The 178718-nt window shown below is 57.2% G+C and carries 172 protein-coding genes and 1 riboswitch (1 of these 173 only partly in view); of the genes, 98 read left to right on the top strand and 74 right to left on the bottom strand.

The window, feature by feature from the left end; genetic code table 11:
- Both ACR0EV_RS17310 and ACR0EV_RS17305 read left to right on the top strand, forming a co-directional pair.
- Nucleotides 1–110 (top strand): EF-Tu C-terminal domain-related protein (locus tag ACR0EV_RS17310; RefSeq protein ID WP_480801233.1); only part of this gene is annotated, 110 nt, incomplete at its 5' end.
- Between the two features lie 169 nt (nt 111–279).
- The gene (locus tag ACR0EV_RS17305; RefSeq protein ID WP_480801225.1) at nt 280–2106 is read left to right on the top strand and encodes an amidohydrolase; all 1827 of its coding nucleotides are present in this window, start codon (nt 280–282) and stop codon (nt 2104–2106) included.
- A 72-nt stretch (nt 2107–2178) separates the two neighbouring features.
- Here ACR0EV_RS17305 and ACR0EV_RS17300 read toward each other — a convergent pair whose 3' ends face one another.
- A complete protein-coding gene (locus ACR0EV_RS17300; RefSeq protein WP_480801224.1) occupies nt 2179–3450 on the bottom strand; it encodes a tetratricopeptide repeat protein in 1272 nt (423 codons plus the stop codon).
- A 223-nt stretch (nt 3451–3673) separates the two neighbouring features.
- Here ACR0EV_RS17300 and ACR0EV_RS17295 point away from each other — a divergent pair, with 223 nt between their 5' ends.
- Nucleotides 3674–4615 (top strand): transferrin-binding protein-like solute binding protein, encoded by a 942-nt coding sequence (locus ACR0EV_RS17295; RefSeq protein WP_480801223.1) that lies wholly within the window; start codon nt 3674–3676, stop codon nt 4613–4615.
- A gap of 87 nt (nt 4616–4702) precedes the next feature.
- Here ACR0EV_RS17295 and rpe read toward each other — a convergent pair whose 3' ends face one another.
- Complete coding sequence (rpe, locus tag ACR0EV_RS17290) at nt 4703–5392, bottom strand: ribulose-phosphate 3-epimerase (RefSeq protein ID WP_480801222.1); 690 nt, start codon at nt 5390–5392, stop codon at nt 4703–4705.
- Nucleotides 5393–5555: 163 nt separating this feature from the next.
- Between rpe and phnC the strand changes: the two genes are divergently transcribed.
- The 5 genes from phnC (at nt 5556) to ACR0EV_RS17265 (ending at nt 10292) form a co-directional block, all read left to right on the top strand.
- The gene (gene phnC / locus ACR0EV_RS17285; RefSeq protein ID WP_480801221.1) at nt 5556–6377 is read left to right on the top strand and encodes a phosphonate ABC transporter ATP-binding protein; all 822 of its coding nucleotides are present in this window, start codon (nt 5556–5558) and stop codon (nt 6375–6377) included.
- 65 nt (nt 6378–6442) lie between these two features.
- Complete coding sequence (gene phnD, locus ACR0EV_RS17280) at nt 6443–7345, top strand: phosphonate ABC transporter substrate-binding protein (RefSeq protein ID WP_171094452.1); 903 nt, start codon at nt 6443–6445, stop codon at nt 7343–7345.
- A gap of 67 nt (nt 7346–7412) precedes the next feature.
- A complete protein-coding gene (phnE, locus tag ACR0EV_RS17275) occupies nt 7413–8294 on the top strand; it encodes a phosphonate ABC transporter, permease protein PhnE (protein ID WP_480801220.1) in 882 nt (293 codons plus the stop codon).
- On the top strand, nt 8291–9658 hold the full coding sequence (phnE, locus tag ACR0EV_RS17270) for a phosphonate ABC transporter, permease protein PhnE (RefSeq protein WP_480801219.1): 1368 nt from the start codon (nt 8291–8293) through the stop codon (nt 9656–9658). Before phnE (ACR0EV_RS17275) ends, phnE (ACR0EV_RS17270) begins: the two co-directional genes overlap by 4 nt.
- Nucleotides 9659–9677: 19 nt before the next feature.
- Nucleotides 9678–10292: an LbetaH domain-containing protein gene (locus ACR0EV_RS17265; protein ID WP_480801218.1), complete on the top strand. Its 615-nt coding sequence runs from the start codon at nt 9678–9680 to the stop codon at nt 10290–10292.
- A gap of 45 nt (nt 10293–10337) precedes the next feature.
- Here the strand turns inward: ACR0EV_RS17265 and phnF are convergent, their stop codons facing one another.
- On the bottom strand, nt 10338–11048 hold the full coding sequence (phnF, locus tag ACR0EV_RS17260) for a phosphonate metabolism transcriptional regulator PhnF (RefSeq protein ID WP_480801217.1): 711 nt from the start codon (nt 11046–11048) through the stop codon (nt 10338–10340).
- A gap of 103 nt (nt 11049–11151) precedes the next feature.
- On the opposite strand from phnF, the gene phnG reads away from it, so the two are divergent.
- The 8 genes from phnG to phnN are packed head-to-tail and all read left to right on the top strand — an operon-like array spanning nt 11152 to nt 16748.
- Complete coding sequence (gene phnG, locus ACR0EV_RS17255) at nt 11152–11610, top strand: phosphonate C-P lyase system protein PhnG (protein WP_480801216.1); 459 nt, start codon at nt 11152–11154, stop codon at nt 11608–11610.
- Nucleotides 11610–12185, top strand: a complete 576-nt coding sequence (gene phnH / locus ACR0EV_RS17250; RefSeq protein WP_480801215.1) for a phosphonate C-P lyase system protein PhnH — start codon at nt 11610–11612, stop codon at nt 12183–12185. The genes phnG and phnH overlap by 1 nt, the downstream gene beginning before the upstream one ends.
- Nucleotides 12186–12188: 3 nt before the next feature.
- Nucleotides 12189–13280 carry a carbon-phosphorus lyase complex subunit gene (locus ACR0EV_RS17245; protein WP_480801214.1) on the top strand — a complete coding sequence of 364 codons (1092 nt, stop codon included), beginning with the start codon at nt 12189–12191 and terminating at the stop codon, nt 13278–13280.
- The gene (locus ACR0EV_RS17240; protein ID WP_480801213.1) at nt 13277–13873 is read left to right on the top strand and encodes an HAD family hydrolase; all 597 of its coding nucleotides are present in this window, start codon (nt 13277–13279) and stop codon (nt 13871–13873) included. The genes ACR0EV_RS17245 and ACR0EV_RS17240 overlap by 4 nt, the downstream gene beginning before the upstream one ends.
- Nucleotides 13870–14730, top strand: a complete 861-nt coding sequence (locus ACR0EV_RS17235) for an alpha-D-ribose 1-methylphosphonate 5-phosphate C-P-lyase PhnJ (protein ID WP_480801212.1) — start codon at nt 13870–13872, stop codon at nt 14728–14730. Before ACR0EV_RS17240 ends, ACR0EV_RS17235 begins: the two co-directional genes overlap by 4 nt.
- A complete protein-coding gene (gene phnK / locus ACR0EV_RS17230; RefSeq protein WP_480801211.1) occupies nt 14727–15497 on the top strand; it encodes a phosphonate C-P lyase system protein PhnK in 771 nt (256 codons plus the stop codon). The genes ACR0EV_RS17235 and phnK overlap by 4 nt, the downstream gene beginning before the upstream one ends.
- 22 nt (nt 15498–15519) lie before the next feature.
- Nucleotides 15520–16203 carry a phosphonate C-P lyase system protein PhnL gene (gene phnL, locus ACR0EV_RS17225; protein WP_480801210.1) on the top strand — a complete coding sequence of 228 codons (684 nt, stop codon included), beginning with the start codon at nt 15520–15522 and terminating at the stop codon, nt 16201–16203.
- Entirely contained in the window at nt 16200–16748 is a 549-nt protein-coding gene (gene phnN / locus ACR0EV_RS17220) for a phosphonate metabolism protein/1,5-bisphosphokinase (PRPP-forming) PhnN (protein ID WP_480801209.1), read from the top strand. The genes phnL and phnN overlap by 4 nt, the downstream gene beginning before the upstream one ends.
- Here phnN and ACR0EV_RS17215 read toward each other — a convergent pair.
- Entirely contained in the window at nt 16730–17413 is a 684-nt protein-coding gene (locus ACR0EV_RS17215; RefSeq protein ID WP_480801208.1) for a DUF1045 domain-containing protein, read from the bottom strand. The genes phnN and ACR0EV_RS17215 overlap by 19 nt on opposite strands.
- 52 nt (nt 17414–17465) lie before the next feature.
- Between ACR0EV_RS17215 and ACR0EV_RS17210 the strand changes: the two genes are divergently transcribed.
- Nucleotides 17466–18608 carry an alpha-D-ribose 1-methylphosphonate 5-triphosphate diphosphatase gene (locus ACR0EV_RS17210; protein ID WP_480801207.1) on the top strand — a complete coding sequence of 381 codons (1143 nt, stop codon included), beginning with the start codon at nt 17466–17468 and terminating at the stop codon, nt 18606–18608.
- Here ACR0EV_RS17210 and ACR0EV_RS17205 read toward each other — a convergent pair whose 3' ends face one another.
- Genes ACR0EV_RS17205 through ACR0EV_RS17175 form a run of 7 tightly spaced genes read right to left on the bottom strand, consistent with a single transcriptional unit; the run spans nt 18609 to nt 25102 of the window.
- Nucleotides 18609–19085, bottom strand: coding sequence for a class I SAM-dependent methyltransferase (locus ACR0EV_RS17205; RefSeq protein ID WP_480801206.1), 477 nt, complete (start codon nt 19083–19085; stop codon nt 18609–18611).
- A 10-nt stretch (nt 19086–19095) separates the two neighbouring features.
- Nucleotides 19096–19851 carry a polysaccharide deacetylase family protein gene (locus tag ACR0EV_RS17200; RefSeq protein WP_480801205.1) on the bottom strand — a complete coding sequence of 252 codons (756 nt, stop codon included), beginning with the start codon at nt 19849–19851 and terminating at the stop codon, nt 19096–19098.
- Nucleotides 19848–20990 (bottom strand): glycosyltransferase family protein, encoded by a 1143-nt coding sequence (locus ACR0EV_RS17195; protein WP_480801204.1) that lies wholly within the window; start codon nt 20988–20990, stop codon nt 19848–19850. Before ACR0EV_RS17195 ends, ACR0EV_RS17200 begins: the two co-directional genes overlap by 4 nt.
- A complete protein-coding gene (locus ACR0EV_RS17190) occupies nt 20987–21571 on the bottom strand; it encodes a histidine phosphatase family protein (protein ID WP_480801203.1) in 585 nt (194 codons plus the stop codon). Before ACR0EV_RS17190 ends, ACR0EV_RS17195 begins: the two co-directional genes overlap by 4 nt.
- Nucleotides 21568–22644, bottom strand: coding sequence for a glycosyltransferase family 4 protein (locus ACR0EV_RS17185; protein ID WP_480801202.1), 1077 nt, complete (start codon nt 22642–22644; stop codon nt 21568–21570). The genes ACR0EV_RS17190 and ACR0EV_RS17185 overlap by 4 nt, the downstream gene beginning before the upstream one ends.
- A complete protein-coding gene (locus ACR0EV_RS17180) occupies nt 22644–23891 on the bottom strand; it encodes a glycosyltransferase family 4 protein (RefSeq protein ID WP_480801201.1) in 1248 nt (415 codons plus the stop codon). Before ACR0EV_RS17180 ends, ACR0EV_RS17185 begins: the two co-directional genes overlap by 1 nt.
- Entirely contained in the window at nt 23888–25102 is a 1215-nt protein-coding gene (locus ACR0EV_RS17175; RefSeq protein ID WP_480801200.1) for a glycosyltransferase family protein, read from the bottom strand. Before ACR0EV_RS17175 ends, ACR0EV_RS17180 begins: the two co-directional genes overlap by 4 nt.
- 391 nt (nt 25103–25493) lie before the next feature.
- Between ACR0EV_RS17175 and ACR0EV_RS17170 the strand changes: the two genes are divergently transcribed.
- On the top strand, nt 25494–27875 hold the full coding sequence (locus ACR0EV_RS17170) for a mechanosensitive ion channel domain-containing protein (RefSeq protein WP_480801199.1): 2382 nt from the start codon (nt 25494–25496) through the stop codon (nt 27873–27875).
- Nucleotides 27876–27962: 87 nt separating this feature from the next.
- Here ACR0EV_RS17170 and ACR0EV_RS17165 read toward each other — a convergent pair whose 3' ends face one another.
- Genes ACR0EV_RS17165 through ACR0EV_RS17145 form a run of 5 tightly spaced genes read right to left on the bottom strand, consistent with a single transcriptional unit; the run spans nt 27963 to nt 35187 of the window.
- Nucleotides 27963–29318, bottom strand: a complete 1356-nt coding sequence (locus tag ACR0EV_RS17165) for a CoA transferase (protein ID WP_480801198.1) — start codon at nt 29316–29318, stop codon at nt 27963–27965.
- Nucleotides 29315–30469 carry an ABC transporter permease gene (locus tag ACR0EV_RS17160; protein ID WP_480801197.1) on the bottom strand — a complete coding sequence of 385 codons (1155 nt, stop codon included), beginning with the start codon at nt 30467–30469 and terminating at the stop codon, nt 29315–29317. The genes ACR0EV_RS17165 and ACR0EV_RS17160 overlap by 4 nt, the downstream gene beginning before the upstream one ends.
- Complete coding sequence (locus ACR0EV_RS17155) at nt 30466–31494, bottom strand: ABC transporter permease (RefSeq protein ID WP_480801196.1); 1029 nt, start codon at nt 31492–31494, stop codon at nt 30466–30468. Before ACR0EV_RS17155 ends, ACR0EV_RS17160 begins: the two co-directional genes overlap by 4 nt.
- Nucleotides 31495–31508: 14 nt before the next feature.
- Nucleotides 31509–33422 (bottom strand): ABC transporter substrate-binding protein, encoded by a 1914-nt coding sequence (locus ACR0EV_RS17150; RefSeq protein WP_480801195.1) that lies wholly within the window; start codon nt 33420–33422, stop codon nt 31509–31511.
- A complete protein-coding gene (locus tag ACR0EV_RS17145) occupies nt 33415–35187 on the bottom strand; it encodes an ABC transporter ATP-binding protein (protein ID WP_480801194.1) in 1773 nt (590 codons plus the stop codon). Before ACR0EV_RS17145 ends, ACR0EV_RS17150 begins: the two co-directional genes overlap by 8 nt.
- 233 nt (nt 35188–35420) lie before the next feature.
- On the opposite strand from ACR0EV_RS17145, the gene ACR0EV_RS17140 reads away from it, so the two are divergent.
- The 7 genes from ACR0EV_RS17140 (at nt 35421) to ACR0EV_RS17110 (ending at nt 43393) form a co-directional block, all read left to right on the top strand.
- Nucleotides 35421–35918: a class I SAM-dependent methyltransferase gene (locus ACR0EV_RS17140; protein WP_480801193.1), complete on the top strand. Its 498-nt coding sequence runs from the start codon at nt 35421–35423 to the stop codon at nt 35916–35918.
- Between the two features lie 18 nt (nt 35919–35936).
- Entirely contained in the window at nt 35937–36566 is a 630-nt protein-coding gene (locus tag ACR0EV_RS17135; RefSeq protein ID WP_480801192.1) for a glutathione S-transferase family protein, read from the top strand.
- Between the two features lie 113 nt (nt 36567–36679).
- The gene (locus tag ACR0EV_RS17130; protein WP_480801191.1) at nt 36680–39082 is read left to right on the top strand and encodes a GcvT family protein; all 2403 of its coding nucleotides are present in this window, start codon (nt 36680–36682) and stop codon (nt 39080–39082) included.
- 2 nt (nt 39083–39084) lie between these two features.
- Complete coding sequence (locus tag ACR0EV_RS17125) at nt 39085–40629, top strand: trimethylamine methyltransferase family protein (RefSeq protein WP_480801190.1); 1545 nt, start codon at nt 39085–39087, stop codon at nt 40627–40629.
- On the top strand, nt 40630–41304 hold the full coding sequence (locus ACR0EV_RS17120) for a TetR/AcrR family transcriptional regulator (RefSeq protein WP_480801189.1): 675 nt from the start codon (nt 40630–40632) through the stop codon (nt 41302–41304).
- Nucleotides 41301–42605 (top strand): NAD(P)/FAD-dependent oxidoreductase, encoded by a 1305-nt coding sequence (locus ACR0EV_RS17115; protein WP_171669355.1) that lies wholly within the window; start codon nt 41301–41303, stop codon nt 42603–42605. Before ACR0EV_RS17120 ends, ACR0EV_RS17115 begins: the two co-directional genes overlap by 4 nt.
- A gap of 56 nt (nt 42606–42661) precedes the next feature.
- A complete protein-coding gene (locus ACR0EV_RS17110) occupies nt 42662–43393 on the top strand; it encodes a hypothetical protein (RefSeq protein WP_480801188.1) in 732 nt (243 codons plus the stop codon).
- A 6-nt stretch (nt 43394–43399) separates the two neighbouring features.
- On the opposite strand, the gene ACR0EV_RS17105 is transcribed toward ACR0EV_RS17110, so the two are convergent.
- Nucleotides 43400–43762, bottom strand: coding sequence for a DUF3307 domain-containing protein (locus ACR0EV_RS17105; RefSeq protein ID WP_480801232.1), 363 nt, complete (start codon nt 43760–43762; stop codon nt 43400–43402).
- Between the two features lie 245 nt (nt 43763–44007).
- On the opposite strand from ACR0EV_RS17105, the gene ACR0EV_RS17100 reads away from it, so the two are divergent.
- Nucleotides 44008–47004: a cyclic nucleotide-binding domain-containing protein gene (locus ACR0EV_RS17100; RefSeq protein WP_480801231.1), complete on the top strand. Its 2997-nt coding sequence runs from the start codon at nt 44008–44010 to the stop codon at nt 47002–47004.
- Between the two features lie 4 nt (nt 47005–47008).
- Here ACR0EV_RS17100 and ACR0EV_RS17095 read toward each other — a convergent pair whose 3' ends face one another.
- The 9 genes from ACR0EV_RS17095 to ACR0EV_RS17055 form a co-directional block, all read right to left on the bottom strand.
- Nucleotides 47009–47296: an ArsR/SmtB family transcription factor gene (locus ACR0EV_RS17095; RefSeq protein ID WP_480801230.1), complete on the bottom strand. Its 288-nt coding sequence runs from the start codon at nt 47294–47296 to the stop codon at nt 47009–47011.
- Between the two features lie 112 nt (nt 47297–47408).
- Entirely contained in the window at nt 47409–48641 is a 1233-nt protein-coding gene (locus ACR0EV_RS17090; RefSeq protein ID WP_480801187.1) for a mandelate racemase/muconate lactonizing enzyme family protein, read from the bottom strand.
- A 19-nt stretch (nt 48642–48660) separates the two neighbouring features.
- On the bottom strand, nt 48661–49755 hold the full coding sequence (locus ACR0EV_RS17085) for a Zn-dependent alcohol dehydrogenase (protein WP_480801186.1): 1095 nt from the start codon (nt 49753–49755) through the stop codon (nt 48661–48663).
- 82 nt (nt 49756–49837) lie between these two features.
- On the bottom strand, nt 49838–51037 hold the full coding sequence (locus ACR0EV_RS17080) for a TCR/Tet family MFS transporter (RefSeq protein ID WP_480801185.1): 1200 nt from the start codon (nt 51035–51037) through the stop codon (nt 49838–49840).
- A gap of 95 nt (nt 51038–51132) precedes the next feature.
- Nucleotides 51133–51849: an alpha/beta fold hydrolase gene (locus ACR0EV_RS17075; RefSeq protein ID WP_480801184.1), complete on the bottom strand. Its 717-nt coding sequence runs from the start codon at nt 51847–51849 to the stop codon at nt 51133–51135.
- A gap of 12 nt (nt 51850–51861) precedes the next feature.
- Complete coding sequence (gene pcaD, locus ACR0EV_RS17070) at nt 51862–52650, bottom strand: 3-oxoadipate enol-lactonase (RefSeq protein ID WP_480801183.1); 789 nt, start codon at nt 52648–52650, stop codon at nt 51862–51864.
- 61 nt (nt 52651–52711) lie between these two features.
- Nucleotides 52712–53686, bottom strand: a complete 975-nt coding sequence (locus ACR0EV_RS17065) for a threonine ammonia-lyase (protein WP_480801182.1) — start codon at nt 53684–53686, stop codon at nt 52712–52714.
- Nucleotides 53683–54513 (bottom strand): alpha/beta fold hydrolase, encoded by an 831-nt coding sequence (locus ACR0EV_RS17060; RefSeq protein WP_480801181.1) that lies wholly within the window; start codon nt 54511–54513, stop codon nt 53683–53685. The genes ACR0EV_RS17065 and ACR0EV_RS17060 overlap by 4 nt, the downstream gene beginning before the upstream one ends.
- The gene (locus ACR0EV_RS17055; RefSeq protein WP_480801180.1) at nt 54513–55199 is read right to left on the bottom strand and encodes a haloacid dehalogenase type II; all 687 of its coding nucleotides are present in this window, start codon (nt 55197–55199) and stop codon (nt 54513–54515) included. Before ACR0EV_RS17055 ends, ACR0EV_RS17060 begins: the two co-directional genes overlap by 1 nt.
- Nucleotides 55200–55325: 126 nt before the next feature.
- Between ACR0EV_RS17055 and ACR0EV_RS17050 the strand changes: the two genes are divergently transcribed.
- Complete coding sequence (locus tag ACR0EV_RS17050; protein ID WP_480801179.1) at nt 55326–55754, top strand: FKBP-type peptidyl-prolyl cis-trans isomerase; 429 nt, start codon at nt 55326–55328, stop codon at nt 55752–55754.
- Nucleotides 55755–55787: 33 nt separating this feature from the next.
- Here ACR0EV_RS17050 and ACR0EV_RS17045 read toward each other — a convergent pair whose 3' ends face one another.
- Genes ACR0EV_RS17045 through fabA form a run of 4 tightly spaced genes read right to left on the bottom strand, consistent with a single transcriptional unit; the run spans nt 55788 to nt 58610 of the window.
- A complete protein-coding gene (locus ACR0EV_RS17045) occupies nt 55788–55967 on the bottom strand; it encodes a hypothetical protein (protein ID WP_480801178.1) in 180 nt (59 codons plus the stop codon).
- A 58-nt stretch (nt 55968–56025) separates the two neighbouring features.
- A complete protein-coding gene (locus ACR0EV_RS17040) occupies nt 56026–56817 on the bottom strand; it encodes an enoyl-ACP reductase FabI (RefSeq protein WP_480801177.1) in 792 nt (263 codons plus the stop codon).
- A gap of 5 nt (nt 56818–56822) precedes the next feature.
- Nucleotides 56823–58052: a beta-ketoacyl-ACP synthase I gene (gene fabB, locus ACR0EV_RS17035; protein ID WP_480801176.1), complete on the bottom strand. Its 1230-nt coding sequence runs from the start codon at nt 58050–58052 to the stop codon at nt 56823–56825.
- A 48-nt stretch (nt 58053–58100) separates the two neighbouring features.
- Nucleotides 58101–58610 (bottom strand): bifunctional 3-hydroxydecanoyl-ACP dehydratase/trans-2-decenoyl-ACP isomerase, encoded by a 510-nt coding sequence (fabA, locus tag ACR0EV_RS17030; protein WP_093964585.1) that lies wholly within the window; start codon nt 58608–58610, stop codon nt 58101–58103.
- Between the two features lie 187 nt (nt 58611–58797).
- Here fabA and irrA point away from each other — a divergent pair, with 187 nt between their 5' ends.
- A complete protein-coding gene (irrA, locus tag ACR0EV_RS17025) occupies nt 58798–59214 on the top strand; it encodes an iron response transcriptional regulator IrrA (RefSeq protein ID WP_171187038.1) in 417 nt (138 codons plus the stop codon).
- A 4-nt stretch (nt 59215–59218) separates the two neighbouring features.
- Here irrA and ACR0EV_RS17020 read toward each other — a convergent pair whose 3' ends face one another.
- Nucleotides 59219–60115, bottom strand: coding sequence for a LysR family transcriptional regulator (locus ACR0EV_RS17020; protein ID WP_480801175.1), 897 nt, complete (start codon nt 60113–60115; stop codon nt 59219–59221).
- Nucleotides 60116–60198: 83 nt separating this feature from the next.
- Between ACR0EV_RS17020 and ACR0EV_RS17015 the strand changes: the two genes are divergently transcribed.
- Nucleotides 60199–60996 (top strand): phytanoyl-CoA dioxygenase family protein, encoded by a 798-nt coding sequence (locus ACR0EV_RS17015; RefSeq protein WP_480801174.1) that lies wholly within the window; start codon nt 60199–60201, stop codon nt 60994–60996.
- A 6-nt stretch (nt 60997–61002) separates the two neighbouring features.
- On the opposite strand, the gene ACR0EV_RS17010 is transcribed toward ACR0EV_RS17015, so the two are convergent.
- Complete coding sequence (locus ACR0EV_RS17010) at nt 61003–61866, bottom strand: glycosyltransferase family 2 protein (protein WP_480801173.1); 864 nt, start codon at nt 61864–61866, stop codon at nt 61003–61005.
- 122 nt (nt 61867–61988) lie between these two features.
- Here ACR0EV_RS17010 and miaB point away from each other — a divergent pair, with 122 nt between their 5' ends.
- The 11 genes from miaB (at nt 61989) to cmk (ending at nt 73665) form a co-directional block, all read left to right on the top strand.
- A complete protein-coding gene (gene miaB / locus ACR0EV_RS17005) occupies nt 61989–63308 on the top strand; it encodes a tRNA (N6-isopentenyl adenosine(37)-C2)-methylthiotransferase MiaB (protein ID WP_480801172.1) in 1320 nt (439 codons plus the stop codon).
- A 172-nt stretch (nt 63309–63480) separates the two neighbouring features.
- On the top strand, nt 63481–64245 hold the full coding sequence (locus ACR0EV_RS17000) for an outer membrane protein (protein WP_480801171.1): 765 nt from the start codon (nt 63481–63483) through the stop codon (nt 64243–64245).
- A 124-nt stretch (nt 64246–64369) separates the two neighbouring features.
- The gene (locus tag ACR0EV_RS16995; RefSeq protein ID WP_480801170.1) at nt 64370–65392 is read left to right on the top strand and encodes a PhoH family protein; all 1023 of its coding nucleotides are present in this window, start codon (nt 64370–64372) and stop codon (nt 65390–65392) included.
- 36 nt (nt 65393–65428) lie between these two features.
- Entirely contained in the window at nt 65429–65923 is a 495-nt protein-coding gene (ybeY, locus tag ACR0EV_RS16990; RefSeq protein ID WP_480801169.1) for an rRNA maturation RNase YbeY, read from the top strand.
- Nucleotides 65924–65958: 35 nt separating this feature from the next.
- Nucleotides 65959–66846 (top strand): hemolysin family protein, encoded by an 888-nt coding sequence (locus tag ACR0EV_RS16985; protein ID WP_480801168.1) that lies wholly within the window; start codon nt 65959–65961, stop codon nt 66844–66846.
- Nucleotides 66843–68351, top strand: a complete 1509-nt coding sequence (lnt, locus tag ACR0EV_RS16980; RefSeq protein WP_480801167.1) for an apolipoprotein N-acyltransferase — start codon at nt 66843–66845, stop codon at nt 68349–68351. The genes ACR0EV_RS16985 and lnt overlap by 4 nt, the downstream gene beginning before the upstream one ends.
- A 37-nt stretch (nt 68352–68388) precedes the next feature.
- Nucleotides 68389–68437: riboswitch (SAM-SAH riboswitch) on the top strand.
- A gap of 5 nt (nt 68438–68442) precedes the next feature.
- A complete protein-coding gene (metK, locus tag ACR0EV_RS16975) occupies nt 68443–69624 on the top strand; it encodes a methionine adenosyltransferase (protein ID WP_480801166.1) in 1182 nt (393 codons plus the stop codon).
- 96 nt (nt 69625–69720) lie between these two features.
- Entirely contained in the window at nt 69721–70434 is a 714-nt protein-coding gene (gene trmB / locus ACR0EV_RS16970; RefSeq protein WP_480801165.1) for a tRNA (guanine(46)-N(7))-methyltransferase TrmB, read from the top strand.
- Nucleotides 70435–70521: 87 nt separating this feature from the next.
- Nucleotides 70522–71595 (top strand): amidohydrolase family protein, encoded by a 1074-nt coding sequence (locus ACR0EV_RS16965; RefSeq protein ID WP_480801164.1) that lies wholly within the window; start codon nt 70522–70524, stop codon nt 71593–71595.
- An 85-nt stretch (nt 71596–71680) separates the two neighbouring features.
- Nucleotides 71681–73033: a 3-phosphoshikimate 1-carboxyvinyltransferase gene (gene aroA, locus ACR0EV_RS16960; RefSeq protein ID WP_480801163.1), complete on the top strand. Its 1353-nt coding sequence runs from the start codon at nt 71681–71683 to the stop codon at nt 73031–73033.
- An 8-nt stretch (nt 73034–73041) separates the two neighbouring features.
- Complete coding sequence (cmk, locus tag ACR0EV_RS16955; RefSeq protein ID WP_480801162.1) at nt 73042–73665, top strand: (d)CMP kinase; 624 nt, start codon at nt 73042–73044, stop codon at nt 73663–73665.
- A gap of 23 nt (nt 73666–73688) precedes the next feature.
- Here cmk and ACR0EV_RS16950 read toward each other — a convergent pair whose 3' ends face one another.
- Complete coding sequence (locus ACR0EV_RS16950; protein ID WP_480801161.1) at nt 73689–74165, bottom strand: YHS domain-containing (seleno)protein; 477 nt, start codon at nt 74163–74165, stop codon at nt 73689–73691.
- Nucleotides 74166–74383: 218 nt separating this feature from the next.
- Here ACR0EV_RS16950 and ACR0EV_RS16945 point away from each other — a divergent pair, with 218 nt between their 5' ends.
- Entirely contained in the window at nt 74384–74920 is a 537-nt protein-coding gene (locus ACR0EV_RS16945; protein WP_480801160.1) for a hypothetical protein, read from the top strand.
- 156 nt (nt 74921–75076) lie between these two features.
- Nucleotides 75077–76762, top strand: a complete 1686-nt coding sequence (locus ACR0EV_RS16940; protein WP_480801159.1) for a tryptophan halogenase family protein — start codon at nt 75077–75079, stop codon at nt 76760–76762.
- 45 nt (nt 76763–76807) lie between these two features.
- Here ACR0EV_RS16940 and ACR0EV_RS16935 read toward each other — a convergent pair whose 3' ends face one another.
- The gene (locus ACR0EV_RS16935) at nt 76808–77215 is read right to left on the bottom strand and encodes a hypothetical protein (protein WP_480801158.1); all 408 of its coding nucleotides are present in this window, start codon (nt 77213–77215) and stop codon (nt 76808–76810) included.
- A 191-nt stretch (nt 77216–77406) separates the two neighbouring features.
- Here ACR0EV_RS16935 and ACR0EV_RS16930 point away from each other — a divergent pair, with 191 nt between their 5' ends.
- The 8 genes from ACR0EV_RS16930 (at nt 77407) to ACR0EV_RS16895 (ending at nt 85092) form a co-directional block, all read left to right on the top strand.
- On the top strand, nt 77407–77706 hold the full coding sequence (locus ACR0EV_RS16930; protein ID WP_480801157.1) for a DUF6525 family protein: 300 nt from the start codon (nt 77407–77409) through the stop codon (nt 77704–77706).
- A gap of 265 nt (nt 77707–77971) precedes the next feature.
- On the top strand, nt 77972–79648 hold the full coding sequence (gene rpsA, locus ACR0EV_RS16925; RefSeq protein WP_480801156.1) for a 30S ribosomal protein S1: 1677 nt from the start codon (nt 77972–77974) through the stop codon (nt 79646–79648).
- 270 nt (nt 79649–79918) lie between these two features.
- On the top strand, nt 79919–80203 hold the full coding sequence (gene ihfB, locus ACR0EV_RS16920; RefSeq protein WP_008758048.1) for an integration host factor subunit beta: 285 nt from the start codon (nt 79919–79921) through the stop codon (nt 80201–80203).
- Nucleotides 80204–80210: 7 nt separating this feature from the next.
- Nucleotides 80211–80561, top strand: coding sequence for a lipopolysaccharide assembly protein LapA domain-containing protein (locus ACR0EV_RS16915; RefSeq protein WP_480801155.1), 351 nt, complete (start codon nt 80211–80213; stop codon nt 80559–80561).
- A 9-nt stretch (nt 80562–80570) separates the two neighbouring features.
- Nucleotides 80571–81212, top strand: a complete 642-nt coding sequence (locus tag ACR0EV_RS16910) for a phosphoribosylanthranilate isomerase (protein ID WP_480801154.1) — start codon at nt 80571–80573, stop codon at nt 81210–81212.
- 47 nt (nt 81213–81259) lie between these two features.
- Nucleotides 81260–81595 (top strand): hypothetical protein, encoded by a 336-nt coding sequence (locus ACR0EV_RS16905; RefSeq protein WP_480801153.1) that lies wholly within the window; start codon nt 81260–81262, stop codon nt 81593–81595.
- Between the two features lie 69 nt (nt 81596–81664).
- Nucleotides 81665–82912 carry a tryptophan synthase subunit beta gene (trpB, locus tag ACR0EV_RS16900; RefSeq protein WP_480801152.1) on the top strand — a complete coding sequence of 416 codons (1248 nt, stop codon included), beginning with the start codon at nt 81665–81667 and terminating at the stop codon, nt 82910–82912.
- A gap of 704 nt (nt 82913–83616) precedes the next feature.
- Nucleotides 83617–85092: an Ig-like domain-containing protein gene (locus tag ACR0EV_RS16895; RefSeq protein WP_480801151.1), complete on the top strand. Its 1476-nt coding sequence runs from the start codon at nt 83617–83619 to the stop codon at nt 85090–85092.
- A 39-nt stretch (nt 85093–85131) separates the two neighbouring features.
- On the opposite strand, the gene ACR0EV_RS16890 is transcribed toward ACR0EV_RS16895, so the two are convergent.
- The 7 genes from ACR0EV_RS16890 to ACR0EV_RS16860 form a co-directional block, all read right to left on the bottom strand.
- Nucleotides 85132–85506, bottom strand: a complete 375-nt coding sequence (locus ACR0EV_RS16890) for a DUF2237 family protein (protein WP_480801150.1) — start codon at nt 85504–85506, stop codon at nt 85132–85134.
- Between the two features lie 9 nt (nt 85507–85515).
- Nucleotides 85516–86679: a serine hydrolase domain-containing protein gene (locus ACR0EV_RS16885; RefSeq protein ID WP_480801149.1), complete on the bottom strand. Its 1164-nt coding sequence runs from the start codon at nt 86677–86679 to the stop codon at nt 85516–85518.
- A gap of 83 nt (nt 86680–86762) precedes the next feature.
- Complete coding sequence (pth, locus tag ACR0EV_RS16880; protein WP_480801148.1) at nt 86763–87443, bottom strand: aminoacyl-tRNA hydrolase; 681 nt, start codon at nt 87441–87443, stop codon at nt 86763–86765.
- A gap of 127 nt (nt 87444–87570) precedes the next feature.
- The gene (locus ACR0EV_RS16875) at nt 87571–88224 is read right to left on the bottom strand and encodes a 50S ribosomal protein L25/general stress protein Ctc (RefSeq protein ID WP_480801147.1); all 654 of its coding nucleotides are present in this window, start codon (nt 88222–88224) and stop codon (nt 87571–87573) included.
- Nucleotides 88225–88471: 247 nt separating this feature from the next.
- Nucleotides 88472–89638 carry an alpha-hydroxy acid oxidase gene (locus ACR0EV_RS16870; RefSeq protein ID WP_480801146.1) on the bottom strand — a complete coding sequence of 389 codons (1167 nt, stop codon included), beginning with the start codon at nt 89636–89638 and terminating at the stop codon, nt 88472–88474.
- Between the two features lie 147 nt (nt 89639–89785).
- The gene (gene trpA / locus ACR0EV_RS16865; RefSeq protein ID WP_480801145.1) at nt 89786–90577 is read right to left on the bottom strand and encodes a tryptophan synthase subunit alpha; all 792 of its coding nucleotides are present in this window, start codon (nt 90575–90577) and stop codon (nt 89786–89788) included.
- 78 nt (nt 90578–90655) lie between these two features.
- Nucleotides 90656–91144 carry an acyloxyacyl hydrolase gene (locus tag ACR0EV_RS16860; protein WP_480801144.1) on the bottom strand — a complete coding sequence of 163 codons (489 nt, stop codon included), beginning with the start codon at nt 91142–91144 and terminating at the stop codon, nt 90656–90658.
- 201 nt (nt 91145–91345) lie between these two features.
- On the opposite strand from ACR0EV_RS16860, the gene ychF reads away from it, so the two are divergent.
- Nucleotides 91346–92443, top strand: coding sequence for a redox-regulated ATPase YchF (ychF, locus tag ACR0EV_RS16855; RefSeq protein WP_480801143.1), 1098 nt, complete (start codon nt 91346–91348; stop codon nt 92441–92443).
- 96 nt (nt 92444–92539) lie between these two features.
- On the opposite strand, the gene ACR0EV_RS16850 is transcribed toward ychF, so the two are convergent.
- Nucleotides 92540–93997 carry a pyridoxal phosphate-dependent decarboxylase family protein gene (locus ACR0EV_RS16850; protein ID WP_480801142.1) on the bottom strand — a complete coding sequence of 486 codons (1458 nt, stop codon included), beginning with the start codon at nt 93995–93997 and terminating at the stop codon, nt 92540–92542.
- Nucleotides 93998–94249: 252 nt separating this feature from the next.
- Between ACR0EV_RS16850 and ACR0EV_RS16845 the strand changes: the two genes are divergently transcribed.
- From ACR0EV_RS16845 to ACR0EV_RS16825, 5 genes are all read left to right on the top strand, one after another.
- The gene (locus ACR0EV_RS16845) at nt 94250–95131 is read left to right on the top strand and encodes a LysR family transcriptional regulator (protein WP_480801141.1); all 882 of its coding nucleotides are present in this window, start codon (nt 94250–94252) and stop codon (nt 95129–95131) included.
- 85 nt (nt 95132–95216) lie between these two features.
- On the top strand, nt 95217–96920 hold the full coding sequence (locus ACR0EV_RS16840; protein WP_480801140.1) for an NAD(P)H-dependent oxidoreductase subunit E: 1704 nt from the start codon (nt 95217–95219) through the stop codon (nt 96918–96920).
- Between the two features lie 13 nt (nt 96921–96933).
- Nucleotides 96934–99717 carry a formate dehydrogenase subunit alpha gene (gene fdhF, locus ACR0EV_RS16835; protein ID WP_480801139.1) on the top strand — a complete coding sequence of 928 codons (2784 nt, stop codon included), beginning with the start codon at nt 96934–96936 and terminating at the stop codon, nt 99715–99717.
- A gap of 115 nt (nt 99718–99832) precedes the next feature.
- Nucleotides 99833–100618, top strand: coding sequence for a cyclase family protein (locus ACR0EV_RS16830; RefSeq protein WP_480801138.1), 786 nt, complete (start codon nt 99833–99835; stop codon nt 100616–100618).
- Nucleotides 100619–100631: 13 nt separating this feature from the next.
- A complete protein-coding gene (locus ACR0EV_RS16825; RefSeq protein WP_480801137.1) occupies nt 100632–101153 on the top strand; it encodes a thioesterase family protein in 522 nt (173 codons plus the stop codon).
- A 4-nt stretch (nt 101154–101157) separates the two neighbouring features.
- Here ACR0EV_RS16825 and ACR0EV_RS16820 read toward each other — a convergent pair whose 3' ends face one another.
- The 3 genes from ACR0EV_RS16820 to ACR0EV_RS16810 all read right to left on the bottom strand — a co-directional run bounded on the left by ACR0EV_RS16820 (nt 101158) and on the right by ACR0EV_RS16810 (nt 108413).
- The gene (locus ACR0EV_RS16820; protein ID WP_480801136.1) at nt 101158–105246 is read right to left on the bottom strand and encodes a translocation/assembly module TamB domain-containing protein; all 4089 of its coding nucleotides are present in this window, start codon (nt 105244–105246) and stop codon (nt 101158–101160) included.
- On the bottom strand, nt 105243–107048 hold the full coding sequence (locus ACR0EV_RS16815; protein ID WP_480801135.1) for an autotransporter assembly complex protein TamA: 1806 nt from the start codon (nt 107046–107048) through the stop codon (nt 105243–105245). Before ACR0EV_RS16815 ends, ACR0EV_RS16820 begins: the two co-directional genes overlap by 4 nt.
- Nucleotides 107049–107189: 141 nt before the next feature.
- Entirely contained in the window at nt 107190–108413 is a 1224-nt protein-coding gene (locus ACR0EV_RS16810; RefSeq protein ID WP_480801134.1) for a urate hydroxylase PuuD, read from the bottom strand.
- Nucleotides 108414–108509: 96 nt separating this feature from the next.
- Between ACR0EV_RS16810 and ACR0EV_RS16805 the strand changes: the two genes are divergently transcribed.
- Nucleotides 108510–109430 (top strand): LysR family transcriptional regulator, encoded by a 921-nt coding sequence (locus ACR0EV_RS16805; RefSeq protein WP_480801133.1) that lies wholly within the window; start codon nt 108510–108512, stop codon nt 109428–109430.
- A 16-nt stretch (nt 109431–109446) separates the two neighbouring features.
- On the opposite strand, the gene uraH is transcribed toward ACR0EV_RS16805, so the two are convergent.
- Nucleotides 109447–109803, bottom strand: a complete 357-nt coding sequence (gene uraH / locus ACR0EV_RS16800; protein ID WP_480801132.1) for a hydroxyisourate hydrolase — start codon at nt 109801–109803, stop codon at nt 109447–109449.
- Between the two features lie 164 nt (nt 109804–109967).
- Here uraH and puuE point away from each other — a divergent pair, with 164 nt between their 5' ends.
- The 3 genes from puuE to ACR0EV_RS16785 are packed head-to-tail and all read left to right on the top strand — an operon-like array spanning nt 109968 to nt 113362.
- Nucleotides 109968–111386, top strand: coding sequence for an allantoinase PuuE (puuE, locus tag ACR0EV_RS16795; RefSeq protein ID WP_480801229.1), 1419 nt, complete (start codon nt 109968–109970; stop codon nt 111384–111386).
- On the top strand, nt 111383–111889 hold the full coding sequence (locus ACR0EV_RS16790; RefSeq protein ID WP_480801131.1) for an ureidoglycolate lyase: 507 nt from the start codon (nt 111383–111385) through the stop codon (nt 111887–111889). Before puuE ends, ACR0EV_RS16790 begins: the two co-directional genes overlap by 4 nt.
- A gap of 42 nt (nt 111890–111931) precedes the next feature.
- A complete protein-coding gene (locus ACR0EV_RS16785; RefSeq protein ID WP_480801130.1) occupies nt 111932–113362 on the top strand; it encodes a uracil-xanthine permease family protein in 1431 nt (476 codons plus the stop codon).
- A gap of 47 nt (nt 113363–113409) precedes the next feature.
- Here the strand turns inward: ACR0EV_RS16785 and ACR0EV_RS16780 are convergent, their stop codons facing one another.
- The 3 genes from ACR0EV_RS16780 to ACR0EV_RS16770 form a co-directional block, all read right to left on the bottom strand.
- Nucleotides 113410–114396: a type I glyceraldehyde-3-phosphate dehydrogenase gene (locus tag ACR0EV_RS16780; protein WP_480801129.1), complete on the bottom strand. Its 987-nt coding sequence runs from the start codon at nt 114394–114396 to the stop codon at nt 113410–113412.
- Nucleotides 114397–114450: 54 nt separating this feature from the next.
- The gene (locus tag ACR0EV_RS16775; RefSeq protein WP_480801128.1) at nt 114451–114774 is read right to left on the bottom strand and encodes a hypothetical protein; all 324 of its coding nucleotides are present in this window, start codon (nt 114772–114774) and stop codon (nt 114451–114453) included.
- Between the two features lie 117 nt (nt 114775–114891).
- On the bottom strand, nt 114892–115719 hold the full coding sequence (locus ACR0EV_RS16770) for a bifunctional allantoicase/(S)-ureidoglycine aminohydrolase (protein WP_480801127.1): 828 nt from the start codon (nt 115717–115719) through the stop codon (nt 114892–114894).
- A 174-nt stretch (nt 115720–115893) separates the two neighbouring features.
- On the opposite strand from ACR0EV_RS16770, the gene ACR0EV_RS16765 reads away from it, so the two are divergent.
- Nucleotides 115894–116250 carry a hypothetical protein gene (locus tag ACR0EV_RS16765; RefSeq protein ID WP_480801126.1) on the top strand — a complete coding sequence of 119 codons (357 nt, stop codon included), beginning with the start codon at nt 115894–115896 and terminating at the stop codon, nt 116248–116250.
- Nucleotides 116251–116265: 15 nt separating this feature from the next.
- On the opposite strand, the gene ACR0EV_RS16760 is transcribed toward ACR0EV_RS16765, so the two are convergent.
- Entirely contained in the window at nt 116266–117201 is a 936-nt protein-coding gene (locus tag ACR0EV_RS16760; RefSeq protein WP_480801125.1) for a 2-hydroxyacid dehydrogenase, read from the bottom strand.
- A 131-nt stretch (nt 117202–117332) separates the two neighbouring features.
- Between ACR0EV_RS16760 and ACR0EV_RS16755 the strand changes: the two genes are divergently transcribed.
- The 4 genes from ACR0EV_RS16755 (at nt 117333) to ACR0EV_RS16740 (ending at nt 121068) form a co-directional block, all read left to right on the top strand.
- Nucleotides 117333–118562 (top strand): acyl-CoA dehydrogenase family protein, encoded by a 1230-nt coding sequence (locus ACR0EV_RS16755; RefSeq protein ID WP_480801228.1) that lies wholly within the window; start codon nt 117333–117335, stop codon nt 118560–118562.
- Nucleotides 118563–118570: 8 nt separating this feature from the next.
- Entirely contained in the window at nt 118571–119377 is an 807-nt protein-coding gene (locus ACR0EV_RS16750; protein ID WP_480801124.1) for a thioesterase family protein, read from the top strand.
- Nucleotides 119378–119512: 135 nt separating this feature from the next.
- Nucleotides 119513–120097 (top strand): DUF1007 family protein, encoded by a 585-nt coding sequence (locus ACR0EV_RS16745; protein WP_480801123.1) that lies wholly within the window; start codon nt 119513–119515, stop codon nt 120095–120097.
- Nucleotides 120082–121068 (top strand): nickel/cobalt transporter, encoded by a 987-nt coding sequence (locus ACR0EV_RS16740; RefSeq protein WP_480801122.1) that lies wholly within the window; start codon nt 120082–120084, stop codon nt 121066–121068. The genes ACR0EV_RS16745 and ACR0EV_RS16740 overlap by 16 nt, the downstream gene beginning before the upstream one ends.
- Here the strand turns inward: ACR0EV_RS16740 and truA are convergent.
- The gene (gene truA / locus ACR0EV_RS16735; RefSeq protein ID WP_480801121.1) at nt 121065–121832 is read right to left on the bottom strand and encodes a tRNA pseudouridine(38-40) synthase TruA; all 768 of its coding nucleotides are present in this window, start codon (nt 121830–121832) and stop codon (nt 121065–121067) included. The two genes, ACR0EV_RS16740 and truA, sit on opposite strands and share 4 nt — an antisense overlap.
- A gap of 107 nt (nt 121833–121939) precedes the next feature.
- On the opposite strand from truA, the gene ACR0EV_RS16730 reads away from it, so the two are divergent.
- The 10 genes from ACR0EV_RS16730 (at nt 121940) to ACR0EV_RS16685 (ending at nt 134371) form a co-directional block, all read left to right on the top strand.
- Nucleotides 121940–123355, top strand: coding sequence for a YcjX family GTP-binding protein (locus tag ACR0EV_RS16730; RefSeq protein ID WP_480801120.1), 1416 nt, complete (start codon nt 121940–121942; stop codon nt 123353–123355).
- Nucleotides 123352–123807 (top strand): N-acetyltransferase family protein, encoded by a 456-nt coding sequence (locus tag ACR0EV_RS16725; RefSeq protein WP_480801119.1) that lies wholly within the window; start codon nt 123352–123354, stop codon nt 123805–123807. The genes ACR0EV_RS16730 and ACR0EV_RS16725 overlap by 4 nt, the downstream gene beginning before the upstream one ends.
- Nucleotides 123800–124789: a YcjF family protein gene (locus tag ACR0EV_RS16720; RefSeq protein WP_480801118.1), complete on the top strand. Its 990-nt coding sequence runs from the start codon at nt 123800–123802 to the stop codon at nt 124787–124789. The genes ACR0EV_RS16725 and ACR0EV_RS16720 overlap by 8 nt, the downstream gene beginning before the upstream one ends.
- A gap of 60 nt (nt 124790–124849) precedes the next feature.
- On the top strand, nt 124850–125560 hold the full coding sequence (locus ACR0EV_RS16715) for a VIT1/CCC1 transporter family protein (RefSeq protein WP_480801117.1): 711 nt from the start codon (nt 124850–124852) through the stop codon (nt 125558–125560).
- A 76-nt stretch (nt 125561–125636) separates the two neighbouring features.
- Nucleotides 125637–126953 (top strand): SDR family oxidoreductase, encoded by a 1317-nt coding sequence (locus tag ACR0EV_RS16710; protein ID WP_480801116.1) that lies wholly within the window; start codon nt 125637–125639, stop codon nt 126951–126953.
- Complete coding sequence (locus tag ACR0EV_RS16705) at nt 126950–127432, top strand: DUF2269 family protein (RefSeq protein ID WP_480801115.1); 483 nt, start codon at nt 126950–126952, stop codon at nt 127430–127432. Before ACR0EV_RS16710 ends, ACR0EV_RS16705 begins: the two co-directional genes overlap by 4 nt.
- A 79-nt stretch (nt 127433–127511) precedes the next feature.
- Nucleotides 127512–130217, top strand: coding sequence for a DUF2339 domain-containing protein (locus tag ACR0EV_RS16700; protein WP_480801114.1), 2706 nt, complete (start codon nt 127512–127514; stop codon nt 130215–130217).
- A 163-nt stretch (nt 130218–130380) separates the two neighbouring features.
- Nucleotides 130381–133293 (top strand): isoleucine--tRNA ligase, encoded by a 2913-nt coding sequence (gene ileS / locus ACR0EV_RS16695; RefSeq protein ID WP_480801113.1) that lies wholly within the window; start codon nt 130381–130383, stop codon nt 133291–133293.
- 78 nt (nt 133294–133371) lie between these two features.
- A complete protein-coding gene (locus ACR0EV_RS16690) occupies nt 133372–133827 on the top strand; it encodes a methylated-DNA--[protein]-cysteine S-methyltransferase (RefSeq protein WP_480801112.1) in 456 nt (151 codons plus the stop codon).
- Nucleotides 133828–133903: 76 nt separating this feature from the next.
- Nucleotides 133904–134371, top strand: coding sequence for a hypothetical protein (locus ACR0EV_RS16685; protein ID WP_171094234.1), 468 nt, complete (start codon nt 133904–133906; stop codon nt 134369–134371).
- Nucleotides 134372–134393: 22 nt separating this feature from the next.
- Here ACR0EV_RS16685 and ACR0EV_RS16680 read toward each other — a convergent pair whose 3' ends face one another.
- The 4 genes from ACR0EV_RS16680 to fsa all read right to left on the bottom strand — a co-directional run bounded on the left by ACR0EV_RS16680 (nt 134394) and on the right by fsa (nt 137634).
- The gene (locus ACR0EV_RS16680; RefSeq protein WP_480801111.1) at nt 134394–135089 is read right to left on the bottom strand and encodes a CDP-alcohol phosphatidyltransferase family protein; all 696 of its coding nucleotides are present in this window, start codon (nt 135087–135089) and stop codon (nt 134394–134396) included.
- A gap of 69 nt (nt 135090–135158) precedes the next feature.
- Entirely contained in the window at nt 135159–136079 is a 921-nt protein-coding gene (locus tag ACR0EV_RS16675; protein ID WP_171186934.1) for a tyrosine recombinase XerC, read from the bottom strand.
- Nucleotides 136076–136783, bottom strand: a complete 708-nt coding sequence (locus ACR0EV_RS16670) for a DUF484 family protein (protein ID WP_480801110.1) — start codon at nt 136781–136783, stop codon at nt 136076–136078. The genes ACR0EV_RS16675 and ACR0EV_RS16670 overlap by 4 nt, the downstream gene beginning before the upstream one ends.
- A 197-nt stretch (nt 136784–136980) precedes the next feature.
- The gene (fsa, locus tag ACR0EV_RS16665; RefSeq protein WP_152457215.1) at nt 136981–137634 is read right to left on the bottom strand and encodes a fructose-6-phosphate aldolase; all 654 of its coding nucleotides are present in this window, start codon (nt 137632–137634) and stop codon (nt 136981–136983) included.
- A gap of 88 nt (nt 137635–137722) precedes the next feature.
- On the opposite strand from fsa, the gene ACR0EV_RS16660 reads away from it, so the two are divergent.
- The 4 genes from ACR0EV_RS16660 to ACR0EV_RS16645 all read left to right on the top strand — a co-directional run bounded on the left by ACR0EV_RS16660 (nt 137723) and on the right by ACR0EV_RS16645 (nt 142621).
- Entirely contained in the window at nt 137723–139918 is a 2196-nt protein-coding gene (locus tag ACR0EV_RS16660) for a primosomal protein N' (RefSeq protein WP_480801109.1), read from the top strand.
- A 79-nt stretch (nt 139919–139997) separates the two neighbouring features.
- Entirely contained in the window at nt 139998–141230 is a 1233-nt protein-coding gene (locus ACR0EV_RS16655) for an MFS transporter (RefSeq protein ID WP_480801108.1), read from the top strand.
- A 66-nt stretch (nt 141231–141296) separates the two neighbouring features.
- On the top strand, nt 141297–142175 hold the full coding sequence (locus ACR0EV_RS16650; RefSeq protein WP_480801107.1) for a 50S ribosomal protein L11 methyltransferase: 879 nt from the start codon (nt 141297–141299) through the stop codon (nt 142173–142175).
- 101 nt (nt 142176–142276) lie between these two features.
- Nucleotides 142277–142621: a hypothetical protein gene (locus ACR0EV_RS16645; RefSeq protein ID WP_480801106.1), complete on the top strand. Its 345-nt coding sequence runs from the start codon at nt 142277–142279 to the stop codon at nt 142619–142621.
- Between the two features lie 104 nt (nt 142622–142725).
- Here ACR0EV_RS16645 and ACR0EV_RS16640 read toward each other — a convergent pair whose 3' ends face one another.
- Nucleotides 142726–142941 carry a DUF1127 domain-containing protein gene (locus tag ACR0EV_RS16640; RefSeq protein ID WP_480801105.1) on the bottom strand — a complete coding sequence of 72 codons (216 nt, stop codon included), beginning with the start codon at nt 142939–142941 and terminating at the stop codon, nt 142726–142728.
- Between the two features lie 334 nt (nt 142942–143275).
- Between ACR0EV_RS16640 and ruvC the strand changes: the two genes are divergently transcribed.
- The 18 genes from ruvC (at nt 143276) to ACR0EV_RS16550 (ending at nt 159674) form a co-directional block, all read left to right on the top strand.
- Complete coding sequence (gene ruvC, locus ACR0EV_RS16635; RefSeq protein ID WP_480801104.1) at nt 143276–143773, top strand: crossover junction endodeoxyribonuclease RuvC; 498 nt, start codon at nt 143276–143278, stop codon at nt 143771–143773.
- Complete coding sequence (gene ruvA, locus ACR0EV_RS16630) at nt 143770–144441, top strand: Holliday junction branch migration protein RuvA (RefSeq protein ID WP_480801103.1); 672 nt, start codon at nt 143770–143772, stop codon at nt 144439–144441. Before ruvC ends, ruvA begins: the two co-directional genes overlap by 4 nt.
- Before the next feature lie 4 nt (nt 144442–144445).
- Complete coding sequence (ruvB, locus tag ACR0EV_RS16625; RefSeq protein ID WP_480801102.1) at nt 144446–145465, top strand: Holliday junction branch migration DNA helicase RuvB; 1020 nt, start codon at nt 144446–144448, stop codon at nt 145463–145465.
- A gap of 63 nt (nt 145466–145528) precedes the next feature.
- The gene (locus tag ACR0EV_RS16620; RefSeq protein ID WP_480801101.1) at nt 145529–146152 is read left to right on the top strand and encodes a hypothetical protein; all 624 of its coding nucleotides are present in this window, start codon (nt 145529–145531) and stop codon (nt 146150–146152) included.
- Nucleotides 146149–146532, top strand: coding sequence for a tol-pal system-associated acyl-CoA thioesterase (ybgC, locus tag ACR0EV_RS16615; RefSeq protein WP_480801100.1), 384 nt, complete (start codon nt 146149–146151; stop codon nt 146530–146532). The genes ACR0EV_RS16620 and ybgC overlap by 4 nt, the downstream gene beginning before the upstream one ends.
- Nucleotides 146533–146642: 110 nt before the next feature.
- The gene (tolQ, locus tag ACR0EV_RS16610) at nt 146643–147338 is read left to right on the top strand and encodes a protein TolQ (protein ID WP_171186917.1); all 696 of its coding nucleotides are present in this window, start codon (nt 146643–146645) and stop codon (nt 147336–147338) included.
- Between the two features lie 2 nt (nt 147339–147340).
- On the top strand, nt 147341–147817 hold the full coding sequence (tolR, locus tag ACR0EV_RS16605; RefSeq protein ID WP_480801099.1) for a protein TolR: 477 nt from the start codon (nt 147341–147343) through the stop codon (nt 147815–147817).
- A gap of 9 nt (nt 147818–147826) precedes the next feature.
- Complete coding sequence (locus ACR0EV_RS16600) at nt 147827–148930, top strand: energy transducer TonB (RefSeq protein ID WP_480801098.1); 1104 nt, start codon at nt 147827–147829, stop codon at nt 148928–148930.
- Complete coding sequence (gene tolB / locus ACR0EV_RS16595; RefSeq protein WP_480801097.1) at nt 148927–150246, top strand: Tol-Pal system beta propeller repeat protein TolB; 1320 nt, start codon at nt 148927–148929, stop codon at nt 150244–150246. The genes ACR0EV_RS16600 and tolB overlap by 4 nt, the downstream gene beginning before the upstream one ends.
- Before the next feature lie 72 nt (nt 150247–150318).
- Nucleotides 150319–150825: a peptidoglycan-associated lipoprotein Pal gene (gene pal, locus ACR0EV_RS16590; RefSeq protein WP_480801096.1), complete on the top strand. Its 507-nt coding sequence runs from the start codon at nt 150319–150321 to the stop codon at nt 150823–150825.
- A gap of 4 nt (nt 150826–150829) precedes the next feature.
- Nucleotides 150830–151651: a tol-pal system protein YbgF gene (gene ybgF, locus ACR0EV_RS16585; protein ID WP_480801095.1), complete on the top strand. Its 822-nt coding sequence runs from the start codon at nt 150830–150832 to the stop codon at nt 151649–151651.
- Nucleotides 151642–152901, top strand: a complete 1260-nt coding sequence (gene tilS / locus ACR0EV_RS16580; RefSeq protein WP_480801094.1) for a tRNA lysidine(34) synthetase TilS — start codon at nt 151642–151644, stop codon at nt 152899–152901. The genes ybgF and tilS overlap by 10 nt, the downstream gene beginning before the upstream one ends.
- Nucleotides 152902–152976: 75 nt before the next feature.
- Nucleotides 152977–154893 carry an ATP-dependent zinc metalloprotease FtsH gene (gene ftsH, locus ACR0EV_RS16575; RefSeq protein WP_480801093.1) on the top strand — a complete coding sequence of 639 codons (1917 nt, stop codon included), beginning with the start codon at nt 152977–152979 and terminating at the stop codon, nt 154891–154893.
- 99 nt (nt 154894–154992) lie between these two features.
- A complete protein-coding gene (locus ACR0EV_RS16570; protein ID WP_480801092.1) occupies nt 154993–155568 on the top strand; it encodes an MOSC domain-containing protein in 576 nt (191 codons plus the stop codon).
- A 165-nt stretch (nt 155569–155733) separates the two neighbouring features.
- Complete coding sequence (locus ACR0EV_RS16565; RefSeq protein ID WP_480801091.1) at nt 155734–157410, top strand: formate--tetrahydrofolate ligase; 1677 nt, start codon at nt 155734–155736, stop codon at nt 157408–157410.
- Between the two features lie 58 nt (nt 157411–157468).
- A complete protein-coding gene (locus tag ACR0EV_RS16560) occupies nt 157469–157774 on the top strand; it encodes a chorismate mutase (RefSeq protein ID WP_480801090.1) in 306 nt (101 codons plus the stop codon).
- A 52-nt stretch (nt 157775–157826) separates the two neighbouring features.
- Nucleotides 157827–158717: a bifunctional methylenetetrahydrofolate dehydrogenase/methenyltetrahydrofolate cyclohydrolase FolD gene (folD, locus tag ACR0EV_RS16555; protein ID WP_480801089.1), complete on the top strand. Its 891-nt coding sequence runs from the start codon at nt 157827–157829 to the stop codon at nt 158715–158717.
- 363 nt (nt 158718–159080) lie between these two features.
- Nucleotides 159081–159674 (top strand): LytTR family DNA-binding domain-containing protein, encoded by a 594-nt coding sequence (locus tag ACR0EV_RS16550; protein WP_480801088.1) that lies wholly within the window; start codon nt 159081–159083, stop codon nt 159672–159674.
- A 2-nt stretch (nt 159675–159676) separates the two neighbouring features.
- Here the strand turns inward: ACR0EV_RS16550 and pdeM are convergent, their stop codons facing one another.
- The 15 genes from pdeM to ACR0EV_RS16475 form a co-directional block, all read right to left on the bottom strand.
- Nucleotides 159677–160339 (bottom strand): ligase-associated DNA damage response endonuclease PdeM, encoded by a 663-nt coding sequence (gene pdeM, locus ACR0EV_RS16545; protein WP_480801087.1) that lies wholly within the window; start codon nt 160337–160339, stop codon nt 159677–159679.
- A gap of 40 nt (nt 160340–160379) precedes the next feature.
- Complete coding sequence (locus ACR0EV_RS16540; RefSeq protein ID WP_480801086.1) at nt 160380–162791, bottom strand: ligase-associated DNA damage response DEXH box helicase; 2412 nt, start codon at nt 162789–162791, stop codon at nt 160380–160382.
- A 40-nt stretch (nt 162792–162831) separates the two neighbouring features.
- Complete coding sequence (locus ACR0EV_RS16535; RefSeq protein ID WP_480801085.1) at nt 162832–164139, bottom strand: ATPase; 1308 nt, start codon at nt 164137–164139, stop codon at nt 162832–162834.
- Between the two features lie 117 nt (nt 164140–164256).
- Nucleotides 164257–164802, bottom strand: coding sequence for a prepilin peptidase (locus ACR0EV_RS16530; RefSeq protein ID WP_480801084.1), 546 nt, complete (start codon nt 164800–164802; stop codon nt 164257–164259).
- 3 nt (nt 164803–164805) lie between these two features.
- On the bottom strand, nt 164806–165657 hold the full coding sequence (locus ACR0EV_RS16525; RefSeq protein WP_480801083.1) for a tetratricopeptide repeat protein: 852 nt from the start codon (nt 165655–165657) through the stop codon (nt 164806–164808).
- A gap of 31 nt (nt 165658–165688) precedes the next feature.
- Nucleotides 165689–166270, bottom strand: coding sequence for a tetratricopeptide repeat protein (locus ACR0EV_RS16520; RefSeq protein WP_480801082.1), 582 nt, complete (start codon nt 166268–166270; stop codon nt 165689–165691).
- Nucleotides 166271–166276: 6 nt separating this feature from the next.
- A complete protein-coding gene (locus tag ACR0EV_RS16515) occupies nt 166277–167260 on the bottom strand; it encodes a type II secretion system F family protein (protein ID WP_480801081.1) in 984 nt (327 codons plus the stop codon).
- Nucleotides 167261–167269: 9 nt separating this feature from the next.
- Nucleotides 167270–168238 carry a type II secretion system F family protein gene (locus ACR0EV_RS16510; RefSeq protein ID WP_480801080.1) on the bottom strand — a complete coding sequence of 323 codons (969 nt, stop codon included), beginning with the start codon at nt 168236–168238 and terminating at the stop codon, nt 167270–167272.
- An 11-nt stretch (nt 168239–168249) separates the two neighbouring features.
- Entirely contained in the window at nt 168250–169692 is a 1443-nt protein-coding gene (locus tag ACR0EV_RS16505) for a TadA family conjugal transfer-associated ATPase (protein ID WP_480801079.1), read from the bottom strand.
- A 24-nt stretch (nt 169693–169716) separates the two neighbouring features.
- Nucleotides 169717–170955 (bottom strand): CpaE/TadZ family protein, encoded by a 1239-nt coding sequence (locus ACR0EV_RS16500; RefSeq protein ID WP_480801078.1) that lies wholly within the window; start codon nt 170953–170955, stop codon nt 169717–169719.
- A gap of 199 nt (nt 170956–171154) precedes the next feature.
- Nucleotides 171155–171781, bottom strand: a complete 627-nt coding sequence (locus ACR0EV_RS16495; protein WP_480801077.1) for an OmpA family protein — start codon at nt 171779–171781, stop codon at nt 171155–171157.
- Nucleotides 171782–171798: 17 nt separating this feature from the next.
- A complete protein-coding gene (locus tag ACR0EV_RS16490) occupies nt 171799–173205 on the bottom strand; it encodes a type II and III secretion system protein family protein (protein WP_480801076.1) in 1407 nt (468 codons plus the stop codon).
- Nucleotides 173206–173398: 193 nt separating this feature from the next.
- Nucleotides 173399–174280, bottom strand: coding sequence for a Flp pilus assembly protein CpaB (gene cpaB, locus ACR0EV_RS16485; protein ID WP_480801075.1), 882 nt, complete (start codon nt 174278–174280; stop codon nt 173399–173401).
- Between the two features lie 287 nt (nt 174281–174567).
- Entirely contained in the window at nt 174568–174804 is a 237-nt protein-coding gene (locus tag ACR0EV_RS16480; RefSeq protein ID WP_480801074.1) for a hypothetical protein, read from the bottom strand.
- A 305-nt stretch (nt 174805–175109) separates the two neighbouring features.
- The gene (locus ACR0EV_RS16475) at nt 175110–175340 is read right to left on the bottom strand and encodes a Flp family type IVb pilin (RefSeq protein WP_480801073.1); all 231 of its coding nucleotides are present in this window, start codon (nt 175338–175340) and stop codon (nt 175110–175112) included.
- A 353-nt stretch (nt 175341–175693) separates the two neighbouring features.
- Here ACR0EV_RS16475 and ACR0EV_RS16470 point away from each other — a divergent pair, with 353 nt between their 5' ends.
- The gene (locus ACR0EV_RS16470; protein ID WP_480801072.1) at nt 175694–176560 is read left to right on the top strand and encodes a lytic transglycosylase domain-containing protein; all 867 of its coding nucleotides are present in this window, start codon (nt 175694–175696) and stop codon (nt 176558–176560) included.
- A gap of 36 nt (nt 176561–176596) precedes the next feature.
- On the opposite strand, the gene ACR0EV_RS16465 is transcribed toward ACR0EV_RS16470, so the two are convergent.
- From ACR0EV_RS16465 to topA, 3 genes are all read right to left on the bottom strand, one after another.
- Entirely contained in the window at nt 176597–177223 is a 627-nt protein-coding gene (locus ACR0EV_RS16465; RefSeq protein WP_050603192.1) for a 3-oxoacid CoA-transferase subunit B, read from the bottom strand.
- Nucleotides 177223–177927, bottom strand: coding sequence for a CoA transferase subunit A (locus ACR0EV_RS16460; protein WP_171094159.1), 705 nt, complete (start codon nt 177925–177927; stop codon nt 177223–177225). The genes ACR0EV_RS16465 and ACR0EV_RS16460 overlap by 1 nt, the downstream gene beginning before the upstream one ends.
- Nucleotides 177928–178018: 91 nt before the next feature.
- A protein-coding gene (gene topA, locus ACR0EV_RS16455; protein WP_480801071.1) for a type I DNA topoisomerase crosses the window boundary here: on the bottom strand, nt 178019–178718 show its final stretch. Its footprint extends 1919 nt past the window's final position; 700 of the gene's 2619 nt are visible here — the last part of the coding sequence; its start codon lies off the right edge, out of view — the gene reads right to left on this strand; it ends in the stop codon at nt 178019–178021.

Below are 178718 nucleotides of genomic sequence, written 5' to 3'. Positions count from 1 at the left end.
TCGGCGTTGAGCTGATCGCACCGATCGCGATGGAGCAGGGCCTGCGCTTCGCGATCCGCGAAGGTGGCCGCACCGTCGGCGCCGGCGTCGTTTCCAAAATTATTGAATAATTTTGGAAAGCGGTGGGCGGCAGTTGCTCTGAAAGAGCAATGAGAGCCCACACCGTCGAACTAAAGAAGGCCGTCCCACAGGGGGGCGGCCTTTTTCGTTTTCGGAAACGCCCGCCAAGATGCTACCCTCTTTCACATTAAGACATTGCAATTCGAAAGAGGTCATAAGATGCACGTATCGGCTCGGTCACTCTGTCTTGTCGCAGCAATCGCGTTTTCGTCTTCTTCGGCGTCGTCCCAAGAAATCGCGGATCGCATCTATCTCGGTGGTCCAATTGTCACGATGAATGACGAAGGTCCCTCTGCCGAAGCCGTTGCAGTCAAAGATGGGCGCATTCTGGCCGTCGGATCGCTATCTGATCTGTCCGCGCATCAAGGTGATGGAACGGAAACCTTCAATCTGAACGGACGCGCGATGCTGCCGGGCTTTGTGGACAGCCATGGACATGTTGTCATGGGTGGGTTGCAGGCCTTGTCCGCCAATCTCCTCGCACCGCCGGATGGGGACGTTGTTGATATCGCGACCCTGCAATCAACACTGTCCAACTGGGCGGCTGAGAATTCGGCAGCCGTTGAACAGGTGAAAATGATCATCGGCTTTGGTTATGACAATGCGCAACTGAAAGAACTGCGTCACCCAACACGACAAGAACTGGACATGGTGTCCGAGGATTTACCTGTTATCATCATTCATCAATCCGGGCATCTGGGTGTCGCAAACTCTAAAGCTCTGGAGTTGGCAGGTATCACCGCCGATTCAGAGGCACCTCCCGGCGGGGTCATTCAGCGCGACGAAGCCGGAGAACCCAATGGTGTTCTGGAAGAATATGCGTTCTTTTCGGTGCTCGTTCCCATACTTGGAAATCTGGGCGAGGAGGGCTTGGCGGCCTTTGCCAGAGCCGGAACTGAACTTTGGGCAAAGTTTGGATATACGACCGGACAAGAAGGCCGATCTTCGGGAGAGATTGTCGAGGTCCTCAAGAAAGTTGCTGCCGAAGATGGTCTGCCCATAGACGTGGTTGCTTTTCCAGATGTGTTGGAGTCGAGGGACTATATCGGAGAAAACACCTCGGCGGATTATGGTGACCGCGTCCGGGTTGGCGGCTGCAAGCTGACAATCGACGGCTCGCCGCAAGGTTTCACGGCGTTGCGGGATCGACCCTATTACAACCCGGTTGGAAACTACGCCGCCGGGTATGCCGGTTATGCCGCCATAACGATGGAGCAGCTTCAGGATGCGGTGAACTGGTGTTACGAGAACGGCTTCCAGATCCTCGTGCATTCCAACGGTGAAGGGGCATCTGACATGTTGATTGCGGCCCTTGAAGAGGCGCAGATCAAATACGGCGACCCGGGCAATCGCCCTGTTTTGATCCACGGCCAATTTCTAAGAGAGGATCAGGTTGCCAGTTTCAAACGGCTTGGCGTGTTTCCTTCGCTGTTCCCGATGCACACATTCTATTGGGGCGATTGGCACCGGGATCATACTGTGGGGCCGGTCAATGCCGACAACATCTCACCCACGGGATGGCTGCTAGAACGTGACATGATGTTCGGCACACATCACGACGCCCCGGTCGCCTTTCCTGACAGCATGCGTGTACTTGCCGCGACCGTCACCCGCCGCACACGGTCGGGTGACATTTTGGGACCGCATCAGAGAGTCGACGTCATGACTGCCCTGAAAGCCATGACAATTTGGCCCGCTTGGCAGCATTTCGAAGAAGATGAAAAGGGCTCCATTGAAGTTGGAAAAGTAGCGGATTTTGTGATCCTTTCGGATGACCCCACAGCGGTCGACCCCGAAACGCTGGCAGAGCTTGAAGTGCTTGTAACTGTAAAGGGTGACGAGGTCGTCTATGAAGCTGAGGAAGGTGTCCGAGAGGGTAATTTACAGTTTTCGCCGTTTTCAAACGACCCCGTGATTGCCCATCTTTTTCTGCATGCGGTTTATCAGGGCATGAAAGTTGAAGACCCGTGGCTTGTACGAAATTAGCTTGAGTGAACAGCCCGACGTAAGCTGAGGTTCTGGGCACCGGTTACAAACGAACAGAACGATGCTGCTTTGTCAGAAGCGTCGTTCCAGCCCGAGTTCAAAATTGGTCTCAGTAAAACTGTAGGCCGGGATATCGGAATCCGTTCGGCTGTACTCAACCAAACCAAATGGGGAAAACCCGTTTCCAATGAACAGGTCGTTCTTTTCGATGCGTAAACGCGACCCCCAAGAGGTTTCGTTTGGGTTTCCCGTCAGCAGCGGGCTGGGCGTTTTGAAAGACTTGTCTTCCAGATAGACCGAAGGCCGGAACGTAAAACCGCCACGGGTGTCGTACTGACCAAACACGGTCAGTCTTTTGCGTGTGTAATTCTCAAGCGTGTCGTCAACAGACTTATCCTGATAAAACGCGCTTATTCCGACCACACCGCGACCACGGATAGAGCGTCGCACGCCAAGCTCGCCTTCGAAGGAGTGACCATCAAGCAGGCTGGAGCGTGGGCTGTGGAGTTTTGAGCCGGTAAAAGCCCCAAACATGGAGTTACCCAACAGATTGCGCCGCTCAAAGGCGGCCTCCAACGATATACGGTTCTCGTAGGTTTGCCCTCCGATCAGTCGCGTTCCAATCGCTGGCCCGAAAGAGCTTGTCGTGTTTTGTGACAAGGTGCGCAGGCCGAAGCGTCCCACGAAGATATAATCGTCGTAGCGCGAGGTCCGGGCCTCGGTCACGTCGAAATTGAAAGATGCATAGGCGACCGTTTGCAGGTCGGAAAATCCAAGATCAACCGGTCTCCGAAAGTTTGCCGCGCCTGTGGCTCGGACCCCGATCTCGGTCGATGTGTCTCGATTTAATGTAAAGGGTAGGTTGAGACCGGCGAAATTCAGCGTGATCTGGTCTGTTTCATATTTTCTGGGATTGCCAACGGTCGTGAACCTGAGGCTCAAATCCCAGTCAAATCCCCGGCGTGCGTCAATCACTCGGATGAAAGCCAAAACACGGGTGCGAACAGGGTCGGGCAGATCGCCGGACAGGACAGTGAAAAACTCATTGCGTGCGCGGGTCCATTGGCGGGCCATGAAATAGGCGCGGGCCAGTTCCAGTCGTACCCTGGTCAAATTCGGATTCGCCGCCAGAATGGCCGAGAACTTTTCGATCGCGTCTTCGGGGCGGCCATTTTGCAAATCGGCCAGGCCGCTCAGAAAGATGGCTTCGATTTCAAACTGAGCCGCGCTTTGCGCCACCGGATGGTCTGTCTCGGCACTAGCCTGATGCGGGGCGACAGCGCCCGCCAGAACAAGAGCGCAGGCAGACACCACAAGGATGTAAAGTGCGCGGAAAGTTCTCAAAGCGGGCACTCGTAAGGGTTGTAGTTCGAAACAGGACGTGAAAGAAGCAAGGCTGAACCACAGCGTGGCCGTTTCGTGACAAGCTGTTGGCATCGCCTTAAAGATCGCACCTGTCGCATTTGAGGCAACACTGAAAAAGTCCTTTAGATTGAATTAACAACTTGGCTTGCACCGTATGGGTGAATGAGTACTGTTTCGCCAAAGTATTGACTACGGAGCAGTTATGAAAACGAAGATTAGTTGCAGGATTGCAGCATTTTTTCCCATTGTATTTTTGAGTGCCTGCGGTGGCGTTGCCGGATTTGATTTCGATCTGGATGGTGATGACGGTGGTGGTTCGCCCTCTGGTGGATCGGGCGTTCAAGGGCCGATCTCAACGGAGCCAGCTCAGAAATTGGTTCTACCGCAGAACGGGACGGCAACGTTAAACGGCCGTGCCGTTGTTCAGACCTTTACGACCAATCAGTCCACGCGTGAGGTGGCAGTTCAAAACCAGACGGTGCCTTCGAATTCAACGGTGACCGTGGCAACAAACAGCGGCAACATCATAGCTTTTACCGGCTCAGCAACTGGGTCAAATGTAATCCTGGACAGCCGCACGGGCGACAGTGTTCAGCAAGGTGCAGTTACAGCCGTGTTTAACTCTCCTGACCGCGATGATGGCGCGTTGCTGATTGATCCGTCGCGCACACGCTTTGAATATCAAACCTTCGGAACGTGGATCGAAGGGCGCGAACAATCTTCGGGAAGCGCCGCAGCGGGTTCCTACGGTTCGGTGACGCCAACCGCTGACATGCCATCGGGTCGTTCCGCGTCTTATCAGGGAATCAGTACAGGCGTTGCCCGCCTAAACGATGGCCTCCAGTATCAAACGAGCTCCGAAATCAGTGTAACCACTGACTTTTCAAGCGCTACTATTGCTAGCTCGAATACAAGTGCGAACAGTCTGGTGGTTGGCGTTCCGGATCGGCCCGCACCCGAGCTAGACTTTACCGGTTCAGGAAGTGTCTCGAACTCTGGCTTTACCGCGACGATTTCCGGGCCGGGAACAAGTGGCGAAGCCTATGGGGTGTTTTATGGCCCGAACGCCGAAGAAGTCGGCGGGACGTTCCAAGCGTCCGGAGCTGACGGCGTTTCGCATATCGGGTCGTTTGGCGCAGACTGATTTACGTAGAGGAGCCCTTTTTTGTGAAGGGCTCCGCTCACTTCCGGTAAAGAGCTGGGCCACGGGCCGGTAACGTCGGTCTAGAACCTACGACAGAGCTGATTCTGCAGCTGCACGTACAGCACGGATGTTCTCACCGTACACGTCAGGTTGGTCCACCGATCCACCTTTGAAAACGGCCGAACCGGCCACCAGCACGTCGGCACCTGCGGCGGCGACCAACGGGGCTGTTTTGGGATCCACTCCGCCGTCGATTTCGATGTGTACTGGACGGTCACCGATCATTTCACGCAGCTTGCGCACCTTGCCCGTCATGTCGATGAATTTCTGACCTCCGAATCCGGGGTTCACCGTCATCACACAAACAAGATCGGTCAGATCCAGCAAGTGCTCGACCGCTTCTGCCGGCGTTCCGGGGTTCAGGGCGACGCCTGCTTTCATGCCCGCAGCGCGGATCGCTTGCAGGGTGCGATGTGTATGCGGACCCGCCTCGATATGTGCGGTCAGAATGTCCGCTCCGGCGTCGGCATACGCCTGTATGTAGGGATCAACCGGGGTGATCATCAGGTGCACATCCATCACGGTTTTCACATGTGGGCGGAAGGCTTTGACGGCGGGTGGGCCAAAGGTCAGGTTCGGAACGAAATGACCATCCATGACATCCACGTGGACCCAATCCGCGCCTTGTGCCTCAATGGCCTGAATCTCTGCTCCGAAGTTGGCGAAATCGGCAGACAGGATCGACGGAGCGATCTTGATGGTGCGGTCAAAGCTCATGATGGCCTCGTATCAGAAAAAGAGTCGCCGAAGCGTATACCTGCGGGGCAGGGGGATGGATAGCCCCCGCAACGGCTGGTCCGTTACAAAACTTTCACCACGCTGACACATATCCGTTGAATGGCATCTGTAGCTGACCGCCAACATCATCTGGGGGTGGCACGTGCTGCATATCAAGAAACTGACCAAACGCTTTGGCGACAACGTTGCTGTGGATGCTGCGACGCTGGATGTAGACAAGCCTTGCATGATCGGGATCATCGGACGGTCTGGTGCAGGCAAGTCGACCCTGCTGCGGATGATCAATCGTCTGACGGATTCCAGCGACGGTCAGATCCTGTTCGAAGGTCGTGACGTGACCCAACTGAAGGGCCGTGAAAAGCGTGCCTGGCAAGCTGACTGCGCCATGATCTTTCAGCAGTTCAATCTGGTGCCGCGCATGGATGTTGTGTCGAACGTTTTGCATGGCACGCTGAACCGTCATTCGACCCTGGCGACCATGTTCAACCTGTTTCCGATAGAAGACATCCATCGCGCTATCGACATCTTGGATCGTTTGGGTATTGCCGAGCACGCACCGAAGCGCGCAGAGGCCCTGTCGGGCGGCCAACAGCAGCGTGTTGCAATCGCGCGCTCCCTGATGCAGGACCCCAAGATCATTCTGGCGGACGAGCCCATCGCGTCGCTGGACCCCATGAACGCTCAGGTGGTGATGCAGGCGCTGCGCCGTATTCACGAAGAGGATGGCCGCACCGTCATCGCCAACCTGCACACTCTGGATACAGCGCGCCGCTACTGCGACCGCGTGGTCGGAATGCGCGACGGGCGCATCGTCTTTGACGGGCTGCCCGAACAACTGACGACCGGTGTTGCCCGAGAAATCTATGGTGCTGATGCCAGCTTCTCGGAAGAGGCGACATCGACCGAGATCGAAACTCTGGACGCCACCCAGAAGGCCCTGATGGAAGCGGAAGCAACCATCTGAGCCACCACCCCCTTTCATCGCCCGGCCCGATGAAAGGCCGGGGCAATCAAACTGGAGAGAGACAGATGAAAAAACTGATTGCTGCCTTTGCGGCGACAACTGCGTTGGCCGCACCGGCCATGGCACAGGACATCAGCGAGTTCCGTATCGGTATTCTGGGCGGCGAAAACGCTCAGGATCGCCTGAACAACAACGAATGCCTGCGCGAATACACCGAAGAAACGCTGGGCGTTGAGACCAAACTGTTTGCGCCTGCCGATTACAACGGTGTGATCCAGGGTCTGCTGGGCGGTACCATCGACATGGCATGGTTGGGTGCATCTGGTTACGCCAAAACCTACCTGAGCGATCCCGAAGCGGTAGAACCGGTTCTGGTCAAGGTGAACGTCGACGGCGGTTACGGGTATTACTCGGTTGGATTTGCCCGCAAGGACAGCGGCATCACCTCGTTGGAAGACATGAAAGGCAAGACCTTTGGTTTTGGCGATCCGAACTCGACCTCGGGCTACCTGATCCCGTCCATCGAAATCCCGCAGGCCACCGGTGCCACCATGGACTCGGGCGACTACTTTGGTGAAGTGAAGTTCACCGGCGGTCACGAGCAGACCATCGTCGCAGTCAACAATGGTGACGTTGATGGTGGTGTTACCTGGGCCGATGGTCTTGGCAACTGGGAAGACGGGTACAACTCGGGCGCGCTGCGCCGTGCAGTTGATGCTGGCTTGGTCGACATGAACGACATGGTTGAAATCTGGAAATCCAAGCCGATCCCGGAAGGCCCGGTCGTTCTGCGTACAGCGCTGCCTGCGGACGTCAAAGAAAAGATGACAGCCCTGATGGCTGGCCTGCACGAGAAAGACCGTGATTGCTTCTACGGCGTTGCTGCAGGTGAAGCGAAAGCATTCGAGCCGATCACGCACGACGCTTACGAAGTCATCATCGAAGCACGCAAGCTGAAGTCCAACTAAGCCTGCATATCCAATGATCGGGGTCCGGTGAAAATCCGGGCCCCGTTTTTCCACCCAGGAGCATTCCATGACAGACCTGACCGCTGGGTCCCCGACCGTCGACCAGATCCGCAATGACTATACGTCAATGACGCGTCGCAAAAGGGTCTATGGTGGTATCCTCCTGATCCTGTTCGTCGCCGTTATGGCCTCGGGCTTTCGTGTTGCTGACGACCGCAACGCTGGCAGTTTCCGCGATGGCTGGACGCGTATTTTCGACTACCCCGCTGAGGTTCTGTCCGAAGCGTGGGAAAAAATCGGCGCGCTGCCGGAAAACCTGGCCAAGTTTTTCCCCGCACTGATCGAAACACTGAATATCGCTGCCGCTTCGACCTTGATCGGCGCGATCGCTGGCACGTTTCTGGCCCTGATGTCGACGCGCGGCATGGCGCTTTGGCCTGCCTTGATCCCTTTATTTCGCCGAATTTCAGATGTGTGCCGTGCCGTCCCCGAGATTGTCATCGCACTTGTACTGATATTCATTTTGGGCGGTGGCCCGGTGCCGGCAATGATTGCAATCGCCATTCACACAGCGGGCGCACTGGGCAAGCTGTTTTCCGAGGTCAACGAAAACGCCTCGCTCAAGCCGGTCGAGGGCCTGCAGTCGGTGGGTGCGAACTGGTCGCAACGCATGTATCTGGGCGTGATCCCGCAGGTCGGTCCCAACTATGTCAGCTATGCGCTGCTGCGGTTCGAAATCAACATCCGCGCCTCGGCCATCCTGGGTTTTGTTGGTGCCGGCGGTCTGGGCTATGAGCTGCGCAACGCCATGTCCTGGGGACAGGGGCGGTACGACGAGGCCGCAGCCATTTTCCTTCTGCTTTTCGTAACAATCGTCGTCGTAGACCAGCTGTCCGGTGTCCTGCGCGACCGTCTGACTCATGGGTCGGAAAAAGGAGCCTCTGTATGAGCACCTTCGCAACCAATCTGACCGTCGATGAGCTGAAAGCTGAAGCGGATCGTCTGTTCAGCCGAAAAAGACTGGTCAATTTCGGGCTGCCTGCTTTGGTGCTGGCTTACCTAGTCTACGTCTTCTTCGCGTTTGACGTTCCGGGGCTTGCGGCGCGCGCGAATTGGGAAAACGGTAAGACACTGGTATCGGACAGCTACAGCTACAAGACGCATGTCGAGCGTGACAATAGAACCGGCGAAGTCTCGGCCGCGATCGAAGGCGAACGCAAGGGCGCGTATCCTGAAGGTCAGGCCCCGGACTGGGTGACGCTGGGCGAGACAACCGTGATCGATCTGGAAGACGGTCATGTCGTGCGGTTCGGGCCGGAAACGGTCGAGTATGACATCCCCGGCTATGGAACTGTTCGGGCAACACCCAGTCGCTCAGCTGGCGTACAGGCCGAGTTGCCTGCGGGTGACGTGCCAGAGTGGATCAACGTTTCGAAGAACCGCTTGGCAATCAAGACGGATGCTGGCCGTTTGACAGTCACCCGCAATCGGTCGGAAGTGTTTCGCTACTTCACCGGGTGGGAGCTGTTCTGGTTCACGCTCGATAGCCCATATTACGGAAAGTCATTCCCCGAACTGGCCGGACGCGCGGCGTCGGGTGAGGCGGGTGCAATTTTTAATGACTTCTGGACCAACAAGATGTGGCGCCATCAGGACGTTGCCTGGGCGATATTCGAGACGATCCTGATGGCGTTTCTGGGCACTCTGGGCGCGGCTATGGTCGCATTGCCACTGGCTTTCCTTGCAACGCGCAACTTCAACCCGATGAAATCCATCCGGTTCGCAACGCGTCGCGTGTTCGACTTTGTGCGTGGCGTGGACGCCTTGATCTGGACTGTCGTTCTGGCCCGTGCCTTTGGCCCCGGACCTTTGACAGGCGCACTTGCCATTTTGGTGACCGACACCGGGACCTTCGGCAAGATCTTCTCGGAAGCGTTAGAGAATGTGGACCAGAAGCAGATCGAAGGCGTTCAGTCCACAGGCGCAAATGCACCGCAGAGATATCGATTTGGGGTCATTCCGCAGGTCACGCCCGTTTTGTTGAGCCAGCTGTTGTATTTTCTGGAATCCAACACCCGCAGCGCGACGGTGATTGGCGCAATCACAGGGGGTGGCATTGGTCTTCTGCTGACGCAGGCAATCATCACGCAAAAGGATTGGGAAGAGGTCGCATACTACATCATCCTGATCATCCTGATGGTCATGCTGATGGACTGGTTCTCGGGTTGGCTGCGCAAACGGTTGATCCAGGGCGAAACGGGCAAAAAACGCAAACCGCGTGACGCTGCGCGCAAAGCATTCTTGTTACCCTGAGTCGAAGTTGGGACACGCAATGGCACGACTGAGCGCAGATCAACCGTTTATTCACACCGGTTGTCAGATCACCAACAGCAGCTTTGGCGCATATGTTGAGATCGGTGCTGGCAGCCGAGTGGCGAACTCGGTTTGGGGCGATTATTCCTATTGCGACCGGACTTGCGATATCGCTAATGCCGAGATCGGAAAGTTCGCAAACATTGCAAGCTTTACCCGCATCGGAGCGACAGATCACCCAATGGACAAGGCCTCGCTGCATCATTTTCACTATCGTTCCGCCGACTATTGGGACGATGCCGAAGATGATGCGGATTGGTTCGCTCATCGCGCCAGTCGGACGGCCCGGATCGGGCATGATACTTGGATCGGACATGCTGCGATCATCAAGCCCGAGGTCACGATCGGCAATGGTGCCGTGGTTGCTTCGGGTGCAGTGGTGACCAAAGACGTGCCGCCTTATACGATTGTTGCAGGTGTCACGGCTCAGGTATTACGCAACAGGTTCCCCGAGGGCGTCGCGGACAGGATGGAACAGCTTGCGTGGTGGGATTGGGACAACGACAGACTTCGCGCGGCTTTGCCCGATTTTCGCACGCTAAGTGCCGAAGCGTTTCTGGAAAAGTACGCGTAACCCTGCTTTCGCCGATCCACGAACTGACCCCCCCTTTTTGGGGGTCTATTCTTCGTTTAGGGTCAGCGTGACCCGCTCACCCGCGAAAACGGTTCGCCCAAATTCAACCGGCTGGCCATCTGGGTCTGCGTTTACACCGACCGAGAACAGAACCGGGGCCCCCTCAGACAGCTGAAGCTGTAAGGCTTGTGTTGCCGTTGCACCGCGTGCTGTCAAACGGGTCGAGATGCGCGTGTAATCCGCGATACCGCAGGCTTGCAGAGCTTTAGTGACCGATTGCGTTTCAGTCAGCGTCTGCAGAAGGTTGGGAAAACGCGCGGCCGGAAAAACGCTTTGAAACACGGCAACAGGCTGCCCGTCCGCCAATGACAGACCGTCATAGACATGCACCGGATCCCCTTTGTCCAAACCCAACGCTTCTGCTTCGGCCTCATCTGCCGCGCGCGTGGTCAGCGCGAGGATTTTCTTGCCCGGCATCTTACCGCTGGCCGAGATGTTTTTGTGGTATCGCACCCTTTTTCCGATTGGATAATCCGTGGGGCGCGCCGCCACGAACACACCTGCGCCGCGCCTGGCGTGGACCAGCCCCTGTTCCGACATGTCTGCCAACGCGCGCCGCACCGTGTGACGGTTGACGCCATGAGTGGCAGCCAATTGTGCTTCGGTCGGCAGGCGGTCTCCGGTTTGATAGCGCCCTTCGGCGATGTCCGAGGTCAGGCGCAGGGCGATGCTTTTCCAGATCGGTGTTTTGCTCATGTCATCAAATCTTCACACCATCGCGGATTGCGACTCGGATGCCTAAGGGGTAATATTTGTCTAGTTGTATAGTTCATGTAGACAACCCGGCCAAGAGGCTTTGATGACAAATCAGACAGAAATCGCGACGCAGGCGCGGAAGGAATGGATGGGTCTGCTGGCCCGCGCGCCGGACGATGCTTTGATGACGCTATGGGATGGCATTCAGGACCGCCCAAGCTTTGAATGGCTGCGCAGCCCCGAAGTGGGCGGCGTCATGGTGAGAGGCCGCACCGGAGCTACCGGAGCGCCGTTCAATCTGGGTGAAATGACCGTCACGCGCTGTTCGGTCGTGCTGCAGGATGGCACGGTCGGTCACGGATATGTGCAGGGCAGATCCAAGCCTAAAGCCGAAGCCGCAGCGATGATTGATGCCATGATGCAGACGTCTTCCGCGGATGAGTTGAAGGCAAAGCTGATCAACCCGCTGCAGACGCAAATGCAGAAGACCAAAACCGCACGCGCCGCCAAGGCAGCCGCAACGAAGGTCGAGTTTTTTACGCTGGTCCGGGGGGAAGACTGATGGCTGCGCAAACACAGTTCTCAGGGGGCTTTCAAAACGCACCTGTCCAGGCCGCCCACGCGTTCCGCGCTGCCATGACTGTGATGGCACGCCCGGGTGAAATCCGCGCTCTTACGGGCAGTGAACCGCCAGCGCCTTTGTCCGCGGCAGCGGGCACGCTGTTGCTGACGCTGTGCGACCCCGAAACGAAGGTTCATCTGGCTGGTGACGCTGATACTGATGCGGTGCGCAAATGGCTGACCTTCCACACGGGCGCGCCGATTGTGTCTGCGGGCCTGGCAGACTTCGCCGTTGGAACGTGGGGGGCGTTGGGTCCGTTGAACGCCTATCGCATCGGAACGCCGGAATACCCGGATCGGTCCGCGACCCTGATTGTAGAATGCGACCAGCTTGCGCAAAGCGGTGCCATTCTGAGCGGCCCCGGGATCAAGGAAACCGCGCCGTTGTCTCTGCCGGATGTTCCAGCGCTTCAAGGCAATGCGATGCTGTATCCGCTGGGGTGCGATTTCTTCTTTACCTGCGGTGACAGGATCGCGGCTCTGCCGCGCAGCACGCAGATCAGGACAGAGGGCTAAGCGATGTATGTAGCAGTCAAAGGGGGCGAAAAAGCCATCGAGAACGCCCATGCATGGCTGGCCGAAGAACGCCGGGGCGCAACGGACGTGGCGGAGCTGAGCCTTGCACAGATCCGCGAACAACTGAGCCTTGCGGTGAACCGGGTCATGGCTGAAGGGTCCCTGTTTGACCCCGATCTTGCTGCGCTGGCGATCAAACAGGCGCGTGGTGATCTGATCGAGGCGATCTTCCTCATTCGCGCTTACCGCACAACATTACCGCGCTTTGGCTACTCCATTCCGGTCGAAACAGGTGAGATGGCGTGCGACCGTCGGATCTCGGCGACGTTCAAGGATGCGCCCGGCGGGCAGGTTCTGGGGCCGACTTTCGACTACACCCACCGTTTGCTGGACTTCAAACTGGCTGCTGATGGTGAAGCCCCTAAGGCACCCGAAGGCGCGGCACGTCAGGAGCCCACGCCGCACATCACCGAATTCCTGAAGGGAGAGGACATCATTCAGGATGAACTCGCCAGCGATGACACCCCGGGCGATCTGACCCGCGAGCCGATGGAGTTTCCGTCCAACCGCCCCTTGCGTTTGCAGTCACTGACCCGCGGGGACGAGGGCTTTGTGCTGGGCATGGCCTATTCCACCCAGCGCGGCTACGCCCGCAACCACGCCTTTGTTGGCGAACTGCGCATCGGCAAGGTCGCTGTGGAAATGGAGATCCCCGAGCTGGGTTTCGCCATTGATATCGGTGAAGTCGAGCTGACCGAATGTGAGACGGTCAACCAGTTCACGGGCTCCAAGACCGAACCACCGCAGTTCACGCGCGGATACGGGCTCGTCTTTGGTCAGTCCGAACGAAAATCCATCGCGATGGCTCTGGTCGACCGAGCGCTGCGTTGGAAAGAACTGGGCGAAGACAATCTGGGTGCGCCCGCGCAGGACGAAGAATTTGTCCTGAGCCACGCCGACAACATTCAGGCCACTGGCTTTCTCGAACACATCAAACTGCCGCATTACGTCGACTTCCAGTCTGAGCTGGAACTGGTCCGCAAACTGCGCCGCGAGGCTGAAGAACGCATTACGCCAAAGGAGGCCGCAGAATGAAGGCCGTCGTTTTTGACATCGGAAATGTGCTGATCCGATGGGATCCGCATCTGGCATGGTTGGACGAAATGGGAAGCCGCGAGGCGGTGGCAGAGTTTCTGTCCCGTATCGATTTCCAGGATCGCAATCTGAGGGCGGATGGCGGCGAGAACTTCGCCGATCTGGCGTCAGAACTGGATGACGCCGAAGACCGGCAACGCCTGAGTGTGTACGTTGAGCGCTATGCCAGGACCGTTCCGCAAAAGATCGAAGGTGCCTGGCAGGTACTCTATCGATTGAAAGAGCAGGGCACGCCGGTACATGCGATCACCAATTGGTCGGCGGAAACATGGCCGGTTGGCGTCGGTGCGCATCCCGAGTTGGGCGACGTCTTTGGTGTGACCATCGTGTCTGGTCAGGAAAAGCTGTTGAAACCGCAACCTGAGATTTTTCATCGCTTGTGTGAGCGGGCCGGGCTTGCGCCCGAAAACTGCATATTCATAGACGACGGGCTGCACAACGTCGACGGCGCGCGCGCCGTTGGCATGGATGGCATCCACTTTACGACGCCTCAAGCGCTGGAAGGCGCGTTGATCGAAAGAGGTCTCCTATGAGCGAGTATAATTTCGCCTATCTGGACGAACAAACCAAACGGATGATCCGCCGGGCGATCCTGAAAGGTCTGGCTGTGCCTGGGTATCAGGTACCCTTTGCCAGCCGCGAGATGCCGATGCCGTATGGCTGGGGGACGGGTGGCGTTCAGGTCTCGGCGGCGACACTAACGCCCGAGGATACGTTCAAGGTGATCGATCAAGGCGCAGACGACACCACCAACGCAGTGTCGATCCGCAAGTTCTTTGAGAACACCGCTGGAGTTGCCACCACGGAGGAGACGGAAAAAGCAACTGTCATCCAGACTCGCCACCGCATCCCCGAGGCGAAACTGCGCGAAGACCAGATCATCGTCTATCAGGTGCCGATCCCGGAACCTCTGCGCTTTTTGGAGCCGCGTGAGACCGAGACGCGCAAAATGCACAGCCTTGAAGAATACGGGCTGATGCATGTGAAGCTGTACGAGGACATCAGTCAGCACGGGGCGATCTCAACCGCTTATGCCTATCCGGTGAAAGTGTCTGGCCGGTATGTGATGGACCCGTCTCCGATCCCGAAATTCGACAACCCAAAGCTTGAGATGGACGCGATCCAGCTGTTCGGTGCAGGGCGCGAACAGCGTATCTATGCAGTGCCCCCGCATACCAAGGTTGTGAGCCTCGATTTCGAGGATTACCCGTTTGAGGCCACCAAAGCCAACCATCCCTGCGATCTGTGTGGGGCCGAGGACAGCTATCTGGACGAGGTTATCATGGATGATGCAGGCAACCGGATGTTTGTCTGTTCCGACACTGACTATTGTCGGTCGCGCCGCGAAACAGGTCACCTGGGCCGACTGGCTGAGGAGGACGCGGCATGACCCCTCTGTTGCAAGTCAAGGGCATCGAAAAACGCTATGGCGCGCGGATTGGATGCACAAATGTAAGTTTCGATCTTTACCCCGGAGAAGTGATGGGGATCGTCGGTGAAAGTGGGTCCGGCAAATCGACCTTGCTCAACTGTCTGGCAGGTCATCTTGAGCCGGACGCCGGGCAAGTGATCTTTGATACCCGAGTGGACGGACCGGTAGACACCGTGACCATGTCTGAACCGAAACGCCGAATGCTCGGCCGCACTGATTGGGCCTTTGTGCATCAGCACGCACGCGACGGGCTGCGTATGTCTGTCAGCGCAGGCGGGAATATTGGTGAACGGCTGATGGCCGTTGGCGACCGGCACTATGGCGACATTCGGAACAAGGCTATCGACTGGCTGGGCCGGGTCGAGATTGAAGCAGCCCGTGTGGATGATCGCCCCAGCGCGTTTTCTGGCGGGATGCAGCAGCGTCTGCAAATCGCGCGCAATCTGGTGACGGGCCCTCGTCTGGTGTTCATGGACGAACCGACCGGTGGCCTGGACGTATCCGTTCAGGCGCGCTTGCTGGATTTGTTGCGCGGGCTGGTTCGCGAGATGGGGCTGAGTGCCATCATCGTGACGCACGATCTGGCCGTAGTGCGCTTGCTGGCAGACCGGCTGATGGTGATGAAAAGCGGTCACGTTGTCGAGGCCGGGCTGACCGATCAGGTGTTGGACGACCCGCAGCATGCCTACACGCAGCTGCTGGTGTCCAGCGTCCTGCAGGTTTGAGTATTTAGGAAAAGATGAAGCGATGATTGAACTGATCGATGTGAGCAAGAGCTTCACCCTTCACAATCAGGGCAGCGCCGTGATCCCGGTTATGGAAGGCGCGACGTTGAAGGTCGTTCCGGGGGAATGTGTCGCTCTGACGGGGGCGTCCGGTGCAGGTAAGTCCACGCTCATGCGGGTGATCTATGGTAACTATCTGGCTGCTTCTGGTCAGGTGCTGGTCGGGGGGCTGGACGTGGCGAAAGCCGAACCGCGCCAGATCCTGTCGCTGCGTCGCGATACGTTGGGTTATGTCAGCCAGTTCCTGCGGGTTGTGCCTCGGGTGCCGACGCTTGAAGTTGTGGCAGAGCCGCTGCTGGCCGTAGGCACGGACAGGCAAGTTGCGCTGGATAAGGCGGCCGGGTTGCTGAAACGGCTGAATATTCCCGAGCGTTTGTGGACCCTCAGCCCCACGACATTTTCTGGCGGAGAGCAGCAGCGGGTGAACATTGCGCGTGGCTTTGCGCATGAATATCCGGCGATGTTACTGGATGAGCCGACGGCGAGCCTGGATGCGCACAACCGGGAAACCGTTTTGTCTCTGATTGAAGAGGCAAAGCACCGTGGTGCGGCGATTGTTGGGATTTTCCACGACCTCGAAGCCCGCGAGCGTGTCTGTGACCGCGAGGTCAATGTTTCGGACTTTACACCGGGGCTGGCAGCGTGACGCTTGCTCCGGTCATAGCGGTTGTCGGCCCTTCGGGTGTCGGCAAAGACAGCGTCATGCAAGCGTTGGTAGCCCGGGCACCGGGCATCCAACGCCTGAGGCGCGTGATTACTCGTCCCGAAGGGGAAGGGGGCGAGGATTTCGACCGGGTTTCCGTCGCGACGTTTCAACAGATGGAAGGGGCAGGGGCTTTTGCGTTGAGCTGGTCAGCGCATGGCCTGTTTTACGGTGTTCCGAACAAGATTACACAGCAGCGTCAGAATGCTGACGCCGTTTTGGTCAACCTGTCTCGTGCCGTGTTGGTGCAGGCGCAGGAGGTGTTTGGCGATCTGATCGTGATTTCCCTGACTGCCGAAGCTGATGTTCTGGCGCAGCGCTTGTCCTCGCGTGGGCGGGAAAACGCGGCTGAGCAGACTCGGCGGTTAGGCCGCGCCAAAGCGCCTTTGCCAGGTGGTTTGAAACGGGTCATCGAAATCGACAACTCCGGTGCGCTGGAAGATACGGTCGCCGAGATCCTCGCACGACTTCAACCGGAAAGCGCGTAACGATGGATCAGATGAAACCGCCCATCTTCTGCCTCACCCATCAGGGCAAGGTCGTTGATCTGGAAGGGTTGTGGCAGCAACGGGGCCAGTTGGGTTTGCAGCGCCTCTTGGGTAGCCTTAAGGGTCGGCTTATCCAGCTTGCCGCTAAGCGTGATGTGAAAGCGAAAGGCATCCAGTACGTATGGATAGCCCCATTGAACCAGATTGGCGTCCTGTTCCGGTGTCAGGCCAGCGGCGCGGCGGCGGGCCAGTTCAGCCTCGGTTGCGGCTTCGCGAAAACTGTCCAACTGCTGAACACAAGCGGCGGCCAGGGTGTTCAACGCTTGCGTCTCACCCATGGGGCGCAGGGCCAGAAAGCGGCCAAGCCGCGCGATCTCGAGGCCACCCAGCGTGACAGGAGGTTGGTTGGAGGCGAACGAACCGCAAGCTGCGTGCAAGGCGTCGAAGGTCTGGACTTCGCGCAGTCGGAAGGGGGGTTTCATCGTCGCGTGCAGCCCGTATTTACGTGGCACTTCCGTGACTGCGGCAACGTCGATGTCTCCGACTACCGGATGCGCGACCAGAGATCCGGTTTCCATGTCCCATCCCAGCCAACTGGTTGCAAACTTCGTCCACTCCGCATTGGCGGGTGGCGCAAAATAGATCGCGTATCGCGTGAATGTCACATTGGCCTCCTATTGCGTGGCCTTCCACTACCTCAAACTGCGTGAAGTTCAGATGACAGAAGACTTGATCCTTGCCAATGCCACGCTTGTGTTGCCGAATGAAACCGTAACCGGCAGCGTTCGAATTGTGGGCGAAACTATTGTCGAGATTAATGCCGGAGCCACTGTTCCGTCCGGCGCGATTGATTGCGAAGGCGACTATGTCAGCCCCGGTTTGGTTGAGTTGCACACAGATAACCTTGAGCGTCACATTCAACCCAGGCCACGGGTGGATTGGCCTCATGCCGCTGCGATCCTTGCACATGACGCGGAATTGGCCAGCACAGGGATCACGACCGTGTTTGATGCCATGCGGGTGGGTTCTATCCCGTCAGGGGCGGCGCGTTATGGAAAGTATGCACGAGGCCTGTCGCAGGAATTGTGGGACTTGCGCGAACAGGATGCGCTGAAGATCAGTCATTTCCTGCATCTGCGGGCCGAAGTGTGTTCGGAAACCTTGGTCGAAGAGCTGAATGAGTTCGGGCCAGAAGACCGGGTTGGTCTTGTGTCCATCATGGATCACACCCCCGGACAGCGGCAATTCCGCGATATGACCAAGCTTGAGGCGTATATGAAAGGCAAACATGCGATGGACGATGATACGTTCCTGCAGCATGTGGCCCAGCTAAAGGGTCTTCGCGACCGTAATGGCGATGTGCATGAGGTTGAAACGGTGAAAGCCGCCCGCCGCTTCGGGGCGGTTCTGGCCAGTCATGACGACACAACCGAAGATCAGGTGAAAGTTTCCGCAGGTCACGGCATTCGGCTAGCTGAGTTTCCTACAACGGTCGAAGCCGCGCGGGCCTGTCACGATCACGACATCAAGGTCATGATGGGCGCGCCGAACATTATTCGCGGTGGCTCGCATTCCGGCAATGTCGCGGCACGCGAGCTGGCCGAACTTGGGCATCTGGACATCATGTCATCGGATTATGTGCCGTCGGCCCTGTTGTTGTCGGCTGTCATGCTGGGCGAGATGTGGGATGATATGGCGCGCGGGATGAAAACGGTCACGCTTGCCCCCGCTCTGGCTGCGGGATTGGAGGACCGGGGTGAACTACGTGCCAATGCCCGAGCCGATGTCATCCGTTTCCGGATGCGGGCCGGGGTTCCTGCGCTTAATTCGGTCTGGGCGCGCGGTCGGCGTGTCGCCTGATCAGGCGGTGTAGAACAGGTATCGGTCCGGGGCGATCGTCTCGGGCCCTTTGATCTGGTTAAAGCCGACAAGTGGCTGACCGGAAATCAGCAAACCGCCGGGCTGCATGACCTGCGCGATCAATGGGCTGAGTCGCGCGGCTTCCTCCACATCTTCCTGTTTGATCCCGCGACCAAAATCGTAATGAGCCAACGCGATCTTATGCCCGGCTGTCGCCAGTTTCTGCAGCATCGGCTCTGCCTCGCCTTGCAGGAAATCTTCGGCCGGAGGGGTGCTGTCCGGGTGACATTGAAGGACCCGGTCCATCACCCAGATCCGGCGTTCCGGTAGGATTTCACGCAAGTGATCATAGGTCCGGCCATTGCCCAAACCCATGTCCAGCACGTCGCCCACTTGGCCGCTGATGCGCTGGGCAGCCCAGTTCAAACCATCGCGTTGAGCCGTCAATCGGCGCAGCATGGAATCCAGTCGGCTCATGGTGGTGTCCTTATTCGTTCTTAGGTGCGACCCAGATCGTGGCCGGGCCGTTCAACAATTTGCGCAGCAGGGTCTCGGTAAAGGTCCAGATGTCCTGATCATGGACCAGATGATGGGTCAATACGCCAAATGGTTCAGCGTTGTCTGCGCGTCCTTCGCGCCGGTCGCGCAACAGATCAACTGTCTGCGCGATCAGGATGTCGGGGTTGATCAGACCGCGTGTACCGCGCCAGTCAATCGGGTCAAGATGGGTGTTAGTCTGTTCCAGCCCCGGTGCGGCAAAAGGTGTTTTGCGCGGCGTCGCAGTGGACAGGACTCGAAAGCCCAAACCCGGCAGCTGCGCAACCATCTCCGGCGCGATGCGGTTCCACGGAGGTACAAACATGGGCCGCATGTCGCCACCGAACATCGCATAAAGGCGGGTCATTCCTGCCTTTGCATCATCAACCATCTGGCCCAGCGGTCTATTGAGTCGGAACTCAGCCTTCTTCTCTCCCTCAGGCGCGTGGTTTTTGTGCGCCCAGCCATGCACCACAGGGATCAAACAGGGTCGGTCCGAGATATACTCGGCCAACGCATGGGTCGCGTCGTGGGGGATGACGGCTAGATGAACAGGCAGGCCCAATTTCGCAGACAGATCAGCCAATTGATCCAACGGTGGCGTCGGAGCGACGGCGTCATCGTCACGCCACCAGAGCGGAAATGACAAACCCGACGCACGCCAGTGATCCAGCTCGGTGTCCAAAGGATGCCAGTCGGAGGTCATGCACGCTGCTCCAGCAGGCGTTTGGCGATGCGTACGCTTTGGGCGGCGCCGTCAAATCCGAAATCCTGTTTTGCGCGAGGACCATCATCAACAACCCGTTTCACAGCTTCGGCTAGGGCGGTTCCGTTCAGGGCCTGACTTTCCAGAACTTCGATTGCGGACAGCCCGGACAAGCTCTGCCCGCGCAGACCTTGCTCAAGCTCTTTGCCATCATCGAATGGGACAAAAACCGCAGGCGTGCCGCTTTGCAGAATATCCATGGCGGTGTTGTAGCCGCACATGCTGACCGACGCGGCCGCAAGTGGCAACATCTGGCGAAAATCCGGGCGCACCGGTTCAAGAATGACCGAGGTTCCTTTGGCCTGTTCCGACAGTTCGGCAATCCGCGCCTTGGCATCCGTCCCGCCGACCAACAGGCGCCAGCGCCTGTTGGGCATCTGGCGGGCGGCCTCGATGGCCGCACGAAAGATCGGTTGCCCAACAGAGCCGCCGCCGGCGCTGACCAGAATTTCACCTTCACCCACCAAATCCGGGTGAGGTTGGGGCAATTCAGGCGCAACAAAGCCGGTATAGTGCAACCGGCCCGACAGTTGATCTGACATGGGCCAACTGACCGACAGAGGCGTCACGCTTTCGGTCGAGTGGACCAGTACGCCGTCATAATACTGGTTCACGAGGTCGTCCGCGCGCTCTGCTTTGGCAGGTTTCGAGGGCGGGGCCAGAATATCTCGGATCGACGCCAGAACAACCGGACGTACCGGCAGCTCAGTTGCTGTAATCATCGCCGCGTCGAACTCGGCGGCCAGCGATCGTCGGCCAAAGGGATAGAGCTCGGTGATCAGCACCTGTGGCTGGAACGTCTTTACGGCCTGAACCAGAGCCGTCACACGCGCCTCATGATAGGCGGCGTCAGCCTCTCCACCGGTTTCAGTCAGCAAGCGGGTGAAATTGGTGCCGTCCGACCTTAAAGGAGGCAGGCCAAACAACGTCATTCCACTGCTGTCCAACTGAGGTGCAGGCATTCCACCCGTCACAACCATGACCTCGTGCCCGTCATCTCGAAACGCGCGCCCAAGGGTAAGGGCTCGGCTGAGATGCCCTGTTCCCAATAGGTGCGTGACAATGATCATCACCTTCATGGCAAGGTCTCGCGTTTTGACAAGCGTATGGGATCGGGGTCTGCGGTCATGGTGTTCATATCGACGATATACAGCCGATTGCGTTTGATCTTGAAGGGGGGAGGCCCTTCGAAATTCCAACCCCAAGCTTGGGCCAGAATGACCCGCATGATGCCGATATGGCAGACAGCCACCGTTTCGTTTTGCAGCGTGGACAACCAAGGGCGCAGCCGCACCCGCACATCTTCCGGGCTTTCACCATTTGGCGGGCGGAAATCCCAACTCCAATCTTCGATATGTTTGTAGCCGCTTGTTGTGTCCGCGATCAGATCGACGCCGCGCTGACCCTCCCAATCGCCCCAGTTCATCTCGGTCAGCGCATCTGATGTCTGCGGTCTGCGACCCGAGACGATCTGTGCCGTCTCATAGGCGCGTTGCAACGGGCTGGACCAAAGGTCAGCCTGTGCCCACTTGTCCGGCAGGCGATAGCCAGCCAATTCCGTTCGTGCGTCATCGTCCAGGGGAATGTCGCTGCGGCCTTGTATCTGACCGGCGCGGTTCCAGTGTGTGTGCCCGTGGCGAAGTAACGCAAGCTTGGTCATGGCACATCCTTCAATAAGGGACGGAGGGTTGCCCAAAGGCGGGCAGTCGCTTGTGGCATGAGATGACGGTCAGCCACATAGTTGCGCGCAGCCGCACCGAGGGAGCGGCGCAGCGATGCGTCCTCCAGCAGAGTTTGCAGACGGTTTGCAAAGCCGTGCACCCCATCGTCAACTGATGGGTAAGTCGAAGGGGCCAGCACGTCCCGCACGCCCAGTCGATCTTGAGCAAGTACCGGTACGCCCGCAGCCTGCGCCTCGAGGTAAATCATCCCATAAGCTTCGTTCACACCAGGCCAAACCAGCAAAGAGGCGCGTTCATAGGCCGCTTGCAGCGCATCGCGGTCGAGTTGACCCAGAAAGCTGACCTTTTCTCCGAACGGGGCCATAATGGCCTCGACTTCTGATCGTGCGGGCCCATCCCCGGCAATGTTCAGATGCCAATCACCTGCCAGATGCGAAAGCGCTTCGGCCAGGATCTGGTAAGAGGCCAGCTTGTCCCCGTGTCGCATCATGCCAACGGTCAGCATGGGGCCTTCCCCGCTTGTTGCAGGGGGCAGCTCGGATTGCGGCAGAAATGGCGGCAGCTCGACCAAAGCCTGATCGCCAAAGCGATCCCGTTCCAATGTGATCAGGTCGTTGGCGGTGTGATAAAAGATGACATCAGCTGCATCGCAGGCTTGATGAGCATCAGCTGCAAAATCAGCCCAAGGCCCGGTCAACCGACTGGATGCGCGGGTGCTTTCCAACTGAACATAAGGAATGCCGCGCGCCTTGCAGACTTGCGGCCCCAACAAATCAGGGGCCTTATAATAGTTGTGATACGTGACCCACAAAGCCGTATCCGAGGGCAGGTTGGAAATTAACCGCTGTGCTTCTTCTTCTGCCGCGCCGCGCCGGGTTCGTTGCAGGACCGGATCGCCGCTCTTGTCATAGATTCTAAGGTCCGACACCAGATCAACCCTGTCGCCTTCGGCTTTGAGGGCCTTGATCAGGTTCCGCGCCATTTCGCGGTCGCCCGAGGGGGTCGGGCTGTTGGGGGATTTCATTGGTGCATAAAATGCGACCCGCGCCATCATGCGCCGTCCATGCACATGGCGTTCAGACGTTTGGAGAGTTGAGCGATCCCCGGATCCATCCGAAACTCGGCTATCAGCCGATCATAGGCAGCACGAGCCATCTGAGACGCTTGTTGAGGATTGTTTGCCAATGCTTCGATGGCTGCCGCCAATGCGGCCGGGTCGTCGTCCGACAATATGCCATGCGTTCCCGTTTGAATGAACTCCGGGATTGCCGACACCGGGGTCGACAGGATGGGCAACAGCTGAGATGCCGCCTCCATCAACACATTCGGCAGCCCGTCGCGGTCACCATCCGCCGCGATGCGGCTGGGCAGAACAAAGAGATCTGCCTTTCGCATCGCATCGATCACCTCGGGCTGATCGCAGGCACCTCTCCACGTGATGTGATCCCCGATGCCAGCGGCATGCGCTTGTGCCTGCAAAGCACCGCCTAAACCGCCGCCACCGATATGGGTCCAATGCCAGTCCAGTTTTTCAGGCAGTAGGGCAAAAGCCGTGATCAGCCGGTCGAACCCCTTCTTCTCAACCAGTCGCCCAACCGAAATCATATGAAATGGGCTTTCAATTGTGCGCAAAATGCGGGTCGGCGGGTCCGGAAACCGCGATAAGTCGAGCCCGTGATAGATCAGGTCCATGCGATCAGGATCATCCGCCAGACCCCGCAAATGCTCGGCCCCAATGGCTGTGCAGGTGGCGCCGAACGTGGCCCCATGTGTTGCGGACTGCAGCTTTTCGCGCTTTTCCCATTCGGGCGACGTCCAGATGTCCTTGGCGTGGGCTGAAAAGCTCCATGGCAATCCGCGCATGATGGCCGCATAGCGGGCAACAGACGACGGTGTGTGCATGAAATGCGCGTAAAGCCCCAGAACTTCGGCGGGTAGTTCAGCGGCCAGAACACAAGCTTGTCCAAAGCGTCGGATGCGATTTGGTGTTGGGTCGCGACGCAAATCCTGCCGCCAGATCCGATAGGCCTCGGCGTAGCCCGGCATGGTTTGCGCAACCGCGCGCGCGGCCCAGACTCGCTGCGGCTCCTCATAAAGGTATTCCGGCAAATAGTGCACCTGGCCGGTAAAACGGGCGTGCAAGGGATGTCGTTTGGTATCTGTCGGGTGGCGCAGCGACCAAATGTCGAACCGATGGCCCGCGTCCTGCAGTGCTACAAGCTCTTGCGCAATGAATGTTTCGGACAGTCGCGGCCATCCTTTGACCACAACTGCCAGCGTCGGAGAATCTGCGGTCATCCGGTGGCTCGTTCCTGTTCCCAGGTCAGCAGGCTGTCAATGCGATCAGTGACATAATCCAACCCGTCCAGCAAACCGGTCTGAATGGCTTGCGAGGGCAGGGCTTGTTCGGGCAAGTTGCGGATCGCGGTGATCATCGCCTCAGGTGTCAGGCCATCACGGTGCTCGTCCAGCATGTTGACCAAGCCCAGCCCTTCTGCGCGAGAGGCGCGAATCCACTGCTCCAGCCGGGGTGTGGTGCGTGGGACGATGACGGCACGCTTGTCGAAGGACAGAACCTCGCAAAAAGTGTTGTATCCGCCCATGCACACAACGCCCTCGGCCCCTGCGAACAGAGTTTCGATCTGGGATTCAAACCCGACCGCTGTCACGCGTCCGTTCAGTGCGGCAACACGTGTTTCGAATTCCTCGCGCAGTTCGCCCGACAGGAACGGGCCATACACCAGAACGGCGCGCGGAGACAGGTTTGGATCTTTTTCATACGCGGACAGGACGAGGTTCACCATCGCCTTGCCGTCGCCGCCCCCACCCGGGGTGATCAGGATATAGGGCTGCTCGGGCGGCTCACCAACCGGGCCCAGATCCCGACGCAGGTATCCTGTCCAGTGAATGCGGGATTGGGCCGCAGCACTGAGCGGCAAGCCCTGTGTGGGATCATAGATTGACTTCAAGCCATAGACCCAGATTTCATGATAAAACCGCTCAGTCGCCTCGACAGCTTCTTTGCGCGCCCATTCAGCGGCCAGCACTTCTGGTTCGTCCAGAACGTCTCGCAACCCTAACACCAGTTTCGTGCCGCAGTTTCGTTCCAGATAGTTCAGCGTCGGCAACAGTTCACCGCGGAAACCGGTTGGTTCTTTGTCCACTATAAGCACGTCGGGGTCGAATTGCTGAACAGCCGTCTGAATCAGACCCGAGCGCAGCTCGGTCACTTCATCGATGCCCATTCCAATTGTGCGCGCGGCATAGGATCCATCGGCGCGCTTGGTCACGCCAGGCAATCGCACGTGATCGACGCGGCGAGGAAAAGTAAAACGACCTGCCACCGGAGATCCGGTCAGAATAAGTGCCGACGCGCTTGGATCGGCTTGGGTGATCGCAGCCGCCAGAGCCCGCGACCGGCGCAAATGGCCAAGGCCGAACGTGTCATGGCTGTAAAACAGGATACGCGGCGCGCGGTCCGGTTTGGAGGTGGTGGTGCCTAGGCTCATAGAGTTGCCCGTCTTCTTGATCTCGATGCGAAATCCGCGCGTTCGCAAGCGTTATCGTATATTTTTTTGTCGTGCTTGCCAAAGGCGGAAAAGCGCCCCTGCAAATGTTCCAAGCATTGCGATTTGGCAACAGCATATTGACGAATTAGCGACATATCGCACCAAAGCTTGGAAAGGACCGCAAAAGGATCAAGGAAATTGCTGACACAAAGACGCCCGCAACCTGTGCAATGTCATATTCAATTTTTGCCAGATTGAAAATAGCTGCAACACGCCTGTGCGCCAATACCACGCCTCAACACGATATTGAGACAGAGGTGTGCGAGTGTTTGAACTGCCCTCAACGCTTGTTTATTCTGGCCTGCATCGGAAAATCTGGATGCAAGACCCTATGAAACAAACCTTTCTGGCCGCAATTGTCCTGACTTTGTGGGCTTTCGTTCTGGCTTTTCCGGTCAGCGTTTCGGCGCAGACGTCTTTGATTCCCGGTTACGGTTCGGGATCGAGCAGCGCGTCCGATACGGCGCCTGAAAACGATCTTGCCGCTGCGATCCGTGCCGCCAGCGAGGCCGGCGCAAGTGTGATTGTCATAGACAGCACCGGTCAGGTTGTAACAACGGCAGGCGGCGCCGAGGCAAGCTCAGCCGAAGGCGGCGGTGGGGCAAACAACCCCATGAGCGACGGATCGCAGCTGATGAAGGCGCAGGAGCGGTTCTCGAAATTCCGCGATTCGATGCAATCGCGGCTAGAAGCGCTGCCTTATTCGGTGTTCGAAGTGCAGTATATTCTACGTCAGACCAGTCCCGACGGGCGCATCCAGACTTATGTTGAGGTCTTGGGCTGGAATATCCTGTTCCTGCTATTGGGGCGTTGGCTGTCGATCGAGATTTACGGCAAACGCTTCGCTAGGCGCTGGGTTGTGGCGCGGGTCAAAGACAACCCCGTCGGATACCGCGAAAAGATGCCGTTCCTTGTCTTCCGTTTTGTGATGGGGATTGGAGGCACGATCTTTGCCATGCTGATGGCGCTGATTGTTGGGTATCTGTTCTTCGGCGAGGCCGAAGATATCTCGATCCAGTTTACAGTCACGGCCATCTTCACGGCGTTCTTTCTGGCGCGTACTGTCTCCGATCTGTGGCGGATGGTTCTGTCGCCCTATCTGAGCCAATACCGTCTGCCGCCTTTCTCGGACAAAAACGCCCGTAGGCTTTACATCTGGGCATCCGCGTTGGCGACCTACGATATCTCGGTTGTTTTGTTTGCGACCTGGGTCGCGGATTTTGGTCTGAACTACAACGTTTACGCCATGGTCTACGGCGGGCTGACGATGCTTGGCGCGTTGGGCAATGTTCTGATGATCCTGTTCAACGCTCGGGCGATCTCGCATGCGATCCGGGGTGGGCGGGCATCGGATCAGGTATCTTGGTTGCTGCGTGTCGTGTCCTATGGCTGGGCACCGGTCCTGATTGTCTACGTTGTGTTCAGCTGGTTCCGTTTGGCCGTTGATCTGGCGCTAGAGAATCCGACGCCAATTCCTCTGATTGCCAGCAGCTATCTGATCTTCATGTCCGTCGTCATCGCCTATGGCGCGATGAATTATCTGCTGGAACGGTATTTCGATCGGTCCCGCATGATTGACGAAATCAACGAAGAAGCCGCAGCAGCGGATGACGACATCGCACCGGCAGAAACGCCTGAGGCCGAACAGCGCAAGCAATACCTTCTGACTTACGAAGATCTGGCCCGCAGGGTTGCTGGTATTCTGGCCTTTGTGATCGGGGCTTATGCGCTTGTCGTCATCTGGTACCCGGACGCTGACTGGAGCCAGGACCTGCCGGTAGAACGTGCGCTGGATGTGATGGTCATACTCTTCATCGGCTACATCCTGTTTCATTTCTTCCGCATCTGGATTGACAGTAAGATCGCTGAAGAGGTCGATGACGGGAGCGAAGCCGAACTGGGTGATGAAGGCGGCGAGGGTGGGCAAAGTCGTCTGGCAACGCTGCTACCCTTGTTTCGCGGTGCGATTCTGGCCGTTGTTGTTGTGACAATCGTGCTGATTGTTCTGATGGAACTGGGCATCAATGTTAGTCCGCTGTTTGCTGGCGCCGGTGTGGTGGGTCTGGCTGTCGGTTTTGGTTCGCAGACATTGGTGCGGGATATCTTTTCAGGCGCGTTCTTCTTGTTGGATGACGCGTTCCGTAAAGGCGAATATATCGACATCGGGGATGTCAAAGGCACGGTGGAAAAGATCTCGGTCCGGTCTATGCAACTGCGTCACCATCTGGGTGCGCTGAACACCATTCCTTTTGGTGAGATCAAGGTGCTGACGAACTACTCCCGTGATTGGGTCATCATGAAACTGCCCTTACGCGTGACCTATGACACGGATGTCGAGAAGGTCCGCAAACTGATCAAGAAACTGGGTCAGCAACTGCTGAGCGATCCTGTAATCGGAGAGAACTTTATCCAACCGCTCAAATCGCAGGGTGTGATCGAGATGCAGGATTCCGCCATGATTATCCGGGTCAAGTTCATGACCAAACCGGGTGATCAGTGGTTGGTGCGTAAAAAGGTTTACCAGGACATTCGCGAATTGTTTGCTCGTGAGGGAATCAAGTTTGCACACCGTGAAGTCACCGTGAGATTGGCGGATGGCAAAGAAGCGGAGGACCTGACGCCCAAGCAGCGCGAAGCCGTGACCGGAGCAGTACAGACTGCAATCGACGAGGATTATCTGGACGACATCGGGCCGGGTGGCGACGACCGATAGGGGCTCTCCCGCCGCTTTGGATTGCGTCTATGGCAAGACGCCACACAAAGCATTGGGCCGGACCGCGCGTTCCGCGCGGCGGTTGGGTCACTGGGCGGTAAAAGGCCAAACAGGCTTGGATGTGCCCAGTTTCGATGCGGGCAAATCCCAACGCATAGATGTCCCACCGACTTGGAGCGCAGGTTTGAGTCGCTGGCCGGGCCCCCAGCCGGAGGTTTCGGGTTCTGTATTGTAGTCTGCGGTCGTTGGGCTGATGGGTGCAGCTTTGGTATCGTCCTTGCCGAGAACGGCTAGAAGCTCGGCGGTGCGTGCAAGGGACAGGTGGGCGTGCATGACGGAGTTCCCAGAAGCGGCCTCTGCCAGCGCTGACAGAACAGCGGCGGCCATCAAATAGCCCGTCGCATGATCCAAAGCCTGAACTGGCAATGGGGTCGGTTTATCTGCGTTTGCCCAGCCCATGCCGGTATGGGCAATGCCCGCGCTCATCTGCACAAGACTGTCAAAACCGCGCCGGGTAGACCATGGGCCTTGCCAGCCATATGCGTCCAGTGTGACCTCGATCCGGTTCGGAGCTAATTCGTCGCGTTTGGCGCGCGTCAGACCCAAAGCATCCAATGCGCCCGGTCGATACCCGTGCACAAACACATCCGCCTGAGACAGCAATTCTTGCAGCCGTTTCAGCCCCTCGTCTGATTTCAAGTCAAGATAGGCGCAGTGTTTCCCGAGCGAGATGTCGGGGATCACCCCAGGTTCATCCCAATCCGGTGGGTCGATTCGCAGAACCTCGGCGCCGAAACCTGCCAGTGTGCGAGTTGAAACCGGACCGGCCAGAACACGTGTCAGGTCAAGCACGCGTAGTCCCGCCAGGGGGCGTTCGGCAGTTGCCTGCGGCCTGTCGCGTAGTTTGACATAGCGCGGCCCCTGCCAACCGATCAGCGGATCGCGTGACACGGCACGTCCTTGCGGATGTTCCAGCCACTCGGTTCGACTGCGCATGGCAGCGGCAACTCCGCCTTCCGCGACCACAGCAGTTTCAAGCTGGGCTATGGACCACGATTTGACGGCAGCGGCCACTTTCTGTCGATCAGGCTGGGCACCAAGGACTTTCAACGCCGCGGTTCGATGGCGAGCCAGATTTGTATGCAACCTGATCCATCCGTCCGACGCTTTGTAGTCACCCGCGACGGCATCCCACAGGCTCGGCATTTCCCAACCGTCTGGTTTGAAGGAATAACCGAACCAAAGGGACGCCAGCCGGTGATCGACGGTGACTTCAGGTGGAGAAGAAGACAGGTTGAGCGCTTGCATCAACCGGGCCATTTCATGACCAACCGCCGCAAAGCTGGCTGTGGCCAGTTCGGACACAGCGAAAGCGCTCGGCAGCGCGCCTTCACCAGTTCTGCGATAGCTGTCCACAGCTGGAAGGGTTGCGAGGAGGCTCATTGCTGATAGGGGTCAAGACTGTCGCGCAACCCGTCGCCGAGGAAGTTGAATGCCAGCACGACCACGATGATCGGCAGCATGGGGATGGCCGTCCATGGGTAAATCTCGATCGAGGCGAGGTTCTGTGCGTCATTCAGCATGACGCCCCAACTGACGGCAGGTGCCCGCAGGCCCAACCCAAGGAAACTAAGTGCTGTTTCACCCAGGATCATGGCTGGTATCGACAACGTGGCAGATGCGATCAGGTGCGACATGAAGTTTGGCAGCAGGTGCTTGCGGATCACGCGGCCCGAACTTGCACCCATCATCTCAGCCGCGCGCACATATTCTTCCTCACGCAGTGAAAGGAACTTGGCGCGAACAGAACGCGCTAGGCCTGGCCAGTCGAGTATACCCAGAATGATCGAGATGATGAAGAAGACCGCGACAGGGCTCCAGTTCGATGGCACGGCGGCGGACAGAGCCAGCCAAAGCGGCAGTTCCGGCAGAGAGCGCAGAATTTCGATGACCCGGTTGATCGTCCAGTCGATGCGCCCGCCGAAATAGCCTGCCATCGAGCCGAACAAGATGCCCAAAAAGAACGACACAGAGATGCCGATCAGACCTACTGTCAACGAAAGCTGCGCGCCATATAGGATGCGGCTGAAGATGTCGCGGCCCAGCCGGTCAGACCCCCAAAGGAACAGGGTGGCGCCTTCTGGGGCGCAGAACAGATGGGTGTCGGACGGTATGAACCCGGCCAGGCGGTATTCGGACCCTTCGCAAAAGAACCTGATGGGGCGCGGGTCGTCTGTGTCGGGCACAAATTTCCACTGAAATGTCTCAAGATCCGCTTCGGCAACGATCGGATACACATAGGGGCCAATGAATTCGCCTTCATGGAACCAGTGAACTGATTGGGGCGGGGCATACAGGTGCTCGCCATTTCGGTCGTTGGGCCCATAGGGTGCGATGAACCCGGCAAACGGTAACATCAGATAACACAACAGCAGGAAAATGCCTGAAATCAGGCCAAGCTTGTGAGTACGGAATTTGCGCCAGACCAACACCCAGTTTGGTGCGTCCAGATCCGCACGCTCCAGTTGCTGAACAGATGCTTGCGGGTCAAAAGGCGCGTCATCGACAAAGCGGTCATCGGGACGTTCGGTCATGCTTCGCGCCCCTCATAACGGATGCGCGGATCGAGCATCACCAACAGAATATCCGAGATCATCGTACCGATCAGCGTGAGCAAAGCGACAAACATCAGGATGAACGCCGACAGGAACTGATCCTGCGTTTTCAAAGCCGTCAGCAGGGTCGGGCCAATGGTTTGCAGGCCCAGAACAACAGAAACTAGAACCGAGCCTGACACCATTGACGGAAGCAGGTTGCCGATATCAGCCACAAAAGGGTTGAACGCCACGCGCAGTGGGTATTTGGTCAGCATCCGCGACGGGGCCATGCCTTTGGCAATCGCAGTTTCGACATAAGGCTTGCCAAGCTCATCCAGCATATTTGCCCGCAGGCGCTGCATCATTGCCGACGCCCCAGAGGTGCCGATCACGAAGGTCGGCACGATCAAATGAATGAGAATAGATTTCAGCTTGTCCCAACTCATCGGCTGACCTTCGAACTTGGGATCCATCAGACCGCCAATGGGCAGGTTGAAATACTGGTGTCCGTAGTAGAACAAGATCAGAGCCAAAAGGAAGTTCGGCGTCGCCAGGCCCAAATATCCGACAAAGGCCGAGGTATAATCGATCCATGTGCGAGACCGCGCAGCGGCTATGACGCCCAATGGCAGCGCCACTGCATAGACGAACAGAATTGCGGCCAGGTTGACCACAACCGTGAGCCAGAGCGTGTCTCCGACAATTTCTGAAACCGGACGGTCAAATTCAAACGACCATCCATAGTTTCCCTGAATCAATCCGGAAAACCCGTGCGGCCCGGGCCAAAAGCCCATCCAGATCAGGTATTGCTCCCAGATGGGACGGTCCAGAGCGTATTCTGTGCGCAGAAACTCGGCTTTGGCGACACCGGCAGATTGGCCCGAGGCCTGAAGCTCGGCGATCTGGTTGCTCAGGTAGTCACCGGGCGGCAGGTTGATGATCGTGAAAATCAGAACAGAGACCACCAACAGCGTCAGCAGCATCGTGAAGAATCGATACACCGCATAGCGCAGCATGACCATTTTGCTGCTCCTGCTTAGTCGGCGAAAAAGAACTCATCCGGGCGGTGGATACCGAAATGCGCGCCGGGTTCCCATGCCCACATGGCCTGTTCCGGTACGTTGCGCAGACGGTTTGACACAACGACAGGCTGGGGTGCGCCATTCAGGATGCCAATCGCATACAATTGGTCCGCATGAATTTTCAGCATTTCCGTCCAGGCGGCTTTGCGTTCTTCATCGCTTGTGGCGATTTCCCAATCATGGGCCAGTTCCATAAGGCGTTCGGCTTCGGGCATGTCAGGGGCTTCGCCCACTTCGCCCTTTGTCTGGTAATACTGACCCCATTTGGGCCAAGCGAGGAACACCTGATCGGTGGGCGCCAGATAAGCAGGTGACGTATGGGCCTGCGGGATGCCGTCGTCCCATCCGAACCAAACCGAAGCCATCGAATTACCTGCAAACACCCGGTTGCGCAGAATATCGCGGTCCAGCGGACGCATAACCAGTTTGACCCCGATCTCGCGCCAGTTGTCGGTGACAATCTGCAAGGCGTTCTCGACCTCTTGCCGTTCACCGGCGGTTTCGATGATCAACTCCATCGGACGGCCATCGGGCAGCAGACGGATGCCATTCTTGTCGCGCTGAGTCAGACCGGCCTCGTCCAGCAGGGCATTGGCCTGATCAATATCGTATTGCGCCCAGGCCGCGGCGTTCTCTTCACTGTAGAAAGGCGATGCGGGCAGCACGGACATCGCCGCAGGACGCGCCAGTTTGAAATACAGAGCCTGATTGATTGTGTTGCGGTCGATTGCCAGCGACAAAGCGCGTCGAACGCGAACGTCACGCAACACGTCGCGCCAGACGTCATCGGCGAAGTTGAGGTTCGGATAAATCGCGACCTGGGATGCTACGCCCGTTTTCCAGAGCAGGGTTTTGTAACCGCCTTGTGCCTCACCTTTTTTAAGGATCGATGCATCGCGGAAAGCCAACCCGCGCCCCTGTAGATCGCTTTCACCTGCATTGGTTTTTGCAGCGACAAGACCGGGGGCCACAATCTCCATCTCGACCACGTCGATATAGGGCAGCTGTACTCCGTTGCTGTCGATACGGTGGTAGTAGGGGTTGCGCACGAAGTTGTGTCGGATCTTTTTGCCCGAGCTTGCGTTCAGCCAAGGCTGCAAGGTCGGCAGTTCGTGGTTGTCGAACTTGTAAAGGTTGTCCAGCTTGTTGTGCAACGCGGCCCAACTTTTGACCCTTGCGTCCTCAACAAGAAACGCCAGTTCCTCGGGATCGGCGTATTTCTCGTGATACTGTTTGAGGAAGGCGGACGGTCGGTAGATAAAGGGCGGCCGGGCATTGGCAAGCGTTTGCAGGAAGTCCGGGTTTGGATCCTCCCATTCGAAGATCACCGTGGTTTCATCAGGGAAGGTGACAGTGGGTGACTTGCCTTCGACGATCAGAAACTCAAGCGGACCCGAAGGGCTGAGCAATTCGTTGTTGGCGACCTCTTCCCACCAATAGCGGAAGTCTTCTGACGTAAAGGGCGAGCCATCCGACCATTTATGCCCTTCCCGCAGTTTCAGCGTGAACTTGCGATTGTCTTCGTTCTCGAACGAGGCCAGCAGGTCGGGCACAATTTCATAGTCCTGGTTAAACCCGACAAGGCGAGCATAGCCATAGACGACCATTTGGCGGATATCTTTCGACCGCGTCACCATCGTGCGCAGGGTGCCGCCCTGCGTTCCGAATTCGCGACCTTTGGCGGCCAGATCAACAACCAGCGGTTCTTTTGGAAGGCGTTCTTCAACAGGCGGAAGATTGCCAGCCTCAACCTCTGAGCTCCAGAAGGTGCTTTCCTGAGGCGCAGGAAGGGTTTCTGCCGTAGCGGGCAGCATCCCCGACAGGGCCAGCGCAGCGGCCAGGATCAGGGGGCGAGTGGTCTTAAACATGGCAACGTACCTTATGGCCCGGTTCCAATTCCACCAATGAAGGTATCACGGTGTCCGAGAAACGGAAGGCTTCTTCCCAACTGTCCGGCGCGCCGGCGCCCAGAGAGACCATTTGCAGGTCAATAGGACGGTTGATGTCGGGTTCGGGTTGAGCGGCAATCAGCGCCTTGGTGTAAGGATGACGCGGATTGTAGAAAAGCGTTTCGGGCGGTGCCTGTTCGACAATCAGGCCGCGCCGCATGACGGCAACTTCATCAGCGATCCGGGCGACAACGGCCAGATCGTGCGAGATGAACAGGTAAGACAGGTTCAGACTGTCTTGCAGGTTTTCCAGCAATGTCAGGATTTGTTCCTGAACCGAGACGTCCAGTGCCGACGTGGGTTCGTCACAAACGATCAGTTGCGGGTCCAGCATCATGGCGCGGGCTACTGAAAGGCGCTGACGCTGCCCGCCGGAGAACGCGTGGGGATAGCGTTTCAGCATGTCTGCTGTCAGGCCCACGCGTTGCAGCATCTCAGCGGCCTTCTCGCGCTGTTCAGCCACGGTGCCGATCTTGTGGATTTCAAGCGGCTCGGTCATTGCGTCTTGGATGCGCATTCGAGGGCTCAGCGAACTGTAAGGGTCCTGAAACACCATCTGCGCTTTGCGCTGAAACGCCGTGCGCTGGGCACGCGTCATGCTGTGCACCGTGATTGGGTCACCGTCAGGCGCGGTGCGGAAAAGAACTTCGCCGCCGGGATCTGGCAGTTCTGCCCCCAGTGCAATGCGGGCGGCCGTTGTCTTGCCGGATCCGCTTTCCCCAACAATGGCCAGCGTTTTGCCGCGCGACAGATTAAGGTCCACGCCGCGGCAGGCATAAATGGCCTTGTCGGCCTGCCACCCCTTGCTGGACCTCATCGTATAGGTCTTGGACACACCCTTCATCTGAAGGATCAGATCCTCGTCAGGCATGGGAATCCCTACGGCGTCCTGATCCGGTATTGCGGGTGCGGCGTCGAACAATTGTTTGGTATAGGGGTGTGCCGGTGCGGTCAGGATCGGTGCGGCGGGGCCTGATTCCATGATGCGGCCCTTGTGCATGACCACCACCTGTTCGGCCATATTGGCAACCACGCCGAGGTCATGGGTGACCAGGATCAGCGCCATGCCGGTCTCGCGTTGCAACTCTTTAATTAGGCCAAGCACCTGAGCCTGTGTCGTTACGTCAAGCGCAGTGGTCGGCTCGTCTGCAATCAGAAGTTCGGGCTTGGATACCATAGCCATGGCGATCATGGCGCGCTGACGCATGCCACCCGACAGCTCGAACGGGTACGAGTCATAAGCACGCTGCGGGTCTGGAAAACCCACGCGGTCAAACTGGGTCAGAACCTCTTTCCGGGCCTCAGCCTCGGACAACCCGCGATGCAGCCAAAGGACTTCGCTGACCTGATTGCCGATCTTGTGCAAAGGTGAAAGCGAGCGCATGGGTTCCTGAAAGATCATCGAAACCCGATTGCCGCGAATGTCGCGCATCTCGCGTTCTGAGATCGATGTCAGTTCCGACATCCCTTTGGAATCGTTCAGGGTTATTGTGCCGCTGCGGATCTGTGCAGAACGGGGTAGAATACGTAAAGCGGCCCGGCATGTGATGGTTTTGCCCGATCCGGATTCACCCACCAGCGCAAGCGTCTGACCGGCCTCGACGTCGAAGTTCACGTCCGTGACCACGGAATTGCCCGTACCAAAGCCAATGCTCAGGTTTCTGACGGACAACAACGCGCTCATGCGGGTTTTCTACCCGTTCGGCCAATAGGTAACATCGGTTGTTTCAACTCCCCGTGATTTTTTCATCAGTGTCGCGCGGTTCCGCCCGTCTAGTCAAACCCGTTCTTATGCTGAAATGTCGCGGAAATGTGAAACTTTGGGCTTCATCGCTACACAAAGTCTTGAGAATTTGTCATCTAGGGCCGCATCGGACGCATCTATGCTTTCGATTGGTATCAAGGAGATATTTACCGGTGTCCGAGAATCAAAGCCGTCTGGATCTGTTCATCGACCGCATGGTGTCGCAGCGTGCCTGTTTGGACTTTGCCATTGCGCATACCCACGGCATGGCAGGTCCGGTGTTCGAACTGGGTCTGGGCAATGGGCGCACTTATCACCATCTGGTGCAGCATATGGATGAGCGCCCGGTTTATGTGTTCGAGCGCGCGGTCGCCTCGCACCCAGATTCGACCCCACCAGAGGATCGGGTAATTCTGGGCGATGTGCGCGAGACCTTGCCGTCATCGGTTGACCGGTTTGGTGCAACCGCAAGCTTGATCCATGCGGATCTGGGCGGGCACAACCGCGAAAAGAACGATAAATTTGCACAATTCGTGTCGCCACTGATCGAGCCATTGCTGGCCCCGGGCGGCCTGATGGTGTCGAGTGACCGGATGTATTTCCAAGGACTGACGGAAATGCCGCTGCCCACAGGCGCTGTCGAAGGGCGCTGTTTCATTTACCGTCGCTGACCGAAAAGGGGCACAAGCATGATTTTCTACGACTGCTCAACGGCTCCTAACCCCAGGCGTGCCCGCATGTTCATTGCGGAAAAAGGACTTGAGATCGAGACCCGCGAAGTCTCCATCGCCAAGGGCGAGCAACTGAGTGCGGAATTCCGTGCCGTCAATCCGCGCGCCACTGTGCCTGTATTGGTCACAGATGAGGGCACAGTTCTGACCGAAAACATGGGAATTGCTGCATATCTTGAAGCGCGTTGCCCCGAACCGCCTTTGATGGGCCGCTCACCGGATGAAAAAGGTCTGGTTCTGACGTGGAATGCGATTGTCGAACAGCAAGGCGGTGCACCTATCGCCGAAACCCTGCGAAATAGTCATCCGGCTTTCAAAGACCGCGCCATTCCTGGCCCGTCCAACTATGCTCAGATCCCGGAACTGGCGCAGCGGGGAAAAGATCGTGTTGCGCGGTTTTATGATCTTTTGGAAGCGCGATTGACGGAAAGCCGGTTCCTTGCAGGGGATGAATTTACGCTCGCCGATATTTCTGCCTTTGTTTTTGTGGATTTTGCGCGGGTGATCAAAATGCGAATTCCCGAAGGCAATGCCGCCACAACGGCTTGGTTTGAAAGCATAAAAACTCGCCCCAGCGCCAGCCAATAGCAACCGGAATTTTTAGCGCCGCCTCCTGCTGACCTAGACTGTACAGAAATGTCTAGACAGAAGTGAACAGTGTCACTAGCGTCTCCGCAGATTCTGATTTGGGAGAGGTTCGGATGAAATCTCAGTATCGCGTTGTGGTCATTGGGGGCGGGGTTGTCGGCGCCTCGGTTCTGTATCACCTGGCCAAGTTCGGCTGGTCCGATGTTGTTATGCTCGAACGGCGGCGATTGGCGTCCGGGTCTTCTTGGCACGCGGCGGGTGGTATCCATGCACTGAACGCTGACCCAAACATGGCGACATTGCAGGCCTATACCATCGACCTTCTCAGCGAGATCGAAAAAGAGTCGGGCCAGAATATCGGTCTGCATATGACAGGTGGTCTGACCCTTGCCGGAACGCCCGAACGGTGGGAGTGGTTGCAGGCCAATTACCGCATTTTCCAGTCCATCGGGATCGATGATTGTGAATTGCTGACCCCGCAAGAGGCGCAGAAACGCTGCCCGATCATGTCGACGGATGGTGTGATCGGGGCCATGTGGGCGGATCGTGAAGGGTATATCGACACGACCGGCACTGTGCAGGCTTATGCAACAGCAGCCAAGAAACGTGGCGCTGAGTATTACGAGGAAACCAAGGTCGAAGAACTGATCCAGACCGATGATGGCTGGCAGGTCGTGACCGACAAAGGCACGATCACTTGCGAACACGTTGTGAACGCTGCGGGCCTCTGGGCCAAGCAGGTCGGGCGGATGGCCGGGGTCGAGTTGCCGGTGTCGCCGCTTAAGCACCACTATCTGATCACCGACACGGTGCCAGAAGTTGCTTCCGCCGATTTTGAGATGCCCATGACCGTGGATCTTGAAGGGTTCACCTATATGCGACAGGACCAAAAAGGCGTTCTGGTCGGCATTTACGAGGTCGATCACGAGCACTGGGCCATGGATGGCGCGCCCTGGAACTACGGCGAAGAATTGTTCCAGGAACAGCTTGACCGGATTGAGAACGAACTGACCCTGGGCTTTGAACGTTACCCCTCGATCCAAAATGTTGGCATCAAGACATGGGTGAACGGGGCCTTTACGTTCTCGCCAGATGGCAACCCATTGGTTGGGCCTGTCCCCGGCAAACGTGGCTATTGGTCTGCCTGCGCTGTGATGGCGGGCTTCCTGCAAGGGGGTGGCGTTGGCAAGACTCTGGCTGAATGGATGATCCATGGTGAGCCCGAGGCCGATGCCTGGTCCATGGATGTGGCCCGTTACGGCGATTATGCACAGAACAAACGCTATATCCGCGAAACCACAGGGCAGTTCTATTCCCGCCGTTTTGTGATGACCTATCCGAACGAACAGCTGCCCGCAGGCCGTCCGCTCAAGATGGCCCCGGCACATGACGCAATGACAGAAGCAGGTTGCAAATGGGGCGTCAGCTGGGATTTGGAAGTGCCGCTATATTTCGCAGAGAAAGGGTTCGAAGAAACGCCGACGCTCAAGCGGTCTAACGCACATGACATCGTGGCTGAAGAGTGCAAAGCCATCCGTGAGGGTGTGGGCCTGATGGATATTTCGGGCTTTTCGCGGTTTGAAGTCACCGGCCCGAATGCCCAAGCGTGGCTGGACAGGGTTATGGCTTCGAAATTGCCTGCGCCGGGGCGTGCGAAGCTTGCCCCGATGCTGGGCGAGGACGGACGGCTCAAGGGTGACCTGACCGTGTTGAACTGGGGCGACGGCACCTGGTGGATCATGGGCAGCTATTATCTGCGCGCCTGGCACAAGCGCTGGTTTGACGATCACATGATTGAAGGGGTCGAACTGCGCGATTTGGGTGAGGAATACTGTGGTTTTGCCGTGGTTGGACCGAAATCGCAGGCTGTTGTCGAGAAGTTGGCGGAACAGGACATCTCAGGGCTCAAGTTCATGGGCTGTGGCGATTTCGACATCGGCCTTGTCCGGGCTCGTGTGGCGCGTATGTCGGTGACCGGCGAAAAAGGGTACGAGATCAACTGCCGCTATGGCGACCACATCAAGCTGCGCCGTATCTTGTTAGAGGCCGGTGCCGAAGAATGCATTCGCGAGGTTGGTTTCAACGCCATGGGGTCGACCCGGTTGGAAAAGAGCTTTGGCATTTGGTCAGCGGAATTCACTCAAGCCTACACACCCGGCATGACCGGCATGGATCGCTGGATCGATTGGGAAAAAGAGTTTGTCGGTAAAGAGGCCGCGCTGGCTGAACGTGATGGCAATGGTCCGGCACAGGTGCAGGCGACGCTGGAAATCGATGCGGTTGATGCGGATGCCAGCGGGTACGAGCCGATCTGGGCCAATGGTGAACGCGTTGGTTTTGTGACCTCGGGTGGCTATGGGCATTACACCGGCAAATCGCTGGCAATGGCTCTGATTGACCGCGACAAGGCTGAGCCGGGCACCGAACTGTCCGTCCATGTGGTTGGCGTGGAACGGTCGGCACGCGTGGTTGCGCCGTCGCCTTATGACCCGCAAGGCAAAGCGATGCGAGGCTGATCATGAGCGCTCAGGACCGAGGACGCAGGCGGCGTGGACGGGGCGCTGAGGCCGCCCCGCCACCCAGCCGCGATGTGAATTATCGCCAGCTCAAGAACCCTTTCCCGCAAATGGAAGTGTTTCCTGCGGAGCAAATTGCGGACATGCATGAAACCGCGTTGCGTACGTTGGAAGAATTGGGCGTAAAGGTCCTGTTGCCCGAGGCGCGCAAGCTTTTCAAACAAGGTGGTGCGCGCGTAGACGAAGACAGCGAAATGGTCTTCATCGGGCATGAAATGGTCGATGCCGCCGTGGCCTCGGCCCCCAAATCTATTGATTGTCGAGCCGGAGCGCGGCGGCGGGACTTCACGCTTGAACTGGGTTCGCTGGTTTTTCAGCCGGGTGCAGGCGCGCCGAACGCAACCGATCTGGAACGGGGACGTCGCCCTGCAACGGGGCAGGATTATCTGGAGTTCCTGAAGCTTACGCATCATTTCGATGTGTTCCAGATGATTTCCCCTCAGGTCGAGCCGCAGGACGTGCCGACCCATCTGCGCCACTATTTTACCACACAAGCGCAGATGGAATTGACGGACAAGTTCCCTTTCTTTTTCTCGCGCGGAACACCGCAGGTGATGGACTGCTTTGAGATGTTGTCCGCAGCCCGTGGCCTTTCGGATGATGAATTCCGGGGCAATGCGCATTGCTACACGATCATCAACACCAACAGCCCGCGCACGTTGGATATTCCGATGGCGCAAGGTCTGATCGACTTTGCGCGTCATGGTCAGATGTCGATCATAACACCGTTTACCCTGATGGGGGCGATGGCGCCGATTACGGTGGCAGGGGCGATCACGTTGTCCCATGCCGAGGCGCTTGCGGCTTTGACCCTGACGCAGTTGGCCAAGCCCGGTGCTCCGGTCTGTTATGGAACGTTCACAAGCAATGTGGACATGAAATCCGGCGCGCCTGCATTCGGTACGCCGTCACATTTCCAGGCGTCCCTGGCGGCGGGGCAACTGGCGCGGCATCTTGGACTGCCCTGGCGGTCTGCTGCCGGATCAGCGTCAAACATCAACGATGTGCAGGCCGCGAACGAGAACCAGTTTGGTTTGTGGGGGTGCTTGATGGCCGGCGCGACCGTGATCATCCACTCTGCCGGCTGGCTTGAGGGAGGTCTGACCGTATCTTTCGAAAAACTGGTTTGCGATGCCGAGGTCCTGAACATGGTGGCCGAACTTTGCGCAGGCGCGCAGGCGGGCGCGGCCGAGATCGGGTTTGATACTGCTTTGCGTGAAGTAGAACCCAGCGGTCACTTCTTTGCCTCAAGCCAGACCATGGAACGCTACAACACCGAGTTCTATCAACCGCATCTCCATGATTATGCAAACTTTGGCACCTGGACCGAGCGAGGTGCAGTAGATGCCAACCATCGGGCCACTGGCGTTTGGAAGGGCATTCTGAATGACTTCAAAGCTCCAACAGTTGATGGTGACAAATTGGGTGCCTTGCACGATTTCATTGATCGCCGAACCGCCGAAGGCGGTGCGCCGCCGGAGAGTTGAATGAATTCCAAACCCATCCTGCATCGCGACGACCCCGAAGCCGAACCCCTGGTCGGCAATATCAAGGTCACGCGTGACGACTGGTTGAATGTGGCGATGGATGTGCTGATTTCGGACGGTGTAGACCAGATCAAGGTTCTGAACCTGGCCGAGCGAATGGCTGTATCGCGGTCATCTTTCTATTGGTATTTCAAGTCCCGGCAGGAATTGTTGGATGCACTCCTCGCCCGCTGGCAGGCGACCAACACCGCAGCATTGGTCGCACAGGCCGAAGCCTCGGCCGAGACGATCACGGCAGCCGTTTGCAATGTGCATCGATGCGTGGTGAATACAGAACTGTTCGATACTGCGCTGGACTTTGCCGTTCGTGACTGGGCGCGCAAATCCGGCAAAGTGCGGCGGGCGTTGGACCAATCCGATGCACGGCGGCTTGAGGCGCTGCACGCTATGTTTGCTCGTTATGGCTATTCCGACATCGAAGCCGAGACGCGCGCGCGCGTGTTGTATTACATGCAGATTGGTTACGATCTGGCGCAATTGAACGAACCCATAGAGACGCGGATTTCTATGGTTCCGCATTACCTCTATGCCTTCACGGGCGTTGAGCCGAAACCTGAAGAAGTTGAAGAATTCAGCGTGTATTCAATGCGCTATTGGAAAGGAGAACTGACATGAGTCAACCAGACGCCATCATTATTGGAACCGGCGTGATCGGCGCAGCAATTGCGTTCGAGATGTCCAAGGCAGGTTGGAAAACATTGTCACTGGACCGTAACACTCAGGTCGGTCACGGATCTACCGCCGGGTCCTGCGCCATTATCCGCATGCATTACTCGACCTTCGACGGGACCGCCTTTGCATGGGAAGGCTACCACTATTGGCGGGATTGGGCCGACTACTTGGGTCTGCCCGAAGATGCCAATCTGGCCCAGTTCCGTGAAACCGGATGTCTGGTCATGAAGACCGACGCAAATGGCATGTTGGAGAAGCACATGCGCAATTCGTCGGATTTGGATTGCCCCTTCGAGGAATGGTCAGCTGAGAAAGTGGTCGAACGGTTGCCGGTTTACTCGCTGGACAGCTTTGCTCCGGCGCGTCGTATGGATGATCCGGAATTCGGCCAGTCCAACGGGCGAAAGATGACCGGAGGTGTGTATTGGCCGCAAGCGGGATACGTCACCGACCCCGCCTTGTCTGCGCAGAACCTGATGGATGCCGCGAAACAGCATGGGGCCGAAGTGCGCACCGGCGCTGAAGTTACCGAAATCCTGACCGAGGGCGGGCGCGTTTCCGGTGTCAAACTGGCGTCGGGCGAGGAAATCCACGCCAAGGTCGTGGTCAACGTTGCGGGGCCGGGTTCGGCGATCATCAACGAGATGGCCGGTGTTCTGGATGACATGACCATCAAAACCCGACCCTTGCGGCAGGAGGTGGTACATGTTCCGGCACCAGAAGGGTTCGACTTTGAAAATGACGGAACCATCGTCTCGGACAGCGACATCGCCTGTTATTGTCGCCCGGAGCATGGAAACCACATCCTTGTCGGATCAGAAGACCCGGAATGCGATCCGCATCAGTGGTGCGAGGATGATGTGAATTATAACCGAGAGTTCACCGACCAGTGGACCACGCAAGCGATGCGTTATGCGCAACGCGTTCCCAGTCTTGGCATCCCGTCGAAAACGCGGGGCGTTGTTGACCTTTATGATGCGTCGACTGACTGGATTCCGATCTATGATAAATCCAGTCTTCCGGGGTTCTACATGGCCTGCGGGTCCAGCGGGAACCAGTACAAGAACGCGCCGATCGCGGGTAAGATGATGACGGCCCTGATCTCGTATTGCGAGGGGGGTGCCGACCATGACGCAGAGCCGCTACAATTCGAGCTGCCCTATATCAAGCGGAACATTGATGTGGGCTTCTATTCCCGCAAACGTCCGATCAACGAAGAAAGCAGTTTCTCTGTCTTAGGCTAGCCGAAAGCTGTAAACGATCTATGTCGTGCAGGGCTGGCAACGAAGGTGGCCCCGCTATGACCGACAAACAGACCAAAGTTTTGATCCTGGGCAGTGCCCCTTCGGCGTTGGAGGCACGGGCTTGGTCCCGCAAGCCTTTCACGCATATCGTCGCAATCAATAACGCTTGGCGTATTCGCGAGGATTGGGACTTCCTGATCCATCCAGAAGACTTTCCGATTGACAGACGCCCAACGGATATCGGCCCCACTCAACGCATCGTCACGGCGGAGGATTACGTACCAAGACAGAACGAGTACGGTGGATTCGTTTATGCGGGTGGAACCATGGCCTTTACTGCTGGGTATTGGGCCCTGTCGGCTTTGAATCCAGCTGTATTGGCGTTCTTTGGATGCGATATGATGTATTCGGGTTCAGGGCAGACCCATTTCTACGGAACCGGTACCGCGGACCCGTTGCGAGATGATGTAACACTGCGTTCGCTTGAAGCCAAATCCGCACGCCTTGGGCTATTTGCAGCCGCACAAGGGTGCAAAACCGTACGGTTGTCCAGTGGGCCAAGCCGATTGGTTTTCCCATCAACCAACCTGTCTAACCTCTCAGTATCGCCGCAAATCGATACAATCGGAATGCGTGCAGCTCAGCAGGCCGAGCAAGATTTGGGTTATTCTGTCGAGTCGGGCCGGTATTGGGAGGTTGAACACAAGTTCGACCCGGCAAAGATCGATGAGCTGGATAGAATGTGGTTGCAGGCCTATCGGGCGGGCGGGTTGGAGAACGCGGCGTAGCCCACTTCAGGTTGCCGCGAAAGTTACCCAAGCCCAGACCATCGCCACATACGTCAGGTTGTGCATCAATTGATCCAGCCCAGCCGCGCGCCAAAATGCGGCTTGGGAAGGTTCCAGGCGATTCTTGTCGGAATAACTGGCTTTGACGAAATCAATATTGAAGTGGATGATCCATTCCAGCGCTGCGACGATTAAAATGAAGAGCAAAGGCGCACCAAACACTGCAAACACAATTACAGAGCCCGCGACATGCACAGCAGCATGTTGCGCGCGTCCCAAGTGAAAATACTCACCACGTCCCGCAAGCATTTTCGGTGTCTGGAGGTAAAAGTCAGCGAACATATGCTTTACGAGCAACAAGCAAAGCATAAGAAACACTGCGCCAAAACTGGCAGTCAAAAGAACCCTCCCGATATCGTCCTGTTGACCACTCTAGGCAATTAGATGGGCATACGTAAATGAACTAGTTCACATAAGCTTAAGAATTCGCGCAATCGGGAAAAAAATTGCTAATTGTGTCTGGATGGCAGTAGAGTCATGCTGTTGAATTTGCGTGGATAACATCTGAACCGCGTCGTCGGTCAGCAGCAGGGGCAGGTTCCATAGAACGCACGATTTTCCGCTTTATCTGGAAGTACTCCAAACGCGACCAGCTGATCTTGCTGGCCGTGACAGCGACATTGTTCCCGCTGCTGTACCTGACGCTGGAACTGCCAAAGCGCATTATCAACGACGCGATTGGTGCACCCAACCCGGAAGTGACCATCTGGGGCTATACGATGTCGCAGACGAATTTTCTGGTTATTCTCTGCTTTGCGTTTTTAGCGGCTGTATTGGGGCACGGCCTTATGAAAATGCGCATCAACACCATGAAAGGTGTGCTAAGCGAGCGGATGCTGCGACGCTTTCGCTATCAGTTGATCAGCCGCGCATTGCGCTTTCCGCAACCCTATTTCGAGCGGGTCAGCCAGGGTGAGATGGTGTCGATGATCACCGCTGAAAGCGAGCCGATGGGCGGGCTTATGGGGGACGCGATCAGCCAGCCGGTTTTACAGGCCGGTCAGATGATCACGATCCTGACCTTTCTCTTTCTACAGAGTTTTTGGTTTGGTTTGGCCGCTGTGGCTTTGATTCCGCTGCAAGCCTGGCTGATCCCCAAACTGCAACGCCAGATCAACCTGCTGAACAAAAAGCGTATTCAGGAAGTTCGGGTGCTTGCCGCCCAAATCGGCGAAAACGCTGCAGGGGCGTCGACACTGCGCACAAATGGCGGCTGGCGGTATCGCCGGGCGATGATCTCCGACCAATTGGGGAGGTTGTTCGGCATCCGGTTCGAGATTTACCAGAAGAAGTTCTTTATGAAATTCATAAACAACTTCATCTCTCAATTGACGCCGTTCATGTTCTATCTGATCGGCGGTTTGCTCGTGTTGCAGGGCTCGGTTTCACTGGGAGCGCTGGTTGCAGCGCTTGCGGCCTACAAGGATCTGAGTTCACCGTGGAAAGAGCTTTTGACTTACTACAACCAGACGCAGGACATGTCTTTGCGTTGGGACGTGGTGATTGACCGCTTCGCGCCAGGTGGGATGCAGGACGAAGCCCTGTTTGAGGGCGAAGCTGACGCACGCCCTCATCTGAACGGCGACATAGTGCTGGATCATGTTTCGGTTCGGGATATGGACGGCAATCAGGTGTTGGACGATCTGAACCTTAGCTTTCCCGGCGGCAAGACTGTCGGCATTTCGGCACCCAGCGAAGAAGATCGACGGGCAATTGCAGAGTTGCTGACGCGTGAAATTCTGCCAAGTGGCGGCAAGGTTCGGATTGGCGATGTCAACCTGGCCGAGCTGCATCAAGGCGTCGTCGCCTCGCGTATCGGGTATGCCACGTCGCGCCCCGTCATGTTTCAGGGCACACTGGGTGACAATGTGATGATGCCCATGCGGTTCCGTCCGCTGGCAGATAGTACAGATGATCCGGATTTCGCGGAAACCTTGCGGGCAGGAAACAGTTCCGATCCGTTCAAGGCGGAGTGGCTTGATCCGTCTTTGGCCGGAGTTCAGGACGCGGCAGCTCTGCGCGATTGGTGGTTGCAACTGATCGACGGGATGGGCTCGGGCGCGGCCCTGTTTCAACGCGGTGCTGAACAAACCTTCAACGCAGCCGAGCATTGTGAACTGGCTCAGAAACTGGTCCAGCTGCGACCGACTGTGCGTCAGGCCGTTCAGGATGCGGGGCTTGAACAACAAGCGTTGATTTTTGATCGCAACCTGTACAACCCGGCCCTGCCTGTGGCTGAGAACCTGCTGTTTGCCACGCCCTGTGTTCCGGTGAACCACGCCTTACTGGTGGAACAGAAGGTCTTTCTGGGCCAATTGCGAGAGTTGGGCCTGGATGAAACACTGATCGCTTTGACCCGCGACGTGATCGAGATGTTGCGTCAGATCTTTGGCTTGGACGGAACGGATCACCCGTTGTTCCGCAAGCTTGGGTTGGATGCAAAGACGTATGAAGCTGCCGTGGATTTGGTGGAACATACGCGCAAAGAAGGTTCGGCGGGGCTGGATGACGAACAGCTGGCCAATATGCTGGCTGTACCATTTGTTATTTCGGCCGAACAGATCGGGCCTGCGTTCACCGATGAGCTGAAGAACCGCATCCTCGAACTGCGGCACAGCCACTCTGAGAAGTTGATGGAGCGTTTGAAGGATGTCTTTGTTCCTTTGGACCCCGAAGTTTACGCCCCCGGACTGACAGTCATGGAAAATGCGCTGTTCGGCAAGGTCAGCCAGATTGGCGGTGCCCGTTCCGATGAGGCGCGCAAGCTGATTGTCGATGTGCTGGCCGAAAACGGCGCGCGGCCATTGGTAACGGAGCTGATCTATGACGTGCCGGTGGCCTTGGGTGGTCAGAACCTGCCCGCGGTGTTTGCAGAGCCACTGGCGTTTACCCGCGCCACGATCAAAAAACCGGATATTCTGATCCTGGAAAGCGCTTTGGCCAGCTATGACATGAAAACGCAGGTGGCCGTCTACAAGAAACTCCGAGAGTTGCTGCCAGATACAACCGTCATCTACCTGAACGATCAGTTTGAAAATCCCGACGTGTTCGACATGTACGTTGAAATCAGGCAAGGTCGTGTGGTCTCGGACGGAGGACCGGTAGACGTGGAGGAAGACAGCGCAGCATCGGCAGACCTGGCGCGAAAATTGCGTGCGCTCGAACAGACCCCCTTGTTTTCGGGTCTGGACCGGCGGCAGTTGCGTCTGCTGGCGTTTGGTGCACGCTGGTTCGAGGCCGAGCCTGGGCAGGTGGTGTTCCTGAAAGACGACCAACCAACCGATGGTGCCTATGTTGTGCTTGAAGGTGAAGCCGGTTTGTACTTACCGCAGGATCAGGGGCCTGATCAGCTGATTACCACAGTAGGGCCGGGTGCTTTGGTCGGAGAGTTGGGATTGATCCGCAAGGAACCGCGCGCGTTAAGCATGGTGGCAGAAACTCAGCTATCCTGCCTGCGCATCGGTGAAGAGGAATTCCTTGCCGTTGTCGAGAACGACGCTGCAACCGCCTTCAAGCTGCTTCAGGTGATCGCAGGCTACGTCTCCAGCTAAGCGATCAGCTGTCTTCTGCGCAGAACAGCTTGTACAGCAGACCAATCACCTGTTCCGTGTTCCCATCCCGCAAGGAATAGTAGATCGTCTTGCCTTCCCGGCGGGTCGAAACAAGCCCTTCTTCGCGCAGGCGGGCCAGCATCTGACTGACGGCGGCCTGTCGCAACCCAAGCAAATTCTCAAGTTGGCCCACGGATTTTTCACCGTCACCAAGGTGGCACAAGATCATCAGCCGCCCTTCATGGGCCAACGTTTTCAGGAAAGCGGCCGCGCGGGCGGCATTTTCTTTCATGTCCGGCAGAGTGTCTGTGCTGCGTGCCTGAGGATCGGTTTGTTTGAGTGCCACGTTTTGACCGTTGTTCCGATTATTATCGGAACAATATGCCTCAAATACGCTGGTGTTGTCACCCCTCGGTTGCCGGTGCGCCGCCTTGAAAAGCGTTGCCGTTGGCGTAATCGCAGGGCTCTTCCTGCATTTGCAGATGTAGGTCGCGACCCTCATAGGGATGCGCGCGGGCCAGGTCTTCGTCGACATCAATACCAAGGCCCGGCGCTGTTGGCGCGGTCACGAACCCGTCCTCAACCCGAATAGACCCTTTGATCAGTTGATCGTGAAACGGAGTTTCGATGGTTTCCAGCAGCAGCAGATTTGGTATCGACGCGGCCAGATGGACATTGGCGGCCCATTCTACCGGCCCCGCATAGAGATGCGGTGCCATCTGAGCGTTGAAGACCTCAGCTATTGCGGCAACTTTCTTCATCTCCCAGATCCCGCCCGCACGTCCCAACGCCGGTTGCAGGATTTCCGCAGCCCCGGCGCGCAGAACAGCCCCGAATTCGGCCTTGGTCGTCATGCGTTCTCCGGTGGCGACGGGGATGCGGACATTGCGGGCGACGCGGGCCATGTCTTCGATCATGTCGGGTGGCGTGGGTTCTTCAAACCAAAGCGGTTGATATGGTTCCAACGCTTGTCCCAGCCGTATGGCCCCGGCGGTGTTGAATTGACCATGTGTGCCGAACAGCAAATCGGCCTTGTCGCCCACCGCTTCGCGGATCGCTTTGCAGAAGGCAACCGACATCGAAATGTCACTCATCGCGGGCATGTGGCCGCCCCGGATCGTATAGGGGCCTGCCGGGTCGAATTTGACGGCGGTATAGCCACGCCGCACCATTTCAGCCGCCGTCTCACCAGCTTGTTCAGGAGACGTCCAGAAATCGGTCAGATTGTGCTGGGGCAGGGGATAAAGATACGTATAGGCCCTGATCCGGTCGTTCATCTTTCCACCCAACAAAGCATAAACCGGGCGGTCGCGATCCTTGCCCAGAATGTCCCAGCAGGCGATCTCCAACCCTGAAAACGCGCCCATCACCGTCAGGTCCGGTCGCTGGGTGAAGCCGCTGGAATAGGCGCGGCGGAACATCAGCTCGATGTTTTCTGGGTTTTCACCCTGCATGTGCCGTTCGAACACGTCCTGAATGACATGGCGCATCGCCTCTGGCCCGACAGAGGAGGCATAGCATTCGCCCCAGCCGGTGATGCCGGTGTCTGTCGTCACCTTGACCAGTATCCAATAGCGCCCACCCCATCCCGGCGCAGGCGGGGCGGTTACGATAACGTCGAGATCCTGTAGTTTCATCCCAAGTCCTTTCGGAGGGTCAGGTCCTGTCGAACAGGATCACATTGCGCTTTGCCGATCCGGTTTTGGTGTCGGCAATAGCCTCGTTGATCTGATCAAGGGACCATCGGCCCGAGATCAACTCATCCAGTTTCAGCCGCCCTTGTTCATAGAGGTCCACCATCCACGGAATGTCCCGCTGGATCACCACATCGCCCATTTTCGACCCAACAACGCCCTGACCCAGAGCTGCCAGAACAACTGGCTCATAACTGGCCATGTCGCCCGAATGCGGCATCCCGATCATGATCGCCTTGCCGCCAAGGCCAAGATAGCGTGGGGCCTGATCATAAGCGGGGATTGCGCCAACCGTGATCAGAACCGCATCCGCGCCACGTCCGCCAAGCGCCTTATAAGCGGCCTTCCACGGTTGGTCCAAACTGGCCAACACGCCGTGGGTCGCGCCGAATTCCTTGGCGATCTCAAGCTTTTCTTCGGTCATGTCCACGGCCACGATTCGACGTGCGCCGGCAATCCGCGCACCTTGAATGGCGTTCAGACCAACGCCGCCTGCGCCAATAACCACGACATCCTGACCTGGCCGTAGACCAGCGGCATTTACCGCAGCACCGACTCCGGTGATGACCCCGCAGGAGAGCAGGCTGGCCAGATCCTTGGGCAGGGTTTTGGGGATTTTGACGATTTGGCGGTGGCTCACCACGACCTTCTCGGCAAAGGCACCGCAGGCCATGGCCTGCTCTAGCGGGCCTCCGTCGCCGGTTTTCAACGGACCTTTGACGGTATCGTATGGGGTTTCGCAGATGGTCGGTTTTCCGCCCGCACAGCTGGGGCACGTTCCGCAGGCACGGATCAGCGTGACAACCACAGGGTCACCGACTTTGAAGCCGCCAGCGGCATCACCAACGGCGCTGATCACGCCCGCGGCCTCGTGGCCGTAAACGGCGGGCAGGAACCCGCCCCATGCCCCTTCGGCAAAAGATATATCCGAATGGCAAATGGCCACGGCGTCCAGTGTTACCTCGACTTCGCCCGTGCCGGGGGGTGCAAGTTGAACCTCTTCGATTACCAATGGTTCGCCAAAGGCCCGGCATACTGCGGCTTTGATTGTTTGCATGTTATCTCTCTCTCCCGTCGCGTTCACGGTGGCCCGGGAAACGGCAACTCGCAAGGCGGAAATCGCCATTTGCGTGTCGTTGTTACGCCACGACAGGGCTGGATCTACGGAACAAAAGGAAGCCCGCAAGCATGAGCACAAGTGCCAACAGGAAGGGAGCGCCGGGCAGGTAGAGCGGCGTATCGGGCCGAATGAACTGCGCGAAAATGGATGTCATCAACAAAGGTGAGATCACCATCGACAGCGCGTGCAGTGCGGTCAGAACGCCCTGCAATTCACCTTGCTGCGAATCGGGCGTTGCCTTCGACATCATGGCCTGAAGAGCAGGTGTGATAACCGCCCCGATGGCCGTTATTGGAATCAGAAGCAGCGCGATGAGGCCGTTGGTGAGGAAGGCCAGAATAGCGAAGCTAATGATCTCAAAACCCATTCCGTAGATGATCGTGCCACGCTCGCCCAGAAACCGGATGGCGGGCCGGATCAATCCGCCCTGCACAATGGCCATGCCGATTCCGTAGACACCCAGGGAAAGTCCAATCATCTGTGGGGACCAGCCGAACCTTTCGGTCGTGAAATAGGACCAGATGGCGGGATAGACGTAGATGGACACCGAATACAGGAAATACACCCAAAGCAACGGTCGGATACCGGGCAAAGAAGCGATGGCGTTCAGCGAATTGAGGGGGTTTGCGCGTTTCAGGCTAAAGGCGCGGCGGTTCTTGTCGGTCACGGTCTCTGGCATCACGAAATAGCCGATGCAAAAGGTCAGCGCTGCCAACCCGGCAGCGGCCCAAAACGGTGCGCGCGTGCCATATTCACTGAGCAATCCACCAATTACAGGCCCAAGGACGAAGCCCATGCCAAAGGCGGCCCCCAGCAGTCCAAAGTTAGCGGCCTTATCTTTGGGGTCGGACACATCTGCCATAAAGGCCGCAGCGGTAGCGTGGGTCGCTGCGGTTATACCGCCTACGATACGGCCTATCAGCAACAACCAAATGCTGCCCGCAACAGCCATGACAACATAATCCAACGCCATGACAAACAGGGACACCAGCAGGACGGTTCTGCGTCCGTATGCGTCTGACAGGTTTCCGAGTATGGGCCCAAAGATAAACTGCATCGCGGCGAAGGCAGTGCTTAGGACGCCACCCCAGATCGCTGCATTAGCAAGCGAGCCGCCCTGAACCTCGACGATCAGTTCCGGCATGATCGGCATCACCAGACCGATGCCCATGGCGTCGATCATGACGATGCTGAGGATGAAGAAAAACGGCAGACGCATGGAACCCGGCAAGAGATCTGTTCAGCGCACCCTAAGCACAGATGATCACTGAGGAAAGCGAGAGTTTTTGCCGAACGAAATGCCGTTGCGACAGATCAGGGCAATTTGTCTGCCAGTTCGGAAAGAATTTTCGCAAGCTCGCGTGGGTGCGAGAAGAACGGGGAATGCGAACTGTCGATCGTGCGGCGCATATCTTCGGGGATGGGGGCGCTCATCTCGGCCTGGTATTCGGTTGGTACAGTGTGATCGTCCGTGGTGCGGATGTATGCCTTGGCCACGCTGTCGAAATTCGCACCTGTCGGAAGAGGTGTTTCCTGTGGGTGTATGGCCTGAGGGCACAGGCGCGCGTAGGCATAAGGCAGGATGTTGTCAGGGCAGTCATGGTAGAAAAGCTGGGGAATAGCCTCGGCAGACACCGTGTATGACAGCCCGTCCGGGGATTTCTCAACTGCGTGTGCAATAGTTTGCTTTGGGCCGAGCCTTCGCATCTCGGCCATCGAAAGACCGTCTTTGGGCACGTAGGCGCACAGATAGATCAGCGCGCGCATTGCGTCGGGTTGCGCTTCAGCGGCGGCGCTGATCGGATAACCGCCCCAGGAATGGCCAACGATGATTGTATAGGCAGTGCTGGCATGCAGTACGGCGTCGCGGCAACTGTCCAGCGTGACCTCGGCGACAGGCGTGGGGTCCGCTCCATGGCTGGGCATGTCGATGGCTTTGGCGGAATGACCCAAAGCCTCAAGCGCGGGTATCAGGTCGCGCCAGCACCATGCGCCGTGGCAAGAGCCGTGGACCAACAGGAAAGACGCCATTGCCGTTCTCCTTCAGATATGTCCGACTTCGTTCAGAAAACCATTTAGGATATCTGCATATTCCGCTGGTTTTTCAACGCAGGGCAAATGCCCGGCCCGGCGCATCAGTCGGAACCGGGACCCCGGGATCAGATCGACGGTCTCTCGCACCAGATCGGGGGGTGTTGATCCGTCTTCGCTGCCTGCAACGCCCAAGGTCGGCAGCCGCAAACCGCTTGTTGGGGTGTAGAAATCGGTGCCTGCGATGGCCGAGCAGCAGCCCAGATACCCTTCAGCCGGTTGACCGACCATCATGTCGCGCCAGGGCACATGTTTTTGAGCGGCGCGGAAGTCACGTGAAAACCAACGCTCCATCGTTGCGTCGGCCAGTGCTTCGATCCCGCCTTTGCGCACGGCTTCGATTCGATCCTGCCAGACCGAAGGGGTGCCGATTTTGGCCGCCGTGTTCGAAAGAACCAATGCACGTATCTGGTCCATGCGCTTGACGGCAAGACCCTGAGCAATCATCCCGCCGATGGACAGACCCACGAAAACACAGTCGCGAACCTGTAGGTGATCCAACAACGCCTCTGCATCGCGTATCAATGCGCCCATCGAATACGGCGCGGGCGGTACCGAGGATTGCCCGTGACCACGTTTGTCGTATCGGATGATGCGCAGCCCTTTTGGCAAATGCGGCAAGACCGCATCCCACAGGTGCAGGTCGGTTCCCAAGGAATTGGCAAAGACCAATGGCGCACCGTCAGTTGGGCCGTCGATGCGGTAATTCAGTTTCACGTCGCCCAGATCAGCGATCTTCATGACTGGCTTCCTTGTCGCCATGACCATTTGGGGTGCAACATGCACATCTTGTACAGCCCTGTCAGGTCAGGAATTCCAACGCTCTTGAAAACACTGCGGGATCAACGTTGCCGCCAGACGCAACAACGATCACGTCATCACCTTCGATCTGATCTCCTCGAAACAGGGCGGAGGCCAGGGCCACCGCGCCGCCGGGTTCCAGAACGATCTTGAGGCGCAGAAAGACCAGGGCCATGGCGCGCAAAGCTTCTTCTTCCGTGACGGATAAGCCCGGACCGCACAGGCGGTTGAGAATCGGAAACGTGATGTCTCCGGGTTGTGGCGTCAGAATGGCGTCGCAGATGTTACCCGAAGCGGCGTTGTTGTTTTCAATCTGCCCTGAGGCCAGCGAGCGTTTGACGTCATCGAACCCCTCTGGCTCACAAGGGCGCACGCGCAGGTTCGGCGCATGTTTTTCAAGGGCCAGAGCGATGCCCGAGGTCAGGCCGCCCCCACCGCAACAGACCAACACGTCTGCCTGAGTGACGCCCAGATCCGCTGCCTGACCGGCGATTTCAAGGCCGGTGGTGCCTTGGCCTGCAATAACCAGCGGTTCGTCATAAGGTCGGATCAAGGTCAGTCCGCGCTCGGCTGCGATGGCTTCGCCAATTTCTTCCCGCTTTTCGTTCGCTCGGTCGTATAGAACGACCTCTGCCCCAAGTGCGCGGGTGTTTTCGATCTTCAGTTGCGGTGCGTCTGACGGCATGACGATGACCGAAGAAATGCCGTGCTTTGATGCCGCCATTGCAACGCCTTGCGCGTGGTTGCCCGAGGAATACGCAATCACACCGCGCTTGCGTTCGGCTTCGTCCAGCGCCGAAATGGCCGACCAGGCCCCCCGAAACTTGAAACTGCCGGTATGTTGCAGACATTCCGGTTTGACCAAAACCCGACGACCGGCAAGCTTGTCCAGAAAGGGTGAGGAAAGGATCGGTGTTTTTCGGATATGTCCGTTCAGCCGCTCTTCAGCGGCTTCGATCATCTCGATTGTGCTCATTCAGTGTACTTCAATACCTTTTGTATGAGATCCAAGGATTGGGGTTCGTTCAGAAACGGAACATGCCCGCGATTAGGAACTTCGGTTGAGATCAAACCCGGATGGCGGTCGTGCATTTCAGCAACTGTGTCGGCACTCAGAACGTCCGAATTCGCCCCCCGGATAACGCCTGTCGGAATGTCGCGCAGGGCTTCAAAGAACATCCAAAGATCAGGTGTCGCCCCGCTTGCAGCCTGTTCGATTAGCGCCTTTCGTAGTGCAGGATCGTAGCGCAGCGCCAACCCACCCTCGCTTTTTTCGTACTGAATTTCGGCCTGCATGCGCCAGGTTTCCAGGGAAACGCCGGGGAATTGAGGCTCCATTACCTGTTTCAGTGTAAGAGCGGCCTCGTCATAGGTTTGTGCAGTTGGTTGCGCGCCCACATAGGCCATGATTTTGGCGATGCCTGATGTCTCAATGACAGGTCCAACATCATTCAGGATCACCCCGGCCAAACGCTCGGGATGGCTTGCGGCCAGAGCCATGGCAATCAGACCACCCCGCGAGGTGCCCAGAACAAAAGTCTTCTCGATCCCCAGCACATCCAGCAGTTCGATCGCGTCATGCGATTCACGAAAGATGTTGTAGTTCATGAAGTCGGGATCATAGTCCGAACGACCACGTCCCCTGTAATCCATTGCGATCATGCGCAAGTCAGCCGCATGAGGGGCAAAAAACGAAAAGTCGCGGCTGTTTCGGGTAAGGCCAGCCAGACACAAAAGCGGCGTGCCGGTGCCGGTTTCCTCAAAGTAGAGGCGCTTGCCGTCTGCGGTTGTGAAGTTCGACATTAAAGCCCTGCAAGTTTTGGGATTGTGGTTAAATCGGGCAGCACATGGGCTGGTGTCCAGGGCAGGCGGTCCATCGGTTCGCCGATCCGGTTGACCCACGCAGTGACAAAACCATAACCGCTGGCACCTGCCGCATCCCAACCGTTTGAGCTGACGAACAACACCTCGTCACGGGCGCAGTCAAACCTTTTCTGTACCAGATCATACACGCGGGCATGGGGTTTGAAGACACCAACACTCTCAACCGACAGAACATCGTCCAGCACATCGCCGATTCCCGCAGACTGCACAGCGCCGTCCAGCATGGGGGGCGAACCGTTGGACAGGATCGCCGTTCGCAACCCGCCTGCCTTGAGGGCTTTCAACATGGCGGGCACTTCTGGATAGGCCTGCAACTCCCAGTAAAGATCAAGCAGACGTTGACGCAGTTCAGGGTCGCCTTGCAGTCCAGCGGCGTCCAGCGCCCAATCCAGCCCGTCCTGAGTGACATCCCAAAAGTCGGTATGCGCATCGGCCACGGCGCGCAGCCAGGTGTATTGCAATTGCTTCAGGCGCCAATGACCGGCAACTGTTGGCCATTTGTCTTTGAGGGTTTCAAATCCTGGCTCGTCGGCGGCCTGGCGGGCAGCAGCCGCAACGTCGAAAAGTGTTCCGTAAGCATCGAAGACACAGGTGGTGATCGGCATGTGATCCTCCTCTGATCGCGCGCAGGTTGGCACAACAACGAGGGGGGTGAAAGAGCCAAGGGTTTACAACGTTGTGTCAGGCTCTAGGGTTGGCCGCTTAATCCCTTAGAACGGCCGGAGGCCACGATGACCGAAATCAAACAAGGCGACACGGTTCGCATCCATTACACCGGAACACTGTTGGACGGCGCAGTCTTCGACAGCTCCGAGGGGCGCGATCCGCTGGAATTCGTGGTTGGATCGGGTCAGATTATTCCCGGGTTAGACAGCGCTATGCCTGGTTTGGTTGCCGGTGACAAGAAGCGGGTCGAGATTGCCTGTGTGGATGCCTACGGTCCGATCAACCCTGCGATGCGTCAGGAAATTCCGCGTGAAGGTATTCCCGACGACATACCGCTGGAGCCTGGAACGCAATTGCAAATGCAATCACCGGACGGTCAAGCCGTACCTGTTACTGTGGTTGGTGCGAATGAAGCGACCGTAACTCTGGACGCCAATCATCCGTTGGCTGGTCAGGACTTGATTTTCGATATCGAGGTCGTGTCGATCAACTGACGCACGATTCGGGCCGGAATCCCGGCCCGGCGCTTACCCGATCAGTGCTTCAAGCGCTGCGCGCACCTGTGGTTGCGTGAAAAAGATAAACGCGACCAAGAGACATGTCAGCGTCAGCAGCAGGACTCTGGCCCGTTGGCTGAGAAAACCGGTCTTTTTCCGGCTGTGCGTCGCACGTGCGTTATTCGCAATGATTTGATCTAGCTTGCTCATATCGAATTCCTGCCGCTTAAAGATGGTGAAATCTTGGCAGCGGCAGGGAAAGATATGGTCACATGGATTCGGGCTGAGGCATCCCAAGAACGTGGAAACCACCATCGACGCGGATGATTTCACCCGACGTGCAAGCGCCCGCATCAGATGTGAGGTAAACCGCAGTTCCGCCCACGGCCTCCAGCGTTGCGTTGGAACGCATCGGAGCATTCTGGTCGCAAAACTTGTAGGTCTTGCGTGCGCCACCGATGGCTGCACCAGCAAGGGTTCTCATTGGTCCCGGCGAAATAGCGTTCACGCGGATACCATCGGGGCCAAGATCGTTGGCCAGATAGCGCGTTGCCGACTCCAGAGCCGCCTTGGCAACACCCATGACGTTGTAATTCGGTACAACACGGTTTGACCCTTGATACGTCAGGGTCAGAAGTGAGCCGCCATTATCCTTCATCATCGGATAGGCGCGGCGCGCCACTTCAATGAAGGAATAAGCCGAGACGTCCATCGAATGTTTGAAATTCGCCCGTGTGGTATTCAGGAAACGGCCTGTCAGCTCGGACTTGTCCGAATATGCGATGGCATGGACAACGAAATCGATGGTTGGCCAACGTTGTGCCAGCTCGCCGAACGCGCGCTCCAGTGAATCGTCATCGGTGACGTCCGCATCGACCATAAAGTCGCTGCCAAGGCTTTGGGCCAAAGGCTCAAGCCGTTTGCCGAATGCCTCGCCCTGATAAGTGAAAGCCAGTTCTGCGCCAGCCTCGTGCATGGCCTTGGCAATGCCCCACGCGATTGAGCGGTCGTTGGCCACGCCCATGATCAGGCCGCGTTTACCCTTAAGAAGATCCGACATCACTTTCACCCGTTATACTTTGACAGAATCATGGACCCGTTGGTGCCACCAAAGCCGAAGCTGTTGGTCATGACACTGTCCAGTCCTGCGTTTTCAACCACTTCGGTTGCAATTTCACCGGGCAAGATGCCTTCGGCAAGTGTGTCGACATTGATCGACGGCGTAATGAAATCATGGTCCAGCATGAGCAGGCAGAAAATCGCCTCAAGCGCGCCCGCCGCCCCTTGTGCGTGGCCAGTCATCGACTTTGTTGACGAAATCGGTGGCACGTTGCCTTCGCCAAAGATGCGGCGCACGGCTTCAACCTCACCCACGTCGCCGACAGGGGTCGAGGTGCCGTGGGCGTTGATGTAGTGCACTTTGCGGCCTTCGGGCAGTGTACTCAGCGCCAGACGCATTGCGCGCTCGCCGCCTTCGCCGGACGGAGCGACCATGTCATGGCCATCCGAAGTTGCCGCGTATCCGGTGACTTCGGCATAGATTTTTGCGCCACGCGCCAGAGCGTGCTCAAGATCCTCAAGAACGACGATGCCGCCGCCACCCGAAATCACGAAACCGTCGCGGTTTTCGTCAAACGCGCGTGAAGCTTTGTCCGGTGTGTCGTTGTACTTGGATGACATCGCGCCCATCGCGTCAAACAGGCAGGACAAGGTCCAATCCAGTTCTTCGCCGCCGCCAGCAAACATCACGTCCTGCTTGCCCAGCATGATCTGTTCTGCGGCGTTGCCAATGCAATGCAACGAGGTCGAGCACGCCGAGGTGATCGAATAGTTGATGCCCTTGATCTTGAACGCTGTCGCCAGGTTTGCCGAAATCGTCGAGCACATGCATTTCGGCACCGCAAACGGCCCAATCCGCTTGGTCGCGCCACTTTTCAGAACCGTCTGATGCGCCGTCAGCATCGCACTGGTGGATGGCCCGCCCGAGCCTGCCACCAGACCTGTGCGCGGGTTCACCACCTGTTCCTCGGTCAGGCCAGAATCGGCAATCGCCTGGCTCATGGCGATGTGGGCATAAGCAGCGCCCGGGCCCATAAAGCGCAGGGTGCGCTTGTCCACATGCTGGGTCACGTCAATCTTGAGCGTTCCGGCGATCTGGCTGCGAAAACCATGTTCGACCATCTGCTCGTTGGCCTCGATCCCGGATTTGCCTGCTTTGAGCGAGGCCAGAACCTCTTCGGCATTGTTCCCGATGGAGGAAACGACCCCCAGACCGGTGACGACGACGCGACGCATAAGCGTACTCCTGTATTTCGTTTTCAGTGACTTGTTCGATAGCTGGGGTTAGCTTTCCGACAGTGCAACCTTCATATCTTTTACCTGATAAATTACTTCGCCGTCTGCTTCGACCCGGCCATCCGCCACACCCATGGTCAGGCGGCGGGTTTGAACAGCCTTGGTGAAATCGACGTAATATGTCAGCATCTTGCGATCCGGTCGGACCATTCCGGTCAATTTGACTTCACCCACGCCCAGCGCATAGCCACGTCCTTGCCAGCCGCGCCAGCCCAGATTGAAGCCGGTCAACTGCCACAGGCCGTCCAGACCCAAACAACCGGGCATGATCGGGTTGCCCGGGAAATGGCAGTCAAAGAACCAAAGGTCCGGCGTGATGTCGAACTCGGCCACTACATGGCCTTTACCATGCGCACCGCCATCGCCTGAGATATCGGTGATCCGGTCCATCATCAGCATCGGCGGGGCAGGCAACTGCGCGTTGCCGGGGCCGAATAATTCGCCGCGGGCGCATTTCAGCAGATCATCTTTGTCAAAACTGCTAGGGAACTGGGCCATTCTGCCGCCTTTCCTGCCGGGGGTCTGTCTTTATATCTGGCCTCGTCTATCACCCGTTTGCAAGGTCCTGCAAGAGCGGTGGCCCACATCATGTTGTGCACGCACCTATCTTTGCGAATGAATTTCATTTGAAATTGCCAACTGTGCGCCCCTATATATAAAAGCAGCAACTATGGGTATCGGATCGATGACACCTCAGAGCCACGAAATAGCGACAGGTTGGCTGGTAAACGCCGGCTTGCGGCCTACGCGTCAGCGTGTGGCGCTGGCTGAGCTTCTTGTGGGTGACGGCCGCCATCGCCATGTCACCGCAGAAAGCCTGTTCGAGTCTGCCAAAGCAAACGGGGACGCTGTGTCTTTGGCTACAGTTTATAATACGCTTCGTGCCTTCTGTGACGCAGGCGTTCTGCAGGAAATCACTGTTGACGGTTCGAAAAGCTATTTCGATACCAACACGCACGATCACCCCCATTTTTATTGGGAAGACGAAGCCCGCTTGAGTGACGCTCCGTCGGACCAGCTTGTGATTCAACGCTTGCCTGAAGCGCCCGAGGGCGTTGAGATTGCGTCGGTCGATGTTGTTATTCGGCTGCGCAAGAAATAGGGCGTTACACCTGTTTCAATCCATTCCGTAAAACGCGTTCGGCCTGATCAACTGTTGGGTCCGCCGGGCCTGTTCCGTGTCGTGCCAGAACCACGGATTCGGCGGCGTCCGGGTCGGTGATCGGAATGCCGACCAATCGCCGGTCGTCATAACTTACAGGGCTGAGCGGGCTGGCGTAACTGATTCCGATTCCCTCGCCATGCGCAGCAAGACTGCGCTGAATTTCCAGCGACGCTGCCCGGTGCGCGACTGTTGGGCGCAGAGCCTTACGGCGAAACAGACCCAAGATGTGTTGCGCCGAAAGCCCTTCGGTCGACAGGATAAGAGGGTGCGCTGCGATGTCGGTCAGGGCAACGCCATCCGTTGACGCAAGCGGATGATCTGGCGGCATCAACGCCTTTGGCCTGCTGTCAAACAACTTTGTTCGGGTAAACCCGGCGTCCATGGTCAAATCGTAAGTGATCGCCATGTCGATCTGGCCGTCGATCAAGCCGTTGAGAAGCCCTTCGAAGGATGCAGCGACATAGGAAATCGCGACATTTGGGAAAGCGACGCGCAAATGATGCAGGGCAGGGGCCAATAGGAACGGGGCTAGGTCTGTGAAGCAGCCCAATGTGAATTGCGTCATTCCAGGCGTGGATGATTCTGAGGTTTCGAGTCGCGCAGCGGCGTTCAGCAAAGCCTCGGCCTGTTCAATAAACCTCCGACCTTGCGGGGTCAGTGCCATGGCTGCACCTCGGCGGCGAATGAACAGCGGGTGTCCAAGAAGTTCTTCAACCCGTGTCAGCGCGTTGGACAGGGCCGGTTGCGATACATTCAAATTCTGCGCGGCTGCGGATAGGCTCCCGTGGCGCCCGATTGCGCAGACGTATTCGTATTGGCGAAGGGAAATATATAACATGAAATTATTTATAGCTTCGAAAGATATGATTTGAACAGAATGCATGTTCAAAGCAAAACGGGACAAAGCCAAAGGAGACCCGGATGCCACACCCACTCGTATCTCAAGCGATGATCGACACTTATCAGCAAGATGGTGTTGTTCTTATCAAGGGACTGTTCGCGGATCACGTGGATCAATTGCGCGAAGGTGTGGCGGCAAACATGGCTGAGCCCGGCCCCTTTGCCTCGGAAAACAAGAAATCGGGCGAAACAGGGCGGTTTTTCGACGATTATTGCAACTGGACACGCATTCCTCAGTTTCGCGAAGTTATCGAAAACTCACCGGCAGCCCAGGTCGCTGCAGATCTGATGCAGTCGCAAAGTGTTCAAATGTTCCACGATCACGTGCTGGTCAAAGAGCCCGGTACGTCAATGGCCACGCCTTGGCATCAGGACGGGCCGTATTACTTCGTCGAAGGACAACAGACCATCAGCTTCTGGTCTCCGTTGGATCCGGTTCGGCAGGCGACGCTGCGCTGTGTCGCCGGATCCCACAGATGGGAAAAAGAGGTTCTGCCGACCCGCTGGGTGTCAGAGGAGGGATTCTTTCCCGATGAAGGGCAATACATCCCTGTCCCGGACCCCGATGCCGAAGGTATGCGGGTTGTTGAGTTCGAAATGGAGCCGGGTGACGCCGTGGCGTTCAACTATCGCACCCTGCATGGCGCGCGGGGCAACCAGTCGGACAGCCGCCGCCGCGCGTTCTCGTTGCGTCTGGTAGGGGATGACGCGCGGTATGTCGAACGCCCCGGTCGCACCTCGCCGCCGTTTCCCGGTCACGACATGACACCGGGTCAGCGTTTGCGCGAGGATTGGTTTCCGATGCTGTTACAACGCTGAGGCGTCTCAGAACCACTGACCTGATTCGATCAAACCCAGATCCAGCAACTGGCGGGACTGCCATTCAAACGGCACCGAGTTCCGCCAGCGAAAGCTGGGAATGTCAAAAGTAGACCCTGCATTTGTCTTTAGGGCTTTTGCCGCCCGAAATGAGCATACGGCAGCAGTCATGTTGTGATGCCAGGGGCAGGAATAGGTGTTGTATTCTGGTTCGTTGAACGTGTGGTCGGGCTGCAGCACCAGACCTTTTTGCGATTTGAACAGGGCGATGCGGTCAATGCGTCGGCGCTCGTATGGCACGTGCTCTTCGAACCGCCAGCGCAACCCGCCTGAGATATCAACCTGCCGATCCAATGGCTGGCCGCTTGGGTCGTGGCGGGTGTGGGCATAGTAGCCGGTGCTGTCGAACAGGGCCTTATCGGGGGCGACTCCGTTGGGATTGGTGCTTAGATCATCGGCATAAAGGTCAATGACATAGCTGAGCATGGCATTGCGCCGCTCTTCGCTGTGAAAGGCCAGCATTTCACCAACGTTGCGCGTTTCACAAAATGGGAAAAACAGGTACTCGGCGTTGTAACAGTAATACATCCAAACGCCCGGCGCGGTCTGTATAATCCTGTTTATGGTATCAAAAGCAACGGCTCGGGGCGTGCATTTCAGTGTGACCCGGTGCACGAGATCGGCCAGTTCCGGGTCGAGAGCGAAGTCCTGAGGCATGAACACAATTACGGATTTGAAACCCAGTTTCAGGTGGTGCCGTATTGTGCTGTCCAGCTCAATTTCATCCTCGGCAAAAATCAATGCGATGGGCCCTTTGGCCAATGCAGTCTGACCCGATTTCAGAAAGTGGTCCGGGGATTCGTACTTCATCGCGTGTTTTCGGTTTTGCCTTGCTGGAAAGTCCCGCCAAATTCGGGTAATTGCGCCCGCATTGCAAGCGGCGTTCGAAGCATATAGATGACGCCGGTCCCGCGAATGCAAAGGCCCGATCCATGTCCGAACCGAAGAAGCTGTTTATCAAGACCTATGGCTGTCAGATGAATGTCTATGACAGCGAGCGTATGTCCGAGGCATTGGGCGGGCAGGGCTATGTCGAAACCAAAACGCCTGATGATGCGGACATGATCCTGCTGAATACATGCCACATTCGCGAAAAGGCCGCGGAAAAGGTGTACTCCGAATTGGGTCGGTTCAAGGGCTTAAAAGCCGAGAAGCCCGATTTGAAGATCGGCGTTGCAGGCTGTGTCGCACAGGCTGAAGGTGAAGAGATCATGCGCCGCCAGCCTCTGGTCGATCTGGTCGTTGGTCCGCAAAGCTATCATCGCTTGCCCGAGATGGAGGCCAAGACACGAACCGGCGAAAAGGCGCTGGATACGGACTTTCCCGAAGAGGACAAGTTCGAGAAGCTGAAGAACCGCCCCAAGGCCAAGCGTGGCCCGACGGCGTTTCTGACTGTGCAGGAAGGCTGTGACAAGTTCTGCGCGTTTTGCGTTGTGCCTTATACACGTGGTGCTGAAGTCAGCCGCCCGGCCGATCGCATTATTCGCGAAGCACATGATCTGGTCGAGCGCGGGGTGCGCGAGATCACTCTGCTTGGGCAGAATGTAAATGCCTATCACGGTGCAGGTCCGAACGGGGACATGACTCTGGCAGGTCTGATCTGGGAGTTGAACAAGGTCGACGGGTTGGAACGGATTCGCTTTACGACGTCGCACCCCAATGACATGGCCGATGATCTGATCGAGGCGCATGGCACCTGCGACAAGCTAATGCCGTATCTGCACTTGCCGGTGCAGTCGGGCTCGGACCGTATTCTCAAACGGATGAACCGCAGCCATACAGCCGAAAGCTATCTGCGCTTGATCGAAAAAATCCGCGCGGCGCGCCCGGATATTGTGATGTCTGGCGATTTCATTGTCGGGTTCCCCGAGGAAACCGAAGAGGATTTCCAGGCAACGATGGATTTGGTCGAAGAGGTCAAATACGGCTACGCGTATTCGTTCAAATACTCGACCCGCCCCGGAACGCCCGCAGCCGAGCGGGCACAGGTTGACCCAGCGGCGGCGGATGAACGGTTGCAACGTCTACAAGCTCTGATCACCCGCCATCAGCGTGAAATCCAGGATGGCATGGTGGGCAGAACGGTACGTGTTCTGTTTGAAAAACCGGGCCGCCTGACCGGTCAAATGGTCGGAAAGTCCGAGTACCTTCATTCGGTTCACGTGAAAGGACCGGAGATCGCGATGGGGGATCTAAAGGAGGTTCGGATCACTGATTCGGGTACCAATTCGCTGGCAGGAGAGCTGCTGTAAATCGGCAAGTTTCCACCGGATAGCCACCATAGTTGGTGTTTGTTTCCAAAATTTACCCTTGATTTATTGCTTGGAACTATGCTCGGAGAAGAGCCAAGTTTTTCCGGGCGTGAAGTTTTGCGTTAAAAAACGGTTTTTGGCCGGTGTTGCGGCCGGAGTGATGGAGGCACGAGTGACGACCCATAGGAACTTCAGGATTTCAAGTCTTGTCAGAACGCTGCCGTCGGCGTCATTTGCCACTTTTCTTGCCAGTGCAACAATTGCGGGTGATCTGAAAGGCACGGTGACCGAACCTGAAGTGATCAGCCCGACTACATTCGGCAGCGACGTCAGCGCCTTTTACCTAGGGCTCGCAGGGGGCTATGGCTCGGGTGGAGATGATCGCTTTGGACTGAGAACACCGGCCGGGTTGTTTGATATCGGCGAACAGGATTTGTCGGGGTCGTACGGAGAGCTGCGTGGTGGATGGCGCGGTATTTTGCCCGCCAGAGGTGGGCGTGACTACGTGTACGGCTTTGAAATCGGGTATCAGTTTGGGTCCCTTGATGACAATGTTGGCGCTCGGATCGGCGGGGTCGATGTCCAGGGTGGCACTGAAGTCTCGGATGTCTTTGCGATCCGATTGCGAAATGGTCTGACCAACCGCAGCGGCCGAATCCTGTATTTCGTCAGTGTCGGCTATTTGTGGGGTGACATTGAAACGACCAACAGCATCACATCTGGCAGTTCGACGCAGAATTTCGCGGTAACAGATCGGCGAAACGGATACTCTGCCAGCATCGGCGCCGAACATAAACTGACTGACAATTGGTCGATTACCGGTGAATATGAATACGTACAGTTCGACTCGAAAACCATCCAGTTCAGTTCAGGTTTTTCTACAAAATCGACGCCAAAATATGGCGGTCTCAGATTCGGGCTGAACTATACTTTCTGATGCCAACCAGAACGGCATTTTTCGGCTGTTTTGTCATCCCAGTACTAATTTTTGAATCTGTGGCTTGCGCCCACCGAGTTTTGTTGTCTACGCTCAGGGTGAACAGCCAAGACAGGAGAACGGATTGGCCATCGGTGCCCTGACCCCACCGCAAAACGAGATGCCCCAGCGTGAGGCGTTTGTAGAATTTCCCGACAACCGATTGTTGATTGACCTTTGCGGTGAATACGACCGCAATCTGACCGATATAGAAAGCAAGCTTTCGGTCCAGATTGTACGCCGTGGCAACCAGCTGGTTATCATGGGCGACGAAGATGCCCAGAAACAGGCCGTAGAGGTGCTTCAGTCCCTTTATACCCGCCTGGAAGGGGGGCGCGAGGTTGAAGCCGCAGATGTGGATCGCGAACTTCGCATGGGTGCTTCGGAGCAAGGAACGGGCACGCGCGACGGTGATCAGCTTGAGATGTTCAAGGGTGGCTCGGTCGAGATCAAGACCCGTAAGAAGCTGGTCGAACCACGAACGGATGCTCAGAAAGCCTACGTTCAGTCGCTGTTTCAGAACGAATTGGCCTTTGGCATTGGCCCTGCGGGAACGGGTAAAACGTATCTGGCGGTTGCTGTTGGTGTTTCGATGTTCATCGGTGGCCATGTGGATCGAATCATCCTAAGCCGCCCTGCGGTCGAGGCGGGTGAAAAGCTGGGCTATTTGCCCGGCGACATGAAGGACAAGGTCGATCCGTATATGCAGCCGCTCTATGACGCGCTGAACGATTTTCTGCCAGGCAAGCAACTGGCCAAGCTGATCGAAGAAAAACGAATCGAAATCGCTCCGCTGGCATTTATGCGCGGTCGTACGCTGGCCAATGCCTTTGTGGTTTTGGACGAAGCGCAGAACGCGACGACCATGCAGATGAAAATGTTCCTGACCCGCTTGGGTGAGGGCAGTCGCATGGTGATAACCGGCGACAGGTCACAAGTTGATCTTCCGCGTGGGGTGCAGTCCGGTCTGGCGGACGCTGAAAGGTTGTTGAAAACGATACCCAATATCAGCTTCAACTATTTCACCTCAAAAGATGTGGTGCGCCACCCGCTTGTCGCCGCCATCATCGAAGCGTATGAGGCCGACTCGGGCCGCGAAACCAGTTGAGTGCAAGGCCCTTTGCAAGGGCTGATGTGCGGAAAGATGAACCTGGAACTCACTGTCGAAGACAATCGGTGGCAAGGCCTAGAGGCTTTGTCGCACAAGGCGATTTCTGCCGCTCTGTCGTTTGTCGAACTGGACCCTGAGGTTTGTGAAGTCAGCGTTCTGGGCTGCGATGACGCGCGGATTGCAGGCCTGAACACAGAGTTTCGCGGCAAGCCGAGTGCCACCAATGTTCTGAGTTGGCCAGCCGAGGATCTGGCCCCAGAAGAACCAGGGCAGGTGCCTGTTTTGCCGGAGCGGGACTTTACAGGTGAAATCCCTTTAGGTGATATCGCGATTTCTTTCGACACCTGCGCGCGAGAGGCGGCGGAGGCTGGGAAGGCGATGGATGATCATGTGATTCATCTGCTTGTTCACGGAACGTTGCATTTGCTGGGGTATGATCACATTCGTGATCCCGATGCCACCCTGATGGAAAGGATTGAGGTCGAGATACTTGGCAAATTAGGTATCGATGACCCATATAAGGTATGAAGGGGTCATATGACCCGATCAGTTGGAACAGGATAATGGGCGAGACAGACGGCAGTTCTAGGGCGGCGCACAGCGCGCAACCACAGGACAGCAGCAATACGACCGAAGAGAAAAGCGGATTTTTTTCTCGAATTTTTGATGCGTTTTCGGGCGATGAGGCGCAACCGCAGCCGGTGGCGAACGGACAGGATGCAACGGTGCCTCAGTCCCGCGGGATGATTAACCTGCGGCGGATGCGTGTGGAAGACGTCGCTATTCCTACTGCTGAAATCATATCGGTGCCTTCGACAATCACCAAGGACGAGCTCGCGGATGTTTTCCGTGAGAGTGGTCTGTCCAGAATCCCTGTTTATGAAGGCACCTTGGATACGCCACTGGGGTTCGTCCATCTCAAGGATTTTGCTCTTACCCATGGGTTCAACGGCGGGGGCAGCAACTTTGATCTTGCCTCGATGCTGCGCACGCTGTTGTTTGTGCCGCCGTCAATGCCGATCGGGGTCTTGTTGACCAAGATGCAAACAGAACGGCGCCACATGGCGTTGGTGATTGATGAATATGGCGGCGTTGATGGTCTGCTGACCATCGAAGACCTGATCGAACAGGTCGTTGGTGAAATCGCTGACGAGCACGATGCCGATGAAGATCAGTTGTGGGTGCAGGAGAAACCCGGCTGTTACGTCGTGCAAGCCCGTGTCCCGCTCGAGGATTTCGAGGCAGAGATTGGCCGCTCGTTGACCAGCCATGAAGACGTGGATGAAGAGGAAATTGATACTTTGGGTGGCTTGGTGTTTATGCTGTCGGGTCGTGTGCCCGCCAGGGGAGAGGTTGTGATCCACCCTGAAGGTCCCGAATTTGAAGTCATCGACGCTGATCCGCGTCGCATAAAAAGGCTTCGCGTCATGCTGCCGGACATCGCTGCATGACCCCCACGCGGGGCTGGCCTTTCCTGCTGAGACTAGTGGCCGCCGCCATATTGGGCGGAGTGGCAGGGTTTGGTTTTGCGCCTTATGGCTATTGGGCACTGACGATCCTGTCTCTGATCCTGATTGTGCCGCTGTTCCTGTCCAGCGAAACCCGAGCGCGGGCGGGCTGGATCGGATGGTTTTTTGCCACCGGTTACTTTGTGCACGCTCTCAGCTGGCTTGTGGAACCGTTTCAGGTTGATGCGGAACGCCACGCCTGGATGGCACCGTTTGCGCTGGTGTTTATGGCTGGTGGCCTCGCGCTGTTTTGGGCCGTTTCTTTTTGGATGTCTCGCCGCCCGGGCGCGTCTTCTTTTCGCCAATGCCTGCTCTTGATCGTTACCCTGTCCTTGGCTGAGCTGGCCCGAGGCTTTGTGTTAACTGGTTTCCCTTGGGCAGGGGTTTCGCAAATCTGGATCGATACACCAGTGGCGCAAATGTTGTCTTTGTTCGGGCCGTTTGGGTTAAACGCCCTAACGTTCGCAGCGACATTCCCCATCGGTTCGGCATTGATGTACCCCAGACCTTTTCGTGGGCTGGTGTGGTCACTGGTATTTTCAGTCGGATTGGCGATTGTAGCTTTAAGCTATGCCGCGATACGTCCAACGGTTCACGACGGTCCGCATGTCGTTCGGGTTGTGCAACCAAACGCGCCTCAGCATCAGAAATGGGACCCGGCATACGCCCCATTGTTCTTTTCTCGCCAGATTGACTACACAGCTGCCCAGCCGAGGCCTGATCTGATCGTATGGCCCGAAACGGCAGTGCCCGCGTGGCTCGATAGTGCGCAGCCGATATTGGCTGCCATAGCGGATGCTGCGCAGGGCACTCCGGTGATCCTTGGTATTCAGCGCGGAGACGGCCCGCGGATTTTCAATTCGATGGTTTATCTGGATGAAAACGGGAACCAGGCTGGTCTGTACGACAAGCACCATCTTGCTCCTTTCGGAGAATACATCCCCTTCGGCGATTTGATGGGGCGTTTTGGCATTCACGGATTAGCGTCCACAACGGGCCACGGGTTCAGCGCGGGTCTTGGTCCACAGTTGATGGATCTGGGGGGCTTGGGGCAAGCCTTGCCGCTGATCTGCTACGAGGCCGTTTTTTCGCAGGATGTGAATGGTGCACCGGGGCGGGCGGATTTCCTGTTGCAGATCACCAATGACGCCTGGTTCGGAACCCGATCGGGCCCGTATCAGCATTTGGTTCAAGCTCGGATGAGGGCGATTGAGCAGGGCCTGCCGATGATCCGTTCAGCGAATACTGGCATATCGGCCATGATCGACCCTCTGGGCCGTGTCACTGCCTCTTTGCCTTTGGGCGAGGCCGGGTATGTCGATGCCATCCTGCCACTGCCGCAACAGCCGACGATTTATTCGCGAACAGGCGACAGTGCCATTTTGGTGATCCTTTTGTTTCTTGGCGCCATCATCCGTTTTGGCAACCGCTTGCGCGTGAATTATTAGCGATTGACCCCATCTTCCGGTGAGCGTATGCGTCTCTGACCTGTCACAACGGCTTCCTGGCGTGGCAGAGAAACCGTAATGGAGCACATTTATGTCCCGACAGAACTACACATTTACTTCGGAGTCCGTTTCCGAAGGGCACCCAGACAAGGTCTGTGACCGCATTTCGGACGCCGTCCTCGACGCATTTCTGAACGAAGAACCCGAAGCACGCGTGGCTTGCGAAACCTTTGCCACAACCAACCGCGTCGTTATTGGCGGCGAAGTCGGCCTGTCGGATCAAGACAAGCTGCATGACTACATGGGCCGTATCGAGAAGATTGCCCGTGATTGTATTAAAGACATCGGCTACGAGCAGGAAAAGTTTCACCACGAAACCGTCGAGGTAACAAACCTGCTGCACGAACAATCCGCTCACATCGCGCAAGGCGTTGATGCCGCCGACAACAAGGACGAAGGGGCAGGCGACCAGGGCATCATGTTCGGTTACGCCACAACTGAAACCCCCGCGCTTATGCCCGCACCGATCCAGTATTCGCACGCCATCCTGCGGCGTTTGGCCGAAGTGCGTAAAAGCGGTGCCGAACCTGCGCTGGGCCCGGATGCCAAGTCGCAATTGTCCGTCGTGTATCGTGATGGCATACCGGTTGGCGTCAGCTCGGTTGTTTTGTCGACTCAGCATCTGGATGAGGCGCTGACATCTGATGACATCCGCGAAATCGTCGAGCCCTATATCCGCGAAACTATGCCCGAGGGCTGGTTGACTGCTGACACCGAATGGCACGTGAACCCTACGGGCAAATTCGTGATTGGCGGCCCGGATGGCGATGCAGGTCTGACCGGTCGTAAGATCATCGTCGATACCTATGGTGGCGCGGCCCCGCATGGCGGCGGCGCGTTCTCGGGCAAAGACCCGACCAAGGTGGACCGTTCTGCCGCGTATGCGGCGCGTTACCTGGCCAAGAACGTTGTGGCTGCTGGTATGGCAGAGCGTTGCACGATCCAGCTGAGCTATGCGATCGGTGTTTCTAAACCATTGTCGATCTACGCTGATACGCATGGGACAGGCCAGATTGCCGATGCTGTGATCGAAAAAGCCGTTGGGCAGATCATGGACCTGACCCCGCGTGGCATTCGTGAGCACCTGCAAATGAACAAGCCGATCTATCAGCGTACCGCCGCTTACGGCCATTTCGGGCGTGAACCCGATGCAGATGGCGGCTTTAGCTGGGAACGCACCGATCTGGTTGACGCGCTGAAAGCCGCAGTCTGATCCGAAAAAAATAAGCGCGCCTTCCAAGGCGCGCTTTTTCTTTGCGAGTGCAACACACACTTGCAACGCTTGGGCCTGAGCAGTAAGGCCACCGGCATGAGCACCGAGACCCCACAACGCCCGCGCAGAAACTTTTATGGCCGCTTCAAAGGTAAAACCCTGAAGCCCAGTCAAAAGACCTATCTGAACGAAGATCTAGCCGCGCTGTCACCCGGGTCCGTGGATTGGGAAACTAACCCCGAACGCAAGCCTTTAGACCTGGATGGTCTGTTCGGCGGCAAGCCAGTCTGGCTTGAGGTGGGCTTTGGCGGCGGTGAACATCTGGTGCACCAGGCGCAAAGCAACCCGGACATCGGCATCATCGGAGCCGAGCCCTACATCAACGGCGTGGCCATGTTGTTGGGAAAAATCCGGCAAGCGGGGGTCGAGAATCTTGCCGTACATCCCGGCGATGCGCGTGATTTGTTCGATGTCCTGCCCGAAGCCAGTATCTCGCGTGCGTTTCTTCTCTATCCTGACCCATGGCCCAAGACCCGTCATCATCGCCGACGTTTTGTGACGACAGAGCATCTGGAGCCATTGGCGAAAGTGCTGAAACCCGGGTCGATCTTTCGCGTCGCCACCGACATTCCCGACTATGTGCGTCAGACGCTGGAAGAAGTACCGCGGGCAGGTTTTGAATGGTTGGCGGAACGCCCGGCCGACTGGCGTGAGCCTTGGGACGATTGGATTTCCACCCGCTATGAACGAAAGGCCCTGCGGGAAGGGCGGGTGCCGCATTATTTGACCTTCCGCAGGACGGAATCCTGATCACCGCCAGATTTCTGCAATCCTGAACGCTATGCTAGAATGTGCGTGACGCACTTATTTTAGCATCGCCTTTTGTTCGGGATTGCCATGTCTGATGTACGGATTACGAACTGCCACACGCACCTGTTTCACGCGCGCCATGTGCCAGAGGATTATCCCTATCCGGCACTCAAACCATTCAAAAAGATGCCTTGGCTGATCAAGGCCCTGGCCTTCGTCGCACGCCTGATTGGTCAGCATTCCGCCGCCGAAAAACTGGACAGGCTTTACCGCTTTCAGCAGGAAACGGACGCGAGCAGCCAGCGCGATATTCTGGACAATATGCGGCGGCACTATCCCAGCGATACCCGCTTTGTTGTCCTGCCAATGGAGATGTCAGCATTTGGATTCGGCGCACCTGTGGTTCCGCTGAACGCGCAACATGACGAATTGGCAAAGCTGTCTGGCGACCTCGAGGTTGGCCGGTCCGTGATACCTTTTGCAACAATTGACCCGCGTGCCGATCCTGAGGCGACGGAACTCTGGCGGGCCATAGATGGCCTGAAGTTTCGCGGCCTGAAGCTCTATCCAAGGCTGGGGTTCGCGCCCGACGATCCGGTTTTGATGCAGCGCGTTTATCCGCGACTGGAGGAACTGAGCCTGCCGGTGATGTCACACTGTTCGCGCGGAGGCGTTCAGGGGCGTTACCTTTCGGATTATTGGGCAGACCGCTTTACCGAGCCAGAGGCGTTTATTCCCGTAATGCGTGCTCATCCCAATCTACGGATTTGCTTGGCGCATTTCGGCGGACAGCGGGACTGGGATGCCTATGTCAATCCGGATCGTGCGAATACGCTGGATGACGCATTCAACCGGAACTGGCAGGTAGCTATCCGGCGCATGATTGGCAGCGGAAACTACCCCGGCCTTTGGACCGACATCTCTTACACACTGTTCCAGTTCGAGGATTACGCCCCGTTTCTGCGCATTTTCCTTACCGGCGAGGACGAAGAAAGTGAGCGTCTCAGGTCGCGCGTTCTGTTTGGATCGGATTACTACATGACCCGGCAGGAAGCGCTGTCAGAAAAGGCGGTCTGTTTCCGGCTGCGGAACATCTTGGGCGAGGAAATTTTCCGGCAGATCGCCGAAGAAAACCCGGCAAAGTGGCTGGGGGAAGCCTGAGTGGCATCTTCGGGCTTATTGCCGCTGGACCAACCCGCTCCAATTCGCTAATCCGCCTTGAACTGATAGCGCAAAAGGAGCCCCCATGTCCGGACACGGCACGCCCATCCCGATGACTTCGCATCCCTGCGGCCCGCTGACCGGCACGGCCGAGGTGCCGGGTGACAAGTCGATCTCGCACCGGTCATTGATCCTTGGCGCAATGGCTGTGGGCGAGACCAGGATCTCGGGTTTGCTGGAGGGCGAAGACGTTCTGGATACCGCCAAGGCAATGCGGGCCCTTGGAGCCGAGGTTACAGATCACGGTGGCGGCGAATGGACCGTGCATGGCGTAGGCGTTGGTGGCTTTGCGGAACCGGATCAGGTGATCGATTGCGGCAATTCGGGTACCGGTGTGCGCTTGATCATGGGCGCTATGGCAACCTCTCCGATCACAGCGACCTTCACCGGAGATGCCAGCCTGAACAAACGTCCGATGGCGCGGGTGACTGACCCTCTGTCTCTGTTTGGCACACAATCGGTTGGTCGGTCCGGTGGGCGCTTGCCGATGACCATCGTGGGTGCCGCGGACCCGACCCCGGTACGGTATGAAGTGCCCGTACCCTCGGCTCAGGTCAAATCTGCTGTCTTGCTGGCGGGATTGAATGCACCAGGCAAAACCGTTGTGGTCGAGAAAGAAGCAACGCGCGACCATTCAGAGCGAATGCTGGCTGGCTTCGGCGCTGAGATAACGGTTGAAGATACCGATGAGGGTCGTGTCATCACTCTAACCGGACGGCCCGAGCTGAAGCCTCAGGTCATCGCCGTGCCGCGTGATCCGTCCAGTGCAGCCTTCCCGGTGTGCGCCGCGCTGATCACACCCGGCTCGGACGTACTGGTGCCCGGCATTGGTCTGAACCCCACCCGCGCAGGACTGTTCACCACATTGCGCGAAATGGGTGCGGATCTGACCTATGAGAATGAGCGCGAAGAAGGTGGTGAGCCTGTTGCCGATCTGCGTGCAAAATACTCACCTGACATGAAAGGGATCACCGTGCCGCCGGAACGCGCGGCCTCGATGATCGATGAATATCCTGTACTTTCCGTGGTTGCGGCCAACGCCACCGGCACCACGATGATGGGCGGTGTAAAAGAGCTGCGCGTCAAGGAAAGCGACCGTATCGACGCCATGGCGCGCGGCCTGCGGGCAAATGGTGTGACGGTAAATGAGGGTGACGATTGGTGGTCGGTCGAAGGGCTGGGCATCGGCAACGTTCCCGGCGCAGGTACCTGCGAGAGCTTTCTGGATCACCGCATTGCCATGTCTTTCATGGTGATGGGCATGGGCGCGCAAAAGCCAGTAAGCGTGGACGATGGCGGCCCGATTGCAACGTCTTTCCCGATTTTTGAGCCGTTGATGGCGCGCCTTGGCGCGCAACTTGTCCGAAACAACCGGTAAACTTGGCAATGACCCACAGCTTCACAGTTGCCATTGACGGGCCAGCGGCTGCGGGCAAAGGCACGATCTCAAAAGCCGTTGCGACGCATTTTGGGTTTGCCCATCTGGACACAGGGCTGCTCTACCGTGCGGTGGGTCGACGTGTTTTGAAGGGTGCCGAACCGGTCGATGCGGCAAAGGCTTTGACAGCAGAAGAACTGGGTAGGGGCGACCTGCGTACCGCTGAAATCGCACAGGCGGCGTCTAAAGTGGCGGTCATTCCCGAAGTGCGCGCCGCATTGGTGGATTTTCAACGTGCCTTTGCCCGCAGGGCAGGGGGGGCCGTGCTGGACGGGCGCGACATCGGTACAGTGATTTGTCCGCATGCCGAGGTGAAACTGTTCGTCACGGCCAGCGCCGAAGTACGTGCCGAGCGCCGGTATCTTGAGCTTAGCGCCAAAGGTGCCGATGTGACACGCGATCAGGTTCTGGCAGATGTCAAAGAGCGTGACGCGCGCGATGCAGAGCGTAGCACGGCGCCGATGAAACCAGCCGAGGATGCGGTTCAGTTGGACACAACCGATCTGAGTATCGAGGCCGCATTGGCAAAAGCGCTTGAGGTCGTTAACGCAAAATTGCCCGCGACACGCTAGCGCCGCAGGCAAAGGGGTGGCATTTACAGCTCACCCACGGCAACGCTTTTGATGTTTGCCCACTGATCGTCAGCTGTTTTTGCTGTGCCGACAACGTCCTTAAGAAAGGCCGCACGGGTTTCAGCGTTCAGGAACAGGTACAGTTTGCCGTCGGCAACCAGATACTGATCGGGATCACCATCAAACTTCTTGCCAACTGATACGCCGAACGAACAGAACCCGCCATGCTGCGGCAAATACGCAGTCGGGTTAGCTTCAAAGGCTTCACGGTTCGCAGCGGTCGTGAAGTAGTAGGAGGCTCCGTCATAGGTTGCCGAATGTGTGGCAAAGCCTTCGACCGGGTTGCCGTCGTTGACCAACGCAACCAAGTCCACCCCATGTGCGGCCAGCGGCGCCCCTGCGGCAGAAATGCCGTTTGATACGTTGATCTCGTCGGCAGCAAAGGCCGGAGTGGACAGAGCGATGACCGCCGCCAGGGCGGTCAGAACAGAATACTTCATGGTAAGTTTCCTTTTGGTTTCGGTTTCAGGCCATGCACCGTGCTGGCCGATGACACACAGTTAAGGGGAGTCGATTGAACGTGTAATCGCAGAAGAGACACTTAACTGTGCAGATCGTACAATCCGCTGACTGATGTGGTGCTCCAGATCACTAAGCTTTGTTTGGCCAGTTCGTATCGCGGTTCGTATGGTCAAAGGGTGTCTGCAGGAGTGACCTCATGTTTCGCTTAGCCCTCATTCTGATTTTCATCTCTGGAAGCTTGGCTGCTCAGGAAGCTGAGCCGCAGGTTCCGGAAGCAGAGCCGCCGATGACATATGAGCGGCTGGGTAGCATCCTCTTTGCTTTGGATCCCGAGGCCGAGCCGTTTGGTCCCGGCTTCCAGATGACGGTGGCCGACGAGCAGGTTTTGGTGATCACTGACATCAATGCAGACCGAATGCGCGCAATGGTCGCGATCGGTAATGCCGCAGACCTTTCGGAGGAAGACTTGATCCGGGTGATGCAGGCCAATTTCGACAGTACGCTGGATGCGCGGTACGCTATTGCCAATGGTGTTCTGTGGGCTGCATTCATTCACCCGATGTCATTGCTGGAAAAGGATCAGTTGATTTCCGGGCTGGCTCAGACTGTGAATATCGCAAAGACTTATGGCACGCTTTACACTGGCGGGGCCGCAGAGTTTGGAGGGGGTGACAGCACGGATCTTCAGCGTGCGCTGATTGAAGAACTTTTGAAAAAGGGCGAAGAAATCTGACCAACCCATATGTATGCGTAATTCGCGGTTAAAGCCCTAGATGGACGCGGGAAAGCTGTTATAGTTTCCCTCAAGCGAAAAGGGAGAGCTGCTACATAACCCCAATAAAAGGGGAGGCAGCCGTAAAATCCCCAAAGCCAACAGGGACAAAACCATATGAATAATCGTTTGAACCAAATCACCATCGTGGGCGGCGGCACGGCGGGGTGGATGACCGCGCTGATCCTGGACATGGTGTTTTCCAGAACGTCATCGCAAAAGGATCGCCCACGCATATGCCTGATCGAAAGTCCCAATATCTCGACCGTGGGTGTTGGTGAGGCCACGGTGCCGCGCATGCCGGTCACGTTGCGTCAGGCAGGCATTGCAGAGCGGGATTTCTTTCGCGAGACCAACGCGTCGTTCAAACTGGGTGTAAAGTTCTGCAATTGGAACAAGGACAGCAAGGGCAACCGCATCGACTATGTGAACCCGTTTGCCCACGGCCAAATGTTGGAAGGTTTGGATGCAGCCGAATACTATCTGCGCTTTGGTAACGGAGATCGGGATTTTACACAGTCCATCTCCCCTCATGATGATCTAGGCCGTCTTTGCAAAGGCGCGCGGCAATTGGGGCAACCCGAATTCGAACAGCGCTTTGGTTATGCTTACCACCTGGACGCAGTAAAGTTTGCTGGAATGCTGACCAAGGTCTGCACCCAAAACGGTGTGGAGCATATTCGGGATGAGGTGCAATCGGTTGAGCTTGATGAACAAGGCAACGTCAGCCATTTGATGCTTGAACGCAGGGGGCGCCATAACGTCGAGATGGTCGTCGACTGCACCGGCTTCCGCGGATTGATCATCAACAAGGCGTTGGGTGAGCCGTTTTTGGATTATTCTGACTACCTGCCCAACGACCGCGCCATGGCGTTGCAGATCGAGCATCCTAATCCGAAAAAGATCGAGAGCCTGACACGATCCACTGCGCTTGGTGCAGGCTGGACGTGGCGGGTACCGCTCTATAATCGCGTGGGCACGGGATATGTATTCTCATCGGCGCATCGGACAGATGATCAGGCGGCAGATGAGTATCTTGAATGGCTGGGGGACAGCGGCAAAGGCCTGACACCGCGCGTTATTCCGATGCGCGTCGGGCGCGTACGCAATGCCTGGGTCAAGAACTGTGTCGCCATTGGTCTGTCCGGCGGGTTCATCGAACCGCTGGAAAGTACTGCGATCCACATGATCGATCACGCGGTGCGCTGGTTCGCCGAACATTTGCCAACCCGCGACATCGAGCCTGCGCTGCGGGCAAGATATAACCGGCAGATGGATAAGCTCTACAACGAAGTGCTGGAGTTCATTTGCCTGCACTACCGCTTGGGCAATCGCACGGATGATCCCTATTGGATCGATGCGCGAACACAGATGAAGGTGCCGGACCGTTTGGCCGAGAATCTGGAATTGTGGCAGCACCGTCTGCCAATGGACCACGATGTCGAGTTCGCAACGTTGTTTGATCATCGCGTGTATCAGACAGTTCTGCTGGGCAAGCAGGTCTATGACACCGGCTATGGTCCGGGTATCCGGGACCGTGTGAGGCCGTTGAAGAAAGTGATCTGGTACCAAGGCATGAAACGGGCGAAAGAGGATCTTGCACAAATCATCAGAACGATGCCTGATCACAAAACCCTATTGCGCGATATCCGTGGGGAGTTGGAGCGCCCGGCCTTTGGCAAGGCAAAGGTGGCGCAGCCGACCGTAGCGATGCCAGGCGCTGCTCCGGCGCCCGTAAAGATCCAGAATATGCCTGATTTTGCCGAAATCCAGAGTGGTGCGAAGGATCTGCAGCTGTTCTAGAGAGCCGCTGGCGTTATGCAGAGGGATCTTGCATAGGGCAGAGTCTTACGCCGGTACTGGAATCGGCGTTTGATCTCCCATCAGATACCGGATTACGTCCACGTAGTCGAAAGCCAGTGAAATCGTGATGGTCACAAAGACCACGCGGATAATCCATCTGGGGGTTGCAGGCATGTCTACACGGGCCTGTTGCTTCCAGAGGTGCCAAGCGACTGGCGTCCAGAAAAGGACATGGCCCAGTCCCATTAGTCGGACATAGCCAAGCTGGTTGAAGATCAGCAAAACCCCGGCCGCTGCGAGCACACTCCCAGCGACTGTGATGATCGCTGTCAGGCGCGTTTGTTTCCAGATCAACAGAGAGATCGGGAGGAGGAAAGCCCCAAAGCTCAGGATGTTTAACCAAATCTGAATCCACTGAGGCTGTTGGGCGACGATGAGGTTGAACTCTTCCATGATCTGACATCTCCAGTACGTCTCTGTGCAGCCCCACTGGTGCCCTGCCGCCAGCTGTGATTCAACGAACCCGCAGCGTTATCAACGGAATGTGAGTAAGCCGGGATTGGCCGGGTTCCTTAAGCCTCAGGTCATATTGCACTTGGAGTCTTGAGATGTAATATCATCACAAAAATTAGAGCGCTGAGAGCATGAACTTAAGCAGAACCCAGAACCGGTCTTACCCAATGGGAGAATCCAATCGCAACCTGCGCAGCAACCTCAAACGCCGCAGGCGGAACGTGCCACCGATGCAGGCGTATGACGCACTACCCCGGGAGTTGCGGCAATGGTTGGCGCAAGCCTGCTTGCCTTGGAGCCCGAGCTCGGCTTTGAAGATCTGGAACAAAGCCGGGGGTGGTCACGATCCATTGGTCGCTATTGGTCGTCTGGAGACGGTAGAACGGGCTATGTTGCAACGCGACGCTCAAGTGTGGGGCGCGAACAGATAGGCTATTTGCAGCAGCAAGGACCTGCCGAACCTTTAAAACATGGGCTTTGCCCTTGCACATACTTGGGAATCCGCCTATACGCGCGCTGTCGATACAAGGGCGGTCAACGTCCGGATGACGTTTCTGAGCAGGGCCGGGTTACCTCGGCCCTTTGTGTTTGTTTGCTCAGGGGCGCACCGGGTCACGTCTGACGACATCATGAAACAAGACCGGCGGAGACAACCGCTCGGCCAGCAAAAACGTATGTAAAGGAAAACAACGCCACATGGCTAATACATCCATGGAGGAATTCGAAGCCCTCCTGAACGAAAGCTTCGAAATGGACACACCCGAAGAGGGTTCTGTTGTCAAAGGCAAGGTTCTGGCGATCGAAGCCGGCCAAGCCATCATCGACGTAGGCTACAAAATGGAAGGCCGCGTTGATCTGAAAGAATTCGCAAATCCCGGCGAAGCCCCTGAAATTGCTGTAGGCGACGAGGTTGAAGTATACCTGCGCGCCGCAGAAAACGCCCGTGGCGAAGCCGTCATCTCGCGCGAGATGGCCCGCCGTGAAGAAGCATGGGACCGTCTGGAAAAAGCATATGCCGACGACCAGCGAGTCGAAGGTGCTATCTTTGGTCGCGTCAAAGGTGGCTTCACCGTCGATCTGGGTGGCGCAGTTGCGTTCCTGCCCGGCTCGCAGGTTGACGTCCGCCCCGTGCGCGACGCTGGCCCGCTGATGGGTCTGAAGCAGCCGTTCCAGATCCTGAAAATGGACCGCCGCCGTGGCAACATCGTTGTTTCGCGCCGCGCAATCCTGGAAGAATCGCGTGCCGAACAGCGTGCCGAAGTTATCGGCAACCTGTCCGAAGGTCAGACCGTCGAGGGTGTTGTCAAGAACATCACCGAATACGGTGCATTCGTTGATCTGGGCGGCGTTGACGGCCTGCTGCACGTCACCGACATGGCATGGCGCCGTGTGAACCACCCGTCCGAAATCCTGACGATCGGCGAAACCATCAAGGTTCAGGTCATCAAGATCAACAAAGAGACCCACCGCATCAGCCTGGGCATGAAGCAGCTGCAAGAAGATCCGTGGGATCTGGTTGCTGCCAAGTACCCGCTGGGCTCGGTTCATCAGGGTCGCGTCACCAACATCACCGACTACGGCGCGTTTGTCGAATTGGAAGCCGGTGTCGAAGGTCTGGTGCACGTGTCCGAGATGTCCTGGACCAAGAAAAACGTCCACCCCGGCAAGATCGTTTCGACCAGCCAGGAAGTCGACGTCATGGTTCTGGAAATCGACGGCGCCAAGCGTCGCGTGTCTCTGGGCCTGAAGCAGACTCAGCGCAACCCGTGGGAAGTGTTTGCAGAAACACACCCCGAGGGCACCGAGGTCGAAGGCGAAGTCAAGAACATCACCGAATTCGGTCTGTTCATTGGCCTCGAAGGCGACATCGACGGCATGGTTCACCTGTCCGACCTGTCCTGGGACGAGCGTGGCGAAGATGCGATCCAGAACTACCGCAAAGGCGATATGGTTTCGGCCGTCGTTTCGGAAGTTGATGTCGAGAAAGAGCGTATCTCGCTGTCGATCAAAGCCTTGGGCGGTGACAAGTTCGCCGAAGCCGTTGGCGGCGTGAAGCGTGGCTCGGTCATCACCGTTGAAGTCACCGCGATCGAAGATGGCGGCATCGAGGTCGAGTACGAAGGCATGAAGTCGTTCATCCGTCGTTCGGACCTGTCGCGTGACCGTGCCGAACAGCGCCCCGAGCGTTTCTCGGTCGGTGACAAGGTCGACGTTCGCGTCACCAACGTCGACAGCAAGACCCGTCGTCTGGGTCTGTCGATCAAGGCACGTGAGATCGCCGAAGAGAAAGAGGCCGTGGAACAGTACGGTTCTTCCGACTCGGGCGCGTCGCTGGGCGACATCCTTGGTGCGGCGCTGAAGTCGGGCGACTAAGCCCGGGGCGCATCCCAAGTAAGAATTTCGGCCTCGCACGGAAGTGCGGGGCCGTTTTTGTTGCGAATCAATATGTTCCAAATGACTTGCTTATTCGCAGTATTGTTCGCGCTTTAAGTGTGCAAAATCCGTTGTCCGGCAAAAATTTGCGTGAGAATATGGCAAAATAAAGCATCAGCGCGCAGAGTATGCGTTCCCCCAAACCGGATTTTTTCCTATACTGTCAAATCAGTAGACCTGACACACCGGCTGCCTGGGAGGGTATCACGCATGATCCGTTCAGAATTGATTCAGAAAATCGCTGACGAAAACCCGCATCTCTATCAGCGTGATGTTGAGCGGATCGTGAATACTGTGTTCGAAGAAGTCACCGATGCCATGTCGCGAGGTGATCGTGTCGAACTGCGTGGTTTCGGCGCTTTTTCGGTCAAAAAGCGCGATGCACGTGTGGGCCGGAACCCTCGTACGGGCGAAACGGTTCAGGTCGAGGAAAAATGTGTACCGTTTTTCAAAACTGGCAAGTTGCTAAGGGACCGATTGAACGGTAAAGCCTGACGCTATGATGCGCTACATTCGATACGCTTTTCTTGGGACGCTTGGGATCATTCTGATTTCAGTTTCTCTCGCCAATGTTGAGTCGGTTGAACTCAAGCTGATGCCGGACCCGCTGGCTGAGTTGCTCGGGTTCAACCTGACCGCTTCGCTTCCATTGTTCCTCGTGGTTCTGGGCGGCGTTGTGGCCGGCCTGATCATTGGGTTCGTTTGGGAATGGATGCGTGAACACAAACACCGCCGTGACGCAACGGTGAAGAAAAGCGAAGTGCGCAAGCTTGAGCGAGAGGTCAAGAAGCTCAAGAATAAGCAAAACGAGGGCAAAGATGATGTTCTAGCCCTTCTGGATGAGGCAAGCTGAGCCCACCCCATGTCAGATGTTAGATTCAAAATCTGCGGCCTGACCGCACCCGACCACGTGCGCGCGGCTGTTGACGCCGGAGCAGGGTATGTGGGTTTTGTCTTCTTTCCGAAATCTCCGCGCCATCTGGATACCGCGCAAGCTGCGACATTGACGCAATTGGTGCCGCCGGGCGTGGCGAAGGTGGCACTGGTTGTAAATGCGACTGACGAAGAACTGGACAGTATCGTGTCCGCAGTTCCGCTGGACATGCTTCAATTACACGGCAAGGAATCACCTCAGAGGGTGACTGAGGTTCGTGACCGTTTTGGATTGCCGGTGATGAAGGCAATCGGTGTAGCCGAAGCTGAGGATCTGACTGCAATAGATCTGTACTCCGAGGTGGCAGACCAATTGCTCATTGATGCAAAGCCGCCGAGAGATTCGGAATTGCCCGGTGGAAATGGGTTAGCATTCGATTGGCGCTTGCTGGCCGGTCGGAAATACTGGCGGCGCCCATGGATGCTGGCTGGCGGCCTGACTCCGCAAAACGTTGCCGAAGCCGCCAGGATGACCGGCGCGCGGCAGGTTGATGTCTCTTCCGGTGTCGAAAGCGCGCCGGGCCAAAAGGATGCCACGCTGATCCGCGCGTTTGCTGCTGCTCTGGTGTGATCTGATTTCGAATTCGCTGCGTATCCCCCGATACGGAGGGATGGAAAATGTTAGCAGCAATCGGCGGAATCTCGTTAAAACACTGGTACAACGCGCCCGAGTTTTTCTGGCGCGCACGGCAGGCATATCACCAAGCAAAAGGTGATCCCTTGTGCCTTCACGCGGCAGTTTTTCGGCAGGACGGTCTCTATTTCTCACTCAGCGTCTGGCACGATATCGAGGCGATGCTGACCTTCGCGCAATCCGGCCCGCATCGTCGCGTCATGATGGCGGCTGATCGATTGGCGAATTTGAACCGATTTTACCATTTTAGCTGCATCGGTGTCCCAACCTCGGATCAGGCGATTCAAGTCTGGCGCCAAAACACGCAGGTTGCGGAATGATGCGTTTTGCCCATGGCAAATCCCGCCGCCACCTCCTATGAACAACGGGTACGACGAGTGGAGACACCCATGGCCAACGATCTTTTCAATTCCTTCATGTCCGGCCCTGACGAGCAGGGACGTTTCGGCATTTTCGGTGGACGGTTTGTCAGTGAGACGCTGATGCCGCTGATCCTGTCGCTGGAAGAGGAATACAACAAAGCCAAGGATGACCCCACCTTCTGGGCCGAGATGGACGATCTATGGACCAACTATGTGGGCCGCCCCTCGCCGCTGTATTACGCCGAACGCCTGACCGAGCATCTGGGCGGCGCTAAGATTTATCTGAAGCGCGATGAGCTGAACCATACCGGCGCGCACAAGATCAACAACGTGCTGGGCCAGATCATTCTGGCGCGGCGCATGGGCAAAACCCGGATCATCGCTGAAACCGGGGCGGGACAGCATGGCGTGGCCACCGCCACCGTCTGCGCCAAATTCGGCCTGAAATGCATCGTATACATGGGCGCGCATGACGTTCAGCGTCAGGCCCCGAACGTATTCCGTATGCGCTTGCTGGGTGCCGAAGTGATTCCGGTCACGTCTGGCCGGGGCACTTTGAAAGACGCGATGAACGACGCTCTGCGCGACTGGGTGACCAATGTGCGTGACACGTTCTACTGCATCGGCACTGTGGCTGGTCCGCATCCCTATCCGGCCATGGTCCGCGATTTCCAGTCGATCATTGGCAAAGAAGCCAAAGAGCAGATGATGAAGGCCGAAGGCCGTCTGCCCGATACGATTATTGCAGCCATCGGTGGTGGGTCGAATGCAATGGGCCTGTTCTATCCGTTCCTCGACGACAAAGACGTCAACATCATCGGCGTCGAGGCCGGTGGCAAGGGCGTGAACGAGAAGATGGAGCATTGCGCTTCGCTGACCGGAGGCCGTCCGGGCGTGTTGCACGGCAACCGCACGTATCTGTTGCAGGATGACGACGGTCAGATTCTGGAAGGGTATTCGATCTCGGCTGGTCTGGACTACCCGGGCATCGGGCCAGAGCATTCCTGGCTGCACGACATTGGCCGGGCCAATTATGTCTCGATCACCGATAAAGAGGCGCTTGAAGCCTTCCAGCTGTGTTGTGCGACCGAAGGCATCATCCCGGCTCTGGAGCCCTGTCACGCGTTAGCCCATGTGATGAAAATCGCACCCGACCTGCCTAAGGACCACCTGATCTGCATGAACATGTGTGGGCGGGGCGACAAGGACGTTCAGACCGTAGCGAAGTATCTGAACTTTGATATGTCAGACACCGAAGGTCGCACTGTCGGCTAAAGCACAACCGGGGCGCTTGACCCCGGTTTTTTGCATGACACTTCTGCTAGTGCATAACTCGACTCTTGGTTGAGTCATTTGTGTTAAGGAATTTTAGGCATACAAACTGTCTTGTTGGTTAAGAGACATTGTGTTTCTTGATTGAGGATAGCCTGAGGTGATCGCAAAAACTGTTGCATTTTTGCTGACTTTTCTCGGGTTCTATTCCTTTAAAACACTTAGTCTTCTATCTGCCGTCGCTTGCGGTTTTCTTCTCTAACGCCTTTGAAAAACGTTAGTTCACTGGGGCTGTTTAATCAGCCTGCAAAAATCCCAATACAATTCCTAAGTTGCCATTGTTCTGGTGAGCAATCTCACATTCTATACAACTTCTCAGAATTGATTTAACGTTTCGTAAACTGGTTTATGGGGGCCGGTTTCAGGGGATTCTCTTTGCTGCTGAGACCAGTGATAACACGCTTGGGTTGCTCTGCGAACCTCAGCGCCCCTGTGTTTGGCACCCATGCGGTGTTGTAGGAGGTAGTATGGTAAGGTTTGCGATAGTGAGGTTGTTAAGCCTGGTTTTTCTGGTTTCGGCGCTTATCGCTGCAAACGCTAAGGAAGGTCTTGCCTTCGGGGGCCCTTCATTTCCATCACAAACCGTAACGACTCCGAACGGCGGGCAGATTTTCTTCAGCAATCTTCAGGGAACTGAAACGGCGTTTATGTCTTTGGGTGGCTCCGGAGAGGTTCCTGGCGGGGCTTTCTATTTCAACTCGGGCATTCTGCCTGCAAGTGCGATCACACCCGGTGGATTGGCGGCGTTGGGATACCTTAACGCAACCATCATCAGTCAGGATGGTGCAGATTCCACCTATGCAGCGGATGGGTTTCTTGGCGTGGTTTTCACTGCCCAGGAAACCGTTGGCGGTCCACTATACCGCTATGAGATCGCGCTGTCTGGCGTCACGACCACTCAAATTATCAACACACGAACACTGGTGGATGTAACCCAGCCAACGGCCACAATCGGAGCATTGACAGCCACAGGAAATGGAACTTTTCAGGCGTCGATCACCCTCAGCGAGCCCAGCACAGATTTCACAGTGGGCGATCTGTCGGTCACCAACGCAACAGCCACCCTGACAGGGTCCGGGACTAACTATGTTGCAACGCTTACACCGCAGAACAACGGTACCATCGAACTGTTCATTCCAGCTGGTGTGTTCACTGATGCGGCGGGCAACTTGAACCTGGCCTCCAACACTGTGACGACAGTACAGGCGGTGACAAACACGCAGCGTCTTATACAGGCCTTTCAGAACGCACGGGCCACCAGCCTTACGACAAACCAGCCCGGACTGACCCGGTTCTTGCAGCGGTCAGGTTCTGGCGTGTTGGACTCTTCGGTGACGCAAGGTTCGGGTTATCTGAACTTTGCCTCAGATCCATCCAGCCCGGTCTGGTTCAACCTGACCGGCAATTGGAGTTCACAGGACAATTTCGACAGTTCTTATGCACTGGCCGTATTGGGCGCGCACCGCCTGGTCAATTCGAACCTTCTGATTGGCGCCATGTTGCAACTCGACTATGCCGAAACTGAGAACGGAGCAGCCAGTGTCGATGGTACAGGATGGTTGGTTGGTCCTTACGTGGTCGCCAAATTGCCCAGTCAGCCGGTGTTTTTTGAAGGGCGCGTTCTGTACGGGCAGGCTGACAATGACATTTCTCCGCTGGGCACTTACACCGACAGTTTCGACAGCGAACGCTGGTTAGTTCAATCGCGCGTCACCGGCGAAATCAAGCGAGGCGCTCTGACTTTGATGCCATTGCTGGATGTCAGCTATGCCAGCGATGATCAGAAGGCGTACACTGACAGCTTGGGGAACCTCATTCCACAGCAAGACTTTAGCCTGACCACGGCGCGGCTGGGTATGGATTTCAGCCACCCTATCCAGGTGTCGCGCGGCGCCATGGATTTGACCGGCGGTTTGTCAGGGATCTGGAGTACAACCTCAGGCACAGGCACTGTTCCGGGCGTAACGCCAATTGGTGATACGGCCCGTGCCCGCGCGGATTTGGGCTTTGACTACCGTCTGGAGAACAACAGTTTGCTTGCGGCCAATGTGTTTTATGACGGCATTGGTGAAAGCGGGTTCGAGAACTACAGTCTTAATCTTCTCTGGCAAATGTCCTTCTGACCCGATCTGAGCCGATCAGACACGGCCGCTTTGAAACCATCATTTTTCCGCTTTGTGCTGTTGCAAAATCTCAAGGGGCACGATTTCTAGCGCGCGTTGATGCGTGGCCTCAAGATGGACCTGAGGTGCACATCCTTCGTCATGGGCTTGTAGAAAGCGACTGGCGCAAAGGCACCAGCTGTCACCGGGCTTAAGACCGGGAAAGTCGAACTCGGGTCGTGAGGTGCTTAGATCATTACCGACGTATTTCGAGAAGGCCAGGAACTCGGCTGTCATTACCGCACACACGGTGTGGCTGCCCTGATCTTCGGGGCAGGTGTTACATGCACCGTCCCGGAAAAAGCCGGTTAGAGGATCTCTTGAACAGGGGGCGAGGACACCACCCAGAACATTGATACTGTCTTGCTTTTGCATAAGGCTACCTTACAGGCTTTCTGCGATCTTTCGGAACATTTCGATGTTCTGATCATTCACGCCGGGTTCACGGAACAGGCGATCTGCACCGGTCGAGACGATAAGAACACCGCGGGGCTGATTGAAATAGATAAACTGACCGTAAACGCCACGGGCCAGAAATTCACCCTCATGCGCGCCGCGGGGTATCCACCATTGATAGCCATACCCGATCTTGCCTTGTGCCGTCGGGGCGCTGGGTTGCGTGGCCTCAAATATCCATTCGGCAGGGACCAGTTGCTGCCCATTCACTTCGCCGTCTTCCAGGATCATCTGACCGAACCGTGCAAAATCACGCGTGGTGAAGTTCAGGCCGCCCAAAACAAAAGCAACGCCAGTACCGTCAGTGACATAGTATCCGTCGCGTTCCAGGCCCAGGGGCTGAATGATTTTTTCGGTCAGCAGTTCCGCCACGCTCTGCCCGGTCGCGCCGCGTATCACCATGCCCAGGACGTGCGTGTCGATCGAGACGTATTGCCAGGTTTCGCCCGGTGTCGCGAAGCTGTCTTGCAAGGACGCCGCAAAATCGTCCAACTCACCACCTAGGGCTATGACACGACCCATCCTGTTGATGTCGGAATTCGGGTCCAGATAATCCTCGTCAAAGGTGACCCCGCTGGCCATGTTCAACACATTGCGGATTGTCGCGCCCTCATACGCGCTACCCTTGAGTTTTGGCGCGTATTTCACCACCGGATCATCCAGCGACTCTATTGCGCCCTCATCCAATAAAATCCCAAAAAGCGCTGACAAATAGCTTTTAGCCACCGACCACGAGATCCTGCGGTCATCCGGTCCGGTGCCCAGATAGTATTCCTCGAACCGGATATCGCCGTCTTGCATCACCAACAGAGAGGTGACAGCGCGTTCATCAATCCAGGCGTCGGTGCCGTCCGGCAAATCAAACCCGTCGCCATAAGGCAGCTCCCATGTCGGGGCGTCGCCACGGGGCAGATCGACAGTCAAAAAAGCCGCGTCCATATGCGAAAAATTGTGAACGATCTTTTCCTCGGAAAATAGTGAGTTCACGGCCATCAAGCGCTGCAGCTCTTCACGTTTCCAGAGCCCTACGGCAACGGCCGCCAGAACCAGTGCGACACCAATGCGCAGCACCCATTTCAAGAAGGATCTCATCCCTTAACCTCCCTTGGTCCATGGTATTGGATCGCGGTCGCTTTCAATCTGCAATGGCTACGTAACGGAACGTTTGGGACTGGCTATTTGAATTTGTCCAACAGCTTCTGCATGGCAGAGCGGTCATCAACCACTGGTTCGGGTGGTGTATCAGGCTTCGCTTGGGTCTTCGGGGCAGGGGTTTTTGATGATCGGGGCGGAGCCGTGCGCAGCGCGACTGCATTCATGAATTTGCCACTGTCTCCGTTCGCCAAATAAGCCGCGCCATCCGAAACCCCGCGCAGCACATCATCCAGCCAGTCGGCATCAGCCTTGGCAAAATCACCCAGAACATAGGGTGAGACCATTTCTTTCCGCCCCGGATGCCCGATCCCCAACCGCACGCGATCATAGGCCGGGCTGATATGATCATGGATCGAGCGCAGGCCATTGTGCCCGGCGTGCCCTCCGCCTGCTTTTACACGGACTTTTCCGGGCGCGAGGTCCAGCTCGTCGTGGAAGATGGTCACATCGGTCGAATCCAGCTTGTAGAACCGCATCGCTTCTCCCACCGACTGGCCCGACCGGTTCATGAAGGTCTGCGGTTTGATCAGCAGAACCTTTTCATCGCCCAATCGCCCCTCGGCGATTTCGGCCTGAAACTTGGATTTCCAAGGGCCAAAGCCGTGATCCTCGGCGATCCGTTCCACGGCCATGAAGCCAATATTGTGCCGGTTGCGGGCGTATTTCGACCCCGGGTTCCCCAATCCGACAAACAGTTTCATAGTCTCATCCTTGTGCGATGCAGCTGGTAGATGGCACGGAATGCCACGCGTTTCCAGCCCGAGCGGCAAAAGAAAACGGGGCCCGACAGAGGCCCCGTTTCCAAATCCGAACTTTTGAAGTTCGAGCTTATTCTTCTTCAGCTTCCTGACCGACGACTTCAACTTCGTCTGCAGCCACTTCTTCACCTTCTTCGTCGTCGCTGGTCGACAGACCGGTTGGTGCCGAAATGTTGGCGATCACGAAGTCACGGTCGATGGTCGGCTTGGTGCCTGCGGGCAGGTCAACCGACGAAATGGTGACAACGTCGTTGATGTTCATACCGGTCACATCAACTGTGATCTTCTCGGGGATATCACCCGCGGTGCAAACCAGCTCGACTTCCGGTCGGACAACAGTCAGAACGCCGCCCTTTTTGATGCCGGGCGCTTCGTCTTCGTTGATGAACTCAACGGGGATGAACAGCGCGATTTTGGTGGTCCGGCGCAGGCGCATCAGGTCCAGGTGGGTCGGCAGGTCTTTGACGATGTCACGCTGAACGTCGCGGCAGATGACGCGGACGTCTTCGTGACCCTCAACCTTCAGGTTCCACAAAGTCGACTTGAAGCGGCCCGCTTTCAGGCGCTTGAACAACTCGTTGAACGGGATCTGAATCGGCAGCGGCTCTTTATCGCCACCAAAAACAATGCCCGGAACCATGCCGTCGCGGCGTGTCTGACGAGCGGCGCCCTTGCCTGTCCCCGTCCGTTCCAGAGCTACGAGATCAGGAATCTCTCCAGCCATGATAATTCTCCAATGTTAGGGCGGGCATCCTCCAAGGCTGTATGCCCGCGTGAAGCCGCGTCCTTAGCTTGATTCATTTGGTTTGGAAAGAGGTTTTTAGCCGTTTTCCTTTTTGCGAGGCTCTGCCTCGCGCTCCGAGGTATTTTCGGCCAGATGAATAAAGGATCCTTGCTTCATCTGGCTATAAATATCGCGGGGGAGGCGCCCATCGGGCGACCGGGGGCAGAGCCTCCCTTTAACAACCGGTTCAGTCTTGCCAGCGACCGCCAAAATCTTCGGGCACAAGAAGGTTATGGCGGCCAAGATCGGTCACTTTACGCTCACCGCAAAGTGCCATTGTGGTGTCCAGTTCTTTTTGGATTACTTCCAGCGCTGTGGTCACGCCCTCTTGCCCCATGGCGCCAAGACCATACACAAAAGCGCGCCCGATATAGGTGCCTTTCGCCCCCAAGGCCAATGCCTTTAAAACGTCCTGCCCGGACCTGATGCCGCTGTCCAGATGCACTTCGATATCTCCACCGACAGCATCCATGATCTCGGGGAGCACGCGGATCGAACTCAGGGCGCCGTCCAGTTGACGCCCCCCGTGGTTGGACACAACAATGGCGTCTGCGCCTAGCTTGGCAGCGATCTTGGCGTCTTCGGCATCCAGTACCCCTTTCAGGATGACCTTGCCGCCCCATTGTTCCATCAGTTTTTCGACTTTGGCCCAATCCAGACTGGGATCGAACTGCTCGGCGGTCCAGGCACCTAACGAAGAGGCGTCTGAGATGCCTTCTACATGCCCTACGATATTGCCGAATTCGCGTCTTTGCGCTCTCAGCATTTCGACACCCCAAGCCCATTTGGTCATCAGGTTGGCGATGGTTTTTGCAGTTAGTTTCGGAGGGGCGGAAAGGCCGTTCTTCAAGTCCTTGTGGCGTTGACCAAGAATTTGGAGGTCCAGAGTGATCACCAACGCTGAACACTTTGCGTCTTTGGCCCTTTGGATCAGACGGCTGACGTAATCAGTGTCCTTCATCGTATAAAGCTGGAACCAGAATGGCTTGTTAGTGTGTTCTGCCACGTCCTCGATCGAGTTGATCGACATGGTCGAAAGCGTAAAGGGTACGCCGAATTCCTCGGCTGCTTTTGCGGCCTTCATCTCTCCATCCGCGTGCTGCATCCCTGTCAGACCCACCGGTGCCAGTGCGACCGGCATCGAAACATCCTCGCCAATCATCTGCGAGGCGGTCGAACGCCCGGACATATCAACCGCTACCCGCTGGCGCAGACGGATTTCTTCAAAATCGCTGCTGTTTTCGCGAAACGTCTGTTCCGTCCAACTGCCGCTTTCGGCGTAGTCATAGAACATCCGTGGTACACGACGTTCATATATGCGCCTGAGGTCTTCGATATTGGTAATCACGGGCATGGTTGAGAACCTCTGGGTTTTCTGGTTAATTTTCCTTACCAATCCCTTCCGAGGCCTGCAATGGATTGGCCACGTGACCGGCCGTCAAAAAACCGCCGCAGAGCACTCTACGGCGGTTTGGTTGATTGTTGTGATGCGCTCTTTAGGTCAGACGCTGTGCGCCCCATCCGACAGAGATTTAACAAAATCCAACACTTCGGCCACCGGTTGGCCCGCGCCGATCTGGCTCACGATCGCCGATCCGACCACGGCACCGTCGGACACTGATGCGATGTTGCGTGACTTTTCAGGCGTGTTAATGCCAAAGCCCACGATCACCGGCAGGTCTGTCGCGGCTTTGATGCGGGCGACTTCGGGGCCAACATCCGTTGCCTGTGCTTCGGCCGCGCCGGTGATCCCGGTGATCGAGACGTAGTACACGAAACCGGATGTGTTCTGCAGAACCCTTGGCAAGCGCTTGTCGTCAGTGGTGGGGGTTGCCAGACGGATGAAGTTCAACCCTGCCGCCTGAGCCGGCAGGCACAATTCTTCGTCTTCTTCTGGCGGTAGGTCCACAACGATCAACCCGTCAATCCCGGCTTCTTTCGCATCGGCCAGAAACGCGTCTACACCGCGGCTGTAGATCGGGTTGTAATACCCCATCAGGACAATCGGAGTCGTATCGTCAGTTTCACGGAACGCACGTGCCAGATCCAATGTGCGTTGCAAAGTCATGCCGCCATCCAAAGCGCGTTGACCTGCTGCCTGAATCGTCGGCCCATCGGCCATCGGGTCGGTAAATGGCAAGCCCAGTTCGATGACGTCTACGCCAGCGCCCGGCAGACCTTTGACCACTTCAAGTGAAGTTTCGTAGTCGGGGTCTCCGGCCATGACATAGGCAACAAAAGCCTTTTTGCCTTCAGTTTTCAGGGCGGCAAACTTTGCGTCGATACGGGTCATCGGATGTCCTTGCACTCGGGTTTGGACCCGTGTGCAGAAAGTTTGTCCGAAAATCAATCCCGCCGAGGCAGGAATAGGTCAGAAGCCCAGATGATACCGCAACAACAACGCGTTCACGCCGGGGTTTTCGTCATTGGTACTGGCGTTGGATTTATGGGTGATCGCAACAGATACGCTGTTTCCGTTGTTGAGGCTATAGCCCAGCCCCAACAGGCTGCGGATCTGAAAGTCTCCGCCCAGGTCGTTCTGGTCATTGCTGGCATTGAAGTACCCCGGCATAACACTGCCTTCGATAAACCAGCGCTCACCCAAGGAATACAGCCCGATCAGCCCTGCACCGATGTGTGTATCTCCGTCTTCGTCAACAGAGAGTGCGGCACCCCAGCCAGCGCTGAACCGCGTTGCCTGGTGAAACGGCGTGTGTTGGTATTCAAGAGCGATAAGAGCCTGATCTTCGGATGTCGCTTCGGAAAAGTCTGAGTACCCGGCTCCGAAGACAATGGTTTGGGCATGCGCGGTTGCGTAAGTGGTAAAGGTCAGAGCGGCTGCAAGGAGAAGTTGTTTCATTGTGTTCTGCCGATAAAAATCTCGTGGTGCAATGCTAAGTGGTTAGCGTAATGCCTTTTTTTCAATTCCACCAAGAACACGTTTTGGGAACGATTTTGTGATGTGTCCAAAATGACTCAGTTGCGATCGGACCTGCAATGGCTTGCGCATTGAGACGGACCTGCATAGAAGCTGCGTTCGTATTCTATGCAGGAGGCCGTGATGGGCTTTAAAATGGGAATTGTGGGTCTGCCGAATGTGGGCAAATCGACCCTGTTCAATGCGTTGACCAAAACCGCAGCCGCGCAGGCGGCGAACTTCCCGTTTTGCACCATCGAGCCCAACGTGGGCGACGTGGCAGTGCCGGATGACCGTCTGGACAAGCTGGCCGCGATTGCCGCATCGAAACAGATCATTCCAACGCGGATGACGTTCGTGGATATCGCGGGTCTGGTCAAAGGCGCCTCTAAGGGTGAGGGTCTGGGCAACCAGTTTTTGGCTAACATCCGAGAAACTGACGCCATCGCCCACGTGCTGCGGTGTTTCGAAGATGGCGACGTGACCCATGTGGACGGCCGTGTCGATCCGGTGGCCGACGCTGACACGATTGAGACCGAGCTTATGCTGGCCGATCTGGAAAGCATCGAAAAGCGCCGCGCGAACCTGGTTCGTAAGCTCAAGGGCAACGACAAAGAAGCGCAACAGCAGGATCGTCTGCTGGCCGAAGCGCAGGCGATGCTGGAAAACGGCAAGCCCGCGCGTCTGGTCGAGGTCTCGGACGAAGACGCCAAAGCTTGGAACATGCTGCAACTGCTGACCACCAAGCCGGTGCTTTATGTCTGCAACGTGTCCGAGGAAGAAGCCGCCGAAGGCAACGCATATTCAGCGAAAGTCGCCGAAATGGCTGCAGCGCAAGGCAATTCCCACGTTATCATCAGCGCCAAAATCGAAGAAGAGATCAGCCTGCTGGAAGAGGACGAGGCGCAGATGTTCCTTGAGGAAATGGGCCTTGAAGAGCCTGGCCTAGATCGTCTGATCCGCGCCGGTTATGACCTGCTCAAGCTGGAAACCTATTTCACGGTTGGCCCAAAAGAGGCCCGCGCCTGGACCATCCGCACCGGCACCGCCGCACCACAGGCCGCCGGAGTGATTCATGGGGATTTCGAAAAGGGTTTCATCCGTGCCGAGACCATCGCCTATGACGACTACATCGCCGCGAAGGGTGAGCAAGGTGCCAAAGAGGCGGGCAAGATGCGGGCTGAAGGCAAGGGCTACATCGTCAAGGATGGCGATGTGATGCACTTCCTGTTTAATACCTGACTTTCGACGTCTTCTGCGTGGATTGTCACCCAGGGTATGATCGCGTTTAGCTCAAAGCGGTCGTAGGTTTTGCGTACACCTAGTCACGCCAAAAACCTACGGGCTGTTTTCGTTCAGAATCTCCTCACCCACACACAGTACGTCACGTAAATATCCATCAATATCCTCGCGTCTCGTTCGGTGGTTGTTGAAGGCGCATCGGAGCCCGTGTCTGCCTTGAACAGTTGTGTCTGACGAGACTGCAAGACCCCGTTCCTGAAGCCGCAGCATAATCTCGGTATTGAGCGCCTTGGCCGCATCATCATCAGCCGCTACATGCCGGAAGCACACGATGTTGAGGTCCACCGGAGCTACAAGCTCCAGTTTCGGATGAGCCTCAATCTGACGCGCCATGTAGTGTGCATGAGAGATGTCTTGCGATATGAGGCGACCAAACTTGGAAGCGCCCTGTTCTTTGAACGCCATCCAGATTTTGAGTGCACGGAAACCACGGCTAAGCTCCAATCCATAATCGGCAAGGAACTTACCCGCGATCATTCCACGTTCCTGAAGCTGAAGATAGTCGCCATGCATTTCAAAGGTTGCGAAGTGAGACTGGGCATCTTTGATCAAAACCGCACCTGCCTCAAATGGTGCGTGAAGCCATTTGTGTGGATCAATTGCAACCGAACCTGCCCGTTCGATCCCTTTCACAAGATGCGCGTGGTTGGGAGCAAGACGCAGTACCCCGCCGATGCACCCATCCACGTGAAACCAAAGCTGCTCTCGATCACAAATATCGGCGAGTGCAGTCAGGTCATCAATTGCACCAGTGTTCGTGGTGCCTGCCGTTCCGATCACGCAAGCTGGTTGCAATCCCTTCGCGCGGTCTTCTGAGATCGCGGTCTCCAGTGCGTCGAGTCGAATTCTCTGACGATCATCGCTTGCTATCTCTACCAATGCTTTTGAGCCAAGACCCAGGGTCTCCAATGCCTTCTGGTGGCAGCTATGAACCTGATCAGACGCATAAAACCGCAACGGCTTTTCCAAAGCGGCTATGCCTTCCTCACGTACATCAAAGCCAGCCGCGAGGTTACGAATAACTGTATGTGCGACTAGGTTGGCCATTGATCCGCCGCTCGTCAGAGTTCCACTGGAGGTTTCGGGAAACCCCGCAATTTCCTTCAGCCAATCGACAACTTGCCGTTCAACCTGCGCTGCTCCTGTGTTGCCACCACCTAGGTTACTGCCCTCTACAGCGGCAAGGAAATCACCCAATGCGCCGGTAAAGTTGCTTGCTCCCATGTACCACCCCCAAAATCGGGGATGGATATTGCCCATTGGATAAGCACGCACGAGGTCCCGATAATCGCTGTAGACCTTTTCCAATGAGCTGGGGGCTTCCGGCAAACCCTGTTTTAACTGCGACCTGACATCGTCCGGCATAGGGCGCCAAACAGGTCGCTCGCGCACCTGCTTCAAGTGATCGACGGCTTCGTCTACTACGACGTGCGCGAGGGCACGTGCCGCTTCCCAGTCTTCTGGATCGAGCGTTTCCTCTTTAACATTTCGCATTTACCGCGATCTCCCTATTCGAGTGCAGGGTGCAGTAGAACCACTTTCAGAGCAATAATTTCGTAGCTTATGTATTCAACGACAGCTACTTCGTCTGCTTCTCTGACCTCAGGTGTCAACTCAGTAAGCCCGTTCGTCGGCACATAGCCTTGAATGCTCACACAACACGGAAATACCAGTTAGATCACACGTTCCTTCGCACTAAAAACCTCGTTAGTATAGTTCCTTAGCCCGCCAACCGAGAAACGCCAGATGATCGAAATCCGCGACCTGCAACTGCTCAGCGCCCTCGCGCGGCATCGCCACTTTGCCAAAGCGGCCGAGGAATGCGGAATTTCGCAGCCTGCGTTCTCAATGCGTATTCGTAACCTTGAGGACCGTTTGGGGGTGTCTATCGTCCGGCGCGCCAATCGGTTTCAGGGGTTGACCGAAGAGGGTGAGATGATCGTCCAACGCGCGCGGCGTATACTCGATGACACCAAAGCGCTTGAACAGCAGGTGTTGGCCGCCAAAGGTGAGATCACCGGGACGTTGATACTCGGGGTAATTCCCACAGCCATTGCCTTTACCGGTCGCCTGATCAAACGCTTGCGGATGGCGCATCCTCGGATCGTGACGCGGATTGAGACCATGTCTGCCACCTCGATTCAGCACCGCCTGGACGAAGGCAGTCTGGATGCAGGTATCACGTATGGCGACAGCATTGGTACCGATCTGCGCCAGGTGCAGCCTTTGTACGAAGAAACATATGTTCTGCTTGTGCCGTCGCATATGACCGACGAGACCGGACCGATCCCCTGGGCACGTGTGGCGGATTTTCCACTCAGCCTGCTTGAGCCGCAGATGCAAAACCGCCGAATTCTGGACCATGTGTTTGAAGATCAGGGGCTGCACCCTGACGTTGTTGCGGAAACCAGCGGCTTCACCGCGTCGATGGTCATGGCCCGAGAGGGGCTCGCTGCCACGGTTGTGCCTCGGGTACTGGTACGGGCACTGGGTGATTTGAAAGGAACTAAGGTGTTGCCGCTGGTTGATCCCGTTGTCAGTAAACCGATTTGTCTGGCGACGCTTTCCCGCGACCCGGAATTGCCTACAGTTCAAGCTTTGCGTGCTGTTGTGACGTCTTTACGGTGATAAGCTGTCGTTATCGTGCCATTTCAATATGCGATTTGACGATATGCTAATCTGATGAGACACGGAGCCTCAATCGGAGGGCATCATGGCACCATTAGATACCAAGCCATCAGGCGCACCCAAGGGCGTCTGGAAGTCAGGTAAAGGCAAGGGGCGGCACACGCCCAAAGGCCGTCAATTCACGGATGAAGCACAGGCAGAAATTCATCGCCTACTGGGCGACCGCCCGCGCCGCCGCGATCTGCTGATCGAATTCCTACATTTGATTCAGGACGCACACGGCCATATCAGCGCTGACCACATCGCCGCGTTGGCGGTTGAGATGCGGGTTGGTCAGGCTGAGATTTACGAGACTGCCACCTTCTATGCCCATTTCGATGTGGTGAAAGAAGATGAAACGCCTCCGCCCGCGCTGACCATCCGGGTCTGTGATTCCCTGTCCTGCGAGATGGCTGGTGCCCAGCAGTTGCAGAAAGCGCTGGAAGACGGCTTGGATGCTTCACAAGTGCGTGTCGTTCGCGCGCCCTGCATGGGCCGCTGCGACACCGCTCCGGTGCTTGAGATCGGTCACAACCACATCGACCATGCGACCCCCGAAAAGGTGCAGGCCGCGATTGCTGCGGGTGATACCCACGCTCATCTGCCCGATTATGAAGCCTTTGCTGCTTACGAGGCCAACGGCGGCTACGCCAAGCTGAAAGAGCTGCGTGAGGGCGGCGATTGGGAAAAGGTGCAAGAAGACGTACTGTCCTCGGGCCTGCGCGGTCTGGGCGGCGCTGGTTTCCCGTCCGGCAAGAAATGGGGCTTTGTTCGCATGAACGAAGGCCCGCGTTATCTGGCCGTGAACGGCGATGAGGGCGAACCCGGCACATTCAAAGACCGCTACTATCTGGAACGTACGCCGCATGTCTTCCTCGAAGGGATGCTGATCGCTGCATGGGCGGTCGAGGCTGAGACCTGCTTCATCTACATGCGCGACGAATACCCGGCAGTGCTGGAAATTCTGCGCCGCGAGATCGCTGCCTTGGAACAGGCGGGTATCGTCGAAGAAGGCTATATCGACCTGCGCCGGGGTGCTGGTGCTTACATCTGCGGCGAAGAATCTGCGATGATCGAGTCGATTGAGGGCAAGAAGGGCCTGCCGCGTCACCGTCCTCCGTTCGTGGCGCAGGTTGGGGTCTTTAATCGCCCGACCTTGGTGCACAATGTCGAGACGCTCTATTGGGTCACCAAAGTGTGCCGTGAAGGGCCGGAATGCCTCAACAGCACCGAAAAGAATGGCCGCAAGGGCCTGCGCAGCTATTCGGTCTCGGGCCGGGTGGCGAAGCCGGGGGTCTACCTGCTGCCCGCAGGCTCGACCATTCTGGACGTGATCGAAGCCGCCGGGGGCATGGCCGAGGGCCAGAGCTTCAAGGCGTATCAGCCGGGCGGTCCGTCTTCGGGCCTGTTGCCTGCGTCGATGGATGACATACCGTTAGATTTTGACACGCTGCAACCGCATGGCACCTTTATCGGCTCTGCCGCTGTGGTGGTTCTGTCCGATCAGGACACCGCCCGCGACGCGGCGCTGAACATGCTGCGGTTCTTCGAGGATGAAAGCTGCGGTCAGTGTACGCCTTGCCGTGCAGGCTGTGAAAAGGCGGTGAAGCTGATGCAAGCCGACAAATGGGACACCGACCTGCTGGAAGATCTGTGTCAGGTGATGGGCGATGCCTCGATCTGCGGTCTGGGGCAGGCGGCCCCGAACCCGATCCGCCTGGTCATGAAACATTTCGCTGACGAAATCTGAGGGAGACAGAGCCATGCTTGACGCAAGCCCAACCAAGACCGTCACCTTCAACCTGAACGGCGATGACGTTACCGTGCCCGAAGGCACCACGATCTGGGAAGCGGCCAATGGCCGTGGACTGGTGATCCCGCACCTGTGCCACAAACCGGCACCCGGCTACAAACCCGACGGTAACTGCCGTGCCTGTATGGTCGAGGTTGAAGGCGAGCGCACTCTGGTCGCCTCATGCATCCGTCCGGCGGCTGAAGGGATGGTGGTTAAGACCGACACTGACCGGGCCGAGAAATCCCGTGCGATGGTCATGGAGCTGCTGGTGGCCGACCAGCCCGAGCAACCGCATGATGCCTCAAGCCATTTCTGGGACATGGCCAAGCTGAACGATGTCAGCGACAGCCGATTTCCTGCGAAAGAGGCCGATAAAATCCCGCTGCTGGATGACAGCCACGTGGCGATGCGCGTCAATCTGGACGCTTGCATCAACTGCAACCTCTGTGTCCGGGCCTGCCGAGACGTGCAGGTGAATGACGTGATCGGCATGGCCGGTCGCGGCCACACTGCGCAGGTGGTGTTCGATCAGAACGACCCAATGGGCGCATCGACTTGCGTGGCCTGTGGTGAATGTGTTCAGGCCTGCCCGACCGGTGCGCTGATGCCTGCCACCGTGCTGGACGATCAGCAATTGGGCGACAGCAAGGACTATGATAGCGAAACCGAAAGCGTCTGCCCGTTCTGTGGTGTCGGCTGTAAGGTTTCGCTGAAGGTCAAAGACGGCAAGGTCAAGTATGTCGAGGGTATCAATGGCCCCGCAAACGAAGGCCGTCTGTGTGTCAAAGGCCGCTTTGGCTTTGACTACATCCACCACCCGCACCGCCTGACCAAGCCGTTGATCCGGCGCGAAGACGCCCCTGAAAAGGGTCTGAACGTCGATCCATCGGACCTGTCGACCCATTTCCGCGAAGCAACGTGGGAAGAGGCGATGGATCTGGCTGCCACCAAGCTGAAGGCCCTGCGCGACGAAGATCCGCGCAGCGTTGCGGGCTTTGGCTCGGCCAAGTGCACCAACGAAGAAGCCTATCTGTTTCAGAAGTTCATCCGTCAGGGATTCAAGCACAACAACGTCGACCACTGCACCCGTCTGTGCCATGCGTCGTCCGTTGCAGCCCTGATCGAGAACGTTGGTTCGGGCGCTGTGACTGCGACCTTCAACGAGATCGAAAACGCGGATGTGGCAATCATCATCGGGGCCAACCCGATTGAAAACCACCCCGTTGCGGCGACCTATTTCAAGCAGTTCACCAAGCGCGGTGGCAAGCTGATCGTGATGGACCCGCGCGGGGTCGGCATGCGTAAGTTCGCGGATGAGATGCTGCAATTCCGCCCGGGTGCTGATGTCTCGATGCTCAACGCGATCATGAACGTGATTGTTGAAGAGGAACTCTACGACAGCCAGTACATCCACCGCTGGACCGAGAACTGGGAGGCAGAGAAAGAACATCTGCGCCAGTTTACGCCCGAGGCAATGGCACCGATCTGCGGTATCGAACCCGAACAGTTGCGCCGCGTGGCCCGCACCTTTGCGCAGGCCAAGGCTGGTCTGATCTTCTGGGGCATGGGCGTCAGCCAGCATATCCACGGCACCGACAACTCGCGCTGCCTGATCAGCCTGGCGCTGATGACAGGAAACGTTGGTAAGCCCGGCGCGGGTCTGCACCCGCTGCGCGGCCAGAACAACGTTCAAGGTGCCTCGGATGCGGGCCTGATCCCGATGTTCTTGCCAGATTATAAAACGGTTACGGATGACAACATCCGGGCGCAGTTCACCGAGGTCTGGGGCTCGGACGATTTCTCGAACGAGAAGGGCCTGACGGTTACCGAGATCATCGACCAGATTTATGCGCGCAACATCAAGGGTATGTACATTCTGGGCGAAAACCCGGCCATGTCCGACCCGGATGTAAATCACGCCCGTGAAGCGCTGGCCAAGCTGGACCTGATGATCGTGCAGGACATCTTCCTGACAGAAACGGCGAACTATGCCGATATCATCCTCCCTGCCTCGGCGCTCTATGAAAAGAACGGCACGGTGTCGAACACCAACCGTCAGGTCCAGCGGGTGCGTCCTGCCGTGGCCCCTCCGGGTGAGGCGCGTGAGGATTGGGCGATCACGGTCGAGTTGGCGCAGCGCATCGGACTGAACTGGGATTACACCGATGTGTCTCAGGTCTTTGCCGAGATGAAGCTGACCATGGAGTCGCTGAACAACATCACGTGGGAACGTCTGGAAACCGAGACGATCACTTACCCGTCGCTCAGCGAAACTGACCCGGGCCAGTCCATCGTGTTTGGCGACGGCTTCCCGCGGGCCGACGGCAAGGCGAAGTTCACTCCGGCCAGCATCATCCCGCCGGATGAAGCCCCGGATGAAGAGTATCCGATGATCGCGACCACTGGCCGTCAGCTTGAACATTGGCATACAGGTTCTATGACCCGCCGTGCCACTGTTCTGGATGCCGTAGAGCCGGAAGCAAACTGTTCGATGAACCCGCGTACGCTCAAGCTGATGGGTATCGAGCCGGGCGAGATGATCCGCCTGACCACCCGTCGCGGGTCCATCGAGATCATGGTGCGTGCCGACCGGGCGATTGCCGAAGACATGGTGTTCATTCCGTTTGCCTATGTCGAGGCTGCGGCGAACATGCTGACCAATTCGGCCATCGACCCCTATGGCAAGATCCCCGAGTTCAAATTCTCGGCGATCAAGGTCGAAAAGATCGAAGACGCCATCGCAGCGGAATAACCTCTGCGCCACTCACTCTTTCGAAAAGGCGGCCTTAGCGGGCCGCCTTTTTCGCGTCTTGACAGAAGCTTACGCGCGGCCAACCCTGTGCCAACGATCAAAAACGGAGAATGCTATGGCGCGGCGTTTTGTGGACCTGTCCGTTCCGCTGGAAACCGGCATTGTATCGGACCCGCCGATCATGCTGCCCGAGATCGAATACCTGACCCATGACCAGACCGCCGAGCAGGTCATGGCGTTTTTCCCCGGCCTGTCGAAGGAAGAGTTGCCGGGTGGCGAGGGCTGGGCGCTGGAACGTTTGCAGATTGCGACCCACAACGGCACCCATCTGGACGCGCCATTCCATCACCATTCCACAATGAACAGAGGCGAGCGGGCGATCACCATTGATGAAGTCCCGTTGGAATGGTGCATGAACCCCGGTGTCAAACTGGATTTTCGTCATTTCGAGGATGGCTATGTGGTTACCGCAGCTGATGTCGAAGCCGAGTTGAAGCGGATCGGTCATACGCTGAAACCGTTGGATATCGTGGTGGTCAATACGTCAGCAGGGACGCAGTACGGCCAGCCCGACTATCTGATGAAGGGGTGTGGTATGGGGCGCGAGGCGACCCTGTACCTGACCGAACGCGGGGTTCGGGTGACCGGAACAGATGCCTGGAGTTGGGATGCACCCTTCTCGCTGACCGCGCAGGAGTATGCGGAAACCAAAGACCCCTCGATCATCTGGGAAGGGCACCGCGCCTCGATGGAGATCGGGTATTGCCACATGGAAAAGCTGACCAATCTGGAAACGCTTCCGCCGACGGGGTTTGAGATTTCCTGTTTCCCATTCAAGATCAAAGGTGCCTCGGCCGGGTTCATCCGCGCCGTCGCTATATTCGAAGATCCGGATGAATGAGGACGCTGCAGCCATGTCACAAAATACACAGCCATTAGGTGGCCATGATGGTCCGTACGACGTGCCCGTTGAAATTCACGAGTTTGCGCTGCACCCAGACTGGATCGATTACAACGGGCATATGAACGTGGGGTATTATGGCGTCGCGTTCGATATGGCTTTTGAACGGTTGCTTGTCGATCATCTGGGTCTTGGCGAGCCTCAGGTTCAGGCGTTGGGGCAGGGGCCGTATGTTCTGCAATCCCACATGCAGTTCCTGCGCGAGGTGACCGACGACATGACGATCTATTTCCAGTTTCAATTGTTGGATGCGGATCACAAACGGGGGCATTATTTCGGTCAGATGATCTCGGCCCCCGACCAGACTGTGTGTGCCACGCAAGAAGTGCTTTTCATGAATGTCAGCCACAGAACAGGTCGGTCCGAACCCTATCCGGATTGGGCGGTCACTCGGTTGGCACGGATGGTGTCGGATCACGCGTCTTTGCCGCCCGCGCCCCAGATAGGGCAGCCGATTGGTATTCGCCGCAAATGACGCTTTAGTAATCGCGTTCGAAGAACACACCGATGCCGGTTTCGCCGCGGCCATCAACCGTGCCCTTGACTGTGAAGTTGTCGGTCACATCCAGGTTCAGGTTCACCTCGGTATCGCCTTCGGTGTTGACGGTAAAGTCGGTGTACAAGTTCTCACCCAGATAGGCGCCAGCCCCCAACCGACCCGCGCCACTTTCCGAAGCGCCGACGTCGATTGTATCCACGCCGGTAGAGTCCCGCAGGCCCTTGGTGACATCACCGCCCGCGCCGCTGAGTTGAGCCAGCGATGCGGCCATCTGCGCAATGAGGAAGGGTGAAATCTCTGAGAAACGGTTCCCGAACAGGAGCATTGCCAATGCCTCTTCAGCAGGGCGTTCGGGGTCTGAAAACACATCGACCTCGGGCGAATCCAAAGGCCCTGCAATTTCAATCGTCGCAGTGCCGTCCGAGGTACTGGCCGAAGACTCGAATTCGATATAAGGCGTCAGGTCGCCTTGCAGGGTAACGATGCCTTTCGTCAGGGCCAGCCTTCGGCCGAGAATGTCGAAATTACCCCTGATCAGTTCGATCTGGCCTGATGGGACCACGGCAGCGGTGGTGCCGCCGATGAAGATTCGACCTCCCAGTTCCGCGTTTACACCCCGTCCCCGGACAAACACGGCCTTGGGGGCCAACAGGCTGATGTCCAGCGCAATTCTGGAATCGCTTTGACTTGCCTCTTCAGTGACGACCAACCCCGCGCGTTCTCGGGTGACAAAGGCGGGGCGGCTTTCATTGACATGCTCAATCTCGGGGATCGGGGCTGCGCCCACCGCGCCGGAAGCGGCCGCGAGATTGATGTTGGTTTCGTCGAACGTGATTTGGCCAGCCAATGAACTGTTTCCGGCCAGTGCCCCGGTCATTGCGATCTGACCGTTCATGGTGGTTTCATAGAGCAGCTGGTCCGTCAGCACGAGGCTGTTCAACGCAGTCGTAATCTGGGCGTTGAACGGAGGCGTGAGATCAACAGGCCCAGAAACAGTGAACCCACCACCCGCCCGCACTCCACCGCTGAGGTTGATGGTTGCTCGGCTTTGCGCCAGGTCGATCTGACCGCTGATACCTGTGATCGTTTGGCCTGCTTCGGGAATGGCAAGAGACGTGCCAGAGGTTGTGACAGATCCGCTGAGCGACGCGAGCGCAGGTGCTCCTTTCAGTGCAAGATTGAAACGTGCTGACCCGTCGATCTTGTTGGGTGTAATAAAGATATTTGCAATCCCAAGGTTGATGCCACCTTGCGCGGTCAGATCAGCTTTGGTGCTGGTTTCGTCGAAGGTTCCGGCAACGGTGCTGGTGATATCAGCGGGCCCTTCTGCTTTGGCGTCGATCGTCCAAAGCCCATTGTCCCGCTTTGCATTGCCCGTCGCTGCGATGGTGCCTGGGAATTCTGGGACGAACCGCTCAATACGGTTGAATTTCGCATCGAAGTCCAAGTCGGCTGCGCCGTTCGTGTCTACAGAGCCCGTGAATTTGGCATAAGAGCTGTCCGGCCCCTGCAAATTGGCTGTGCCCTCGAAGCCCGCGCTTGTGGGCGCGACGTTTCCATCCAGTTTCAATGGCCCTGTCAGAGTTTCAGACAGTCGGCCCAAATCGTCCAGGGCAGCCGTAAAGTTCAGACCTCCGGCCTCCCGGTCGAGTTTCCCCGATGCCTCCGCTGAAAGGGCGGTTCCCTTCAACCGGAAACTGCGAATGTCGAGCCCGTCATCGCCATTCTGCGCATCCACGGTCAAGGTGGTGCGGCCTTGGATCAGTTTGTCGACCGCGTCGATTCCAGTCTGGATATCATTCGCATCCAGATTGCCATCCACATCAAAGCTCTTGCTGCCCACCGCACCATTGCCCGAAACTTGCGTTTTGACCGACCCGGCCAGATCGCGCTTGGCAAGGCCTGAGAACAGAGACAGGTTCGGGACATTCAGGCTGGCTTCCCCGTCCACTGCCAGGGCACCAGTCGGGTCATCGATTGTGGCGGCGACTTGCGCCGTCAAAGCGGTCCCGTTCACCTGAGCGTCGCGGATCACAATTTGATCCTGACTGAGCGCACCGTCAAACGTGATCTCGGTCCGACCCGAAACCAGTGGGTCGATTTCGGACATGCCGGTTCTGATATCCCGGCTCATCACGCTGGCAGTACCATCGAATTCCAGCGTCTGAACCGCGCCCATACCGTTTAGCTGTGCCTGTATGGCACCGCCAAGCTCGCGATTTGCAAGGCCCGAGAAGATGGACAAGTCCTGTGCATTGACCGTAGCCTGCCCGTCAATCGTCAGATTGCCGCCGGGCGTGGTTACTGTGCCATCAGCCTGTGCGCGCAGGGTGTCTCCGATCAGTGTGAAGTCCCGGATCGTCACGCCATCTGCGCCCCGCTTAGCGTCCACGGTGATTGTGGTGTTGCCGCGAATGACCGGGTCGATGTCATCGCGCCCTGTGGACAGGTCATTCCCTTCGATCTCAAGCATGCCGTCAAAGCTGCCTTCCAGCGGGGACCCTTGCCCCACAAGCCGTGCAGACGCCTGGCCCCCAAGATCCATCTGCGTAAGGTCGGAAAACCGCGACAAGTCCGTCGCCTGCAAAGTGGCGGTGCCATCTACCGCCAGACCGGTGGACAGGCCGCTGATCACCGCGTCCAGGCCCAGTTCATAATCAGAACCAACCAGCTCCACGCCAGACAGATTTACCGTCTGATCATTACCATAGGCGAACACACCATCCAGCGTGACGCGGTCGCCGACGGCTGCGTTCAGCGCATCATCGGCCAGGTCGATGCCGTCCAGAGCAGCCTGAAGATCGCCATCCAATTGCAGGGCCGTCCCTTGTTCCAGCGTCCCCTGTGCCGAGATTTGCGCACGCTGCAAATCGATCTGCGGCGTCTTTATTCCGTTGGCGGTGAGGCTCAGGTCCCACAGATTGCCGTTTTTCTCGTCAAACAACGCGGAAATCTGCGCCGCTTCGATGGACGTGTCGCCGCCAGAAACCGGCAATACCACGTTCTGACCTTCGGGCGGTGTGATCCGCCCCTGCAAAGCGGCCAGTTGCAGCTGACCACCGGCGGCCAGTTGCAGCTCACCCTTGAGGTTCAGCGCTTGAGAGGTCAGTTCAAGATCACTGATGTTTAGTGCGCCATCCGGTTCGGTTCGTCCGTCCACAAATAACTGTGTCTTTGTGCCAAAAAACGTATCCATGTTTTCAGCGACAAAGGGCGTCAAATCCCCGCCAAGATCGGCTGTAAAGGCAATGCCTTCGTCGGCGCTTGCCGCAGCAGTCGGGGCCGAGCGCAAGCGAACCTGCCCGGTCACGCGTGGCTGGCCGTCGCTGCTGAGACCTATATCAGCCGTGAAGTCGCTTACCGGCCCGGACCCTTTTGCGGTGAGCCTAATGGGTGGGCTATCCGGTATTTTGAGAGCTGTAGATATCAGACCGCCCGCTGCTTCGATTACCTGAAGGTCAAGATCGATTTGACTGTCGGCGTTCTGAAACCCCGCGCTTAGCTTGATTTCATCCCCGGCGCGGTCCAGGCGTGTGATGTCGAGATTTGTATCCAGCGTGCCATCCGCCAGTGAGAGGTTTCCGTTCACGGCGAGCTCTGCCGCAACGCCGATCAGCGGCTCGCCCAAGGCCAGTTCGCTGATGCGGATTTCACCGATTTCAATGGAAACGGGAAGTTCGGGCAGTTGAAAGGCTTGCGTTTCGGCTGCTGGGGGCGGCGTATCTTTGGTGGTGGTGCCCGGGGTGCGGGCGATATCAATCTCTTGTGCGGTCAGGGCGTTTACAGAAAACCGGCCACGGATCAATGCCAGACGGTTCCAGTCCAGCACCGCATCCTTGATGGTCAGCCAGACCCCTTCATCGTCGGCAACCGTAATCTCGGCGATGGTGGCCCGTGAACTCAGCGCGCCTTGAAGGCCCGTGACGGTTACATTTTGATCGTCACCTGACAGCGTATCTTGCAGGAACCGTTCGATCATGCTGCCGCCTTCGTCCTCCTGCGCTTGCCCGGCCATTGGTGCAAGCAGCAGAGTGCCGATCAGCAAAGGGTATGAAAGAAACCGTCTCAAAACGCCTGTCCGATCCCGATGTAGAACTGCAGGCCATTTCCGGTGGAACCGCTCACAGGATAGGCCAGATCAAACCTTAAAGGGCCAAATCCGCCCAGATCGTATCTTACCCCGATACCCGCGCCGGCGTGATCTACGGCACCGCTGCCGATGAACGAGGACGTGTCGACAACACCGTAGTCATAAAACCCGACCAGTGACAGGCTATCGGTGACCTTGCCGCGGATTTCGCCTGACAAGCCGATAAACGACTTGCCACCTGCAATACCCGTTCCGACCGGGATGCCCAGGCTTTCATAAGGTTGCCCGCGAACGGTTCCAGCACCACCTGAGAAGAAAAGAAAGTCAGGCGTGACGCCATCCGCCGGAGGACCGATGACTGACCCAAGCTGAGCGCGCCCAGCCAGAACGATCCTACCACCTGTCCCCAGGCTGGTATAGGCCCGCCCATCAAAGAAAAAGCGGATACCGGTATCCGTACCGGAAATTCCGACAAAGGGCATGACGTTCGAGTCCAGATAGAATCCGCGCGTGGCGCTGACTTTGCTGTCGCGTTGATCCCACTCCGAACGGAAAGGCACGATGAAATACCTGAACTTGCGACCGCTTCCATATGCATCATCGGCGTCCGACCACTGAAAACCGGCGGACGCTTCGGCATAGAGGTTGTCCGAGAAGGTGCGGCGCGCACCGTAGGCCAGTGACGCAACCGACACGTTGTAGTTTTCAGTGTTGCGCCGTTCCAGCAACGCGCTCCAGAAAGTGTTGTCGTCCGGGCCAAGGCGGTCCGGTTGATCCAAACGCAACCCGATCCGGCCGTCGATGTCCTCGGCCCCGCCGATGTTGCGTATCGCGGCTTCAAAGCGTAAGCGTTCGGCGCGTTTGAAGACATTGCGATGGGTCCATGTCGCTGTGACGTCAACACCATCGCGCGAGGCGAGCTCAACACCAAAGGTTAACCGACGTTTAGGCAGGTCTTCGAAAGTGGCATCAAAATCTAATGTGCCATCTGGATTTGGTGTCTCACGCTCTTGCAGTGAAACGACGTTGAACGTGCCGGTGCGGCGCAGTCGTGTTCCGACTTTTTGAATCTTTTCAGGCGAATAAACCTCTCCACTTGGGAAACCAGCAATCTTTTCGATGGACCTGTGACGCACATCCGTGTCGCCCTTGATGAACATCTGGCCGAATGTCAGCCTGCGCCCGGGTTCCAATGTGACCTGAGCGTCCAATTGTGCCTGAGAATGCCGCGCGATCACTTTCTGCCCCGCGACCCCAGCCTTGGCGTGGCCTGCATCCCGCCACCCTTGTACGCCGGCTGAAGTGGCCTGTTGAATTGCTCCAGTTGTTGCCAGTTTGCCGGTGGCGAACTCTTCCGGCAGAACGGTTTCAGGGGCCAAAGGCTGTACAGTGGCAGTGCCGAACTTAAAGCTGGGCCCGGTTTCAATGTTAATTGCTGCACGGTCGATCTTTGCAGGTACGGTCAGCGAACTCATTTCCGCAGCTTCCTGACCGTCGAGTTTGATGCTGACGACCGGGCTGAAATACCCCTCGTCATACAGGATCTGCACAATCGTGCGATAATCCGACAATGCGGCCGACAGGATTTCAAGCGGGGTATCCAGGCCCCGCTCTTCGGCGGTGGTTACGGATGACGTCTCTTTCAGGCGCTCCACCAGTTCTTTGGACGCTCCCGGTGCTGTAAGAGAGGTTTCCAATGCCAGTGACACGTTTGGAGCCAACGCCACAACAGCGATACTCAGCCAGCGCCTCAGACGGCCTTGCGGCTTGCTCCCTTGCATGAATTGCCCCAAATGTCCCAGTTCCAAATATCATACACCGCGTTTGCCACGGTCCTTTGCATTCAGGTTAGAGCATCTGAATGCGATCTGGGAAAGATATTATGCGCCAAACGCGAAAATTTAGGGCAAATTGCGTTTGTGCTACAGTCCGGCGTTGCGCACCCATCGGATGATGGCCTGACGGTCTTCAGGTTCCATATAGGTTACGTTTGCCGGAGGCATCGCGTGCGTCACACCAGCCTGCAAATAGATTTGCTGCGCGTTTCGGGCGATATCGGCCTCGGTTTCCAAAAGCACACCTTTCGGGGCCCAGAGAATGCCCTCCCAGACCGGCTCGCGCGCGTGGCACATTGAACAACGCCCAAGAACAATGTCATGGGCGTCTTCGAACCCGTCCGCATCAGCAAATTTCTGTTCATATGGAGTTAGCGGCTGTGCCTCTGCCTCTTCCAGCGGCTGGTACATGGGGGCCGTCGACAGCCACATAATGGCAATGAACAGCAGTGCGGTGGCCAGCCACGTCCAGGTGGGATTGCCAGCCCGGGCATGGCGGGTGTTGAAATAGTGCCGGATGGTCACGCCCATCAGGAAAACCAGCGCAGCGATGATCCAGTTGTATTCCGTCGCAAAAGCCAGCGGGTAATGGTTCGACAGCATCAGGAACAGGACGGGCAACGTCAGGTAGTTGTTGTGGGTCGAGCGCAGCTTGGCGATTTTGCCGTATTTTGGATCCGGCGTGCGCCCGTTTTTCAGATCATCCACCACAATGCGTTGATTGGGCATGATGATGAAGAACACGTTTGCCGTCATGATCGTGGCCGTAAACGCGCCCAGATGCAGCATCATCGCGCGCCCGGTGAAGATCTGATTGTACCCCCAACCCATGGCCACCAGCAGCACAAACAACAGGACCATCAGCAAGGTTGGGCGTTCCCCAAGCCCTGATTTGCACAGAAAATCATAGACCAGCCATCCAACGGTCAGCGAAGCAGCCGAGATCAGAATGCCTTGCCATAGCGCCAGATCGGCCTTTTCCGCATCGATCAGATACAACTCTCCACCGACCCAGTAGACGATCATCAGCAGCGCCGCACCGCTCAGCCAGGTCGCATAGCTTTCCCATTTGAACCAGGTGAGGTGATCGGGCATCCGTTCGGGGGCCACCAGATACTTTTGGATATGGTAAAAGCCGCCGCCATGCACTTGCCATTCCTCGCCATCTGCCGGACCCGGAATATTGCGGTTCAGACCCAGGTCGAGCGCGATGAAATAAAATGAGGATCCGATCCAGGCCATGGCGGTGATCACGTGCAACCAGCGCACGGCAAACGCCATCCAGTCCCAGAACACGGCAAAGTCGTACATTTCAGAGGTCTCCGATTGGTTGCCACCACACTAGGCAAACAGGCTTTTCTTCGGTATTCCCGTATATTGTCAAACTGTATCAAAAAAAACGAAAAGATGTCCTATCTCGATAATATCCGCACCTTTGTCAGGGTCTACGATCTGGGCAGCATGTCCGCCGCAGGGCGAGACCTGAGGATTTCTCCGGCTGTGACTTCGGCGCGGATTTCTCAGCTTGAGGATCACTTAGGCGTACGCCTTTTTCAGCGTACGACCCGCAATCTGTCTCCGACCGAGCAAGGCAAAGCGTTTTATCCCGGTGCGGTAGCGGTTCTGGACGCGGTGGATGATGCCGAGGCTAAGGTGACCCATCTGACCGAAGCCCCACGTGGATCATTGTTTGCGGCGGCGCCGCTGGGGGTGGGTCGCCGTCTGCTGGCGCCGCATGTTCCTGATTTTCTGGCTGCGTACCCAGAAGTAGACGTGCGCTTGCGCCTGACGGACCGGTCTGTCGACCTGACAACCGAAGGGCTGGATTTGGCGTTCTTTATCGGCCAACCCGAAGACAGCACCCTGCGCATCCGTAAGATCGCAGATTGTCAGCGGGTGCTTTGTGCCGCCCCCGACTACGTGTCGCGTCGTGGAATGCCAACAACCGGGGCTGATCTGGTCGCCGACAAACATGAATGCCTGAACCTGCGCTTTCCGGGAGCGGCTGAGTTTCAATGGATGCTGGAAACCCCCGAGGGACCGAAACGTTTTGCGGTGTCGGGTCGGTTCGAATGTGATGACGGAGACGTGTTGACGGATTGGGCTTTGTCAGGGCAAGGGATTGCAATGAAACCCGTTTTTGAGGTCGCCGAACACTTGAAATCCGGGCGTCTTGTTCCGGTTGCAACCGCAACTCCACCGGTTCCAGTGCAGATGGCATGTCTTTACACGCACCGGCGACATCAAGATCCGAAGGCGCGCCTGTTCATGGACTTCATGATCGAAAGGATCGGAAAAATCGTTCGAAGTGCTGAGCTACCCGCCTAAGACTCCTGGCTCTCAATCAACTCCCGCGATAGGTCGAATAGCCGTAGGGCGAAAGCAGAAGCGGGACATGGTAATGTGCCTCTGCATCGGACATGCCGAACCGGATAGGAACCTGATCCAGAAACAAGGGATCGTCTCCGTCCTGACCTGTCGCACGCAGGTAATCCCCTGCAAAGAAGATCAGTTCGTAGGTGCCGGTTTTAAATGCGTCCTGCGGCATTATTGGGCTGTCGGTGCGGCCATCCGCGTTGGTTACCATCTCAACCAGCTTACGATGAGAGTTGCCAGACACGCCGTAAAGCGCGATTTTCAGCCCCTCGGCGGGGCAACCACGTGCCGTATCCAGAACATGGGTTGTCAAATAGCCTGCCACCGGTCTCTCCTATCATGTGCCTTTTGATTTTTGACAGTCTGGCGCAAAGTCCGAAACAGTTGAAATGCCGAAAGAACCGGAAACAGCGTTCGGATTGATTTGATAATCAAAGGCTGTGTTCTGAGGTAAGTCTGGTGGAAACAGAAATAGAAATGGACCATACCATGCAGCCGCCGCGTTACCCCCGGGACATGATCGGATACGGAGCACACCCTCCGCAGGCGAAATGGCCGGGCGGGGCCAAGTTGGCCGTTCAGATTGTGTTGAACTACGAGGAAGGCGGCGAGAACTGCGTTCTGCACGGCGATTACGCGTCCGAGGCGTTTTTGTCCGAGATCGTGGGAGCCGCGCAGTGGCCGGGTCAGCGGCATTGGAATATGGAGTCGATCTATGAATATGGCGCACGCGCCGGTTTTTGGCGTTTGCATCGGCTGATGAAGGATCTTCCGATCACGGTTTATGGCGTGGCCACATCCCTGGCGCGTTCGCCCGATCAGGTGTCGGCGATGAAATCCGCTGGTTGGGAAATTGCCAGCCACGGCCTCAAATGGGTCGAACACAAGGATATGGCCCCGGAAGAAGAACGCGCACAAATCGCCGAGGCCATATGTCTGCACACAGAAGTTGTCGGTGAGCGTCCACGCGGCTGGTATACGGGGCGCTGTTCCGAAAACACGGTGCGTTTGGTCGCGGAAGAGGGCGGGTTTGCCTATGTCGCCGACACCTATGCGGACGATCTTCCTTATTGGATGCAGACCGGAGGGCGGGATCAGTTGATCGTGCCTTACACGCTGGATTGCAACGACATGCGTTTTGCCACCCCGCAAGGGTTCAATTCGGGCGATCAGTTTTTCTCGTACTTAAAAGACAGTTTCGACGCGCTGTATGCTGAAGGCGAGGCCGGCGTTCCCAAGATGCTCTCGATCGGTTTGCACTGCCGCCTGATTGGCCGTCCTGGGCGTGTGATGGCGCTGAAACGGTTTCTGGATTACGCGCGGGGCTTTTCCGACGTCTGGTTCGCCACGCGTTTGCAAATCGCGCAGCACTGGGCAACCACCCATCCGCCGGTGCATCGCGTGCGTCCGTCACAGATGGACCGCAAGAACTTCGTCGAGGCATTTGGCGGCATCTTTGAGCATTCGGCCTGGATTGCTGAACGCGCCTTTGATCTGGAGCTGGGCCCGGCACATGACACTGCTGGTGGGTTGCACAACGCGCTGACGCGCATGTTCCGCTCGGCTTCAGAAGACGAGCGCCTGGGCGTTCTGACCGCACATCCGGATCTGGCGGGCAAGCTGGCGCAGGCCAAACGGCTGACACAGGAAAGCACGTCAGAGCAAGCCTCGGCCGGGTTGGACGCGCTGACCGATGCCGAGCGAGATGCGTTTACCGATCTGAACCAACGCTATACGCAGACCTTCGGGTTTCCCTTTATCATTGCGGTACGGGACCATAACAAGGCGTCGATCCTAGAAGCCTTCCAGCGACGTATTGAACAGGATCGCGCAACGGAATTTGCCGAAGCCTGCCGTCAGGTTGAACGGATCGCCGAGTTTCGATTGCGGGATGTGTTGCCCGCATGACCCGGCAGATCGTAACAGAAATAATCTCGGCAGACGCTTTTGCCCCTTTTGGCGATTTGATTGAGGCGTCTGGCCCGCCCGACAAGATTATCAATCAAGGGCAATGCGGGCGGTTTCACGACCGCGCGCAGTTGGATTTCTCTGATGGCTGGGCCGGGCTGAGCCTGTTCAACGCCAACCCCCGTGCGCTGCCCTACACGCTTGAGATGGTCGAGCGCCATCCAGATGGCAGTCAGGCATTCATTCCCATGACGCATCAGTCCTTTCTGGTGATCGTCGCTGCCGACAATGCCGGGGAACCCGGCGTTCCGCGCGCGTTCATAACCAAGCCGGGCCAGATGGTGAATTACCACCGCGGTACGTGGCATGGCGTTCTGACACCTCTACATGGCCCAGGTCTGTTCGCGGTGGTGGACAGGATCGGCACCGGATCAAATCTGGAAGAACACTGGTTCGACACACCTTACGAGGTGGTGCCGAAACCCAACGAAGCCGCGGGATAAGCGGCAATACCCCCGTGAACTCTGACTGAGAGGACAGTGCCCATGGCCGAAACTTCAATTGGAACACCCGAACAACTTCGGGATCCGAATTTTACACCCGCGCTACACAAGGCGATTCCACTGGGTATTCAGCACGTTCTGGCGATGTTTGTCTCAAACGTGACACCTGCAATCATTGTCGCAGGCGCAGCTGGGTTTGGGTTTGGTTCGAACTCGCCCGATTTCCCAGAGCTTTTGTACTTGATCCAGATGTCGATGCTGTTCGCTGGCGTGGCTACATTGTTGCAGACGGTCACTCTGGGTCCGGTTGGGGCTGCGTTGCCGATTGTTCAGGGGACAAGTTTCGCCTTTCTGCCAATTATGATCCCGCTTGTGGCGGGTAAAGGGGTCGACGGGTTGGCAGCTTTGTTCGGGGGCGTGATCATCGGCGGTGTGTTCCATGCCTGTCTGGGGGCTGTCATCGGTAAGATACGCTTCGCTCTGCCGCCGCTGGTGACCGGTCTTGTGGTCACGATGATCGGTCTGGCGTTGGTCAAGGTTGGCATCCAGTACGCTGCCGGAGGGGTTCCGGCAATCGGTACGCCAGAGTACGGGTCAATGCTGAACTGGTCAGCAGCGATGGTCGTTGTTGTTGTAACGCTTGCGTTGAAATTCTTCGCCAGGAGCATGCTTTCAGTTTCAGCTGTCCTGATTGGTCTGGCGGTTGGATACCTTTATGCATTGATGGTCGGGATGGTGACCTTTGAAGCGATTGGTACAAGCTGGGGTCGCGCTTCGGCGTTTGCTCTGCCTGTTCCGTTCAAATACGGGTTTGAATTCTCATTTGCGGCCGTGATTGGTTTCTGCCTCATGGCCTTTGTGTCGGCCATCGAAACGGTGGGTGACGTTTCGGGTGTGACCAAGGGGGGCGCAGGGCGTGAGGCAACGGATGAAGAGATTGCTGGTGCAACCTATGCTGACGGTTTCGGTTCGGCACTGGCTGGCGTGTTTGGTGGCTTGCCCAACACGTCCTTCAGTCAGAATGTCGGTCTGATCGCGATGACAGGCGTGATGAGTCGCCATGTCGTGACCATTGGTGCCTTGTTCCTGATCCTGTGCGGGTTGGTTCCCAAGGTCGGTGCAATTATTCGGACCATTCCGATTGAGGTGTTGGGCGGAGGCGTCATTGTCATGTTCGGGATGGTCGTGGCTGCGGGTATTTCGATGCTGTCAGATGTAGACTGGAACAGGCGCAACATGGTGATCTTTGCGATCTCTCTGTCCATAGGATTTGGGTTGCAGCTTGAACCTGACGCGGTTCAGCACTTGCCGGATACACTGGGTATCCTGATGAAAAGTGGCCTTCTGCCGGCGGCGGTTATTGCGATCGTACTCAACCTCATCCTGCCGGAAGAACTGACTGACGAAGCCACAGAAGAAGTATCTGGTGGGATGTCCGGGCATGGTGCAGGCAGCCTGCCTGGGCACAAGTAACCCGTTCCTTGCCGGATCACGTGCCATTCTTTTGGGCCGCGATCCGGCTACTCCGTCGCCATCAGTCGGGCGACGTCCAGCATCCGGGCCGAAAAGCCCCATTCATTGTCGTACCAGCCGAAGATCCGAACCTGGTTTTCCCCGACCATGCGGGTTTCCGGCCCGGCAATGACCAAGGATTCCGGACGGGCGCGCAGGTCGGACGAGACCAGCGGCAAATCTGTCCAGCCAAGCACGGGCGAGGCCGAAACAGCCTTTTTCAGCGCTTGGTCAAAAGCACTTATGCTGAGGCCCCGCTCAAGTGTCACGATTAGGTCCACGGCGGAAACGCTGGCCGTCGGTACACGGACCGCCGCACCGGAAATGCGCCCGGCCAGATGCGGCAGGACCACATCGATCAGATGCATGGCGCTTGACGTCGTGGGGACCATTGACAGCGCACCGGCCCGCGATCGGGCGAGGTCGCCCCGCGGCGCGTCCACCATCGGTTGGCTATTGGTGTAGCAGTGGATGGTGGTCATGTGGCCAGAGGCAATGCCTGCGATGTCGTCGATCATCTTGACCAGCGGTGCCAGCCCGTTGGTGGTGCACGAGGCGTTGGACACGATCCTCGCGCTGCCCAATTGATCCTCGTTTGCGCCCAGAACAACAGTCACATCCGCTGCAGGCGAAGGTCCAGATATCAGCACTTTACCCGCGCCCGCGGTCAGACCGCGACGCGCAACGTCAGAGCTGCGGGCAATGCCCGTGCAGTCCAGCATCACGTCGACACCCGACAGATCAACGCGGGTCAGGTCGGCACTGTGGGTCATGGGAATCGTCCGCCCATCCACAATCAGCGCGGCATCCCCTTCGGACACATCGCCCGGGTATGGGCCGAACGTGCTGTCGTATTTGAACAGGTAGGCGCAAGTTTCCAGCGGTGCGATGTCATTAATCAGCACCAGCTCGATATCTGACCCCTCCGGCAAGGCCAGAACCTGCCGCAGGATCGTACGGCCGATGCGGCCGAATCCGTTAATCGCGAGTTTCATGCGCAAGCTATGGCAGGCCGTTCGGGCGACCTCAATGCCCTAACTGACCTACTGTCAGTTGCAGCTGACCTGCGAGAAGAACTGACCCGAGATGTTCTGATACATACTGGCCACAATGGGTTTGCATCCGGTTGCCTGCTGAATGGCGGCGATGGCCTGAAGGGTGCGCAAACGTGGTGGGGGGCCAAACGGGTTGAGATTGTTGTTGTCACGCGTGGCGCGGTACACAACCGGCGCGTCCGAGACTTGGGTCACCGCCCAGGTGCGGCTCATGACGAACACGGATTTAGTCTCTTCCTTGGCGGAAAGGGGCGAGGTGAAAAGGGTCGCAGATGCGGCGATTGCGGCAATGGCCAGCAGGGCAGGGCGCAGTTTCATGGAACAATCTCCAATGCTCAAAATCAGAATTTGCTTGGATTTCAGCAAATTCCGGCGCGTGTGTGAAGCCCCGCAGCCACAAATTCACGGCACACCTTTGCGAGCCACCTGTTTACCCTAAGGCAAAGACAACGGCATGTGCCGGTTGACGTCCTTATACAGCAGATACCGGAACCGCCCCGGACCACCCGCATAACAGGCTTGCGGGCAGAAGGCGCGCAGCCACATATAGTCGCCCGCTTCGACCTCGACCCAGTCCTGATTGAGGCGATAGACGGCTTTGCCTTCCAGCACATAGAGCCCGTGCTCCATCACATGGGTCTCGGCAAACGGGATGACCCCGCCGGGTTCGAAATTGACGATGTTCACATGCATGTCATGGCGCAGGTCCTGAGGATCGGCAAACCGCGTGGTGGACCAGCGGCCCTGTGTTCCGGGCATTTCAACCGGTGTCACGTCACGCTCGTTGGTTATGATCGGATCAGGCAAAGGCAGCCCGGGTACTGCATGATAGGCTTTGCGGACCCAATGGAAGCGTGCCACCGCATCGCTCGTGTTGTGCAATGTCCAGTCGCTTCCCGGTGGAATATAGGCATAGCCCCCTGTTTCCAATACATGTTTTTTGGCATTCAGGGTTAAGTTGACAGCCCCCTCGACCACAAAAAGAACGGCCTGGGCCTGCGCTTCGGTTTCAGGCTGGTCGCTGCCACCGCCGGGTTGTACCTCCATGATGTATTGCGAGAATGTCTCGGCGAAACCACTGAGCGGGCGCGACAGAACCCACAGGCGCGTGCCTTCCCAGAACGGCAGGGAACTGGTGACGATGTCACGCATCGTGCCTTTGGGGATGACCGCATAAGCGTTTGTGAACATGGCGCGGTCGGTCAACAGTTGGTCCTGACCGGGATGGCCCCCGGTCGGAGCGAAATAAGTTGGGTTGGTCATCATGAGCCTCGGGGTCGTTTGACAGGCACTATGGGCGCAAAGACCGGGCGCAGATAGGTCCACCCGCGCGATAGGTTTGTTCGGGATAATTTGAAGGTCGACGTCTGGGGCTTGGCCCTGCTGCGGCAGAGGTATATCCTTGGACACAAATGATTTCAGTTCTGTGAGGCCGCTATGAAAGCCCAGTTTTTGCCCGCAATCGCCGCTTTTGGTGTTCTTTTCATGACTGGTTTGGCAGACGCCAAGCCACTATCGCGAATCATTGCTGAAATGGGCTTGTCGCCTGCGGATTTCGAAGTGGTCAACGCAACCGCGAACACGATGCTGACCAGTGGTACGCCATCTGTGGGTCAAGAACGGGCCTGGAAAAACGACGATACCGGATCGAAAGGCACGATCCGGGTGCAAAATGTGCAGGGTAACTGCGTTAGCCTTCAGCACGTCGTTCAGCCGGAAGGCGGAGATCAGAGCCGCGAGATCAGAACGCGCCGGTGCAACGACGGCAATGGCAACTGGATTCTCACACCCTGATCTGCGGCAACGGCCTCAATAGCCCTGCGCCCGATCCACTTCATGCAGCAAGGGCGCGCCAGAGTTGAGCCGTTTAAAGTTCTCGGCGACGTCTGAAAGCGCGTCACCCAAATGCCACCCGGATACATGCGGCGTGATCGTGACGCCGGGGTGGGCCCATAACGGGCTGTCCTGCGGCAGTGGTTCCACCGATGTAACGTCCAGCACGGCATGACCGGGTGTGCCTTTATCCAGCGCTTCGATCAGGGCGGCTTCGTCAATCAGATCGCCGCGCCCTGCGTTTAGCAGTTGGCTGCCGGTCTTCATCGTGGCCAGTGTTTTTGCATCGAACAAACCAACCGTCTGAGGCGTCGAAGGCAAAATCGCGCACACATGATCGCATTGCCCCAAAAGGTCAGGCAGGGTGTCTTGCCCGTGCAGACAGGTCACACCTTCTATGGATTTGGCTGTACGGCTCCAGCCCATAACCTGAAACCCGACGGCCCGCAGCATCAGGGCAGTACGGGCCCCGATATGACCCAGACCCAGGACGCCAACGACAGTGTCAGGTGTAAAGATCGGCTCTCGCGGCGACCACTCCGCCCGGGATTGGGCAGCCTCGTGGAACGCCATGTGTCGTTGGGCGCGCAGGATGTATGCCACAAACCACTCGGCAATGCCCTGTGCAGGGGCATCCGGCTTCAGGCGCGCGATGCGGACATGGGCCGGAAGATCGGGGTGGCTGACAATGGTTTCCACGCCGGCCCCCAACTTCTGAACCAGTTTCAGGTTGGGCAATCGCGCGGGATGGTCGCTTTGCATGCCGACCAGCGCGAGCATCGTGATGTCTTCCGGGTTCCCAAGCGTTTGGGGCGTGCGGATATCCGCATCCGGCGCTGCCACCTTCAATTTGGCAGCAATTTCTTCATCGCCTATCCAATCGGACAACCCGGTTTCGATCAACAACGCCATGCGCGGCTCCTGCGTAGAATTTGGTGTGGTGACGTCCCGTCACTGTGGTGGACAGGCTCGGGGCAGTTAAGCCATCCTTGCAGCAAAAGTATAGCCCGGTTCCGACGCCTGAGGAGGATGCATCCGTGAACATGTCATTTACCCTGCGCGAGGAAAACCGCGTTCTTCTGGAACGTGTTTCGGAAATGATCCGTGATGAGATTATGCCGCTGGAGGAAGAATACCACGCCGAAATCAACAAGGGCGACCGCTGGCAATACACACAGCGCCAAGCCGAAATTCTTGAAGGTTTGAAGGCCAAGGCCAAGGCGGCAGGGCTGTGGAATTTCTGGCTGACCGATAGCGACAAGGGGTTTGGCCTGACCACCGTGGAATACGCCTATTTCGCCGAAGAAATGGGCAAGACCCCGCTTGGGGCCGAAGTGTTTAACTGCTCGGCCCCGGATACCGGAAATATGGAAGTTTTCGAACGCTACGGTTCCGCGAAGATGAAAGAGCAATGGCTGAAGCCACTGCTCGAAGGTGAAATCCGATCTGCTTATTTGATGACCGAGCCTGACGTGGCCTCGTCTGACGCAACCAATGTGTCGATGTCATGTGTTCGGGACGGGGATGACTATGTCCTGAACGGCGAGAAATGGTGGTCTTCGGGCGCGGGCGACCCGCGGTGTAAGGTCTATATCGTCATGGTCAAAACCGGCGGCGACGAACAGCCCAAGCACAAGCGGCAGTCGATGATCGTGGTGCCTGCGGATGCAGAAGGGATCGAGGTTCTGCGCCCCATGCAGGTCTATGGCCACGATGATGCACCTCACGGCCACATGCATATCCGGTTTACCAACGTACGCGTTCCGGCCGAAAACATCCTGCTGGGCGAAGGACGCGGGTTCGAGATTGCGCAAGGTCGCCTTGGGCCGGGCCGTATCCACCACTGCATGCGCGCCATCGGGCAGGCCGAAAGCGCGCTGGAGCAGATGTGCAAACGATCGCTGCAACGCGAAGCGTTTGGCAAGAAACTGGCGCAGCTTGGGGCCAATTACGACATCATCGCCGAATGCCGGATGGAGATCGAAATGGCCCGGCTGCTGTGCCTGAAAGCCGCTTGGTACATGGATCAGGGTGACGCGCGTGCCGCTGCGCCATGGATCAGCCAGATCAAGGTCGTTGCACCACAAGTTGCGCTGAAAGTGATCGACGAAGCAGTGCAGATGTTCGGTGCGCAGGGCATAAGTCAGGACACACCGCTTGCGACGGCCTGGACCCATGTGCGGACCCTGCGATTGGCCGATGGGCCAGATGCGGTGCATCGCCGTCAGGTCGCACGGGCCGAGCTAAAGAAATACACGCAGGAAAAGATCTGAGGGGGCCTATGGCAGCAGCGCTCGATTTCTCCGACAAAGCCTATTTTAGTCAACAAGAAGACGGGGCATTTGTCGGCAACGATCCCGCACGTGGGCCGTGGTCTGCCGATCACTGCCATGCAGGACCAGTGAGTGGTTTGATCGTACGCGCGGCGGAAACCGAAATCGGTTCGGAAAAGATGTTGACCCGTCTGACTGTCGACCTGTTACGCCCCTTACCGCTGGCCGGTTTGCGGGTTGCGGCAGAAACAACGCGCCACACCAAGACGTTGGCCACCACGCGCGTTACGGTTCACGATTTGAACGACGTGCTATGTGCAACGGCCTCGACCATGCATCTGGTGCGTCGCGATCTTGGACCGGTTGCGAATGTCGAATGCATCGCCCCACGGATCGAGGATGCTGTCGACGGCCCGTTTCCAATTGGCGAGATTCGCCACGAGCTGCCCGGTTTTGCCCATTACAGCGATATTCGGTATCCGAAAGGCGGCAGGCAGGGCGCTGGGCCTAAAACGGTTTGGATGCGGACACCGCAGCTTTTGCAGGGTGAGGTGCAATCGCCCATTCAGGCCCTGTGCCCGCTTGCAGATTGCGGCAATGGTATCTCATGGAACGCGCCAACCTCGGAAATGGGATTCATGAATACCGACCTGACAGTGAACATCCACCGAGAGCCGGTTTCCGACTGGTTGGCCTCGGACTCTGTCTCGCATTGGCAGCCGTCTGGCATCGGGATGTCAAAATCGGTGTTGTATGACACGCAAGGTCCGGTTGGAACCGCATTGCAGACACTGATATTGTTCCCTCCGGGCTGACACTCGGCTGGTTTTTGCATCCTGACTGTAAAAGCCGTTGCCGCCGAAGATCGGCAGACCTATCTTGCGATCATGCGTTGGATGCTTGCCGCTATAACCTGTTGCCTGCCTCTCCCGGCCTTGGCTCACCCGCACGTGTTTATCGACACCGGGCTTGAGTTCATCGTGGATGAAAGTGGGCACTTGACCCATGTCCGAGTGACCTGGGCCTATGATGAGCTGTTTTCCTTGCTTCAACTGGAAGACATGCGGTTGGATCAGGACGGTGATGGCGCGTTGACCGAAGGCGAAGAAGAGATCCTTACCGGGTTCGATGCGCAATGGATCGAAGGGTATAACGGCGATCTGGTTGTGACGGCAGGAGGAGCGCAAGTTGCCCTTTCGGGCCCGCTGTCCCCTCATGCAACAACCGAAGATGGCCGCATCGTCACAACGCATCTGCGGGCGGTCGAAGGCGGTGCGGTTCCAGCCAGCGCCTTGTCGGCAAAGGCGTTCGATGAGACCTATTACACAGCCTACGAAGTGACACGCCCTGTCATTGTCACAGGCGCCTCCACCTGCCAGATGGAACGTTTCGATCCGGATATTGACGGTCAGTTGGCCCAAATGCAGGCGTTTCTGCTGACGCTGGATGCAGACTACGACCTTGAGGAAAACGACATTCCTCTGGTCGGAGAGAACTTTGCAACCGAGATTCGTATTTCATGTCCCGCTACCTGATTGTTCCGGTCGCCCTTGCCTGTGGACTGCTGCTCTGGTTCTGGGGCAGTGGCGGGTTTGACTCACTTGCAGCCTGGGCGGCGGGCGAGCAACGCGAGTTTCAGAACCAGATCGCCCGCTCGCTGCGCGCCGCACGCGCCGAGCAGCCGCAGGCCGTCGCCACGCTGCTGACCGTGTGCTTCGCGTATGGTTTCTTTCATGCCATCGGCCCCGGTCACGGTAAGGTTCTGATCGGCGGGTATGGGCTGGGTCGGCGCGTGGCTTTCTGGCGGCTGTCGGCGATCAGCGTGCTATCCAGCCTAGGGCAGGCCGTGACGGCCATCGTTCTAGTCTATGCCGGGGTATTGGTGTTTCAGATGTCTCGCCAAAGCCTTGTCGACGCGACCGAACAGGTCATGGCCCCTATAAGCTATGGCGCGATTGCTTTGATCGGGTTGTGGCTGGTGTTCCGTGCTTTGCGCAGTTTTGCGCGGCGTCAAAAGAGCCAACCGACGCATGATCATGACCATGCTCACGATCACCACGCCAACGCGCACCAACACGATCACGACCATCATCATGACCACCACGATCATGCGCATCATCATCACCATGATGACGGTGTCTGCTCGGATTGTGGCCATCGGCATGGACCAACGGCGGAAGAGGTCGCAAATGTGGGCACTCTGCGCGAGGCTATGATCCTGATTGCAGGCATTGCCGCGCGGCCCTGTACGGGTGCTTTGTTCGTGCTGATCCTGACCTGGCAGATGGGCATTGCAATGGTTGGTGTCGCCGGGGCTTTTGCAATGGCGCTGGGCACGGCCACAGTCACAACGCTGGTCGGGTGGACCTCTTTCGGCCTGCGCGGGGGGTTGCTGGCCTCAGCCTCAGCCACACGCTTTGCGTCCGTGCTGGCCCCGACCATCGAACTGGTTGCGGGGCTTGTCATTGCAGTGATTGCCGGTGGTCTGCTGATGCGCGCGATTTAGTCGAACACCGGTTCAGGGTAGCCAACCCGCGCCAGATACAGCCCCTGCGGCGGGCAGACCGGCCCACAGGCCGCACGGTCGGCAGCGTTCAACGCGTCACGCACATCTTCGGGCGTCCAGGCTCCAGCCCCGACACGTTCCAACGTACCCACGAAACTGCGGACCTGATTGTGCAGGAAAGATCGGGCGCGCACGTGGAAATGCACCTCGGGGCCGGAAAAGCCCTGAACCTGCTCGACCCGTAGCTCATCCAGAGTTTTGACCGGGCTCGCCGCCTGACAGATCGAAGACCGGAACGTGGTGAAATCATGCCGTCCCAGCAGCATGTTTGCCCCGTCTTGCATCGCGTCGACATCCAATCGATGGTTGATCTGCCAGACCTGCCCCCGGTCATGCGTTGCCGGGGCGCGGCGCATCAGGATGCGGAACAGATATTGCCGTTCGACCGCTGAAAAGCGTGCGTGCCAATCCTCATCGACCCGAGCGGCCTTCACAATCGCCACGGGCAGCGGTTTGAGGTGATAGTTCAGCGCTTCGGACAGGCGGAACGGGTCCCAGTCCTTGGCCATGTCGCAATGGGCAACCTGGCCAAGCGCGTGAACCCCGGCATCGGTGCGACCTGCGGCGGCGATTGTATGCGCACCCGGCTGAATACGCGACAGAGCCTCTTCAATGGCCCCCTGAACGGACGGCTGATCCTTTTGCCGCTGCCATCCGGCAAACGGTTCCCCTTGGTATTCGACTTTTAACGCATATCTGGGCATGCGCCGCTGGTAACGCGCGAGGCCGGAACGGGCAAGGGGGCGAAAGCGCTGGTATGTGCCGCACCCTCTACCTATCTTGGGTAAAACGAAAATTGCGGGGCGACAGTTTGGTCATCTCATCACTGGCAGACAGTCTTGTGCGTGGCGTTGAAACCATCGGCGATACCGTGTCCGAGACGTTTTTTGAGCCGGTCATCCGTCTGGGTGTCACCGGGTTGGCGCGATCGGGCAAGACGGTTTTCATCACCTCGCTGGTGGCAAACCTGTTGGATCGGGGTCGCATGACCGGCCTGACCGCGCAGCAAGAAGGGCGGATAAACGCCGCCTATCTGCAACCACAGCCGGACGATACGGTACCCCGGTTCGACTATGAAACCCAACTGTCCGCTCTGACGGGCCCCACGCCGCATTGGCCCGACAGCACCCGCGCTGTGTCCGAACTGCGTTTGTCGTTCAAGGCGCGCCCCGCAGGGTTACTTGCCGGGTTGCAGGGGCCGCGAACTGTGCATCTGGACATCGTGGACTACCCCGGTGAGTGGCTGCTGGATCTGGCTTTGTTGGACAAATCTTACGAAGATTGGTCGCAAGAGACACTGACGCGCATCGAGACCCGTGCTGAGGCAGTCGAGTATCTGGCGCAGGTCAAGGCCACAGACCCGTCTGGTGCGCATGACGAGCCGACGGCGCAAGCTCTGGCGTCATCGTTCACGGCGTATCTCAATCAGGCACGTGACGCTGGTTTTTATGACTGCACCCCGGGGCGGTTTCTATTGCCGGGTGATCTGGCGGGCTCACCGGTTTTGACCTTTGCGCCTTTGGCTCTGTCCGGACCATCACGCCGTAAAACTCTTCAGCGTGAGATGGAGCGGCGATTTGAGGCTTACAAATCTCAGGTGGTGAAACCCTTTTTTCGCGACCACTTTTCGCGCATCGACCGGCAGGTGGTTTTGGTCGACGCGCTGGGCGCGATCCACAAAGGCCCGCAGGCGGTTGAGGATATGCGCCGCGCGATGGCCGATATCCTGTCGGCTTTTCGTCCGGGCAGGAACGCGTGGCTCAGCCAGTTGCTGTTGGGAAAGCGGGTCGAACGCATCCTGTTTGCGGCGACTAAAGCCGACCATTTGCACCACACGCAACACCCCCGCATGACTGCAATCATCGAAGCGTTAACGCGCGAGGCACGAGACCGCGCGAATTTTGCGGGCGCTCAGACAGCAGCTCTGTCATTGGCCTCGCTGCGCGCCACGACAGAAGAGATGCGCCGCCACAATGGGGTAGAGTTGCCGTGCGTGAGGGGCACCTTGTTAGACAGCGGGAAACAGGCTGCGTTCTATCCCGGCGAATTGCCCGAAGACCCAGCGCATCTTTTAGGTCCGGCGCGAAACGGGGCGGATAGTTGGTTGGATGAGGATTATGGGTTCATGGCATTTGCCCCTGCGCATCTGACCCTGAAACCCGGCGATGGTCCACCGCATATCCGTTTGGACCGCGCAGCCCAGTTCCTGATCGGAGACAGGTTGTGACTGTCATTTTACGCCCTGCACGTTCCACAGATGCCGGTACCATCGGGACAATCCTGCACGGTTTCACCGTGGAAAATGACTGGATGCCAAATCTGCACAGTTGCGCTGAAACCATCGCCTTTTGCGGTAAAATGATCGATCAGGATTGGGTGACCGTGGCGGAAAGTGACGTGGGCGTGATTGGTTTTCTGGCGCTCAACGGTACCGAAATCCACTCGCTCTATCTGGATGCGCAGGCACGAGGGCGGGGGATCGGGCAACAACTGCTCGATCACGCGAAATCGCGCCAAACCCGGCTTAGCTTGTTTGCGTTTCAGGCCAACACAGGCGCTTGCAAATTTTACGAACGCAACGGTTTTTCCGAGGCGGCGCGTAGCGATGGTGCGGAAAATGACGAAAACCTACCGGACATTAGATTTGTCTGGCACAGCAAAGGTATGACCCATGGCTAAAGGCCCGGTTCTGATCGATCTTGAAACGGATGAGCCCGCCGCTGATGTAGCACAGGCCCCTCCGGTGCCAGATATCGCGCAGCCTCAGGGGCAGGCGATGCAGAGCGCTGCAAGGCTTGCCGCCCGAAAACCATCCGCCTTGGCGCGTTGGTTTTGGGGGCTGGCCTTGGCTGTTGTTGGCGCGGCAATCTCTGTCGCAGCTTGGGATTTTGCAACTTCACTGGTGGCGCGGACGCCAGTTCTGGGGTGGGTCGTAGTTGGCCTGCTGGCGGCATTGGTGTTGGTTGGATTGATCATTGCGATCCGCGAATTGGCAGCTTTGGGGCGATTGTCGCGGGTCGACGGAATGCGCCGCGCGGCGGATACGGCCTTGGCGGATGCCGATCTGGCACAGGCCCGTGTTGTTACCAATCGACTGATCACTTTCTACAAAGGCCGGGAAGAAACCCGCTGGGGTCGCGAACGACTGGCGGAGCGTATGGGGGATCAATTTGATGCCTCGGCTTTGCTGAGCCTTGCCGAAGATGAACTTCTGGCACCGCTGGACGAAGCCGCCAGCCGCGAGGTTGAGGCCGCAGCCCGGCAAGTTGCCACTGTCACCGCCTTAGTCCCATTGGCTTTGGCAGATGTTGTGACAGCGCTGGCCGCGTCGCTTCGGATGATCCGCCGGGTCGCGGAAATCTATGGCGGTCGGGCGGGCACGCTGGGCAGTTGGCGCCTAACCCGTGCCGTTTTTGTGCATCTGGTTGCCACCGGCGCGGTGGCTGTTGGAGACGACCTGTTGGAGCCTGTTCTGGGCGGATCCGTTCTCAGCAAACTGTCCCGCCGGTTCGGAGAGGGTTTGGTCAACGGGGCGTTAAGCGCGCGTGTCGGCGTGGCCGCGATGGAGGTGTGCCGCCCGCTGCCATTCTCTGAACGGCACAAACCGTCAACGCGCGGCATCATCAAACGCGCCTTGCAGGGCCTGTTTTCCAAGGGTTGATCCAAAGCAAAGCGTCATTGCCTACCCTTCGTCACACTAGGAGTGTCGGAGGAGCCAGCCATGACGGATCACGGTCACAGCCCGCAGGAAATCGCCGAACGGATCAATGCTCCGCCTGGTCGTGGTGTGTTGCGCGATGTTGTCTATGGCGGCATCGACGGATCCGTCACCACCTTTGCCATCGTGGCAGGGGTCGCAGGGGCAGGGCTTTCCCCGTTTGTGATCGTCGCGTTGGGCTTGGCGAATGTACTGGCTGACGGGTTTTCCATGGCCGCTGGCAATTACTCGGGAACCAAGGCCGAACTGGACAACATTCGGCGCATCCGCGCGGTCGAGGAACGCCACATCGCGCTTTACCCGGATGGCGAACGGGAAGAAGTCCGCGAGATCCTTGCGCAAAAGGGGTTGTCGGGCGACGTTTTGACCGAAGCCACGGCCGAGATCACCTCAAGCCACGAAAACTGGATCAACCTGATGATCGAAGGAGAGTATGGGTTGGGCAGTGTTGACCCGCATCCGATGAAGGCGGCGCTGGCCACATTTTTTGCCTTCCTGGTGGCCGGGATGATCCCCTTGCTGCCATTTCTGGCCTCGGTTCCGAACGCATTTGCGATGTCTGCCTGGATGACCATGGGAGTCTTCTTTGCGATAGGTGCGCTTAAAAGTCGTTGGTCTCTGTCCCCATGGTGGCGGTCAGGGATAGAGACGTTGTTGATCGGGGGGCTGGCTGCGCTGATTGCGTATCTGGTCGGGTCTCTGTTCCATCCTTAATTGTCGCAGCGCGGCTGTGGCGGCTGGCCAATATGCAGCACTTGGGTAGAGTGGCAAAAAACGAGTGCGAAAACCGATGCCACGTCTCAAATTGTCTGACCAAAACGTATTGGTTTTGGGCGCTTACGGCTTCATTGGCGCGGCCGTTACACGTGCGTTGCAAGCCGAAGGTGCCTCGGTTCAAGGCGCGGTGCGCGACCTTGCGCAAGGGGCACGGGTTTTGCCGGGAGTTCCGCTCAAACAGGCTGAAATGCGCGATCTTAGTCACACGCAAGATTGGCTGGGTCTGTTGGAAAACGTCGATGTCGTGGTGAATTGCGCCGGTGCATTGCAGGACAATGCCAAAGACGATCTGGAAACCGTGCATCACACGGCGATCGCAGCCCTGGCCAATGCTTGCGCGGATATGAAGATCAGTATTGTCCAGATTTCCGCCATCGGTGCGGAACCTGCGGCAAGCACGCATTTCCTGCGCTCCAAAGCGGCCGGAGATCAGGCTCTGCGCGCGTCGGGCATTCCGCTTTGGGTGCTGAAGCCCGGCCTTGTCATCGGACAGACGGACTATGGCGGCACAGCATTGCTGCGCATGTTGGCCGCTGTGCCGTGGGTTCAACCCTTGGCCTATCCCAACACACCCGTGCAATGCGTGGGGATGCCTGACCTTTGCGCCACGGTCGTCGATGCGATTGCGGGGCGCTTGCCGCAAGGCACGTATGACCTTGTCGAAGACAGCCCGCACAGTCTGTCGGACGTAGTGCGCCACACCCGGCAATGGCTCGGGTTTCCTGCGGCGCGTTTCTCAGTAAGTTTACCGCCGGTTATGACCAAAGCCGTTGCGGCCTTTGCCGATGGTTTGGCCTGGTTTGGCTGGCGATCACCTCTGCGCAGCACGGCGATGACGGTCATGGCGGACGGCGTGATCGGAGATCCCGCGCCTTACAAGGCCGCCACGGGGCACGGGTTTTCACCTTTGCCCGAGATTTACGCATCGCTTCCCTGCGCACGCGAACACCGCCTTACTGCACGAATGACGCTGTTGATGCCTATGGTGGTTGCGACACTCAGCCTGTTCTGGGTTTTGTCGGGCCTGTTCGGATTGGTGGGCCTGTCCAAAGCCTCAGGCGTACTGACGAGCGCCGGGTGGTCAGCGCCTGCAGCCATGGTTGCCGTCGTTTTCTGGTCTCTGGTCGACGTCGCGCTGGGGTTGGCCATCCTGTGGCGTAAATGGGCTGTGCGGGCCTGTTTGGCTCAGTTTGGCGTGGCCGTGTTCTATATGACTGCCGCCACAATCACGTCACCGGAATTGTGGACCGACCCGCTGGGCCCACTGGTGAAAATCTTGCCCGCGATGGTCTTATCCCTAGTCGCGTTGCCCATGTTGGCAAGCCGATGACGGACCCTGATCTGATTCTGCGCTGGTTGCACGTCATTGGTGCCTGTGTCCTGCTGGGGACCGGAGCGGGGATTGCCTTTTTCATGCTCATGGCACATCGCAGCAATGATCCGAAAATCGTCGCGCACACTGCAGGTATCGTCGCGCTGGGCGACCTTTTGTTCACGACAACGGCAGTCATCTTGCAACCCATTACAGGAACTCTGCTGGCCTGGCGCATTGGGTGGTCGTTAAGCGAAGGATGGATCGCATTGTCCCTGGTGCTTTACGTGCTGACCGGTCTTTTCTGGTTGCCGGTGGTTTGGGTGCAACTTCGAATGCGGGATTACGCCCGAACTGCGGCAGAGCAGGGGTCGCCTTTGCCGCAAGACTATCACCGTTTGTTTCGGTTTTGGTTCGCTTGCGGCGTGCCTGCCTTTCTTGCGGTGTTGGTCATCCTGTGGTTGATGATCGCGCGTCCGGCTTTTTCTATGATTTAGGCCGGTTTGCGGCTTTCCTGACTGTTATTGGTCACCGCCCCAAGATAGCCTTGCCGCAAGACGCAGATCGGAGACTGCTTTGGAATCGCTACTTGTTCTTGTCGGCCTGATTGTTCTGGCAATCCCGGTCATGCTGGTCGTGCTGATGGTTGGGCAAACCCGATTGCGCCGCCGCGTGGCAGAGCTGGAGGCGCGGATTTCAACCCTCTCGACAGGTGACAAGGTGGTCTCTGAAACCCACGAGGTAAAGGAGCCTGACCCACAGCCTGACGTTGCAAAAGAAACGCGCAGGCCCGCCCCATGGGCCGTGCCGAAACGGCAGCTGGAAGATACTCCTGTTGAGACGGCGGAGGTGCCTTCTCCTGCCGTCGTTTTCAGTTCTGACCGGTTTACCGCGCTGGGCGCCTGGTTGCGCGAAAACTGGTTTTATGTGGTCTCAGCCTTGTCGCTGGCGTTGGCCGGGATTTTCCTTGTGCAATACGGTGTTGAAAACGGATTGCTGCCTCCGGCGGCCCGGGTTTTCGCAGCGCTTGGGTTCGGGTCACTTCTGATCGTTGCGGGCGAAGTCCTGCGCCGGAAGTTCGGCGATGATGAGGATGCGTCCACTGCCTATTTGCCTTCTGTCTTTTCCGGTGCCGGGCTTGTTACCCTTTTCGGGGCAATTCTGGCCGCGCGCCAATTATACAACCTGATTGGTGCCGAAGCGGCGCTGGCAGGGATGGTTGCCGTCGCTTTGATTGGTCTTGTTCTGGGTTGGTTTCACGGCCCCTTGTTGGCAGCGGTCGGATTGGTCGGAGCATTCGCGGCCCCGTTCATGGTCGGTGGTTCGTCCGAGGACCCCTCGTGGCTTTATGCCTATTTCCTGCTGGTTGCCGCTTTGGGGCTTGGTATCGACACGGTGCGTCGCTGGGCGTGGGTGTCTGTTCTGACCGTGTTTGGGGCCTATTCGGCGAACTTGCTGCTGATGGCAGGCGCGCCAAATACGGAACCGGGTTATCTGGTCGCCGCTTTGATACTGGCGGTTTTGGTGATGGCTATTCCTGCGCGTCGCATATCGCCGGATCACGCAGGCCCTATGATCTCTCAAATGATCCGCCATCCAAAGTCCCGCCCCTGGCCTGACTTTCCAACCCGACTGGCAGCAGGAGCCATTGCAGTCAGTTCGGCGATCTTGTCCTGGCATTGGGCGGATTCGGCGGCCGAGTTCTGGTTGGGTGTCACCTTGTTGACCGCCCTTGTGCTGGCCCTGTTGCTATGGGCCAAGGATGCACCCGCACTTCAGGATTTGACCGTCCTGCCGGCGGTTGGGCTTGTATTCTATGTCTTGTCGCATGGGCTTGATCAGGGCGTGGTTCTTCGTGACTTTGCTGTCACCTATGCGGAAACGGTTGAGGCTGACTATCCAATGGTCGTCACGGTGTTGGTTGCGCTGGGGGCTGTGATTTCGATTCTGATGGCGTGGCGGTCTGCCCAGGCAAGCCAGTTTCGCGCGATCTGGGCAGGAGGGGCCGCTCTGTTTGCTCCGGCGATGGCGATCGGGCTGGAGGTCGGCTGGCATCCGGCTTCTGTAATTGGGGCATACCCCTGGGCTTTGCACGCCGTGGCGCTGGCCGTCCTTATGGTGGTGCTTGCGGAGCGTTTTGCGCGCGACGACGGAAAGGATAGGATGCGTGCTGCGTTGACCACTTTGTCTGCGCTGTCCTGTTTGGTCTTTGCCTGCGTCATCGTCCTCAGCGCGGCGGCGCTGACAGTGGCGCTGGTGGCAAGCGTCGTGGTGGCGGCGGTTCTGGATCGCAGGTTCACTTTGCCACCGATGAGCTGGTTCATCTGGGCCGGTGTCTTCACCGTCACCGTTCGACTGGTGCTTGATCCGGGGCTGGATTGGGCAAATACGGCTCCGGTGTCCGAGATGGCATTGGTATACGGTTCGGCCACGATTGGCTTTTTCGTCGGCTGGTGGATGTTGCGCCCCTTGCAGCGCCCTGTGGCGTCGCTGCTGTTGGAGAGTGCAGCCTGGGCGACGGGCGGCATTCTGCTGTCGTTGCTGCTGCTGCGCTGGCTGGAAGGGTTTGGTGAAGGTGGTGCCGACAACAGCCATTGGGGGCTGGGTCTGCTGGCTGTCATCTGGCTGCTGCTGGCTTTTGCTCAGGTTCAAAGATTTGGTCTGGGCGGCAAGCTGAATTACGCGCGCTATGTGTTGGCAGCGTTTTTTGCAGCGCACGGCCTGTTCCATCTGATGCTTGCCGTGTCCGAGCAAAACCCACTGTTTGACCCAAACGCCGATCCTGTGCTCGGCCTTCCGGTTTTAAACACGCTTGCTATTGCTTACCTGCTGCCCGCGCTGGTTATCGCCGGGTCCGCTTGGCGGATCAAGGACATGCCCAAGCAGATCAAGATGACAAGCTATGTCGTGGCAGGGGGGCTTGCGGCCATGTGGCTGGGTCTGACAATCCGCCATGTCTGGCAGGGCTCTGCGGGCATGTTCGAAGGCAGCGGCGTTACACAGCCCGAGCTTTACACCTATACGCTGGTTCTGCTGCTGATCGGAGCCGCGCTGTTCTATCAATCTCTGGCCCGTGGGTCAGACTTGATGCGAAAAGCAGGGCTTGTTGTGATCGGTCTGGCTGTGGCCAAGGTCTTCTTGATCGATATTGCGGGTCTTGGTGGCCTGATCCGGGTGTTCTCGCTGCTTGCGCTTGGCCTTGCGCTGGCTGGTCTGGCATGGCTGAACCGCTGGGCCAAACTGCGCCATTCGCCGCATGGGTCGGAACCTCTGGACCATTAGGCGCGGGCGTCTTATAAGCCCGCCATGCATGACCGTTTGGCCATCATTATTCGAATTATATCCCCGGCGCTCTGACCCTCTGAGACGCCGGGCAAAGGTGTTTGAGAACTCGCACCGACCGCTTCGATCCTAGTACGACCAGATCATCCAAAGGACGCCCCCAATGTGCGCCGACACGATCCAGACACCTGACTACAAAGACACGCTGAATCTGCCCAAAACTGACTTTCCCATGCGCGCTGGCCTGCCCAAGCGCGAACCCGCATGGCTGGAACGGTGGGAAACCATCGGCGTCTATGACCGCCTGCGCGAAAAAGAGGGCCGCACGCCCTTTACCCTGCACGATGGTCCTCCTTACGCGAACGGTCACCTGCATATCGGCCACGCGCTGAATAAAACCATCAAGGACATGATCGTGCGGTCGCATCAGATGATGGGTTTTGACGCGCGCTATGTGCCCGGCTGGGACTGCCACGGGTTGCCTATCGAATGGAAGATCGAGGAACAGTACCGCAAGAAGGGCAAGAACAAGGACGAGGTGAACATCGTCGACTTCCGGCAGGAATGCCGCAAGTTTGCCGAGGGTTGGATCGACATCCAGCGTGAAGAGTTCAAGCGTCTGGGCATCACCGGAAACTGGCCCGATCCCTACATCACCATGGACTATCACGCCGAGGCTGTGATCGCTGACGAGTTCATGAAGTTCTTGATGAACGGTACGCTCTATCAGGGTTCGAAGCCCGTGATGTGGTCGCCCATCGAAAAAACCGCTCTGGCCGAGGCTGAGGTCGAATATCACGACAAGGAAAGCTTCACCATCTGGGTGAAGTTCAGGGTCGTAAATGCGGGCGATCTGGATGATGCGTTTGTTGTGATCTGGACCACGACCCCGTGGACCATGCCGTCGAACAAGGCAGTCGTTTACGGCAAGGGCATCTCTTACGGCCTTTACGAAGTCACCGGCGCGCCCGAGGAATGCTGGGCCAAGGTAGGCGACAAGTTCCTGCTGGCAGACAATCTGGCCGCTGACGTTCTGGGCCGCGCGCGTCTGAACGACGACCAGTGGACCCGCGTCCGTGACGTGACCGCAGATGAGCTGGAAGGCGTTCAACTGACCCACCCGCTGGCTGGCGCCGAAGGCGGCAATGGCGAATGGGACGACATCCGCGACTTTCGTGCGGCTGAGTTTGTGACCGATACCGAGGGCACGGGCTTCGTTCACTGCGCGCCGTCGCACGGGATGGAAGAATTCGAGCTGTATCGTGACTTGGGGATGCTCGAGCAGGTCATCACTTATAACGTGATGGACGACGGTAGCTTCCGCGCTGATCTGCCGTTCTTTGGCGGCAAATACATCCTGTCCCGTAAGGGCGGCGAGGGCGACGCGAACAAAGCCGTCATCGATAAGCTGGTCGAGGTCGGCGGGCTTCTGGCGCGTGGCAAGATCAAGCACAGCTATCCGCATTCATGGCGCTCGAAAGCTCCGATCATCTATCGTAACACGCCGCAGTGGTTTGCATCCGTCGACCGCAAGCTGGACGACGGCATGGGCGAGATGGGCGACACGATCCGCGAACGCGCCCTGCGATCCATCGACGAACTGGTGAAATGGACGCCGCAGACCGGCCGCAACCGTCTGTATTCCATGATCGAAGCGCGCCCGGACTGGGTTCTGTCCCGCCAGCGCGCCTGGGGCGTGCCGCTGACCTGCTTTACCAAGAAGGGGGCCTTGCCCACCGACGCGGATTACCTGCTGCGCAACGAAGACCTCAACGCGCGCATCAAGGCTGCGTTCGAGAAGGATGGCGCTGACGTCTGGTATACTGACGGTTTCAAGGAAAAGATCCTCGACGGCATCGCCAACCCGGACGACTACGATCAGGTGTTTGACGTGCTGGACGTGTGGTTCGACTCTGGTTCGACCCACGCGTTTGTTCTGCGCGACCGCGAAGACGGGACCGAGGACGGCATCGCCGACGTCTACATGGAAGGCACCGACCAGCACCGCGGGTGGTTCCATTCGTCCATGCTGCAGGCTTGCGGCACCAAGGGCCGTGCGCCCTATCGAAACGTTGTCACACACGGCTTCACGCTGGACGCCAAAGGCAACAAGATGTCCAAATCGCTGGGCAACACCATCGTACCGGAAGAAGTCGTCAAACAATACGGCGCCGATATCCTGCGTCTATGGGTGGCCCAAACCGACTACACCGCCGACCAGCGGATCGGGCCTGAGATCCTGAAAGGCACTGCCGACAGCTATCGCCGTCTGCGTAATACCATGCGGTTCATGCTGGGCTCGCTGGCTGACTTCACTGAGGCCGACCGCGTCGCGCCCGAGGATATGCCGCGTCTGGAACGCTGGGTCCTCAGCCGTCTGGCCGAACTGGATGAACAGGTTCGCAAGGGCTACGCGTCCTTCGACTTCCAGGGTGTATTCAGCGCCGTGTTCACGTTTGCCACGGTTGATCTGTCGTCTTTCTACTTCGACGTCCGCAAAGATGCGCTGTACTGCGATGGCGACAGCCTGCGCCGTCGTGCGTCGCGCACTGTTCTGGACATTCTGTTCCACCGCCTGACCACTTGGTTAGCTCCGGTTCTGGTGTTCACAATGGAAGAGGTGTGGCTAGAACGCTTCCCGGGCGATGACAGCTCGGTCCATTTGGTGGATTTCCCGAGCACCCCCGCCGACTGGCGTCACGCCGAGTTGGAAGTGGCCGTGGCCAAAGTGCGTCGCGTTCGCCGCGCGGTGACCGCTGCGCTGGAAGTGCAGCGTCAGGACAAGGTTATCGGATCCAGCCTTGAAGCCGCGCCGATCGTGCATGTCGAAGATCAGGAAACCCGTGATCTGCTGGCAACCTTTGACGTGGATGATCTGTGCATTACGTCGGGATTGACCGTTTCGGCTGATCCGGCACCAGCCGAAGCGTTCCGCGTGCCCGAAATCGAAGGCGTGGCTGTGGTTTTTGAAAAAGCCGAAGGCGAAAAATGTCAGCGGTGCTGGAAAATCCTGCCCGACGTGGGGCGCCACACCCATCCGGGTGTATGTAGCCGCTGTAACGACGCGCTTGGTTAACACTTACCCCCAGCCCATCGGCTGGGGGTTTTTCTTTCCCTGCTTGCAACAGCTTTGGTGATCTGAAACGCTGCGCCTATGCTGATGATTGCCGTAGAAACCCAATTTGGATGTCTGGGTGTCGAAGAAATAGACGGAGCCCTCACGCGCCTGGTCTGGGATGGCCGCGATGTGGGAGAACCGACGGATCTGTTGCGTGAAGCCGCTGCGCAATTGAAAGCATATGACGCCGGGCAACTGGACCGGTTTGACCTTCCTTACCGCATCGCTGGGTCTGACTTCCAGCGACAGGTCTGCGATCTGATGTATGCGATTCCTCTCGGCGAAACGCGTACTTACGGAGACATTGCTAAAGAGCTTGGGCAACCCGCGCAACCCGTAGGGCAGGCTTGCGGAGCAAACCCCATTCCAGTGATCATTCCCTGCCACAGGGTGCTTTCGGCAAATGGTCTGGGTGGCTTTTCCGGCGCGGGCGGGGTCGAGACCAAAGTGGCCCTGTTGCGCCATGAGAGGGCCGCCGGGCTTTTGATCTGACCTGTGAAATTCGGTTGCAATCCGTCAGCGGCGGGCACACCATATATATGTTGTTGAATTTGAAGGACCGCATTGCATGACTACGGATCAAGATCGCGCCGCCCGAAAGAAGGCCATTATTGACAGGTTGATGTCACTTGAAGCGCAAGAGCTTGCAACGGCGCAGGCACATTACGATGCGTTTCTTAAGGACGCTCAACTGGATGATCGGGAAGGTCACGACAAGGATGACCTTGCCGCCTCACGCGAAAACGCTGACTTGGCGGCTGCGTTTGACGCCCCTGTGCATGCACACCACGCCAAGATCGACGTGATTGAAAACACCGATTTCGGTCTGACTGACACAGTTCAACCTGGCGCAGTGATCAAGTTCAACAATCGCAGATTTGTCGTATGCGTTTCAACCACCCGGTTCGAGGTGGATGGAAAGACCTATATGGGCATTTCAACACAAAGCCCGATTTATCTGGCCATGGTGGGCTTGCAAGAGGGCGATGTCTTTACTCACAACGGCACCGAGTTCGAGGTGCAGGACGTCATGTAACGCAGCACTCTGCAGCGCTGCGTCAAGCGTGGCGCTGCGGTATGATTTGCTGCGCGATGCCCGCAAAGGTCAGATACAGGCTGGTGATCACCAGACCCCAATGCGCCCAGCTTTCGGGGTGAAAATCGACCCAAGCCGCCCAACCGGCAAAGAACGTCCAGGCCAGAGCCATTGGCAATGTCAGGCTGCGCCAACGCTCGGTACGTACGGGATGGACAAACTTGAGCGGCAGGAACATCGCCAGTGAAAGCAATGTGACCAGCAGCAGAATAATCCAGAAATTCGGCTCGAGCGCGAAGATCACGATAACGAACATGTTCCAGCATCCGGGAAAACCGGAAAAGGAGTTGTCCTTGGTCTTCATCCGGGTGTCCGCGAAATACATCGCGCTGGCAAAGGTAATGACGATGATCGCAAACCATCCGGTCCACCCGTCCATCAGCCCGGACTTGAACAGGGCAAAGGCCGGTATAAAAACATAGGTCAGGTAGTCAATGATCAGATCCAGCAGAACGCCGTCAAATTCGGGCGCGTTCTTTTTGACATGATAATGACGCGCCAGAGGACCATCGATCCCGTCCACAATGAATGAGACAACCAGCCAAAGATACATAAGGCTCCATTTCTCTTCGACGGCGGCCAGCATGGCGAGCATGGCAAAAACGGCGCCGGTTGCAGTGAAGAGATGGACGGAAAGAGCTTTGAATCTGAGTGTCATGCACGCGTCATGACTGATGCACGCCTGAGATGCAAACCAAAAGCCACGCGGTTTTGATGGATGTGTGTGTCAGGCCTTGGGATGTGCGCGATTGTAGACCTCCATCAATCGCGCTGTGTCCACGGCGGTGTAAGCTTGAGTGGTTGAAAGCGACGCGTGGCCCAAAAGTTCTTGAATCGCACGCAAGTCGCCTCCCGCCGAAAGCAAATGCGTGGCAAAGCTGTGCCGCATTGCGTGGGGCGTCGCGGTTGCAGGCAGGCCCAGTTGCATTCGCGCTTTCGCCATGACGCCCTGTATCGCACGTGGATTCAGCGCCCCGCCGCGGACGCCGCGGAACAAAGGCGCGCCCTGTGCCTTCGGGTGCGGGCAAAGTTGTACGTACCGGTCGACGGCTTCACGGGCGGCAGGAAGAACCGGTACAACCCTTTCCTTGTCGCCCTTGCCAACGATGCGCAAGGTGGCGGGTAAAGGTACGTCTGCACCGGTTAATGACAGCGCCTCGGATATGCGCAGTCCGCACCCATAGAGCAACGTGACCACGGCCACATCCCGCGCGGCGACCCAATCCGAGCTGGATTGCAACTCGACTGTGTCGATCATGGCGCGGGCGGCGTCTTCGGCCAGGGGGCGGGGCAGTTTCTTGGTGAATTTTGGTGCGCGTGTGGACAAGACAGCAGTGGGTTCAAAGCCTTCACGTTCGGCCAGCCAGCGATAAAAGCTTTTGACCGCTGAGAGTTTGCGGGCCAGCGACCGCGCGCTTACGTCTGCACTGCGTTGATCCGCCATCCAGGCACGCATATCTGACACAGTGATCCGTTCCAGCGCTTTCAACCCCTGCCGTTCAGCGTGATGCAGCGTCATAAAGGAAAGAAAATCCGTCACATCACCGCGATAGGCGGTTTGCGTGTTCTGTGATCTACCCGCCAGCGCACCTAAGCTGTCCAGCCAATGCTGCAGCGCATCGCGGCAGGCGGGTGAGATCAGGCTCACGACAGCCAGTGGCGCATCGAGCGTTCGAACACGCCAGCAAAAAAGCTTAAAAGATCGGTGCCCAACTGCGGTGTGAAATGTCGAGGATCACGTGCACCCATGACAATCATTCCCGGCAAGCGACCAGGGCCGAGGTCGAGCTTCAAACAGGCTTCGGATCGCAATTGATCCGAGAGCGCGCCGAAAATACGTTTGTTTGGATGATGGACCTCGCGCAGAGTGACGTCGCGGGCGGGACCGCCGCGATCAATGGTCAGGTACTGGTTGATAAAACCGGGTTCGGCAATGGTCAGAACGCCCCCCAACGTATCGACTGCTGGATCGTCCTGAACCACCGTTGTTTCCAGGACCAAAGTGATGTGATCGACACGCAAAATGTCGGCCACGTCCGCGCCAAGCGCGCGTAGGAAATCCTCGAATTCAACGGGCTCCAACAGGCGCAGGATTGCGCGATGCACTTGGTTTGTGCCCGCCAGATTCTCGTAGGCTGCTGCAATCACAGACCGATGAGTGTCTTCCAGCCGGTCCAGCCGTGCTTCGAGCCGTTGCATGGCGATGCCGCGCAGATCGATCACATTGTCTCCGCGTGTGCGTTCATTGGCACTGACCAAGGCCTGCATCAGATCTTTGTCATCCAGAACGACGTCAGGCTCAGCCAGAATCGCCGCGCGGAGGTTATCCTCGAGTTTGGGGTTGCTGCTCATGTCCCGTCCGGTCTTTTTTTGTTGAGCGGCTTATAACATGCCGGACCGGTTTTGCCTTGGGAAAAATGCACGCAAAGGTGGATTTCCTTGAGTGCTGTGGCGAAGGGGCTCCCGCCTGCCATGCCTGATCACAGATCAGGCATAGGGCCGTTGGGCCGGGCGCGGTGCCTGAAAGCACCGCGCGGTTTTACATAGGATCAGAGGATTTTCTGACCCGTCTTGGCCCAATCGGCCAGGAAGGTTTCCAGACCTTTGTCGGTCAACGGGTGGTCAGCGAGCTTCTTGATCACGGCTGGCGGAGCAGTGATGACATCGGCACCAATGCGAGCGCTGTCGGTCACGTGGTTCACTGTCCGGATCGATGCGGCCAGGATTTCAGTCTCGAACCCGTAATTGTCATAGACTTGACGGATATCGGCAATCAGATCCATGCCGTCGAGGTTGATGTCGTCCAGACGACCAATGAACGGCGATATGAAAGTCGCACCTGCTTTGGCGGCAAGAATGGCCTGATTGGTTGAGAAGCAGAGGGTGACGTTAACCATCTGACCTTCGTCGCTGAGTGTTTTGCAGGTTTTCAGACCAGCCCACGTCAGCGGCACTTTCACTGCGATGTTCGGCGCGATCTTGGCCAGCTTGCGGCCTTCGGCGATCATGTCATCTGCTTCGGTGGCGACAACCTCGGCCGAAACCGGCCCATCGACCAGATCACAGATCTCTTTGGTCACTTCCAGAATGTCGCGACCCGACTTTAGGATCAGCGAAGGGTTGGTGGTCACGCCGTCCACCATGCCCAGATCGTTCAGTTCGGCGATGGCGTCGATCTCGGCGGTGTCTACGAAGAATTTCATGAGGGCAGTCCTTTGATGGGTTGGCCTTGGTCGCGGATGGCTTTACCTCAAAGTGAGCCATGCTGGAACCCCCTGCAAAGGATATGCTGTGAGCGCTAACGGATTTTTCGACCAAGGAGAGCTGATTGCGGTGCTGACAACGCAGCCGCTGGACCGGACGTTGGATTACAAAGCGCCCGAAGGCGGGTGTTTTCTGGGTGCGTTTGTCGAAGTGCCTCTTGGGCCGCGCAAGGTGCTGGGTGTGGTCTGGGGTCCGGGTCAGGGCGGATTTGACTTGAGCAAGGCGCGGTCGGTGATCCGAGTACTTGAGGTCGCGCCGATGCGCGAAGAGATGCAGGTGTTTCTGGGCAAGGTCGCCGACTACACGCTGACACCGATGCCCGCGATGCTGCGTTTGGCAACGCGCGCACCGGGGCTGGGGGATCCCCCGTCAATGCGCAAAGTGTATCGTCTTGGCAATGGCGAACCGGACAGGATGACCGATGCGCGATCCCGTGTGCTGGAGGTTTTGCGCGACTATGGTGGCCTCGCCTTCACCTTGAAGGAACTGGCCGAGCAAGCTGGTGTAACCTCGTCTGTTGTCAAAGGGTTGGTCAAACAAGGCGCCGTCCGGGAAGAGGACAGCCCGCGCGATCTGCCGTACCCGCATCTTGATCCGAACCGGCCTGGCAAAGATCTGACCGAAGATCAGGCGGCGGCTGTGACCCAATTGCAGGCCGGACAGCGGACAGGTGATTATGGCACAACACTCCTGAAAGGTGTCACGGGTTCGGGCAAGACCGAAGTCTATCTGGAAGCCGTCGCCGAAGCCCTGCGGATGGGACGCCAGGCTTTGGTCTTGCTGCCTGAAATTGCGCTGACCGCTGAATTCCTGACCCGTGTCGAGGCGCGGTTTGGTGCGCGACCGGCGGAATGGCACTCGGGCGCGACAATGACGGAACGCCGCCGCGTCTGGCGGATGGTCGGGCAGGGGGATGCACAACTGGTCGTAGGTGCGCGATCTGCATTGTTTTTGCCGTTCCGCGATTTGGGGCTGGTGGTCGTCGATGAAGAACACGACACCTCTTACAAGCAAGAAGACGGAGTGCATTACAGCGCGCGGGATATGGCAGTCCTGCGCTCGGCCATTTGCGGCGCGCGGGTGATTCTGGCCAGCGCAACACCGTCGCTGGAAAGCTGGGCAAACGCGGAAGCAGGAAAATATGATCGGATCGACCTGACCTCGCGCTTCGGGGCGGCGGTTTTGCCCGAGATGAAGCCCATTGATATGCGCGCTGAGCAGATGCAGCCCGGAACATGGATTTCTCCGTCCCTGCGACAGGCGGTCCGGCAGCGGGTCGAAAAGGGTGAGCAGTCGCTGCTGTTCATCAATCGGCGAGGTTACGCCCCTGTGACCCTGTGTCGGGCTTGCGGAGAGCAGATCGCTTGTGACCATTGCGACGCGCGCATGGTTGAACACCGGTTTCTCAAACGCCTGATGTGCCACCAATGCGGTGAGACAAAGCCGATGCCCGAAACCTGCCCGTCCTGCGGCGTAGAAGGCAAACTGGCCCCGGTCGGGCCAGGGATTGAGCGGTTGGCAGAAGAGGCCGAAGCGACCTTTCCTGACGCCAAGATTGCGATGCTGAGTTCCGACCTCTACGGCTCAGCCCGTGCGCTGAAAGCCAAGATCGAAGAGATTGCCGCAGGAGATGCAGATATCATCATTGGCACTCAGTTGGTTGCCAAGGGGCATAACTTCCCCAAACTCACATTGGTTGGAGTTATTGATGCGGACCTGTCGCTGCACGGGGCCGATCTGCGCGCGGCGGAACGAACGTTCCAACTGATGCGGCAGGTGGCCGGGCGCGCGGGCAGGGCGGATAAGCCGGGGCAGGCGTTGTTGCAGACATTCCAACCAGAACACCCCGTGATCCGGGCGATCTTGTCGGGTGATGAGGAGGGATTCTGGAAAGCCGAAGCGGCAGGGCGGCAAGCGGCCGGAGTACCCCCATATGGGCGCATGGCCGGGATTGTGTTGTCGGGACCGGAGGTTGGCCCTGTCTTCGATATCGGTAACGCCATGGCACGCAATGATGCCCCTGTGCGCGATGTAGGTGGGCAAGTTTTTGGCCCCGCACCAGCGCCGATTGCACGTATTCGCGGACGGCACCGTGTACGCCTTCTGGTTAAAGCCCCAAAAGGGGCCCCGATTCAGGATGCCATCGCCCGCTGGATCGCGCCTTTACGCCTGAAAGGAGACATCCGCCTGACTGTCGATATCGACCCGCAGAGCTTTTACTGACCTCTGCATCAGCGCAGGGTGGCTGTGCGCGAACGGCTTCCCTCTCGCCAAAACGACAAAATGGGCGTAGAGGACCAATATGCTGCAACCCATGCCCCTTAACGAGGCGCAGAGCCTTCCGGTCTGGCGCCGTCCTGTCACGCTCTTGTTTGTGATGGCCATGACCATGCCCATCGCTTTCAACGCGTGGAGCGCTTTGCTGAACAATTTCGTCATTGAGGTGGCGAATTTTGATGGCGCAGATATTGGTCTGCTGCATACGGTACGTGAAATTCCGGGCTTTCTGGCGATTGGCGTGATCGCCGTCATCATTTTCATCCGCGAGCAGGTTCTGGCGATGATTTCGCTGATGATGCTTGGGGTGGCAACGGCAGTGACGGCATGGTTCCCCAGCTTGGGTGGGTTGTTGTTTGTGACCCTATTCAGCTCGATTGGCTTTCATTACTACGAAACGGTAAATCAGTCGCTGCAGCTGCAATGGCTTCCAAAGGATCGCGCGCCGCAAATTCTGGGATGGCTGGTTGCGATGGGGTCCGCAGCGACTGCGGTGGTCTATGGTTTGATCGTTCTTACCTGGGAGCGCTTTGATCTGTCCTATAACTTCGTTTTTATGGCGGCGGGTGGCGTGACGGTCTTGTTGGCACTGTTCAGCCTGATTGCCTATCCTCAGTTTGATGCACCAACACCGCAGACCAAAAAGCTGATCCTGCGTCGCCGGTACTGGCTCTACTATGCGCTGCAATTCATGGCCGGCGCTCGGCGGCAGATCTTTATCGTGTTTGCCGGGTTCATGATGGTCGAAAAGTTCGGTTTCAAAGTGCATGAACTGACCAGCCTTTACCTGATCAACCTGATGATCAACATGATGGCCGCGCCCTTGCTGGGCAAAGCTGTGGCAAAGTTTGGTGAGCGGCGCACCCTGATCTTCGAATATGCCGGGCTGGCCATCGTGTTTGCGGCTTATGGTGGTATCTACTGGTTCGGCTGGGGTGTGTTGCTGGCTGCGATCCTTTATGTGATCGACCATGTGCTGTTCGCACTGGCGCTGGCCTTGAAAACCTATTTTCAGAAAATTGCCGATCCCGCTGACATCGCGCCCACAGCGGCCGTGGCTTTCACGATCAACCATATCGCCGCTGTGTTCTTGCCGGCTTTGCTGGGGCTTTTGTGGGTGGTTTCGCCGGGAGCAGTGTTTGGTTTGGCGGCGGCGATGGCCATTGTTTCGCTTCTGTTGTCGTTGTTGATCCCGCGCCATCCCGAACCGGGCAATGAGACCATCTTGACCAAATACGCTCCGGCACCTGCGGAATAGGCTGGGCGGCTTGACCTTCTCGGCGCGGCGTCCTAGGCGCTGTGCCAACTGAGACAGGAGGCCCAGATGCCCACATTCACCGCGCTGACCACGCTGACAGGTAAGAAGGCCGCCGAAGGTCTGGGCGAAGCCATGGAGCGTTTGGAACCGGAACCTACCGGTGTTGGCGTGTTCGAGGTCGAGGACGGTTCGGGCATGTGGGAAGTGGGCGGTTATTTCACTGAAGCCCCGGACGAGACTGCACTGGCTGTTCTGGCCGCTGCGTTCGAGGCGAAGCCCTTTGTCGTGTCTGAGCTGCCGGAAACTGATTGGGTCGCACATGTGCGCCGCGAGCTTGCGCCCGTCGACGCCGGGCGGTTTTTCGTCTACGGCAGCCATGATGCCGACAAGCTGCCCGAAGGCCGCATTCCATTGCTGATTGAGGCTGCGATGGCCTTTGGTACTGGGCATCACGGCACGACACTGGGGTGTTTAAAGGCACTGGATCGCTTGCTGGACAAAGGTTTTACTGCGTCGAAAGTGGCCGATATTGGCTGTGGTACAGCTGTTTTGGCCATGGCCGCCGCTCGGGTCTGGGATGGTGACATCATCGCCAGCGATATCGACGAAGTCGCCGTTGACGTGGCCGAAGCCAATCTGAAGGCAAACAGTATGTCAGGTGCGGTGAAATGCGTGGAAGCCGCTGGCTTCGATCATCCTGACCTCAAGGCACACGCCCCGTATGATCTGATCTTTGCCAATATTCTAAAGGGGCCGCTGGTGGCGTTGTCGCCTGAAATCTCGGCGAATCTGCGCCCCGGAGGGTATGCGATACTGTCGGGAATCCTTAACGAGCAAGCAGATGATGTGGTTTCTGTTTATTCTCAAAACGAGTTCAATCTTGCACATAGAGGCGAGATTGGTGAATGGACGACCCTAATTTTAAGGAAACAGGGCGCAAATTAGGCCATTTGCGGGAGTTTTCTGGAAAAACGCCACGCTTTTGTCGCAATCTCTTTTTACCGTTTTCTGATCAAAGTCGAGGGGGGCGGTTTTTGGAGGCTGCCATGACGGGTAAACAACTGGAGTTCAATCAGCGCGTTAATCGCCTGAACAAGAAGCATCAGAAGATGAGCCGGGGCTATCGCGCAACGATGCGCAAAGATGGTCTGGTGGTCATGAGGCCACAACGGATCAGCTCTGCCGTGCCAGTACGGGTGCTGCTGCTTACGCTTGTTGCGTTCTTTGTGTTCAAAGCGTTTCTTTTGTCCCACCTTGGGCCGACGGGGTATCAGTACAGAATCGATAGCCTGAATGAAGGCACCAAGGTCGAACAGGCAGGGGCTTGGGTGATGCAGATCGATCCTGTGTCTCAAGCGCTGTCCCAGCAAATGAACAAGCTTCTCTTCTGAATTCTGACTTTTAGTCAAAAAAACACCGCGTGCCGTTCGGGCGCGCGGTGTTTCTTGTTGCCCACATGACGGAAAAGCCAAGGGTCTTTAAATGGTGGTCGGAATTACCGACGGCCTTCTGCGATGGCGTCAATGTCGCCACGGCACAGGCCGATGTCGTCCAGTTCGCGGTCGCTCAGACCGGTCAGCGCGTTGCGGGTTACGCGGGCGTCATTCCATTCGATTGCGGCGTTCACGGCCGATACGAAATATGCGCCGATACGGCCAACGAGGCCGAACGAGCCAGTGGTGGCGATGCGGGTAGTGTCCAGTGCAGCCATATCCTGTTTCCTTCTGGTTTGTGTTCACTTTTCAATCTTGCGATCTGACCGGCATCTAGTGCTGCCATTTCGCTTGTACAAGTTCAGATTTTGCATGTGTCCTATGCATTTTTTGCAATGCTGCACAGAGCTGTAATCCCCTTAAATAATTGGTGAAAATTCCTTTATGTTGGTGCCGTTTTCAGACTTTCTTGTGGTCGTAAATATGCGTTCAAGTCGCGTGCGGGACAGGGGTGTCGTTTTCAGACTTCAGGTCAATTCGCTTGGAAAATGTTCACGCTTCGTGCTAGGCGTTGAAAAAAGATCACAAAACCCGAGCAGGCCGAGGCACAACATGCGAATTCTGGGCATTGATCCGGGGCTTAGGACCCTGGGGTGGGGCGTCATCGAATCAAATGGCAGCCGTCTGAGCCATGTTGCGAATGGATTGTGCAAGTCAGATGGAGATGATCTGGGTGAGCGCCTGTTGTCTCTTCACAACCAGATTGTCGAAGTAATCGCCAATCACCAACCGGACCAGGCTGCCATTGAACAAACCTTCGTCAATAAGGACGGGGCAGGTACGCTCAAGCTTGGCCAGGCGCGGGGTGTGGCCTTGCTGACATTGGCGCAGGCTGGGTTGCCGGTCGGCGAATACGCACCCAATCGGGTCAAAAAGACTGTCGTTGGTGTGGGCCACGCTGAGAAGGAGCAGGTATTGCACATGGTCAAGCTGCAGCTGCCGGGGTGTCTGCCAAAAGGTGCTGACGCGGCAGATGCGCTGGCGATTGCGATCTGTCACGCCTATTACGGAAAGACGCAACAGGCGCGTGTGAAAGAGGTGCGGGCATGATTGGCAAACTGACAGGGCGGCTGGATTATCGCGCAGCGGATCACGTGCTGATCGATGTCCGGGGCGTTGGCTATATCGTTTATTGTTCCGACCGAACCATGGCGGCATTGCCGGGTGTAGGAGAAGCGGTTTCGATCTATACCGACATGGTCGTGCGCGAAGACCTGATGCAGCTTTATGGATTTCTCTCGCTGGTCGAGAAGGAATGGCATCGGCTTCTGTGCTCGGTTCAGGGGGTAGGTGCCAAAGTTTCACTGGCCATTCTCAGCGCCTTGGGGCCGGATGGCGTCAGCCGCGCAATTGCCTTGGGTGATTGGAGCGCGGTCAAGGCGGCGAAAGGTGTGGGGCCGAAAACGGCGCAGCGGATCGTGCTGGACCTCAAGGACAAGGCACCCGGTGTCATGGCCATGGGTGGGACGGTTGCCGAGGCGATGGACGGCCCCGAGCTTGAGGTTGTCGAACTGGCTGAACCTGCACCAATACGCGCTTCGAAACCACCATCGGGCGCTGCCGCAGCGTCGGCCGGGGCGTTGTCGGCACTGGCAAATCTTGGGTATGGTCCGTCTGACGCAGCAGCGGCTGTGGCTGAAGCAGCGGCAAGCCAGCCCGAAGCGGGCGAGGCCGAATTGATCCGAGCGGCACTCAGACTTCTGGCTCCGAAAGGGTAAGTGAATGGTAGACGCTGATCCCACCTTGCGCCCGGACCCTCTGCCCGAGGACAACGACCGCGCTTTGCGCCCACAGGGGCTGAACGAATTCATCGGTCAGGCAGAGGCGCGGGCCAATCTGCGCATTTTCATACAGTCCGCCCGCCAAAGGGGTGAGGCGATGGACCATACGCTGTTCCACGGACCCCCGGGGTTGGGTAAAACGACGCTGGCGCAGATCATGGCGCGTGAGTTGGGGGTGAATTTTCGCATGACCTCTGGCCCGGTTCTGGCCAAGGCGGGTGATCTGGCGGCGATCCTGACCAATCTGGAAGCACGAGATGTTTTGTTCATCGACGAAATCCACCGTTTGAACCCGGCGGTGGAAGAGGTGCTGTATCCCGCGATGGAGGATTTCGAGCTGGATCTGGTGATTGGCGAAGGTCCCGCAGCGCGAACGGTGCGCATCGAATTGCAGCCGTTCACGCTTGTAGGGGCCACCACGCGAATGGGTTTGTTGACAACACCTTTGCGCGACAGGTTCGGCATCCCGACCCGATTGCAGTTCTACACAGTCGATGAATTGCACGAGATCGTCACGCGAAACGCGCGAAAGCTGGGAGCACCTGCAGATGATGACGGCGCGCGAGAGATTGCGCGCAGGTCTCGTGGCACTCCTCGGATTGCTGGGCGGTTGCTGCGGCGGGTTGTGGATTTTGCCATCGTTGAGGGCGATGGGCGGATCACGCGCGAACTGGCGGACGGAGCCTTGACACGGCTGGGTGTGGATCATTTGGGGTTGGATGGTGCGGACCGCCGGTATCTGAAGCTGATCGCAGAGAATTACGGTGGTGGTCCTGTTGGGATCGAAACGATGTCGGCCGCCTTATCTGAGAGCCGCGACTCGCTGGAAGAAGTTATCGAACCCTTTCTGTTGCAGCAGGGATTGATTCAACGCACCCCGCGGGGACGGATGTTGGCGCAAAAGGCGTGGACCCATTTGGGTATGGCTGCGCCTAAGCGGCAGAGCGATCTGTTTGGTTGAAGCCCGGGCGCAGAAATTCTAAGCCTTCGGCGAGAGTATTTTTGAAAAGATGAAGGGCGGGGCGTGACACCGGAAGAGATCGAGGCGCTGTTCACTCGCGAAAGCGGTGAGTTTCTGTTCGCCCGCTGGGGGCGGCCGATTGTACCGATCGTGTTTGGTGTTGAAGACGAGACGCTGGCCACGGTGAAAGGTGCGTTTGAAGCCGTTGTCACTCTGGCCGGGCATCAAATGGCAGAAACCGACCCAGAACTTGGTGCCAATTGCATGGTCTTCTTTTTTCGGGACTGGCAGGAATTGCTGGAAGTGCCTGATCTTGATCGGCTGATCCCGGACCTTGGGCCTTTGGTGGAACGCCTGGTGGCTGCGGATGCCAATCAGTATCGCATATTCCGGTTCGAAGAAGATGGTGCAATCCGTGCGGCGTTTGTGTTCCTACGTATGGATAAGGAATTGTCCAAGGTTCCGGCGGAAACGCTTGCTCTTAGCCAGGTGGTGCAGACTGTCTTGCTTTGGTCCGATACTGCGTTTCGGACGCAATCGCCGCTGGCTGTCGCCGGGGAGGCAACGATCTTGCGCCCTGACATTGCTGCCTTGATCCGGGCTGCCTATGATCCGGTCTTGCCCGGGGCGGCGCAGGATGCGTCTCATGCGCTTAGGCTGTTTGCCCGGCTGGAGCTGCCACAATGAAACACACCTACCCGGTTCGCGTTTACTATGAAGACACCGACATGGGCGGTGTCGTCTATCACGCGAACTACTTGCGGTATATTGAGCGCGCCCGCTCGGACTGGGTGCGCAATCTGGGCAATGATCAGAACGCAATGCGGGACGAGGGCATCGTGTGGGTCGTGCGGCGGGTTGAGGCCGATTACCTTTCGCCTGCCAAGTTTGATGACGAGTTGATCGTCGAAACCGAAGTGACAGAGATTTCCGGCGTGCGCCTGACGATGGCGCAACTTGTGCGCCGAGGTGAGACCGAGATCTTTCGCGCTTCGGTCACGGCCGTGTGCATCAACAAGGATGGCAAGCCGATCCGCCTTCCGGCAGAGATTCGCGCATTGATGTAACAATTTTGAGGCCAAGGGTGGTTCTATTGGCTTTTCAACCCCAACTGCGTTAGCGTTTGGCAAAACAAGGCCAAGCAAACGGCCATCAGGCAAAAACAAAGAGCAGGTTCATGGAAGCTGAAACGCTGGCGCTGGCGCAGGAGATCGATTTCTCCATGTGGGGGCTGTATGCCCGCGCGACTTTTATCGTGAAATTGGTGATGTTGATGCTGATCGGTGCATCGATTTGGTCCTGGGGCATTATCATCCAAAAACTGATCAATTATCGGGCTGCGCGTCGCGAGGCGCAAGTGTTCGACGAAAGTTTCTGGTCCGGTAACCCTTTGGATGAGCTGTTTGAGCAGATCGGAACGCAACCGGACGGCAGTTCAGAAAAGATCTTTGCTGCAGGTATGATCGAATGGCGAAGATCGCACCGAAATGATGGTGGGCTGATCGCCGGAGCGACCGCGCGGATCGACCGCTCGATGGATGTAGCCATCGCAAAAGAGGCAGAGACCTTGCAGAAAGGCCTGCCCATATTGGCCACAGTGGGTTCGACCGCGCCGTTTATTGGCCTGTTCGGTACCGTATGGGGCATCATGAATGCCTTTATCGAGATCGCTGAGCAGCAGAACACCAATCTGGCGGTCGTCGCCCCTGGTATTGCCGAAGCGCTGTTGGCGACGGGCCTGGGTTTGTTGGCCGCGATCCCTGCGGTTATTTTCTATAACAAGCTTAGCGCGGATAGTGACCGGATCGTAGGTGGATACGAGGCGTTCGCTGACGAGTTTGCAACCATCCTGTCGCGCCAGTTGGACAGCTGATCATGGGCGCGGCGGTTCAGCAATCTTCGGGCAGTAACGGGCGCAGACGCGGACGACGTCGCGGTCGCGCGCAGCCTATGTCTGAGATTAACGTGACACCCTTTGTGGACGTCATGCTGGTCTTGCTGATCATCTTCATGGTCGCAGCGCCATTGCTGACGGTTGGCGTCCCGGTGGATTTACCCAAGACTGCAGCCAGTGCGCTGCCCGGTGACAACGAAGAGCCACTGACCGTGACGCTCACCGCAGATGGGCGCGTGCAAATCCAGACGACTGATGTCTTGCGCGAAGAGTTGATTGGCAAGCTGCGCGCGATTGCGGCAGAGCGGAGCAGTGACCGTGTATTCCTGCGCGCTGATGGCGCAATTCCCTACGCGCAGGTGATGCAGGTCATGGGCGCGCTGAACGCGGGCGGGTTTTCTAACGTTGGCCTTGTGACCGATACGGGCGGGCCGACGCTGGATGAAGGTGGAGAGTGAGGTCGCACGGTGGATACCGGCACCAAGATTTCGGCGATTGCGCATGTCAGCCTGATTGGCGTCGCGCTTTTTGGCGGCACCTTTCGGTCCGAGCCGTTGCCGATGGCCGTGCAGGATGTTTCCGTGATTACCGCTGAACAGTTTGCGGCCATGACTGCGCAGCGCGACGCGCCTGACGTTTCCGAAGTGCCTGCCGCTTTGCAGCAACCGCCCGAACCCGAGCAGCCCGAAACCACTCCTCCGGAGGCATTAGTTGAAGAACAGCCGCGCCCCGAACCCGTGGCACCTGCTGAACCTGACCCTGAACCAGCGCCTGTAATCGTTGAAGCCCCACCAGAGCCAGAGTTGCCGGAAGAGCCGCCTTCATTGGCCGAGCCTGAGGTGGAAACCGTTGCACAGCCCGTGCAGCCCGAACCAGAAGCGCAGCCGCGCCCTGCTGATCGCGTTGCGCCCGAGGCGATTGCTCCGCCACCGCCCGAGGCAACGCCGGATGAGTTTGAAACGCCTCCTGTGTCATTGGATGAGGGCGCCGAGGTGCAGCAAGAACAGCAAGATCAGACCGCCCCGGAAGAAGCCGCGCCAGAGATCGTGACCGAGGCCGAAGAGACCAAAGAGCCGCTGCTCAGTTCACCTCGTCCGCGCACACGCCCCAACCGGCCCAGCCCGCCGCCGGAACCGGAAGTTGCAGAAACGCCCGAAGCAACCCCGGAACCGGAAGCGCAGGCAGACGAGACCGCGATCAACGATGCCTTGGCTGAAGCTTTGGGGGGCGGTAGCGAACCATCGGGCCCGCCGCTGACCGGCGGTGAAAAAGATGCAATGCGACTGGCTGTGTCCAGATGCTGGAACGTAGGTTCACTCTCTACAGATGCGCTGAACACGGTTGTCGTGGTTGCGTTTTCGCTGAACCGTGATGGTACAGTTGTAGGCGGTAGTATTCGGATGCTGGACAGCTCGGGCGGGTCTGCCGGTGCCGCCAATCAGGCTTACCAGGCTGCCCGACGTGCGATTCTGCGCTGTGGCGCCAAAGGATATGACTTGCCTGCTGACAAATACGCTCAGTGGCAGGATGTTGAGATTACATTCAATCCCGAGAGGATGCGGATCAAATGATGAAACTTCTGACCAGCCTCTTTGTCGGCCTGACCCTGATGTCTGCGCCGGTTTACGCACAAAACGGCCCCCTGCGACTGGAATTGGACCAGGGTATTATTGAACCCTTGCCCTTTGCGGTTCCCAATTTCGTGCCCGATAGCCCCTCGGCGGCACAGTACGCGCAGGATATTTCGCGTGTGGTGGCAGCGGATCTGACCGGGACGGGCCTGTTCCGGGAAATTTCATCGGATGCGTTCATCAGCCGGGTCAGCAGTTTTGAAGCGCCGGTTCAATTTTCCGACTGGAAAGCAATCAACGCTGATGCACTTGTCACCGGGGCAGTCAATGTATCGGGTAAACGATTGACGGTCCGGTTCCGCGTTTGGGATGTTTTCTCGGGTCAAGAGCTTGGCACCGGCCTTCAACTGGCAGGTACGACCGATGGCTGGCGCCGCATGGCACATAAGGTGGCTGATCAGGTCTATAGCCGGATCACGGGCGAAGGTGGATATTTCGACAGCCGAGTGGCTTTTGTGTCGGAAAGCGGACCCAAGGATCAACGCCTCAAGCGACTGGCGATCATGGATTACGACGGTGCAAATGTGCAGTACCTGACCGACAGCTCAGCCATCGTGCTGGCGCCGCGCTTTTCGCCCACAGGCGACCGGTTGCTGTACACCAGCTACGAAAGTGGCAGCCCGCGCATCTATGTTCTGGATGTGGGGCGTGTGAAACGACAGGAACTCAAGACGCAGGACGGCACCATGAGCTTCTCGCCCCGCTTCTCGCCGGATGGTCGGTCGATCGTGTATTCGCTGATTCAGGGCGGTAACACGGATTTGTGGAAGATGGATCTGGCCTCGGGTCAAAGTACACGCCTGACCAACACGCCTGCGATTGAAACAGCGCCCAGCTATTCTCCGGATGGCAGCCGCATCGTTTTTGAAAGCGACCGGTCGGGTACGCCGCAGCTTTATGTGATGCCCGCAAACGGGGGTGAGGCGACACGGATCAGCTTTGGCGCGGGGCGCTATGGCACCCCGGTTTGGTCGCCGCGCGGCGATTTGATCGCCTTTACCAAGCAGAATAAAGGCCGCTTCCACATCGGTGTTATGCGCACAGACGGCTCGGAAGAGCGGTTGTTGACCGCGTCCTTCTTGGACGAAGGCCCCACGTGGTCACCTAATGGTCGCGTCATCATGTTCACGCGCGAAACGCAGGGGGCCAGCGGGCGGGCCTCGTTGTATTCAGTGGATATATCGGGCCGCAACCTGCGCCCGGTACGCACGCCAGATGGCGGCAGCGACCCGTCATGGGGCCCATTGCAGAATTGATCGCAGCAAAGTTCACAACGAATCGCGCCTGTGATAGACAGGCGGCAATAAACAAAACACGAGGCACTTGAAATGAACGTATTGAGCAAAGTTCTGGCGCTGGGCGCGCTGAGTGTGATTGCTGCCTGTACAAATAACGATCCCTCCGCATTGGGGGGCGGTGGCGCAGGTGGCACTGGCGCTATCGTGCCGGGTTCGCCGAGTGACCCGCGTTCGCCGGCATATTTCCAGCAGACGGTTGGCGACCGTGTCCTTTTCGCTGTTGATCAGTCGACCCTTACACCGCAGGCACAAACCGTTCTGCAAGGTCAGGCAGAGTGGCTGTTGGCCAACCCTGATTTTGTTGCCACGATAGAAGGGCACGCGGATGAGCAGGGTACGCGGGAATACAACCTTGGTTTGGGCGCGAAGCGCGCAAATGCGGCACGCGAGTATCTGATTTCCCGCGGGGTGGCAGGCAACCGTCTGACCACCGTCAGCTACGGCAAAGAACGACCGATCGAGATTTGCAGCACCGAGGAATGCTATTCCAAAAACCGCCGCGCGGTGACGGTGCTGACTGGGTCAACTCTGGGGTAAAACGATGCGTATTGCAGGATGGGTTTTGGCGGCCGTTGTTGCAACGGCGGGTGTGGCAAAGGCACAGGATCAGCAGACCCTGGCGGATATTCGTCAGGAACTGACTGTGCTGCATGTGGAAATACAGCGCCTGAAGCGCGAATTTTCCACCACCGGGTCGCCTGCGCCAAACCTGTCCGGCAGTTCGGTGCTTGAGCGTGTCGACGCGATTGAAGCAGAACTTCAGCGTCTGACGCGCCAGACAGAGCAATTGAACCAACGGGTCCAGAACATTGTCACCGACGGCACAAACCGCATCGGTGACCTAGAGTTCCGGTTGGTCGAACTGGAAGGCGGAGACCTGTCCGCGCTTGAGGAGACGTCAACCTTAGGCGGCAACACGGTGTCGGAAACAGGCCCTGTGAATGTCACAACGCCACCTGCAACAGACCAAAGTGAGCTTGCCGTGGGTGAGCGCGCGGATTTCGATACGGCGTCGCAAGCTTTGACAGACGGTGATTTCCAGACCGCTGCCACCATGTTTGCACAGTTCGAGGCAAACTATCCCGGCAGCCCTCTGGCCCCTGAAGCGAATCTTAAACGAGGCCACGCCCTTGAAGGTCTGGGCGACACCCGCGAAGCGGCACGTGCCTTTTTGGCCAGTTTTACCGGTGATTCCGAGGGCGCTTTTGCCCCCGAGGCCCTGTACGAACTGGGCGCGGCATTGGGCCGATTGGGGCAAACCGATCAGGCCTGTATCACGCTGAACGAGGTTGGGGTGCGTTTCCCCTCAGCGCCCGCGTTGTCGAACGCCACGCAAGAGATGACCGCCCTGGGGTGTTCTTGAGCACTCAACCAGACAGCTTGATTACCGACTTTCGGAATCGGTTGCCAGACAATTTGCCCAGCAAACTGGGAATCGCGGTGTCAGGTGGCGGGGATTCTGTCGCCCTGATGCATCTGTTGCACAGAGTTGCGAAAACCGAGGCGGTCACTCTTTACACCGTCACAGTTGATCATGGTTTGCGCCCGGAGGCCGCGCAAGAGGCCGCGGCCGTGGCTCGTGAGGCGGCGGCACTTGGAGTGCAGCACGACGTTTTGAGGTGGTCGGGTTGGGACGGAAAAGGCAATCTTCAGGATCAAGCGCGACAAGCGCGGTATAATCTGATGATAAACTGGGCGAAGGCCCGTGACATCGGCGCAATTGCCTTGGGGCATACCGCAGACGATCAGGCCGAAACTTTGCTAATGCGGTTGGGTCGATCCTCTGGCGTGACCGGTCTGTCAGGTATGTCGTCTGTGCGGCAAAGGGATGGGGTAATTTTGCTTCGCCCAATGCTGGGGATCACCCGCGGTAGACTGCGTTCATACCTGACTGAGATTGGCGCTAATTGGGTCGAGGATCCATCGAATCAGGACACTCGTTTTGACCGGATCAAAGCCCGCGATGCCTTGCAAAGCCTTTCGCCCTTGGGAATCGATGCGTTGTCTTTATCTCGTGTGGCGGAAAATTTGGCTCAGGCGCATAGGGCGTTGGCCGTGTTTGCGCAGGAATCCGCGCGGAATGTGGCACAGGTTGACCACAGCGATGTGAGGGTGGACCAGGCAAGCTTTGCCGCGCTGCCGAGGGAAATCCAAAGGCGCGTTTTGCTGGGAACGCTTCAATGGATTGTGGGGCAGGGCTATCCACCCCGTCAGTCGGCTTTGGAGCAGGCGATGGATGCGATAATTCACGGTCAAGCCGGGTCAATTGCCGGGTGTTTGCTGGTGCCAAAAGACGCGAGTGTTTGGATTTGCAGGGAATTTAAGGCCGTAGAGGGCCAAATTGCCGCATCTGGCGCTGTTTGGGATGGCAAATGGGTGCTAACCGGGCCGGAAATCCCAGACGTGGAAATCCGAGCGTTGGGAGAAAAAGGGTTGCAGCAGGTTCCGGATTGGCGCGCTACCGGACGTCCCAGGCTTGCTTTAACCGCAACGCCTGCCGTTTGGGCGGGTGAAACGGTTCTTGCAGCACCACTTGCGGGATTTGCCAATGAATGGCAGGCTGATCCTGTCTCGGATTGGCCCGCGTTTGACGCATCTTTTTTATCGCATTGAACATAGAACAATCCTCTCTATTTTAAGAGACAACTTGGCAGTTCCTCACCTGCCGAAACTTTTGGGAGATTTTCCTTGGGCAACGCTCGCAATATCGCGTTTTGGGTCGTTCTGTTTCTGCTTATTCTGGCACTGTTCAATCTGTTCAGTGGACCGGGCGGAACGCTTCAGAGCAATGAGAGAACATATTCCGACTTTGTCGGTGCCGTCCAAAGCGGTGAAGTCAAAAACGTGACGCTGGATGGCGAGCAGATCCGCTATACCACCGAAAGTGGCGCGACCTATGTCACGATCAAGCCCGGCGACGCCGAGGTTACAAAGCTGCTGATCGATGAGAACATACCGGTTCAGGCGGTCAAACAACAGCAGTCTGGGTTCCAGTCGTTCCTGATCACGCTGCTGCCCTTCCTGCTGCTGATCGGTGTATGGGTTTACTTCATGAACCGGATGCAGGGCGGCGGCAAAGGCGGCGCGATGGGCTTTGGCAAGTCCAAGGCCAAGATGCTGACCGAAAAGCATGGCCGTGTGACATTTGATGACGTGGCTGGCATCGACGAAGCCAAGGAAGAGCTGGAAGAGATCGTTGAATTCCTGCGCAATCCGCAGAAGTTCAGCCGCCTCGGCGGCAAAATCCCAAAAGGCGCGCTGCTGGTTGGCCCTCCGGGTACCGGTAAAACATTGCTGGCCCGTGCGATTGCGGGTGAAGCGGGTGTGCCGTTCTTCACCATTTCGGGTTCCGACTTTGTTGAGATGTTTGTGGGTGTCGGTGCATCCCGCGTGCGCGACATGTTCGAACAGGCCAAGAAAAACGCGCCCTGTATCGTCTTTATTGACGAAATCGACGCTGTGGGCCGCCACCGTGGTGCTGGTTACGGCGGCGGTAACGACGAACGCGAACAGACCCTCAACCAGTTGCTGGTTGAAATGGACGGGTTCGAGGCCAATGAAGGTGTGATCATCTTGGCCGCGACCAACCGTAAGGATGTTCTGGACCCCGCGCTGCTGCGTCCGGGCCGGTTTGACCGCAATGTGACCGTTGGTAACCCCGACATCAAAGGGCGTGAGAAGATCTTGGGCGTGCACGCGCGCAAAACACCTCTGGGCCCCGACGTTGATCTGCGCATCATTGCGCGGGGTACTCCGGGCTTCTCGGGTGCTGATCTGGCGAACCTTGTGAACGAAGCTGCGTTGATGGCCGCCCGGGTGGGCCGTCGCTTTGTCACCATGGAAGATTTCGAGAACGCCAAAGACAAGGTGATGATGGGGGCCGAGCGCCGCTCAATGGTGCTGACCCAGGATCAGAAAGAAAAGACGGCTTATCACGAGGCTGGTCACGCCGTTGTTGGTCTGGAACTGCCGCTGTGCGATCCGGTCTATAAGGCAACGATCATCCCGCGCGGTGGTGCGCTGGGTATGGTTGTCTCTCTGCCGGAAATGGACCGTCTGAATTACCACCGCGATGAATGTGAGCAAAAGCTGGCGATGACCATGGCCGGTAAAGCGGCTGAGGTGATCAAATACGGTGAAGACCATGTTTCGAACGGTCCCGCCGGTGACATCATGCAAGCCAGCCAGTTGGCTCGCGCGATGGTGATGCGCTGGGGTATGTCTGACAAGGTCGGCAATATTGACTATGCAGAGGCGCATGAAGGCTATCAGGGCAACACTGCAGGCTTCTCGGTGTCCGCGCATACCAAAGAGCTGATCGAGGAAGAGGTGAAGCGCCTGATTCAGCAAGGCTATGAGCGCGCTCACAAGATCCTGACGGACAAGAACGAAGAATGGGAGCGGTTGGCCCAGGGTCTGCTGGAATACGAAACCCTGACCGGCGACGAGATCAAGCGCGTCATGAATGGTGAATCGCCGACCGAGGGCGATGACGAAGGTGACAAGCCGGACGAAGGCAATGCACCCAGCGTTACTGCCATTCCCAAGACGAAGGCAAAGAAATCTCCGCCTGAGGGTGGGATGGAGCCTGAACCTACCGCATAAACACCAAAGACCTGGGCCAAGGCTCGGGTCTTTTTTCTTTTCTTCAGGTCGTTGCCGGGCAATATGCGCCCGTAAGCGCCAAGGAAAAGGGAAACCCAAATGCCGTTCTTGCGGGAAACTGAATACGCAGCCGAAGTGGTTTGGCTCGGCTATGTCCCGGCTGGGCAGTCGCTGCGCGCCGAAGCGGTCCAGGCGCTGGACCTGGGCTTCGATGGCGTGAAGGGTGAACGGCACGCGGGTCTCAACCGTGCATCCTGTGTGCGGGTAAAGAACCTTTATTCCCAAGGCACCGAAATTCGCAACGTCCGTCAATTGTCGGTGCTTTCAGTGGAAGAGCTGGAGCAGATTGCGCTTGAGATGGGTCTTGATGCGCTTGACCCGTCGTATCTTGGTGCGTCGATCGTACTGAAGGGTATTCCAGATTTCTCGCACGTTCCCCCGTCCTCTCGTCTACAGGCGGGGAGTGGTTTGACAATAACCGTGGACATGGAGAACGCGCCCTGCGTTTTACCGGGGCGCGAGATCGAGGCAGATCAACCCGGGCATGGCGCGGCGTTCAAACCGGCGGCAGTGGGGCGGCGCGGCATAACCGGGTGGGTCGAACGCCCGGGGCGGATTGAGCTTGGCGATCGCTTGGCACTGTTTATTCCGGATCAACCCAACTGGGCGCCATAAACAGGTCAGGTTTCCGATTAGAAACCCACGAAATGACCTTACGACGCTTCGCGACACCAGAATGTCGGAATCCATGGCTATTGAGATTGTACACAAGGGTATGGAATGCGCAGCGCCGACGCTTTGCGTCGGCTTTGCACGGTATTCAATTAAGGACCCCGGCCAATGAGCTACAAATCCGATATCGAAATCGCTCGCGAAGCGAACAAAAAGCCGATTCAGGAAATCGGTGCCAAAATTGGCATCGACTCTTCGGATCTGCTGCCCTACGGCCACGACAAAGCCAAGGTCAGCCAGGACTTCATCAACTCGGTTCAGGGCCGCGAAGACGGCAAACTGATTCTGGTAACAGCGATCAACCCGACACCGGCAGGTGAAGGTAAAACCACCACGACTGTTGGTCTGGGCGACGGCCTGAATCGCATTGGCAAGAACGCCATGATTTGTATCCGCGAAGCCTCGCTTGGCCCGAACTTCGGCATGAAGGGTGGCGCTGCAGGTGGCGGTTACGCGCAGGTTGTTCCGATGGAAGAAATGAACCTGCACTTCACCGGCGATTTCCACGCCATCACCTCGGCCCACTCTCTGCTGTCGGCGATGATCGACAACCACATCTATTGGGGCAACGAGTGCGAGATTGACACCCGCCGTGTCGCATGGCGTCGTGTGGTCGACATGAACGACCGTGCGCTACGTCAGATCACCGCCAGCTTGGGCGGCGTGTCGAACGGCTATCCGCGTGAGGCTGGTTTCGACATCACCGTGGCGTCCGAGGTCATGGCGATCCTGTGTCTGGCCAACGACCTGAAAGACCTTGAAAAGCGTCTGGGTGACATCATTGTTGCATACCGCCGTGACAAGACACCGGTCTACTGCCGCGACATCAAGGCAGAAGGCGCAATGACCGTTCTTCTGAAGGACGCGATGCAGCCTAACCTGGTGCAGACGCTGGAAAACAACCCGGCCTTTGTCCATGGTGGCCCCTTCGCGAACATCGCGCATGGCTGTAACTCGGTCATCGCGACCAAGACCGCGCTGAAAGTTGCTGACTACGTCGTGACCGAAGCGGGCTTTGGTGCCGACTTGGGTGCCGAAAAGTTCATGAACATCAAATGCCGCAAGGCGGGTATCGCTCCGTCGGCAGTTGTACTGGTTGCGACTGTACGCGCGATGAAAATGAACGGTGGCGTGGCCAAGGCTGACCTTGGCGCTGAGAACGTCGAAGCCGTTCAGTCGGGCTGTGCCAACCTGGGCCGTCACATCGAGAACGTGAAATCCTTTGGTGTTCCCGTCGTGGTCGCGATCAACCACTTCGTCACCGATACCGATGCCGAAGTCGAAGCCGTCAAGAACTACTGTGCTGATCACGGTGTCGAAGCCGTTCTGTCGCGTCACTGGGAACTGGGCTCGGAAGGGTCGGCACCACTGGCTGAGAAGGTTGTCGAAATCGTTGAAGGTGGTTCCGCGAACTTCGCGCCGATCTACCCCGACGACATGCCGCTGTTCGAGAAAATCGAAACCATCGCCAAGCGCATCTATCGCGCGGACGAGGTTCTGGCCGACAACAAGATCCGCAACCAACTGCGCGAGTGGGAAGAGGCCGGTTACGGTAACCTGCCGGTCTGCATGGCGAAAACCCAGTACTCGTTCTCGACCGATCCGACCCTGCGCGGCGCACCGACCGGCCACTCGGTTCCGGTACGTGAAGTTCGCCTGAGCGCGGGTGCTGGCTTCATCGTCGTTGTCTGCGGTGAGATCATGACCATGCCCGGTCTGCCCCGCAAACCGGCTGCTGAAACTATCTGCCTTAACGACGCAGGTGAGATCGAGGGCTTGTTCTAAGCCGCATTTTGAACCATCTCGTGGTCCGGGGACTTCCCCGGGCCATGAGGAGACCGCGATGCCCACTCTGACACCGCCGCAAGACTGTAACTCGATGCAGGAATTGCGCGTTCAGATCGACAGGCTGGACCGCCAACTGATCGAAATGCTGGTGAAACGCGCCAGTTACATCGACCGCGCGTCCCAGCTGAAACCCGGCGAGGGGCTGCCCGCCCGAATCCCGGACCGTGTTGAAGAGGTGGTTCACCGCGTGCGCAAGAGTTCCGATGAACTGGGTATGGACCCTGATCTTGCCGAAGAACTCTGGCGTATTTTGATAGACTGGTCGATTGCCCGCGAAGAGCGTGTGCTCGGCTCTGAGTGACTGACCGGGCGCATTTTGCGCCCGATCCGTTTTTGAAAGAAGGGATCAAAGGATGGTAGCGCAGGTTATCGACGGTAAGGCATTTGCGGCCAAAGTGCGCGCGCAAGTGGCTGATCAGGTTGCCAAGCTGAAAGAAGAAAACGGCATCACCCCCGGCTTGGCGGTGGTTCTGGTCGGCGAAGACCCGGCCAGCCAGGTCTATGTCCGCTCAAAGGGCAAGCAGACCGTTGAGGTTGGCATGAATTCGTACGAGCACAAGCTGGATGCCGAAACCTCGGAAGAAGATCTTCTGGCCCTGATCGACAAGCTGAACAACGATCCTGCCGTACACGGTATTCTGGTTCAGTTGCCGCTGCCGAAGCACCTGAACGAAGATCTGGTGATCAACTCGATTGACCCTGCCAAGGATGTCGATGGTTTTCACATCTCGAACGTAGGCTTGCTGGGCACTGGTCAGAAGTCGATGGTGCCTTGTACGCCGCTGGGATGCCTTATGATGCTGCGCGATTATCATGGCTCGCTTTCGGGTATGAATGCCGTGGTGATTGGCCGTTCGAACATCGTGGGTAAACCGATGGCGCAACTCCTGCTGGGCGACAGCTGCACTGTGACCATCGCGCACTCGCGCACCAAAGACCTGCCGGATGTTGTGCGTCGTGCGGACATCGTTGTGGCCGCTGTTGGCCGTCCCGAGATGGTGCCGGGCGATTGGATCAAGGAAGGCGCTACGGTGATCGACGTGGGCATCAACCGTATTGAGCGCGACGGCAAGAACAAGCTGGTTGGCGATGTGGATTACGCAAGCGCGGCTGAACGTGCAGGCGCGATCACCCCGGTTCCGGGTGGCGTGGGTCCGATGACCATCGCATGCCTTCTGGCCAACACGCTGACCGCCTGCTGCCGGGCCAACGGCCTACCAGAGCCTGAAGGTTTGACCGCTTAAGTTCCAGTTGTGGGTCGGGCCGTGTAAGCGGCCCGACACCCGGCCCTTGAGCGCAATATGAGATCGGACTGCCCCAAAGCGTCAGGGGCGATCAGATTTTGAATGACTTCCCCAGCTTGAAAAATCGTGATAAGCCTGTATTCCCAGTTGTTTACAGGTTGAGTTTCCCTTGTGTGAATAACACTTGGGCAATGTACGTACAAAAGCAGTATGACGTCTAAGTTAAGTTTAATTCGAAATGCATGTACTCCGCAGAGAGTTACAGCGGGTGTGGTTTTTCTTCCTTTACTGGCCTATGCGTTTCCACCTTTTCTTGTCTCCGAGCTCAATTTTGGGTTGCGTCTTTTGTTTTGGTCCGGAGTGATGGTCCTGGCACTTTCTGTGACCGGACTGGTTCGGAAACTGATGTTAAACAGCCCTCTGCTGCTGAACATTCCAGCCCGTGATTTAGCCTACGCCGGTCTGATCCTGTCTCTGTTTACGCCGTCGCTTTGGGTTTTGGCATGGATCTTATTCACCTGTGGTGGTCAGATGGCACCGGGGGCGCAAACCGTAGCCGTGTATGGGGTGTTGTTGGCAACAGGTCTGGTTTTTGTGCAGCGCAATGACTTGCAGGCCGCAGTGACACCCACGTCTGAAGAAGAAAGACCGAGACTTGTCAAACGTTTGCCAACTGGTTTCAGCGGGCAGATTTATCGCCTGACTGTTCGGGATCACAATGTGGATGTCGTGACCTCAGAAGGTGTCTTTACGCTCCGGTCGCGGTTTACGGATGCCATCGCCGAGATGGAACCGGTTCCCGGTCATTGCTCGCACCGTTCACATTGGGTGACAGACGCGTCCATTACTGGTGTAGAGAAATCAGGCGGCAAGACCTTTTTGAAATTGGTCAACGGCGATCTGGTGCCGGTCAGCCGCAAGTATAAACCGATGCTGGAACAGGACGGTTTGATCTGACCTCAGCGTGGCATAGGTATCATGTGCGGGTGCGGGCCGGTCAGAATAGCTGTTGCGTTCTGGTCCATGAGGTCCGCCAGAACCCGGTCTGAGCTGCGCAACCCACCTGTGAATACACCATAGGCTGGCAGGATCAGCCGGTTGCTGTCCAAAAGAAAAGCGGGGCGTGAGATATGCCTCCCTTTCAAACGGATCTGCGCTTTTGGATGATAGTGGCCAGAGACTTCTCCTTGCGGATGGTCTTCTGCAATATGGCGAAAGACCAGCGGACCGCAGCGCCATTCGAACAAGTGCGTTCCGCCCAACTCAATCGGCCCTGGATCGTGGTTGCCTTCGATCCATATCCATTTGCGCCCGGCCTGCAATGTAGAAATCCGAAGCCTTTCGGCTGAAGTCAACGCCTGCGCGGCCTCAATGTCATCGAAGCTGTCACCCAGACATAGTACAGTTTCCGCGTTGGTGCGTTCTATGTCACTCGCCAACCGATCTAGCGTTTCGCTTGTGTCGTAAGGGGGCAATGCAGGCCCACCGCGCCTTATCATTCGTTCGGATTTACCAAGGTGCAGGTCTGAGACACACAGTAACTGGCGCTCGGGCCACCACAGTGCGCCCGATGGCAAAGCGACGAGGCGCTGTCCTGCAAAGGAAAACTCGTATGCGTTCATGATACGTTCTTGGCGTGTTTCTGCGTCCGGCGCAAGGGGATCAAAGCTGATCAAGCCCGGCCGCCTGCATCAGACGTGCGCTTTCCTCGGCCAGCAAACGCTCCTCTGCCGCGCCTTTGACAGGCACTTTCCCGACCTCCAGAAACAACGGAGCAGACAAAGGGGATACACGATCCAGGCGGAGCAGATCCACACGGTCTCCGATCCGGTCCAGCATCGCTTCGATCCGGCCAAAATCAACCAGCCCGCGCATGGCTTCTTCGCGGGTGATCTGCATCAGTAGGTGATTAGGATCGTATTTCAGTAGGGTATCGTAAAGGATATCAGACGAAAACGTCGCCTGCCGTCCGCTTTTCCTCTGTCCCAACGTATTGCGTTCGATCAGGCCTGCTATGGTAGCTGAGGCCCGAAAGGTGCGTTTCATCACGGCATTGCCAGCCAGCCAGGTGTCCAACCCGTCGCGCAGCGCGTCGCGTTGAAACAACGGGGTAGGGTCGGTGACAGCATCCAGCCCCCAGATCAGCGTGGCGTAGTCAGTCGCAACAAAGCCCATTGGTGCCAGGCCGGTATCCTCCATCCGTTTGGTTAGCAGCAGGCCGAGTGTTTGCTGCGCGTTGCGGCCGGCAAAACCATAAACGCATAGATGTTCCCGGCCGTCGCTTGGAAAGCTTTCGATCAGCAGGCGGTCGCGCTGAGGCAGGCGCGAGATCTGTCTCTGCAAGGCCAGCCAGTCCGCTGTGTGCGGCGGCAATTGCGGCCAATCCTCTTGAGCAAACATGCGCAGAATGCGGTCGCTGAGCTGGGTAGAGGTCGCGAATTTCGTGCCCGAAAAGGTCGCGATCTTGGGCTTGCGATCAGCGCGGCGGCTGACCTCGACCACCATTTCGCGCAGACCCTCATACCGCACGATTTGCCCGCCGATCAGAAATGTATCGCCGTGCGTCAGTGAGGCTGCAAAGGCTTCCTCGACCTCTCCCAACGGCTTACCGCCCCGGCTGCGCTTTAGGCGCACCTTCAGAGTGTCAGTGTCCTGAATCGTGCCCAGATTCATGCGGATGCGCGAAGCTGCACGGGGATCCCGTAGTTGCCATTGCCCGTCGGCACGCTGTTGCAATCGCTGCCAGCGGTCATACGCCCTAAGAGCGTAGCCGCCAGTGGCACAGAAATCGAGACACGCGTCAAACGCGGGCCGGGTCAGATGCGCAAAAGGCCCGGCAGACGTCATCTCGGTAAAAAGGTCATCGGCGTCGAACGGTCCGGCGCATGCGGCAATCAGGATGTGCTGGCACAAGACATCGCGAGGGCCGGGGCCTCGCGGTTCACCGTCAAGATCATGGGCTTTTGCGGCCTCCAACGCGGCGATGCATTCGACCACCTCAAACCGGTTGGCAGGCACCAACAGGGCCTTGGAGGGCGCGTTGTAGCGGTGATTGGCTCGTCCGATCCGTTGCACCAGACGTTTGACATTCTTGGGTGCTCCGATCTGGATGACCAGATCCACGTCGCCCCAATCGATGCCCAGGTCCAAAGAGCCTGTGCAAACGATCGCGCGCAAATCCCCCCGGACCATCGCAGCCTCGACCCTCTCACGTTGTTGCCGGTCCAGGCTGCCGTGATGGATGCCAATCGGCAGGCCATCTTCGTTTGCCAGCCACAGGTTGTGAAAGAAGATTTCGGCCTGCGCGCGGGTGTTGTGAAAAATCAGCGTGGTTTTATGTTGCCGGACTTGTTCCAGCACGGCAGGGATCGCATGAGCCGCGCCACCACCCGACCACGGCGGCATCTCGACCGTTTCCAGCATTCGGATATCCGGGTCCGGGCCGGGATCCGCCTGTACGATCTGGCACGGGTCAGGATGGCGGGCCAGAAAGCGGGCAATCGCTTCAGGGTCCTCGACCGTGGCCGACAAACCAACGCGGCGCAGATCGGGGTTGAGACGTTGCAGTCGTGCTAAAGCCAGCATCAACTGATCGCCGCGCTTGCTTTCTGCCAGTGCATGGATTTCATCAACGATGATCCGCTGCAACCCATCAAACATGCGTGGTGCATCCTCGTACGAGGTCAACAGGGCCAGACTCTCGGGCGTTGTCAGCAGGATATGAGGCGGATCTGCGCGTTGGCGTTTCTTTTGAGTGGCCGAGGTGTCCCCAGTGCGATCTTCGATCCGGATGGGCAGGCCGATTTCGTCCACAGGCGTTCGCAGGTTTCGTTTGATGTCCGCCGCCAGCGCCTTGAGGGGTGAAACATAGATCGTGTGCAACCCGCTATGGGCACCGTCGGCCAACTCAGCCAGAGTGGGCAGAAACCCTGCCATGGTCTTTCCGCCACCTGTCGGAGCGATCAGCAAGGTCGCGGGGTCTTGCGCCCGGTCGAACATCTCATGCTGATGCGGGTGGATGGACCAGCCTTTGGCGGAAAACCATGTGCCAATCCGAGCGGGAATCTGCGTCATGGACACAGATTACCCGCCCGGAGGAGGAATTGGCATGGCGTTATTTGACGATTTTCTCGTCTTTTACGAACATGTTGGCCCAGGCGCGGTCGATCAGCTCGGGGCTCATCTGATAAGGGATGCCTTCGAACTCGCAGATCGAAATCATCTGATCGATCAGGAAGATCGGTTGATAGTTGGCGTAGATGTTGTTGATGGTCGGGTATTTAACCTTCAGCAGATGCACCAACGCCGCCTCATCCAGAGGCATTCCGCGCTTGCGGGCCACCATGGCAAAGATTTTCAGGAAGTTTTCCTGGTTCGGACCGTCGATTTTGATCTTGAAGAAGATCCGGCGCAAAGCCGCTTGGTCGAAGATCTCGTTCGGGTGGAAGTTGGTCGAGAAGATAACGAGCGTATCGAACGGCACCTCGAACTTTTCACCCGACTGCAGGCCGAGGATATCCTTGTTCTCTTCCAATGGAACAATCCAACGGTTGACCAGCGCCTGCGGCGGTTCGGCCTGACGGCCAAGGTCGTCCACGATGAAGATGCCGCCGGTCGATTTCAGCTGCAAGGGGGCCTGATATGTGCGCGCGGTCGGGTTGTAGACCAGATCCAGCATGCTGAGCGACAGTTCACCACCGGTCACAACCGTGGGTCGTTCACATTGGACATAGCGCGAATCAAATCGTTTGCGGCGGCGCAGGCTGTTGGGGTCGTCAGGCTCTTGCTCGATCGCAGTGTGAACGATCGGGTCATAGACGGTGATCACCTGACCGGCATATTCGATGGCGTAAGGCACATAGACATTGTCCCCAAGCGCGTCGCGGATACCGTTCGAAATCGAGGATTTACCGTTACCCGGAGGGCCGTACATAAGAATCGACCGGCCCGCGCTGACCGCAGGGCCGAGATGGTCCAGCAGACTGTCGGGCAGAACCAGATGACCCATCGCGCCAACCAATTGCTCTCGGGTCACCTGTATGTTGCGGATCGACTGGCGTTTGACCTGCTCGCGATACACGTCCAGCGGAACAGGCATTGCACCGAAATACTCTGACTGGCTCAGCGCGTCCAATGCGCGGGCCTTGCCTGCATCGGTCAGCTGATACCCCATCTCGTTACCGCTGTTGGCATTCAGCGTTCCGGTCGCTTCCAGCAGCTTCTGGTCGCGTGCGATGTCGACCAATTCTTGCGTCACCGCGCCAGGCAAACAGATGGCTTCTGCGATTTCAGAAACGGTGCTGGCATTTTTGCGGAAGACGGTTTTCAGCATAATGTCCCGCATCATCACCAGCGGAAGTCTCATTTCACCCAATCCCTTAGGGGCAGGGGGGGCCAAAACTGCGGAAGTCTGCATATTCATGCGCGTTGCTCGTTCGTCAAATTGTCACGCCAAATGCCCGAATGAGGGCGGTTTGGAGAAAAAATGACCCAGCTTTGTGGCGGGACAAAGGCAATGGCAAGGCGTGCTGATGATAGTTTACGATCCGAGAACAGTGCCCAAAATCAGATACATGGCCAGTGATCCTGCCAGAGCCAGCCCCATTGGGAACTGTTTGCCACGATCCCAGCTTTCCCAATGCGGCGCAATGGCCCGCAACGGTGTGTGCTTGGCCAGCCGATGTGTGACAACAGCGGCCAGAATACATGCCATCAGGATCATCACGATCACCCTGAAGTCGTCCCACCAGAGAAATGCTGACGCTGCCGCCATAAACTTGGCGTCACCAGCCCCCATAGCTCCTGCGGCATTTAGAATGATGCCCAAAAGCAAAATCACAATAATATGAAGCAGTTGCCAGGCGTATACTGGTAACGATACGGACAAAGGTCCCAGATCTCCGCTGAGCCATTCCGTGGACCAGGGTGGAAGCGCGATCAGACCGACCACCACAAATACGAGCGCAAGCGCGTAGACCGCATGGTTCTTGATCCGCATGTCACGCATATCGGTGAAGGCGACGTAAAAACAAATCGGCAGCACAAACGGCAAAAACCAAGCCGCGGCGGCTGCGGGGATGTACATGTATCAGGCCCCTTCAAGCGCACGAAGCGAGCGGACCGCTTCGTCAAAGTGCTGCGGATGCGTTGCAATTGCTTCGCGGAACAGGTTCTTGGCGGTTGTAACGTCGCCCTGCTTGACCGCTGAAATGGCCATCGTGTTTAACAGCCGTGCGCGTTCGATCTGGCTCATCGGAACGACCGGCAAGCTATAATTTCCCTGCGCCGACCGAGCGAGGACAAGATTGTTTTTTGCTGTGAACAAAGAGCTGTCCTGACGGATAGCGTCGGTGAACAGGCGTTCGGCCTCGGCATATTGACCGCGGGTCAGTTTTGAATAACCCCAGTTGTTCATCACGCTGCCTGGCCGAGTGGTCAGACCGACAGCAGTTTCATAAAAATGGTCTGCCCGTTTCCACTCTTTGCGTGAATCCGCGACCACTGCTTCAAGGCGATACCGTTTGAAGGTTTCAAAGGTCGGTGGAACGGAATCCAGTACGGTTTTGGCTTGTGCCCAGTCGCCGTTGCGAACCAATGCATCTGCGTATTCGACTTTGTCAGCGGCGTTCGTGCCCTTCATCGACGTCACGCGTTTCCAGGCGGCGGCGGCTTCGGTCGTGCGTTTAGCCCGGCCCAGTGAAATAGCCAATCCGCGTTGAAGATCGATCCGGTCAGGGTTCTTGCTTGCGGCACCATGGAAATAGGTCACAGCCTCGTTTGGGTCAGCTGCGTTCAGAAGCACATCGTTCAGGTTGGTTTCGTCAATAACGTTCACCTCTTGAAAGGTGCGTTCAACCTTTTCCTCTTCGGTTTCCTTTGCACAGGCCGAAAGGATCAGACCGCTGATAATGACAGTCGGAATCAAGAATTGCTGGCGCATTTTTTTGCGTCCTTTACTGCTCTTGCCTCAATTACTGGATCTTGCGGAGCGTAAATTGCCCGTCGCCCTGCTGTTCCAGTGTGTATTCTTGTTCTTGAACAGTAGTATTAACAGGATTTTCCATTTTTGCGAGTGCTAAGCGCAGATTGTCCCGGATTGCGTCACTTTCGCCATTGTCCAGCGCAAACGCCCGTTGAAACACTTGCGCGGCCTCAGGGTATTCCTGCTTTTCCATCAGCAAAACGCCCAGATTGTTCCATGCAACCGGCCAGTCAGGCTCATCCTCTACAGCCCGGCGCAGCAGCTTTTCAGCTTGCCCCAGTCGTCGCAAGCCTAGGTTGGCCGTTCCAAGAGATGTCAGGATCTGTGTCGTCATACCCTGATCAAGGGCCGCGCGGGAAAAGGATTCCAACGCCAGTTCGTACTCTCCGGCAGCCATTAGCCGGTTTCCTACCGTGATGCTGTCTTCAGCCTGGGCTTTGTGATCAACACCCGGCGCATCCAGACCGTTGGATGACAGCCCTTCCGTGCAGGAAGCCACCACAGCGCAAACTGTGGTGGCCCAGAGTATTCGGCGAACCCCGAAAGGGAAGCACCTGAATTCAGTTTTCATAGGGTTCTATCCGCCTGCGCGTCCAAAACTCGAAATGACCCTTACCGACGGGCCGATCAGAATAATCAGCAGTGGCGGTACTGTCAGCATCATTGTGACAAGAGTCATCTTTGTCGGCAACTTGTTCGCAGCCTCTTCGGCGCGCATAACGCGTTTGTCGCGCATCTCACCAGCGTAAACCCGCAGAGCTTCGGCAATGGATGTACCAAAAGTTGCCGACTGGATCATCACGGTCACAAACGAGTTCACATCCTGCACACCGCACCGCGTGCCGAAGTCACGTAGAACAGTGTCTTTGTCCTTACCGGCTTTCATCTCGTGGGCGACGATTTCAAATTCCTGCGCAATATCGGGGTATGAGGCGCTCATTTCACCTGCCACACGAACGATGGCTTGATCCAGTGATTGCCCGGCTTCCACGCAAACCAGCATCAGGTCAAGCGTGTCTGGAAAGCCCGCAGTAATGGCTTCTTTGCGTTCTTCCACCCGACGCGTGATCCAATATTTTGGTGCGAAGTAACCAATCGCGCCCGGAACAAAGATCCGAATAATCATTTGTTGGCCAGTGAACTCTTGCCCGCCGGAAAACACCGTGATCAACAGAACGCCGACCAGGATGCCAATTATACCCAGGGAAAACTGCGCGAAATGGAAGAAACGCACCGAGTCTTTCGACCGATAACCTGCCTGGCGCAGTTTCAGCTCAACGGCCGAGTACTCTTCTTCGTTTTTCGGCTCAAGGAAAGTTGCAAACTTCTCAAGCTGCTCGTTGCGGCTTGAGTTGCGAAGCCGTTCCTTCTTGTCTTTTGTTTGCTTCTTGGGGGCTGCGTTTGATCTTTGCAGTTTCTTTAGCGGATCTTCCGGCTGATTCATCATCAGCGAAACTGCCACGAGGATCATTATCAGGCCGAGAATGCCGACAACGATAAGTGGCCCGAATTCGCCCAGATGCTGGGTCAACAGGTCATTGATGCTGGTCAGAAATTCCATGATGCGCCCTCAGACCTTGATGTTTGTAATGATCTTCATGACGATCAGGTTCAGTGTCAGCATGATGGCGACAACGAAACAGGCGGGAATGAACCACGGGTGGTCCAACACTTCGTCATAGTAGCCCGGGTCTTTGACCAGGATGAAAACCAAGCAGGCAAGCGGGAAGCCTGACAGAAACTTGCCGGACCACTGGGCCTCGGCTGTGATAGCTTTCACCCGGCGGAAGAGGCGGAATCGAGCTCGGATCACCTGGGCGAGACCGGCAAGAATTTCAGCCAGGTTACCCCCTGATTGCTGTTGAATGCCAACAGCCACAGCCAAAAAGCGCATATCCTGCATGTCCAACCGCTCGGCCATATCTTTCAACGCCTCGCCGACGTCGCGCCCGTAGGCACATTCATCTGCAATGACGCCAAATTCGGTGCCAAGTGGATCCTGAACTTCGTTTGCAACCACTTGAATGGTCGACACAAACGGGTTGCCGACGCGCAGCGAGCGGACCATCAGTTCAACCGCATCAGGCAGTTGTTCCTCAATCATGCTCATGCGTTTCTTGGCCTTGTGATTGACCCAAGCGTAAACGCCGCCGATACCAATTGCGATCGAGATCACTGCTCGTAGCGCAGTATCTGTGGCCGTACCAATGCTAAGTCCGACAAAAGCGACGCCGGACACCAAAGCCATGATCATGATCAACTGACGAGGTGAAAATGCAATCGCCGCCTTCTGCGCCTTGTCCGCGAGCAGGGAGTACAAGGGAATGCTTTGCGATTTCATATGCTGCTGCATCTCTTTGCGCAGCTGTTCCAGCACCTGTTCGCGCCCGGCGCCCTTTTCCAACATGTCCAGACGGCGGTTTACCCGGCTGTTCAGGCTGATGGACTTGCCAAAGGCGACAAGATAAATCCCCTCAACCAGGGCAAGAACCCCCACAAAGATGGCGACATAGATGATCGCCTCCATAGGCAATTGCATACCCGGTTCTCCTACATTGTGGTTGGGTCGTAGATCGACGCAGGCAGATCAAAGCCCCACAGACGGAAGCGTTCTGAATAGTGGCTGCGCACGCCGGTTGCTGTGAAATGCCCGATGATCTTGTTGTCGGGTGTCAGGCCAACACGTTGAAAGCGAAAGATTTCCTGCATCGAAATCACGTCGCCTTCCATGCCCGTAATCTCGGTGATCGAGGTCATGCGGCGCGAACCATCCTGCAGACGGCTTGCCTGCACGATCAAGTTCACAGCGGACGAAATCTGGCTGCGGACGGCCTTGATCGGCATTTCGATCCCGGCCATGGCGATCATGTTTTCCAGACGCGAAATCCCGTCACGGGCCGAGTTGGCGTGGATCGTGGTCATCGACCCATCGTGGCCGGTGTTCATGGCCTGCAACATGTCGATCACTTCCGCGCCACGCGTCTCACCCACGATGATGCGGTCAGGGCGCATACGCAGGGCGTTTTTCAGACAGTCGCGCGGGCTGACCTCGCCTTTGCCTTCCACGTTGGGCGGGCGGCTTTCCATCCGACCCACATGTGTCTGCTGCAGCTGAAGTTCAGCCGTGTCCTCGATGGTCAGAATGCGCTCGGCATCATCGATAAAGCTGGACAGCGCGTTCAGAGTGGTGGTTTTACCAGAGCCAGTACCACCTGATACGATAACGTTCAGGCGCGTTGACACTGCGGCTTGCAAATAAGCGGCCATTTCTTCGGTAAACGCACCGAAATTAACCAAATCGTCGATGCCGAGCTTGTCCTTTTTGAACTTACGAATCGAGACCAGTGATCCATCCACCGCAATCGGTGGAACCATGGCGTTAAACCGCGATCCGTCCGCCAGACGGGCGTCAACGTAAGGGTTTGATTCGTCGACACGACGGCCCACGGCGGACACGATCTTGTCGATGATCCGCATCAGGTGCTTTTCGTCCTTGAAGGTAATGTCGCTCAGTTCCAGCTTACCGGCGCGTTCCACGAAAATCTGTTGCGGGCCGTTCACCAGAATATCGTTGACCGTATCGTCCTGCAGCAGAGTTTCGAGCGGACCGAGACCCGTCACCTCGTCATACAGTTCCTTGTTCAACTGGGACCGGTCTTCGCGGTTCAGAACAATGTTCTTGGTCTCCAGAACTTCACTGGCGATTGCGCTGATTTCAGTACGCAATTCAGCTTCGCCGGCGTTTTCCAACGCGGCAAGGTTCAGGTTTTCCAGCAGTTCCCGATGCAGTTCGATTTTGATCTCGCCCAGCCGTTCCTTGCGTTTGCGATCACGATCAGAACCCGCAACCTCGCCGGGTTTCTTCTTTTGGGGCTTGCGTGCAACCGCAGTAGTTGTCGCGGCGGCCTCTGCAACGGGCGCTGCCGGTTCGGCAGTTTGTGCCGGCGTTTTCACCGGCTGTGCAGCGGACGGTTTTTTATATCTTGAAAACACGGCAGGTACCCCTTTGGTAAGATGTTACGCAGCTTCTTCGGCGCTGCTGCTACCAAGGCTGTGAAGCGATTTCGCCAGTTTCGCGATTTCCCGGCGCAATGGATTCTTGGCGGCCGAATTTGCCAACGGAAGACCGTGGTCACCGCTTTGCATGACCGGTTTGCCCCCGTCGGGTAATTGCAGATCAATTGAGATCCCAAGGCTTTCGCCCATACGCTTTACCCGGCTTTTACCGTTGAGGTCGGTAAACTTGGGCGCGCGGTTCAGTGCAAAACGCAGCTTGTTGAATGGCAGTTCCTCTGCCTGCAAAGCGCGTTTCAAACGCAATGCATTCTGAGCAGAACGCATGTCCAGCTCGATCATGGCGAAGTAAACATGTGCTGCCTGCAAGACAGTTTCGGACCACAGGACCAGCGTCTTCGGCATATCGACGATGACATAATCAAAATGCGCACGTGCCATGTCGATGACCCGCTGAATATCGTCTGGTGTAATCAGATCCAGGGGCACCATATCGGACGGTGCTGTCAGAACTTGCAGCTTTTCTTCATAAGTTTGAAGGGCTTGCGAGAACACTTCGTTGTCCATCGACTCTGTGTCGGACAACATTTCAAAGACTGTTTCGCGTCGTGGCAAATCCAGATAAGTGGATACAGTCCCGTATTGCAGATCCAGATCGATCAGGCAGACAGATGGGGCATCTTTGTCTGACGCACAAGCAAGCTCCCAGGCCAGGTTGACAGCCATAGTGGTCGCGCCGACGCCGCCAGCCAGCCCTTGTACAACGAACAGAGCTCCCTCTTTTGAGTCCCCTTTTGCCAGAGGCACTGCGGCAGCCTGCGCTACTGCAACAGGGTCAGGCTGCTTCATACGCTCAATCGCTTCTTGCAATTCACCTTCCGGAAGCGGGTAGGGGACGAATTCGTCAGCGCCTTTGCGCAGAAGCTGATGCAGCGAGGCGGGTGTTACATCCTCGGCGATCAGGACAACTTTGATCTTCTTTTCCTTGGCTTGCGTGATGATCTCACCCATCAACGAGAGATTGTCTTCATCCTCGCCGTCGATAGCCAATGCTACGAATTCAAGTGTTTCAGCTTCTGGTTGGCTAAAAAAGGCCAGCGCCTCGGCAAAGCCCAGATCACCCCAGCGTTCACCTAAAATGGCCTCCATGTCTTCGATCAAAAGGTCGAAATTCTGGACATCCCGGCTGATGGTGCAGGCCAAAATTGCTGTATTGTCATCTTGCGGCGTCGCGCTGGTCATAAACACTATCCTCGTCGTGAGGGCTCAGCATGTCATATGAACGAAATCCGCCAGATTGATGTGCTGTCGCCCCAATACGGTCAAATTTGGCCGCAGGTCACCCTATTGTTCACAATGTTGCTTTGAAGTTGGGCGAGAATTGGGCGCAAAAGAACCAATTGTAGGGAAATGGGCGACGATGTCGCCCATTTTGAATGAATTATCCACCAGCGCCGTCTTGTGCGGTCACTTCTTGGATTGTGCTCTTGAAGGTCGCACTTTCCACGTACTCGCGATAGATTACTTCTGCGTACTTGCCGTCCAGAAGCTGTCGATTGCCGTCAACAAAGCCAGAAACTTCGGTCACTGTCCGGCGATTGCGGCGGTCACGTTCCTGAGTCGCGATCAAAGGCTGAGCCTTGCCAAATGATACGACGGCTTCCAGACGGGAACGTGAGATTCCCTGCCGTTCGAGAAAGGCCACGACTGCCTGAGCTCGGCGCATTCCAAGGCTCTTGTTGTAGCTGGTTGAGCCTACGGCGTCGGTGTGACCGTAAACCCGGAACCGGGCCTCGGGGAATTGTTTGATCCAGTCCGCCTGTTGCAGCAGGATTCGCTGGGCGGATGCATCCAGTTGTGAACTGTTGAAGGCAAAGTTCACCTGGCTTGGTACATCCGCTGCAAATCGGCGGCTGAGGATCTGGGCGTATGTCAGTTCACCGTTCTGAACCTGGACATTGTTCAATGTCGCGTTTCCGAACGTGCCCGCATCGATCTCGTATCCTGCCTCGCGCGTACATGCGGCGACAGCGACCGTAAGACCCAGTGTGATAATCCACTTCTGCATTGGTCCGATCCTCCTGATCAATCTAGGACATAGCCATAGGAGCTACCGAAGTCCTGACGGGCGACCTCGGATGCACCTCCAGCTCCGGCACGCTGTGTGCGCGCGACTTGGCCGTTAACGAACAGGTCGAACTCGCTAGGCGGTTTGACCCGGTCTGTTGGAAGAGCCAGTGCTTCACCGCGTGTAGGCGTGACCAGATGCGCAGTGATGATAACCACAAGTTCGCTCTGCTCGCGCTGATAGTTGGCACTGCGGAACAGGGCGCCCAATACCGGAACATCACCCAGCCACGGAACCTGGTTGCTCAGGTCCGCGAAATCGTCCTGAATCAGACCCGCAATGGCGAAGCTTTCACCGTCACGCAGTTCAATCGTGGTTTTTGCCCGGCGCGTGATAAAGCTGGGAACTGTATCACCGTTAATGGTGAAATCCGAACTGTTATCGATGCTTGAGACAGCCGTTCCCATTTCAAGGTTGATTAAGTCGCCATCTACGACACGGGGGATAAAGTCCATCTCGACGCCAAAGGCTTTGAATTCGATAGCCACAACACCATCGTCTTGCGGAACTGGAATCGGCACTTCACCACCGGCGAGGAAGGATGCCTCCTGCCCGGAAAGCGCTGACAGGTTTGGTTCTGCGAGGCTGCGGGCAAGTCCTTTGGTTTCAAGGGCTTCCAGAAGCAGGCGGACCTGCGTCGACCCGGCCCCAAAGCCAAACAGAATCGCGCCGGTGTTCGACTGAACTGCCGGGATGTTGTTGTTCAAGGCGTTGGTCAGGGCAAACTGGTTGTTGAGCGTATTGAAGCCGCCGGTCACGTCACCGCCGCCAAAACCAAGCGACGCTGTGAGACTTTTCGCAACAGATCGGTTCATTTCGGCAAACCGAACTTTCAGCATAACCTGCTGAACTCCACCAACCGACATCAGGTTCGAGACGCGTTCTGGGGCGTAGCGTTCGGCCAGTTCCAGAGCACGCGCCAGTTTGGCCGAGCTGGAAACTGTTCCGGACAAGACGATGCCGTCATTTGCGGTCCGAACTTCGATTGGTTCATCAGGCAGAATCTGACGCAGCCGTTCTTTAAACTCTGTCACATCGGGTGAAACCCGAACGCGTACGTTGGCCAACAAGTTGCCGGCCCCGTCAAACAGAGTCAGTGTCGTCAGGCCAGGGGCCTTACCCAGAACATAAATAGTCCGGTCCGACAAAGACGAGATATCCGCAATGCCCGCATTTGCAATGCTGAGCTCTGCAAAGGGTTGCTCACTTTCAACGACGATTGCGCGGTTCATCGGAACATCCAGTGTTTCCACTGTGCCCTTTTTTACCACGCGCAATGTTTCAGCCCAGGCGGCGTCGCCAACCGGACTAACAACAAGCGACAACCCCAGCAGGGTTGCGCTGATCCAGGAACGTATTGTCATGTGACCTGCCTCTCCGATCACGCCTCGTTTTTTGGGTCTTATGCCCTATAGGAAAGTAGACTGCGCGAAATCCAAATTTATTGCAATAATCAATGGTTTCTGGAATTTTCCTTATGTGGAGAATTGGCAACAATTACAAAAAAAGAACCGCACCCAAGGTGCGGCTCTGATCTCGTAAGGTTCTGAATTGGCGTCAGTTTGTGCAGGGAATAGGCACGTTGACGATCTCACCGCCGCGTCTGATGCGGGTTGTGCAAACCTCTTCAACTTTTTTTTCTGGTTCCGGAGCAGCAGCTTGAATGCCCAGCAGCTTTCGCTGATCGACCTCAATCGTTGACGCAACAGATTCATCGGCGACACCAACAAGTGCCAAAGACAGTCGTCCGGAGTTCTGGGCTTGCGCCAGTGCGGCAACCTGCTGAGGCGTCACCGCAACGGTGACTGTTCGGGCGATTGTCGTGCTGGTTACGTCGGAACCTGCTGTTTGGTCGACTGCGATCAGCTGTACATTGGCTTCGATCAATCTGGTTATGCCACCGTTGCCACTTCCTTCAAGGGTGCCGCTGGTGCCGGTCCAGTAAATGTCAACATTGTCACCTGGACGCAAAAAGCCGGAAACACCCGATGCTACGTCTACGCTGATTGCGAACGCCCGCATTCCCTTTTCCAGGCGCGAAGTAAGCCCGGCCTTTTCACCGGGCTCGGTGATTTTGACGCCCATGATCGCTTCGTCTTTTTCCATCGTTCTCAGAACGAAACGCTCATTGGGGCCACTTTCAGGAAACAATGCGGTGAGTTCAGAGAAAGTGCCTTCCGGAATCGCGTTTTCCGGCCAGTCCACAGCACGGATGTCTTCTTCGGTCAAACGTTCGCCGTATCTCAGCGCACGATTCGAGACGTAGACTGTTACCGTAGGAATCACCTCGACCTTGGCATTGGCCAGAGCTTCTTCTGCGGCCAGCCTTTGACGGGCCAGCTCGTTCTGATAGGCCGAGATATAGTTGCGCGCCATATAGACTGCGCCACCGGCCAGAGCTACGCCGACAATCAGGACAAGTCCGAATACCGCTCGCATGCGTGTACCTCTTTACTTTGTTTGGTCGAATAGTAAGCGGCCAATAGGACACTTTGAAACAGCCTAATTCTTAAAAGCAAATTGTGTCGAAATGTGGGACAAATATGTCTGTTTGTCAGTTTCCCCGCCAAATTTCGCACAATTTTTTTCTTGGGTTGTCGTGCTAAAAGCGCAAACTGGGGTCGGTGCGTACGCAAGCAAAGCCACGGCCCAAAGGACGTCGCGCTGTGTTTTGCGCTCCAACAAGCACCTTCGGTATAGCTGTTTAAAGCACAGTGCGGCCGAGCTTAGCCGCCGCCCGCGGTGCCCTCTGTCACAATACCACCCGGGGTGCCATTTGAACCGGTGCTGACAACGGCAGCGTTCATAGCTTCGTTGGCATTTCCGCCAAGGCTGTCAACGCTGGAGCTTATGACAAGGTATGTCGCGCCGGACAAGCCAATGACCACGGCCGTCAGCACCACCCAGTCAACTGTCACCGCTCCTGCTTCGTCTGATTTGAAGCGATCAAGGAACCTTAACATGTTCGTGTCTCCAATTTCTTTTCACAGAGTTTGCAACAGTTTTCACTAAAATGATTGCGCAGGAATGGCGGAAATTGGGCTAAAAATAGGTTTTCTTGGCCTGAATTTGGACGGATTTCATTTTGCTCTAGCCCCATCAGGCAGGTAACAAAGCAGGTCGGGGCTGTTGCTCAGAGGTTCCTGATCAAAACCCAAGATGCAGTCTGCGCATCGTTGCACCGAGACATTGAGTTTAAGCAAGTCGCCCCAAAAGAAAAAGGCCGCACCAATGCGGCGCGGCCTCTGAATTCTGCTAGGTTAAAAGCTTACTTGCTTTTGCCTTCGCCAGTGATACCACCGGTGGTGCTGTTGCTACCGGTGCTCAGCGATGCGGCGTTCAGCGCTTCGTTCACGCCGGTTGCCAGGCCAGTGGCACCATCTTCGATCTGCTGGTATGCAACGGCTGCCAGGCCGATGACTGCTGCGGTCAGAACAACCCAGTCAACTGTTACTGCGCCGTCTTCGTCTTTGCGGAAGTTCTTGATGAACTTGATCATGTTACGTCCCTCCTAAAGGATCTAAATAAGTCTAATGAACCTCGGCGTCTTCCAGAGCTTCCTCTCTCAGTCCGCTCCCGTCCGTCTCGGTATGCATCTATGTTTGCCTGTGGGGCGTGGCAGGAATTGGGCCAAACGCAGATTTTTTTCCGTGCAACTTAACTTTTTAGTTAGAAAATCTGTAACATACTGAAAAATAACAAATAAAATTTCTATTAGGTTGGTTCTTACTTCTTTGGGCGGTGCAAAATTGCGTCAAATGAGGCGAAATTGCCCCATTTCGCTTTGTTTTTCTGGCCTTGCGCGAAGATTCGGGGTTCAAATCGCCTAAAAAGAAAACATGAGGCAGGCAAATGAATCTCCGGACCGCACTCCAATGCGCCGGTGTACTGGCGTTACTCGTATCGGGTGTCACATCAGTAGATGCGACTGAGGTTGAGCCGCGCGGTGTGTACAAACGGATCAAGACACCCCAACCGGGTCAGCGCCCTCGGGTGACTGTACAGATCACTGCAGAAGAACATGCAACGCGGCCCTCAGCACCCAGCACAGGGGCTGAGATTTCAGTGCCGGATGTTATTGCGCGCACTGAAGTTGCCCAGCCCGTCCAGCCGGATGAGAAACCCAAACGTGATCCCAAAGGGTCGCATAAGGCGTTTTGGGACAGGATTTCACCCGAGATTGATCAGGGCGGTGCAGGGCGCCTTGACGCCGCGATCTCGGCGCTTGCGGCCACCAGTGTCCGATCTCCTCGCCTGCAGACGCTTCAGAACATTGCCCAACAGCAAGGTAAAGAGATCCTGCGGTCGACTGTTGGCACAAATGTCTCGCCCGCACTTGTCCTGGCAGTGATCTCGGTCGAGTCGGCCGGGCGGGTGGATGCGATCAGTTCCGCAGGAGCACAGGGTCTTATGCAGCTCATGCCCGCCACGGCTGCCCGGTTTGGTGTGAAAGACAGCCTTCAGCCAGCCCAAAACATCGCCGGGGGCGTAAAGTACCTCAACTGGCTGATGGAAGAGTTTGGGAATGATCCAATCCTGGTATTGGCCGGGTACAATGCCGGTGAGGGGGCAGTTCGCAAACATAGCGGTGTTCCGCCTTACACGGAAACGCGCGACTACGTGCCCAAAGTTCTGGCGGCATTCCAGATCGCAAAGGCCTTATGTGCCACGCCGCCCGATTTGATTTCTGACGGATGCGTGTTCCAGACCTCAAATTGAATAAGGCCCGCCCGGTTCAGGCGGGCCTTGGTTCATTTAAGAAACGAGTGTCGCTTGTGTCGCAGCGCGCATCTCGTCTTCACTGACACCATCGGCCAGTTCGACGATCTTAAGTCCACCTTCGACCACATCCAGAACACCCAGATTGGTGATGATGCGATCGACCACGCCTTTGCCTGTCAGCGGTAGGGTGCATTCTTTCAGTACTTTGCTGTCGCCGTGCTTGTTGGTGTGATCCATCACAACGATCACCCGACCCACACCAGCGACCAGATCCATGGCTCCACCCATGCCTTTCACAAGCTTGCCGGGAATCATCCAGTTGGCCAGATCGCCTTTCTCATCCACTTCCATTGCGCCCAAAATCGCTGCAGCGATCTTGCCGCCGCGGATCATGGCAAAAGATGTGGCACTGTCGAAGTAGGCGGTGCGGGACAGTTCCGTGATCGTCTGCTTGCCGGCATTGATCAGGTCTGGGTCCTCTTCGCCTTCAAACGGGAAGGGGCCCATGCCCAGCATACCGTTTTCGGATTGCAGGGTGATGTCCTTGTCACCCACATAGTTCGCCACCAGCGTCGGAATGCCGATGCCGAGGTTTACATACATGCCGTCTTCCAGTTCCTCTGCCGCGCGCGCGGCCATCTGATTGCGGTCCCAGGGCATTATGCGTCCTCCTTCTTGCGGGTGGTGCGTTGTTCGATGCGCTTTTCGTGATCGCCCTGAATGATGCGATGCACATAGATGCCGGGCAGGTGAATCGAATCCGGGTCAAGTGAACCGCGCGGAACGATTTCTTCTACTTCGGCCACGCAGATCTTACCGCAGGTCGCAGCAGGCACGTTAAAGTTGCGGGCCGTCTTGCGGAATACGAGGTTCCCTGTGTCGTCCGCTTTCCAAGCTTTGACGATGGCCAAGTCGGCGAAGATGCCTTCTTCAAGGATGTAGGTCTCGCCATTGAAGTCTTTGTGTTCCTTGCCATCGGCGATCACAGTGCCCACACCTGTTTTGGTGTAAAAGCCCGGAATACCAGCGCCGCCAGCACGCATCCGTTCGGCCAGAGTACCTTGCGGGTTGAATTCCAGTTCCAACTCACCGCTCAGATACTGGCGCATGAATTCAGCGTTTTCGCCGACATACGAGCTGATCATTTTCTTGACCTGCTTGGTCTGCAGCAGGATGCCGATGCCAAAATCGTCCACACCGGCATTGTTTGATGCAAAGCTCAGATCTTTGACGCCCGAGTCTTTGATAGCCTCAAGCAACAACTCCGGTATGCCGCACAGGCCAAACCCACCTGCGGCAATCAGCATGCCATCCGACAGCACTCCATCGAGCGCTTCAGAGGCATTGGCATAGACTTTCTTCATGGAAAACTCCCCCAGTGACATGGTGATGGGCAGGTTGTGCCGCCACGTCATGGGGAAGTCAATGAAACCAAGGGGGTGTTGGTATTTCTACCTATTCCGCGGCCTTCTTGGTTGTCTTCTTGGCTGCAGCCTTCTTCTTGGGGGCTGCCTTTTTCTTGGCGCCCTTCTTTGCCGCGCGTTCATTGACCAGTTCGATGGCCATTTCCTGCGTCACGTCTTCTGGCTTGATGTCCTTGGGGATGGTTGCATTAACCTTCTCCCACTTCACATAAGGCCCATAGCGCCCGTCCAGAACCTGCATCGCGCCGCCATCGGGATGTTCACCCAACTCTTTCAACGGTTTTGCAGCGGCCCGACGCCCCCGCCCTGGATTGGCACGTTTTTCGGCCAGCATTTCAACGGCGCGGTTCATGCCGATCTCGAACACATCGTTTGGGTCTTTGAGATTGGCGTAAACCGGCTTCGCCTCTTCCGGCAGTTGATGCATTAGGTAAGGACCGAACCGACCGAAATTCGAGCTGATCATGCCACCCTCTGGGTGTTCGCCAATCTGACGGGGCAGGGACAGCAGCGTCAGCGCCTTGTCCAGATCCATGTCATCCTTGCTCCAACCACGCGGCAGAGAGGCGCGCGGCGGCTTCCTGTTCTCGGGCGTGGGTTCGCCGCGCTGAACATACGGACCGAAACGACCGGATTTCAGCCAGATCTCGTCCCCGGCATCTTCACCCAGCAAACGTTCATCCCCTTCGGCACCTTCACCTGCGATGGGGCGTGTGTAAGTACATTCGGGG

The sequence above is a fragment of the Ruegeria sp. CF8 genome, assembly GCF_056537285.1.
This window is presented reverse-complemented; position numbering and strand designations above follow the sequence as displayed.

What these genes read in the sequence shown, in the direction of transcription:
- ACR0EV_RS17210 (WP_480801207.1), top strand. Translation starts at nt 17,466, where the DNA reads ATGACAGAAGACTTGATCCTTGCCAATGCCACGCTTGTGTTGCCGAAT.
- ACR0EV_RS16825 (WP_480801137.1), top strand. Translation starts at nt 100,632, where the DNA reads ATGTCACAAAATACACAGCCATTAGGTGGCCATGATGGTCCGTACGAC.
- ACR0EV_RS17170 (WP_480801199.1), top strand. Translation starts at nt 25,494, where the DNA reads ATGAAACAAACCTTTCTGGCCGCAATTGTCCTGACTTTGTGGGCTTTC.
- irrA (WP_171187038.1), top strand. Translation starts at nt 58,798, where the DNA reads ATGACACCTCAGAGCCACGAAATAGCGACAGGTTGGCTGGTAAACGCC.
- ACR0EV_RS17155 (WP_480801196.1), bottom strand. Translation starts at nt 31,494, where the DNA reads ATGGTCATGCTGCGCTATGCGGTGTATCGATTCTTCACGATGCTGCTG.
- ACR0EV_RS16765 (WP_480801126.1), top strand. Translation starts at nt 115,894, where the DNA reads ATGAAAGCCCAGTTTTTGCCCGCAATCGCCGCTTTTGGTGTTCTTTTC.
- ACR0EV_RS17130 (WP_480801191.1), top strand. Translation starts at nt 36,680, where the DNA reads ATGAAATCTCAGTATCGCGTTGTGGTCATTGGGGGCGGGGTTGTCGGC.
- ACR0EV_RS16915 (WP_480801155.1), top strand. Translation starts at nt 80,211, where the DNA reads ATGCGCTACATTCGATACGCTTTTCTTGGGACGCTTGGGATCATTCTG.
- ACR0EV_RS17080 (WP_480801185.1), bottom strand. Translation starts at nt 51,037, where the DNA reads ATGCGTCTGCCGTTTTTCTTCATCCTCAGCATCGTCATGATCGACGCC.
- phnK (WP_480801211.1), top strand. Translation starts at nt 14,727, where the DNA reads ATGACCCCTCTGTTGCAAGTCAAGGGCATCGAAAAACGCTATGGCGCG.
- ACR0EV_RS17245 (WP_480801214.1), top strand. Translation starts at nt 12,189, where the DNA reads ATGTATGTAGCAGTCAAAGGGGGCGAAAAAGCCATCGAGAACGCCCAT.
- folD (WP_480801089.1), top strand. Translation starts at nt 157,827, where the DNA reads ATGGTAGCGCAGGTTATCGACGGTAAGGCATTTGCGGCCAAAGTGCGC.
- ACR0EV_RS16655 (WP_480801108.1), top strand. Translation starts at nt 139,998, where the DNA reads ATGCTGCAACCCATGCCCCTTAACGAGGCGCAGAGCCTTCCGGTCTGG.
- phnH (WP_480801215.1), top strand. Translation starts at nt 11,610, where the DNA reads ATGGCTGCGCAAACACAGTTCTCAGGGGGCTTTCAAAACGCACCTGTC.
- ACR0EV_RS16850 (WP_480801142.1), bottom strand. Translation starts at nt 93,997, where the DNA reads ATGCGAAATGTTAAAGAGGAAACGCTCGATCCAGAAGACTGGGAAGCG.
- ACR0EV_RS16550 (WP_480801088.1), top strand. Translation starts at nt 159,081, where the DNA reads ATGGTCCTGGCACTTTCTGTGACCGGACTGGTTCGGAAACTGATGTTA.
- metK (WP_480801166.1), top strand. Translation starts at nt 68,443, where the DNA reads ATGTCCCGACAGAACTACACATTTACTTCGGAGTCCGTTTCCGAAGGG.
- ACR0EV_RS16810 (WP_480801134.1), bottom strand. Translation starts at nt 108,413, where the DNA reads ATGTACGACTTTGCCGTGTTCTGGGACTGGATGGCGTTTGCCGTGCGC.
- ACR0EV_RS16540 (WP_480801086.1), bottom strand. Translation starts at nt 162,791, where the DNA reads ATGACGCAGATTCCCGCTCGGATTGGCACATGGTTTTCCGCCAAAGGC.
- ACR0EV_RS16515 (WP_480801081.1), bottom strand. Translation starts at nt 167,260, where the DNA reads ATGGAATTTCTGACCAGCATCAATGACCTGTTGACCCAGCATCTGGGC.
- ACR0EV_RS17055 (WP_480801180.1), bottom strand. Translation starts at nt 55,199, where the DNA reads ATGCCGATCACCACCTGTGTCTTCGATGCTTACGGAACACTTTTCGAC.
- ACR0EV_RS16470 (WP_480801072.1), top strand. Translation starts at nt 175,694, where the DNA reads ATGAATCTCCGGACCGCACTCCAATGCGCCGGTGTACTGGCGTTACTC.
- ACR0EV_RS17010 (WP_480801173.1), bottom strand. Translation starts at nt 61,866, where the DNA reads ATGAAGTACGAATCCCCGGACCACTTTCTGAAATCGGGTCAGACTGCA.
- pdeM (WP_480801087.1), bottom strand. Translation starts at nt 160,339, where the DNA reads ATGAACGCATACGAGTTTTCCTTTGCAGGACAGCGCCTCGTCGCTTTG.
- ACR0EV_RS16740 (WP_480801122.1), top strand. Translation starts at nt 120,082, where the DNA reads ATGTCCCGCTACCTGATTGTTCCGGTCGCCCTTGCCTGTGGACTGCTG.
- aroA (WP_480801163.1), top strand. Translation starts at nt 71,681, where the DNA reads ATGTCCGGACACGGCACGCCCATCCCGATGACTTCGCATCCCTGCGGC.
- ACR0EV_RS16560 (WP_480801090.1), top strand. Translation starts at nt 157,469, where the DNA reads ATGCCCACTCTGACACCGCCGCAAGACTGTAACTCGATGCAGGAATTG.
- ACR0EV_RS17110 (WP_480801188.1), top strand. Translation starts at nt 42,662, where the DNA reads ATGACCGACAAACAGACCAAAGTTTTGATCCTGGGCAGTGCCCCTTCG.
- ruvB (WP_480801102.1), top strand. Translation starts at nt 144,446, where the DNA reads ATGGTAGACGCTGATCCCACCTTGCGCCCGGACCCTCTGCCCGAGGAC.
- trmB (WP_480801165.1), top strand. Translation starts at nt 69,721, where the DNA reads ATGAGCACCGAGACCCCACAACGCCCGCGCAGAAACTTTTATGGCCGC.
- ACR0EV_RS16460 (WP_171094159.1), bottom strand. Translation starts at nt 177,927, where the DNA reads ATGAAGAAAGTCTATGCCAATGCCTCTGAAGCGCTCGATGGAGTGCTG.
- ACR0EV_RS16905 (WP_480801153.1), top strand. Translation starts at nt 81,260, where the DNA reads ATGTTAGCAGCAATCGGCGGAATCTCGTTAAAACACTGGTACAACGCG.
- ACR0EV_RS17115 (WP_171669355.1), top strand. Translation starts at nt 41,301, where the DNA reads ATGAGTCAACCAGACGCCATCATTATTGGAACCGGCGTGATCGGCGCA.
- ACR0EV_RS16715 (WP_480801117.1), top strand. Translation starts at nt 124,850, where the DNA reads ATGACGGATCACGGTCACAGCCCGCAGGAAATCGCCGAACGGATCAAT.
- ACR0EV_RS17165 (WP_480801198.1), bottom strand. Translation starts at nt 29,318, where the DNA reads ATGAGCCTCCTCGCAACCCTTCCAGCTGTGGACAGCTATCGCAGAACT.
- phnF (WP_480801217.1), bottom strand. Translation starts at nt 11,048, where the DNA reads ATGAGCAAAACACCGATCTGGAAAAGCATCGCCCTGCGCCTGACCTCG.
- ACR0EV_RS16670 (WP_480801110.1), bottom strand. Translation starts at nt 136,783, where the DNA reads ATGAGCAGCAACCCCAAACTCGAGGATAACCTCCGCGCGGCGATTCTG.
- ACR0EV_RS16495 (WP_480801077.1), bottom strand. Translation starts at nt 171,781, where the DNA reads ATGCAGAAGTGGATTATCACACTGGGTCTTACGGTCGCTGTCGCCGCA.
- ACR0EV_RS17060 (WP_480801181.1), bottom strand. Translation starts at nt 54,513, where the DNA reads ATGTCGAACTTCACAACCGCAGACGGCAAGCGCCTCTACTTTGAGGAA.
- ACR0EV_RS16705 (WP_480801115.1), top strand. Translation starts at nt 126,950, where the DNA reads ATGACGGACCCTGATCTGATTCTGCGCTGGTTGCACGTCATTGGTGCC.
- phnD (WP_171094452.1), top strand. Translation starts at nt 6,443, where the DNA reads ATGAAAAAACTGATTGCTGCCTTTGCGGCGACAACTGCGTTGGCCGCA.
- phnE (WP_480801219.1), top strand. Translation starts at nt 8,291, where the DNA reads ATGAGCACCTTCGCAACCAATCTGACCGTCGATGAGCTGAAAGCTGAA.
- ACR0EV_RS17095 (WP_480801230.1), bottom strand. Translation starts at nt 47,296, where the DNA reads ATGAAAGAAAATGCCGCCCGCGCGGCCGCTTTCCTGAAAACGTTGGCC.
- ACR0EV_RS16710 (WP_480801116.1), top strand. Translation starts at nt 125,637, where the DNA reads ATGCCACGTCTCAAATTGTCTGACCAAAACGTATTGGTTTTGGGCGCT.
- ACR0EV_RS17120 (WP_480801189.1), top strand. Translation starts at nt 40,630, where the DNA reads ATGAATTCCAAACCCATCCTGCATCGCGACGACCCCGAAGCCGAACCC.
- ACR0EV_RS16680 (WP_480801111.1), bottom strand. Translation starts at nt 135,089, where the DNA reads ATGACACTCAGATTCAAAGCTCTTTCCGTCCATCTCTTCACTGCAACC.
- ACR0EV_RS16510 (WP_480801080.1), bottom strand. Translation starts at nt 168,238, where the DNA reads ATGCAATTGCCTATGGAGGCGATCATCTATGTCGCCATCTTTGTGGGG.
- ACR0EV_RS16895 (WP_480801151.1), top strand. Translation starts at nt 83,617, where the DNA reads ATGTCTTTGGGTGGCTCCGGAGAGGTTCCTGGCGGGGCTTTCTATTTC.
- ACR0EV_RS16520 (WP_480801082.1), bottom strand. Translation starts at nt 166,270, where the DNA reads ATGAAAACTGAATTCAGGTGCTTCCCTTTCGGGGTTCGCCGAATACTC.
- ACR0EV_RS17125 (WP_480801190.1), top strand. Translation starts at nt 39,085, where the DNA reads ATGAGCGCTCAGGACCGAGGACGCAGGCGGCGTGGACGGGGCGCTGAG.
- cpaB (WP_480801075.1), bottom strand. Translation starts at nt 174,280, where the DNA reads ATGCGAGCGGTATTCGGACTTGTCCTGATTGTCGGCGTAGCTCTGGCC.
- ACR0EV_RS16535 (WP_480801085.1), bottom strand. Translation starts at nt 164,139, where the DNA reads ATGAATATGCAGACTTCCGCAGTTTTGGCCCCCCCTGCCCCTAAGGGA.
- ybgF (WP_480801095.1), top strand. Translation starts at nt 150,830, where the DNA reads ATGCGTATTGCAGGATGGGTTTTGGCGGCCGTTGTTGCAACGGCGGGT.
- ACR0EV_RS16640 (WP_480801105.1), bottom strand. Translation starts at nt 142,941, where the DNA reads ATGGCTGCACTGGACACTACCCGCATCGCCACCACTGGCTCGTTCGGC.
- ACR0EV_RS16565 (WP_480801091.1), top strand. Translation starts at nt 155,734, where the DNA reads ATGAGCTACAAATCCGATATCGAAATCGCTCGCGAAGCGAACAAAAAG.
- ACR0EV_RS17235 (WP_480801212.1), top strand. Translation starts at nt 13,870, where the DNA reads ATGAGCGAGTATAATTTCGCCTATCTGGACGAACAAACCAAACGGATG.
- ACR0EV_RS17195 (WP_480801204.1), bottom strand. Translation starts at nt 20,990, where the DNA reads ATGAAGGTGATGATCATTGTCACGCACCTATTGGGAACAGGGCATCTC.
- ruvC (WP_480801104.1), top strand. Translation starts at nt 143,276, where the DNA reads ATGCGAATTCTGGGCATTGATCCGGGGCTTAGGACCCTGGGGTGGGGC.
- ACR0EV_RS16940 (WP_480801159.1), top strand. Translation starts at nt 75,077, where the DNA reads ATGAATAATCGTTTGAACCAAATCACCATCGTGGGCGGCGGCACGGCG.
- tolQ (WP_171186917.1), top strand. Translation starts at nt 146,643, where the DNA reads ATGGAAGCTGAAACGCTGGCGCTGGCGCAGGAGATCGATTTCTCCATG.
- ACR0EV_RS17075 (WP_480801184.1), bottom strand. Translation starts at nt 51,849, where the DNA reads ATGGCGTCTTTCCTGTTGGTCCACGGCTCTTGCCACGGCGCATGGTGC.
- ACR0EV_RS16650 (WP_480801107.1), top strand. Translation starts at nt 141,297, where the DNA reads ATGCCCACATTCACCGCGCTGACCACGCTGACAGGTAAGAAGGCCGCC.
- pcaD (WP_480801183.1), bottom strand. Translation starts at nt 52,650, where the DNA reads ATGAAGATCGCTGATCTGGGCGACGTGAAACTGAATTACCGCATCGAC.
- puuE (WP_480801229.1), top strand. Translation starts at nt 109,968, where the DNA reads ATGCAGCCGCCGCGTTACCCCCGGGACATGATCGGATACGGAGCACAC.
- trpB (WP_480801152.1), top strand. Translation starts at nt 81,665, where the DNA reads ATGGCCAACGATCTTTTCAATTCCTTCATGTCCGGCCCTGACGAGCAG.
- miaB (WP_480801172.1), top strand. Translation starts at nt 61,989, where the DNA reads ATGTCCGAACCGAAGAAGCTGTTTATCAAGACCTATGGCTGTCAGATG.
- ihfB (WP_008758048.1), top strand. Translation starts at nt 79,919, where the DNA reads ATGATCCGTTCAGAATTGATTCAGAAAATCGCTGACGAAAACCCGCAT.
- ACR0EV_RS16805 (WP_480801133.1), top strand. Translation starts at nt 108,510, where the DNA reads ATGTCCTATCTCGATAATATCCGCACCTTTGTCAGGGTCTACGATCTG.
- ACR0EV_RS16685 (WP_171094234.1), top strand. Translation starts at nt 133,904, where the DNA reads ATGACTACGGATCAAGATCGCGCCGCCCGAAAGAAGGCCATTATTGAC.
- ACR0EV_RS17045 (WP_480801178.1), bottom strand. Translation starts at nt 55,967, where the DNA reads ATGAGCAAGCTAGATCAAATCATTGCGAATAACGCACGTGCGACGCAC.
- ACR0EV_RS17265 (WP_480801218.1), top strand. Translation starts at nt 9,678, where the DNA reads ATGGCACGACTGAGCGCAGATCAACCGTTTATTCACACCGGTTGTCAG.
- ACR0EV_RS17090 (WP_480801187.1), bottom strand. Translation starts at nt 48,641, where the DNA reads ATGAAACTACAGGATCTCGACGTTATCGTAACCGCCCCGCCTGCGCCG.
- ACR0EV_RS16890 (WP_480801150.1), bottom strand. Translation starts at nt 85,506, where the DNA reads ATGCAAAAGCAAGACAGTATCAATGTTCTGGGTGGTGTCCTCGCCCCC.
- ACR0EV_RS16840 (WP_480801140.1), top strand. Translation starts at nt 95,217, where the DNA reads ATGGCACCATTAGATACCAAGCCATCAGGCGCACCCAAGGGCGTCTGG.
- ACR0EV_RS16490 (WP_480801076.1), bottom strand. Translation starts at nt 173,205, where the DNA reads ATGACAATACGTTCCTGGATCAGCGCAACCCTGCTGGGGTTGTCGCTT.
- ACR0EV_RS17160 (WP_480801197.1), bottom strand. Translation starts at nt 30,469, where the DNA reads ATGACCGAACGTCCCGATGACCGCTTTGTCGATGACGCGCCTTTTGAC.
- cmk (WP_480801162.1), top strand. Translation starts at nt 73,042, where the DNA reads ATGACCCACAGCTTCACAGTTGCCATTGACGGGCCAGCGGCTGCGGGC.
- ACR0EV_RS16775 (WP_480801128.1), bottom strand. Translation starts at nt 114,774, where the DNA reads ATGAAACTGCGCCCTGCCCTGCTGGCCATTGCCGCAATCGCCGCATCT.
- ACR0EV_RS16860 (WP_480801144.1), bottom strand. Translation starts at nt 91,144, where the DNA reads ATGAAACAACTTCTCCTTGCAGCCGCTCTGACCTTTACCACTTACGCA.
- ACR0EV_RS17295 (WP_480801223.1), top strand. Translation starts at nt 3,674, where the DNA reads ATGAAAACGAAGATTAGTTGCAGGATTGCAGCATTTTTTCCCATTGTA.
- ACR0EV_RS17135 (WP_480801192.1), top strand. Translation starts at nt 35,937, where the DNA reads ATGATTTTCTACGACTGCTCAACGGCTCCTAACCCCAGGCGTGCCCGC.
- fabA (WP_093964585.1), bottom strand. Translation starts at nt 58,610, where the DNA reads ATGGCCCAGTTCCCTAGCAGTTTTGACAAAGATGATCTGCTGAAATGC.
- ychF (WP_480801143.1), top strand. Translation starts at nt 91,346, where the DNA reads ATGGGCTTTAAAATGGGAATTGTGGGTCTGCCGAATGTGGGCAAATCG.
- ACR0EV_RS16950 (WP_480801161.1), bottom strand. Translation starts at nt 74,165, where the DNA reads ATGAAGTATTCTGTTCTGACCGCCCTGGCGGCGGTCATCGCTCTGTCC.
- ACR0EV_RS16750 (WP_480801124.1), top strand. Translation starts at nt 118,571, where the DNA reads ATGGCAGCAGCGCTCGATTTCTCCGACAAAGCCTATTTTAGTCAACAA.
- ACR0EV_RS16760 (WP_480801125.1), bottom strand. Translation starts at nt 117,201, where the DNA reads ATGGCGTTGTTGATCGAAACCGGGTTGTCCGATTGGATAGGCGATGAA.
- ACR0EV_RS17180 (WP_480801201.1), bottom strand. Translation starts at nt 23,891, where the DNA reads ATGACCGCAGATTCTCCGACGCTGGCAGTTGTGGTCAAAGGATGGCCG.
- ACR0EV_RS16465 (WP_050603192.1), bottom strand. Translation starts at nt 177,223, where the DNA reads ATGCCCTGGGACCGCAATCAGATGGCCGCGCGCGCGGCAGAGGAACTG.
- tolR (WP_480801099.1), top strand. Translation starts at nt 147,341, where the DNA reads ATGGGCGCGGCGGTTCAGCAATCTTCGGGCAGTAACGGGCGCAGACGC.
- ACR0EV_RS16790 (WP_480801131.1), top strand. Translation starts at nt 111,383, where the DNA reads ATGACCCGGCAGATCGTAACAGAAATAATCTCGGCAGACGCTTTTGCC.
- ACR0EV_RS16780 (WP_480801129.1), bottom strand. Translation starts at nt 114,396, where the DNA reads ATGAAACTCGCGATTAACGGATTCGGCCGCATCGGCCGTACGATCCTG.
- ACR0EV_RS17305 (WP_480801225.1), top strand. Translation starts at nt 280, where the DNA reads ATGCACGTATCGGCTCGGTCACTCTGTCTTGTCGCAGCAATCGCGTTT.
- ACR0EV_RS16815 (WP_480801135.1), bottom strand. Translation starts at nt 107,048, where the DNA reads ATGCAAGGGAGCAAGCCGCAAGGCCGTCTGAGGCGCTGGCTGAGTATC.
- lnt (WP_480801167.1), top strand. Translation starts at nt 66,843, where the DNA reads ATGACCCCCACGCGGGGCTGGCCTTTCCTGCTGAGACTAGTGGCCGCC.
- ACR0EV_RS17085 (WP_480801186.1), bottom strand. Translation starts at nt 49,755, where the DNA reads ATGCAAACAATCAAAGCCGCAGTATGCCGGGCCTTTGGCGAACCATTG.
- phnE (WP_480801220.1), top strand. Translation starts at nt 7,413, where the DNA reads ATGACAGACCTGACCGCTGGGTCCCCGACCGTCGACCAGATCCGCAAT.
- ACR0EV_RS17015 (WP_480801174.1), top strand. Translation starts at nt 60,199, where the DNA reads ATGCCACACCCACTCGTATCTCAAGCGATGATCGACACTTATCAGCAA.
- ileS (WP_480801113.1), top strand. Translation starts at nt 130,381, where the DNA reads ATGTGCGCCGACACGATCCAGACACCTGACTACAAAGACACGCTGAAT.
- ACR0EV_RS17150 (WP_480801195.1), bottom strand. Translation starts at nt 33,422, where the DNA reads ATGTTTAAGACCACTCGCCCCCTGATCCTGGCCGCTGCGCTGGCCCTG.
- ACR0EV_RS16875 (WP_480801147.1), bottom strand. Translation starts at nt 88,224, where the DNA reads ATGGCTGGAGAGATTCCTGATCTCGTAGCTCTGGAACGGACGGGGACA.
- ACR0EV_RS16985 (WP_480801168.1), top strand. Translation starts at nt 65,959, where the DNA reads ATGGGCGAGACAGACGGCAGTTCTAGGGCGGCGCACAGCGCGCAACCA.
- ACR0EV_RS16475 (WP_480801073.1), bottom strand. Translation starts at nt 175,340, where the DNA reads ATGATCAAGTTCATCAAGAACTTCCGCAAAGACGAAGACGGCGCAGTA.
- ACR0EV_RS17145 (WP_480801194.1), bottom strand. Translation starts at nt 35,187, where the DNA reads ATGAGCGCGTTGTTGTCCGTCAGAAACCTGAGCATTGGCTTTGGTACG.
- ACR0EV_RS16645 (WP_480801106.1), top strand. Translation starts at nt 142,277, where the DNA reads ATGACGGGTAAACAACTGGAGTTCAATCAGCGCGTTAATCGCCTGAAC.
- ACR0EV_RS16530 (WP_480801084.1), bottom strand. Translation starts at nt 164,802, where the DNA reads ATGTACATCCCCGCAGCCGCCGCGGCTTGGTTTTTGCCGTTTGTGCTG.
- ACR0EV_RS16910 (WP_480801154.1), top strand. Translation starts at nt 80,571, where the DNA reads ATGTCAGATGTTAGATTCAAAATCTGCGGCCTGACCGCACCCGACCAC.
- ACR0EV_RS17040 (WP_480801177.1), bottom strand. Translation starts at nt 56,817, where the DNA reads ATGTCGGATCTTCTTAAGGGTAAACGCGGCCTGATCATGGGCGTGGCC.
- ACR0EV_RS16500 (WP_480801078.1), bottom strand. Translation starts at nt 170,955, where the DNA reads ATGACCAGCGCGACGCCGCAAGATGACAATACAGCAATTTTGGCCTGC.
- ACR0EV_RS17185 (WP_480801202.1), bottom strand. Translation starts at nt 22,644, where the DNA reads ATGGCGCGGGTCGCATTTTATGCACCAATGAAATCCCCCAACAGCCCG.
- rpe (WP_480801222.1), bottom strand. Translation starts at nt 5,392, where the DNA reads ATGAGCTTTGACCGCACCATCAAGATCGCTCCGTCGATCCTGTCTGCC.
- ACR0EV_RS16525 (WP_480801083.1), bottom strand. Translation starts at nt 165,657, where the DNA reads ATGCGCCAGCAATTCTTGATTCCGACTGTCATTATCAGCGGTCTGATC.
- fabB (WP_480801176.1), bottom strand. Translation starts at nt 58,052, where the DNA reads ATGCGTCGCGTCGTCGTCACCGGTCTGGGGGTCGTTTCCTCCATCGGG.
- ACR0EV_RS17200 (WP_480801205.1), bottom strand. Translation starts at nt 19,851, where the DNA reads ATGACCTCCGACTGGCATCCTTTGGACACCGAGCTGGATCACTGGCGT.
- phnG (WP_480801216.1), top strand. Translation starts at nt 11,152, where the DNA reads ATGACAAATCAGACAGAAATCGCGACGCAGGCGCGGAAGGAATGGATG.
- ACR0EV_RS16930 (WP_480801157.1), top strand. Translation starts at nt 77,407, where the DNA reads ATGAACTTAAGCAGAACCCAGAACCGGTCTTACCCAATGGGAGAATCC.
- ACR0EV_RS16870 (WP_480801146.1), bottom strand. Translation starts at nt 89,638, where the DNA reads ATGCCCGTGATTACCAATATCGAAGACCTCAGGCGCATATATGAACGT.
- ACR0EV_RS17190 (WP_480801203.1), bottom strand. Translation starts at nt 21,571, where the DNA reads ATGACCAAGCTTGCGTTACTTCGCCACGGGCACACACACTGGAACCGC.
- pth (WP_480801148.1), bottom strand. Translation starts at nt 87,443, where the DNA reads ATGAAACTGTTTGTCGGATTGGGGAACCCGGGGTCGAAATACGCCCGC.
- ACR0EV_RS16480 (WP_480801074.1), bottom strand. Translation starts at nt 174,804, where the DNA reads ATGTTAAGGTTCCTTGATCGCTTCAAATCAGACGAAGCAGGAGCGGTG.
- ACR0EV_RS17065 (WP_480801182.1), bottom strand. Translation starts at nt 53,686, where the DNA reads ATGAGCACAATCGAGATGATCGAAGCCGCTGAAGAGCGGCTGAACGGA.
- ACR0EV_RS16570 (WP_480801092.1), top strand. Translation starts at nt 154,993, where the DNA reads ATGCCGTTCTTGCGGGAAACTGAATACGCAGCCGAAGTGGTTTGGCTC.
- truA (WP_480801121.1), bottom strand. Translation starts at nt 121,832, where the DNA reads ATGCCCAGATATGCGTTAAAAGTCGAATACCAAGGGGAACCGTTTGCC.
- ACR0EV_RS17175 (WP_480801200.1), bottom strand. Translation starts at nt 25,102, where the DNA reads ATGAGCCTAGGCACCACCACCTCCAAACCGGACCGCGCGCCGCGTATC.
- fsa (WP_152457215.1), bottom strand. Translation starts at nt 137,634, where the DNA reads ATGAAATTCTTCGTAGACACCGCCGAGATCGACGCCATCGCCGAACTG.
- ACR0EV_RS16785 (WP_480801130.1), top strand. Translation starts at nt 111,932, where the DNA reads ATGGCCGAAACTTCAATTGGAACACCCGAACAACTTCGGGATCCGAAT.
- ACR0EV_RS16965 (WP_480801164.1), top strand. Translation starts at nt 70,522, where the DNA reads ATGTCTGATGTACGGATTACGAACTGCCACACGCACCTGTTTCACGCG.
- ACR0EV_RS16935 (WP_480801158.1), bottom strand. Translation starts at nt 77,215, where the DNA reads ATGGAAGAGTTCAACCTCATCGTCGCCCAACAGCCTCAGTGGATTCAG.
- ACR0EV_RS16720 (WP_480801118.1), top strand. Translation starts at nt 123,800, where the DNA reads ATGGCTAAAGGCCCGGTTCTGATCGATCTTGAAACGGATGAGCCCGCC.
- ybeY (WP_480801169.1), top strand. Translation starts at nt 65,429, where the DNA reads ATGAACCTGGAACTCACTGTCGAAGACAATCGGTGGCAAGGCCTAGAG.
- ACR0EV_RS16690 (WP_480801112.1), top strand. Translation starts at nt 133,372, where the DNA reads ATGCTGATGATTGCCGTAGAAACCCAATTTGGATGTCTGGGTGTCGAA.
- phnL (WP_480801210.1), top strand. Translation starts at nt 15,520, where the DNA reads ATGATTGAACTGATCGATGTGAGCAAGAGCTTCACCCTTCACAATCAG.
- trpA (WP_480801145.1), bottom strand. Translation starts at nt 90,577, where the DNA reads ATGACCCGTATCGACGCAAAGTTTGCCGCCCTGAAAACTGAAGGCAAA.
- ACR0EV_RS16945 (WP_480801160.1), top strand. Translation starts at nt 74,384, where the DNA reads ATGTTTCGCTTAGCCCTCATTCTGATTTTCATCTCTGGAAGCTTGGCT.
- ACR0EV_RS17240 (WP_480801213.1), top strand. Translation starts at nt 13,277, where the DNA reads ATGAAGGCCGTCGTTTTTGACATCGGAAATGTGCTGATCCGATGGGAT.
- tolB (WP_480801097.1), top strand. Translation starts at nt 148,927, where the DNA reads ATGATGAAACTTCTGACCAGCCTCTTTGTCGGCCTGACCCTGATGTCT.
- ybgC (WP_480801100.1), top strand. Translation starts at nt 146,149, where the DNA reads ATGAAACACACCTACCCGGTTCGCGTTTACTATGAAGACACCGACATG.
- ACR0EV_RS17020 (WP_480801175.1), bottom strand. Translation starts at nt 60,115, where the DNA reads ATGTTATATATTTCCCTTCGCCAATACGAATACGTCTGCGCAATCGGG.
- pal (WP_480801096.1), top strand. Translation starts at nt 150,319, where the DNA reads ATGAACGTATTGAGCAAAGTTCTGGCGCTGGGCGCGCTGAGTGTGATT.
- ruvA (WP_480801103.1), top strand. Translation starts at nt 143,770, where the DNA reads ATGATTGGCAAACTGACAGGGCGGCTGGATTATCGCGCAGCGGATCAC.
- ACR0EV_RS17105 (WP_480801232.1), bottom strand. Translation starts at nt 43,762, where the DNA reads ATGCTTTGCTTGTTGCTCGTAAAGCATATGTTCGCTGACTTTTACCTC.
- ACR0EV_RS16830 (WP_480801138.1), top strand. Translation starts at nt 99,833, where the DNA reads ATGGCGCGGCGTTTTGTGGACCTGTCCGTTCCGCTGGAAACCGGCATT.
- ACR0EV_RS16770 (WP_480801127.1), bottom strand. Translation starts at nt 115,719, where the DNA reads ATGACCAACCCAACTTATTTCGCTCCGACCGGGGGCCATCCCGGTCAG.
- ACR0EV_RS16755 (WP_480801228.1), top strand. Translation starts at nt 117,333, where the DNA reads ATGTCATTTACCCTGCGCGAGGAAAACCGCGTTCTTCTGGAACGTGTT.
- fdhF (WP_480801139.1), top strand. Translation starts at nt 96,934, where the DNA reads ATGCTTGACGCAAGCCCAACCAAGACCGTCACCTTCAACCTGAACGGC.
- ACR0EV_RS17050 (WP_480801179.1), top strand. Translation starts at nt 55,326, where the DNA reads ATGACCGAAATCAAACAAGGCGACACGGTTCGCATCCATTACACCGGA.
- rpsA (WP_480801156.1), top strand. Translation starts at nt 77,972, where the DNA reads ATGGCTAATACATCCATGGAGGAATTCGAAGCCCTCCTGAACGAAAGC.
- ACR0EV_RS16885 (WP_480801149.1), bottom strand. Translation starts at nt 86,679, where the DNA reads ATGAGATCCTTCTTGAAATGGGTGCTGCGCATTGGTGTCGCACTGGTT.
- ACR0EV_RS17205 (WP_480801206.1), bottom strand. Translation starts at nt 19,085, where the DNA reads ATGAGCCGACTGGATTCCATGCTGCGCCGATTGACGGCTCAACGCGAT.
- ACR0EV_RS16845 (WP_480801141.1), top strand. Translation starts at nt 94,250, where the DNA reads ATGATCGAAATCCGCGACCTGCAACTGCTCAGCGCCCTCGCGCGGCAT.